This is a genomic window from Enterococcus sp. DIV0724b, assembly GCF_050531475.1.
GTDB lineage: Bacteria > Bacillota > Bacilli > Lactobacillales > Enterococcaceae > Enterococcus_L > Enterococcus_L haemoperoxidus.
Genome location: NZ_CP172890.1, coordinates 3114252 through 3344937, shown reverse-complemented (window position 1 = coordinate 3344937; position 230686 = coordinate 3114252). Strand labels below are relative to the sequence as shown.

At 35.7% G+C, this 230686-nt stretch carries 197 protein-coding genes and 2 pseudogenes (2 of these 199 only partly in view); 153 read left to right on the top strand and 46 right to left on the bottom strand.

The window, feature by feature from the left end; genetic code table 11:
- The 25 genes from IGJ02_RS15505 to ruvB all read left to right on the top strand — a co-directional run.
- On the top strand, nucleotides 1-501 hold the 3' end of the coding sequence (locus IGJ02_RS15505; protein WP_430602643.1) for a MucBP domain-containing protein. 1905 nt of this gene lie to the left of the window's left edge; the window shows 501 of its 2406 coding nt (coding positions 1906-2406); the start codon falls outside the window, past its left edge; it ends in the stop codon at nucleotides 499-501.
- Between the two features lie 13 nt (nucleotides 502-514).
- On the top strand, nucleotides 515-790 hold the full coding sequence (locus tag IGJ02_RS15500; protein WP_208929975.1) for a hypothetical protein: 276 nt from the start codon (nucleotides 515-517) through the stop codon (nucleotides 788-790).
- Nucleotides 791-1375: a WxL domain-containing protein gene (locus IGJ02_RS15495; RefSeq protein ID WP_430602642.1), complete on the top strand. Its 585-nt coding sequence runs from the start codon at nucleotides 791-793 to the stop codon at nucleotides 1373-1375. It abuts the gene before it with no gap.
- 81 nt (nucleotides 1376-1456) lie between these two features.
- A complete protein-coding gene (locus tag IGJ02_RS15490) occupies nucleotides 1457-2521 on the top strand; it encodes a DUF916 and DUF3324 domain-containing protein (RefSeq protein WP_430602641.1) in 1065 nt (354 codons plus the stop codon).
- A gap of 1061 nt (nucleotides 2522-3582) precedes the next feature.
- Complete coding sequence (locus tag IGJ02_RS15485) at nucleotides 3583-4674, top strand: DUF916 and DUF3324 domain-containing protein (RefSeq protein WP_430602640.1); 1092 nt, start codon at nucleotides 3583-3585, stop codon at nucleotides 4672-4674.
- A 10-nt stretch (nucleotides 4675-4684) separates the two neighbouring features.
- Nucleotides 4685-5029 (top strand): hypothetical protein, encoded by a 345-nt coding sequence (locus IGJ02_RS15480; protein ID WP_430602639.1) that lies wholly within the window; start codon nucleotides 4685-4687, stop codon nucleotides 5027-5029.
- Between the two features lie 74 nt (nucleotides 5030-5103).
- Nucleotides 5104-6525 (top strand): helix-turn-helix domain-containing protein, encoded by a 1422-nt coding sequence (locus tag IGJ02_RS15475; RefSeq protein ID WP_430602638.1) that lies wholly within the window; start codon nucleotides 5104-5106, stop codon nucleotides 6523-6525.
- A gap of 375 nt (nucleotides 6526-6900) precedes the next feature.
- A complete protein-coding gene (locus IGJ02_RS15470; RefSeq protein WP_430602637.1) occupies nucleotides 6901-9048 on the top strand; it encodes a MucBP domain-containing protein in 2148 nt (715 codons plus the stop codon).
- A 12-nt stretch (nucleotides 9049-9060) separates the two neighbouring features.
- Nucleotides 9061-9387, top strand: coding sequence for an LPXTG cell wall anchor domain-containing protein (locus IGJ02_RS15465; protein WP_430602636.1), 327 nt, complete (start codon nucleotides 9061-9063; stop codon nucleotides 9385-9387).
- A 1-nt stretch (nucleotide 9388) separates the two neighbouring features.
- Entirely contained in the window at nucleotides 9389-9976 is a 588-nt protein-coding gene (locus tag IGJ02_RS15460; RefSeq protein ID WP_430602635.1) for a WxL domain-containing protein, read from the top strand.
- 306 nt (nucleotides 9977-10282) lie between these two features.
- A complete protein-coding gene (locus IGJ02_RS15455; protein ID WP_430602634.1) occupies nucleotides 10283-11587 on the top strand; it encodes a glycosyltransferase family 2 protein in 1305 nt (434 codons plus the stop codon).
- 134 nt (nucleotides 11588-11721) lie between these two features.
- On the top strand, nucleotides 11722-12840 hold the full coding sequence (gene wecB / locus IGJ02_RS15450; protein ID WP_430602633.1) for a non-hydrolyzing UDP-N-acetylglucosamine 2-epimerase: 1119 nt from the start codon (nucleotides 11722-11724) through the stop codon (nucleotides 12838-12840).
- Between the two features lie 101 nt (nucleotides 12841-12941).
- A complete protein-coding gene (locus IGJ02_RS15445; RefSeq protein WP_430602632.1) occupies nucleotides 12942-14978 on the top strand; it encodes a pectate lyase-like adhesive domain-containing protein in 2037 nt (678 codons plus the stop codon).
- 191 nt (nucleotides 14979-15169) lie between these two features.
- Nucleotides 15170-15889, top strand: a complete 720-nt coding sequence (locus tag IGJ02_RS15440; protein ID WP_430602631.1) for a winged helix-turn-helix domain-containing protein — start codon at nucleotides 15170-15172, stop codon at nucleotides 15887-15889.
- 764 nt (nucleotides 15890-16653) lie between these two features.
- A complete protein-coding gene (locus IGJ02_RS15435; RefSeq protein ID WP_430602630.1) occupies nucleotides 16654-17562 on the top strand; it encodes a magnesium transporter CorA family protein in 909 nt (302 codons plus the stop codon).
- Between the two features lie 258 nt (nucleotides 17563-17820).
- Nucleotides 17821-18540, top strand: coding sequence for an alpha/beta hydrolase (locus IGJ02_RS15430; protein WP_430602629.1), 720 nt, complete (start codon nucleotides 17821-17823; stop codon nucleotides 18538-18540).
- Between the two features lie 445 nt (nucleotides 18541-18985).
- Nucleotides 18986-19354 (top strand): RicAFT regulatory complex protein RicA family protein, encoded by a 369-nt coding sequence (locus tag IGJ02_RS15425; protein WP_430602628.1) that lies wholly within the window; start codon nucleotides 18986-18988, stop codon nucleotides 19352-19354.
- Between the two features lie 2 nt (nucleotides 19355-19356).
- The gene (gene mutS / locus IGJ02_RS15420; RefSeq protein ID WP_430602627.1) at nucleotides 19357-21924 is read left to right on the top strand and encodes a DNA mismatch repair protein MutS; all 2568 of its coding nucleotides are present in this window, start codon (nucleotides 19357-19359) and stop codon (nucleotides 21922-21924) included.
- Nucleotides 21925-21962: 38 nt separating this feature from the next.
- On the top strand, nucleotides 21963-24047 hold the full coding sequence (mutL, locus tag IGJ02_RS15415) for a DNA mismatch repair endonuclease MutL (protein WP_010762289.1): 2085 nt from the start codon (nucleotides 21963-21965) through the stop codon (nucleotides 24045-24047).
- Nucleotides 24048-24073: 26 nt separating this feature from the next.
- Complete coding sequence (locus IGJ02_RS15410) at nucleotides 24074-24628, top strand: Maf family protein (protein ID WP_430602626.1); 555 nt, start codon at nucleotides 24074-24076, stop codon at nucleotides 24626-24628.
- A 31-nt stretch (nucleotides 24629-24659) separates the two neighbouring features.
- Entirely contained in the window at nucleotides 24660-25154 is a 495-nt protein-coding gene (locus IGJ02_RS15405) for an acyl-CoA thioesterase (protein ID WP_010762291.1), read from the top strand.
- Nucleotides 25155-25253: 99 nt separating this feature from the next.
- The gene (msrB, locus tag IGJ02_RS15400; protein ID WP_010762292.1) at nucleotides 25254-25691 is read left to right on the top strand and encodes a peptide-methionine (R)-S-oxide reductase MsrB; all 438 of its coding nucleotides are present in this window, start codon (nucleotides 25254-25256) and stop codon (nucleotides 25689-25691) included.
- 189 nt (nucleotides 25692-25880) lie between these two features.
- Entirely contained in the window at nucleotides 25881-27554 is a 1674-nt protein-coding gene (locus IGJ02_RS15395) for a peptide ABC transporter substrate-binding protein (protein WP_010762293.1), read from the top strand.
- 177 nt (nucleotides 27555-27731) lie between these two features.
- The gene (ruvA, locus tag IGJ02_RS15390) at nucleotides 27732-28343 is read left to right on the top strand and encodes a Holliday junction branch migration protein RuvA (RefSeq protein ID WP_430602625.1); all 612 of its coding nucleotides are present in this window, start codon (nucleotides 27732-27734) and stop codon (nucleotides 28341-28343) included.
- A gap of 12 nt (nucleotides 28344-28355) precedes the next feature.
- Nucleotides 28356-29366 (top strand): Holliday junction branch migration DNA helicase RuvB, encoded by a 1011-nt coding sequence (gene ruvB, locus IGJ02_RS15385; RefSeq protein ID WP_010762295.1) that lies wholly within the window; start codon nucleotides 28356-28358, stop codon nucleotides 29364-29366.
- 114 nt (nucleotides 29367-29480) lie between these two features.
- Here ruvB and IGJ02_RS15380 read toward each other — a convergent pair whose 3' ends face one another.
- Entirely contained in the window at nucleotides 29481-30353 is an 873-nt protein-coding gene (locus tag IGJ02_RS15380) for a helix-turn-helix domain-containing protein (RefSeq protein ID WP_430602624.1), read from the bottom strand.
- Nucleotides 30354-30576: 223 nt separating this feature from the next.
- Here IGJ02_RS15380 and IGJ02_RS15375 point away from each other — a divergent pair, with 223 nt between their 5' ends.
- From IGJ02_RS15375 to IGJ02_RS15355, 5 genes are all read left to right on the top strand, one after another.
- Complete coding sequence (locus tag IGJ02_RS15375) at nucleotides 30577-31254, top strand: CPBP family intramembrane glutamic endopeptidase (RefSeq protein ID WP_430602623.1); 678 nt, start codon at nucleotides 30577-30579, stop codon at nucleotides 31252-31254.
- Between the two features lie 219 nt (nucleotides 31255-31473).
- Complete coding sequence (locus tag IGJ02_RS15370) at nucleotides 31474-32532, top strand: hypothetical protein (protein ID WP_430602622.1); 1059 nt, start codon at nucleotides 31474-31476, stop codon at nucleotides 32530-32532.
- Between the two features lie 319 nt (nucleotides 32533-32851).
- Entirely contained in the window at nucleotides 32852-33427 is a 576-nt protein-coding gene (locus IGJ02_RS15365; RefSeq protein WP_430602621.1) for a TetR/AcrR family transcriptional regulator, read from the top strand.
- A 108-nt stretch (nucleotides 33428-33535) separates the two neighbouring features.
- Complete coding sequence (locus IGJ02_RS15360) at nucleotides 33536-35230, top strand: oleate hydratase (RefSeq protein WP_430602620.1); 1695 nt, start codon at nucleotides 33536-33538, stop codon at nucleotides 35228-35230.
- Nucleotides 35231-35461: 231 nt separating this feature from the next.
- A complete protein-coding gene (locus tag IGJ02_RS15355; protein ID WP_010763557.1) occupies nucleotides 35462-35683 on the top strand; it encodes a hypothetical protein in 222 nt (73 codons plus the stop codon).
- Nucleotides 35684-35743: 60 nt separating this feature from the next.
- Here the strand turns inward: IGJ02_RS15355 and IGJ02_RS15350 are convergent, their stop codons facing one another.
- Nucleotides 35744-36481: a class A sortase gene (locus IGJ02_RS15350; RefSeq protein ID WP_010762324.1), complete on the bottom strand. Its 738-nt coding sequence runs from the start codon at nucleotides 36479-36481 to the stop codon at nucleotides 35744-35746.
- 271 nt (nucleotides 36482-36752) lie between these two features.
- Here IGJ02_RS15350 and IGJ02_RS15345 point away from each other — a divergent pair, with 271 nt between their 5' ends.
- The gene (locus IGJ02_RS15345; protein WP_010762325.1) at nucleotides 36753-37535 is read left to right on the top strand and encodes a hypothetical protein; all 783 of its coding nucleotides are present in this window, start codon (nucleotides 36753-36755) and stop codon (nucleotides 37533-37535) included.
- A gap of 59 nt (nucleotides 37536-37594) precedes the next feature.
- On the opposite strand, the gene IGJ02_RS15340 is transcribed toward IGJ02_RS15345, so the two are convergent.
- Complete coding sequence (locus IGJ02_RS15340; RefSeq protein ID WP_430602619.1) at nucleotides 37595-38362, bottom strand: MurR/RpiR family transcriptional regulator; 768 nt, start codon at nucleotides 38360-38362, stop codon at nucleotides 37595-37597.
- 331 nt (nucleotides 38363-38693) lie between these two features.
- Here IGJ02_RS15340 and IGJ02_RS15335 point away from each other — a divergent pair, with 331 nt between their 5' ends.
- Genes IGJ02_RS15335 through IGJ02_RS15325 form a run of 3 tightly spaced genes read left to right on the top strand, consistent with a single transcriptional unit; the run spans nucleotide 38694 to nucleotide 41691 of the window.
- Nucleotides 38694-40076, top strand: a complete 1383-nt coding sequence (locus IGJ02_RS15335; protein WP_430602618.1) for a glycoside hydrolase family 1 protein — start codon at nucleotides 38694-38696, stop codon at nucleotides 40074-40076.
- A 23-nt stretch (nucleotides 40077-40099) separates the two neighbouring features.
- A complete protein-coding gene (locus tag IGJ02_RS15330) occupies nucleotides 40100-41425 on the top strand; it encodes a PTS sugar transporter subunit IIC (RefSeq protein ID WP_430604132.1) in 1326 nt (441 codons plus the stop codon).
- Nucleotides 41426-41448: 23 nt separating this feature from the next.
- Nucleotides 41449-41691 (top strand): hypothetical protein, encoded by a 243-nt coding sequence (locus tag IGJ02_RS15325; RefSeq protein ID WP_430602617.1) that lies wholly within the window; start codon nucleotides 41449-41451, stop codon nucleotides 41689-41691.
- A gap of 23 nt (nucleotides 41692-41714) precedes the next feature.
- Here IGJ02_RS15325 and IGJ02_RS15320 read toward each other — a convergent pair whose 3' ends face one another.
- The 5 genes from IGJ02_RS15320 to IGJ02_RS15300 form a co-directional block, all read right to left on the bottom strand.
- Nucleotides 41715-42113 carry a DUF1622 domain-containing protein gene (locus IGJ02_RS15320; RefSeq protein ID WP_010762330.1) on the bottom strand — a complete coding sequence of 133 codons (399 nt, stop codon included), beginning with the start codon at nucleotides 42111-42113 and terminating at the stop codon, nucleotides 41715-41717.
- Between the two features lie 47 nt (nucleotides 42114-42160).
- A complete protein-coding gene (locus IGJ02_RS15315) occupies nucleotides 42161-42904 on the bottom strand; it encodes a class I SAM-dependent methyltransferase (RefSeq protein ID WP_010762331.1) in 744 nt (247 codons plus the stop codon).
- A gap of 100 nt (nucleotides 42905-43004) precedes the next feature.
- A complete protein-coding gene (locus IGJ02_RS15310; protein ID WP_430602616.1) occupies nucleotides 43005-43388 on the bottom strand; it encodes an ACT domain-containing protein in 384 nt (127 codons plus the stop codon).
- A gap of 24 nt (nucleotides 43389-43412) precedes the next feature.
- Nucleotides 43413-43880 (bottom strand): GNAT family N-acetyltransferase, encoded by a 468-nt coding sequence (locus IGJ02_RS15305; RefSeq protein WP_430602615.1) that lies wholly within the window; start codon nucleotides 43878-43880, stop codon nucleotides 43413-43415.
- A 235-nt stretch (nucleotides 43881-44115) separates the two neighbouring features.
- Nucleotides 44116-44481 (bottom strand): hypothetical protein, encoded by a 366-nt coding sequence (locus IGJ02_RS15300; protein WP_010762334.1) that lies wholly within the window; start codon nucleotides 44479-44481, stop codon nucleotides 44116-44118.
- Nucleotides 44482-44723: 242 nt separating this feature from the next.
- Between IGJ02_RS15300 and IGJ02_RS15295 the strand changes: the two genes are divergently transcribed.
- From IGJ02_RS15295 to IGJ02_RS15275, 5 genes are all read left to right on the top strand, one after another.
- Nucleotides 44724-45488: a C39 family peptidase gene (locus IGJ02_RS15295; RefSeq protein WP_010762335.1), complete on the top strand. Its 765-nt coding sequence runs from the start codon at nucleotides 44724-44726 to the stop codon at nucleotides 45486-45488.
- Nucleotides 45489-45637: 149 nt separating this feature from the next.
- Nucleotides 45638-46336 carry a glucosamine-6-phosphate deaminase gene (locus IGJ02_RS15290; RefSeq protein ID WP_010762336.1) on the top strand — a complete coding sequence of 233 codons (699 nt, stop codon included), beginning with the start codon at nucleotides 45638-45640 and terminating at the stop codon, nucleotides 46334-46336.
- A gap of 108 nt (nucleotides 46337-46444) precedes the next feature.
- Nucleotides 46445-47008 carry a DNA-3-methyladenine glycosylase I gene (locus IGJ02_RS15285; RefSeq protein WP_430602614.1) on the top strand — a complete coding sequence of 188 codons (564 nt, stop codon included), beginning with the start codon at nucleotides 46445-46447 and terminating at the stop codon, nucleotides 47006-47008.
- Between the two features lie 380 nt (nucleotides 47009-47388).
- Nucleotides 47389-47733 carry a LysR family transcriptional regulator gene (locus IGJ02_RS15280; protein ID WP_430602613.1) on the top strand — a complete coding sequence of 115 codons (345 nt, stop codon included), beginning with the start codon at nucleotides 47389-47391 and terminating at the stop codon, nucleotides 47731-47733.
- Nucleotides 47734-48348: 615 nt separating this feature from the next.
- Nucleotides 48349-49110, top strand: a complete 762-nt coding sequence (locus IGJ02_RS15275; RefSeq protein WP_010762339.1) for a MurR/RpiR family transcriptional regulator — start codon at nucleotides 48349-48351, stop codon at nucleotides 49108-49110.
- A gap of 119 nt (nucleotides 49111-49229) precedes the next feature.
- On the opposite strand, the gene IGJ02_RS15270 is transcribed toward IGJ02_RS15275, so the two are convergent.
- The gene (locus tag IGJ02_RS15270) at nucleotides 49230-50693 is read right to left on the bottom strand and encodes a helix-turn-helix domain-containing protein (RefSeq protein WP_010762340.1); all 1464 of its coding nucleotides are present in this window, start codon (nucleotides 50691-50693) and stop codon (nucleotides 49230-49232) included.
- 388 nt (nucleotides 50694-51081) lie between these two features.
- On the opposite strand from IGJ02_RS15270, the gene IGJ02_RS15265 reads away from it, so the two are divergent.
- Nucleotides 51082-52560 carry a lytic polysaccharide monooxygenase gene (locus tag IGJ02_RS15265; protein WP_010762341.1) on the top strand — a complete coding sequence of 493 codons (1479 nt, stop codon included), beginning with the start codon at nucleotides 51082-51084 and terminating at the stop codon, nucleotides 52558-52560.
- Nucleotides 52561-52662: 102 nt separating this feature from the next.
- Here IGJ02_RS15265 and IGJ02_RS15260 read toward each other — a convergent pair whose 3' ends face one another.
- Complete coding sequence (locus IGJ02_RS15260) at nucleotides 52663-52935, bottom strand: DUF4260 family protein (protein ID WP_430604131.1); 273 nt, start codon at nucleotides 52933-52935, stop codon at nucleotides 52663-52665.
- Nucleotides 52936-53114: 179 nt separating this feature from the next.
- Here IGJ02_RS15260 and IGJ02_RS15255 point away from each other — a divergent pair, with 179 nt between their 5' ends.
- Entirely contained in the window at nucleotides 53115-53735 is a 621-nt protein-coding gene (locus IGJ02_RS15255; protein ID WP_010762342.1) for a GyrI-like domain-containing protein, read from the top strand.
- 77 nt (nucleotides 53736-53812) lie between these two features.
- On the opposite strand, the gene IGJ02_RS15250 is transcribed toward IGJ02_RS15255, so the two are convergent.
- The 3 genes from IGJ02_RS15250 to IGJ02_RS15240 all read right to left on the bottom strand — a co-directional run bounded on the left by IGJ02_RS15250 (nucleotide 53813) and on the right by IGJ02_RS15240 (nucleotide 59402).
- Nucleotides 53813-55486: a glycoside hydrolase family 13 protein gene (locus IGJ02_RS15250; RefSeq protein WP_430602611.1), complete on the bottom strand. Its 1674-nt coding sequence runs from the start codon at nucleotides 55484-55486 to the stop codon at nucleotides 53813-53815.
- 477 nt (nucleotides 55487-55963) lie between these two features.
- Nucleotides 55964-57616 carry a glycoside hydrolase family 13 protein gene (locus IGJ02_RS15245; RefSeq protein WP_430602610.1) on the bottom strand — a complete coding sequence of 551 codons (1653 nt, stop codon included), beginning with the start codon at nucleotides 57614-57616 and terminating at the stop codon, nucleotides 55964-55966.
- Nucleotides 57537-59402, bottom strand: coding sequence for a glycoside hydrolase family 13 protein (locus IGJ02_RS15240; protein ID WP_010762345.1), 1866 nt, complete (start codon nucleotides 59400-59402; stop codon nucleotides 57537-57539). The genes IGJ02_RS15245 and IGJ02_RS15240 overlap by 80 nt, the downstream gene beginning before the upstream one ends.
- Nucleotides 59403-59775: 373 nt before the next feature.
- On the opposite strand from IGJ02_RS15240, the gene IGJ02_RS15235 reads away from it, so the two are divergent.
- The 3 genes from IGJ02_RS15235 (at nucleotide 59776) to IGJ02_RS15225 (ending at nucleotide 63313) form a co-directional block, all read left to right on the top strand.
- Nucleotides 59776-61011, top strand: coding sequence for an extracellular solute-binding protein (locus tag IGJ02_RS15235; protein WP_430602609.1), 1236 nt, complete (start codon nucleotides 59776-59778; stop codon nucleotides 61009-61011).
- A gap of 98 nt (nucleotides 61012-61109) precedes the next feature.
- Nucleotides 61110-62465, top strand: a complete 1356-nt coding sequence (locus IGJ02_RS15230) for a carbohydrate ABC transporter permease (RefSeq protein ID WP_430602607.1) — start codon at nucleotides 61110-61112, stop codon at nucleotides 62463-62465.
- Between the two features lie 8 nt (nucleotides 62466-62473).
- The gene (locus IGJ02_RS15225) at nucleotides 62474-63313 is read left to right on the top strand and encodes a sugar ABC transporter permease (protein ID WP_010762348.1); all 840 of its coding nucleotides are present in this window, start codon (nucleotides 62474-62476) and stop codon (nucleotides 63311-63313) included.
- A 37-nt stretch (nucleotides 63314-63350) separates the two neighbouring features.
- On the opposite strand, the gene IGJ02_RS15220 is transcribed toward IGJ02_RS15225, so the two are convergent.
- The 3 genes and pseudogenes from IGJ02_RS15220 to IGJ02_RS15210 all read right to left on the bottom strand — a co-directional run.
- Complete coding sequence (locus tag IGJ02_RS15220) at nucleotides 63351-63986, bottom strand: NAD(P)-dependent oxidoreductase (RefSeq protein WP_010762349.1); 636 nt, start codon at nucleotides 63984-63986, stop codon at nucleotides 63351-63353.
- Between the two features lie 251 nt (nucleotides 63987-64237).
- Nucleotides 64238-65059: an endonuclease/exonuclease/phosphatase family protein gene (locus IGJ02_RS15215; protein ID WP_430602606.1), complete on the bottom strand. Its 822-nt coding sequence runs from the start codon at nucleotides 65057-65059 to the stop codon at nucleotides 64238-64240.
- A gap of 202 nt (nucleotides 65060-65261) precedes the next feature.
- Nucleotides 65262-67365, bottom strand: a pseudogene (locus IGJ02_RS15210) (PTS transporter subunit IIBC); the annotation flags it as partial.
- Nucleotides 67366-67548: 183 nt separating this feature from the next.
- Here IGJ02_RS15210 and IGJ02_RS15205 point away from each other — a divergent pair.
- From IGJ02_RS15205 to IGJ02_RS15185, 5 genes are all read left to right on the top strand, one after another.
- A complete protein-coding gene (locus tag IGJ02_RS15205) occupies nucleotides 67549-69888 on the top strand; it encodes a glycoside hydrolase family 65 protein (protein ID WP_430604130.1) in 2340 nt (779 codons plus the stop codon).
- Complete coding sequence (gene pgmB / locus IGJ02_RS15200) at nucleotides 69881-70555, top strand: beta-phosphoglucomutase (RefSeq protein ID WP_430604128.1); 675 nt, start codon at nucleotides 69881-69883, stop codon at nucleotides 70553-70555. The genes IGJ02_RS15205 and pgmB overlap by 8 nt, the downstream gene beginning before the upstream one ends.
- Before the next feature lie 124 nt (nucleotides 70556-70679).
- Complete coding sequence (locus IGJ02_RS15195) at nucleotides 70680-71696, top strand: LacI family DNA-binding transcriptional regulator (protein WP_430602605.1); 1017 nt, start codon at nucleotides 70680-70682, stop codon at nucleotides 71694-71696.
- Between the two features lie 304 nt (nucleotides 71697-72000).
- Nucleotides 72001-72816, top strand: a complete 816-nt coding sequence (locus IGJ02_RS15190; RefSeq protein WP_430602604.1) for a ParB N-terminal domain-containing protein — start codon at nucleotides 72001-72003, stop codon at nucleotides 72814-72816.
- 3 nt (nucleotides 72817-72819) lie between these two features.
- Entirely contained in the window at nucleotides 72820-73647 is an 828-nt protein-coding gene (locus IGJ02_RS15185; protein WP_430602602.1) for a ParB N-terminal domain-containing protein, read from the top strand.
- 94 nt (nucleotides 73648-73741) lie between these two features.
- Here the strand turns inward: IGJ02_RS15185 and IGJ02_RS15180 are convergent, their stop codons facing one another.
- On the bottom strand, nucleotides 73742-74323 hold the full coding sequence (locus IGJ02_RS15180; protein ID WP_430604126.1) for a lytic polysaccharide monooxygenase: 582 nt from the start codon (nucleotides 74321-74323) through the stop codon (nucleotides 73742-73744).
- 766 nt (nucleotides 74324-75089) lie between these two features.
- On the opposite strand from IGJ02_RS15180, the gene IGJ02_RS15175 reads away from it, so the two are divergent.
- Nucleotides 75090-77555, top strand: coding sequence for a heavy metal translocating P-type ATPase (locus tag IGJ02_RS15175; RefSeq protein WP_430602601.1), 2466 nt, complete (start codon nucleotides 75090-75092; stop codon nucleotides 77553-77555).
- 119 nt (nucleotides 77556-77674) lie between these two features.
- On the opposite strand, the gene IGJ02_RS15170 is transcribed toward IGJ02_RS15175, so the two are convergent.
- From IGJ02_RS15170 to IGJ02_RS15160, 3 genes are all read right to left on the bottom strand, one after another.
- The gene (locus IGJ02_RS15170) at nucleotides 77675-78340 is read right to left on the bottom strand and encodes an NAD(P)H-dependent oxidoreductase (protein ID WP_034683798.1); all 666 of its coding nucleotides are present in this window, start codon (nucleotides 78338-78340) and stop codon (nucleotides 77675-77677) included.
- 122 nt (nucleotides 78341-78462) lie between these two features.
- Nucleotides 78463-78810, bottom strand: coding sequence for a winged helix-turn-helix transcriptional regulator (locus IGJ02_RS15165; protein WP_430602599.1), 348 nt, complete (start codon nucleotides 78808-78810; stop codon nucleotides 78463-78465).
- A 46-nt stretch (nucleotides 78811-78856) separates the two neighbouring features.
- A complete protein-coding gene (locus tag IGJ02_RS15160) occupies nucleotides 78857-79864 on the bottom strand; it encodes a serine hydrolase domain-containing protein (protein WP_010762359.1) in 1008 nt (335 codons plus the stop codon).
- Nucleotides 79865-80426: 562 nt separating this feature from the next.
- Between IGJ02_RS15160 and IGJ02_RS15155 the strand changes: the two genes are divergently transcribed.
- Complete coding sequence (locus IGJ02_RS15155; RefSeq protein WP_430602598.1) at nucleotides 80427-81629, top strand: multidrug effflux MFS transporter; 1203 nt, start codon at nucleotides 80427-80429, stop codon at nucleotides 81627-81629.
- A gap of 133 nt (nucleotides 81630-81762) precedes the next feature.
- Nucleotides 81763-82671 carry an AEC family transporter gene (locus IGJ02_RS15150; protein WP_430602597.1) on the top strand — a complete coding sequence of 303 codons (909 nt, stop codon included), beginning with the start codon at nucleotides 81763-81765 and terminating at the stop codon, nucleotides 82669-82671.
- Between the two features lie 185 nt (nucleotides 82672-82856).
- Here the strand turns inward: IGJ02_RS15150 and IGJ02_RS15145 are convergent, their stop codons facing one another.
- Nucleotides 82857-84374, bottom strand: a complete 1518-nt coding sequence (locus IGJ02_RS15145) for a UDP-N-acetylmuramoyl-L-alanyl-D-glutamate--L-lysine ligase (RefSeq protein ID WP_430602596.1) — start codon at nucleotides 84372-84374, stop codon at nucleotides 82857-82859.
- A 464-nt stretch (nucleotides 84375-84838) separates the two neighbouring features.
- Between IGJ02_RS15145 and IGJ02_RS15140 the strand changes: the two genes are divergently transcribed.
- From IGJ02_RS15140 to IGJ02_RS15120, 5 genes are all read left to right on the top strand, one after another.
- A complete protein-coding gene (locus IGJ02_RS15140; RefSeq protein WP_430602594.1) occupies nucleotides 84839-86488 on the top strand; it encodes a putative polysaccharide biosynthesis protein in 1650 nt (549 codons plus the stop codon).
- Nucleotides 86489-86567: 79 nt separating this feature from the next.
- Complete coding sequence (locus IGJ02_RS15135) at nucleotides 86568-87287, top strand: pseudouridine synthase (protein WP_430602593.1); 720 nt, start codon at nucleotides 86568-86570, stop codon at nucleotides 87285-87287.
- Nucleotides 87288-87517: 230 nt separating this feature from the next.
- Nucleotides 87518-88405 carry an ABC transporter ATP-binding protein gene (locus IGJ02_RS15130; RefSeq protein ID WP_430602592.1) on the top strand — a complete coding sequence of 296 codons (888 nt, stop codon included), beginning with the start codon at nucleotides 87518-87520 and terminating at the stop codon, nucleotides 88403-88405.
- On the top strand, nucleotides 88402-89223 hold the full coding sequence (locus tag IGJ02_RS15125; protein WP_010762366.1) for an ABC transporter permease subunit: 822 nt from the start codon (nucleotides 88402-88404) through the stop codon (nucleotides 89221-89223). The genes IGJ02_RS15130 and IGJ02_RS15125 overlap by 4 nt, the downstream gene beginning before the upstream one ends.
- Nucleotides 89223-89873, top strand: coding sequence for a TetR/AcrR family transcriptional regulator (locus IGJ02_RS15120; protein WP_430602590.1), 651 nt, complete (start codon nucleotides 89223-89225; stop codon nucleotides 89871-89873). Before IGJ02_RS15125 ends, IGJ02_RS15120 begins: the two co-directional genes overlap by 1 nt.
- Here IGJ02_RS15120 and IGJ02_RS15115 read toward each other — a convergent pair whose 3' ends face one another.
- On the bottom strand, nucleotides 89874-90728 hold the full coding sequence (locus IGJ02_RS15115) for an NAD(P)H-hydrate dehydratase (RefSeq protein ID WP_430602589.1): 855 nt from the start codon (nucleotides 90726-90728) through the stop codon (nucleotides 89874-89876).
- Nucleotides 90729-90879: 151 nt separating this feature from the next.
- Between IGJ02_RS15115 and pepV the strand changes: the two genes are divergently transcribed.
- From pepV to IGJ02_RS15080, 7 genes are all read left to right on the top strand, one after another.
- On the top strand, nucleotides 90880-92295 hold the full coding sequence (pepV, locus tag IGJ02_RS15110) for a dipeptidase PepV (protein WP_430602588.1): 1416 nt from the start codon (nucleotides 90880-90882) through the stop codon (nucleotides 92293-92295).
- Nucleotides 92296-92484: 189 nt separating this feature from the next.
- Nucleotides 92485-93435 carry an ABC transporter ATP-binding protein gene (locus tag IGJ02_RS15105; protein ID WP_430602587.1) on the top strand — a complete coding sequence of 317 codons (951 nt, stop codon included), beginning with the start codon at nucleotides 92485-92487 and terminating at the stop codon, nucleotides 93433-93435.
- Between the two features lies 1 nt (nucleotide 93436).
- Nucleotides 93437-94954: an ABC transporter permease/substrate-binding protein gene (locus tag IGJ02_RS15100; RefSeq protein WP_430602586.1), complete on the top strand. Its 1518-nt coding sequence runs from the start codon at nucleotides 93437-93439 to the stop codon at nucleotides 94952-94954.
- 1760 nt (nucleotides 94955-96714) lie between these two features.
- The gene (locus IGJ02_RS15095; RefSeq protein WP_430602585.1) at nucleotides 96715-97308 is read left to right on the top strand and encodes a hypothetical protein; all 594 of its coding nucleotides are present in this window, start codon (nucleotides 96715-96717) and stop codon (nucleotides 97306-97308) included.
- 4 nt (nucleotides 97309-97312) lie between these two features.
- Nucleotides 97313-98266 (top strand): Kiwa anti-phage protein KwaB-like domain-containing protein, encoded by a 954-nt coding sequence (locus IGJ02_RS15090; RefSeq protein WP_430602584.1) that lies wholly within the window; start codon nucleotides 97313-97315, stop codon nucleotides 98264-98266.
- Nucleotides 98267-98491: 225 nt separating this feature from the next.
- The gene (argR, locus tag IGJ02_RS15085; RefSeq protein WP_010762378.1) at nucleotides 98492-98947 is read left to right on the top strand and encodes an arginine repressor; all 456 of its coding nucleotides are present in this window, start codon (nucleotides 98492-98494) and stop codon (nucleotides 98945-98947) included.
- Nucleotides 98948-98985: 38 nt separating this feature from the next.
- Entirely contained in the window at nucleotides 98986-100506 is a 1521-nt protein-coding gene (locus tag IGJ02_RS15080; protein ID WP_430602582.1) for a phosphomannomutase/phosphoglucomutase, read from the top strand.
- A gap of 47 nt (nucleotides 100507-100553) precedes the next feature.
- Here the strand turns inward: IGJ02_RS15080 and IGJ02_RS15075 are convergent, their stop codons facing one another.
- A complete protein-coding gene (locus IGJ02_RS15075) occupies nucleotides 100554-101414 on the bottom strand; it encodes an RluA family pseudouridine synthase (protein ID WP_430602581.1) in 861 nt (286 codons plus the stop codon).
- A 568-nt stretch (nucleotides 101415-101982) separates the two neighbouring features.
- On the bottom strand, nucleotides 101983-102939 hold the full coding sequence (locus tag IGJ02_RS15070; protein WP_430602580.1) for an endo-beta-N-acetylglucosaminidase family protein: 957 nt from the start codon (nucleotides 102937-102939) through the stop codon (nucleotides 101983-101985).
- A gap of 522 nt (nucleotides 102940-103461) precedes the next feature.
- Between IGJ02_RS15070 and IGJ02_RS15065 the strand changes: the two genes are divergently transcribed.
- The 9 genes from IGJ02_RS15065 (at nucleotide 103462) to IGJ02_RS15025 (ending at nucleotide 114383) form a co-directional block, all read left to right on the top strand.
- The gene (locus IGJ02_RS15065; RefSeq protein ID WP_430602579.1) at nucleotides 103462-105624 is read left to right on the top strand and encodes a PBP1A family penicillin-binding protein; all 2163 of its coding nucleotides are present in this window, start codon (nucleotides 103462-103464) and stop codon (nucleotides 105622-105624) included.
- A 68-nt stretch (nucleotides 105625-105692) separates the two neighbouring features.
- Nucleotides 105693-106034, top strand: a complete 342-nt coding sequence (locus IGJ02_RS15060) for a YlbF family regulator (RefSeq protein ID WP_010762383.1) — start codon at nucleotides 105693-105695, stop codon at nucleotides 106032-106034.
- A 208-nt stretch (nucleotides 106035-106242) separates the two neighbouring features.
- Complete coding sequence (locus IGJ02_RS15055) at nucleotides 106243-106848, top strand: CDP-alcohol phosphatidyltransferase family protein (protein ID WP_010762384.1); 606 nt, start codon at nucleotides 106243-106245, stop codon at nucleotides 106846-106848.
- Nucleotides 106849-106869: 21 nt separating this feature from the next.
- Nucleotides 106870-107739, top strand: a complete 870-nt coding sequence (locus IGJ02_RS15050; protein ID WP_430602578.1) for a phosphatidylserine decarboxylase — start codon at nucleotides 106870-106872, stop codon at nucleotides 107737-107739.
- Complete coding sequence (locus tag IGJ02_RS15045) at nucleotides 107732-108862, top strand: metallophosphoesterase (protein ID WP_430602576.1); 1131 nt, start codon at nucleotides 107732-107734, stop codon at nucleotides 108860-108862. Before IGJ02_RS15050 ends, IGJ02_RS15045 begins: the two co-directional genes overlap by 8 nt.
- Before the next feature lie 167 nt (nucleotides 108863-109029).
- The gene (locus tag IGJ02_RS15040) at nucleotides 109030-110262 is read left to right on the top strand and encodes a metallophosphoesterase family protein (RefSeq protein WP_430602575.1); all 1233 of its coding nucleotides are present in this window, start codon (nucleotides 109030-109032) and stop codon (nucleotides 110260-110262) included.
- On the top strand, nucleotides 110259-112955 hold the full coding sequence (locus IGJ02_RS15035) for an AAA family ATPase (protein ID WP_430602574.1): 2697 nt from the start codon (nucleotides 110259-110261) through the stop codon (nucleotides 112953-112955). Before IGJ02_RS15040 ends, IGJ02_RS15035 begins: the two co-directional genes overlap by 4 nt.
- Nucleotides 112956-112957: 2 nt before the next feature.
- Nucleotides 112958-113902, top strand: a complete 945-nt coding sequence (locus tag IGJ02_RS15030) for a 3'-5' exoribonuclease YhaM family protein (RefSeq protein ID WP_010762389.1) — start codon at nucleotides 112958-112960, stop codon at nucleotides 113900-113902.
- A 19-nt stretch (nucleotides 113903-113921) separates the two neighbouring features.
- Nucleotides 113922-114383 (top strand): ASCH domain-containing protein, encoded by a 462-nt coding sequence (locus IGJ02_RS15025; protein WP_430602573.1) that lies wholly within the window; start codon nucleotides 113922-113924, stop codon nucleotides 114381-114383.
- 43 nt (nucleotides 114384-114426) lie between these two features.
- Here IGJ02_RS15025 and IGJ02_RS15020 read toward each other — a convergent pair whose 3' ends face one another.
- Complete coding sequence (locus IGJ02_RS15020) at nucleotides 114427-115473, bottom strand: peptidylprolyl isomerase (protein ID WP_010762391.1); 1047 nt, start codon at nucleotides 115471-115473, stop codon at nucleotides 114427-114429.
- 539 nt (nucleotides 115474-116012) lie between these two features.
- On the opposite strand from IGJ02_RS15020, the gene IGJ02_RS15015 reads away from it, so the two are divergent.
- A complete protein-coding gene (locus IGJ02_RS15015) occupies nucleotides 116013-117197 on the top strand; it encodes an IS110 family transposase (RefSeq protein WP_430601783.1) in 1185 nt (394 codons plus the stop codon).
- Nucleotides 117198-117444: 247 nt separating this feature from the next.
- On the opposite strand, the gene IGJ02_RS15010 is transcribed toward IGJ02_RS15015, so the two are convergent.
- Together IGJ02_RS15010 and IGJ02_RS15005 are read right to left on the bottom strand one after the other, a co-directional pair.
- Nucleotides 117445-117786, bottom strand: a complete 342-nt coding sequence (locus tag IGJ02_RS15010) for a YtxH domain-containing protein (RefSeq protein ID WP_010762392.1) — start codon at nucleotides 117784-117786, stop codon at nucleotides 117445-117447.
- Nucleotides 117786-118229 (bottom strand): annotated as a pseudogene (locus IGJ02_RS15005) (HIT family protein); the annotation flags it as partial. The gene IGJ02_RS15010 and the pseudogene IGJ02_RS15005, both read right to left, overlap by 1 nt.
- Nucleotides 118230-118349: 120 nt before the next feature.
- Between IGJ02_RS15005 and IGJ02_RS15000 the strand changes: the two are divergent.
- The 5 genes from IGJ02_RS15000 to trmB all read left to right on the top strand — a co-directional run bounded on the left by IGJ02_RS15000 (nucleotide 118350) and on the right by trmB (nucleotide 122917).
- Complete coding sequence (locus IGJ02_RS15000) at nucleotides 118350-119087, top strand: ABC transporter ATP-binding protein (RefSeq protein ID WP_010762394.1); 738 nt, start codon at nucleotides 118350-118352, stop codon at nucleotides 119085-119087.
- 1 nt (nucleotide 119088) lies between these two features.
- Nucleotides 119089-120306: an ABC transporter permease gene (locus IGJ02_RS14995; RefSeq protein ID WP_430602571.1), complete on the top strand. Its 1218-nt coding sequence runs from the start codon at nucleotides 119089-119091 to the stop codon at nucleotides 120304-120306.
- Nucleotides 120307-120308: 2 nt separating this feature from the next.
- On the top strand, nucleotides 120309-121172 hold the full coding sequence (dat, locus tag IGJ02_RS14990) for a D-amino-acid transaminase (protein ID WP_430602569.1): 864 nt from the start codon (nucleotides 120309-120311) through the stop codon (nucleotides 121170-121172).
- Between the two features lie 110 nt (nucleotides 121173-121282).
- Complete coding sequence (locus IGJ02_RS14985; protein WP_430602568.1) at nucleotides 121283-122062, top strand: phosphotransferase family protein; 780 nt, start codon at nucleotides 121283-121285, stop codon at nucleotides 122060-122062.
- Nucleotides 122063-122272: 210 nt separating this feature from the next.
- Complete coding sequence (gene trmB, locus IGJ02_RS14980) at nucleotides 122273-122917, top strand: tRNA (guanosine(46)-N7)-methyltransferase TrmB (RefSeq protein ID WP_010762398.1); 645 nt, start codon at nucleotides 122273-122275, stop codon at nucleotides 122915-122917.
- Between the two features lie 173 nt (nucleotides 122918-123090).
- Here the strand turns inward: trmB and IGJ02_RS14975 are convergent, their stop codons facing one another.
- A complete protein-coding gene (locus IGJ02_RS14975) occupies nucleotides 123091-123432 on the bottom strand; it encodes a PepSY domain-containing protein (protein WP_010762399.1) in 342 nt (113 codons plus the stop codon).
- A 240-nt stretch (nucleotides 123433-123672) separates the two neighbouring features.
- Here IGJ02_RS14975 and pepA point away from each other — a divergent pair, with 240 nt between their 5' ends.
- From pepA to ytpR, 4 genes are all read left to right on the top strand, one after another.
- Nucleotides 123673-124749: a glutamyl aminopeptidase gene (gene pepA, locus IGJ02_RS14970; protein WP_430602565.1), complete on the top strand. Its 1077-nt coding sequence runs from the start codon at nucleotides 123673-123675 to the stop codon at nucleotides 124747-124749.
- A gap of 10 nt (nucleotides 124750-124759) precedes the next feature.
- Nucleotides 124760-125074 carry a thioredoxin family protein gene (locus IGJ02_RS14965; protein WP_010762401.1) on the top strand — a complete coding sequence of 105 codons (315 nt, stop codon included), beginning with the start codon at nucleotides 124760-124762 and terminating at the stop codon, nucleotides 125072-125074.
- Nucleotides 125075-125138: 64 nt separating this feature from the next.
- Nucleotides 125139-125600: a universal stress protein gene (locus IGJ02_RS14960; RefSeq protein WP_430602563.1), complete on the top strand. Its 462-nt coding sequence runs from the start codon at nucleotides 125139-125141 to the stop codon at nucleotides 125598-125600.
- A 186-nt stretch (nucleotides 125601-125786) separates the two neighbouring features.
- Nucleotides 125787-126404 carry a YtpR family tRNA-binding protein gene (ytpR, locus tag IGJ02_RS14955; RefSeq protein ID WP_430602562.1) on the top strand — a complete coding sequence of 206 codons (618 nt, stop codon included), beginning with the start codon at nucleotides 125787-125789 and terminating at the stop codon, nucleotides 126402-126404.
- A 368-nt stretch (nucleotides 126405-126772) separates the two neighbouring features.
- On the opposite strand, the gene IGJ02_RS14950 is transcribed toward ytpR, so the two are convergent.
- Together IGJ02_RS14950 and IGJ02_RS14945 are read right to left on the bottom strand one after the other, a co-directional pair.
- On the bottom strand, nucleotides 126773-127057 hold the full coding sequence (locus IGJ02_RS14950; protein ID WP_430602560.1) for a hypothetical protein: 285 nt from the start codon (nucleotides 127055-127057) through the stop codon (nucleotides 126773-126775).
- A 155-nt stretch (nucleotides 127058-127212) separates the two neighbouring features.
- A complete protein-coding gene (locus IGJ02_RS14945; RefSeq protein WP_010762405.1) occupies nucleotides 127213-128532 on the bottom strand; it encodes a S1C family serine protease in 1320 nt (439 codons plus the stop codon).
- Between the two features lie 422 nt (nucleotides 128533-128954).
- Between IGJ02_RS14945 and rlmH the strand changes: the two genes are divergently transcribed.
- From rlmH to IGJ02_RS14850, 19 genes are all read left to right on the top strand, one after another.
- Nucleotides 128955-129434 (top strand): 23S rRNA (pseudouridine(1915)-N(3))-methyltransferase RlmH, encoded by a 480-nt coding sequence (gene rlmH, locus IGJ02_RS14940; protein WP_430604124.1) that lies wholly within the window; start codon nucleotides 128955-128957, stop codon nucleotides 129432-129434.
- 82 nt (nucleotides 129435-129516) lie between these two features.
- Nucleotides 129517-129930 (top strand): hypothetical protein, encoded by a 414-nt coding sequence (locus tag IGJ02_RS14935; RefSeq protein ID WP_111247141.1) that lies wholly within the window; start codon nucleotides 129517-129519, stop codon nucleotides 129928-129930.
- 55 nt (nucleotides 129931-129985) lie between these two features.
- On the top strand, nucleotides 129986-130546 hold the full coding sequence (locus IGJ02_RS14930) for a 5-bromo-4-chloroindolyl phosphate hydrolysis family protein (protein WP_086353022.1): 561 nt from the start codon (nucleotides 129986-129988) through the stop codon (nucleotides 130544-130546).
- Nucleotides 130543-131523 (top strand): hypothetical protein, encoded by a 981-nt coding sequence (locus IGJ02_RS14925; protein ID WP_430602559.1) that lies wholly within the window; start codon nucleotides 130543-130545, stop codon nucleotides 131521-131523. The genes IGJ02_RS14930 and IGJ02_RS14925 overlap by 4 nt, the downstream gene beginning before the upstream one ends.
- A gap of 86 nt (nucleotides 131524-131609) precedes the next feature.
- Complete coding sequence (locus IGJ02_RS14920) at nucleotides 131610-131846, top strand: hypothetical protein (RefSeq protein WP_086277183.1); 237 nt, start codon at nucleotides 131610-131612, stop codon at nucleotides 131844-131846.
- A 153-nt stretch (nucleotides 131847-131999) separates the two neighbouring features.
- Nucleotides 132000-132956, top strand: a complete 957-nt coding sequence (locus IGJ02_RS14915; RefSeq protein ID WP_430602557.1) for a hypothetical protein — start codon at nucleotides 132000-132002, stop codon at nucleotides 132954-132956.
- A gap of 550 nt (nucleotides 132957-133506) precedes the next feature.
- Entirely contained in the window at nucleotides 133507-134397 is an 891-nt protein-coding gene (locus IGJ02_RS14910; protein ID WP_430602556.1) for a hypothetical protein, read from the top strand.
- A gap of 445 nt (nucleotides 134398-134842) precedes the next feature.
- Nucleotides 134843-135238, top strand: a complete 396-nt coding sequence (locus tag IGJ02_RS14905) for a DUF1310 family protein (RefSeq protein ID WP_430602555.1) — start codon at nucleotides 134843-134845, stop codon at nucleotides 135236-135238.
- The gene (locus tag IGJ02_RS14900) at nucleotides 135231-136517 is read left to right on the top strand and encodes a hypothetical protein (RefSeq protein ID WP_430602554.1); all 1287 of its coding nucleotides are present in this window, start codon (nucleotides 135231-135233) and stop codon (nucleotides 136515-136517) included. The genes IGJ02_RS14905 and IGJ02_RS14900 overlap by 8 nt, the downstream gene beginning before the upstream one ends.
- Nucleotides 136518-136530: 13 nt before the next feature.
- Nucleotides 136531-136854, top strand: coding sequence for a hypothetical protein (locus IGJ02_RS14895; protein ID WP_430602553.1), 324 nt, complete (start codon nucleotides 136531-136533; stop codon nucleotides 136852-136854).
- Nucleotides 136855-136858: 4 nt separating this feature from the next.
- Nucleotides 136859-137137: a hypothetical protein gene (locus IGJ02_RS14890; protein WP_430602552.1), complete on the top strand. Its 279-nt coding sequence runs from the start codon at nucleotides 136859-136861 to the stop codon at nucleotides 137135-137137.
- Nucleotides 137138-137206: 69 nt separating this feature from the next.
- Entirely contained in the window at nucleotides 137207-137452 is a 246-nt protein-coding gene (locus tag IGJ02_RS14885; protein WP_086277165.1) for a hypothetical protein, read from the top strand.
- A gap of 133 nt (nucleotides 137453-137585) precedes the next feature.
- A complete protein-coding gene (locus IGJ02_RS14880) occupies nucleotides 137586-137708 on the top strand; it encodes a DUF960 family protein (RefSeq protein WP_430602551.1) in 123 nt (40 codons plus the stop codon).
- On the top strand, nucleotides 137660-137905 hold the full coding sequence (locus IGJ02_RS14875) for a DUF960 family protein (RefSeq protein WP_430602550.1): 246 nt from the start codon (nucleotides 137660-137662) through the stop codon (nucleotides 137903-137905). Before IGJ02_RS14880 ends, IGJ02_RS14875 begins: the two co-directional genes overlap by 49 nt.
- A 47-nt stretch (nucleotides 137906-137952) precedes the next feature.
- Nucleotides 137953-138423: a JAB domain-containing protein gene (locus IGJ02_RS14870; RefSeq protein ID WP_430602549.1), complete on the top strand. Its 471-nt coding sequence runs from the start codon at nucleotides 137953-137955 to the stop codon at nucleotides 138421-138423.
- A 221-nt stretch (nucleotides 138424-138644) separates the two neighbouring features.
- Nucleotides 138645-140240 (top strand): type I restriction-modification system subunit M, encoded by a 1596-nt coding sequence (locus IGJ02_RS14865; protein WP_430602547.1) that lies wholly within the window; start codon nucleotides 138645-138647, stop codon nucleotides 140238-140240.
- The gene (locus IGJ02_RS14860) at nucleotides 140230-141504 is read left to right on the top strand and encodes a restriction endonuclease subunit S (RefSeq protein ID WP_430602545.1); all 1275 of its coding nucleotides are present in this window, start codon (nucleotides 140230-140232) and stop codon (nucleotides 141502-141504) included. The genes IGJ02_RS14865 and IGJ02_RS14860 overlap by 11 nt, the downstream gene beginning before the upstream one ends.
- Nucleotides 141505-141518: 14 nt before the next feature.
- Nucleotides 141519-144677: a type I restriction endonuclease subunit R gene (locus IGJ02_RS14855; protein ID WP_430602544.1), complete on the top strand. Its 3159-nt coding sequence runs from the start codon at nucleotides 141519-141521 to the stop codon at nucleotides 144675-144677.
- Nucleotides 144678-144909: 232 nt separating this feature from the next.
- Nucleotides 144910-146607 carry a DUF262 domain-containing protein gene (locus IGJ02_RS14850; RefSeq protein ID WP_430602543.1) on the top strand — a complete coding sequence of 566 codons (1698 nt, stop codon included), beginning with the start codon at nucleotides 144910-144912 and terminating at the stop codon, nucleotides 146605-146607.
- Between the two features lie 436 nt (nucleotides 146608-147043).
- Here IGJ02_RS14850 and IGJ02_RS14845 read toward each other — a convergent pair whose 3' ends face one another.
- Nucleotides 147044-147835, bottom strand: coding sequence for a helix-turn-helix domain-containing protein (locus IGJ02_RS14845; protein ID WP_430602542.1), 792 nt, complete (start codon nucleotides 147833-147835; stop codon nucleotides 147044-147046).
- Nucleotides 147836-147923: 88 nt separating this feature from the next.
- Between IGJ02_RS14845 and IGJ02_RS14840 the strand changes: the two genes are divergently transcribed.
- Complete coding sequence (locus IGJ02_RS14840) at nucleotides 147924-150098, top strand: alpha-galactosidase (RefSeq protein WP_430602541.1); 2175 nt, start codon at nucleotides 147924-147926, stop codon at nucleotides 150096-150098.
- A gap of 52 nt (nucleotides 150099-150150) precedes the next feature.
- On the opposite strand, the gene IGJ02_RS14835 is transcribed toward IGJ02_RS14840, so the two are convergent.
- Both IGJ02_RS14835 and IGJ02_RS14830 read right to left on the bottom strand, forming a co-directional pair.
- The gene (locus tag IGJ02_RS14835) at nucleotides 150151-151764 is read right to left on the bottom strand and encodes a glycoside hydrolase family 13 protein (protein ID WP_430602540.1); all 1614 of its coding nucleotides are present in this window, start codon (nucleotides 151762-151764) and stop codon (nucleotides 150151-150153) included.
- Entirely contained in the window at nucleotides 151754-153715 is a 1962-nt protein-coding gene (locus IGJ02_RS14830) for a sucrose-specific PTS transporter subunit IIBC (protein WP_430602539.1), read from the bottom strand. The genes IGJ02_RS14835 and IGJ02_RS14830 overlap by 11 nt, the downstream gene beginning before the upstream one ends.
- Nucleotides 153716-153968: 253 nt before the next feature.
- Here IGJ02_RS14830 and IGJ02_RS14825 point away from each other — a divergent pair, with 253 nt between their 5' ends.
- The 9 genes from IGJ02_RS14825 to IGJ02_RS14785 all read left to right on the top strand — a co-directional run bounded on the left by IGJ02_RS14825 (nucleotide 153969) and on the right by IGJ02_RS14785 (nucleotide 165161).
- A complete protein-coding gene (locus IGJ02_RS14825) occupies nucleotides 153969-155450 on the top strand; it encodes a sucrose-6-phosphate hydrolase (protein ID WP_430602538.1) in 1482 nt (493 codons plus the stop codon).
- A gap of 13 nt (nucleotides 155451-155463) precedes the next feature.
- Nucleotides 155464-156447, top strand: coding sequence for a LacI family DNA-binding transcriptional regulator (locus IGJ02_RS14820; protein WP_086277121.1), 984 nt, complete (start codon nucleotides 155464-155466; stop codon nucleotides 156445-156447).
- A gap of 21 nt (nucleotides 156448-156468) precedes the next feature.
- On the top strand, nucleotides 156469-157341 hold the full coding sequence (locus IGJ02_RS14815; RefSeq protein WP_430602536.1) for an ROK family protein: 873 nt from the start codon (nucleotides 156469-156471) through the stop codon (nucleotides 157339-157341).
- 341 nt (nucleotides 157342-157682) lie between these two features.
- Nucleotides 157683-159452, top strand: a complete 1770-nt coding sequence (locus IGJ02_RS14810; protein WP_430602535.1) for a DNA-binding protein — start codon at nucleotides 157683-157685, stop codon at nucleotides 159450-159452.
- Between the two features lie 299 nt (nucleotides 159453-159751).
- Nucleotides 159752-160681 (top strand): ROK family protein, encoded by a 930-nt coding sequence (locus IGJ02_RS14805; RefSeq protein WP_010762420.1) that lies wholly within the window; start codon nucleotides 159752-159754, stop codon nucleotides 160679-160681.
- A gap of 48 nt (nucleotides 160682-160729) precedes the next feature.
- Complete coding sequence (locus IGJ02_RS14800) at nucleotides 160730-161485, top strand: MurR/RpiR family transcriptional regulator (protein WP_010762421.1); 756 nt, start codon at nucleotides 160730-160732, stop codon at nucleotides 161483-161485.
- A 196-nt stretch (nucleotides 161486-161681) separates the two neighbouring features.
- On the top strand, nucleotides 161682-162992 hold the full coding sequence (locus IGJ02_RS14795; protein ID WP_010762422.1) for a PTS sugar transporter subunit IIC: 1311 nt from the start codon (nucleotides 161682-161684) through the stop codon (nucleotides 162990-162992).
- 31 nt (nucleotides 162993-163023) lie between these two features.
- A complete protein-coding gene (locus IGJ02_RS14790; protein WP_430602534.1) occupies nucleotides 163024-164463 on the top strand; it encodes a 6-phospho-beta-glucosidase in 1440 nt (479 codons plus the stop codon).
- 188 nt (nucleotides 164464-164651) lie between these two features.
- Nucleotides 164652-165161, top strand: a complete 510-nt coding sequence (locus IGJ02_RS14785) for a DinB family protein (RefSeq protein WP_010762424.1) — start codon at nucleotides 164652-164654, stop codon at nucleotides 165159-165161.
- Nucleotides 165162-165262: 101 nt separating this feature from the next.
- Here IGJ02_RS14785 and IGJ02_RS14780 read toward each other — a convergent pair whose 3' ends face one another.
- The 3 genes from IGJ02_RS14780 to IGJ02_RS14770 form a co-directional block, all read right to left on the bottom strand.
- Entirely contained in the window at nucleotides 165263-166033 is a 771-nt protein-coding gene (locus tag IGJ02_RS14780) for an ABC transporter permease (RefSeq protein ID WP_010762425.1), read from the bottom strand.
- Between the two features lie 79 nt (nucleotides 166034-166112).
- A complete protein-coding gene (locus IGJ02_RS14775) occupies nucleotides 166113-167057 on the bottom strand; it encodes an ABC transporter ATP-binding protein (protein ID WP_430602532.1) in 945 nt (314 codons plus the stop codon).
- Complete coding sequence (locus IGJ02_RS14770; protein WP_010762427.1) at nucleotides 167058-167384, bottom strand: ArsR/SmtB family transcription factor; 327 nt, start codon at nucleotides 167382-167384, stop codon at nucleotides 167058-167060. It lies immediately after the preceding gene.
- 249 nt (nucleotides 167385-167633) lie between these two features.
- On the opposite strand from IGJ02_RS14770, the gene truA reads away from it, so the two are divergent.
- Nucleotides 167634-168377, top strand: coding sequence for a tRNA pseudouridine(38-40) synthase TruA (truA, locus tag IGJ02_RS14765; protein WP_010762428.1), 744 nt, complete (start codon nucleotides 167634-167636; stop codon nucleotides 168375-168377).
- A 167-nt stretch (nucleotides 168378-168544) separates the two neighbouring features.
- Here truA and IGJ02_RS14760 read toward each other — a convergent pair whose 3' ends face one another.
- The gene (locus IGJ02_RS14760; RefSeq protein WP_430602529.1) at nucleotides 168545-169423 is read right to left on the bottom strand and encodes an alpha/beta hydrolase; all 879 of its coding nucleotides are present in this window, start codon (nucleotides 169421-169423) and stop codon (nucleotides 168545-168547) included.
- 325 nt (nucleotides 169424-169748) lie between these two features.
- On the opposite strand from IGJ02_RS14760, the gene IGJ02_RS14755 reads away from it, so the two are divergent.
- The 10 genes from IGJ02_RS14755 (at nucleotide 169749) to IGJ02_RS14710 (ending at nucleotide 186596) form a co-directional block, all read left to right on the top strand.
- Nucleotides 169749-170360 carry a helix-turn-helix domain-containing protein gene (locus tag IGJ02_RS14755; protein ID WP_010762430.1) on the top strand — a complete coding sequence of 204 codons (612 nt, stop codon included), beginning with the start codon at nucleotides 169749-169751 and terminating at the stop codon, nucleotides 170358-170360.
- A 288-nt stretch (nucleotides 170361-170648) separates the two neighbouring features.
- Nucleotides 170649-171299: a DUF998 domain-containing protein gene (locus IGJ02_RS14750; protein WP_430602527.1), complete on the top strand. Its 651-nt coding sequence runs from the start codon at nucleotides 170649-170651 to the stop codon at nucleotides 171297-171299.
- Nucleotides 171300-171736: 437 nt separating this feature from the next.
- Nucleotides 171737-172642, top strand: coding sequence for a phosphatase PAP2 family protein (locus IGJ02_RS14745; RefSeq protein WP_430602525.1), 906 nt, complete (start codon nucleotides 171737-171739; stop codon nucleotides 172640-172642).
- A gap of 383 nt (nucleotides 172643-173025) precedes the next feature.
- Nucleotides 173026-180960, top strand: coding sequence for a Cna B-type domain-containing protein (locus tag IGJ02_RS14740; protein WP_430602524.1), 7935 nt, complete (start codon nucleotides 173026-173028; stop codon nucleotides 180958-180960).
- Nucleotides 180961-181167: 207 nt separating this feature from the next.
- The gene (locus IGJ02_RS14735) at nucleotides 181168-182091 is read left to right on the top strand and encodes a phosphatase PAP2 family protein (RefSeq protein WP_430602523.1); all 924 of its coding nucleotides are present in this window, start codon (nucleotides 181168-181170) and stop codon (nucleotides 182089-182091) included.
- 328 nt (nucleotides 182092-182419) lie between these two features.
- Nucleotides 182420-183733 (top strand): NCS2 family permease, encoded by a 1314-nt coding sequence (locus IGJ02_RS14730; protein WP_430602521.1) that lies wholly within the window; start codon nucleotides 182420-182422, stop codon nucleotides 183731-183733.
- A gap of 230 nt (nucleotides 183734-183963) precedes the next feature.
- Entirely contained in the window at nucleotides 183964-184332 is a 369-nt protein-coding gene (locus IGJ02_RS14725; protein ID WP_430602519.1) for a MarR family winged helix-turn-helix transcriptional regulator, read from the top strand.
- 88 nt (nucleotides 184333-184420) lie between these two features.
- Nucleotides 184421-185524 carry an NADH-dependent flavin oxidoreductase gene (locus tag IGJ02_RS14720; RefSeq protein WP_430602517.1) on the top strand — a complete coding sequence of 368 codons (1104 nt, stop codon included), beginning with the start codon at nucleotides 184421-184423 and terminating at the stop codon, nucleotides 185522-185524.
- 156 nt (nucleotides 185525-185680) lie between these two features.
- Nucleotides 185681-185956 (top strand): hypothetical protein, encoded by a 276-nt coding sequence (locus IGJ02_RS14715; protein ID WP_010762439.1) that lies wholly within the window; start codon nucleotides 185681-185683, stop codon nucleotides 185954-185956.
- A gap of 163 nt (nucleotides 185957-186119) precedes the next feature.
- Nucleotides 186120-186596 carry a GNAT family N-acetyltransferase gene (locus tag IGJ02_RS14710; RefSeq protein WP_010762440.1) on the top strand — a complete coding sequence of 159 codons (477 nt, stop codon included), beginning with the start codon at nucleotides 186120-186122 and terminating at the stop codon, nucleotides 186594-186596.
- A 109-nt stretch (nucleotides 186597-186705) separates the two neighbouring features.
- Here the strand turns inward: IGJ02_RS14710 and IGJ02_RS14705 are convergent, their stop codons facing one another.
- Both IGJ02_RS14705 and IGJ02_RS14700 read right to left on the bottom strand, forming a co-directional pair.
- Nucleotides 186706-187731 carry a YdcF family protein gene (locus tag IGJ02_RS14705; protein ID WP_430602515.1) on the bottom strand — a complete coding sequence of 342 codons (1026 nt, stop codon included), beginning with the start codon at nucleotides 187729-187731 and terminating at the stop codon, nucleotides 186706-186708.
- A 109-nt stretch (nucleotides 187732-187840) separates the two neighbouring features.
- Nucleotides 187841-188431, bottom strand: a complete 591-nt coding sequence (locus IGJ02_RS14700) for a lipoprotein BA_5634 family protein (protein WP_430602514.1) — start codon at nucleotides 188429-188431, stop codon at nucleotides 187841-187843.
- Between the two features lie 210 nt (nucleotides 188432-188641).
- Between IGJ02_RS14700 and IGJ02_RS14695 the strand changes: the two genes are divergently transcribed.
- A complete protein-coding gene (locus tag IGJ02_RS14695; protein ID WP_430602512.1) occupies nucleotides 188642-189838 on the top strand; it encodes an AbrB/MazE/SpoVT family DNA-binding domain-containing protein in 1197 nt (398 codons plus the stop codon).
- 66 nt (nucleotides 189839-189904) lie between these two features.
- Here IGJ02_RS14695 and IGJ02_RS14690 read toward each other — a convergent pair whose 3' ends face one another.
- Both IGJ02_RS14690 and IGJ02_RS14685 read right to left on the bottom strand, forming a co-directional pair.
- A complete protein-coding gene (locus tag IGJ02_RS14690) occupies nucleotides 189905-190783 on the bottom strand; it encodes a sce7725 family protein (protein ID WP_430602510.1) in 879 nt (292 codons plus the stop codon).
- Entirely contained in the window at nucleotides 190783-191454 is a 672-nt protein-coding gene (locus IGJ02_RS14685) for a hypothetical protein (RefSeq protein WP_430602509.1), read from the bottom strand. The genes IGJ02_RS14690 and IGJ02_RS14685 overlap by 1 nt, the downstream gene beginning before the upstream one ends.
- A 367-nt stretch (nucleotides 191455-191821) precedes the next feature.
- On the opposite strand from IGJ02_RS14685, the gene IGJ02_RS14680 reads away from it, so the two are divergent.
- The 3 genes from IGJ02_RS14680 (at nucleotide 191822) to IGJ02_RS14670 (ending at nucleotide 198446) form a co-directional block, all read left to right on the top strand.
- Nucleotides 191822-196285: a bacterial Ig-like domain-containing protein gene (locus IGJ02_RS14680; protein WP_430602508.1), complete on the top strand. Its 4464-nt coding sequence runs from the start codon at nucleotides 191822-191824 to the stop codon at nucleotides 196283-196285.
- A gap of 103 nt (nucleotides 196286-196388) precedes the next feature.
- Nucleotides 196389-196994 (top strand): bacterial Ig-like domain-containing protein, encoded by a 606-nt coding sequence (locus IGJ02_RS14675; protein ID WP_010762447.1) that lies wholly within the window; start codon nucleotides 196389-196391, stop codon nucleotides 196992-196994.
- Nucleotides 196995-198446, top strand: coding sequence for a helix-turn-helix domain-containing protein (locus tag IGJ02_RS14670; protein ID WP_430602507.1), 1452 nt, complete (start codon nucleotides 196995-196997; stop codon nucleotides 198444-198446).
- Nucleotides 198447-198591: 145 nt separating this feature from the next.
- Here the strand turns inward: IGJ02_RS14670 and IGJ02_RS14665 are convergent, their stop codons facing one another.
- Nucleotides 198592-199179, bottom strand: a complete 588-nt coding sequence (locus tag IGJ02_RS14665; protein WP_430602505.1) for a DNA-binding protein — start codon at nucleotides 199177-199179, stop codon at nucleotides 198592-198594.
- A gap of 520 nt (nucleotides 199180-199699) precedes the next feature.
- Between IGJ02_RS14665 and IGJ02_RS14660 the strand changes: the two genes are divergently transcribed.
- The 8 genes from IGJ02_RS14660 to IGJ02_RS14625 all read left to right on the top strand — a co-directional run bounded on the left by IGJ02_RS14660 (nucleotide 199700) and on the right by IGJ02_RS14625 (nucleotide 206006).
- Nucleotides 199700-201241 carry an ABC-F family ATP-binding cassette domain-containing protein gene (locus tag IGJ02_RS14660; RefSeq protein WP_430602503.1) on the top strand — a complete coding sequence of 514 codons (1542 nt, stop codon included), beginning with the start codon at nucleotides 199700-199702 and terminating at the stop codon, nucleotides 201239-201241.
- A gap of 11 nt (nucleotides 201242-201252) precedes the next feature.
- Nucleotides 201253-201630, top strand: a complete 378-nt coding sequence (locus tag IGJ02_RS14655; protein ID WP_430604123.1) for an FAD-dependent oxidoreductase — start codon at nucleotides 201253-201255, stop codon at nucleotides 201628-201630.
- Nucleotides 201631-201686: 56 nt separating this feature from the next.
- Nucleotides 201687-202514, top strand: coding sequence for a GNAT family N-acetyltransferase (locus IGJ02_RS14650; RefSeq protein WP_430602502.1), 828 nt, complete (start codon nucleotides 201687-201689; stop codon nucleotides 202512-202514).
- A 226-nt stretch (nucleotides 202515-202740) separates the two neighbouring features.
- Nucleotides 202741-203556 carry a helix-turn-helix transcriptional regulator gene (locus tag IGJ02_RS14645; protein ID WP_430602501.1) on the top strand — a complete coding sequence of 272 codons (816 nt, stop codon included), beginning with the start codon at nucleotides 202741-202743 and terminating at the stop codon, nucleotides 203554-203556.
- Between the two features lie 136 nt (nucleotides 203557-203692).
- Nucleotides 203693-204010 carry a PadR family transcriptional regulator gene (locus IGJ02_RS14640; protein WP_010762454.1) on the top strand — a complete coding sequence of 106 codons (318 nt, stop codon included), beginning with the start codon at nucleotides 203693-203695 and terminating at the stop codon, nucleotides 204008-204010.
- On the top strand, nucleotides 204003-204590 hold the full coding sequence (locus tag IGJ02_RS14635) for a DUF1700 domain-containing protein (protein ID WP_010762455.1): 588 nt from the start codon (nucleotides 204003-204005) through the stop codon (nucleotides 204588-204590). Before IGJ02_RS14640 ends, IGJ02_RS14635 begins: the two co-directional genes overlap by 8 nt.
- The gene (locus IGJ02_RS14630) at nucleotides 204587-204742 is read left to right on the top strand and encodes a hypothetical protein (RefSeq protein WP_010762456.1); all 156 of its coding nucleotides are present in this window, start codon (nucleotides 204587-204589) and stop codon (nucleotides 204740-204742) included. Before IGJ02_RS14635 ends, IGJ02_RS14630 begins: the two co-directional genes overlap by 4 nt.
- Nucleotides 204743-204911: 169 nt before the next feature.
- A complete protein-coding gene (locus IGJ02_RS14625; RefSeq protein WP_430602500.1) occupies nucleotides 204912-206006 on the top strand; it encodes an acyltransferase family protein in 1095 nt (364 codons plus the stop codon).
- Between the two features lie 68 nt (nucleotides 206007-206074).
- Here the strand turns inward: IGJ02_RS14625 and fabI are convergent, their stop codons facing one another.
- Nucleotides 206075-206827, bottom strand: coding sequence for an enoyl-ACP reductase FabI (gene fabI, locus IGJ02_RS14620; RefSeq protein WP_430602499.1), 753 nt, complete (start codon nucleotides 206825-206827; stop codon nucleotides 206075-206077).
- A 303-nt stretch (nucleotides 206828-207130) separates the two neighbouring features.
- On the opposite strand from fabI, the gene fabF reads away from it, so the two are divergent.
- The 3 genes from fabF to IGJ02_RS14605 all read left to right on the top strand — a co-directional run bounded on the left by fabF (nucleotide 207131) and on the right by IGJ02_RS14605 (nucleotide 209720).
- A complete protein-coding gene (fabF, locus tag IGJ02_RS14615; protein ID WP_430602498.1) occupies nucleotides 207131-208369 on the top strand; it encodes a beta-ketoacyl-ACP synthase II in 1239 nt (412 codons plus the stop codon).
- A gap of 2 nt (nucleotides 208370-208371) precedes the next feature.
- Nucleotides 208372-208806, top strand: coding sequence for a 3-hydroxyacyl-ACP dehydratase FabZ (gene fabZ / locus IGJ02_RS14610; protein WP_010762460.1), 435 nt, complete (start codon nucleotides 208372-208374; stop codon nucleotides 208804-208806).
- A gap of 194 nt (nucleotides 208807-209000) precedes the next feature.
- Nucleotides 209001-209720 (top strand): hypothetical protein, encoded by a 720-nt coding sequence (locus tag IGJ02_RS14605; protein ID WP_010762461.1) that lies wholly within the window; start codon nucleotides 209001-209003, stop codon nucleotides 209718-209720.
- A gap of 170 nt (nucleotides 209721-209890) precedes the next feature.
- On the opposite strand, the gene IGJ02_RS14600 is transcribed toward IGJ02_RS14605, so the two are convergent.
- Nucleotides 209891-211567 (bottom strand): PucR family transcriptional regulator, encoded by a 1677-nt coding sequence (locus IGJ02_RS14600; RefSeq protein ID WP_430602497.1) that lies wholly within the window; start codon nucleotides 211565-211567, stop codon nucleotides 209891-209893.
- Nucleotides 211568-211736: 169 nt separating this feature from the next.
- Between IGJ02_RS14600 and IGJ02_RS14595 the strand changes: the two genes are divergently transcribed.
- The 5 genes from IGJ02_RS14595 to IGJ02_RS14575 all read left to right on the top strand — a co-directional run bounded on the left by IGJ02_RS14595 (nucleotide 211737) and on the right by IGJ02_RS14575 (nucleotide 218496).
- Complete coding sequence (locus tag IGJ02_RS14595) at nucleotides 211737-212627, top strand: DUF2877 domain-containing protein (protein WP_010762463.1); 891 nt, start codon at nucleotides 211737-211739, stop codon at nucleotides 212625-212627.
- Nucleotides 212628-212902: 275 nt separating this feature from the next.
- Nucleotides 212903-214453: an acyl-CoA synthetase FdrA gene (fdrA, locus tag IGJ02_RS14590; RefSeq protein WP_430602496.1), complete on the top strand. Its 1551-nt coding sequence runs from the start codon at nucleotides 212903-212905 to the stop codon at nucleotides 214451-214453.
- Nucleotides 214450-215874: a DUF1116 domain-containing protein gene (locus tag IGJ02_RS14585; protein ID WP_430602495.1), complete on the top strand. Its 1425-nt coding sequence runs from the start codon at nucleotides 214450-214452 to the stop codon at nucleotides 215872-215874. Before fdrA ends, IGJ02_RS14585 begins: the two co-directional genes overlap by 4 nt.
- Nucleotides 215875-215895: 21 nt before the next feature.
- Nucleotides 215896-217038 carry an ankyrin repeat domain-containing protein gene (locus IGJ02_RS14580; protein ID WP_430602494.1) on the top strand — a complete coding sequence of 381 codons (1143 nt, stop codon included), beginning with the start codon at nucleotides 215896-215898 and terminating at the stop codon, nucleotides 217036-217038.
- Between the two features lie 24 nt (nucleotides 217039-217062).
- Nucleotides 217063-218496 carry a cytosine permease gene (locus tag IGJ02_RS14575; RefSeq protein ID WP_430602493.1) on the top strand — a complete coding sequence of 478 codons (1434 nt, stop codon included), beginning with the start codon at nucleotides 217063-217065 and terminating at the stop codon, nucleotides 218494-218496.
- Nucleotides 218497-218592: 96 nt separating this feature from the next.
- On the opposite strand, the gene IGJ02_RS14570 is transcribed toward IGJ02_RS14575, so the two are convergent.
- Nucleotides 218593-219777, bottom strand: coding sequence for an IS110 family transposase (locus IGJ02_RS14570; RefSeq protein ID WP_430602100.1), 1185 nt, complete (start codon nucleotides 219775-219777; stop codon nucleotides 218593-218595).
- 318 nt (nucleotides 219778-220095) lie between these two features.
- Here IGJ02_RS14570 and IGJ02_RS14565 point away from each other — a divergent pair, with 318 nt between their 5' ends.
- From IGJ02_RS14565 to IGJ02_RS14555, 3 genes are all read left to right on the top strand, one after another.
- Nucleotides 220096-220566: a nucleoside deaminase gene (locus IGJ02_RS14565; RefSeq protein ID WP_430602492.1), complete on the top strand. Its 471-nt coding sequence runs from the start codon at nucleotides 220096-220098 to the stop codon at nucleotides 220564-220566.
- Between the two features lie 273 nt (nucleotides 220567-220839).
- A complete protein-coding gene (gene efp / locus IGJ02_RS14560; protein WP_010762469.1) occupies nucleotides 220840-221403 on the top strand; it encodes an elongation factor P in 564 nt (187 codons plus the stop codon).
- Between the two features lie 144 nt (nucleotides 221404-221547).
- A complete protein-coding gene (locus IGJ02_RS14555) occupies nucleotides 221548-222711 on the top strand; it encodes a cation:proton antiporter (RefSeq protein ID WP_010762470.1) in 1164 nt (387 codons plus the stop codon).
- A 55-nt stretch (nucleotides 222712-222766) separates the two neighbouring features.
- Here the strand turns inward: IGJ02_RS14555 and IGJ02_RS14550 are convergent, their stop codons facing one another.
- The gene (locus IGJ02_RS14550; protein WP_430602491.1) at nucleotides 222767-224236 is read right to left on the bottom strand and encodes a peptide MFS transporter; all 1470 of its coding nucleotides are present in this window, start codon (nucleotides 224234-224236) and stop codon (nucleotides 222767-222769) included.
- 188 nt (nucleotides 224237-224424) lie between these two features.
- Here IGJ02_RS14550 and IGJ02_RS14545 point away from each other — a divergent pair, with 188 nt between their 5' ends.
- From IGJ02_RS14545 to IGJ02_RS14515, 7 genes are all read left to right on the top strand, one after another.
- Nucleotides 224425-224811, top strand: a complete 387-nt coding sequence (locus IGJ02_RS14545; protein WP_430602490.1) for a YbgA family protein — start codon at nucleotides 224425-224427, stop codon at nucleotides 224809-224811.
- Nucleotides 224812-225013: 202 nt separating this feature from the next.
- Nucleotides 225014-225850 carry an ABC transporter permease gene (locus IGJ02_RS14540; RefSeq protein WP_010762473.1) on the top strand — a complete coding sequence of 279 codons (837 nt, stop codon included), beginning with the start codon at nucleotides 225014-225016 and terminating at the stop codon, nucleotides 225848-225850.
- Entirely contained in the window at nucleotides 225843-226622 is a 780-nt protein-coding gene (locus IGJ02_RS14535; RefSeq protein ID WP_430602489.1) for an ABC transporter permease, read from the top strand. The genes IGJ02_RS14540 and IGJ02_RS14535 overlap by 8 nt, the downstream gene beginning before the upstream one ends.
- A gap of 57 nt (nucleotides 226623-226679) precedes the next feature.
- Complete coding sequence (locus IGJ02_RS14530) at nucleotides 226680-227720, top strand: ABC transporter ATP-binding protein (RefSeq protein ID WP_430602488.1); 1041 nt, start codon at nucleotides 226680-226682, stop codon at nucleotides 227718-227720.
- Between the two features lie 27 nt (nucleotides 227721-227747).
- Nucleotides 227748-228812, top strand: coding sequence for an ABC transporter substrate-binding protein (locus tag IGJ02_RS14525; protein ID WP_430602487.1), 1065 nt, complete (start codon nucleotides 227748-227750; stop codon nucleotides 228810-228812).
- Between the two features lie 22 nt (nucleotides 228813-228834).
- Nucleotides 228835-230574, top strand: a complete 1740-nt coding sequence (locus tag IGJ02_RS14520) for an adenine deaminase C-terminal domain-containing protein (protein ID WP_430602486.1) — start codon at nucleotides 228835-228837, stop codon at nucleotides 230572-230574.
- A protein-coding gene (locus tag IGJ02_RS14515) for an amidohydrolase (RefSeq protein WP_430602485.1) crosses the window boundary here: on the top strand, nucleotides 230558-230686 show its 5' end (the start). Its footprint extends 1191 nt past the window's final position; 129 of the gene's 1320 nt are visible here — the first part of the coding sequence; its start codon is at nucleotides 230558-230560; the stop codon falls past the right edge of the window. The genes IGJ02_RS14520 and IGJ02_RS14515 overlap by 17 nt, the downstream gene beginning before the upstream one ends.

Below are 230686 nucleotides of genomic sequence, written 5' to 3'. Positions count from 1 at the left end.
CTAACATCAGTCCCAGAAAATGAATCTGGAATTTTTTCAGACGAAGAACAGACGGTGAATTACACGTACCATGGTCAATTGGCATTTTCAACGGTTCCGACACAGATTAGTTTTGGGACACACCCGTTATCTAATAAAAAGGAAGAATATAAAATTGAGTCAAAGGATCAAGATATTGTTGTAAAGGATACGCGGTCCTTAGGTTCTAATTGGCAACTGCGGGCAACGCTCAATCAACCGTTGACAGCCAATAAGAGCAAGCATGTATTGAACGATGCCTTGTTTTATGTCAAAAATGGCCATTCAGTTCCACTTCGAGTAAATTCATCGGTTATCATCGAATCAGCGGTAACAACGAGTCATGATGGTTATAATGTAACCCACGATTGGGCAACTTCGGATGATGGGTTGAACGTTGTTGTAAATGCTGGAGAGGCTTTAGCAGAGCAATACTCAGGTGAAATCAGCTGGGAATTATATGACGTTGTATCGAATGAGTGAAAGGTGCAAAAACGTGAAAAATAAAAAAAGAACATGGCTCCAAGTAATTGCCATCAGTACTTGCTTTGTTTACTTACTTGAGATGCAATCAAGTTACGCTGCAGAAGATGGTCAGGCAACTGTTAGCTTTTATAAAACAGAGAAAAAAGAACAGCGAGATACAAAGGTTTTCCCCTATACGGGAGAAAACGCGTCGAACAAAATGATAGTACTTAGTGGAATATCCATTCTGTTAATTATAACAGGAATGATATCATATAGAATTTTAACGAATGAGGAGAGAATTTAAATGAAAACAAACAAAATTTTAGTAGGAATTGCCGCACTATCAATGATTTTTAGTACAAGTATGGTCGTGCATGCAGAGGAAATCGACAATCACGAGTCAACAAGTGATATCGGCTTTACGACACCAACAGAAGGTGCACTAACATTAGTGAATGTTGCTGATTTTGATTTTGGTTCCAATCCAATTTCTGCCAAAGACGAAGTCTACACAAATAAAACTGAAACAATGACTACTGTTCAAGATATCCGCGGAACAGAAACTGGTTGGACAGTTCAAGTAGCACAGAATGGTCAATTCAAAGCAGATAAAAAAGAATTGACGAGTGCTCAAATCACATTAAAAACACCAACGATCTCTGATCAATCAACAGGTTCAGCCACTGCCAAAACAGAGATTATACTAAACACAGATGGTTCAAGTGCCACGATTTTAGAGGCAGCAGCAGGTTTAGGTAACGGTGTAACAATCGAAAACTTTGCTAAAGATGCAGCAACATTATCTGTTCCAGGCGAAACGGTAAAAGTTGCGAAACAATACGAAACGTCATTGACTTGGACATTATTAGACCAACCAGCAAATAATTAATAAAGAAACCAGGGATGGAGCGGTTTAGTGAGAGTGCCGCTCCATACACATACATAGCAACAAAAAATTGGAGGGATTTACATGTTAAAACGACCGCTTAAAGTGATAGTAGCATCGGTGTTTTTTGCATTTGGATGTTTGGTAGGGACATCAAATAGTTGGGCACAAGACGCAGATTATGAAGTCAAGGCGATTCCATCAGTCAAACAAGTAGATAAAACAAAAACATATTTTGATTTACGTTTGAACCCAGAAGAAAAGCAGACAATAATGGTAAAAGTAACCAATCGATCAGACCGAGCACAAACAATTAATACTAAAATCAAAACAGCTACGACGAATACCAACGGAGTAGTAGAATACATCAATAGTGATCAAAACGAATCAATTGATTTGCCTCATGATTTAAGTAAGTTCGTTAAAACAAATACAGCAAAACTGACACTAGCACCTCATGAATCAAAAGATGTTGAATACACTATTACGATGCCTCAACCAGACTTTTCGGGTATTTTATCAGGTGGGATTATTTTTACTAGTGAAAATACTGAAAAAACGAAAGAATCCTCAGCAGATGTAGCAATCAAAAACCAATTTGGCTATGTGATCGCATTAGTATTGCATGGAGACAAAGAGGTCAAGCCTGACTTAGATTTAACTAAAGTTAGTTTAGGTCAAGTCAATAATCGAAATACAGTTTTTGCCCATTTAACCAATGATAAAGCCGCTTATTTAAATCGGTTGAATGTGAACGTCAACATTAGAAAGAAAAATACGGATACAGTTCTTTATGAAGCAAAAAAAAGTGAGTTGCAAATGGCTCCTAATTCTGTATTCAACTACCCCGTAAGCTTACAGGAAACCAAATTTAAGCCAGGGAAGTACCTTTTAGCTGTTCATGCAGAATCGAAAGGACAAGTTTGGGATTTTAAAAAAGAGTTTGAGATCAAAGCCAAAGAAGCTGAAAAACTGAATGATCAAGCCTATATCCATCAAGAAAAACAACATTATCTACTTTATCTAGTAGTGTTTATCATTTTTATTTTATTGATAATTGGATTAATTTTATATAGAAAAAGGCAACAAAAAATCAAACAATTAGAAGAAAAAATAGCAGAATTAAAGAAAAATGAAGAACAAAACTAAGACCTAGCACACGTACTGTGTTTTGGGGAAAAAGAATTAAATTAACCTAACTTAAGGTAGATAAAGGGAAAATCAAATAAGTAGCAGAAGGCTCTTTGTCAATATTAATTGATGAAGAGCCTTTAAAACGTGTAAAATCAGTAACCTATTAGATAAGTCTTTTTTTAAGGAAATTTGGGACCAGTTTTACTATTTGAAAAAGATAATAGTAGCTTTTATCAATTTCAAGCCGAACGGAGTCGAAAATACTAGTTGTTCTTCTTTTATTGTGTACTATTCTTTAATAAGTATCTGTGTTAACCATAAATAGTACCGAAACAACAGCATCATATAAATACATTGTTTAAAATTTTTTATAATTTAATCGGAAATTAGGGCTATTTTATAAATATTAAGTCATTTTAAGCAAAAAGATTTTATTGCAACTGCATATAATTATTCAAATATAGTGATTTATCAAAAGAAGTAATAGATAAAAACTACAATGGTGTAAAATTCCTCATGAAGTATCATAAATTAAAATAATAAACGTTATTTTATTAATGTAACAAAGAGTATTTTTAAATTATCTTCCTTAGTCTCTTTGTCATTCGTTTTTTACATAAAAAATATCAAATACAGGGTAAATATATAGAGTGATTTTGCTAAATTAAAAGCAAAATCACTTTTTGTTTTAATAATATGTCATTTAAACAGTATATTTTGTTTGCAAAAAAAAGTATTTTTCAATTTTTCAATTCTATCTTTGAAAAATTGAAAAGAAATTTATACAACTAATCATTATAATAAAATACGATAGTTTTTGAACGAACCGTATGTCTTGGAGACGGTATAAAATAAATTGTTCAATTGTTATTTTAATAGTACCTATTCTAAATAAAGTTCATTAAAGAATAAATACTTAGTAATCAATGAAATGAGGAAATTCTATGATTGTAAAAGGTGATTGGTAAGAGGCACATATAAAGTTGAATAGAATCTATTTCAAGAATAGAAGAAAAATGAAAGTTGTGTGAAGAGACTTCAAACTAGTTTTTGAAATGTAAGGAGATATGTTAGATATGAAAATAAAAAAGAAACTGAACATTCTGGTTTTAATCCTAACTTTAAGTACAGTATGTTGGCTTATACAAGGAGCGTCGTACGCTGAAGCTGCCAGTGTTGGCTACTCTGTTATACCACATCCTTCAGAAAAGCAAGTAGATAAACAAAACACATATTACAATTTGAAACTAGCACCTGGTGAAAAAGAAAATATTAAAGTTACGATAAAAAATAATAGTGAAAAAGAAATTACAATTGATACAAATGTGGACAAAGCCACAACAAATAGTAATGGAGTAGTAGAGTATCGCAATAGTAACAAACATAAAAGTACTAATTTAAAGTTTGATTTAACGGATTTGGTTGAAGTAAGTGAAGCTCAAATAAAATTAGCAGCAAACGAAACAAAGGATGTCACTTTTTCAATCACTCAGCCAGAGGAAGAGTTTGATGGAGTGATTGCTGGAGGTATAAATTTTACGCAAAAGAACACGGAGGATTCTGAAAATCCTTCTAGTAAAAGTAATATGGCTATTCGAAATCAGTATAGTTATTCAATTGCATTAGTACTTCATGGAAAAAAAAATCTCGACAAGCACGAGCTTACATCTGGTGATATTGAAGTCAAACAGTCGAATGGAAGAAATAATATCTATTTTCCTATCAATAACGAGACTGCAGCTTTCTTAAATAAGGTGAATATCAAAGGTGATGTTTATGTTAAAGGAGAAAATAAAGCTATATTTTCCGAAAAACTAACAAATGCGCAAGTCGCCCCAAATTCAATTTACGAATACCAAATTGGAACAAACCAAACTGAGTTAAAGCCAGGAAAATATACTGCTAAGATTCTTGTAGAGTCTAAAGCACAAGAGTGGTCTTTCACGAAAGACTTTGAAATCTCCGAAGAGAAGTCCAAAGAACTGAATGATACTGCAGTCATCAAGGAGAATGATTACAGCCTATATGTACTAGGTGCTGCGGGTATCATATTGTTAATTCTTTTAATAATTTTTGTGATTTGGTATGTACGAAGAAAAAATAAAGAAATCGAAGAATTAAAAAATATCTATCGTGCAGAAAATAAAAATCAGTACGTAGAAAAATGAGGGAAATAGATTGAAAAAAGAATTTGTACTACTATTTTTTGGTGCATCATTAGTTATTATCACTACAGATACGTTACTGACTTCCCAAATCACTTATGCTACCAAAGCTGAGACGAATATACAAAATAGAAAAAATTCTTATGACGTTAATGAAAACAGAGTTGGCTTTTATCAACAACCGTATAAAAAGAGAAATGACTTTCTATTAAACCAAAAAATGGACCTTAGTTCTGGTATCAAAATTCAAAAGAAATACCCATACCCATTAAATTATCACAATAGTACAGATACATATTTAGGGACTTTGTATTCTTCTCTGGCTGGACATCTTATTTTTGGTAGAGTGTCTATTTAAATAATACCTACACTTTTTCTAATAACTTTGTACTAATGACTTAATACTATTTTGTAAGAGTGAAGGTGGAATATATGAGAAATGTCCTTGAAAAGGATGATTATAACAAGTTTATGCTTTTTTCTTATATGGAAGGTACAACCAATCAAACGGTTACGATATCTAATATAGAAGATCGTTTTTCTTTAACGTATTTTAAAGCAGTAAAGCTTGTTGATGAGTTAATGAATGACTTTGATGATTTAAATTTAGAAGATTTTTTTTACATCGAAAAGAAAAAGAAAGCATATACCTATAGCAAAAATGGTTTTGACTCTATCAATCGCTTACTTTGGATTTATGGTAGGAGATCTTTAAAAATGTCACTTATAGATTATTTCTTAAAATATGAAGGTCGTTCAATTGAGGAATTCTCTTTTGATTACTACATTAGTTTATCAAAGGCCTATAGGATACGCAATGAAGCAAATGACTTTTTGGATTCATATGGTTTCAATTTTTTGAAGTCAAAAGAATATTCAGAAAAAAATTTGAGGTTTTTTCTTGCAGAGCTATATTTTAACATTTTTAAAGAATATGAAGAACCATTTGATAAATTGTTAGTGGAGCAAGCAAACACATTGCTTATTATACTGAAAGATACTGGATATATTGAAGATTTACAGGGGTTAGATTTTTTTAAACTAAAGTTTTATCTTTATGTTACCTATTTAAGAAATCATAATTCTCATAGTGACTTTACTGATTTAAAAGAATTATGCGAGATAAGTTCGGAGAAAATCAAAATGTTAACAGAGTATTTAAAAACTTTTTTAGTCAATCATGACAATATTGATGATGAGGTACTTGCACTGGTCAATTATTTGAAAGTAAACAACTTATTAGTGGATACATTCATTCCAGAAATAACCGAATCATTGACTGAGTCGTTCTTGATTATTTCTTCGTATAAAGAACTTGTTGAATATAATGATGAATTACAAGAGTCGTTGACGCCATTATTCATTAAATTATTATATTTTGGTAATCAATTGTTAGATAGTCAGTTCTATGCGGATTTAACTGTATTTCAAGAAAACTATTATGAAATCTATCAGTTATGTTTGAGTATCTGTGCTAATGATAAATTTATAAGTATTTTTGGTAATCAACTGGAAAATAAAAGTTTTCTCATGAGTATGCTATTAAAACTAATTCACAATCTTCCTCTACAACTCTTACAGGTCCCAGTAAGAGTTACTATTGATTTTTCAATTGGTAAAGAATATAACTCCTTTATATCATTGATGGTCGATAATCTTCCTTTCTCAAATTTAGTGGTTAATAACATCTACTCTAGGGAAACTGATATCTATCTATCTGATATTTTAACGAATAAAGTTCATTCAAAGTATATTATTTGGAACAGTCCCCCAACTGCTAAAGATTGGGAAATATTTGGTAATTTGGTTACAACTATAAAAAAAGAGAAAAACAATAATACTGTGACCCATTAGAATGACAGCTATAGTCATTGGAATTAAAAAGCTTATCTAAAGAGAATAAAATAAACGTAGAATAAATTGAAAAAATAGTAGTTTAGCATATGTGATAATTTCTTAGGCTCGGATATACCATAATCAACCAATATAATTAAGATGTAAGGTTCAGTGCAAGAGTTTTATTAATTAAAAATTATCCTAAGGTTTATTTAGGATTATTTAGTAATTCAATAATACTTTGAGTATCAAAATGCTGATTTTTTCAAAAATTGAAATCTCATTTTAAATATAAAAAAAGAAAAAAAACCTTCGATTGATTATTATAAATATGAAACATACTTTAGTTAGCAAAAGAAATGGATGAAACTTAAAAGGAGGGCTAGGATAATTATGAAAAACTCAAAAAGAAATCTATCTTTCATTTCTATTTTAAGTATTCTAGGTGCAAACGTCATTTATTTTCCGATGCGTAACGATGTTGTACTGGCTACTGAGCCAAAAGAAGTGACTAATACAAATAGTGTAGACATAGAGAGTTATAAAGAAAATGAAATTGCTAAAGAGCAAATAACCACTAATGGATTGCTAAACCTGTTACAAGTTGATTTGAGCTCGAAGCAAGAAAATTTAGTCTACATGGAAAGTGAACAAGATAATCAAAGGGAAGTAACTGGTCGTGAGCTATTTGATCATTCAGTTTCTTATACAGCTGATGCTGATCTGTATGAACAAGGTGGGCATTATGAGGGCACTATTACAATACAAAACCAAGATGGAAATGCTATAGAAGCTGGGACGACTATCATCTTAATATTACCAAAAGATGGAATTGATATGAATTCGCTTGAACTGAATGACCCTGAATTAAATGAATTTTTTGATATTTCAATTGATAAAGAGACTGGCAGTGTTGCATTAGTTTTGAAAAAAAATATTCTCGGTGATTCGTCTGTCACTGTAAAAATTGGCGGAGTAGTGATTGGAGAAAAAGGGGAAAGTTACTCTGTTTCTATGAATGCCTTTGATTCTAATAATCAATCTGCCCAAATAGTTAATAATAATCCAATATTTAGCGTAAAAGATGATACTTTGACACCATCATATGGTTTTTTAAATGCTTTCTGGGGAATCGGACCAAGTGAAATGGGAACATTTATCGGTAAGTTGAGTGGAAATATCGAAGGGCTTCCTACAGGCGTTTTTTCTAGAAGCTCTGATGTAATTCAAAATTTTGCCCAAATAAACTACGGACAAAGTTATAAATTACCAGATACTGCACATTACCGATTTGCTTGGTATATAGAACCATATAGTGGAGTGGGTAAGACAGCTATTGATGTTAAGGATGTTAAAGTTTTTAATGATATAACTAATCAGGAAATTCCAAAAGAATGGTATACAGTGACGCTTGATTCTGCTAAGCCAGATCAAGAAGTTTGGGTAGAATTTAAGTCATTTGAAGAAATTAGAGCAATGGGAGGATCTATTGATTCGGATATTAGTTTCAGGATTCAACTACAGTCACACGTCAATAATGATTCGATTACGTATCATTCAACAGCCTTTAATTACGTGATAGCTAGTGGTGGCGGAGTTATTTATTCATCAGATTTTCAGTTGAATAATAAATTTTCTGAGGAAGGTGAAAGCTCTATATTTCCTACAATCGTGCCTGAAGATAAGACGTTTTATGTTGATGAGCTTAATGATAGTAACATAAATGAAAAACTTATCGAGAACATAAAAGCTATGGACACGAATGATGGAAATATATCTGACTTGATCATTATTGATTATTCAAAGGTAAACCCGCAATTAGTTGGTGATTACGAAGTAACGTATTCAGTGACTAATTCATCTGGACATGTCACTTCTAAGAAAGCCACAATCCACATTGTAGAAAGAGTCGATGCTGAACCAGTTACTGTACGCTACGTTGATGAAGATGGTAAAGATATCATTTCACCTGAACAAATTAATGGAAAAGTTGGAGATGCATTTTCTACAGTCGCTAAAACTTTTACTGGATATAGCTTAAAAAAAGTGCCCGACAATGCAAAAGGTGTATTAAAAGAAGAGGCACAGACTGTTGTATATGAGTATACTGGTCAATTAATTTTTCAATCAGCCCCTACCAAAATTGATTTTGGAGAGCATACCCTTTCTGCAAATACTGAAAATTACTCAATTGAATCATATCAAGATAATCTTATTGTTAGGGATTATCGGTCAATCGGATCTACTTGGACTATGTCTGCACGATTGTCGCAAGACTTTACGGGAATTAATTCTGGTAAGAAGCTTGGGAGTAGATTACGTTACTACGATAGTAAAGGTAACGTGAAGGAGATTACGACAGAAGGAAATACACCTATTTTTAATTATAAAACGGATGACCATGAGGAAGTGAATTTGTCTTCATTATGGGGAAGTAAAGAAGAAGGACTTGAACTAGAAGTAAAAGCTGGTAAAGCAGTCGTTGATAAGTACCAAGCCATTATTGATTGGAACCTTGCAAGTGGAGTACCAAATAGTTAGGAGTGAGTACAAATGAAGAAACAATTCTTACAATTATTAGCAGTGTTTTCGTTGTTCACTTTGCTATGGGTTAGTACTCCTGCCAAGGCTGCAGAGGTCGCTGATTCTCAAAAAAGTGAAGCAAAAATTGGTTTTTACGATGGGTCTTCTGAATCAGAGGATGAAGAAACTAAAATTATCAATACTCAACAATCCATAAAAAGTAAATCAAATGACAAAAAGTTACCAAATACTGGAAGCATAAACCATTTATTTTTAGTGGTGCTTGGAATATTAATTATCCTGACAATAGGATTGATTATAAATAAAAAATATATGAACGAAGAGGAGAGTATTTAAAATGAAGAAAACCTTATTATCATCATTAGTCACAGCGTGTATTTTAGGAAGTGTAGCGTTAGGTGGTGTCTCTTATGCAGTTGAAGCAGATAACCAATCATCAAACGGAAATGTTGGCTTCACCACGCCTGAAGACGGTGCTTTAAAACTTTTGGAAGTGGCTGAATTTGATTTTGGGAATCATGAAATATCTGCTTCAGACCAAGTTTACAAAACAGAATCGGATACAAAATCCATTGTACAAGATTTACGTGGTACAGAAACTGGCTGGGAATTACGTGTTGCTCAGGATGGCCAATTTATAAATGGCGATAAAGTATTGACGAATGCTCAAATCACATTAGATGCTCCTGTACTAGATGAAAGTTCTACCGCAACAGCTAATGTAAAATCTTCTGTTGAACTTGATCCAAATGGAAACTCTGTAGTGATCATGGACGCTAACCAAGGGCAAGGGAATGGTGTTGCAACAGAAAATTTCAACATTGCACAAACATCTTTAAGTGTTCCAGGAAAAACAACTAAAATTACTGGTCAATACACTACAGTATTGAATTGGACTTTAATGGACGGCGTAGCAAATATTTAGTTCAGTTTTCAAGTTATTGGAGGATAGGAACAATTCTATATTTTATAAAATTGTTCTTATCCTGATAATCATCAGACAGATCTATATAGATGTGAAATTTTCGTTTTTAATTTCATTTTAAAATCAGAGCTATTGTGTTTTCGCTTTTAACTAAAATTGGTTCTTTTAACGAGTACTTTTCTGGGGATGTTTAATAATATATGTGTTTACTAAGATACTTTAGCAAAATTAAAGATTGAAAATCACTATATTAAAATTTTTTTGATAAGTTGCTCTTTTTTATAAAAATAAAGGAGTGTACATTTTATGTTTCACATTGCACCACATCTCTTTTTTCTCTTAGAAATATTTTGTATTTTGTTAGTGACTGTAGTTTTTTTAAATTTAACTTTTTTTACAGTTCTATCAACTGTTGGGTTATTAAAGCCTAAAAGAGATTATGAAATATCAAAAGATAAAAATAAATTTTTATTTCTAATTCCAGCACATAATGAGGAAGATGTAATAGCTTCAACAATTGAAAGTATTTTAAAACAAAATTATGATCCCAGTCTTTTTGATGTTGTCGTTATTGCAGATAATTGCACAGATAAAACAATTCAAGTTGTTGGTCAATATGAAAAAGCTTATTGTTTTATCAATACATCAAAACCAAATGAACCACGGGGAAAACCTCATGCAATTAAAAAATTCATAGATACAGGTTTTTGGAAAAAGTATAACTATATTGCTTTTATTGATGCTGATAATATTGTTGACAAAAATTATTTACGTGAAATGAATTCTCAACTAGTTTTTAGACCGGAACTAACTGTGGTACAGGGATATTTGGGAATCAAAAATATCGCTACTTCGATGATCGCTTCCGGGTATGCTGCAGTATATTTCATAACAAATCGTGCAGTACAGTATGCGAACTATAGACTTGGCTGGAACGCTGCAATAGGCGGTACAGGATTTGTGTTACAAACTTCCTATTTGGAAGAGAATGGTTGGAATCCACGGAGCTATACTGAAGATTTCGAGCTACAAGTTGAATTGTCTTTACAAAATAAGAAAAGTGGTTGGAATCACTTTGCAGTTGTTTACGATGAAAAACCAAATGCTCTTATTGCTAGTCATAATCAGCGAACTAGATGGGCTCAAGGCCATTGGTTTGTTGCATTTACGACTACATTGAAACAACTCAAATCAATAGTTAAATCAGAATCATTGGTGGAATGCTTAAGTAAAATAGAAACACTACTTTACTCATATTCAATGGTTCGTCCGATTGCTTTTATAATAATTATTCTATTATCACTATTAGATAAGAGGTTTCTAATGTATCTGCCGGAATTATTTTCATTACTTTTATTTTGGCTATTTGTAGAAGTATTAAATTTTTTAATCGTACCTACTGTCTATTTTATGCAAGAAGCTAAGGATTACTTTGCTCAAAAAGAGACCCTTTCTAGCAAAATCATTTTATATTTCAGACTGGTAATAGGGTTTATTTTGAATTCTATAACTTATATGGCCGCACAAGTGGTAGGTTTCTTCACTTGGTTTAAACCGCAAAATAATTGGAAAAAAACAGTTCATAGCGCTACGTTTGATGGCGAAAAATAATTAGAAGGAGGGGTGAAAATGAAAAAACCACATTCGAATTTGTTCTTTTTGATCGGTATTGCTTCATTTTTGCTATTTTTCTATTTATCAATATAAATATTATAACGAGAACAGTATAAGGGGCTAAATTTAACATGAACAAGATCAAGGTGATGACTGTTTTTGGCACAAGACCTGAAGCTATCAAAATGTGTCCAATCATACAAGAGTTAGAAAAAAATAATGAAGCATTTGAATCAATTGTTGTCTCTACTGGTCAGCATAGACAAATGATGGATCAGGTTTTAAGTACTTTCAGAATCACGGTTGACTATGATTTGAACATTATGAAAAAGAACCAGACTCTCGCTGAAATTACATCTAATGTTTTGGTGAAATTAGATGACATTATAAAAGATATACAGCCTGATGTTGTGTTAGTTCATGGCGATACCACTACTACATTGACTGCAACGTTAGCCGCTTTTTACAATCAAGTAAAAGTGGGACATGTAGAAGCAGGATTAAGAACTGGAAATAAGTTGAGTCCATTTCCAGAAGAGATTAACAGAAGATTAACAGATGCAATGGCAGATATCTATTTTGCACCTACAATAGCTAGCAAGGACAATCTAATAAAGGAAAATTTTAATTCTAAAGATATCTATATAACTGGTAACACTGCAATTGATGCATTGAAAAAAACGATTAACAACAATCGATCAGTAAAGAACTTTAAAAAGCATGATCACAGAAATAGATTGATTTTATTAACTATGCATCGTAGAGAAAATCAAGGTGAGCCGATGGAAAATGTTTTTTCGGTAGTTAGAGAGATAGTAGATTCTTACCAAGATCTAGAGGTGGTTTTCCCAGTTCATCTGAATCCAAGAATAAAGAAAATTGCCGATAAGGTATTAGATAATCACAATCGCATCCATTTAATCGATCCACTGGATGTCGTTGATTTCCATAATCTTATGGCATCTAGCTATATGATACTGACAGACTCTGGCGGGATTCAAGAAGAAGCACCCTCACTAGGAATTCCAGTATTAGTTTTAAGAGATACTACTGAGCGTCCAGAAGGTGTGGATGCTGGAACATTGAAGCTAATCGGTACAGAACGAGAACATGTTAAAAAAAATATTATTGAATTAATAGAAAGCGAAAAAATATATAATGTGATGGCAGGTGCAACTAATCCATATGGAGATGGGACAGCCGCACAAAAAATAGTCGAAATCCTTAAGAAAACTAGCAATAAATTGTAATCATCAAACAGTGGACTTGGTTTATAAGTATATCCATAAAAACTTAAATATGATGAAAGGTACCCTCTCACTAAATAATATAATAAGAAAGGGAAGATATTATGAAAATTAATAAAAAAGCTATAATTACAGGAGTTTCTTTACTTACAATTGGCTCTCAGGTAATTTTATCTCATCCGGAAATTGTAAGTGCAACGGAAGTTGATAAAGCGTTAGTGGATACAAAGCAAGGAGGAGTTGCAGAAGTAGGAACATTTGAAGAATATCAAACTGCATTAAAGGATGTCTCAATTAGTCATATTATACTCACTCAAAGCTTTTCGATGAAAAAAAATATTACTAGTATACCTCAGAGAAATCTATTGATCGATGGAAATGCAGATAAAGGGATTGTTTTGAATATTGGCAAATATGCGTTATATGGTCAAGATAAGCTAGATAAGAATGTTACGTTAGAATTAAATAATATGAGTATAGAAGGTACTCAAAAAGACGGATCTAGATTTTTTGAATTAGACGATGATGAATATGGTTGGGACGTAGAAGTTACGAATACATCATATGCTGGTGCTAGATTCTTACTTTTGAGTAACGGTAGAGTAACCTTCAAGGGAAATAATAAAATTGAAACAACCCATGAAAACGCTTGGGTACATGAGGTAATATTTGCAAAAGACAGTGTCTATAATTCAACTGCTGCTAGTGGTTCTCACAAGTCAGCATTTTATTTTAATGGTAAATTACACAACGGAAAAGTCGATGGTAAAGCTATCATTGAAGAAAATGCAAAAGTAAATATTAAAATATCACCAAATAATAATAAGTACTATCACTACCCTGCATTTTATGACAAAGTTAGTCAAGTAAATGTTAAGGAAAATGCAAGTTTAGATATAGATTCTGCAGGTGTTGCGATTGAATTTGTTGATAGATCACACTATGATGTTAATCCTGCATTAAATATAGAATCTGGTGCTGTGGTTAATTTAAATGGACGTGGAGGCGGAGATCGCCCAACTATACGTCTTGATCAAGAGAATAGTAGTATTAATGCAAAACCAAATTCAACCTTAAATGTTACGGGGAATAATTCTAAAGAAGTGATTGAAACTGAAGAAGGTTCAGAAATAAATTTGGATAATCCAAAAGCGTTTGATTTAAAAAATACAAATCCACGTAAACCAATTTTTGATGCTGATGAAACTACCTTAAGAATCAAAGAAGCAAATATAAAAGTGTGGAAAAAAACTGGCGGAAATTATGAAGAGAGTCCATTGTACTCATGGAATGCGGTTTCGTCATTAGAGACTCACATCGATGATGATGAATCCTCAAAAACGGTTTCGACAGATCAGGATTTGCAGGAGAAATTCCAAACAGAAGATTATGGGCGTATCGCTGGTGATGGGGATATAGTTCAAGTCATTGCTCCAACATTCAATCCTGTAACGGATAAAGATACTCAACTTACAGGTACTGGTCAAGCAAATGCAACAATTTCTGCATTTGTTGGAGATGAAAAGATTGGTGAAGCGGTCGTTGGTGGGGATGGACGATGGTCAATTTCACCTATAGCACCGCAAACAGAAGGAACTATTATCCATATTATCCAAACATATGATGGTAAGGACTCTAATAAAGTAGAGCAAACCGTTGTACATTTAGGGGAAGAATCAATTAACTACTTTAAATTGGGGTACTGGCAGGATTATGGGTTAATATTAGAGGGTTCGGTTGATAATGAAGAATGGCCCTTGGAAGATAGTTCTAAAGTAACTAAATCAGTTAAAGTTGTCAATAGTGAAGGCAATGTAGTAGAAGAAATTAAACCAGTAGCGAATACGGATTGGTATCAGGCAGGCATTTTCAATGGCTATCAAGCTATTTTAGATAATGAAATTTTGTCTAATTTAGAAGTTGGAGAATATAAGTTGCAGATTACTACGGTAATTGCAGGGACAGAGGTCGATGAAACAAATGACTTAAATGTAAAAAATACGTCCAAAAAGGTATTAGAAGCCTACCCTGGTCCATACCACCAAAATTACACTCAGATTGAAAAAAGAGAGTATGGTAATAAAATTATTTCAACTGTAGATAAAGACAATGTTGCATATATTAAAGTTGAGTCTAAATAATACTTTGAATATTAATAGATTGGCATAACTAAAGTAGTAAAATAAAGGAAGAATTCAGAGTGTAGAAATATTTTATTCTTTGGATTCTTCCTTTTTTAGTTTCTACACAAACTTTGTTTTAATGCGAGAGAAATATTTAGCAATAAACAGAATTTTAAAAATTTCTTTTCATAACGTGGAGGCCCAATTTTATGTATAAAATCAAATATTTTAAGAATACTGAAAAAAGTAGAAACAATGAAGTTCTAATAAAAGAGATGAATTCTCAACGAATAGATATAGTTATAAAACAGGATTTTAATTATTTTGATATGTATCAAGATATAGATGTTTTTCTAATTGATGAGAATGAGCTGATGCAAGAAAAAATTTTTGAAAGTATCATTTTTTTGAAAAAAAATACGAATGCACTGATATGGTTGCTTTCTGATTCTTCTATACAAGCAGTTAGAATTACATACTTGAGGCTTGGTGTAGATATGATTGTTTCCAACAATATACACGATGAAGAACTCAGCATTGAGCTAAGTAATATGTTGACACATAGAGCCAAAAAGACTGTAGAAAAAATGGGGATAAAAAATTCATATTTTCTATTAACAGAAAACAGAACGTTTCGATTATGTAATGGTGAAGAAGTACCGCTGACACCATTAGAGTATAAATTAATGCATTTATTGATACAAAATAAAAATAGATTAGTAACTTACGAAAATACAATTTTAAATCTTTGGGGAACCTCTAAGTTAAATAAGCTTTATATGGTTAGTAATATCATTTTTCATCTCAGAGAAAAAATAGAAAAAAGAACAGGGACAAAATTTATAAAAACTATGAGATCCAGTGGCTATATGCTGGTGAATGAGAATTGTTTTGAAATATCGGTTGATAAACTTGATAGCTTTGAATAAATGGAACAGAGAAGAAATAATTGAAGATGGATTTTAGCTAAAATAGCGATAACTATTAATTTAGTGACTTCACTATCAACTTATTTTGAATACATTGGATAAGAAAGAGGTCATCCATCATGTAGTATTCACTAGAAAAATGGGTTGCAACTTTTACCTACTTGTAGAATTTATTTATGATAACTATGTACAGTATTGGGAAAATATACACGGGGACGTTACAGCCAAAGAGGATTGCTTCTACCTCCACCGTTTACCCGTATTTAGGGTGTGAAACAAAAGTGATTTTTACTTTTGTCCCACACCCTTTTTCTTTTGCTCAAATATCTTAAGGTATGAAAAATAGATTAAATATATTTAATAACATACGATATGTTTTATACAAAAATGGTCAGAAAAAGAAAAAATTAAAGAAACCGAATCAACAAATTGCTGTATCATTTAATATGAAATATTAAGGTAGAACAATGAAATTTAAATGTTATTACAAAGATGATTGCTAATTCATCATTGAGGCTGGAGCAATTGAAGTTCCTATTTATTATAGAATCAAAATCACAAATTGTGTTAACAAGGGGTTCTGGAAAAAAGTAATCACTAAAAACAAACAACTCTTTTGGGTGAGAGAAAATAAGTTGCGTTTTTGTATATTGAGGAGACAGGAGAGAATACAGTTTGTATATGCTGTTAGTGATTAATAATTGATACATAAAAAATAAATGAACATACAAGAAAGGCATATCAAACTTATGATAGAAAAGAGAATGGTAAATAAAAAATGTATATGGGTGAATTTTCAATCAGAAAATGTAAATTCAGAACCGTTGATTGATTTTTGTAAAGAATATGATATTAATAAGAAAGTAATCACATATGCAATGGATAGTAGTGAACAAGCCCGATTAGATATATATTCAAAAGAAAGTACACTAGTTCTAGTGTTCAAAGTACTGAATCAAAAAAAGACGACTGATACAACAAATGAAACAATTCCTATTACATTCATACTTAGGGGTGACTATGTTATTACTATTACAAATAAAGACAATCATTACGTTTACGAGCAGATGAAAGATTGTTTAGACAAATGTGCTAAAAAAGAAATCTTATCTACAACTAGCTTTTTGTTTATTACCCTTTTTGAGCTGATTGATGATTATTTTCCACGCATCGAAAGTATCAATAAAACCCTTAAGGAGATGGACAGTGTGTCGCAGAAAGATAATCAATCTAATTTAGAGACACTGTCCGACTTACAAAAACGAACTATTTATCTGTATTCTGCTGCAGTACAAAATAATTTAGTTCTAGAAAAGATGAAAGAACTACCCCTCTATAACAAACTTCCCGAAGATGAGAAGGAGGATTTTAATGCCTCATTGGCAGAATCCAGTCAGTTAGTATCAATAATTGATTTATCTAATCAAATTTCACAAAACATGTCAGATACTTATAATAATTATTTCAATAATAACTTGAACAACGTTATGAAAATCTTAACAGTATGGTCCCTAATTCTGACTATACCTGCTATTGTTACAGGATTTTTTGGTATGAACATTAAATTACCTACCGAAAGTGGTGGGAAGTCAATTGGGTGGACATTCACCCTCATATTAATAGTATCATTATCTTTTCTTATGTCAGTTTTAATCAAAAAAATACTCAAGTAATTAATTGAAATATGGAGTGGAAAGAAATCTCTTAAATAGTAGAGCACTAGTATTCATTTCTGGGCATTAAAAGGTACATGTTACCTGTAAATCTTAATCGATGAATACTAATTCTTTTAAAGATAAAAATTAATGAATAACTTTGTTGGGACATAAATAAAGATTATCCATTTAATTTTTTTACATTGAATTTCATTCTGTGTTTATAATTTAAATGAAAGGATTTATTATGACATTAAATGTAGAGATTGTTCATTTATGATGAAGCAAAAAAATAATAGACCTATGAATTTTCAAGACCAACTTGATTTGTGTGAGCATGAGAATCACAAAATTGTTGATTCGTTCGATATTACAACTACTGATTATGAAATAAAAGTTGATGATGGAGTCAAGATAAGCGGCCGCTTATATGTTCCAGGGAATCAGAAAAATCTACCACTTATCTACCATATACATGGCGGAGCCTTTGAAACTGGAAACGTTGAGATGTGGGATACCATAGTTCGATATTTTGCTCAAAAACCTCAATGTGCAATTTTTTCAACTAACTATAGGTTAACACCAGAAGTAACGTTTCCAATCCCTATTGAAGACTGTATGGCAGTATATAGATGGTTACGAAATAATAGAGAAAGTATGGGAGTATCTTTAAACCAAATTGGATTTCTTGGAGATAGCGCAGGGGGGAACCTTGTAAATGCTTTAGTTATGTATATGATTGACAATGGGGAACAGAAACTACTCCCAGACAAGTTGTTTACTCTGTACTATTGGCTTGTTTTTAATGGGATCACAGATTCTTTAAAAACTAACGCCCTGAAAGGGTGTATTGGGAGTGACGACTTCGCTATGCAAGGCTTTTTAGCGATTACAGATAATGCAGATGCTAAAAAAGTGTTCAGTCCTTATATTACACAGCTTTCTTATGATAAGTACGAGCAGTTTCTACCTGCATATATTTCTACTGCAGAATAAGACCCTTTTAGAGATGATAATAGGAAATTAGCGCAATTGCTGATTGAGTCAGGAGTGACAACGACATTTCAAATATTTCCCGCTCTTACACATGGATACGAACAGTTTTTTGGTCCTGTAAGAGAGGCACGTAAAGCTTTAGATGTGGTATCAAACGAAATTCATTCATTCTTTTTTATGATACGTCTAAATAGAGTGACTTCTAACTACTCCCGCTAAAAATGATTAAAAACAAAGTGTTCACTGGATAAATCTGAGCAACTCTACTGAGGATCTGCTCTTTTTTATCTAGTGAACACTTTTATTTTGAATGTGTAATGTAAAATAATTTGAAATAGCAAAAATCGGTTTAATTTTCCACAAACTGTTGATTCTGCTGGAATTATGTTAAAATAAGTAGACCTAACTTATAACAAAATCTTAACCAGAATAAAGGTGTGAAATCATGGAGCCATCCATTAAAGATAAAAAAATCAACGAAGAATTAATGAAATTATTAATCTTACTTGGTGAAGATGAATTGATTCAACGTTATAAAGAATTAGAAGAAAAAGTTCAAAAAAATGAAAAGCTCACTGATTTAGTAGAACAAATCAAAGCAGCCCAAAAAGATGCCGTTCAATTTGCCCATTATGATAAACCAGAGGCAGAAAAAGCGGCAATCAAACGAGCAGATGAGCTGACAAAAGAATTCGATGAACATCCCTTAGTTGTGGCATATAGAGAACAATTGATGGAAGCCAATGACCTCTTGCAGCACGTCACAGATATGATCCAATATAGAATCAATGAAGAACTAGAGAAGGAAGGGTAACAATGCCACAAAAAACAAAACACACACCAATGATGGAACAATATTTAGCAATCAAAGACCAGTATCAAGACGCTTTCTTGTTTTACCGATTAGGCGACTTTTATGAAATGTTTTATGAAGATGCAATTAACGCATCACAATTATTAGAATTAACTTTGACTAGCCGTAATCGCAATGCAGATGACCCGATTCCAATGTGTGGGATTCCTCATCACGCAGCGCAAGGCTATATCGATACATTGATCGAAAAAGGCTATAAAGTAGCGATCTGTGAACAAGTGGAAGATCCTAAAACGACCAAAGGCATGGTCAAGCGAGAAGTTGTTCAACTGATTACGCCTGGAACTGTGATGACCAGTAAAGGCTTAGATGCTAAAGACAATAATTATTTAACGGCTATTGTTGAAGAGAATGGAACGTTTGGGTTGGCCTATGTAGATTTAAGTACAGGAGAACTAAAAACTGCTGTATTAAGCGATGAAGACGCTGTAATCAATGAAGCATCAGCGCTGCAGACGAAAGAAATCGTATTAGGTAGCGTATTATCAGAAACGCTGCAGCAAACATTAAAAGATCGTTTGAACATTATTTTTTCTGAACAAAATCAAGCAGAAGAAAATGCTGAATTTAGCTTTTTAACAAGTGAATTGACCCATCCGCTAGAAGTGGAGGTAACAGGCAAATTATTAACCTATTTAACCGTGACGCAAAAACGTGGATTGTCACACATTCAAAAAGCAGTAGAATATCAACCAGATCATTTCTTGAAAATGGATCATTATTCTAAATTTAACTTAGAATTGACCCAATCGATTCGAACTGGATTGAAAAAAGGGACTTTATTATGGCTGCTAGACGAAACAAAAACCGCAATGGGTGGACGTTTATTAAAGCAATGGCTAGATCGTCCATTGATTCAAGAGAAACAAATCCAAACAAGACAAGAAATGGTTCAATCGTTATTGAATGCATACTTTGAGCGTGTTGACTTACAATCTACCTTAACAAAAGTCTATGATTTAGAACGTTTAGCTGGGCGTGTAGCATTTGGAAATGTGAACGGACGCGACTTGATTCAATTAAAAACCTCATTAGAACAAGTGCCGTTGGTTCGTGAGTTGATCGTTGGTATCAATCAAGGTGAATGGAATGATTTATTATTAGATTTAAACCCGGCCGAAGATATCGTTGAACTGATCAATAATGCCATCAACGAAGAAGCACCGCTTGCAATCACAGAAGGAAATATCATTAAAGACAATTACAATGAAAAATTAGATGAATATCGTGATGCAATGCGCCACGGCAAGCAATGGTTAGCTGAACTAGAAGCTAAAGAACGCCAAGAAACAGGGATCAAGACCTTAAAAGTCGGGTTTAATCGAGTATTTGGTTATTACATCGAAGTGACAAAATCCAACTTAGCCAACTTAGCCGAAGGAAAATATGAACGCAAACAAACGCTAGCAAACGCTGAACGTTTTATCACACCTGAACTAAAAGAAATGGAAACCTTGATTTTAGAAGCAGAAGAAAAATCAGTGGATTTAGAATATCAATTATTCCTAGAAGTCAGAGAACAAGTCAAAGCCAATATTGAACGTCTACAAAAACTAGCAAAAACAATCAGTGCAGTGGATGTCTTGCAGGCTTTTGCAACAGTCAGTGAAAGATACCAATATGTCCGTCCCATTCTAAAAAGCAATAGCAAAGAGTTGCATATTGTTGAAGGTCGCCATCCAGTTGTAGAAAAAGTTTTGGGTCATCAAGAATATATCCCTAACAGTGTTCATATGAGCAAAGAGAATATCATTCTATTGATTACAGGACCTAATATGTCCGGTAAAAGTACTTATATGCGACAATTAGCACTAACAGTCGTAATGGCTCAAATAGGTTGTTTTGTTCCAGCTGAATCTGCGGATTTACCGATTTTTGACCAAATATTCACAAGAATCGGGGCATCAGATGATTTGATCGCTGGGCAAAGTACCTTTATGGTGGAAATGATGGAAGCCAATCAAGCTTTACGTCATGCAACACCGAACAGTTTAATTTTATTCGACGAATTAGGTAGAGGAACCGCTACTTATGATGGAATGGCACTAGCTCAGGCGATCATTGAATATATCCATAGAGAAGTTAACGCAAAAACATTATTCTCGACCCATTATCACGAATTAACTGTCTTAGATGAAACCTTGACTGGTTTGAAAAATATCCATGTCGGTGCAGTAGAAAAAAATGGCGAAGTCGTCTTTTTGCATAAAATGATGGATGGACCAGCTGATAAAAGTTATGGGATCCACGTAGCTAAAATCGCAGGGTTGCCAAGCGCATTATTAGAACGTGCAGCGACAATTCTTACCGCTTTAGAATCAGATGAACAGCCACTTAAAGCTATGGAATACAAAGATGAGATCAAAGAAGATACGGAACAATTATCACTATTTAAAGAAGTATCGACGGATGAGTTAGGTGTGATTGATACTTTGAAGAAAATCAATTTATTAGAAATGACACCAATGGATGCCTTAAATAAATTGCATGAACTGCAAAAAAGAATTTAAACGAAATAAAAAAGCTGAGCAAGGAAAGGATCGTTTAGATGGGGAAAATACAAGAATTATCAGAACAGCTTGCCAATCAGATCGCTGCTGGTGAAGTAGTAGAACGTCCTGCATCAGTTGTCAAAGAACTTGTAGAAAACGCGATTGATGCAGGAAGCACTCAAATCGATATTTTTATTGAAGAAGCAGGACTTAAAACGATCCAAGTAATCGATAATGGGGAAGGAATCGCAAAAGAAGATATTCTTAGCGCCTTTAAACGCCATGCGACAAGTAAGATCCATACCAGAGACGATTTGTTTCGTATACGCAGTTTAGGATTCCGTGGAGAAGCCCTGCCCAGTATCGCATCCGTTTCAGAAATCGTCCTAGAAACGGCTGTTTCTGAAGAAGAAGAAGGTAGTTATGTTCAAATGAAGGGCGGTAAGGTTGAAGAACATCGCCCAGCTGCATTAAGAAAAGGAACAAAAATCACGGTTTCAAACCTATTTTTTAATACACCAGCTCGTTTAAAATATGTCAAAACGATTCAAACTGAATTAGCAAATGTCGGCGATATCGTTAACCGTTTAGCGTTAAGTCATCCCAAAATCGCTTTTCGCTTGGTTCATGACGGAAATAAGATGATGAATACTGCTGGCAATGGCGATTTGAAACAAACGATCGCTGGAATTTATGGTATTGGGACTGCGAAAAAAATGTTGAAGATCGAAGCGGAAGATTTAGACTTTAAGTTAACGGGATATGTTTCATTGCCAGAAGTGACTAGAGCAAGTCGGAATTATTTATCAACGATCATCAATGGTCGCTATATCAAAAACTTTGCGCTCAATAAAGCAATCGTAGATGGTTATGGCTCGAAATTGATGGTCGGTCGTTTTCCTCTTGCTGTATTAGAGATCGAGATGGACCCGTTACTTGTTGACGTCAATGTTCATCCGACAAAGCAAGAAGTCCGTTTAAGTAAAGAAAAAGAATTGATGGCTTTGATCAGTGAAGAGATTCGGGAAGTATTAAGTCATGAACAGTTGATTCCAAACGCTGTAGATAATCTTCGTTTTAAAAAGAAAGTCGAGCTACAGCCAAAAGTTGAGCAAATGGAAATTCCTTTAACAGAACCTGAGGAAACTAGCAAACCTATTCGAAAACCAGGAAGTTTAGGCTATGATCCTAGTAGTGGAAATTTCTTTGTTAAAGAAACGTCGCCAGAATATAAACCTCAAGCACCTACTAACAATTGGCCAAAACAAGCTGAACCACAGACAGAAGAAGAGCTTGAAAAAGAAGCATTGATGGCGTATGCATTTAGTTCACCAGTTGAAATGGAAGAGCCAAAAATTTCTGATGAGCGCCATCTAACAGAAGCGACTGAGTCGGAAGAAGTGCCTGATTCAAAAGAAAAGGTGACCGTTGATGAACAGGTCTATGAAGAAGAATTAAGCCATCATCCAGAATTTGATTTTTCAGCAACTGGAGCTCAAAATGACTTAAATAAAGTGTTAAACAAGTTAGCAGATGAACATCCTAAAGAACGTTTTCCAGAACTAGAATATTTTGGTCAGATGCATGGCACTTATCTCTTTGCTCAAAGCAAAGATGGCCTATATATCATCGATCAACATGCAGCCCAAGAACGAATCAAATATGAGTATTTTAGAGAAAAAATTGGTGAAGTAACAAACGACCTACAAGAGTTATTAGTACCAATCGTCATTGATTATCCAAACAGTGATGCGCTAAAAATCAAAGAACAAAAAGAGACCTTAGCAGAGGTTGGCATTCATTTAGAAGACTTTGGTCAAAATAGTTTCATTGTCCGAGCACATCCAACTTGGTATCCAGCTGGCGAAGAAGAAACGATTATCCGTGAGATGATCGATATGTTTTTGACGACAGGTTCTGTCAGTGTGAAAAAATTCCGTGAAGCTACAGCGATCATGATGAGTTGTAAACGTTCAATCAAAGCCAATCATTACTTAAATGAACAACAGGCTCGTGTGTTATTAAAGGATCTGGAAACCTGTGAGAACCCTTTTAATTGCCCTCATGGTCGTCCTGTTTTGATCCATTTTACAAATTCAGACATGGAAAAAATGTTTAAACGAATTCAAGATCCACACTAAAAATATAGGAAGAAGGTTTAATCCTAATGGCAGTTATTCTAGCCTCGCAATCTCCTCGCAGACGTGAGCTGTTGAGTCGAATCATACCTGATTTTGAAGTCGTGCCAGCTAATATCAATGAAGAAGTCAAAGGTTATTTTACCCCGATGGACTATGTCTTGACGATGGCAGCACAAAAAGCAGCACATATTGCAAAACAATATCCAAACGATTTAGTGATCGGTTCTGATACGATCGTAACGATCGATAATGAAATATTAGGAAAACCCACTTCCAGAGACGATGCTTTTCGGATGTTACGACAGCTGAGTGGCAGAACACATAAAGTTTATACCAGTGTTGTTTTAATGAAAGATGATCAGGAATCTTCGGCTACAGTTCCGGCCACAGTAGAATTTTATGATTTAACGGATGAAGAAATCAATCGCTACTTAGATACAAAAGAATACGAAGATAAAGCAGGAGCTTATGGTATTCAAGAACAAGGCGCTTTGCTAGTAAAAAGTATTCAAGGTGATTATTATTCGATTATGGGATTGCCAATTGCGACACTTTACCGCATGCTGCCATCATTTGATTAGTAACTGAAACGATGAAAGAAGGAAACAATGAATGAAATGTTCACAAACAAGAGCCATTCAAACACATATGATCACCTATCCTCATTTAAATTTTCATAAGACCTTATTTGGCGGTCAATTAATGGCTTGGTTGGATGAAACAGCGGGTATTTCAGCTGTTCGTGTTTCAAGAGCTGCGATCGTCACAGCTTCTGTTGATCATTTAGATTTTCTTGCACCCTTAAAAGCGGACCATTCAGTTTGTATCGATGCCTATGTATCAGGTATAGGCACACGCTCAATGGAAATATTCGCCAAAGTGATCGGTGAAGATTTATTTACAGGAGAACGTTATCTAGCTGGAACTTGTTTCATGACTTTTGTAGTCCCTAAAGGAGCAAGTCTGCCAAAAACAATCGAGCCTGAGACAAAAGAAGAACGTTTTATCTGTCAAGGCTATGAAGCGAGAAAACAATTCAGACAAGCCAAACGACAAGAAAGTATCGACCTAGCCGAAAATATCGATTTAGATATTCCTTGGAACTAATAATAGACGTAAAACACTCACTTTCTAAACAGAAGGTGAGTGTTTTTTCCTCAATGATGCTATGATAAGATTAATTAAAAAGTAAGGGTGTGATTTGTCATGGAAAAACCATCAAAAGAAGAGTTGAAAGAAAAGCTATCCGATATTGAATACGCTGTAACACAGGAAAATGCGACTGAACGACCTTTTACTGGTATATATGATGACTTTTACCAAGAGGGGATTTATGTGGATGTGGTGAGTGGCGAACCACTTTTTAGCTCAAAAGACAAATACGATGCAGGCTGTGGCTGGCCAGCTTTTACAAAACCAATTGAAAAGCAAGGCGTCAAAGAGAATTCAGATTTCTCTTTAGGAATGCGTCGCGTTGAAGTTCGCAGTAAAGAAGCAGATTCCCATTTAGGACATGTTTTTACAGATGGTCCACAAGATCAAGGCGGGTTACGTTATTGTATCAATGCAGCAGCTTTACGGTTTATACCTGTTCAAGAATTAGAACAAGAAGGATACGGGGAGTACAAATCCTTATTTGAATAATATAATAGCCTATCTAAACAGTTAAAATCTGTTTAGATAGGTTTTTTTGTAGTTTGGTAAAATAAAAATGCGACTGTTATTTTATTTGCATATAAAAATGATTGCTATTTACTCCAATTTCTAGTATTATAAGAATATTCAGAAAATTAAAATTCAGAAAGAAAATAATTGTTTATTGAGGAGAAGAAAATGAAAAGAAAAAACATGACGAAATTAATCAGTGTAATGATGCTATCTACACTAGCATTAGCAGCCTGCGGTGGCGGTGGTAAGACTGATTCTACAGATAGTAGTAAAGACAACAAAAAAGCCAGTGGGGAACAGCTTTTTAAATTAGTCGTTCAACAAGAAATGCCAAGTGCAGATTTATCGGTTGCAACAAATACAATCAGCTTTTCAGCATTGAACAATGTTTATGAAGGGCTATATCGTTTAGATGATAAGAGTAAGCCACAGCCAGCTGGTGCAGTAGAGTTGGCAAAGAAAAGCGATGATGGGTTGACGTACACGTTTAAACTTAGAGAAGAGGCTAAATGGTCAAATGGTGATCCTGTAGTCGCTTCAGATTATGTTTACGGATGGCAGCGCACAGCAGATCCTAAAACAGCGGCGGAATACGCTTATATGTTTGAATTAGTCAAAAATGGCGCAGATGTTTCTGCTGGAAAAAAAGGCTTGGATGAATTAGGAATCAAAGCAATCAACGATCATGAATTAGAAGTAACCTTAGAACAAGAAACACCATACTTTGATTACTTGCTGGCCTTCCCATCATTTTTCCCGCAAAATAAAAAAATAGTCGAAGAAAAAGGCAAAGATTATGCAACTACGAGTGATGCGTCAGTTTATAATGGACCCTTTACCTTGACTGATTTTGACGGTCCTGGAACAGATACTGAATGGTCTTATACAAAAAATGATCAATATTGGGATAAAGAGGCAGTTCAATTAGATAAAATCGCAGTAACCGTCGTCAAAGAAGCACCTACGTCATTAAATCTTTTCCAAGATGGTCAAGCGGATGATGTGATCTTGAGTGGAGAATTAGCAAAACAAATGGCTGATGATCCAGAACTTGTGATCGAAAAAGACGCACGAACTTCATATCTTGAATTTAACCAAAGAGATGAAAAATCACCTTACCACAATGCGAATCTACGTAAAGCAATCTCTTATTCGATCGATCGTGATGCGTTAGTTGACCGAATCTTAGGAGACGGTTCGATTGCTTCGACTGGTCTTGTGCCAGCAGGCATGTCATTTTCACCAGAAGGCAATAAGGATTTTGCTGACGAAAATAAAAACGTATTGACACATGATACTAAAAAAGCGAAAGAATACTGGGAAAAAGCGAAAAAGGAATTAGGAATCGATTCATTCAAGTTTGATATCGTGGGTGACGATACTGATTCTACTAAAAAAGTACTGGAATATATACAAGGAGCAGTGAAAGAAACGCTTGATGGCGTAGATGTGACCGTTACAAATGTACCGTTTACGGTTCGTTTAGACCGTGGTAAAAATGGTGACTTTGAAGTGATTATGGGCGGTTGGGGTGCTGATTATGCAGACCCAAGCAGCTTCACTGACCTATTCCTAACTGGCGGATCATACAACAGAGGTCGTTACTCAAACGAAAAATACGACCAACTAGTCAAAGATTCTGGTAGTAAAAATGCTTCAAATCCAGAAAAACGTTGGACAGATATGGTAGATGCTGAAAAATTATTGATGGATGATATGGGTGTTGCCCCAGTTTATCAAAAAGCAGAAGCCCACATGCGCAGCAAAAAAGTCCAAGGTGTAGTTGCTCACGGAGCAGGCGCGCGATATGACTACAAATGGACATACATTTCTGAATAAAAAAATAAACCGATACGAATTTAGTCTTAATTCGTATCGGCTTTCTTTTTTTCAAGCTACTGATTTTTTTGAATCTGTGCTAAAATAGAAACGTATGTGCGTGTAAAGCGTAAGAAACGTTAGTGCAAAAGTAGTTACTTCTGTTCTAACCTCAACGGTATTAAGAAAGGTGAAATTATGTACGAGTATATTATTGGTAAAGTGACATTTATCAGTCCATATTATATTGTAGTAGAAACAAATGGCATTGGTTATCAGATTTCTGTAGGCAATCCTTATCGTTATTCTGGTAAAACAGATCAGCAAGTGAAAATCTATGTGCATCAAGTTGTTCGCGAGGATGCTCATTTATTGTACGGCTTTGGTGATTTAGATGAAAAACAACTCTTTTTAAAACTAATCAGTGTTTCTGGAATCGGACCTAAAAGCGGTTTGGCAATCATGGCATCAGAAGATCATGGTGGTTTGATCAATGCAATCGAAAGTGAAGATGCTGCTTATTTAACCAAATTCCCTGGCGTAGGTAAAAAAACTGCACAACAGATGGTACTTGACCTGAAAGGAAAATTAGGCGAACTGGAAACTTCAGAAGCAGCTGTTGAAGCAATGGCTAAAACACCAACGAACCAATCCGCTAATCAATCGCTAACAGAAGCTTTAGAAGCGTTGAGTGCGCTAGGATACAGTGATAAGGAAATCAAACGCATCACACCAAAACTAGAAGAACTAGGCAAACAGCAGACTGACGAATATTTACGTAATGCATTGAAATTTATGATGAAACGCTAAGGAGGAATGGCTATGACAGAAGATGAAAGACTACTTTCCGCTGAAACAAGTGAGGGGGAAGAGTCCCTTGAAAAGTCACTACGTCCCCAATTTCTCGCACAATATATCGGTCAAGATAAAGTAAAACAAGAGCTTACAATCTACATCGAAGCTGCCCGCAATCGGGAAGAAGCCTTAGATCATACTCTTTTATACGGTCCACCTGGTCTTGGTAAGACAACGATGGCCATGGTGATCGCCAATGAAATGCATGTTAATATCCGGACGACTAGCGGACCTGCAATCGAACGTGCGGGCGATTTAGTCGCAATTTTAAATGAACTAGAGCCAGGTGACGTTTTATTTATCGACGAAATCCACCGACTACCTCGCTTAGTGGAAGAGATGTTATATTCTGCAATGGAAGACTTTTATGTAGATATCATGGTAGGCCAAGGAACAACGGCACATCCAGTTCATTTTCCTTTACCGCCGTTCACTTTGATCGGTGCAACAACGAGAGCCGGGATGCTATCTGCACCACTTCGAGATCGTTTCGGGATCATTTCTCATATGGAATATTATGAAACACAAGATTTAAAAGAAATTGTTCTGAGATCTGCTGATATTTTTCAAACAGAGATCGTAGAAGAAGGGGCTTTTGAAATTGCACGCCGTTCTCGTGGCACACCGCGGATTGCCAACCGTTTATTAAAGCGCGTCCGTGACTTTGCCCAAGTTCAATCAAATGGGACAATAGATCGAGGAATTGCAGATCAGGCGTTAACATTGTTACAAGTTGATCATCAAGGATTAGATTATGTCGATCAAAAACTATTAAAGACAATGATTGAATTATATGGCGGCGGCCCAGTTGGTTTAAGTACGTTAGCTGTTAATATCAGTGAAGAAACTGAAACTGTAGAAGACATGTATGAACCGTATTTAATCCAAAAAGGCTTCATCAAACGGACACCTAGAGGACGGATCGCAACGGCTTTAGCGTATGAACATTTTGGCTATGAATCGTATTATCAAGAATAATTAATGGAATTACTCAAACTACAGATAACAAGTAGTTTGAGTAATTTTCTTTCTAGGGATAAAGTTTGCTAAACAGCAAAAACTGAAGTAGTTTTTAAAAGGTTAACTGTTTTCCTAATCTTTGATTGTTACAAAAAAAGCTTCAAACTCGGCGGCAATATCTGTTTGATCGATTATTTTCAACGTATTTAATGCCCAAAGAACTTTTTTCTCACCTGCTTTATAGTCTCCTTGACAGATAGCTAATAATCCACTGTAGTAGATAAAAACGACTCGAAAAAAACTGCTTGTGTATTCCCTACTCAGGTGTTCCAACCAATCTAATGCTTGTGAAATTTCATCCCACTCTTGTTTGCGGAATAAAGTTGGCAAGATATTTGCCAGTAAAGAGGCATAAACTGGAATTGCTCTGTCATATGCTTGATAGTTCGGTAAGGATTTTAGCAATTGCTTAAAAAAGAAAATTTGTTGTTCTTGGTTAAACATATCAGCATTGTTACTAAACAAGACAATTTCCTGCAACGTCCAACTCTGAACATTCATCAAGTAGTGACTAATGATCTGGATATCTTCTGCATTCCCGTGCCAATTTTCAAAATTTTTGTAGGTTTCAAAATAGTTGAAGGACTGAATTCTTAAACGTAGTTCTGCCTGACGAACAAGGGTCAACGTTGTAGGAGCAGCCTGGAGTAATGATTGGTACATGTTTTCTAGTGTTTTACTATCGTGGCGGTTGGCGGCATGGGAAAATTTGTTGATATAATCATTTTCTTCCGCTAAATGATACTCATTATGAATATAAAAAAATTCATCGATATCTACCATTAAACGATCCAAAATCTGCATAAATAAAAAAAGGGAGATATCGTGCTTTCCTTGTTCAAATTCAATAGCATATGATTTTGTAATGATGTCGGTATACACTTCTTTTTGACTGTATCCTTTATTTAAACGGATTTTTCTGATAGTGAGCCCATAATTTTTCATTTAGTCACTCCCTTCTAGAACTAGTTTAGCTTGTTTTTTCAACTGTATCAAAAGGTTACACTTATTTAGGTCTTATATATCAGACTAAAACGACTATAGGAAGAAAAAACAGTTATTATCTAAACAGCAGAGATGAATTGTTTGTTTTGAACCAGGCGAATCATTTGTTTACTGCAAAGATAGAAATTATACTAAAAGAAATAAACCTAAGGGTGTGGAAAAAATGCAAGAATTATTTGATAGAAAAGTAAAACTAGTTCCAGCAATTGTTTCGTTATTATTATTAGGCGGTGCGTTTTACTCATTGTTGCATACAACATTTATATTGAATTTTTGTATTATTCTCGTTGCGGGATTAATTGGAATGTACTTGATGTATGGTGTTGATGGAATCAAAAAGCTTTATTCTCCGCTTAAAAAAGGCTCAGTAAAAATTATATTGATTGCGTATGTGTTAAGTTGGGTAACAGCTCTTTTAGCAAAGTTTTTAGCTGGGGTGATTGGACAACCAACTGCTGATAATCCAATCGTAAGTCAGTTCAGTCATGGAGTAGTACCAGCCCTTACATTATTAGGGAAAACATTGTTTATGCTTGCTGGTGAGGAAATCATTACCACGATTCCGCTGATTTTATTGATTCATTTAGCACTGAATTATAAAGTTGAACGTAAAACAGCAATTATTGGCTCTGTTATCTTAACAAGTCTCATGTTTGGTTCGTTACATTTATCAACGTATGATTGGAATTGGTTCCAATGTTTGGTCGTGATTGGCTTGACTCGCATTCCATTTACGTGGGCGACATTAAAAACAAATTCAATATGGGCTGGTACAATCATTCATATTGCCTTTGATTGGCTGATTTTTATAGGCGTGATGCTCTCTACTTTAGCACACTAAAAGAAAAATCCTATTATATTTAAAATACAGTGTTATAGCTATACCATTATGAGGTTTGCTATAACATTTTTTTGTTGTGTATGCAAAACATATCCTTTTTTTTATAAGAAGTGAGTATTTGATTAGAAAAAAAATCGTATCATTTGCACAAAATATTTTAAGCTCTTATAGTTGATAGTGTACCAATTAGTGAAAATAATAGACGAAAGGATGGAAATTATGGAAAAGAATACGAGAAAAAAAGGATTTGTATCATACCTAACAACGCAGGATGAAGCAGGGGTAAATATCTCTTGGGGGGCAATTATAGCAGGATTAGTTTCCTTCTTTGCGATTTTCTTTACCTTAAGTTTGATTGGTTCAGCAATTGGTTTTGGGATGGTTAAACCAACATCGGATAATCCGTTAGATGGTGTTGGAATGGGACTTATTATTTGGACAGTGGTGACATTTGTTCTTTCATTATTTTGTAGTGGATTTATTGCAGGGGTAGCAGCGCGCAGAGTAGGCTTAGTTCATGGTTTTTTAACATGGGCAACAAGTGTCTTGGTATTATTGGCTATCCTATCTTATACAGCAATCGGAGCATTTTCAGCGATCGGTTCTCTATTTGGGAATATCGCTTCAGCAACCGGTAGCACTGTGGAAACTGTAGCATCAGGCACATCTGATGCGATCAGCAAAGGGTTTGATAAAGTGACTGACAATGTTCAATCAGTGGATACAACAGAATTACAGGGACAAGTCAAAAAAGTTTTATCTGACACTGATGTGAAGGAATTACAACCTGACTATTTGAAAGATCAAATGAAAGAAGCAACTGACGAAATCACAGATGCTGGAAAAGAAATCATTAAAAATCCAGACAACTCAGATAAAATCTTCAAAGACACTGCAGATTCTTTAGAAGCCAAAGCGAAAAAAATCGGTGACTCAATCGACCGTCCTGCAATCGCGAATGCAGTAGCAAAAAATACAGATTTATCACAAGAAGAAGCGCAACAAGCAACAGATAACATTTACAATGAATTACAAAAAGCATCGAAAGAAACACAAACACAAATCGAAAATGCCAAAACAAGTCTGGAAGATGCTAAAGAAGACTTAGATAAAAATATTAAAGAAGCAAGACAAACAGCAGAAGACGCTTCAAATACTGTCTCTAAAGCTTCTATCTGGGGATTTATAGCGATGGTTCTTGGTATGATCATTACATCTCTAGCAGGTTTATGGGGTGCTAACTTAGTGAAAGATCCTGTGACTGAAAGTAAGCTATAAGAGAAAATAGAGATAGATTCGTTTAAAAGAGGATGAGAAAAAAGTGTTTATTTCCGAAGGAGTTGCTTTTTCTCACCATTTATTCGGATTTAGAGCGCTGTACAAAACTGATTTTTAGTTTTGTACAGCGCTCTTTTACATTGTGTTTATACTCTAGTTATGAAAATAATCTAAAAATTTATTAAAAGAGTAACTGTAAGTTATTTTCTCCCAGCAATGTCTACAACCATTAATAATCCATAAAAATCCCTCAAAACCTTATATTTCCTCTCATTTTTTTGGTATGATGTATCTATCTAAAAAAAGCGAGGAAAAAATTATGAGCGAATCACAAATAACCAAAAAAGCTATCTCATCTGCATTGATTGAACTATGCGACAAAAAGCTATTCAGTAAAATCAGTGTTCAAGATATCACGAAAGAAGTTGGCTTAAACCGTCAGACCTTTTATTATCATTTCACTGACAAACAAGATCTCTTGCGTTGGATCTATACCCACGATGCATTGATTTATCTAGATTCACCTGATGTCAGTATTGACAATTGGGAAGAACAAGCCCTAAAAATGTTAAAAGCGATCCAATCTAAAAGTGATTTCTACTATAATACTGTTAGTTCCGATTCAGATATCTTAAGGAAATGTTTTTCAGCAATCACGAATAAGCTCTTCATCAATTTATTCGATCAAATGGACAAAGAAAATCAGTTGCTCCCAGAAGACAAAGTTTTTTACGCCCGTTTCTTTTCATACAGCTGTAGTGGAGTCTTGATCGATTGGATTTTAGGTGGTTATAAAGAGTCACCGCTAGAAATCGCTACGCAGTTATTCCGTTTAGCGAAAGACACTGAGTTTTTCTCCTATCGTCTCTATGCGCAAGAAAATGAACTGTTGTGACAAATTGTCCAAAGTGTCTAAAAAGAAGACGGAATGGAAAGGCTATCACAAGACATTTACATGGAATCATTGTACGCTAGGTTCATAAATTGAATCGGGGGGATTTTCATGAAAAAAAGACATATTGGATTAGCAGCAGCAGGTGCATTAAGTGCGGCTTTCCTTGCAAAAAAAGTATCCGCTGAAAAGAAAGTAGAAAAAATTGCTGAAATAGAAGAAGAAATCAATAGTCGATATTACGGAGACAAGCAGGTCTACCTGATCGGCGGTGGAATTGCCACTATGGCTGCAGCAGCTTACTTGATTCGAGATGCGAATTTTAGTGGAAAGAATATTCATGTAATCGAAGGAATGAAAATTCTTGGCGGAAGTAACGACGGGATCGGTACAAATGAAAAAGGCTTCGTTGCTCGTGGCGGCCGGATGTTAAATGAAGAAACGTACGAAAACTTCTGGGAATTATTTAGCAGCATTCCATCATTAGAATGGCCTGATCACAGTGTGACGGATGAAATTTTAAATTTTGACCATTTACATCCAACACATGCGCAAGCACGTTTAGTGACAAAAGATCAAGAAATCCTTGATGCTCATACAATGGGCTTTGATAATGAAGACCGCTTAGCAATGACAAAATTATTAGCTGCTTCAGAAGAAAGTTTAGATGGTGTAACAATTGAAGAATGGTTTGGACCACATTTCTTTGAAACAAATTTCTGGTATATGTGGCAAACAACATTCGCTTTCCAAAAATGGAGCAGTGCTTTTGAATTACGTCGTTATATGAATCGAATGATTTTAGAATTTTCTCGAATCGACACATTAGAAGGCGTTACTCGTACACCGCTAAATCAATACGATAGTGTGATTTTACCTTTGAAATCATTTTTAGAAAAACATGGGGTCGATTTTACCTTGAATGAAGATGTAGTCGATTTAGAATTCAAACCAGGTTCTGAAATCACGGTTACTGCGTTGAAACTTGGAAATGGAGAAACAATCGAGCTAAATGAAGAAGATGTTGTAATCATGACTAACGGAACGATGACAGATAGTTCTACAGAAGGTGATTGGAGCACTCCAGCACCGGCAGTTACCGAAGAATCTCGCTCTGCCCGCCTGTGGCGTAATATTGCGAAGAAAAAAGCAGGATTAGGAAATCCAGAACCATTCTTTGGCAATGAAGCTGAGACCAATTGGGAAAGCTTTACTGTAACATGTCGTGGTGACAAACTATTAAAACGAATCGAAGAATTTTCCGGCAACATTCCTGGATCAGGTGCTTTGATGACGTTGAAAGATTCAAGTTGGTTAATGAGTACCGTTGTGGCGGCGCAACCTCATTTTAAAAACCAAGATCCTGATACGACAATTTTCTGGGGATACGGCATTTACACAGATAAAGTCGGCGATTATGTGAAAAAACCAATGCGTGATTGTACTGGGGAAGAAATTTTGTACGAATGGATTTGCCAAATGGGCTGGCAAGCAGATTGGGATGAAATCGTTAAAGATGTGGTGAATGTGATTCCTGCCTACATGCCATACATTGATGCACAATTCCAACCACGTAAAATGACGGATCGTCCCCAAGTTGTTCCAGAAAATAGCACAAACTTTGCAATGGTCAGCCAATTTGTGGAGATTCCAAAAGATATGGTCTTTACAGAAGAATATTCAGTACGTGCAGCGAGAATTGCTGTTTATACGTTATTTGAAATCGATAAGGAAATCATTCCAGTTACGCCATATAATCGTGATCCGAAAGTGCTAGCAAAAGCTGCACAAACGATGTTTAGATAATACTATAATAGTTCATTTAAGTGTAAGGTTAGGTTTTACGCGTAGCGTGATGTCTTAGCCTTACTTTTTTTCAGGATAAAGTTAGTCAATAGGATATAGGAAGAATTGCCTAGAAAAATCTCGGACTTTAGATGGATGTATCTCTCAAGAAAAAACTTTACAATAAAGAAGTAGAGAAATGACAAAGAAAAAAACACTAGATAAAGTTAAAAGAGATTGGGGAAATGGATCATGAAGCGTTTATTTAAATCAGTTGTGTTTGAGATGAGTCTGTATTATGGAGTGCTAGCAGTTGTGTTGCCGTTGATTTATGCAGTGACGTATCACGTTTCTTATCTATCTGTTTTTAGCGCTGAATGGTTTGCTGTGACAGTGTTCATGTATCCAGTTGTACTTGTCTTGTCAGCAATTCGTTATGGTTATGGACGTATGAGAAAGACTAGTCACTTCTAAATGAAATTGAAATAGGCTAGGACAGAAGTGCTCACTTCCATCCTAGCTTATTTTGAAATTCTATAAGGTTAATTGTTCCATATTAAACGCATCGGTCATAGCTGGTGTTGCTTCTTTCATTGGTGTAACAGATTCTAATTCACCTTGAACGGCGATTCGTGTTGTAGCGTACATGTCACCACATGTGATCAACGTGATCATTTTCTTGCCTGGAACGTCATCAATCAGTTCTACTCTGGAAGGATCGATTTTTTCAACATAAGTGATTTTATATGTATAAACATTATTTAAATCAGTCGTATAAATCAATTCTCCTGGTTTTGAATATTCCAACGGTGAGAATAATGAAATCATATCCTGTACACGGTGGCTAGCAAGAGCATAATTGCCTTTGCCCATTTCTTGATCGGGTTTCATTGTTCCTGCACCAGTTAGTAAAACAACATTGTCCAACCCTCTAAAAATCGGTAAGTTGATTTTTACATCGGGGAGTGCGACAGCACCAACAACAGGTAGGTTTTTATTTGCAAGTTGAGCTTTTAAGACAGCTTCTGTGCTCAAAGATTCAACTGCTTCAAAATCAAAAGAAGTATCCGTTTGATTATTTTTAGCCACGATCTCAGGTGTTAACTTTTCTACAGCATAAGCTTTACCATTTTGCTGAATTAGCATATTTCTGATTTGTGTATTAAAAACTAGCGCTAAACCAACGATTAGTAATAAGAATAGGAAGATATTAATCAGCCAATTTCTTTTTCTAGATTTTTTCTTTTTAGGACGTTCTTTTCTTGAGGCCATAAGCTTCCTCCTTTTTTTTATTTAAGTGTATCATAAATAAAACTGAAACCCTAGTTTAAAATCTTTATTTTTTTATAAATATGATTATTTAAAAGGAACCTTAAAAATACGACAACTGCGCAGTATTTTTAGGGGGATATCCACTATCTGCTATAGAAAGTGGGCACTTTTTAACTCTTTGTAACTGAATCTTAAAATAAAAGACACAAGCTTTTCTCACTGAAATATTGTAGAATATAATAGAAGACAAAAGACGGGGGTGATGGAACAAATGTTGGACTTGATTTATGTACATATTGATATGACAAGTAATGCAGTATTATCAAAAGGGATCACACATACAGATTTTACACGTTCCATTGTTCATCACCCTAAGAACCTGCTTTTACTGAATCCTTCTGCCGAAGAAGGCGAATACGATATGCACAGTGGCTTGAAAATTATTCGCGGACAGGAAAACGTAGATCAATATTTTTCTACAGTTGATCGTCGGAAAATGAATGAAGAAATCAAATGGATCGATTTTTCCGACGTTACGATGCTTAAAGAATTGACGCCTTTGGAAATTTCGGAGTTGCTTTATTTTGGGCACATGAAAACGAGCTTGCATTCACCATTCTTTTATAAATTACAAAATGATTTTGTCTTTTTTGAATTTGTTGATCATATGACGAGAGTCTATTATCGTTATATTGACGAGTTTTATAGGATTTTAGCGGATAAGATCACTCGAGTCATTCTAGAGAAAGTCAATGATCGAAAAACGTTCTTCAAACGAGGCATTTCAGTTGAAAAATTAGATGGAGAATTGTTGAAAGAAATGAAGCCGGTTTTACAAGAAGGTGTTGTTTTCTGCTTTGACCAGATGGATATCAAGGGAAAAGAATACCACATCCCGATTCATGTTGTGGAAGATTCTTTATGGAAAACGAAAAATTTTGCTTACCGTAATGAACCAGTCATTGCAATATTAATTTATAATACAGCCAAAAGAACATGGCGCCTGATGCAAGAAGATGAGTTTGGATTTACTGAGTTGCCGAGGCAGGCCTAGTATACTAGAAAAAACGAGCAGATGAAAGTGAAAAACTTTCTTCTGCTCGTTTTTTTAGGTTAAATATTTTTCTGCAATCTTAAGCGTTTAGCAATTTTTTCAATAAGAAAAAGTGCTGGCAACTGCGAGGTAAGTTCGATTGTTTTATCGTGGTTGTCACTCGTTTTATAAATAGTTTCCCGATTGATCGTATATGGAATATTCAAATCAGACATGCGGCTGATTGTGGAACTGTCACTATTTGTGATCGAAATGATCGAGCATTTTTTTGTATTCAGACGTTTTATATAGTGAATGATCTCTTGAGTTTCACCCGTTACGGAAAGGGCGATCACACAGGTATGTGCCAGAATATCATCTGGAAACCATTCGATTGGATAATTAGAAGGATCCTCGATCCGCAGTGCAGTTTGAGATAAATTAGTGAAATACAGTGAGCCGTAAGCGGCAATAGGCTCAGAAGAACCAGACCCAAGAAAAAGAACCAATCCTTTATCGGCTAAAAGAGTAACGGCTTGTTCAATTTTGCTATCTAGAAAAGGCTCATTAACACGTTCTAAAAAATGAATGTGCTGTGTTTCATCTACGTCGGCGATTTTGGCTTGGTTGATAGATTCATAATATAACTGAAGTTTCACCTTAAATTCAGAAAAACCATTGCATTCAAATTTGTGACAAAAGCGTAAAATGCTAGCGGTACTCGTGTGTGTTTCATCTGCTAAATCTCTGATTCGCATATAAGTGACGATGTTTAAATGATTGGCGATATAGTGATAAATCTCATATTCTAAAGGGTTTAGATCAGGAACATAGTCTAAAAAAAGCATAGCGTCCTCCTTATGGTTACAAACTGTGACAAAATTGTGAGAAATGACAAAAGACGTCACTTATCACAAAGGAATGAAAGCGCATAACAAAACATTATAATCAATGCTATACTCCAATTATAGAGTGTGAAAGCGCAATCTGCAAGGTGGTTGAAACAGAAACTTATTTCTTAGAACTAAACACTTTTATCCCAGCCAACTTGTATTTTGTATCATGGAATCACGTTGTTCTTCGTGATTTACAATAATGAGATCGAAACGCAGTGTAGTGTTGTTCGTTTCGGATCTTGCTGTTTATCTGAATTTAGACTAATAATTGGAGGAATAAGCAATGAAAGTAGAATTTCCAAAAACATTCTTTTGGGGAGCCGCATCTAGCGCAACGCAAGCGGAAGGACGTCTTGTAGATGATGGTAAAGGGGAAAATATCTGGGATTACGCTTCAAAAGAATATAATCATCGTTTTTATGACGGGGTCACGACGGAAAATACTTCTTTATTTTACCGTGACTACCAACAAGATATTCAAAAAATGCAGGATATTTCATTTAACTCATTTCGTACATCCTTATCTTGGTCACGTTTGATACCCAATGGTACAGGAGAAGTTAATCCAAAGGCAGTAAAGTTTTACAATCATATGATTGATGAATTGATTGCTAAGGGTGTAGAGCCGTTTATCAATTTATATCATTTCGATATGCCGATGGTGCTACAAGAGAAAGGAGGATTTGAAAACAAAGAAGTAATCCAAGCGTATAAGCAGTATGCTGAAACATGTTTTGAGTTGTTTGGGGATCGGGTGAACTATTGGTTTACCTTTAATGAGCCGATGATACCAGCAGAAGCAGGTTATCTGCATGACCGTCATTATCCTTATGTTGTTGATTTTAAACGGGCGGCGATGGTATTGCACAATATTATTTTAGCGCATTGTGAAGCGGTCAACGTGTACCGTGAAATGAAACTAGCTGGGAAAATCGGAATTATCATGGATGTGATACCAGTATATCCTCGTAGTCAAAATCCAGCAGATTTATATGCGGCTGAAATGGCGGATTTATTTTATACAAAGAGTGTCAATGATGCGATTTTGAAAGGGCAGTATCCAGCACGTTTAAAAGAAGTTTTAGAAGAATATGATCAATTACCAGAAGTAACAGAAGCAGATTTAGCATTGATTAGTGCCACAAGCATTGATCTTTTAGGTATCAATTATTATCGTCCACGTCGAGTCAAAGCGAAGGAATGTCTGCCAAATCCTGACGGGGTCTTTTCGCCAGAATGGTTCTTTGATGAATATGTTATGCCTGGTAGACGGATGAATACATCTCGTGGAATTGAGATATATCCTAAAGGAATTTATGATATAGCCAAAAAGATTCAGACAGAATATGGTAATATCGATTGGTTTGTTTCTGAAAATGGTATTGGGATCGAAGGCGAAGAGGCATTTATTGAAGAAGGAATGGTCCAAGATGATTATCGAATCGACTTTTTGAAAGAACATTTGACGTATCTAAATCAAGCGATGAAAGAAGGCAGTAATTGTTTAGGGTATCATATGTGGACGTTTGTGGATTGTTGGTCATGGGGCAATGCGTATAAAAATCGTTATGGTTTTTATCGGTTGAATCTTGCGACAGGAGAAAAGTCAGTGAAAAAATCTGGTGTATGGTTTAAAGAAACAATTGAAAATAATGGGTTTGATTAAAGAAAGGAAAAGTGATTCTTATGATGAAAACTCTTGATAACTTAGCTATGAAACTGTTACCTATTGCAAATGCGATTGGTAATCAGCGGCATTTACAGGCCATCAGGAATGGGTTGATTTCGATTTTACCACTGACAATCGTAGGTTCCTTTTTTACGATTCTGCTTAACTTGCCAATCCCTGGTTATTCTGAGATGATCGCACCATATCTAGCAGCATTAGATGTTCCGTTTCGATTTACTGTAGGATTGATGTCTTTGTATGCTGCTTTTACAATTGGTTCATTTTTAGGCAATACGTATAAGCTGGATAAGATCACTAGCGGTTTTCTTTCAATGCTGGCAACGCTTTTGATGGTTATGCCGGTCAATCTTCAAGAAGGTGTGGATGTCGCTGGAAATGCGGTAGCAGGTGGCCGTTACATCCCAATCACACCGCTTGGTTCGCAAGGGTTGTTTGGGGCGATCGTAGCAGCCTTGATATCTGTTGAGATTTATCGTTTTACCAAGGAAAAAAAGTTGGAAATCAAAATGCCAGAAGGAGTTCCTCCTGTTGTTGGAGAATCTTTTGCGGCTCTGTTGCCGACATTGTTAGTAATCTTAGTCTTCTGGGTTCCACGTCACTTTTTCAATTTTAATTTAAATGATTTGTTAAGCGTGGCAATTTCACCTTTGAAAGTTTTTTTAACTGGAAATAATATTTTTGGCGGTATTATCACACAGTTTATGATTTGTTTATTTTGGGCTTTAGGGATTCATGGACATGCTGTTTTAGGACCGATCATTCGTCCTTTTTGGGATCAAGCGATCATTGAAAATGCAGAATTGTTTCAAAATGGGACGAGTGCTTTTCAATTACCCAATATTTTTACAGAACAATTTTACCAATGGTATGCACAAATGGGTGGGACTGGCGCGACTTTAGCACTTGTTTGCTTATTTTTATTCTCTAAATCAAAATACTTAAAGCAGTTAGGGAAATTATCGATTTTACCAGGGATTTTCAATATCAATGAACCTGTTATTTTTGGGACACCAATTGTGATGAATCCGTTGCTTGCGATTCCATTTATTATAGTTCCGATCGTGAATACGATTTTGGTTTATATTGTGACGGCACTTGGTTGGATGCCTAAAATGATGGTAAAGCCGCCGTTTTCGATTCCAGCACCATTAGGAGCGCTGATCACTTCTAATTGGAATTGGGTAGCCTGTGTGATGGTTTTTGTTTGTTTTGCGGTTTCATTAGCGATTTACTATCCATTTTTCAAAATGTTTGAGAAAATCCAAGTAGAGCAAGAAAAACAAGCAGAACAAGAGGACTCTGTTGCAGTAACTGAAGGGTTCTAACAGGATGTTAGGAGAGTGAAGAGATGATTTACGTTATAAGCGGATGCATCATATTTGCTACACATTATTTATTGAAAGAAAATCAGTGGCTATTTCAAAAGAAGCTGTGGCAACTGGTCATAGGCACCATTCTTTTAGTGAGTGTCGCAGTGCTATTAAGTACGTGGATAGGGTCGTTGTTTCCGGTCATTGCTGTAACGTTAATTGGTGCAACGATGCTTCAAATTAAGTACACACATCAATTGGCTACACAACGGTTAAGTTAGAAAAAAGACGAGCTGAAACGTAATCAGTTCGTCTTTTTTTCTTCAGTCTCATTTTCCTTATCTTTTAATGCATCTTCAATTTCTTTATGCAAGAAGTAAGAGATTACGGTTCGGATCACTACTAGAATCGCTAATTTTAAAATATCTTGGAATGTTGGTTTGATAATGGACTCAATAATGTCAGCTGCAATCAGTATTTCTAAACTAAGTAGAATATAGCTGCCTAAAAAACTTTTAATGAAATTATTTTGTCGTGCCATCACTACACGATTTCGATCCGTGCGTTCACTTTTTAGAAAATCGATACCAGCCATGATAACGCCCCAAATCAAGACTACGATGGAAAAAATATTCAAGGCTAAAATAAACAAATCAAAGAATGGAATCAGGTTACCCATAATATTTTGAGCTAAATCGTGCACTCGATATACCTCCTTTTGCCGCAATGGTTTAAGACTATCGAAGGGAGTTAGTCTTGTTGAGTAACTTTTTTAGCAGAAACCAACAACATCATTGGCCTACGCAGCTCGTCACGCATTTCGGTGCTTACTTCCAACATTTCAGGAGCAGGCATCGGTTCGACTAGTCGAGTAATTTGAAAGCCGTTTGTCAATAAGCCATCTAGATAGGTGGTCAACGTTTTGTGATATTTCATTACCGTCTCCCCTAAAAAGGTTGTTTCACGAATACTTTCATCAAAATATCGGTCAACTGGCCAGTAGATTGGTCGACCATCTTGATCATAAATCCAATCTTCAGTTCCTTGAGCTGTAAAAATCGGATGTTCCGCAGAAAAAATAAAGTCTCCACCAGAATTTAAACAATGATTGACCTTTTTAGCAATTTCATCGAATGAAGGAACATAGTGGAGTGCTAAAGAACTGATCACAATATCAAATGATTCACCTAACCCATCAATTTCTTCCATCCCCATTAGGTGATAACTGATTTTGGGAGAATCGGTCATTTCTTTGGCTTTTTCGATCATCCGTTCAGACAAATCGATGCCAATAACTTTTTCAGCACCGTTCTCAACGGCATAACGGCAATGCCAACCATAACCACAGCCAAGATCCAAAACAGATTTCCCCGTAAAATCAGGTAATAATTTTTTCAATTCATGCCATTCACCGGCACCTTCAAGGCCTTTTTTAGAGCGATCCATTTGGCTATAGGCCTCGAAAAAGTTTGGGTTATCATATTCGTTTTTCATTAGATATCTCCTTTTAACGAGCGTACTTTCTATCTCTTTTATTGTATCAGATTGTTAGAATAATACCCATAAAAGAGAATTTAACTAATGTAGAGAAAAGTTATTGAAATATATGACCGCAATCGCATAAGACATCGACAGCTTTTTCTTTGTCTTTGTTTTTAATTAAAAGATAGTCAGTATTATACGTGGACAAAGCAAAAATCGAAATCTGATTTTCAGCTAAAGGATTGGCTAATTGAGTCAAAATGCCAACTAAGGAAAAATCTAACTCTCCGATGACTTGAATGATGCACCAATCGTTGTCGACAGAAAGTGCTTGGCTGGTTTCAAGTGTGTTAGAAGGAACAATAATCGAGCACTCATCTTCTGTGTAGGTAATACTTTTAAATGCGTTTATTTCATGGAATAAAGCAGGTATTTCGGCATGCGTTGGGAATTTTAGGATGGTATAGTCAAGGTCATCTAATAGTTTTAACTGCATAGTATTTCCTCCAAATCGCTTTTTTTAAATAGAAATCTGTAAAAAGACTTGAGAACCGTAAACAGAAGGTAGATTATTTTCTGTATATTCAAAGCCAGCTTCTAAACGTAAAGCTTGAGTGAATGCTTTGTCTTCATTAACAATGATCGTAAGTTGATCAATGGTTGAAAAATGTTGACGAATGAATGACGGTAATAATTGTACAGCTTTTTTAACATGGCCATTGTTTAAATGGCGATAGTCTGTTGAAAGATCATGTACTAATAAACTGTTTTTATTATAAGAATAAGGGCTGCCGCCTCTAGCTTCATACAGGGTCAAAAAGGCAACCAAATGCTCGTCTTTAAAGGCAAGAACAGCATGACGTTGTGGATCCTTTTTTGTTAAAGCAATCGCTATTTTGGGCTCACGAACATAGCGTAATTTTCTTTCGGATAAGCAGTAATTATTAATGTGTTCCTGATGTGTGTCATCATACATTGTCAGATACATGATTTTTCCTCCTGTCTCGTTACGTACAGTTATTTTAGTTAGCAAAAAAAGAACAAATTACTTATTATCTATAGTATAGCTTGTTTGAACACTCTTGTGCAGTAGCTTTCTAGTCTTTTTTGAGTGAAAAATAATATTCTTAACTTCTTGCTGTGGGTTTGATTTGATGTAACGATGGATAGATAGAAAAACAGTCAGAGGAGGAAACATGTTCGTCTCCCTCTGACTGCTTTATTTATTTGATGAGGCGTTTATCATTTTTAGACAATGTACTTACCTTTTTTATATGTTCAACCGTGATCATCCGGATTTGTTGGCTGTCTTCTTGTAACCGTAACATGATCGAGTCACCTATACTCTTAGAAACGATCCATCCAGAAACTGTTTCAAATTTTTGAGAAGTCGGCACTTCTTTTAATTGTAACACCACTAAACTTTTTTGAGCAGAAGCAACTTGTAATTTCTTAAGAATTTCCTCACGCTCTTTATTTTTACTCTGTTTATCTTTAGAGTCATCTAAAAATGCCGAAAAGAAACTTTGGGAAGATTGGCTGATCAATTTTGAAATGCTTTTCATTGTTGATTTATGGTTATTGTCCATTCTTCTACCTCCTTTACGAATTTGCTACTACTGTCAGACTCTGAATAATCAGATACTACCATTTTACCTAAAAAAGTCAAATAGTTCAAGAAAATATGTTCGTAATAATTTTGAAAATAATCATTCCTACTTGCTTTTTTTACTAGTTTCAGTAATATTAGAAGTACCAATTACTATTTATGTAATTTGCTTGAAAGTGAGAGGAATGATTAACACTTTCAACTTAAAAGAGGGAGATATCCATGAAGCAAAAACAAAAAAAGAAATCAAAAGCTTATATCATAGCATTATTAGTCGGAACAGCATTTGCAGGATTCGTTTTAGCAAAAGTAGCACCAATGGAAGAAGGACATGGCTTTTCAGCTTTATTTAGTGCTGGCAAGGCTGATGAGATAAAATTGACTGAGACAAGTGAAAGTAAAAAAGAACCAGAAAAAGTAAAAAAACTAACCTATACTGAGCAAATCAACCAGGATCTGAGTGAAGGGAAATTTGTTAACCGGATGCCGATCAACTTATTATTGCAAACGGATGATAAATGGAAGTCGACACCATATGGTACGGGGAATCCAGACGGAAATACCTTAGAAATAAATGGTTGTGCGATCCTTTCTTTAGCGATGGTATCTTCTTACCTAGATAATAAAACATACACGCCTCAAGATATTCTAGACTGGTCAAAAAATGATTATTTTGTAGAAGGTGAAGGTACAGCTTGGTCGGCGTTCTCTGATTTTGCAACAGTCAAAGGTTATCAATTTGAAGATTTAGAAACGGATATCGCCTCTGTAGAAGAACACTTAAAGCAAAATCATCCTGTGATCATCTCCGTAAAACCAGGTTTATTTACGGAAACAGGCCATATCATGGTACTGAGCGGAACGAATAACGGTAAATTCTGGGTGAATGATCCAAATGATTCTGAGACAAAAGGACACTCCAAAAAAGAATTTACAGCAGATGAATTGCTGAATGAAGCATTGAACTTTTGGGTGATCTATAAATAAGAATATGAATGAGTAAAGCGAACCTTTGATTGAGGTTTGCTTTTTATTCTCTTGTAAAAAGAAACCGTTTTATTTTTTCTAAAAACCCATTGACATGGGATGGTTCCCACATTATACAATTAAGCTATAAAAAGAAATGGAGTGAGCCAATGAAAATCATCATCGAAAAAAACTTTGACGCAATGAGTGAAACAACTAAAAATATTTTATTAGGTCACATGAGTGAAGACAAACGTGTCAATCTCTCTATTACAGCAGGTAATACTCCTGTCGGTGTTTATGAAAGAATGGTAGACGTTGTAAAAGACTCGCCAGATTACGCAAATGTTCATTATTATAATTTTGATGAAATACCAGTTGCTAATCAAGCAGAAGGCGTAACAATTACTGATTTGAGAAAGTTATACTTAACGCCTGCAAATATCAAGGAATCCAATATCCATCCGTTGACTGTAGAAAATTATGCAGAACAAGACAAGCGATTAGCAATGGCTGGCGGCTTGGATGCAATGTTGATCGGTTTAGGTGGAGATGGGCATTTCTGTGGGAATATGCCAACAACAACAAGCTTTGAAAATTTGACGTATAAGGTAAAAGTAACAGGCGACGAACCGTGGTTTGTACCTGATATGATGGAAAAAGGGTTAGAATTTGTTACGATGGGACCCGTTAGTGTGATGCGCGTGAAACACTTGATTTTGATCGTTAATGGCGAGAAAAAAGCAGAAATGGTAAAGAATGTATTGCAAGGGCCAGTAACAGAAGAATATCCAGCATCCGTTTTACAATTGCACCCTAATCTTACGGTTATTTTGGATGAAGCTGCAGCAAGTAAATTGGATAGATAATAGGCATGCAAAGACTAGGGTAACGTTTCCCTAGTCTTTTTTTATCTGATTTACAAACGTACGTTCTCGTGTTATGCTTGGATAAAATAAAACAGATTGGAGCAAGATATGGAAAAAGTTCGATGTGATTGGGCCAATGGAAATGAATTAGAAGCAAAATATCATGATGAAGAGTGGGGGACGGCAGAGCATACGGATCAAAAGCTTTTTGAAATGTTGATATTAGAAAGCATGCAGGCCGGATTGAGCTGGTCGACGATCCTTAAAAAAAGAGAGACGTTGACTAAGGCATATGATCAATTTGACTACGTAAAAATTGCTGAATATACGCAAGAAAAAATTGATTCATTACTAGCAGATCCAGGTATTATTAGAAATAAGCTGAAGGTTAATGCGGCGATCAATAATGCGAAAGTATTTATGGAGATTCAAGTAGAACACGGTAGTTTTGATCAGTTTATTTGGTCTTACGTGGATCATAAGCCTATTAAAAATCGTTGGAAAAATATCAAAGAAGTGCCAGCATCTACAGAATTATCTGATAAAATCAGTAAAGATTTAAAGAAAAAAGGGTTTAAATTTTTAGGTACAACAACGGTCTATGCGTTTATGCAGGCGACAGGCATGGTAGATGATCATTTGGCTTATTGTTTTAAGTGCCAAGAAGATTAAAATAATTTGGGTGTGAGGCAAAAGTAAAAACCACTTTTGTTTCACACCTTAAGTATAAATACATGGTGGGATAAAGAGCAACCTTATTTAAGTATTCTGTTCCGCCAGATAAAGGGGCATATGAATTGGAAATTTACTCTTGTGCTTTTTCTAAAATAAGATATTCTTTAAAGAGTAGACTATTTAATTATCTGTTTGTGAACTATTTTTTAACCAGTGACATGTCATGATCACTGGGTAAGATGATGTTGTATTGCATAGCGTTCAATCTAAATCAGCTCCTATTCTTGGTAAAATCAGTATGTTTTTTTAACAGGCATTGTATATGACGAAAAAATGATATACGGAATCAGTAATTATGATAGGAAGAAATGGGTAGTATGATGGAAGTGAATGACTTGAGAAATTTTCAACGTATAGCAGCTACATGTTCGATGTCACAGGCTACTAGAACAATGGAATATGCTCAATCCAACTTAACTGAACGAATCAAATTATTGAAACAAGAGTTGTCAGTTCTTTTTTTTTTACGAACGAATCGAGGCGTTGTATTGCTTTCAAAAGGCGAAAAATTATTGAAGTACGCAACTGTAATTTTAGCCCAAATCAACGAAATTGAAACGTATTATAAGAAAATGATGCTGGGGCATAACGCTAAGAATCATATCTCAGCATCAAGGAATCCGAATAAACGGTGGGATCAGAAGCAATGCCTAGGGAAATAAGCTGAAATTGTTGTAAAACGCAATGAATATAATGAATTGATGTTGCACAATACCGACTTGGTTCTCGTAGTTAAACTCTTTTGTCCTAACCTCTGTACGAAAACTATTGGCTCTAATTACGTTGAGTTAACAGATGTTCTCGATTACCAACCTGCAATTGAACTGTTTATTGATAAGCTAGATCGATTAGAAGCAATGTATGGGAGAACAGAATTAGATATAGTAGTGATTAACAAAGTGACTTCTTTTAAAAACCAACTTCTACTTAACGAAGAAGTTGGTTGGCTGTCTGCAAAAGGTGTACAGGATGTATACCTAATCAGTTGAGATAAAGAATGTCCGTATAGAAAGATGATGCTGTCTTTAATCAATCCGCAGACATGTAAAATTGTTGAAGTTGATTCTATTTACTTGATGATTGACCTGATAAAAAAGGAGCAGGCCGGTCGATTTTACCTAAAATTTTCTTTCAAGAGAAAAAGAATCAATCGTTGCTTTTCGAAAAAATAGAGCAGCAAGTTCCTATTTATCTCGTTGGAAAGGATAAGAATAGACAACAAGTTCTCTTCTTTTTGAAACAAAGTAGCGGTTTGAGATAGAGAGGATTTAATTTATATGAGTGATATTTATAAAGTTATCAATGCAAACTATGAAAAATTATCAGAAGCTGAACAAGAAGTCATTGATTTCATTTTAAACTTTACGGATATTGGAAATTTAAAATTAAAAGATATTAAAGATGAACTGTATGTATCAAATGCTACCGTCATCAGAGCGTGTAAAAAACTGAACTATGCAACATTTAATGAGTTGAAAAAGGCATTCATTGTGTCTAGAGAAGAAAAACTAGATATTTGTCCAGCAGAATTTGATTTTTATCATCTTTTAGAAGGAATAAATAAGGATACGTTAACGACTTTGAAGTTAGCAGATGAGCAGAAGATAGACCAAATCTGTGATTGTTTGACTAATGCTAGAAGAATTTTTTGTGTTGGGATGGGTTCAAGCTCTCAAGTGGCATCTGAATTTAACCATAAATTGAACTTGATTGATCTTTGGACGGATAATTATTCAGAACAATTTTTACTTGAACGAATTCCTCAAATCTGCAAAGCACAAGACGTAGTTATTGTTTTTTCTTTAAGCGGTGAAGAGGACAAAATCAATGAAATTATAGTCAAAGCAAAAAGCAAAGGTACAACGATTATTGCGGTTACTAATATGGTATCTAACAAATTAAAGTTGATCAGTACATATTCTTTGTTGACCTATAACAGTCCTAGTAATCGGAAACAACTTCGCTCAAGATTAATGCTATATGTAGCAAGTACCTTGATCTATGAAAAGTTGATAGTGAAAATAGCTAGTTTGGGATGATATCAACTGAATTTGGTATGTGAGTTCTCCAAATTTTTTTATAGAATGACTTTTCTCTTTTAAAATAAGACGAACCAAAATGTATAGTGTGTTTTGGTCCGTCTTATTTCTTTATCATTTTATTTCGTGTCAAAATAATCTTCGTAAACTAACATCAATTTATCAAAACTCTTAGCATCAGGAATCAGTGGAATAACAATTGTCGGAATGTTATCGATATAGATTTCAGGAATATTGGTTATGATGCAATCATACGCAGATGCTTCTTTTGCAAGCTCCTCTAATGAAGTGACTTGTAGTGGTGTACAAGAGAAACGGCCCCTTAAATAGTAAGTGATGCGCTCCGAAAGCATGTTCATATACTCTATTCCAGAATTGAATAAAAGGCAAGCATTCATAGTTGGCGTTGAGTACTCTAAACGATCAAGTAAATGGGGCCAATTAGTAAATAAAATCGAGATCGCTTCATAAATCATATATTCTTTATAAGGATTGGAATAAAAAATAGCCTGTAATGAGTGAATCAGTTCCGTTGGAAAATGGCCATATAGGTTTTTGATGCTTATAAGAAATTCTTTGTTCTTATTGTGCAAGATATACGTTCGTCCGTGTATTTGGCAATCTAAGTTGTAGAGACGCATAAAAATATCATCAAAATTAGCACATTTACAGCCCATTTTCTTTTCAATTTCTTGCAGAAGAGTTTCAATTTTTTGGTATTTTAAAAAAGCATTACGGTCGACTTTTATCAGTTCTTGTACAGTATCAAGTGAGTCAGCATATTGATCACTAAAAAATAAATAGAAAAAAGTGTTTAAATTAACGGAAGATAAAGGTAAATGAAATTGACTATAAAATTCATCGCAAGCATATGTATCATTAAGAATTGGAAATTCTTTTTTAGGTAGATTGTGAAGTTGATTTTCACTATTATGTTTTAACAGATTGATAATCGTATAAGTGTAGAAACGTAGGCGATTTAGTAGAGAAAAGTCTAAGTTATATGAAGGTTCATTAGGGACTGCTTGTTTAACGATTTGAAGTCCGACTTTATCTAAAATAACCAACTGAGCAGGAGTTAAAAGACTTTCAGCCACTCCATACTTCTCATAAAAATAATGCTGCATAAAATTGCAAATACTATGTGGATCACCAACGAGCTGCATCTTCTTCAAATTGATTGTAAATCCTTCTATTTGAAGTAGTTGGTTAACTCGTAAAACAATTCGTTTGATCGTTGAGACACTGATATAAAGATCATCCGCTAAATCAACGATAGTAGAGAAATTATGTAAAAAAATTTTTTCGATCAACTGAAATTCAACACTATTTTTTATAAATTTTTGATAAATACTCGTTTTACAAAAGCCAAAATTGGTCGCTAAGCGAATACCATATTTTTTTGAGGACTCGATAGTGGCAGGTGCAAGCAATGTTTCTAATTCAATAATATCTGATTTTAATGTTTTTACAGGAGCGCTTAAAGCTTCAGATGCGGTGGAAAACGTGACCCAATCATTGTCAGCTAATAATTCCATTAGCTCTAACTGACGTTTGGATCGTGAGGAAAGGATTTCTTTCATAGTATCATCACTTTCTATTCTTTATGTTATTTTTTAAATTTGTTCATATTAAGCTGAAATAAATTTCACTCTGATTCTTATTTTAACTCGAAACAATCTATTTTGTCTATATAACAGGGGATAATAATCTATATTTTTTTACAATAATTTAAATATTTAGGTCAAATTCTTCTGTTTAGTAGAAAAATCTGACCTTTAAACATGCTTTTTTTTGATAACATTTGTAATGTTTAGTGTGTTTTGTTTAAAAATTGTTTTAATTTTTATAGAATAGCTAAATTAAATCAAGTATTCCTTTTTTTTGACGATAAATGACCCTTTTTTTTCTTACAAAACGTTTAAACTAATGTTAAGCCAGTCGAAGGCAAACGTTGAATGGAGGAGAATTATGAAGAAAAAATTAGTAGGATTAGCATTGATGTCAACAATTATTTTAGGTGGAGTAGGTCTGATGAATGCGGATGAAGCAGATGCTCACGGATATGTAGAGACACCAGCTGCACGTGGTTACCAAGGTTCACTAGATAAAAATACAATTGGTTGGGGACCCGCGATGGAGAAGTATGGAATGGTTATTACCAATCCTCAATCTTTAGAATATGATAAAGGATTTCCGCAAGCTGGACCAGCAGATGGCCGTATCGCATCAGCTCAAGGTGGTAAAGGACAAATCACAGATTTCGTAATGGATAGTACTGGCGCAAATCGTTGGACAAAACAAGATATTAAAACTGGGGTAAATACATTCTCTTGGCACTATACAGCGCCACACAGCACAACGAAATGGCACTACTATATGACAAAAGTTGGTTGGAACCCAGAAAAACCATTAGCGAGAGCGGATTTTGATTTCATTGGTGAAGTAAAACATGATGGATCAGCTGCTTCAAACAATAAATCACATCAAATCGTTGTTCCAGAAAACCGTTCAGGTTACCATGTAATCTTAGCTGTTTGGGATGTTGCTGATACAGCAAATGCATTTTATAACGTAATCGATGTAAATGTAAAAGGGAATGGGGAAATTACTCCTCCAGTTGAAGAAGCTCCTGTCACACCGACAAATGTTAAAGCATCAGAAGTGACAACTTCTTCGCTTAAATTAACTTGGAACAAGGGTTCTAATGTCAAAGAATACAATGTATACCGTGATGGTAAAAAAGTTGCTACAGTTGGTGGCGCTCAATTTAACGATGCAAACTTAACAGAAAATACAACTTATTCTTACCAAGTAGAAGCAGTTGGAACAAACGGCAAAATTTCTGAGAAGAGTGCAGCTGTTAAGGTAAAAACACAATCGTCAGCAGTTGAAGATAATCAAAAACCAACAGCACCTACAAACGTTCACTCTATGGGAACTACTGAAAATTCAGTCGATTTAATGTGGACAAAATCAACGCATTTCTTAGGTGTTAAAAACTATGAAGTATACCGTGACGGTAAAAAAGTAGCGACAACAGAAAAAACAAACTTTAAAGATACTGGCTTGAAAGCTAACACAACATACAATTACACTGTCAAAGCAATCAGTCTTGGCGGCAACGTTTCAGAAACGAGTGCAGCATTTTCTGTGAAGACAAAAGAAGCTCCAAGTGGTCAAACAACATGGGAAGCTGACAAAATTTACAACTATGGTGACAAAGTAATTTTTGACGATTTAGAATATGAAGCAAGATGGTGGACAAGAGGTGAGCGTCCAGATCAATCAGATGTTTGGAAACTTCTTTCAAAAAAAGCGGTGAACTGGGAAACAAGCAAAGCATATAGCGGTGGCGATACAGTGACATTCCAAGGTGACACATATAAAGCAAAATGGTGGACACAAGGAAATGAGCCGAAAACTTCAAATGTTTGGGAATTGATTTAATCAAATAATATCTCTATGACATAGCACTAAAAAACAATCATTACGACATAGAATAAAAAAGAAACGTTAGACCAGATATGAATCTGTCTAGTGTTTCTTTTTTTATAGGTTTTGGATAGGAGTATGTTTAAATTCATCGCGGTATTTAAGACCGTAGCCTAACGTTCGATCCATAAAAATATGAGCGCTCCAAACGATAGCGATCGGCAATAAAAGAGCTGTTTGAGTAAAAAGGTAAATGAAAATCAATAAGATTGAGAATACTAAATTATGACCTAGATTATAAATTTTAGTACCAAAAGATGGATTACTTATATAACCAATCATTGTGATATCAGGTAAGAAGAGAAAAAGGAAGGAGTATTTGAATCTAATGAAGAGAAAATTTGGAAATAATTTGTTTAAACAAATGCTAGTAGGATAAATTTTTTTGGTAATTATTGAGCCTCACATCTGCTTATTAAAAAGAGGGATAATGATTTATGAGGAAATATAGACTATAATCAAAGGAAAAGATCGCCAAACGAGGTTGCAAGAGAATAGGAGATGAAGAGATGAAATTTGAGTGGCGTAAACAAGAGAAGGCGTTGTATTTACCAAAAGCAAAACCAATGGAACTAACAGTGCCGAAACAGAATTTTTATACGATTTCAGGAAAAGGTGATCCTAATGATTCGCAATTTGGGGAAGAGACAGCTGCTTTATACGCGATGTCATACGGTATTCGAATGATGCCTAAAAACGGAACCACACCAGAAGGTTATTTTGAATACACGGTTTATCCGTTGGAGGGGATTTGGACATTGTCAGATGAAGCGGTAGCTGATGGCAGGGCATTTGATAAGTCGGATTTGGTCTATAAAATCATGATTCGCCAACCAGATTTTGTAACAGAAGAATTGGCTTTAGCGAATATAGAAAAGATTTCTAAAAAGAAGTCGAATCCTAATAATCAAAATGTAAAGTTTGAAACGATTGAGGATGGAAAATGTGTGCAAATGTTGCATGTAGGCTCTTATGATGATGAATTTAAGAGCTTTGAAGTGATGCAACATTATTGTGAAGAACATCAGTTGAGTAGAACGACATTTGCCCATAAAGAGATTTACCTTTCTGATCCTAGAAAAGTAGCGCCTGAAAAAATGAAGACCGTGTTACGTTACTTTGTTGAATAGAGAGAAAAAACGTCTGTCTGAGTAAAAAACCCAAAATAAAATGAATCTTTCATTTTATTTTGGGTTTTTATATGGAATTAAATGGTCGTTTTTCGATAAATATGAGCTTCGTAATCTGAAAGGCACATAAGCTGTTCTAGCGGTTTAGCATCTACTGTGGTTACTATTTCTTCCCATTTAGAATAATCCCAAGAATCCGGAAATGAGACAGTTGTTTGTTTCCTGTCTAACTGTACTAAAATTAGCCAAGACTCTGTTTGGGTCGTGCGTGTATAACAAAAAACAGTTGGATGTTCAGGTAAAAGTAATTGGAATTTTCCGTAAATAAGTGCATCTGTCTGTTTTCTTAGTCGAATCAAAGCTTGGTAATGATGGAAAATGCTACTGGTTTTAAGATCTTTCTGTGCGGCATTGATCATTCGGTAATTTTCGTTAACTTTCAGCCAAGGTTCAGTTGTTGAAAATCCTCCGTGCAAAGCATCCTCCCATTGAAAGGGTGTGCGGCTATGGTCTCTGGACCAATTCACTGCAATTGCTAAAGCATCTGTACTGATTGTTCCTTGTGCTAATAACGTTTGATAAAAATGAATTGTATCTGCTGCATTCAGTTCTTCAATCGAGCTAAATGGATAATTAGTCATCCCGACCTCTTGGCCTTGATAGATAAAAGGAGTTCCTTTCAATAACAAAAGAACTGTTGCTAAAGCTTTTGCTGCTTCGGGGGAATCATCGCCGTAAACAGACACGCTGCGAGGTGTATCGTGATTTTCTAAATACAGAGCATTCCAACCATCCTCTTCTAGGCTTGTTTGCCATTGGTTCAAGGAATGTTTTAAATGTGGGATAGAACCTTTTTGACGGCCTATTTCGCCAATACGTTCACAATGTTCCAATTCAAAAATCATATTAAAATACCCATGATCACCCGTCCAAGCACCAGCTTCATGATGTGGGACACCGCTGGCTTCGCCGACTGTCATAACCGTGTATTCATTAAAAATAGCCTTTAATTCTTTTAAATACATTTCGATACCAGAGACATTCATAAAGGGGGCCCATTGATTATCAGTAATCTTGAAATCCCAAGGTTCTTTTTGGATATGACTGATTGCGTCAATCCGGAAACCATCAATACCAAGATCAAGCCACCAGCGAATCATTTGGTAAATTTCATGGCGAACACGCGGATTTTTCCAGTTAAGATCGGGTTGCTCTTTAGCAAAAACGTGAAAGTAAGCTTGTTGGGTCGTTTCGTCATAAGTCCAGGTTGAGCCACCGAAAAAGGATTGCCAGTCATTAGGCATCTGGTCTTTTGTTGCATCGGCCCAATGATAATAATCACGATAAGGATTATCAAGCGATTTCTTAGACTCGATAAACCAAGGATGTTGGTCGCTAGTGTGATTGACGACTAAATCCATAATAATCTTTAAATCTAGAGCATGTGCTTCTTTAAGTAACGCTTGAAAATCATCCATCGTACCAAAATCTTCATGAATCGCTTGGTAATCAGAAATATCATAACCGTTATCAACATTTGGTGAAGCATAGATTGGGTTGATCCAAATAAAATCAACGCCAAGTTCTTTTAAGTAAGGTAGTTTTTGACGGATACCATTCAAATCACCAATACCATCATGGTTACTGTCTTTAAAACTGCGAGGATAGATTTGATACCCCACCGCATTCTTCCACCAACTATTTTTCTCCAAACTGCTATTTTTTTTAACTTTGATTGCTGTGTTAGACATGGACTCCCTCCAAATAAAAGTGTAAAAGGCTCGTTCAGCACCGACAGAAAAATAGGGAGATAGGAGAGTGGCGTAATTTGCCACAACCCTATTTCATCTTTTTTCCGAGGAGCTAGCCTTTGAAACTAGATAAGAATAAAAGTGTAAAAGGCTCGTTCAGCACCGACAGAAAAATAGGGAGATAGGAGAGTGGCGTAATTTGCACAACCCTATTTCATCTTTTTTCCGAGGAGCTAGCCTTTGAAACTAGATAAGAATAAAAGTGTAAAAGGCTCGTTCAGCACCGACAGAAAAATAGGGAGATAGGAGAGTGGCGTAATTTGCCACAATCCTATTTCATCTTTTTTCCGAGGAGCTAGCCTTTGAAACTAGATAAGAATAAAAGTGTAAAAGGCTCGTTCAGCACCGACAGAAAAATAGGGAAATAGGAAAGTGACGTAATTTGCCACAACCCTATTTCATCTTTTTTCCGAGGAGCTAGCCTTTGAAACTAGATAAATGAACCACGAATGCTTCGTAGGGTTCTAATGTTCGGTCAGAAAGTTTGCTATAGTCTTTCTCAGTATTTGCGATAATCGTTTCAGTGCTTGTTTGATCTAATGAAAATGCTTGTTTTTGGTCTGAAAAGTTGCAAACAATTAACCAACTTGTTCCTTGATAATGACGATAATAAGCAAATACTTCATCGGCTGTATTTGTTAGCAATTCAAAACTACCCCAAACGATCAAAGAAGATGTTTTGCGCAGTTCGATTAGTTTTTGGTAGGTATAAAAAATCGAATTTTTATCAGCTAAAGCATTGGCAACATTGATTTCGGGATAGTTATCGTTGGCGGCGAGCCAAGGAGTACCTGTTGTAAAACCAGCGTTTTCGATATCAGCCCATTGCATGGGTGTGCGGGCATTATCGCGACCTTTAGTGTTTATAGAAGTCAAAATCTCAACTTTTGTGTAGCCTTTTTCGATGCGATCAGCATACATATTCTTACTTTCGATATCTTCAACTTCTTTAATATCTTGAATCACACGATTCGTCATTCCGATTTCTTCACCTTGGTAAATATAAGGAGTTCCTTTTAACATGTGCAGTAAAATAGCCAGCATTTTAGCGCTTTGTACACGGTAATTACGATCATTTCCCCACCTTGAAACGATTCGAGGGAGGTCGTGATTGTTCCAAAATAGGGAATTCCAACCTTGGTCGCCAAGTTCGGTTTGCCATTTTGAAAAGACTTGTTTTAATTCTGCTATCTGTAAAGGACGCAGATCCCATTTGCTTTTTCCAGGTTCTTCATCTAATGCAACGTGCTCAAATTGAAAGACCATAGAAAGTTCGTTTCTTTTTGGATCAGAATAAAGTTTTGCGATTTCTGGTGTAGCGCCCCATGTTTCGCCAACTGTCAGCAAATCTTTTCCGCCAAAAGTCTGAGCATTCATTTCTTGTAAATAGTCGTGAAGTTTTGGGCCGTTTCCAGTGATTTTTTTGTCTGGGATTTTTCCAACTAGATCAATAACATCCATTCTAAAGCCGCCGATCCCTTTATTGATCCAAAAGTTCATCATATCGTAAATAGCATTTCGGACAGCAGGGTTTTCCCAGTTTAAGTCAGGTTGTTTTTGACTGAATAAGTGTAGATAATAGTCATCGGTCGTCTCGTCTAATTGCCACGCTGAACCTAGAAAAGTTGATTCTAAGTCATTTGGAGGTGTGTCTTTGTCAATTCCTTTGCGCCAGACGTAAAAATCACGATAAGGGTTGTCTTTAGATGAACGAGATTCGACGAACCAAGGGTGTTCATCGCTGGTATGGTTAACGACCAGATCCATAATGATTTTAATCTCTCTTTTTTCAGCTTCCTGAATCAGCTGTTCCATGTCCTCCATCGTTCCAAATTCTGCCATAATTTGTTCGTAATCGCTGATATCATATCCATTGTCATCGTTTGGCGAACGGTAGACAGGACTTAGCCAAATCGCGCTGATTCCCAATTGTTTCAAATAATCTAATCTTTGGATGATTCCGTTCAAATCACCGATACCATCACCGTTACTATCTTGAAAACTCCGTGGATAAACTTGATAAACGACGGCTTCTTGCCACCAATGAGTGCTTGCTTCCTGATTTGTCATTTTGTTCAATCCCTTCTGTTGTGTCTACTGATGTGATAAACCCATAAGGCGCAATTTCGATGGCCTTTTCGTCTAGTGATTGTGCTCGAGCGGAGAATAGAATTTCTTCTTTTTCAATGTAAATAGGCTGTTTCCCAGTATTAAAAATGCTGCGGAGCATCTTTCCTTCATGTTCATAGGCGAAATCGATAATACCTGATTGCTCATCTGCTTCATACCAACGTAATTTTCCTTCCGATAAAAGTGGTTGGTGTTTTTTTCTAAAGGCAATTAAGTTTTTGACGAATTGGTACATCTCCAGATCTTGTTTTTCTGATTCCCAAACCATACATTTACGACAATCTGGGTCTCCGTCGCCGTCCATTGCATATTCATCTCCGTAATAAAGACAAGGCACGCCTTTTTGTAAATAGGTAAACGCCAAGACTTGTTTCATTAGTTCTTTGTTGTTTTTGGCGATTGTTAATAAACGTGGCGTATCGTGAGAATCTAGCACATTGAACATGATTTGGTTGGTTTGTTCACGATAAAGCATCAATTGATGATTTAATTCAGATACGAGCTTATTCAAAGGAATCGTCTGGTGTACAAAATAAGAAAGAATTGCATCTGTAAAGGCATAATTCATGACCCCGTGAAATTCATCGCCTTGTAACCAACGTTGGGATGAGTGCCAGATTTCGCCTAAAATATAAATATCTGGTTTTGCTTCAGTGCAGACATCGTGGAATTTACGCCAAAAACGATGATCTACTTCATTTGCTACGTCTAAACGCCAAGCATCAATGTTAAATTCATCTATCCAATAACGGGCAATTTCTAGTAGATAATCTTGTACCTCTTTATTGGCCGTGTTTAATTTAGGCATATGAGGTGTGAAGGCAAATGTATCATAAGTAATGTCATTAGAAAATTCAAAATCGGCAGTCGCTGTATAAGTGACTGGAAAGTTATGGATATGGAACCATGATGCGTACGGAGAAGCTTTGCCATTTTTAACCACATCTTGCCACTGTGGCGAAAAGTCTCCCATATGGTTGAAAACAGCATCCAACATAACGCGAATTCCACGTCTATGACATTCCTCCACTAGTTTTTTAAAGAGTTTCTTATCACCAAAAGCTGAATCGATTTCGAAATAATCGATTGTGTCATATTTATGATTACTAGCAGCTTGGAAAATCGGACAAAAATATAAGCCGTTGATTCCAAGATCCACAAGGTGATCTAAATGATCTAAAACACCTTGTAAATCTCCGCCGTAAAAGTCGTCTCGTCCAGGATGTTCTTGGCTGCCCCAAGGTAAAGTACCTTTAGGATCATTGGTTGGATCGCCATTTGCAAAACGATCCGGAAAAATTTGATACCAGACTGTTTCTTTCACCCATTGAGGTGCTTTGAAACGATCTGCTTCATGAAAATAAGGAAGTTTAAAATAATTGCCTGCTGTTTTTAAAGTAGATTCTTGATAAGGAAAGAATCCGTGATCGCCGTAAAAAAGCACTGTACCATCCATTCCTTCTATCTGAAATGCATAGCTTAAGCGTCTGTGCGGTGCGGATGTTTCTACTATCCAGTAATCATGTGTCATTGTGGATAAATACTTTTCCATCGGTATCGTTGATTTAAACCATTCGCTGTGTTCAAGTTGATAAGGATCACCATTGATCAGTGAAACGTTTTTTATGTCGCTTCTACCGGTGCGTAGTCGAACGTGCATTTTGTTAGCTGTGTATAAATAAGCGAATTCGCTTTCGGGTTGGTGGTGGATTGCTGCAGTGTTCATCTAATTTTTTCCTCCTGATATCGATTCATTTTCTGTTCCTGCCATGTTTTCTAAAAACCACCCATATTATGACACATAAGAAAACCGTTTTCAACGTATTTTTCGCAAACGATTGCATTTTGTTTTAACAAATAGATTATTTGCCCTAGAAATAAAGGTAATCCTTCTGGAAAACACTATATTTAGCTATATTTAAATTTATAGTGTTGTTTATCAACGTTTTTTTGTTTGTTAGATAAGTCATTTTTAATACGTTGTGTAAATTTAATGAAAGTATTTTTATAAATTCTTTATATTTCACTTGACATTTTACGCAAACGATTGCACAATGTAAGAGAATAGAACAGTAAAAAATTCCTAGGAGGAACAAAAGATGAAAAGAAATATGAAAAAGCTTTTGACATTAGGGGTAACAATGACAGCGGCGGCGTTTACACTAGCGGCTTGTGGCGGCGGATCATCAGATGAAAAAACGACTGCCAAAAATGAAAACGCTTCTATAAAATTATGGGTAGATGTAGCTTTCGTTGATACGTACAAACCATTAGTAGAACAGTTCGAAAAAGAACATAAAGATTGGAAAGTTACGATCAAGCCAAGTGAATCCGCAACAGCACAAGAAAATCTAAAAAAAGATCCTAGTGCTGCAGCAGACGTATTCATGATGCCTCATGACCAACTAGGGCAAATGGTAGATGCAGGGATTATCTATGCCAATACAAAATATGAAGATAGCGTCAAAGAAAATAGTACAGAAAGTGCAGTGGAAGCTGCGACTTATGATGGGAAATTATATGGGTACCCATATGGCGTTGAATCACAAATCTTGTATTACAACAAAGAGAAATTAGCAGAAGCCGACGTTAAAAGTTGGGAAACGCTAACGTCAAAAGGAAAATTAGGAGCAAACTTTGGCGAAGCTGGAGCAAACTATATCTTTACACCGTTGTTCATGTCAAATGGGGATGAATTATACGGGAAAAACGGGGAAGATATCGAAGGGACGAATTTCAACAACGATAACGGGGTCCAAGTTTTGAAATGGGTTCGTGAGCAAAAAGACAATCCTGGTGTTATTCAATCGAATGCAGATGCACTTTCTAATTTAGGAAATGGCAAAATTGATGCCTTCTTATCTGGTCCATGGTCTAAATTAGATGTGGAAAAAGCTTTAGGCGATAACTTTGCGGTTGCACCATATCCAACAGTTGATTTGGGCAATGGTCCTGTTCAACAAAAAGCATTCCTAGGGGTGAAATTATTCGGAGTTAATGCATCAACTAAAAGTCCTGTTGCGGCAATGGCTCTAGCAGACTTCTTAACAAATAAAGAAAATCAATTAACCGTTTTTGAAAAAAATGGTACAGTGCCAGCAAATAAAGAAGCTCAAACAGATGGAAAAGTGACATCTGACAAGGTGGCAGAAGCTGTGATGACGATGAGTGATGCGGATCATTCTGTTGTAATGCCGAAACTTCCAGCGATGGTTTCTTTCTGGGGCCCAGCTGATGCAGTATTAAATGATACGTATAATGGCAAGATTGCTGAAGACCAATACTTACCAAAACTAGATAAATTAGTTAAAGATACCAGTAAATCAGACAAATAATTCTTCACCATTTTCAAGGTGATCTTGAGGCTGGAACGAAACTCTATGAGCTTTGTCTCAGCCTCATTTCTTATTTTAAGAACAGGATGTGAAACGCGATGAAGCGAAAGGCAAAAGCCGATGGACCGATTTCTTTTAGAGAGCTATTCAAAAAAGGGGATAAATCAATCAAGCTTACTTATGTATTTATGGGAACAGCGAATATCATGAATGGCCAAATCGTCAAAGGGTTGGCATTTTTAGCACTACAAATTGGATTTGTAGCATGGTTGGTCATTAATGGATTTCATGCACTGTCGATGCTACAAACATTGGGAACAAAATCGCAAGGTTGGATCATGGATGAGTCGCTAGGTATCGAAGTGCAGCAGCCTGGTGACAATTCGATGTTGCTTTTATTATTTGGGATCGCTGCAATTATTCTTATTTTGCTCTTTATTTTTCTATACATCGTAAACCTAAGAAGCGCGCGCAACATTTTTACATTAAAACAAGCAGGGCAACCGTTGCCAACGTTAAAAGAAGATTTGAATAGTTTGTTGAATGAAAAATTTTATATTACGTTGATGAGTATTCCATTATTGGGTGTGCTGGCATTTACTATTTTGCCGCTACTTTATATGATTTCCATTGCGTTTACAAGTTATGATCATAATCATTTGCCGCCTAAAAACTTATTCCATTGGGTTGGTTTTTCAAATTTTGGAAATGTACTGACGGGAGATATTGCTGGAACTTTTTTTCCTGTGCTTACTTGGACCTTGATTTGGGCTGTTTTAGCAACAGCTACAACGTTTTTCTTTGGGATTTTGTTAGCGCTGTTGATCAATGCTAAGGGAGTGAAAGGGAAAAAAGTTTGGCGGACGATTTTTGTGATCACGATGGCGGTACCGCAGTTTGTCAGCTTGTTATTGATGGCAAATTTGTTTAACGGCTCAGGACCGGTCAATGCGATGTTGCAAAATTGGGGCTTGATCGATCAGCCAATTCCTTTTTTAACAGATGCACTACTCGCAAAGGTCACCGTGATTTTCGTGAATATGTGGGTAGGGATTCCGGTAACGATGTTAGTTGCGACGGGGATTATTACAAATTTACCGACCGATCAAATAGAGGCGGCCGAAATCGATGGTGCAAATAAGTTTCAAATTTTTAGAAATATTACGTTTCCTCAGATTTTGTTTGTGATGGCGCCTAGTTTGATTCAACAGTTTATTGGAAATATCAATAACTTCAATGTGATTTTCTTGTTGACGGGTGGACAACCGGCGAATAGTAATTTTCACTCTGCTGGTGAGACGGACTTACTTGTTACGTGGCTGTATAAACTAACAGTGACAGCTGCTGATTATAATCTCGCATCTGTAATCGGCATCATTATCTTTGTTCTTTCGGCGGTCTTCTCATTATTTGCCTACACAAGAAGTAGTTCATTCAAAACGGAAGGGGCGTAAACAGACTTATGAAATCGAAAAAAAGAAAAAATCTATTCTTGCATTATACGTTATTGACGATTTTATCGATCGTCTGGATCTTTCCAATTGTTTGGATTGTGTTGACTAGTTTTAGAAGTGAAGGCGGAGCCTTCGTGACGTACTTTATCCCTAAACAATTTACTTTTGAAAATTATAAAATGTTGCTGACAAGTTCAACGTATCCTTTTGTGCAATGGTTTTTAAATACATTGTTTGTAGCAGTTTGTAGTTGTATTTTATCGACATTGATCACAATAGCGATGGCGTATTCTTTAAGTCGTCTGCGTTTTAGAGCACGTAAACCATTCTTGAAATTAGCATTGGTGTTGAACATGTTTCCTGGATTTATGAGTATGATCGCTGTTTATTATATTTTAAAAGCGATGAACTTGACGGGGAGTTTGTTAGCGTTGATTTTAGTTTATTCATCAGGTGCTGCCTTAGGTTTTTATATAGCAAAAGGATTTTTCGATACTATTCCGATGGCGTTGGATGAATCTGCGATGATCGATGGGGCGAGCAAGTTTGAGATTTTCACGAAAATCACGTTGCCGCTGAGTAAGCCGATCATTGTTTATACGGCGCTTATGGCGTTTATGGCACCGTGGATGGATTTCATTTTTGCAAAAATCATTTTAGGCGATAACGTGAACAAATATACGGTTGCGATTGGGTTGTTTACAATGCAAACGAAGGATAAAATCGATCAGTATTTCATGGCGTTTACCGCAGGCTGTGTGCTGATAGCTGTTCCGATAACATTGCTGTTTATCTTTATGCAAAAATATTATGTAGAAGGAATTACGAGTGGTTCTGTGAAAGGATAAGACAGGAAAAAAGCATTTCCGTATTGGAGATGCTTTTTTACGTTCGTCTTTGGGTGTACGGTGAAATATTTCCTTCGATCACGTTCGCGATTTCTGCTGCAAGCTTCTCTCTTGAAATAGGATCATAAGCTTTAACAAGCTTATTTACTCCGGGTATTTTTTTAGTCAAGTTGATAGCAGCTGCGCCGATAACAGAAGAAAAGCGTTGTTTATCCACAACTAAACTAGGGTAAATAATTGCACTTTTAGTCGTTTGTTCTTTGATCAATTGTTCAGCTTGAAGCTTAGCGTCCATGTACTTCCTTAAAGGGAATGGTGCGCTGTTTGCGGATATGAACAGAAAGCTGGCGGGCATTGCTTGTGTCTTTAAATACGTCAAAATGATTCGAACAGGTTCTAGAATAAATCGATCGTAGGTAATATTTTTAGAAGGATTCTCTCTAAGAATACCGATCGCATCAATGACCCAATCGGCATTTTTTACAGCTGGGTGCCAATGATCATCTGTTAAAACATCAGAACGAAGCCAGTGGACTTTTTTTGACCAAGAAGTTGTTAAGTCATGCGGTTTTCCGCTACGGGAAATAGCTGTTACGTGATGACCTCGGTTGATCAGTTCTTTTGAAAGTTTTTGTCCGATAAAACCACTGCCGCCGAAAATAGTTATCTGCATCTTCTCTTCCTACTTTCTTGAAAGTATCGTGATATATCTATCTTATAGCTAGTTTAGCATTATCCAACGGAAAAAAGGTTAAGGAATGCTTGAGGGAAAGAATAAAGAATTAATATTCATTGTAGTTAGTGTTTCTATTTTCTTGATGATTATTTTAGTAGCAGGCTATTTTTGGAAGTGGTTAAATGTTTTATACTATTTAAATGACAAAAAAAGGATATAGGAAGTTCCTGTGCCAATGTTGGAAAGTATTATTGAATAATAGCCGACACGCCGAAATGATCACTAATTACAGGCGTAGTTTTTCCATCGAAAACGATTTGATAGCTAGAAACGGATAATGTTTTTGAAGTGAAAATATAGTCGATTCTCAATTTCTCTTGATTTTCTCCCCAACCATCAATTGCTTTTTCAACGGTGTGTTCCCCAGTTGTTTCATCCGCTAACAAAAAACTATCTTGCAAGTGTAACGAGCTATTAAGAACAAGAGCGTGCCCCGTTTGTTTAGCTGAAGCTGGGTTATTGAAGTCGCCCATAATCAGTAATGGGGAAATGTGATCTTGTAAGGCTGTCTCGGTTTGCTTCCATTCGTATGCAAATCCGCCAGTTTCGGACCACCAAGAATAGTGGCAGCTTAAAGCGGTGATGTTTTTGTCTCCGAGTTTTGTCTGACCTATCAATAAAACTCTTCTGCGATAGTCACTGGGATCTTTTTCTTCGGAAATGACAAAGGCTTGTGGCTGGATCGGTTGTTTTGAAAGTAGGGCAACGCCTTCGTGATAGGTCGAGTAGCCAATGTGATTATACGTCCAACTCCAATGATAGTGACAGTCTTGTTCTTTTAATAGCAGAACTAAAAGGTGTGCGAAATTGTCTTCGTGGATGGGTAGCTGATCTTCTGTGGGATGAAAGTTATGAGTAGAAATAGTTGGTAAGCTATCAATCCGTTGATTGACTTCTTGTAAGGCAATCAATGCGTAATCTTCCTTCATGATGTGATCTGCAAGGTGCTGTAATTTTTCTAGTGGCTGACTTTCTAACCAGCTGTGGGTATTCAATGTTAAAACCTTCATGTTGTTCCTCCTCGTTTAAAAGCGTAGCGTAGTGGCTAGCTCGCAAAGCTATATAGATAGAAAACAGGGCCAGGATAAAACTCTGTGAGCTTTAAGCCAACCCTGTTTAAACGTGTTTTAAATTATGATTAGATCTCTAAACGTCCAATAATGGTTCCAGGATCTTGTTTACCAATTTTATCTAAGTGGAAAGTGTTGATTCTATCGCCGTTTGTAAAGACAACGATCATAGTTGTTTGTTTCCCGGCGGCTTTGATTTTATCTAAATCGGCTGTGGCAATCGTTTCGCCTGCAGTAATCTTTTGTCCTTCGATTACATGGATTGTAAAAGCAGATTCTTTCATCTCGACCGTATCAAGTCCCATGTGAATCAAAACGTCGATTCCTTCTGAGGTTGTAATACCTAAGGCATGTTTAGATGGGAAAATACTGCTGATTACACCGTCGATAGGTGCATAAATCGCTGAATCAATAGGGAGGACTGCGAAACCATCGCCCATCATTTTTTGTGAAAAGACAGGATCGTCAACTTGATCAATAGCAATTACTTCGCCATTTGCGACAGGTACAATCGTTTTTGTTACGCCTAGATAATCTGTTTTATCGATTGTCGTGTCAGTCATAGTTGTTTGAGATGAGGGTGGAATAGTAACGCCAGAATCCAATAAATCTTGAATGTCTGATTTTAACACATCTGCTTTTGGTCCGTAAACAGCCTGAACCCCGTTATCTTTTACGATCAATCCCATAGCACCTGCTTTTTTCCAAGCATCTTCTGCTCCGACTTTACTCTTATCAGTAACACTCACTCGTAAACGGGTCATACAAGCATCGACATCTGTAATGTTTTCCTTGCCACCTAATAAATGAATGATTTCGATGATTTGAGGATCGACACCATCTGCATTTTGAGTGCTTACTTGCGTTGCATCTGTTTGAGTATCATTATTATCGTAATTTCCATTTCTACCAGGTGTGGCAAAATTGAATTTCTTGATCATAAAGTTAGCGATAAAGTAAGTGATGACACCGAATACGAGCACACATAAAACGAAATTCAGTAAATCCATGCCAAGACCGGCCTTTAAGGCTAGTGGCGTGCGCGTCAAAAGTTCGATGTTTCCGAAAGAATGAACACGTAAATTAACGATGTCTGCCATAGCGAAGGCAGCACCTTGGATTATGGCGTAAACAATATATAGTGGGACAGCTGCAAACATAAACATAAACTCTAGTGGTTCGGTAACGCCGGTCAGAAATACCGCTAATGCGGCTGAGAGATACATTGATTTGTAACTAGCGCGTTTATCAGCATCGACATTGCGGTACATTGCGAGTGTCATGCCCATCAAAATACCAGAAGCGCCGATCATTTGCCCTACTTTGAATCGTGCAGGAGTCCAATTGCTTAAAACATAATTGTACTGAGAAGTATCGCCTGAACCTTTTAGATTTACCAAATCAGTTGCCCAAGCTAACCACAATGGATCTTGACCGAAAACTTGCGTTCCTGCTTGCGCACCAGATAAAATTTCATAAGTTCCGCCTAATTGCGTATAGTTGATCGGAATCGTCAGCATATGATGTAAACCGAATGGTAGTAGTAAACGTTCTAAAGTTCCATATAAAAAAGGGGCCAAAATTGGCGCAGTATCTTGAGATTGCGCGATCCAAAGACCAAAATTATTGATACCGGCTTGGATATACGGCCAAATAAGAGCTAAAAGAATCGAAACGATCGTTGACCAAAGAATCACAACGAATGGCACAAAGCGCTTACCGTTGAAAAATGAAAGAGCATCGGGGAGTTTGCGGTAATTATAATATTTATTGAAGGCCATTGCCCCAACAAAACCAGCGATGATCCCAACGAAAACCCCCATATTTAAAGCTGGTGCTTCTAAGACGCTAGTAAAAAAACCTTTAACCATAATTTTGGTGCCAAACAAAGTGTGCGTAAATGCTTTGTCATCAGCTAACATGTCACTGGTTACGCCGAAAATCGAGCCGGTGATTCGATTGATCAAAATAAAAGAAAGTCCAGCAGCAAATGCTCCGCCAGCGCGTTCTTTAGCCCAGCTACCGCCAATCGCAAGTGCGAATAAAATATGCAAGTTGCTGATGACGCCCCAACCAATATTTTCAATAACACCGCCTGTTGTCGCTAATGCTGTCCAGTCTGGATTGATCAAAGGAATCGTTTTTCCAATACTGATCATCAACCCTGCGGCTGGCATAACAGCAATTACAACCATCAATGCTTTACCAAACTTTTGCCAAAACTCGAAACTTAATAACTTTTTCATCTTTTTTCTCTCCTTTGCAATAATAGCGCAATCGATTTCGTTGACTGTAGTATAAAGCAGATTTTTATTTTTGTAAACCCTTAAATAGTGACCATTCTTTTTCACTCTCTATAAAACGATAATATCATTATAGATAAAGAATTTTCAACTAATAAGTAGTGAAAGGTAAAGAAATGTTTGACAATGCAATCGGTTGCGTTTATTATGATGTTAATAAGCAAACCATTTATAGGAGGAGAGAAAATGAATCATTTATTTGAAATAGACCCGTGGAAAATTGCCACACATCAATTAGAACGTAATGAACGTCGTCTTCAAGAGTCGCTAACATCAATGGGGAATGGTTATATGGGGATGAGAGGGAATTTTGAAGAACAATATACAGGAGATCACCATCAGGGTACTTATTTAGCAGGTGTTTGGTATCCAGATAAGACCAGAGTCGGTTGGTGGAAAAATGGTTATCCTGATTACTTTGGGAAAGTCATTAATGCCGTCAATTTCATCGCAATGGATATTTTTGTGAATGGGGAAGTAGTTGATTTAGGCATTCAAGAACCAAAAGATTTTTATTTAGAATTAGATATGCATAACGGGTTATTGACACGTACATTTATTCTTGAAAACCAGGATACAAAAGTCAAATTCCAATTTGAACGTTTTTTGAGTATTGTGCAACAAGAACTGGCTGTGATTCGAGTAACGGCAGAGGTTATTGAAGGAATTGCGGATATTCAAATCATCTCAAAAATTGATGGAGATGTCCGCAATGAAGACAGCAATTATGATGAAATGTTTTGGGAAGCTCAACAATCTGGTTTTGAAGAATCAATTGGTTTTTTAACAACTAAGACAATCCCAAATCTGTTTGGCATTGAACAGTTTAGTGTAACCGCAGCAATGAAACATATAACAGCGGCCAAAGAAGGCGTTGTCGAAACAGAACCTTTAAACGTACAACAATCATTCCAAGCGACTCTACAAACAAACGAATCAATCGTCCTAGAAAAGCAAGTAATCGTTTTGACTAGCCGTGATATTCCAGAAGCTGAGCAACGGGAAAAAGCAGTGCAACTATTGAAGCAAACGTCTAAAACGTTTGATGAATTATTGAGTGAACAAACTGATGCATGGAAAAAACGTTGGGATCTTGCAGATGTTGTGATTGAAGGGGACAATGCGGCGCAACAAGGGATTCGCTTTAATTTATTCCAATTATTTACGACTTATTATGGTGAAGATGAACGCTTGAATATCGGACCTAAAGGCTTTACGGGTGAAAAGTATGGCGGTGCTACTTATTGGGATACAGAAGCGTATGCGGTTCCTTTATATTTAGCTTTGGCAAAACCAGAAGTGACAAAAAATCTATTGAAATATCGCTATAATCAATTAGAACAAGCGAAACACAATGCGCGCCAACAAGGATTAGCAGGGGCTTTGTATCCAATGGTGACATTTACCGGAATTGAGTGTCATAATGAGTGGGAAATTACGTTTGAAGAAATCCATCGAAATGGTGCGATTGCCTATGCTATCTATAATTATGTGAATTACACAGGTGACAACGAGTATTTAAAAAATGAAGGGTTACAGGTTTTAACTGAAATCGCACGTTTTTGGGCAGATCGAGTTCATTTTTCTAAACGAGTAGGAAAATACATGATCCATGGTGTGACTGGACCAAATGAATATGAAAATAATATCAATAATAATTGGTACACAAATACGATTGCAACTTGGGTATTGCAATATACCTTAGATAATTATGACAAGTACAAGGCTGAAACGCCAGTTGAAATTACCGAGGAAGAGCAAGTTCATTGGCAAGAAATCGTTGAAAATATGTATTATCCATTTGATGAAGAACTCGGTGTTTTTGTTCAGCATGATACCTTTTTAGATAAAGATTTGATGCCAAGAACAGCTTTAACGCCAGCTGATTTACCTTTAAATCAGCATTGGTCTTGGGATCGTATTTTACGCTCTTGCTTCATTAAACAAGCGGATGTGTTACAAGGGATTTATTTCTTTGGCGAACGTTTTTCAAGAGCAGAGAAAGAGCGGAATTTCTTGTTCTATGAACCTATGACTGTTCATGAATCCTCTTTATCACCAAGTGTTCACGCGATTTTAGCGGCTGAACTCGGGATGGAAGAAAAAGCGGTAGAAATGTATCAACGGACAGCACGTTTAGATTTAGATAACTACAATAACGATACAGAAGATGGTCTGCATATCACGTCTATGACTGGTAGCTGGCTTGCGATTGTTCAAGGGTTTGCTCAAATGAAGACGGCTGATGAAAAATTAAGCTTTGCACCGTTTTTACCAAGTACATGGACAAGCTATGCCTTCCACGTGAATTATCGTGACCGTTTGTTATATGTAACAGTGGATAAAGATAATGTTCGCTTACAGCTTGTGTCAGGAGCTGAGCTGCCTCTTACCTTATATGGAAATAAAATGGTTTTAGTAGATGAATTAATAAGTACGATGGAAAAGGTGAATGAACATGTTTAAAGGCGTTTTATTTGATTTAGACGGTGTGTTGACGGATACAGCGGAGTATCATTATCAAGCATGGCAACGGTTAGGAAAAGAAATCGGGATCACGATCGATCGTGCATTTAATGAAGAACTAAAAGGTGTGAGCCGTGAAGATTCTTTGAAATTATTGTTGGCTCATGGAGGTCGCGCACAAGATTTCGATTCAGAGCAGTTTGCTGAACTGGCAAAACGGAAAAATGAGTATTATGTAGAGATGATTCAAGAAGTTAGTCCGGCTGATGTTTATCCAGGGATTCTGAACTTGTTAAAGGATTTAAAAAAACAAGGAATTAAAATTTCTTTAGCTTCTGCTAGTAAAAATGGACCGTTTTTACTTGAAAGGATGTCTTTGCTGCCCTATTTTGATGGTATTGCTGATCCAGCGGACGTGGCGAAGGGGAAACCAGATCCAGAAATTTTCCAATTAGCAGCTGAAAAAGTTGGTTTGACTGCGAGAGATTGTATTGGGATCGAAGATGCTAAGGCTGGTATTCAAGCAATTTTAGCAAGTGGTGCACTACCAATCGGTGTGGGACGTCCAGAAGATCTTGGGACAGATATCGTTTTAGTTTCTTCTACGAAAGAATTAACGGTCGATTTACTAGTTTCTGTATGGCAAACTGCAAGAAATAATGCTTGATTCAACAGTTATTTACCTCGAATCAAAATGACGATAGCAACAAGACATCAATCTGTGGTATTATTTTCTACGATAGAATGATTTATTGACAGATTTATAATGAACCGTGAAAGGAGTGGGAAAGATGACGATTACAGTGAAAGATGTTGCTAAAAAGGCTGGAGTTGCGACTTCTACTGTTTCCAGAGTAATCAATGATCATTCCAGTATTTCGGATGCTACGAAGAAAAAAGTCTATAAAGTAATGGAAGAAATGGGGTATGTCCCGAACATTGCTGCTCGAAATCTTGGGAAACGATCTTCAGGAGCCGTGGGTGTGATCTTGCCGCCATTAGATTCTCGCGAGCGGATGGGAAACCCATTTTATTTAGAGATTATTGAGTCGATCAATGACGAGGCACGCCAACACAGCATGACAACAGCGATCGCAACGGCACAGACTTTTGAGACTTTACTGGAAAACGTACAGCTAATGCATCGGCAAAAACAAGTTGACGGTTTTATTTTGCTCTATTCTGATAAGGACGATCCCGTCATCGATTACTTATTCGAAAATCAGGTTCCCTTCTCCTTGATCGGTCAACCTTATACAAATGAAGAGAAAGTGATTTATGTAGATAACGATAATCAGCTGCTAGGAAAACATGCAACTGATTATTTGATTGAAAATGGCCACAAAACTATTTTATTTATTACGAATACGACACACGAAAATGTTTATTATGAGCGCTATTTTGGGTATCAAAAAGCGATGATGTTAGCGGGTTTAACGGTGCTTCCTTCTGTTGATATGGAGAAGCCAGAAGATTATGTAGCATTTGAGGAGCTTTTAAAAGACACACAAGCAACAGCGGCTGTCGTGATTGACGATATCTTTGCAATGCGGATGATCCAGTTAGCGCAAATGTATGGCTATCGTGTACCAGATGATTTTTCGGTGATCAGTTTTAACAATTCGATTTATGCGACGTTAGTCCATCCTTATTTGACAAGTATTGATATCGATATTGCAGAACTTGGGAGAATGGGGATGCAAAAACTGATTGAGTCATTGCAGGAAAAAGAAGCGACAGGCGTTCGGATGGTGATTCCGCATAAATTGATTAAGCGAGAGACGGTACTTAGTTTGGGTGAGAGGTAATTATGTTTTTGGATTAAATATTTAAAATGATAAAAAGCTCTTCTATTGTTAAACTCACATTGATTGAGTTTAACAATAGAAGAGCTTTTTTGTTTATTCTAGGTATTATTCATAATCTATGACTATAAACCCAAATGTTATTTTGGAGTCTAATTGTAACTCAATTGTAACTATTAGGAAATTAAATTGGTGTAAAATTTTTTAAAAGTATAAGTAATCAATTGTTTTGTTCTCCTTAAATATGGAGACAGGTGTAAGAAAAGGGATATCTAAATATAAAATTATTGTTGAGGAGGAGTTCTTAGTGGGGGAGAATATTGGTAAAATTTATGAAACAGAGGAATACAACAAGTTTAAACTATTAAAAGGGAATAGAAAAATCAAGAAAAATATTAGTTTAGAACAATCAATAGTAAAAAATGGTATTTTAATCCCAATTGCAGTAAACGAAAATTTTGAAATATTAGATGGGCAAAGTCGGTATGAAATTGCAAAAAAGTATGGGAAAAAAATATTTTATTGCATAAGTAAAGGGTTAGGAATGAATGAAGTCATAGAGTTAAATAGCACAAAAAAAGCTTGGAAATTCGATGACTATATTAATAAATTTGTAGTTGATAAGAATGAGGAGTATGAAAAGTTGAACCAATTGATACAGGAGTATTCAAATATACCTATTTCATCCTTGGCTGCTGCTGCTCAAGGATTTTTAGATTTAACTTTCTATTCAAGTAGAAAAGTTCGTGAGGGAAAGTTCTCCTTCTATAATTATCCTCATTTTTGTAGATTTTTAGAAAGCTATTCAAAGTTTATCAATCAAACTAATTTGAAAAGTAGTCAGTATGTATTTTTAAGTTATTTTAATCTATGTACAATAAAAAAATTTAATCAAGAACGATTGATTAAAGGAATAAATAAAAAACGTAACTTAGATTATATTAATAGTAATATGAGTCTTGATGTAGTTATTGAGGAATTTATACACGCTCATAACTACGGTTTACCTGGAAACGCAAAGAATGGTATGGCTATCAATTTTGAGCTATCTAAAAAAGAAAAACCAATTATTTCGGAAGAACGTGATTTGCTACTAGTTAGAACAAATAGGAAGGTGAAATAGTCTATGGATAAGATAATCAGCGATGTATATTTAACTAATGAATATGAGCAGTTTAAAAAAATTCCGGGAAACAGAAAAGTTCGCGCTAATATGAAGTTAGAAAAATCTATTTTAAAAAAAGGAATTCTTACGCCTATTGCTGTCAATAGTATTATGGAAATCATAGATGGTCAACATCGATTCAATATTGCCAAAAAATATCAGTTACCATTACCATATTATGTAACTATTTCTAAAAATATGGATGATATTATCGAATTGAATAATACTTCACATAATTGGAGTATACAAGATTATATCAATAAATATGTTAGTGATGGGATAGAATCTTATATTAAGCTAAACGATTTGTTAAGTCGTTACAAAAAAATTCCAATAGGAGATATCATTTCAGCAGCACAAGGAAGCTTGGTGAAGAGCTGTAAAGAGAATGACAAGTTAAAGGATGGAAGATTTACGATATTAAATGAAATTGAGTTTGAGCCAGTACTAAATAAATTTAATGATTTTATTTATAAGACAGGTATTAATCCAGTATCTGGTTCATTCACTGCATTTTTTAATATTATTAATATAAAAAAATTTGATCTAAATTCTTTTATTGAAAAAGTGAATGATCAAGATTTAAAAACTAAAATAATAGGTATTAGGAAGAGTGAACAACTTTTAAAACGATTTGTAGAAACTTACAATTTTGGATTAATACCAGGATCTTGTAATTACATTGAGTATAGGATGGAGAAAAATCGAACGATAGCCATTAAAGAAGAATATATAAAGAATTTAATTTCACCAGATTACTTGATAGATATTATTAATGAAAAGCAATAAACAAGCCAATATAAAACTATCTTTGCTTTTTATTATTCTCTAAAAAAACCAGAGACAAAAGTCTCTGGCTAAAATGTATAAGTTTAAAAGGGTATTATTTTACATTCACATCAATAGCTTGGAAGAATGAGTTAATTGTATCGTTAATGTCCCAAACGGCATAAACGACATGATATCCACTTCTGTCAGTTGGAATATTTACTTGTTGCATTTCATCTACAGCTGGCGTAAAGCCTTCTCCTTTAGGGAAGTCTTCACCGATAGGTTGACCGATTACTTTAATAAGATCCATATTTTTTAAAGTCAAAGGTTCATTTTGGTTCCAACCTTGTTTTGTCATATAGTATCTGTATCTGTTTGTCTTGTGAACAGCGGTATGGTGCCAATTGAAATTATTTTCTCCAGTGCTGATCGTATTTTTAACCCATCTACTTGAAGTTTGCTCGTTCAATGGTGAGTATACATCTAAACCGGCAGAAGCTAATTTACCATTCAATTTTCCAGAATCCAAATCAGCAGTCGGAGCTTCAATTCCTTGTGGTGTCGAGATGATTTCAGGATGTGATGAAATTTCGCCAGGTCCCCAACCAAACCCGTTTGCTTTAGCATTGACCACTCGGCTTGCAGGTTGATTTACGTAACCGTGAGCTGATGCTTCGTTTCCTCCACTAAACATTGTTAATCCTGTAACACCTAAAGCTAATAAACATAACGTTAAAGATTTCTTTTTCAAAATGTTCTCTCCTCTACAAATTGGTTAAATAATTATTTACAAACTGATAATAACACTGTTTGACAAGTTTACGAATCATTATGTATGTTATTTAATGTGCGGAAGATATTTAAAATAAAATAACATAGTTGGAAATTAAAAAATAGTATCAGAAAAGTTGTTTTATTTGTTTTTACACTTTATGTTAATTAAATGTATAATAAAGTGATGTGCTGTTGCTGTTAAGTTTGGTTAAAAATTCTTAGTAATAATTTTGATTAACAAAAAGAAAATATAAAAGGTTAATTAGTGAGTAATTATCTATATTTTTATGATATAATAAACAGAAAATGATGAGTATGATTAGTTTTTGAGTATGTAAATTAAAAAATAACCAAAAAAATCGAAAAATATTTTATTTAAAGGTTTAAAAGAAGGAAAAATATATCTATCTTTAAATAGCTATTCACTTGATTAAGTTAATGAGTTGAAGTGTATTTGAAATCAAAAATAAAAGCTATATGAACTCACTTTTGAACTAGTTTCGAGTATTCTACTTAAAGAATGCTCGAAACTATTTTTTTATACTATTTAAATAAAACTGTCAGATCTTTAGGTTGACAAATAGAATATTCTACCTTAATATAAAGAAGAAATGAGTCGACTACAAACATAGTCGATGTGTGTATAAGCATAAAATAGAAAGCAAAAAATAAAGGAGATGGAGAAAATGGAAGCAAAAACATTTGATATAGAAGGAATGACCTGTGCCTCTTGTGCGCAAACAGTAGAAAAAGCCACCGCAAAGCTAACGGGCGTATCAAAAGCCACTGTCAATCTAGCGACAGAAAAGCTAAATGTTGAATACGATGAAAGTAAATTATCAGAAAGAGACATTCAAAAAGCCGTATCCGATGCAGGATACGAAGCATTAAGTAATGTCCAGCAAAGAACATTTGATATAGAAGGAATGACCTGTGCCTCTTGTGCCCAAACAATCGAAAAAGCCACAAGTAAATTAACAGGTGTCACAAAAGCTTCTGTCAACCTAGCGACAGAAAAAATGGTTGTTGATTTTGATCCATCAACAATAAACGTTTCTGACATTACCAAAGCCGTATCAGATGCAGGGTATGAGGCAATTGAGCAAGTAGATTCTGCAGATACTGTAGACAAAGACCGCGAGAAAAAACAAAAACATATCAAAGAAATGTGGCAACGTTTTTGGCTATCAGCTGTGTTTACAGTTCCACTATTATATGTTGCGATGGGACATATGGTTGGCTTACCATTACCGACATTTCTAGATCCAATGATGCATGCTGAAACTTTTGCAATGGTTCAATTGGTTTTAACGATTCCTGTATTGTATTTAGGTAGAAGTTTCTTTACAGTTGGGTTTAAAGCCTTATTTAAAGGTCATCCTAATATGGATTCGTTAGTTGCTTTAGGAACTAGTGCAGCAGTAGCGTATAGTTTATATGGAACAGCGATGATTTTTGCTGGTGATCCACAATTTACGATGGCGCTTTACTATGAATCAGCGGGTGTGATTTTAACCTTGATCACATTAGGTAAATACTTTGAGGCAGTTTCAAAAGGAAAAACGTCAGAAGCTATCAAGAAATTAATGGGTCTCGCACCAAAAAATGCCCGTGTTTTCCGTAATGGGCAAGAAATGGAGATCCCAGTAGATAGTGTTCAACTAGACGATACGATCATTGTCCGCCCAGGTGAAAAAATTCCTGTAGATGGTGTTGTTATCGAAGGTTCATCAGCAATCGATGAGTCGATGCTGACAGGTGAAAGTATGCCTGTTGAGAAAAAAATCGGTGATAATGTTATCGGTGCAAGTATTAACAAGAATGGCAGCTTCCGTTTTAAAGCAACTAAAGTCGGCAAAGATACAGCATTGTCTCAAATCATTAAATTAGTGGAAGATGCGCAAGGCTCAAAAGCACCGATTGCCAAAATGGCGGATAAAATTTCTGGTGTTTTTGTACCAATTGTAATGGTTTTATCTGTCTTGGCTGGTTTAGCTTGGTATTTCTTAGGACAAGAATCTTGGGTCTTTGCATTGACGATCACGATTTCCGTTTTAGTTATCGCTTGTCCATGTGCGTTAGGACTAGCAACACCGACAGCAATCATGGTTGGAACAGGAAAAGGCGCTGAAAATGGCGTATTGATCAAAAGTGGGGATGCACTTGAAACGACACACAAAATTGAAACAATCGTTTTCGATAAGACAGGAACAATTACAGAAGGCAAACCAAAAGTGACAGATATCGTGACAATAAATGATATCAGCCGTGATGAACTCTTAAGACTAGCCGCTTCAGCCGAAAAAGGGTCAGAACATCCTTTAGGTGAAGCAATCGTAAATGGTGCAGAAGAAAAAAATCTAGCCTTTGCCAAAACAGAAGATTTTGCAGCAATTCCAGGTCATGGGATCGAAGTGACGATTGAAGGCAGCCGCTTATTGTTAGGGAATAAAAAATTGATGGATGACCGCGGTATTTCTCTAGGGAATTTAGGCGTTACCTCCGATCAATTAGCAGAGCAAGGAAAAACACCAATGTATATTGCCAAAGACGGTAAGATTGCTGGAATTATCGCAGTAGCAGATACAATCAAACCAAACAGTATCCCAGCAATCAAAAAACTGCATCAAATGGGTATTGAAGTGGCGATGATTACAGGGGATAATAAACGAACAGCTCAAGCGATTGCTAAGCAAGTTGGCATCGACCGTGTGCTAAGTGAAGTTTTACCGGAAGATAAAGCCAATGAAGTGATGAAACTTCAAAAAGAAGGCAAAAAAGTTGCCATGGTTGGAGATGGAATCAACGATGCTCCAGCTTTAGCGCAAGCGGATATCGGGATCGCAATTGGTTCTGGTACAGATGTTGCAATGGAATCAGCGGATATCGTCTTGATGCGCAGTGATTTGATGGATGTACCGACAGCGGTAGAATTGAGTAAAGCCACAATCAAGAATATCAAAGAAAACCTATTCTGGGCCTTTGCCTATAATACATTAGGTATTCCGGTAGCGATGGGTGTACTGTATCTATTTGGTGGACCATTGTTGAATCCGATGATCGCAGGGGCTGCAATGAGTTTTAGCTCAGTATCTGTATTGTTGAATGCGTTAAGATTGAAAGGGTTTAAGCCTTCAGTGTTGAAGAAATAAATAGATAAACTTAAGATGAAAAAATCGACTAATTTCTTAGTGAGCAGTAAAGAATACTGCTTCTAAGGTGATTAGTCGATTTTTTCGCTGTTCAAGTGAAGAGATAGAAAGGATTTATTTTATTCGACAACAGTCAGAATTTCATCAGTCGTTTGGCGTTTTTTCAATGGTATTTCTTTTGTACGATAACCTAATCCAAGCATATAAGAAACACCGAATTCAGTTGTATCTAACAGTCCTTTTTTACTCAAATAAGTTTCTAATTCAGATCGATTAAAGCCTTCAATGGGACAACTATCAATTTTCAATAAAGCTGCAGTAGTCATCATGTTAGCCAAAGGAATATACGTTTGTTTTGATGCCCAATCGAATAGAGCGCGTTCACTGTTTAAATCAAAATCTTTTACTTGAAACTGTTTGAACATTTGAGTTTGTGGTGCATCAGCTGAAAACGGTAGGCCAAATACATCTTCGACCATATGTTTGACATGAGAGCTATCAGCCGTAACATTTTTACGTGCTAGTGCTATGATAAAATGGCTGGCTCCGTTTAAACTGTTGATTGCGCCCCAAGCAAATTCTTTCAATTCTTCTTTTACTTGAGGGCTTTCGATTAGTAAAAAAGACCATGGCTCATATCCAAATGAGCTTGGAGACAACCGTGCTGCTTCTAAAATTGTTTCCCAATCTTCTGCTGAGATTTTCTTGGATGGGTCAAACGCTTTTGTGGCATGACGATGTTCAAAAGCTGATAAAATCTCTTGGCGTTTTTCTGGTGTGTTCATAGTCAATTTGTTTTCCTCCATTTACTTGAAAGTTTATCGCGCTAAGCAATAAGTGATTTTAGTGTAAAGGAAGTAAGTAGTGATGTAAATCGGGGAATTTTTTTATACCATCATTTGAACGGCTAGTGTATTTCTGAATGTTGTGTATTAAATGAATTGCCCCAATGATACATTGATTCAATAACAGGAGCTAATGTTCGGCCATATTCGGTTACGGAATAACTCACAGCTATGGGTTTTTCCTGTATTACTGTCCGTTGAATGAGTTTATCGGCTTCTAGGTCTTTTAATTGTAAACTTAACATTCGTTTAGTGATACCAGGGACAAAACGTTGTAATTCGCTGTAACGATAAGACCCTTCAAAAATCAAATGGTACAGCAGCACACATTTCCATTTACCTGAAATTAGTTGTAAGGTTGATTCTACAGAACAACCGTCTAAACAATTATGAATTTTCCGATTTTTCATTGTATCACGCCCTTTTACTTATTTATGAGTATAACAAACAAGTTTCTTATGACTGTATCTTATCATCTTTTTCAAGTAAAACCGTAGAAAGTTCTTTATGCAATGCCCAAACGTTTTGCCCTAAATTGCTCATGATCGTAATATTCTGGTTTAATGAGCTATCATAAGAAGAAATAAATGAAACACCTGGATCTTGCCCTTGCATATAAGGAAAAGCCTGTTCGTTATTTTTAGCAATCCAAAAGCCATAGCCATAATAATCAGAAGCTTGGATGGTTTGCATCAAACTCACCGCATGTGTAGAAATAATTTTTCCGCTAAGCAAGGTTTGCCAAAAACATTCAAGGTCTTTTAAGGTAGTAAAACAACCGCCAGCCCCAGTTCCTTTGACGTCTATACTATAAATATTGCTGTAATATGCTTTGGCTTCTTCATCGTAGATGTAAGCATTAGCGACGTTAGCTGGCAGTCGATCCAAAGCGAAATAACCTGTTGAAGTCATACCAGCTGGTTCAAAAATGACTTGTTTCAAATAACAATCAAAATCTTGGCGAGTGAGCTCTTCGATGATCGTAGCTAAAAGAACATATCCGGTATTATTGTATTGGAATTTTTTCCCAGGTGTATCCACCATTTTTTTATCAATAAAAAGTGGCAATAGATCGCTGTTTTTGCGTATTTTATAATTAGGAAAATCCTTCCATAATTCAGCATAATCAGTAATTTCTTCTTCATCATAATAATCCCCGATTCCAGAGGTATGATTCAGTAGTTGGTGTACTGTAACTTTAGGGTCGATGTTAGGCATATTTTTTGAGAGAATTTGATTGATTGGCTGATCAATCCCCAGTTTCTTTTCTTCAATCAGTTTCATGATTGCAACAGCAATGAAGGTTTTACTACCGGACGCTGTTCCAAAAATCGTGTTTACATTATTTTTTATTTGATTAGGAAGATCTCGATAGCCATATGCTTCCATTAATATAGGTTCATTATTGGATGTGATGCTGATAAGGCCGCTGAAATCTTTTGGAATAGCTTGTTTTAAGTTCATGAGGGAAACTCCTTTATTTAGAATATGTATATAGTAAGTTTACCATTGAATGGCTACTAGTCATTATTTTATTTTCTGATAAAAGTTTGAACGGTCAATACTTAAAACCAGAAAAGTGATGATAGTTAAAGTATTGTTGGAATTGAAATCGTAACTGGATATATGCTACCATAAAGAAGATGTTAAATAAACGTATAGTAAAAGAAAAGGAAGTGATTCGCTGGTGAATACATATAAATTAATATTGATCATGCTCCCGCCGCTTCCCGGAGATAGATGTTTTTTTTCAACTCTGTAAGGTAATGAAATTGCTAAGTGGGCTAGCTCTTCGTAAAAAAAGATAAAATATGTCAGTGACAAAGAACGCCACAACCATATTTTCCTATTTTTCAGTCAAAGCTGAATGAGCCCACCTCGCTTTTAATTTTATCTAGCTAAGTGGGCTAGCTCTTCGTAAAAAAGATAAAATATGTCAGTGACAAAGAACGCCACAACCATATTTTCCTATTTTTCAGTCAGAGCTGAATGAGCCCACCTCGCTTTTAATTTAGGAGGAAGTATTTTGAAAAAAAGCATCAAAATTCGTGTACCATCTTTAGTGTTACTGATTGTTTTAGTTGGATTTCCACAGATCAGTGAAACGATTTTTACTCCGTCGCTGCCAGATATTGCCCATGATTTTCAAACATCCATGGCAATGGTTCAGTTAACGTTGAGTATTTATTTTCTAGCTTTTGCGCTAGGTGTGTTCTTTTGGGGCTGGTTGTCTGATTTTGTTGGGCGACGTAAGGCTATGCTTTATGGATTGTTGTTTTACGGGTTAGGTAGTTTTCTTTGTTTTCGCTCATCAACGATTGAGATATTACTTATGGCTCGATTTGTTCAGGCTTTTGGTGCCAGTACAGGATCCGTTGTAACTCAAACAATATTACGTGAAAGTTATTCTGGTAATCAGCGCCATGCGTTATTTGCGCAAATTTCTGCAGCTCTTGCGTTTACTCCGGCGATTGGTCCATTGATTGGCGGTGTTGTTGATCAGTATTGGGGGTTTAGAGCTGTCTTTCTTGTATTAGTATTGATGAGTGTTTTGATATTCTGTTATGCATTTTTGCGCTTGCCTGAAACGTTTGAAGTTAATAAGCGAGTACCAGTAAAATTATTGCCGATCATTAAACGATTTTTAATAAATCCTAAAGTATTGACTTATGGTTTTTTAATAGGCGCGATCAATGGTATTTTATTCAGTTACTATGCAGAAGCGCCATTTATCTTTATAGAACAATTTCATTTATCGGCAGCGATGTATGGATTTTTAGGCATTGGTGTGGCAGGTGCGTCGATTCTAGGCTCTTTATTGTCCAAAAGGTTACTGCCAGTTTATTCACCGGAAAAAATTATTTTGATTGGGATTAGAACGTTGGTGTTTGGTGCAATTTTTCTGCTTTGTGTCAGTGGGGGAAGTATTCTTCTGGAGAGTATCCAGTTTTGGCTAATGTTGATGGGGATTTTTATCTTGTTAACTGGAGCAGGGATGGCTTTGCCTAATTGTCTAAGTTTAGCGTTGACCGATTTTCAAGATGTGATCGGCACTGCAGGAGCAATCTTTAGCTTAGGTTATTACTTGTTGGTTAGTCTATTCACGTTTTGCATGAGTAAATTGCATAATGAGACTTTATGGATGATGCCTTTGTATTTTCTTGCCATTGGTAGTTTGATGCTATTGTTAGTACGAAAATTTTTATTGTCTAAGAATAAAGTAAGTTAGCTAAGTGAAAAAAACAAAAAACATCTGTGCAAAAAAGTTGCACAGATGTTTTCTTATTCAAACCAGTAAGGAATAAATTTTTTTGCTATAATTTATGGTAGTGTTAGAAATAATTAAGTGAGGGGTGCGTTGGATGAAGGAAATTTTATTACAGGCAATTGGGTTCTGTTTTGTTATATTTTTAGGGTATTTAATGAAGCGAATTGGCTTGCTGAGTAAAGCAGATGGTGGTATGTTGTCAGTTATTATTGTAAATATTACCTTGCCGGCAACCGTGATCGTTAGTTTAGCTAACGTGGTTGTTTCAGGCACGCTATTTTTCTTATTAGCAATGGGAATTGTTTTGAATATCTTGGTTATTTTGATTGGTGGTAAAGTAAGTAAGAAACGTTCCGTTTTAGAGCAGAAATTCCAAATGTATTCAATGTCAGGCTATAATATTGGTAATTTTAGTTTGCCGTTTATCCAAGGTTTTTATCCGTTAGCGGTGCCATTTCTTTTGATGTTTGATATTGGCAATAGCGTGATGTTGACAGGTGGAACCACCTTGTTGATTGATAAAGTGGTTGGGACTAAAGAAGAGACTACGTTTAAGAAAATCGTTTTAGCTTTGTTTAAATCAGCACCGTTTACAGCGTATATGGTTATGTTGCTGTTACGAATCATTCAGTTTAACTTACCTGTGGAAGTGTTGGGTGTGTTAGAAATGATTGCCAAGGCAAATGGTTTTTTATCGATGTTTATGATCGGACTATATTTTGAATTACGTTTACCTAAAAAAGCGCTGCACTTAGTAAAAGAAGTTTTAGTTTGGCGTTATTTATGTGGAGCGATTTTTGCGTTATTATTTGCTTTTGTCATTCCGCTAGATCCATTGTTACGGATTGTTTTAGTCGTATTGAGTGTGGCACCCATGCCAACTTTTTCGGTGATCAATAGCGTTAAGGTCGGAATGCCGGAAGAGACAGTTGGATTTACGTCTTCTGCGAGTATTTTGATCAGTTTAGTATTGATGACACTAATAATGATGTTTATGGGATGACACTAGAAAAATGTGAGTGAGAGATAACTCTTTGAGTTATATCCCGCCCACATGGAATCGGTATAAATGGAGGAAGCAGAAGCAATTCCTTCTTATTTGCTGTAAAACACAACGAAGTAGGAGTTGATGTTGCATAGTCCCTACTTGGTTTTTGGGATTAAACACACCTGTTCCAACCTCTCAGGTTATTTAAGTATTAGACGTTCAGCAATATAGAAATCACCTTCATAAGGCGTATCTTCTCCACCTACTTTTTGGTATAGGTCTGCGCCTTTTCCAGCTAAGACGACGGCGTCTTCTGCTAGACTCATTGCCAAAGCTTTTTCAATTGCTTCACTGCGGTCTTCAATTATTTCAACTGGAATATCCGTTGTGATGTATGATTGAATCTCTTCGCAAATCGTAACGGGATTTTCATCAGCTGGATCATCTGTAGTTAAGATAGCAATATCAGCTAATTCAGATAAGACAGTACCGAAATCTTTTCTTCTGGAAATAGCTTTATTTCCAGTACTGCCAATCACCACAAGTAAACGGCCAGTAGGATGCTCTTTTTTGACAAAGGCTAACAGATTTTTTAAACTATCATAATTATGCGCATAATCTACATAGATTTTTGCACCATTTGTATTCGTTAATAATTCCATTCGTCCAGGAACAGTCGTTTCTTTGATTCCTTTCTCACAGTCATTGCGTGTAGCGCCAACTAAGGCACTAGCAAGAACAGCGCTCAAGGCATTCCCCTTATTAAAATCACCGCCCAAACGCAAGTGATACTCACCAGAAACAGCTAAGGAGTCATTTTTTCCTTTGATAGAAAAGGCAAGAGAATCATCTGCACAGGTTTGATAGATATAATCTGTGTCTGGAGATGCTTGGTCGCCATAAACGATATAAGGAATTTTATGCAATTCAGCTGTTTCTTTCAATAATTGAAAATAATCGGATTCGTGATTAAAAATCATCGTTTTTGAATGCTTAATTAGTTGTCGTTTACAGTAAAAGTAATCATCAAATGTTGGATGTTCGATCGGACTGATATGATCCGGTGTAATATTTAGGAAAATTCCTACATCAAAAAATAAACCATACACGCGATTTGTTTTGTAAGCTTGAGATGACACTTCCATAATGAAATGAGTCATGTTGTTTTTTACAGCTTCTGCCATCATTTGATAAAGGTCAAGTGACTCAGGGGTTGTTAAATGTGATTTGAAAAAGGTTTTTCCATCTAACGTAGAGTTCATAGTAGACAACATGGCTGTTTTGTTATTTGTAGCGTTATCTAAGATAAATTTAGTAAAGTAAGCAGCAGTTGTTTTGCCTTTTGTGCCAGTAAAACCAATTAATTTTAATTTATTTTGCGGATAGTCATAAAAAGCCATGCTTAAAACAGCCATTGCCTTTTTGATATCTGTCACAATGATTCCTAATGTTGCGGGGACATCATAAGGTTGTTCTGCTACATAAACAGTAAGCCCAGATTTGACTGCCATTTCTAAATACTCTGATTTGAAATTCATTCCTTTACAGAAAAAAAGAGTATTAGCATTTACAGTACGGGAATCATAGGAAAGAGTGTCAAAATTTTTATTATTCAACGAGGTAGGTAAGGTCAAAGACCAGCCGTCAGCTGAAGTAAATTCTTTTAAAAGATGTTCTTCAAGTAAACATTCTCGGATTGTTTCTAAAGAAATAGTCATCATTACGCCTCCAAGCAGTATCTAATAATCTGATTTTCAGATTTTTTGGATAGAAAACTTTAGAAATTCATCATACAATTTAAACGTCAAAACTTCAAGGCGCTTGACTGGTAGGTGGGGAAAAAAGATTGCGAAATTCTTAATGCAAATACGTCTCATTCTAATATAAAAAAGGAATTAAAATAACAATCATATAATAAGTATTTTTTTATCTAATATAAAAATAATCACAAAATTTAATTAGTATAGAGCGTTTTTTTTCTTTTAATATAAACAAAAATGGAATAGTTATAAATGAAGTGTTTCGTTGGTTTTTAGATATTTAAAATATGAAAACGACTGTTTTTTTACAAAATCTGTGTGGAAAGTATAAATAAGTTAATTTATTCAAGAAAGTCGTTGCATATACTTGGTTTAACAATTAAAATAAAGAAAGCATGTTCAAAGAAAGTTGGAGGAGTTAAATGATAAATCAACCAAATCCTGCTGATCAACCGATCTTGACTAACCAAGAGAAAATGGTTAAAGGATCTGCTTGGATGACAGCTAGTAATATAATTTCTCGTTTGTTGGGTGCGGTATACATTATCCCATGGTACGCATGGATGGGAGAACACGCCAACGAAGCAAATAGTTTATCTTCAATGGGATATACTGTGTATGCTCTCTTTTTATTAATATCTACAGCGGGGCTTCCTGCGGCTATAGCTAAGCAGACCTCTTATTACAATTCATTGAATGAATATAAGCTCAGCCGACAGCTTTTTTATAAGGCTCTTCAGTTGATGGCTATTTTAGGTGCTATTTTTGCAATCATAATGTATCTTGCAGCACCACTTCTAGCTAAGTGGTCAGGCGGCGGAGAAGAATTGATTCCAACGATGCGTTCACTAAGTTTAGCTGTATTGATTTTTCCTTGTATGAGCGTTGTTCGAGGGTATTTCCAAGGAAACCAAGATATGATGCCTTATGCTTTGTCACAAATTGTTGAACAAGTTGCACGTGTTTTTTATATGTTATTGACAGCATTTATTATTATGAAAGTCATCGATGGAAATTATGTTGATGCAGTAACACAATCAACACTTGCCGCATTCGTAGGAATGTTAGCTAGCTTAGTTGTTTTACTTTACTATATTCGTAAACAAAAACCAATGTTTGACTATCTTGAAGCTCACAGTGCCAATGAGCATGAAGCTTCAACTCGAGATTTATTGACAGAGACTTTAAAAGAAGCAATTCCGTTTATTATTGTTGGATCAGGTGTGACAGTTTTTAAACTAGTTGACCAGTTTACATTTTCTAATTTTATGAATACCTTTACCGCATATTCTGGCAGTCAGTTGAGAACTTTGTTTGCAATATTTAATGCAAACCCAGATAAACTAACAATGGTAGTGATTGCGTTAGCAACCTCTATTTCAGCTACAGGGTTACCATTGATCACTGAAGCGATTACCTTGAAAAAATACCGTGATTTGTCTAAATTGATTAGTAATAATTTTCAATTGTTTATGTTTGTGATGTTGCCGGCGACATTCGGTATGATCGTCTTAGCAAAACCACTTTATACAATGTTTTATGCACCAGATGACTTAGGTGTTTCGGTCTTGATTCAAGCCTGTTTTGCTGGTTTGTTTATGGGATTATATATGTTATCATCAACAATGTTAATGGGGATGTATGAGAATAAGGCCGCCATCAAATACTTTGGTTTAGGTCTTGCTTTGAAATTGATCGTTCAATATCCAAGTATACGACTTTTCGAAGTTTATGGCCCATTGATTGCTACGATGATCGGGTTTGCGCTATCTTGCGTGTTGATCATGAGAAAAATCAAGAAAGTCAGTCACTTTAATTTTGGCTTGACGTTACGACGCGGTTTATTGATTTTTTTGATCACATTAGTAATGATGATTGCAGCAATCGTGATGAGACAATTCTTGTATCTATTCTTGGATCCAACACGCAAATTCCAATCTTTTGTGATTATCATGATCGTAGCGGCATTTGGCGGAGCAGTATACGGATATATCACATTAAAACTGCGCTTAGCGGACAAATTACTAGGAGCAAGTGTAGTTAAAATTCGTCGTAAGTTGAAAATAAAATAAATAAAACGAAATCAATAGCGGGACGCAATGTTCCGCTATTTTCGTTAAAATACATACGCTTTTAAAACTGGAGGATCATATGCGTTTAGATAAATTTCTTGCAGAAACTGGAGTTGGCAGTCGGAAAGAAGCCAAACAATTGTTGAAAAAAGGATTAGTCACTGTAAATGAGAAGGTCATCAAAGATGGTAAGACACACATTGATGAAAAGCAGGATAGCATTAAATTTGCTGGAGAAACATTAACCTATCAAAAATATTACTATTATTTGTTGCACAAACCGCAAGGCGTGATCTCAGCAACAGAAGATAAATGGGATCAAACAGTAATAGATATACTAAGAAATGAAGACTATCGCGAAGATCTATTTCCTGTCGGTCGTCTGGATAAGGATACAGAAGGTTTGTTGCTGTTAACGAATGATGGACAACTGGCTCATCAATTATTATCTCCTAAAAAACATGTAGACAAAGAATACTTCGCAAAAGTTCAAGGAGTCGTAACTGAAAAAGATGTACGTCAGTTTGCGGAAGGATTTGCGTTGAACAATAAAGAGCAAGTCAAACCGAGTGAACTAATGATTGAATCAGTAGACGAAACAAGCGAAATCTCAGAAATACGTTTGATTATTCAAGAAGGAAAATTTCATCAAGTAAAACGCATGTTTGAAGCGGTCGATAAAAAAGTACTTTACCTAAAACGGTTGCGAATGGGAACGTTATGGCTAGATGAAGACTTGACCTTAGGTGAATATCGAGCTTTGACTGAAAAAGAGCTTGAAGACCTAAAAGAGACCTAAATAAAAGGTTTTAGCTCCGAGAATTGAGATGATCAGAACGGAGTTTAGTTTGCTTTTTTCTCGCTGTTTATTCGTACAACAATATATAAATTTCCAAAAGGTGCAAGAAAAGACAACAAGAAGCGACTGTTTATTTAAACAATTCCTTCTTGTTGTTTTTTCTTTGACTAGCCAGTCAGTGCAGGTATATACTTCTATTGACTGACTAGTCAATGAGGAGGAATAATAAAATGAATGCTATTGAACTGAAAGGGTTGACCAAGCTATACAAAAAACAAGCAGCTATCGATCAAGTAGATTTATCAGTAGAAAAAGGTGAAATCTACGGTTTTATCGGTCCAAATGGTGCCGGAAAATCAACGACAATCAAAGCCATGCTAAATTTTATCTATCCTGATCAAGGAACAGCTACTTTACTTGGTTTGGATAGCATTAAAGATGTTAAAGAAATTCGTAAGCGTACAGGTTATGTATCAAGCGATGTCCGTTTTTATCCAAATATGACAACAATTGACGTGCTTAAATACGTGGCTGATTTTCACCAACTAAAAAACAGCAAACAGCAAATCGATTATTTTATTGAGTTGTTTGATATAGATGCTCATAAAAAAATGTCCGATCTATCACTAGGAAATAAAAAGAAAATTGCGATTACAGCAGGTATCTTACCAAATCCAGAATTACTGATTTTAGACGAACCTACCAATGGGTTGGACCCATTAATGCAGCACCGTCTATTTGAAGAGTTAGAAAAATACAATAAAAAAGGCATGACAATTTTTTTATCCAGCCATGATTTAAATGAAGTTCAACAACACGCACATCGAGCAGCCTTTATTCGTCAAGGAAAAATCATCACAGTTCAAGATATTACAAAGGAAAAATCATTAGGTAAAGTCATCACATTGATTGGTGATCACATCCCATTGTCGTTATTTGAACAAATGGGTGCTGCTATTTTAAAACACCAAGGAAATGAAACTCGATTATTATACGAAGGTGATTTCCGTAAAGTCCTGCCACTATTGAGTGATACTTCGATTCAAGATTTTACGATCACAAATCCTGAATTAGAAGATCAGTTTATGGCCTTGTATGAAGGAGGAGATGGAAAATGATTACAGCAAAAATCGAAAGTAAGTCGTTAGTAAAGGGGCTGATCATTTGGACTATTTTATTTGCCGTTATTATTTTTGGCTTTAGTGCAGTTTATCCCCAAATGCACAGTTCAGCGATGGAGGATCTTTTGGGCGCTAAATTGAACGGGTTATCTCCATCCTTACTAAAGACGTTCAACATTAGCGTGAGTGGACAAACAAGCTTTTTAGTAGCTACCGGGTTCTTTGGTTACTATTTTCAGTATATGTTTTTAGCAGCATGCATTTATGCTATGATGCTGGGAAGTCAGTCTTTGATCAAAGAAGAGACAGATGGCACGATTGAATTCTTATATGCACAACCTGTAACACGTATTGGGATCGTGACAAGTAAATTTGTGGGAAATGTATTGATTCTAGCTATTTTTTGGTTATTTTCATTTGCAGTTTCTGTAGGTTCAACGCTATTATATCGCCAATCAAGTGATTCTGCTGCAACGATCATCAGAGAAATCAGTAGAATCTATATCCAAGAAAGTTTGATTTTGTTGTTTTTCTTAACACTGGGCTTTTTTGTTTCGACATTTTTAAAATCTAGTAAACAAAGTACCAGTATTTCATTAGGTATTGTGTTTGGGTTTTATTTAATTGGCATTTTTTCAGATTTGAATGACTCATTTAGTTGGGCAAAAAATGTTTCACCCACACATATGGGGATTCCAGGCAACTTGTTGGATAAAGGGTTATCTGTTGGAAATGTGGCTTCATTGAGTGTCCTGCTTATTTTATTTTTAGCTGGAACATATGGAGTTTATCAACGGAAGGATTTGAAAGTCTAGTGAACGAAGTCAAGATCGATCAAAAAAAATACGACCGAATTTTAGAAGCGGCATTAAGCCATTTTGCAAAGTATGGATATCAAAAATCCAGTACGGATCAGATTGCAAACGATGCTGACGTTTCAAAAGGATTGATTTTCCATTATTTTGGTAAAAAACACGTATTATATGAACGAACGATCAGTGCAGTGGTTGATTTTTTAACTGAACAATCAAAGGATTTATTTACGGAAAAGAATCCAGATTTGGTAGAAGTCATAGTTGTATCGATTCAGCATAAAATGAAATTAGAACAAGCTTATCCGAAACATCTTCAATTGTTGAAAGCGGCATATATACAAAAACATCTGCTACCAAAAGGAATCCAAGTTAAGTTAACACAGTATATGGATGGAAATACGAACATCACCTATCCGTTATTAACTAGAATTCTTGGACAATTGCCGATCAAAAAAGGCATTAAAAAACAAGATGTTGTTCAGTTAGTTTTGGGTGTATTTAATCAAATCTCTACTGAAAGTTTGCAGCTTTTGAAAGCTGATCCAGAAGTTACCGAGGTCAAACAAATGGATTTTTTAGCAGAACGAGCAGAGATTTATATGAGGATTTTACAAACAGGATTCCTAGAAAATAAAACAGAGGAAAAATGATTATCGTTTTCCTTCTGTTTTATTGTGTAACTGTTCAAAACGTTTCATGTAATAGGGCAAATTCTTACTGATTTCAGTCGGTAAGACCACGTAATTTTCTTTCCCTAATTCTTCTCCAATGAAACTATGCAAATAAACGGCTGCACAAACGGCCGCTTCTTTTTCTTTAAATTGCGCTAGAAAACTAGCAATCATCCCAGCAAGTGTATCACCCATACCACCAGTTGCCATGGCAGGTGATCCTAAGGGGTTTTTGTATTTTGCGTTGGCGGTATAAATTTCAGTTCGATGGCTTTTTAAAACAATCGTAGCCCCTAGTTTCATTTGCCAAAGTTGGTTATTTTCGACAGTTTGATCAATGATTTTAAGGCCACTTAGACGTTCCCATTCCATTTTATGAGGTGTGAATACAACTTGTTTTGGGTAGTTTAAAGAATAATGATTTTGCGCAAATAAAGTAATAGCAGACCCGTCGATCACAAGCCACTGGGACGATTTTTGCTGTTGTAAGACGTTGTCTAAAATATGTTGACTATGAGTATCTAGCCCTAGACCAGGTCCAATTAAAATGACATCTGCTGTATCAATTAAATCATTGAATTCTTGAGTGAGCGTCCAATCAAGAACCATCGCCTCAGGTAAGCGAGCATGAAGTGCAGTATGATTTTTTTCAGCTGTACTAACAGAAGTTAAGCCACAACCTGCTTTAACGCAAGCTTCTGCACTCATAATGATTGCTCCGCCATACGAGTCATTTCCACCAATCAAAACGGAACGTCCAAAGGTTCCTTTGTGAGAATTTTGTAGGCGAGTCTTGATCACAGCAGTCAAATTTTCTTTTGATAGTTCTTTCATCTGAATATTCTCCTTTCGTGATTTACCTTCAGTATAAAACTGTTTAGAATGAAGCGCAAAATATTACAGAAAAAACTGTTCCCGCCTTTTTCTTTTAAGCCAGTTAGTGGTATGATGGGGAGGTAGAATAATGAATTGGAGTGACTAAAAAATGACAATTGATTGGCAAAAAGAAGTAGACGCACGTAAAGATGCGCTATTAGAAGATTTACAAAATTTATTACGCATCAATAGTGAGCGTGATGATTCAAAAGTAACACCGGATGCACCATTTGGACCAGGACCTGTTGCTGGCTTAAAACATATGTTAGCGTATGGCGAACGTGATGGTTTTGTTGTGAAAAATGTTGATAACTATGCTGGTCATATTGAATACGGCGAAGGCGATGAAACGTTAGGAATTTTCGGACATATGGACGTTGTACCTGCTGGTGACGGCTGGGATACGGATCCTTATGAGCCTGTCATCAAAGACGGTAAAATCTTTGCCCGTGGTTCAAGTGACGACAAAGGCCCAAGTATGGCCGCTTATTATGCATTACGAATCATCAAAGATTTAGGGTTACCATTATCTAAAAAAGTTCGTTTTGTCGTTGGTAGTGACGAAGAAAGCGGCTGGGGCGATATGGATTATTACTTCAAACATGAAGAAACTCCTGATTTCGGTTTCTCTCCAGATGCAGAATTCCCAATCATCAACGGTGAAAAAGGGAATGTCTCTTTATACGCTCGTTTTGGCGGATCAAGCGAAGGCGAATATGTTTTAGAAAGCTTCAATGCTGGTTTACGTGAAAACATGGTTCCAGGTACAGCAACCGCTGTAATCACTGTTCCAACTGCCGAAGTGGCAGAAAAAATGCAAGGCGCATTTAGTGTATTTGTGGATGAAGAGCCGATTTCTGGCGAGTTAGAAGCGAATGGTACAAGTGTAACGATCAAAGTTGTAGGAAAAGGTGCACATGGTGCTAGTCCGCAATCAGGGATCAATGCGGCGACATTCTTAGCAGTATTCCTAAACAGCTATGCATTTGCTGGCGGAGCGAAAGAATTTATTCAAGTTGCAGCAACACTTGTCCATGAAGATTTCTATGGTGAAAAATTAGGCGTAGCTTTTGAAGATGCTAAAATGGGTAAATTAACAATGAACGCTGGTTTATTCGTCTTCAAGAAAGATGCTGAAGAAGGCAACTTTATGAGCTTGAATTTCCGTTACCCTAAAGGAACAACGGCTGCTGATTTAGAAGCTGGTGTGAAAGCTACAGCAGGCGCTATCGGTGCAGAGATCGTTCAAGGCGGACGTAATCAAGAACCGCATTATGTTCCAGCGGATGATCCATTAGTTGAAACATTATTACAAGTTTACGAAGATCATACTGGTCAAAAAGGTCACGAACAAATTATCGGCGGTGGAACATACGGACGTTTACTAAAACGTGGTGTGGCTTACGGCGCAATGTTCCCAGGCTATACAGATACAATGCACCAAGCCAATGAATTTATGGCATTGGATGATTTATTCCGTGCAACAGCCATTTATGCGGATGCGATTTATCGTTTGGCGAAATAAACTTCGCCACGCTAATTTAAAAAAATCAGAAAACCTGACAGACAGTTGTCAGGTTTTTTTCTGTACAATAGAAACAAGTCGTTAGAAACATCGGACATTTTCAAGTATACTTATAAACATACTTAAAAATAATGAAAGATTACCTAAAGATAAATAGCACGTGCACACAAGAAAAAATGAGGTGAACAAATGATTAATTTCCAAAACGTATCAAAAAAATACAACGACCAATTAGTATTGGAAGACTTCGATGTCTCAATTGAGGACGGTGAATTTTTTGTATTAGTAGGTCCAAGTGGGAGCGGAAAAACAACTACTTTAAAAATGATCAATCGCTTGATCGAACCAACAGACGGCGATATCTATTTTAACGAGCAAAGGCTGATCGATTACAATCTAAAAGAGCTACGCTTAACAATCGGCTATGTCCTTCAGCAAATCGCACTATTCCCAAATCTAACAGTTGCTGAAAACATTGAATTGATTCCAGAAATGAAACACTGGAGCAAAGCCAAAAGACGGGAAAGAACGGAAGAATTACTAAGAAAAGTTAGCTTACCGCCTGAAGAATACCTTCATCGAAAACCTGCTGAGTTATCTGGTGGCGAACAACAACGGATCGGAATCTTACGAGCGATCGCAGCCAAACCAGATATTATTTTAATGGACGAACCGTTCAGTGCATTAGATCCAATTTCCAAAGGACAATTACAATTGTTGATCAAAGAGCTGCATAAAGAATTAGCCAGCACTGTTGTTTTTGTGACCCATGATATGAATGAGGCTCTTCTTTTAGGCGATCGGATTTGTGTGATGAAAGACGGTAAAATCGTTCAAACAGATACACCAGAAGCTATCAAAAGTCATCCAGCCAATGAATTTGTGGCGCAGTTCTTTCAACATGAGCATGCCAATTTGGAAAATTATTGTGCAGAGGATTTAGTAGCCGCTGGTTTTGTAGAGGATGGACAAGTAGAGAGTGAAACCACTGTGACTGTAGGAACAGATTTACCAACAGTGATTCGATTACTTGTAGAAGGAAAAACCGTTGTATTAGTCGATGAAGATGGTCCAATCGGTGAAATCACAGATCGAACGATTCTACGCTTTTTAGAGACAAAGATAGAAGGTGATCAATAATATGGGAAAACTGATCGAAACATTTATCGCCCGTAAAGAAGACTTTATTCAAGCGGTCGTCGAACATATCCAACTATCGTTATTGTCATTATTGATTGCGATTCTTATCGCAATTCCGTTAGCAATTCTACTGACGAATTACAAAAAAGTCGCTGAATTTGTTCTGCAAATTACGGGGATTTTCCAAACGATTCCGTCACTCGCTTTATTAGGTTTATTGATTCCAGTTATTGGGATTGGCAGTCCGCCAGCTATTGTGGCGTTAGTGATTTATGCCCTGTTTCCGATTTTGCAAAATACCTATACAGGCTTGACTGAAATCGATCCTTCGTTGGAAGAAGCAGCTGAAGCTTTTGGGATGAATAAACGGGAAAAACTAATCAAGTTTGAGTTGCAGTTAGCGTTACCGTATATTATTTCAGGGATTCGCACAGCAACCGTTATGATCATCGGAACAGCGACACTTGCGGCCTTGATCGGTGCAGGAGGTCTCGGAACATTCATTTTACTCGGGATCGACCGAAACAATGTGTACCTGATCTTGATTGGGGCAATTTCTTCCGCTGTCTTAGCGGTCTTGTTTAACTTTGGAATCCATTTATTGGAAAAAGCCACAGTGAAACGAATTGTAGCCGCATTTATGGTGTTACTTGCTTTATTAGTGGGTTCATTTGTCTATACTCATCAAGAAGCAGAACAAAAAGAAATCACTGTTGCAGGAAAATTAGGTGCAGAACCAGATATCCTGATCAACATGTATAAAGAATTAATTGAAGCAAATAGCGATATCCACGTAAACTTAAAATCAAACTTTGGGAAAACCAGTTTCCTATTTAATGCACTAAAATCTGGTGAAATCGATGTCTACCCTGAATTTACAGGAACCGTACTTGAAACATTTTTGAAGGACAACAAAAATACATCGAATGATCCAAGAGAAGTGTACGAATACGCACGAGATCAAATTAAGAAACAAGAAAATATGGATTATCTCGAACCAATGCGTTATCAAAATACGTATGCGGTGGCAGTCAAACGATCATTTGCAGAAGAGAACGGTCTGAAAACCATTGAAGATCTGAAAAAAGTTGAAAGTCAGTTAAAAGCTGGTTTTACACTAGAATTTATCGATCGTGAAGATGGGTATAAAGGATTGCAAAAATTGTATAACTTGAATTTAGATGTGAAGTCGATGGAACCGTCATTACGCTACCAAGCAATCAATAATGGGGATGTGAATGTGGTAGATGCCTATTCGACTGATAGTGAATTGAAGCAATATGATTTGGTGATTTTAAAAGATAATAAACAGCTATTTCCACCATATCAAGGTGCGCCATTGCTGAAAGCTGAAACGCTTGAGAAATACCCGGAATTAAAAGAATTATTGCAGCCTTTAGTTGGTAAGATCACGGAAGAAGAAATGAGTGAGATGAATTACCAAGTGAATGTGGAGCAAAAAGATCCGGCGACCGTTGCCCATGATTATTTGGTGGAGCATGAGATGTTGGAAAAATAATGGTTGATAGATGAAAAGGCACAACATAGGAGAGCTATCTATCTCTTATGTTGTGTTTTTTATACTTTATAAGGTATAATAAAAAAGAAGGTAATCATCTTTTTTATGATTACAAAAAAGCCAGTGCTACTAACACTGACTTTTTAGTTGAGTTTTGACTAAAGCTCGATAGTTTGTTGCAATGCCACTATCTTACTTTAGCTGAGCAGATAGTGGTCTTTTTTTACTCAAAAATAGAAGTGATAAAGAGTTTGATCCCTTCGATAATATAGTAAGCTACAAGCGTAACTACTATTTTCGAAGCGATATCTTTTAACAAATCTTTCAAGGATCGCTTTTCCTAAGCAATAAAGCAGGACAAAAGCGATAAAGACATATCTTTATGGCATCAACTCCTTTTTCAGAGCTTCAGCCGTTATTCAACTATTTATAGTATATCAAAAATTGCGTCGATATTGTATTAAATATTTTACAAAAATCAAGATGCTAAGTTGCTTTTCAGAGACTTTGTAAGGTATAATTGAGAGTAAGGTGATTGTTAATTATTACGATTACAAAAAAAGCCAGTGCGGAAGCACTGACTCTTTAGTTGATTTTTGACTAAAGCTCGAAAGTGTATAACATCGCCACTATCTTACTTTGGTCGGGCAGATAGTGGTCTTTTTTTACTCAAAAATAGAAGTGACAAAGATTTTAATCACTTCAACAATATAGTAAGCCACAAGCGTGACTACTATTTTCGAAGCGATATCTTTTAACAAATCTTTCAAGGACCGCTGTTCCTATGCAATAAAGCAGGATAAAAGCGATAAAGACATATCTTTATGGCATCAACTCCTTTTTCAGAGCTTCAGCCGTTATTCAACTAGTTATAGTATATCAAAGATTGCGTCGATAGTGTATTAAATATTTTACAAAATAGTAACGAGCAAACAGTCAGCCGTGGAGAATGTTCATCTGATCGAATGCTACAGATTCTGGTAGATAGCATTCTTTCTTACTATACGCATTATTGACTTAGGCAACTTGATTTATCAGTTTGTGCTGATTGTTTTTGGCTTCAAAATGTCAAGTGACCGCTTAACATATTGAGGTGTCGGCTGTTTCCTCGTTACTATCATGGCTACAATAATCTGTCTATAAAAAAGGCTTGCTCCGTCAAAAGTTAGCACAAAATTGGCAGATCATTATAGAAAAGTGAAGTGTGATGAAAGAAGTTAGATTTGCGGTAACTTCCTAAAAACGATTATTCAAATTTCAAAAAATCGTTACTCCACCGTAAGATAGAACGAAAAAAAACGGTTCCGGACACCTGCCGAAACCGCGCTAAGTACAATTAAGAAGCATTGACCTGTTTTTGTCGTTAAACTCAGAACATCAGAAAAAACACTAGTAATTTCATGAAATATTGAGTAAAATAAAAACAGTCAATGAAAATTGACTAAGGGCAACTTGTACGATCAGGTGATGCTGATTGTATAAGGCTCTGTGGGATGACGACCAATCTTCCTGCAGAGTGCCTTTTTATTTTGTCTAGCAGAACGTGATTCGTTTGGCTAGATTTTTTTTCGTTCTATCTCATTCCATTTTAATTTAAGTGAGGTGGAGAGTCAATGGGGGAATGTAAGTTTGTGTGGAAAAAATTATTTATAGTTCGTTATTTAGAGCTAGAAGTCACTTAATATTTAACTTTTTGTTTATATTTATTATGATATAATAAATATGAAACTATATAAAATATTACAAGGGTGGAGATATGGATGAGTAGATTTTGGAAAATGAATTTATTTTTATTTTCAAACATTCCTATTTTTTTTATGGTTATTATTAAAAAAATAGATATTTTTGATAAGGATGGAAAATTACTTGAAAATTTTATTACTTTGAATAATATACTTGTTTTATGCACAGCAAGTCTATTATTTATGAGTATATTAACTTTTTTTTGTTTTAAGAAAAAAATAAATCAGAAGGCTAACAATCACATTCCAATTAAGAATCTCAAAACGTTGAATATCTCCTATTTATCAACTGTAGCATCTTATCTGTTACCGACTTTTTCATTAGATATTGATGGGGTTAGAGGCATACTTATTTTTATAATGACTTTTTTATTAACTATGTACTTATTCAACAAATCTGGTGATTACTATTCCTCATTAATGTTTTATGTAATGAAATTTAATATATATAGTACAGAGATTGAAGAAAATGGAGTGACAAAGGAGATAATTTTACTTTCAAAAAATCCAATAAATGAACTTGAAGGCAAAAAAATTAAAGTAAGATATTTTGAAGAAAATGAGAATATCCAATTTGTATCCCGTGTTCTTATTGAAAAAGGAGTAGAATAAAAGTATGGAGAAACAAGAACTGATTCATGAGATTGAAGAGTATTTTGAGAAATTAAAATTTAGTAAGTTTCATTTTATGTTGAAAGATCCTGAGAAGGTCAAATATGTTGATTTTAAAAATGATGTGGATCATTTAGAAGCGAGTTTTCTTGACGGTCAAAGAAATCATTTTGATTTTATATTAGGAAGTGGACATGATTTAGTAGACTTTATGAGTGCTGATGAACGAAAGCACGCTATTTATTTCATTAATGATTGGCAAAAAGTTTTCCCAGATATCTATAATGTTAAACAAAAACTTATTGAAAGCACATATAAATATGATAATCCAGAGTTTGATGATATAAATTTGATGGCTTCTAGATTTGATACTGATGATGAAGTAAATATGCTAGTAACCTTCAAGCTTATTTCTCCAATGCAGACTGTATATAAGAAAAATACGTTTAAAAAATTTGGAGATAATGGTTACAGAATGAATAAAACAAATTCTTTTCGTATACCTTTGAATTTTGATTTTTTTATTTTTAATAATATACTATATATTTCAGATATAGAAAAATTTGAATGGAAGTATTCTGAAAAATTGGTGGAATTTAGAACTCGAGAAACTAATTCAATGCTTAAAATATTAGAAGAAAAAAATTTTTTATCTAGTTCAACTTGTAATCAATTGAAAGAATATCTTTCGAGAGACCCAAAATTGACTAAGAGCTTTTTAAGAGCCCAACCTCGCCTTATGCATGCGTCTAAGACGGTTAATGAAATCAATGTAGTCAGCTATCTGAGAAATAATTTTTCAGGTTATAATTTGACCGATGAAAAGCAACAAATAAATATAAACACTAAGAAGAAAGCAAAAATTTTTATTCGTCTTCTTGGTGATGAAATGTTGATTTCTGGTTTAACTGGAAACTTATACAAAGTTACAGCATCCAATTTGATTGAATCAAAGTAGGAATAGAATATTTTGTATTCATTCTAAACTTACTTAAGTTTTTATCAGAAATTTTCAGGTATAAAAACCAAAGCTTCGCGTCCGTGATACCAAACGAACGCGAATTTTTTTCATCACATACCCAACTTTTCTCATAATAAAGTAATTTTTACCAAAAAGAAATGCAAATTCCTCCAACTTTCGCTATAATAAAGAAAATAACCAAAACAGGAAGTGTAGCTAAACATGAAAAAAGCAGACCGACAACGGTTGATCAAGCAACTGATCACAGAAAATGAAATAGAAACCCAAGACGACCTGATTGCACTTCTTGAACAATCTGGTGTCAAAGCAACCCAAGCAACTGTTTCAAGAGATGTACGTGAAATGAGCATCGTTAAAACGCACGGTTCAGATGGTCGAGTGAAATACGCTTTATTCTCTCAACAACAAGCATCTAGCAGTGAGGAAAAACTAAAAGAATCTGTGAAAGATTCAGTAATTCGCATGGAACGAGTTCAATTTATGGTCATCGTTCATACAGATATGGGCGCAGCAGATGTTGTCACTAATTTTTTAGATGAAGTCAGTTATGAAGAAATTGCAGGAACGGTCGCAGGTGTTGATACAATCATTATTATTGCTCGTTCGGAAGATGACGCAGTAGCTGTTGTTGAACGTTTTGAAGCAATGATGGATTAAAATAGAACCAATCAAAAAATGAAGGGAGATTTGGTTACATGGATTTGAAAGCGTTACAAAACGGGTCAGATATAAGAGGAATAGCAGTAGAGCATGAGGAAAAAATAGCGAACTTAACACCAGCGCAAGTCGGGAAAATTGCAGTCGGAATGGTTCATTGGCTTCGTGATAAAAAAAACTTAGCTGACAAACAGCAATCGGGAAAATTGAGAATCGGTATCGGTCATGATAGCCGTATTTCAGCAGATAGTTTGAAACAAGTCTTGATCGATAGCTTTTTTGAGCAAAATGTCGAAGTCTTAGACTTTGGTTTAGCGACAACGCCAGCCATGTTTATGGCTACGCAATTTCCGCAATATGATTGTGATGCAGCAATTATGATCACAGCCAGTCATTTGCCTTATTATTTTAATGGCTTAAAGCTGTTCACTAAATCTGGTGGTGCAGAAAAAGCGGACATTGCTTATATCTTAGAACACACTGATGAACCTGCGCTTGTAGCAAAAGGTTCAGTAACCAAATACTCGATTTTAGAAGATTACTCTGCTGATTTAACCGATAAAATTCGTAAAGGCATGAAAACGACAGAAGAAAAACCTTTATCTGGTTTTCATATTATAGTCGATGCTGGTAATGGCGCGGGTGGTTTCTTTGCAGAAAAAGTCTTAGCAAAACTTGGCGCAGACATTACAGGTTCGCAATTTTTAGAACCTGACGGCATGTTCCCTAATCATATTCCTAATCCAGATAATAAAGAAGCGATGGCAAGTATCCAACAAGCTGTTTTGAAAAATAAGGCTGATTTAGGTGTGATTTTTGATACGGATGTAGACCGCTCAGCAGTGGTAGATGCGTCAGGCGAAGTCATCAATCGAAATAATTTGATCGCTGTCTTAGCGACGATTGTCTTGGCTGAATATCCTGGTAGCAGTATTGTGACAAACTCACCAACTTCAAGCCATCTGAAAGAGTTTATCGAGTCAAAAGGTGGCAAACAAGTGCGTTATATTTCTGGTTACCGCAATGTGATCAACAAAATGATTGAACTCAATGATGAGGGAATCGATACCCAATTAGCGATCGAAACAAGTGGACATGCAGCCTTTAAAGAAAACTACTATTTAGATGATGGGGCCTATGTTATCGCTAAAATTCTGATGTTGTTACCTACATTAAAAAAAGAAGGCTCAACACTCGGTGATTTGATCAGTTCATTAAAACAACCAGCAGAAACCCAAGAATTACGTTTTGAAATTTTGGACAGTCATGTCCGTGATTATGGAGAGCAAGTAATTCGAGATTTAAGTGGGTTTGTTTTAAGTCAACGAGGCATGAAAGTCGATCCTGAAAACCATGAAGGGATTCGAGTAAATGTTTATGATGAGTATGGGAGAGGTTGGTTTTTACTGCGGATGAGTTTGCATGAACCATTGTTAGTTTTACAAGTTGAAAATGATCAAGCTGGGATGAATCAAAAGGTTTTAGATGAATTGGCTCTTTTTTTTGAAGGGTATAAACAGTTGGATTTAACTAAACTATACGAAATATTGAAAAAATAATAAACAGCTAGGAAAGAACAAAAAAGTTCTCTCCTAGCTGTTTCAGCTTACCACAGACTTGGCTCAGCAACTGCCATAATCGTTTCTCCAGTAAATGGGTGTGTCAGGTGCAGTTCATAAGCATGAAGCATCAAGCGCCCATTAGGTTTTGGATGATACAAGGGATCACCAATGATTGGATGCCCAATGCTTGCTAGATGTACACGGATTTGATGCGTTCGTCCCGTTTCTAGAACACAATAAATAGTGGTATGGTTCGTCTTTCGATCATAAGTTTCAACCTCAACATGAGTAACAGCACCATCGCCATTTCGTTCATCAATCACTCGTTTTCGTCGATCATGACGATCACGGCCAATTTTTTTTCGAATGGTCATAGACTCTTTTAGAATACCTGAAACGATTGATTGATAGCGCCGATAGATTAGCTTGCTTTCTAGTAATCGGCCTAAAATCGGTAATACAAAAGGGTTTTTAGCAAATAAAATCGCACCACTAGTTTCTTTATCAAGACGATGAACCACATAGGGGATTTGGTTTTTAGGTGCTAAGTATGCGGCTAAATGGTTAAGTAGTGTGTCATTTTCATTTGGTTGATTCGGGTGAGTTTTCATGCCGATCGATTTATTTAAAATAATCAAATGGTCATCTTCAAACAGCACATTCACTTTAGACTCATTCCCCAAAAGAATCGTAGGCATCGGATAGTCTTCTGATTCAAACTGTAAAGTAACAATATCGCCACTTTTCACAGGAAAATGGAATAAAGCGGGCTCTCCATTGATCGAAACATTTTTTCGAGTGCGCAAAAAGTGTCTTACTTTACGAGGAACTAACCATTCTTGTTCAAGCAGTTCTCGGACGGTTTGTTCTTTAAAATTCTTCGGTAACTGGATGGCTAATTCCATTTGTTTTCCACCTTTTCAATAGCGTTCTATTTAGTTTAACAAATGGAAGGATAAGTGCAAGTGGTTAGGTAGAATTAAAGAGACAGTAGTCTATTTTGGAACTGGATTGGTAGAAAGAAATAGCTTTTCTAAAGGGTATTTTTGTATTGTTTACTATTAAATCACATTATTTTTTTGATTCACAAGTAAGAAGACTTCTCTCACTATTTTTAGCTCATCATCTACTCTGGCAAAGCCAGTTGTAGTCCTTTAATTCTTAGAGCTGTAGCTCTTAGAAAATAAAGGGAGCAATGTATCTTTCTGATACCTTGTATTGTGCATCATCGAATCACTTCGTTCTTTGTGATTTACAACAATGAGATCGAAACGAAGTGTAGCGATTCACAACAAATACCCACTCTTTGGGGAAGAGTGGGAAAGGAGTTAAAAATGAAAAAGTGTTTTGTTAGGGTTGTTTGTTGGTATACATATATAATACAAACTAAATATGAATTTTTTGTGTATTAATTTGTCTAAAAATGTAAATATTTTCTAAAGAAGGGTTTAAGATTTACACAAAAATTCCTAACTAGTTATTATTCATTGTATTGATCAAACGTTTCGTCCAGCTAAAATCGGTTTTTGTGATTGTATCATCACCATATGTCTTACCATCCCGATCGATAGCATAGACAAACATCCCGCCTTTTTGACCATCTTTTGGATTCCATTTTGCATAAGAATAAGCTCGGCTTGTTTCATATGGTTCTACCGTATCATTCCAACGGTTGTGATCTTGTTCTTCTGGGAAAGAGATGCCAGGAAGAAATTGTTGCGGCGTAATTGACGTTTTGTAGGTATTCCATGTATTATCTAAAGAACTAACTGAACGGCCATATGCTTGGACAAATAAATAATCAAAGTAAGAGGCTGTTTTTTTAAATAAAGAATGATTATCTTTATTTGTATCATAAATCAATAATTTTCCAGAATTGGAATTTGGACCTAGTTTTTTAGATAAAGCGTTGAACGTACCAACCGCCATTTCTTCTTGCTTCGCAGTCAAACTAGATTCCATATCAACATCCAGTCCATCTAAATTCCACGGAGTTAGATAAGTATCAATCAGTTGTTGTGCATATTTATCATATTCAGCTGTCGTGGGCGTAGTACCTGCATGAGGAACATTCCAAATTTCTCTTATATCGATTGTCCGAATGACACGAGTCCCTCTAGCATGCAGTGTAGGGACGTAAGTATCTTTCAAGGTATCCCAAAATTTCTGTTGATTTGTTCCAGGATTGACATAATGGAAAACAGAGACAATATCTACGCCTTCAGGAATATCTGTCATGGCAGTGACGTTTGGATCAGGCAAGGTGGAATTTGCATCGTGAGGCATTGTAACGTCTCGCCATGTACGATAATAAGCCATCATGATCGGATCTTTTGAATTTGCTTGAGTAGCATCTGATTGATTAGGCAACAGACTAAAACTTAGTAAAAAGAAAATCGGAATAAGTAAAAATGTTAGTTTTTTAGACATAAAAATTCTCCTCTTCTATTTTTTTTGTAAAACGGTTACATTTCAAAAAAAGTGTAGCATAAAAAAAGGTATAATAACAGTTAGGGAAGCGCTAGTAAATCATCTAGGTAGAAGTTTCACATCTGTTAGTCAGAGCTGAAAATTTTCTCAAAACAAAAAGAGACCCACTCTTTGGGGAAGAGTGGGAAAAGGAGTTAAAAAATGAAAAAGTGTTTTGTTAGGGTTGTTTGTTGGTATACTTGTATAATAAAGGGAAAATATGAATTTTTTATGATCAAAGTTCTGTTAAATTAGCACTTTTTTTCAACGAAAAGAAGAATTTATACATAAAATGCTATTTTCCTCCGTCAATACCTAGATTTCTTGATGTATTCTTAAACTTTTCTACATAAAAATAAAAGAAAAGCATGGTAAAATAGGCAAAACAAAATCTATGTGCATTATTCATGCTAAAGCCGTATGAATGAGAGCGGCAATCTATGGTAAAATGGCTTAGAAACTTTTATGCAAAGAGGGAGCACTATGGACTTTAAAACAATTATGGGAAAATTAAAATCTGGTTTTCAGCGCTTTTGGGCTTGGATCAAACCTTATCTTGTTCGTTTTCATCACTGGAGAAAGCGAATTTGGAAAAAATATCAAATCAATAAGATTATTTTGCTATTAGGTATGTTAGTCGTTTTAGTAGCAAGTATCTATCTATTTACCTTAGCTAAATCAGCAAATGTTGGTGCTTTGAAAAAAGGGTTAGAAGAATCAACGGTCATTTATGATAAAAATGGAGATGAGGCAGGGAAGTTGTTTGGGCAAAAAGGAACATTTGTCACAATCGATCAAATTTCTCCGCATGTCAAAGATGCCTTGATTTCAACTGAGGATCGTAATTTTGAAACCCATCACGGTTATGATATTAAAGGACTTTTACGGGCAGTAGTTGGCAAGTTGAGTTTTGGCATGATCGGTGGCGGTGGTGGCGGTAGTACGATCACTCAGCAATTAGCCAAAAATGCCTACCTTACACAAGAACAAACGATGACGCGTAAGGCAAGAGAGCTATTTTTAGCAATCGAAATCGAGAAAAAGTATGACAAACAACAAATTCTAGAAATGTATCTGAACAATTCTTACTTTGGAAACGGAGTTTGGGGAATTGAAGACGCATCACATAAATACTTTGGAGTTAGTGCAAGCGAGTTATCAGTCGGTGAATCAGCAACTTTAGTCGGGATGTTGAAAGGTCCAGGAATCTATAACCCGATAGACTATGTTGAAAATGCAGTCAATCGCCGCAATACGGTTTTACAGTTAATGGTAGATAACGGTAAATTATCTCAAGGAGAAGCCGATGCACAAGCTGGTGTCGATATGAATAGTTTATTGGCGGACAATTATTCTGACCAAAATTCAGATTACAGATATCCTTATTACTTCGATGCGGTCATCGATGAAGCGGTCAATAAATATGGGTTAAAAGAAGAAGATCTATTGAATAAAGGGTACAAAATTTATACAGCATTAGACCAAAACTATCAAAAAGCGATGGAACAAACATACGCTAATGACGCTTTATTCCCACCGAATGCAGAAGATGGCGCAATGGTTCAAAGTGGCTCCGTTGCACTAAATCCCAAAACGGGTGGTGTACAAGGAGTTGTAGGTGGACGCGGCGAACACGTCTATCGTGGGTTTAACTTCGCAACACAAACAAAACGTTCACCAGGTTCGTCATTGAAACCAATTTCGGTTTATACGCCAGCTTTAGAATCTGGAATGAAGCCAAATAGTATTTTAGAAGACAAACCGCAAGATTATTACCCCGCTGAAAATTATAGTCGTACAATTAGCGGTGAAGTAACGATGTACCAAGCACTAGGTGAAAGTTTAAATTTACCAGCCGTTTGGACATTGCACAAAATTGGGCTAGATAAAGGGTTCGAAAAAACAGAGAAATTCGGTATTCCGTTAGCGCCAGAAGATAAATATTATGGTTTAGCACTTGGTGGTTTGAAAACCGGAGTATCCCCTTTAACGATGGCGAATGCGTATAGTCCATTTGCGACAGGCGGCTCTCAGTCAGAAGCACATTTGATTACAAAAATCGTTGATTCTACAGGAGCAGTCATCGAAGATAATACTAATGCGAAAACCAAGCAAATTATTACAAAAGATACTGCAGATCAAATGACAAGTATGCTGTTAGGTGTCTTTAGCTCAGGGACTGGGATCAATGCTGATCCAGCAGGATATGTCATGGCTGGGAAAACAGGAACCACAGAAACGAACTTTGACACAGATAAAACCAATGACCAATGGGTTGTCGGCTATACACCTGATGTGGTGGTCGCAACATGGTTAGGCTTTGAACAAACGAGTGAAAGTCATTATTTGCAAGGTAGCAGTGCTACGCATGCTTCTACTGTATTTAGCAGTCAAACACAAGGCATTTTACCGTACACAGCACAAACTCCTTTTACAGTAGCAGATTCGTATGTAACAGGTGGCGTCGTACAACCAGCAAGTGAAGTAGCGACAAATGAAAATAACGATGCTTGGAAAGACAGCGTCAAAGATATTAGCGGCCAAGTTAAAGAGGGCGCAAAAGATATCGGCGGCAAAATCAAAGAAGGCTGGGACAAAACGAAAAATGGACTGAAAGACTTCTTCGGTGGTTTGACAGGAGAATAATCGGTTTGAAAACGAATCAAAGAATGGTACAATCAAAGAGAAGAATTTATAGAAACGAGGGAGATTGAATGAGTAATATTTATGATACAGCTAATCAAGTAGAACGTGAAATCCGTGAAATGGAAGAGTTTAAAGCATTGGAACAAGCTTATGCAGATGTAAAAGCGGATGAAGAAGCATACAAGTTGTTCAAAGAATTCCAAAGCTTCCAACAAGGATTACAAGAAAAACAAATGCGTGGAGAAGAATTTTCAGAAGAAGATGCTGAGAAAGCTCAAGCATTAGCTACGGAAGTTCAAAAAGCAGAAGTTATCAACCAATTGATGCAAAAAGAACAAGCGTTTAGCTTGATCGTAAATGATTTGAACCGTATTATCATGACACCGATTCGTGATTTGTATAACGATTAATAGATGAAAATAAAAGCTTTTAGAGATTAGTTGGTAAGAAACATCCTCAACGATCTTTAAAGGCTTTTTTTTGTAGAATCATAAATAAGCTAAAAGGCAGTTTTTTTCTACTATCAAAAACACATGAAATCTTAAAAAATTTCCCAATTCTCTCTTTTTTAATGCTATAGTATTACTAAACGAAAAAAATGATTGGGGAACAAATAGTATGATTGGCATTTATGATTACACAGTTATTCTAACGTATGGAAACGCAGTTTTTTCTATAGTAGGAATGTATTTAGCTTTGACGCAGCATGTTGTTGAAGCAATTTTTTGTTTAGTACTCTCAGGTATTTGTGATATGTTTGACGGATTAGTCGCAAATACGAAGGAACGTACTAAGAGTGAGATGTGCTACGGTATTCAAATTGATTCACTCGCTGATTTGATTAGTTTTGGGGTTTTCCCAACGGTTTTAGGTTATGCATCAGGTCTTACGCAAGGAATTTATTTGCCATTATTTGTATTTTATATTTTAGCTGCCTTGATTCGTTTAGCCCACTATAATGTGACAGAAATGGAGAGAAAAGAACACGCAGAAGGATATCGCGAGTATTATGAAGGATTGCCAGTAACAAGTAGTGCGGCCCTGATTCCTTTGTTATTTTTTATTGCGGGTCGTTTCCATATTGGGATTACGCTCGTTTATCCGGCAGCGCTATTGATTATTGGGTTCTTATTTATTTCGAAGGTGAAAATAAAAAAAGTCGACCCTAGAAAACTAGTTTTTGGAGCCTTTTTAGGCGCTGTTGTTGCTTTTTTTGTTCGCTAAACTTTTCAAAGGGGAAAACAAATGGAGAAGGGTTTTAAAACACAGCTTATCACTGACAATGATAGCGGGATAGTACATTATTTATATAAAAATCCAATTGGACGTTTTATGTTAAAAGGACTTATCCAACCACAGCTTACAAAAGTGGCTGGAGTTTATTTAAATAGCGCACTTTCAAAAAGAATGATCAAACGATTTATTAAGAAAAATAAGCTTCAAATGGACGAATATGAAACGATGTCATACCGTTCGTTCAACCATTTTTTTATGCGGGAAATCAAGCCAGAAGCACGCATTTTATCGCAAGGTGAATCTTCTTTAGGTGCGCCTTGCGACGGGAAAGTTACAGTTTATCCAATCAATAAAAATCAAACGTTTAACATAAAAAATTCGGAATATGATCTTGCAGAATTACTGGATAGCACAAGTCTTGCGGAAGAATGGCAAGCTGGTTGTGCTGTTATTTTTCGTTTAACTCCAGATGATTACCATCATTATTATTTTATCACTGAAGGAACGATTATAGGACATCAAAAAATAGAGGGTGTTTTCCACACAGTTCAGCCAGTAGCGATTCATAATCAACCTGTATTTTCAAGAAATTCAAGAGAAATTACGATTATTGAGACAGAAAAATTTGGGAAAATTGCTCAAATTGAAGTTGGCGCTCTGATGGTTGGAAAAATCAAAAATCTAAAAAAATCAGGAAATTGTCAGCGTTTTGAGAAAAAAGGCTGGTTTGAATTTGGTGGATCAACTGTTATTTTATTATTTCAAAAAAATCAAGTACAGATCAATCCGGAAATTTGGAGGAACACTGAAAATAATCTTGAAACAATCGTGAAATTAGGTCAAGCCTTTGGAGCAAAAATGGAGGAGTGTCATGAATAAGCTAGTATTTTTAATGATTGGGGTGCTATTTCTTCTAAGTAATTTTTACATTGGTAGAAAACTGCTCTCATTACTTGAACAGTTTTCATTTTTTAAACATTCACTCATTTTATGGGGACTTATTGGTATTTTTTCGGTGGCATCGATGCTAACGATGTTATTGTTTAATGCTAATGTAGGTGGATTAATCGGGAAAATAGGTAGTTATTGGTTATCATTTTGGTTTGTATCTTTAGTTATATTTGCTTTAACAGATTTGATTTTGAAAATTACAGGGAAAATTACGAGTGTGCCAGCAAAAACTGAGTTAATGGTTTGGATGGGAGCGGCATGTTTGATCGTTGTGTTATTTTGCTATGGTTCCTGGCAAGCACAGCAAATCAAAACGGTAAATTATCACGTAGCAATCGATAAATCGGCAAACAATAAACAGAAAAAAATAAGGGCTGTATTGATTAGCGATCTGCATCTAGGCTATGTTAATGACGCGAAAAAGTTGAAAAAAATCGTGACCAAAATCAACCAAATAAATCCTGATATTATCTTCATTTCAGGTGATTTGTTTGATGGGAATTATAAAGCATTACAAGATGTAGACGGCATAAAAAAACAATTTAACCGTTTATCTTCAACGTATGGAACGTATATGTGCTGGGGCAATCATGATGCTGGTGAGAGTTTTGAGAAGATGAAGGACCTTGTTGAAGCATCAAACATTACGTTATTGGAAGATGAAATGACTGTTATTGGGGAAGAAATTTTAGTAGTCGGCAGAAAAGATAGCCGACCGATTGGCTCACAAGATGGCCAGAGAAAAAGCATGAAGGAACAATTCGAAAAAGTGGGCAATCAACTGCCAAAAATCATCTTGGATCATCAGCCCTCAACAATTGATGAATATGATAATCCAAATGAGTTGATTCTTTCAGGTCATACCCATCAAGGACAGATTTTTCCCTTTAGTTTAGTCACAAAAGCTTATTTCACTGTAGACTATGGTTATTATCGTAAAAATGAAAACAGCCCACAAGTCATCGTTTCTTCTGGCGTAGGTACATGGGGACCACCGATGCGAATTGGAACTCAAAGTGAAATTGTTCAGATAGAGATCACAATAGAATAAGTTTAATAAATTAGGTGAGAATGAAACATACAAAGTTTTATTTTCACCTTTTTATTTTTAGGTCTTAAAAAAATGAAAAACGAACAAATTTTCGTATGTTTTTACTGACCGCTTCTAAATAAAATGATATGATTAAAGAAAAGAATTCGGGCGAATAGGAGGATCTAATGAAAGTATTGCATACGGCAGATTTACATCTGGATCGGTCTTTTGAAGGCCTAAAAAATAGTCCCAAAGAAATCCTTGAAAAATTGCAACGGGCCAATCATGAAGTAATAACGGCAATTGTTGATATAGCAATAAAAAATCAGGTGGATGCTGTTGTTTTTGCTGGAGATACATTTCACCAAAGTCGTACGTCGATTCGAACACAAGCGTATTTTATCGATGAAATGAAGCGTTTGGATCAAGCGGAAATTCCAGTGATCATGTCATTTGGTAATCATGATTACTATGTAGCAGAGCGCTATTGGTTCGATTTTCCTAAAAACATGTTCCTTTTCCAAAAAGAACAGATTGAAACGCATTACTTTATGACGAAGAATCAAGAGAAAGTAGCAGTTTCCGGTTTTAGCTATGAACATCCTTGGATCAATGAGGATAAACTGTCGGCTTTCCCAAAAAAAGATCCAATGGTAGATTTACATATTGGGATTTATCATGGTGATACGACGAATAACGGGCAGCAGAATTATGCCCCATTTTCATTCAGCAATATGAAAAGCAAAGGCTATGACTACTGGGCATTGGGACACATCCATCAACCACAAGTAGTAAGTGCAGACCCTTTGATCGTGTATCCAGGAACACCACAAGGTCATACTAAAAAAGAACGGACAGTTCAAGGTGTGGCAATCGTTTCGATAGAACCAGGACATGCTACGGTTCACTTTGAACCTGTAGCTCAAGTTACTTGGCAGCTTCAAAGGTATTCCCTGAGCCAAGCTAGAAATCTGCAGGAAGCATTGAGTATCTTGACTGAGTTTCTTTTAAAAGACATGGAAAACCAAACACAATTAACGTTAAAAGAAATTCAGTTAACTGATACTGAAGAACTTAGTGAAGAATTCCAAATATCATATGAAAATGGTGAGTTACTTCAATATTTGCAGACAACTTTACTACAGCAAACGAATCACTCCTTATTTTTATTTCAAGTAGAGGTAATGACTGACTATTTTGAGAAAAAAGTAGTGATCAGCGCAGCTCCAGAGCTGCTAAAACAATTGGAAAAAAACTATTTACAACCAGATATATTTTCAAATACCTTGCAGGAACTCGTTCAAAATCCACTCTTTTCTTCTGTTGTACAGATAAATGAAGAATGGCGTGAGCGCAGCATCGAACAAGCAGATCAAACTATCAAAGAAGATTTTGTTATACAGGAGGATCAGCTATGAAACTCATTGCAATAGAACTCGTTGGATTTGGTAAATGGCAACAACAGAAAATTGAGTTTCTTCCAAAAAACCAATTACTATTTGGGGCAAATGAAGCTGGCAAATCAACGATTTATCAATTTATTCAAGCAATGCTTTTTGGTTTTCCTGCTAAAGGCAAACGAAAAAAAGATTACCAACCTAAAAATGGTGCTGCTTATGGAGGACGTCTGTGGTTTTCCCATCCAGTTTATGGGGAAGTTCAGGTTGAACGTTTCAAAGGGCAAAATAAAGGCAGAGCAAAAGTCTACTTTAATGATCAAATCGGTGATGAAGCAATGCTGGAAAAGATGATTCATCCGTTAACGAGGGAATTATTTCAGTCAGTCTTTACCTTCCAACAAGAGCAACTTAGCCAACTAGAAAAGTTAAATGAAGAAGAGCTACAAACATCATTACTTTCGTTAGGACTATCAGGAAGTAAGCAGCTATTAGTGAGTAGAGAAGACTATTTTAAGCGAGCTCAGACGATCTATAAAGGCAAAGGAAGTCAGCCGCCATTAAATCAAAAGCTGAATGCATACCAAAGCCTACAACAACGTATCAACGAAAAAGAACAGCAGGAACGTCCTTTCCAACAATTAATTACTGAATTAGCTAATACGGAGCAATTAATAGCAGAAAAGCGCCAAGCTGCACAAGAAATGAAAAGTCAATTAGCGCTTGTCGAAAAGCAAGTAATGAATCTACCCTTATACGAAGAACTGCACTCTATCGAACAATCAAAAGCAACTGCTGTATTAAAAGCAGAAGAACAAGAGACACTGCTATCGATTTATCAGCAACATCGTTTTTTAAATGAAGAATTGACTCGTTTGAACCAAAGTATTGCTGCCCAAAGTGAGACAATAGATCAAACAGACGATTATCAGTTTTACTTACAAGAAGAAGAACATATTCAGCAATTACTCAACCAACGGTATGATATTGATAAATTGCTCTCTGAAATCAGTTGGATGACTCAATCCTTACAGCAAAACCAGCAAGAAATGTTTCCTTTGGAAAAAAAATGGGGATGGAACGCGGCAACACCACCGCAATTATCCTTTGAAGAACAAGCAGTTAACGAGATGAGAGATGAGATTGTTGCACGGACAGTCAAATTACAAACGACTCAAACCGATTTACAACTGTTAGAAGAGGAAATTGCAACACGAGAAGAAAATTTAAGTACTTTTGAAACAATCAATAAAGAAATGTTTCGGAAAAACCATCGCCAAACAAAAAAAACAGTCAATCTACTTTTTTGCGGATTTGCAGGAATTATTTTATTGTTGAGTTTCTTTTTACCAGTGCCGCTTCGCTATGGAACATTCCTTTTGAGTGCAGGATTCCTGATTGCGGGGATATTACCGCTTGTTTATCAACCCAAGGACACCTATGAAAATGAAAAACGACAATGGCAAGAAAAGCTCTCTCAATTGGATTATTTGAATGATCAGCTAATAAAAATCAAAGCTGAAATCAAAACGATCCAGGAAGAAGAAAAAGAAATGTCCCGATATATTGCTCAAAAAGTGAAAGAAAATCATTTAGGTCGCATGGATCAAGTTGAATTTTGGTTAACACATCGCACAGATATTACGCGTTATTTGATTTTGCTTAATACAAATCAAGAACTTGAAAATCAGTTGAAAGAAGATCAAAAACGTGTGGCTAAATTAGCGGAACAGACGGAGCGCTTTACGGCACGATTGCCGATTGCTGGAACGACATTAGCACAAAGGATAAGTGTCATCAGTCGTTTTGCTGACAAGATGGAAAAAGTTCGTTTTGCGCAAGAGTACCAAGCAGATGCGTATTCACGTCAGACGATTCGTGAAGTCAAAGAAAAGCAACAGCAAGTACTTGATCAAGCGAGACCATTGCTCCAGCGGTTCCAGATACCATCTATAAATGAGATTCCAAATAAAATCCAAAGTTACCAAAAAACTACGGCAAACAACAAACGAAAACAGGAATTACAAACAATGTTGGTAGGATTGTATTCTGAATCGAGCGATCCTAAACAACTGCCATTAAAACAAATAGAAATCTCTCAAAAGCTCAATGAGTTAGAGCAAAGTATGCAACAATTACAGGAAAAAGAACAAAAAATCCTTTATCAGCGCAAACAAATGTTATCAGACGGTACATTAGACGAACTGTATCAAGAACAAGCTGAGTTGAAAACGGAAATCGAGGAATTGGCTTTAAATTGGTCAGCGCATCAATTAGCTGGTCAATTATTGATGGATCTTTTAACAGAACTATCAGAAAAACAATTGCCTAATCTATTGAAGAAAGCAACGGATTATTTCAAGCTTCTAACACAAAATACGTATCAAGGAATTCAATTACATGAAGAACAATTAATCGTTACTCGTGAGGATCAGCAGCGCTTCATGTTGCATGAGCTATCCACTGGTACAAGAGATCAAGTGATCATGGCTGTTCGTTTTGCCTTTCTTTATCTACAAGAGCAACGTAGCTTATGTCCGATCATAATAGATGATGGTTGGCTACATTATGATAGTCAAAGAAAAGAGCAACTAGCACAACTATTTGCAATTTTTTCTGAACATCAGCAAGTCATTTGTTTTTCTTCTGACCAAGAAATGGTAAGCTATTATAAAGCGTTGAAACAACCGATTATAGAATTAGAAGGAGTGTAAGTATGAAAAAAATCCGTGAACTAGCTGTAGACGAAGTTTTTGAATTATTTCTTTTAATCAAAAATGCTGATGTTCGTATAGCTAAAAATGGCAAAAAATTTATCGCATTTACTTTTCAAGATACGTCAGGTACGATCGATGGGAAATATTGGGATGCTTCAGAAGAAGAAATCAGCCGCTTTACAGCAGGAAATGTTATTCTTTTAAATGGAAAAAGAGAAGTATATCAAGGCAATCCTCAAGTGAAAATCATCCATATGCGAGTTGCGCGGCCAGATGAGCCTAACCAACCAACATTATATATGGAACGAGCACCATTGAAAAGAGAAGATATGGTTGACGAAATTAACCAAACGGTCTTTGAAATTACCAATGCTCATTGGCAACGAATCGTTCGCTTTCTACTAACGCAATACCAAAAAGAATTTTTTGATTATCCAGCTGCGAAAAGAAATCATCATGCCTTTGCAAACGGCTTGGCTTATCATACGGTTTCTATGCTTCGTTTAGGGAAAGCGATTTGTAAAGAATACAATGAATTAAATGCAGCATTACTTTATTCTGGAATCATTTTACATGATTTAGGCAAAGTAAAAGAGCTTTCTGGCGCAATGACCACTGAGTATACACTATCAGGAAATCTGATTGGTCACTTAGTTCTTGTCGATGAAGAAATCACGAAAGCTTGTATTGCGCTGAAGATCGATGAAAATGATGAGGATGTGATCGTTTTACGTCATATGGTTTTAGCACATCATGGTTTATTAGAATATGGTTCGCCTGTTCGACCACGGATCATGGAAGCTGAGGTATTGCATCAAATCGATAATATCGACGCATCAATCCAAATGATGTTAGGTTCTGTTCGCCAAACGGAACCAGGTCAGTACACAGATCGAATCTTTGGGCTAGATAATCGTAGTTTTTATGTGCCAAAAGATATTTAAGTGAAATGGGGGTTGTAAGATGAACCAGTCCGCAATAGATTTATGGACACAATTTAAACATCAACATAAAATTACGCAACCTGATTATGAAGTTTGGGCCTTTGGCAACTCGCCAGAGATGGCAGATGAGCTGTTAGCACATGTTCTTAGAGGAGAGAAAACAGGTACGTCTTCTCTTCACCTTTTATATGAGTTAGGTCTAGAAGATGAGAAAATACCGGAAGTTGGAAATTACAGTGTACTTTTAGATGGTAAGAATCAAGCACAAGCGATTATTTGTACAAGAGTAGTTGAAATTCTTCCGTATTCCAGAATATCAGAAGTTCACAGTTATCTTGAAGGAGAAGGCGACCGGACTCTGCAATATTGGCGCAGTGTCCATCACCCATTTTTTGAGCAAGCATTAAAGGCGCATGGACTGACTTTTTCAGAGGATCTATTGATTGTTTATGAACTATTTGAATTAGTTTTTCAAAAATAATACAACAAAAAAAGAGATGAATTCATCTCTTTTTTTGTTGTGCTTATTTAGAAGACTCTTCAGTCTTACTTGATGATTCTTCCGTTTTGCTTGAAGAATCTTTAGATTTTTCTGAATCACTTGATTTTGATTCTTTTTCTTTAGAAGATTTTTCTTCTTTCTTAGAAGAATCTTTAGATTTAGCAGAATCTTTTGTTTCAACTAAGCCAGCTAAAACATCTTTAAATGCATCATCTTTGATTTTAACATTTGCTTCAGTTAAAACTTCAGATGTCACTTTTTGGATAAATTCTTGATCGTTTTGTTTCGCTGTTTCAGCAATTTTCTTCAACTCTTTTTTGTAAGGAGCCATGTCATTGCCTTTTTCTTTATTTTTTACCATTTTTACGATAGTGAATGTTGATTGGTAACCAGTTGAATCAGTCGCTTGAATTGGTTCTGAAACTTCACCATCTTTTAATTTGAAAGCAGCTGTTTTTACTGGTTCAGCAATTGTTTCTGTTTGAGAGTCAAATTTTACTTTGCCACCGTCTTTTTTAGTTGCTTCATCAGTTGATTTTTCTTTAGCGATTTTTGCAAAGTCGCCGCCGTCATTTAATTGTTTTTTGATCTCTTTTGCTTCATCTTCAGTAGCAACTTGGATAACTTGTGCTTCTACTTCTGGGTGGAATGTTTCCCAAGCAGTTTTTAAATCTGCATCAGTAATTTTGATGTGTGCTTTGATTCCAGCTTGATAAGCTAAACTTTGTTTGATTTGTTCTTTATAACTTTTCTCTGTAAGACCAGCTTGTTTCAATTGGTCAGCAAAGTTTCCACCTTGTGATTCAATGCTTTTCTTCGTTTCATCAAATTTAGCTTGAACGTCTTTGTCTGAAACATCTTTACCATATTTTTGATCAAATACTTTGAAAATGATCATTTGTTGAACTGTTTGTTGGCTTTGTTGGCTAGATTTCGTTTGGTTGTAAAAATCGTCAACAGTGATTGTTCCGCCTTTCATTGTTGCGATATCTTGTGAACCGCCTGTACATGCAGCTAAGGCAAAAATACTGAACATACCTGCTGCAGCTAAGATTAGTTTTTTCTTCATTCTTGTAAGCACTCCTAAGTTTGTTTTATTTTTTATTATGTAGAAATAATTTCTCACGGTTATAACTATACCACACTATGTTTCATAAAAGAAATACGTAAGCAATAGTTTCAAAGAATTTTCGAATTTAGGACACAATTTCATCTATAAAAACGGATCGTTTTAAGAAATTTAGTCTAAATTGCGTGTACAATTGGTTAAACAAGCGAGTTGATCAGGCTTAAAAATAATGATTATTTGAATTTAATTAGAAAAATGAGGCCGAGACAAACACTCATGAGGGCTACCGCCCTCACCAAACAGAATGAAAATAAAGTGATCGACCTACAGGCTATTTCCTGTCATACTAGAGATGACAGAAGTGGCTTGTAGGTCGATCGCTTATTGAGGTTCTTCTCCAAGTAACCTTGAGGGACAAACTAGATCATTCTACTTATTTGTACCAATCATTAGGTCATAGAACCTGCGTATAAAAATAAATTTGTTTCTATAAGTAGAATAGCCTCTTCTGTACTTTTTTTCAAGGAGGAATGTTGAAAATGGAAGATGTACTTCGTTCTTGTTGTGCTGGATTAGACATCCATCAAAAAGTAATTGTTGCGTGTATTATTCGTTCTGCTGAAGGAAAAAAACGCCCAGAAAAATTCTTTGGTAGTTTTGATACGACAACTCGTGGTCTTTTTGACTTATCTGATTGGTTGACTTCTTACGAAGTCACACACATAAGCATGGAAAGCACGGGTGTTTATTGGAAATGTGTCTGGCGAATTTTACAAAATCATTTTGATTTACAGTTGGCGAATCCTCGCCACATCAAAAATATTCCAGGAAAAAAAACGGATATGAAAGATGCGGAATGGATTGCTCGTCTCACTCGATTAGGAGTCGTTCCTACAAGTTTTGTTCCACCAGAACCTATTCAGGAATTGAGAGACTTAACACGTTATCGCAAGCACTTAGTAGAAGATTTGAATCGAGAAAAAAATCGGGGGCACATGGTCCTGCAGAATGCTGGAATCAAATTAACCTCAGTGATTAAAGATATCTATGGAAAATCTGGCAGAGCCTTACTCTATGCCTTAATTGAAAATAAACCAATCACAGAGTCACTCATTCTCGAGTGTGTGTACACTACCTTACGCAGAAAAGTGCCTCAATTGCTTGAATCCCTAGAAGGATTTATGACACCTCATTATCGTAAAATGTTAGCTCTTCATCTCACTCAAATTGAGTGCTTAGAAAAACAACTAGTAGAAGTCGAAGAAACAATCAACGACTATCTCGTTCCTTATGAAGAATACGTAGAACGTTTGGAGGAAATCCCAGGAATCAATCGAAGAACAGCGGCAGTTGTACTCGCAGAAGTGGGGATAGATATGTCTGTTTTCCCGACATCTGGACATTTGGCTTCATGGGCAGGAGCGAGTCCAGGAAACAATCAAAGTGCTGGAAAGAATCGAAGTAAACGGGTAGGAAAAGGAAATTCTTATCTAAAGAAGGTCTTAGCGCAAGGAGCACTAGCGGTTTCCCAAGGGAAACCCAATCGAATCCAAGCATTTTTCTTTCGGGTAAGAAGAAATGCTGGACATAAAAAATCGGTTGTTGCGACCGTTCATTTATTAATACGTATCATTTATCGGATGTTTTCCGATCAGTCCCGCTATAATGAACTTGGAGGAAGTTATTTACAAAATAGAAAGAACACTCTAACAAATAACTGTTGAAGCGTTCTAGACCAATTTTAGCTAACTACGGTTTCAGTAGGAGGTAGCTTTTTTTTGTTTTTTTACAGTATTAGTTTTCGTATAAAAGCGTTTAGCTCCGAGAAATAAGAGGGAATTCACGAAAATTGCTTTTCAAATTTTTGTGAATTTCAGCTTATTTAAGAAGGAGCTGCTTTTTTCTCGCCGTTTATTCGGATTTAGAGCGCAAAACAAAACTGTTTTTTAGTTTTGTCCCACGCTCAAAATTTTAGTCTTCTGTTGGCAGTTTAGGTAATTCAGATTGAATTTTTTCAACTTGTTCTTGGATTTGATCTAATCTTGGTTCTGCTTGAAACATAAAATTTTCTACATCTTGATTGATTCCGTCAATAAATGGTTCAATGTACATATCAGCTGTAGCTTGAAGCGCTTGTGCAGATTCTTTGAACTGATCTAATTTGTCATTAAAGTCGTCTTTTAGATCAGACCAATCCTCTAATTCATCGACAAACTTTTGTCGAGTCGCTTTACCGCTTCTTGGGGCAAAAAGCAAACCGCTAGCAGCGCCAACGACTGCACCAAATAAAATTCCTTTAGAAAATTTTCCCATTATTGTGCCACCTGCTTCATAATTTTTTCAGCTATTTCCTGCATCTCTTCAGAAGAATAGACTCCTTGATTATTCCCAAAATGAATGGAGAAGTCATCTGTTTTCCCATAACGTGGTATTAAATGGATATGAGAGTGAAAAACAGATTGATAAGCGAGTTCCTTATTATTATTGATAATATTTAACCCGTCCATTTCTGGAAAAGCTTTCTCTAAAGCGCGTGCTACTTTAGGTACTCGTGCGAAGACTTCTCCAGCAAGTGTAGGTTCATACTCAAAAATATCTGTTACATGCTCTTTAGGAACAAGCAATGTATGGCCTTTGGTCACTTGAGTAATGTCTAAAAAGGCATAAACCGTGTCATCTTCATAAACTTTATAGCTTGGAATTTCCTGATTGACGATCTTACAAAAAATACAATCTGTCATGGTTTCCCTTCTTTCTTTTTGCTGTTTCTTTTACTTTACCATACCTTGAAATTTATTTGGGAGGAAAAGTTCATGAAACCTTCAAAAAGTTCGTGGTATAATAGATTCACGATAAAAATAGTTGGAGGTACATTAATGAGTTTAGCAATTGAACATTTAACAGGTGGCTACGGTCATATTCCTGTCTTAAAAGATATTAATTTTGAAGTAAAATCGGGTGAAATGGTTGGCTTGATAGGGTTAAATGGTGCAGGGAAGAGTACTACGATCAAAAATGTAATTGGCTTGTTAACACCACAAAAGGGGAAAATCTCTATTGATGGAGAAACATTGAGACAACAACCTGAAAGCTACCGCAAAAAAATCGGCTATATTCCTGAAACGCCTTCTTTATATGAAGAGTTAACATTGAGAGAGCATATCGAAATTACTGCAATGGCCTATGATATTCCAATTGAAGAAGCCTTTAAGAGAGCGGACACTTTATTAAAAACATTCCGTTTAGAAAATAAATTGGATTGGTTTCCAGCCAATTTTTCAAAAGGAATGAAACAAAAGGTTATGGTTTTGTGTGCCTTTTTGATCGAACCAAGTTTATATATCATCGATGAACCATTTTTAGGGTTAGATCCTTTAGCAATTCATGCGCTATTAGAATTAATGGATGAAATGCGCAACCAAGGTGCGGCCATTTTAATGTCAACGCATATTTTAGCTACAGCTGAGAGATATTGCGATCGTTTTGTCGTTTTACATGACGGGGAAGTTCGGGCAGTAGGCTCGATGGAGGAGCTGCGTGAAGAGTTCAGTTTACCAGGATCTTCTTTAGATGACATTTATATCGCACTAACAAAAGAAGAAAAGGTGGGTTAATATGTCTGGATTTTTTGGCATTCGTTTAGCACGCCATTTGAAAAAAATGATGAAATATATGCGTTATGTTTTTAATGACCATTTTATTTTAGTTTGCGTCTTTTTATTAGGGGGATTAGGTTTTTATTATTCTCAAGTGTTAAAAACACTACCAGCAAATTTTGTTTGGGGCAGACCGATTATTTTGTTTCTTTGGTTGGCGTTGTTGCAGATCGGCCGTATTGCTACATTGGCTGAGGAGGCAGATAAAGTCTTTATTTTACCGAAAGAACCTGAAATGAATAGTTATTTGAATCGAGCGCTGCGCTACTCTTTTTGGTTGCCGCTAGTAGCGTTATTCTTGGTCGGCGGTATGTCGATGCCTTTAGTAGTTGTTTCGACAGGATGGGCTTTTTCTACTTTTAGTTATTTTATAGTAATGTTAGGGATTTTAAAAGCCAGTCATTTGCGTTTGCAAAAGTATGAGTTGTATCAAATTTCTTCAAGAGAATATTATCAGTGGTTTGGCTTGTGGTTGATCACAAGTTTCGTCGCAATTGCGCTTAGTTTATATCTTATGCCATTGGCAGGACCTATTGTTGCTATTGTGCAGGCTGTTTTTTTCTATTTGGTTTTGAACAAAAAGGAACAGACAATATCGCTAGACTGGGAATTAATGGTGCAAAAAGAAAAGAATCGGATGCATCGAATTTATCAATTTATTCATTTGTTTACAGACGTACCTGAGATTTCTAGTAGCGTAAAACGTCGGAAATTTCTTGATCCATTGTTGAGGAAAATCAAGAAAACCAGCCAGAATACCTATTTATATCTCTATGCTCGTAGTTTTTTAAGAGGTTCTGAATATAGCGGCTTATTCATTCGTTTGGTATTGGTCGCTGGGGTTATTTTATTTTTCTTAAAAGAATTTTGGATTTCGATGGGTGTATCCGTTTTGTTTGTTTATTTGATTGGGTTCCAGTTGATCCCGATCTATACGCAGTTTGATTATATGGTGATGACTCATCTTTACCCTGTATCAAATGGACAAAAGAAACAGGCCGTAAGTAAGCTTGTAACGGTGTTATTACTTGTTGCAGCAGCTTTGTTTAGTATCTTTGTGTTGATTGCGTTACCGGATTTTAAAGAAGGACTAATGGTTGTGGCAGCGTTGTTTGTTGAGGTTTTGTTATTTGCTAAGTTTTATGTTCCTTATCGTTTGAAGAAAATGGAGGCTTAATCATGCATATTTTATGGAATGATCAAATTGTTGAACGCGAAGAAGTAAAAATCGATATCGAAGATCGCGGCTATCAGTATGGCGATGGTCTGTATGAAGTGGTTCGAGTGTACAATGGTCACTTGTATATGGTGGAAGAACATTTAAATCGTTTATGGAGCGGTGCTGAGAAAATCAGAATGCACTTACCGTTTACAAAAGAAGCATTGACAGACAATTTAAAAAAATTAGTTGAAATCGAAGGAATCAAAGAAGGAAAACTTTATTTTCAAGTAACCCGTGGCATTGATTCACCAAGAAATCATGCATTGCCAGATCCAGAAAAAGTCAAAGGGGTCTTAACAGCTAATATTAGATCGTATGAGCGTCCTGTGAAAAAAATGGAAGAAGGGATTACAGTGGCTGTAGTTCCTGATACACGCTGGTTACATTGCGATATCAAGTCATTGAGTTTAATGGGTAATGTATTATCATTAGATGAAGCACGTCGTCAAGGGTTTGATGATGCAGTACTTGTCCGTGATGACAAAGTAACAGAGGCCTCAGCGGCTAACTTTTGGCTAGTCAAAGACGGCACTGTTTATACTCATCCAGATGGCAACTTGATTTTACCAGGCATTACTAAAATGAAAATTATAGAATTGGCAAAAGAATTGGGAATTCCAGTTAAAGAAGAAGCGGCTTATGAAGAAGAATTATTTACGGCAGACGAGTGTTTTGTCTCAGGTTCGTTAACGGAGATTGTCCCAGTTGTAAAAATAAATGATCATATCGTAGGAACTGGAAAACCAGGGAAAATTACTAAACAGTTACTGAATGCTTATATTGCCAGTGTCGATGCAGCGTGTAAAGTGTCAGAAAATTAGTTTGAATGTTAAAAGAACAAGAGAGATGCTTGACGTTAAACGCTATGGAAGCTAAAATGATACTTACTGTAAATAATTATTAGAAGTTGTTAGGATAGGAGATAATTTCCATGGCATTTCAGTTGGATAAAGAATGGCGCTTGCAGCCAATAAAAGGCGCAACTGGCCAAACTTTCATGGGTATACGTGCGACTGAAAGAGTATTTATTAAACGAAATACTTCTCCTCTTTTGGCTGCACTGTCTAAAGAAGGAATTGCCCCTAAGCTAGTTTGGACGAAACGAACAGTGACAGGCGATATTTTAACAGCACAAGAATGGCTTGATGGTCAAGTACTGAAAGCCCAAGAAATCGGGCAAAGAAATGACGTTGTGGATGTCCTTTATCATTTACACCATTCGCATATGCTGAAAAGCATGCTGGAAAAAATCGGCGGTCAGATTCAAACACCTGCGATGATGCTTCAAGGATATGATGAGAAATTGCCTAAAGAACTTCAAAATAATTCATATCTTGCTAGGGTGTATCACTACCTACAAGAAAATATACCAAATTATTCTATTCATAATTATATGGTCGTTCATGGCGATGTAAATCATCGCAATTGGATCGTATCGAATAATTATCTGTATTTAGTTGACTGGGATTCTGTAATGATTGCCGACCCGGCCTTAGACCTTGGGATGTTGCTGGGCCATTATGTTCCACGAGGAAGTTGGAATAAGTGGTTATTATCATACGGTATGCGTCCTAGTGAAGAAGCCTTGACACGAATCAAGTGGTATGCTTTATTCAATTTCTTACAAGAGATTCTCCGGCACTATCAATCAGGAGAAAAGAGAGAAATGAATGCAGAAATTTTGAAGCTGAAACAAGCTTTTGGGTATTAAAGAGGTTGAGTATTGTGCTCTTCCTGTTTACTTAAATAATAGAGGGTAGCGAGCGTGGGACAAAACTAAAGGTCAGTTTTGTCTCACGCTCTAAATCCGAAATAAACGGTGAGAAAAAGCGACTCCCTCTTATTCCTCGGAGCTAAACGCTTTTGTCTCAGCTTCCCTACCCTTTTTAAAATTTGTTATTAAAGAAAGGAAACACTAAACATGCGAATGAGAAAAAGACCAGGAGCGGCTGAACTTTTAGCTAGTCATCCTGAATTAGTCGTTGACGAGCCAGAAAAGTGGCAAGGACGTTGGGCTGAACGTTTTGGGAATACTCACCCCATTCATATCGAAATCGGTTCTGGTAAGGGACAGTTTGTAGTAGGAATGGCGAAAGCTAATCCGAAAATCAATTATATTGGGATTGATATGCAATTAAGCGTTCTTTCGATCGCATTAGAAAAAGCGTTGGAAGAAGAATTACCTAACTTACAATTATTACATGTCAACGGAGAAGAATTGACACAATATTTTGCGGAAAATGAAGTGGATCAAATTTATTTGAATTTTTCTGATCCGTGGCCGAAAACGAGACATGAGAAACGTCGATTGACGTTTAAAACTTTTTTAGCAACGGATGAAAAAATTCTTAAACCAAATGGCGAAATTCATTTTAAAACAGACAACCGAGGCTTATTTGAATACTCGTTAAGTAGTTTTTCAAAATATGGTATGATTTTGGAACAAGTGTGGTTGGATCTGCATGCTAGTGATTATGAAGGTAACGTTATGACGGAATATGAAGAAAAATTTTCTGCTAAAGGACAGCCAATTTATCGTGTTGAAGCAAGGTTTCAAGCGGAATAAGTAAATTAAGTGAAGTTTTATTAAAGAGGAGGTTTTGTATTGCGGCAGGTATGTTGCGGTGCACTATCTTCTTTTTTTATAAGTAACAGAGCGGATAGAATAGTCTAGATAGTGATAAAAAAGAACGGTAGAAACCACATAAGTATGCTGTAGTTTCCACCGTTCTCTTTTGTTTAATCTTTGATTCGTTTTACATCGATCACAGTTCCTGTAAAAGCATCAGCAGTAAATTCATACTGGACCATAATGCCATCTTCTAAACGTGAAATTCCACCATTATAGGTCTTTGAATGAACTGCAAATTTCCGTAATGGTTTTTTCTCAAACTCGATCCAAGATCCTTCGATTGGACCTTCCTTTAAAAAAGCGTCCTTAACGTTTTCTAAAACCAAATCAGCATCTAGTGTGCGTTTTTTTTGATACCATAGTGTAGAAGCAATACCGCTTATGATTCCGAGACTTACACCAAGTGCTAAGCCGCCTTTAAAATAGCTTAATTCATTTTCTTCATTCATGGGGAATAACCTCCGTGTATTTTCAAAAGTTTGCTAAAATTCATCAGCTTTAACTACATTCTAACACATTGTATGAAAATACCGAAAAACAAAAAACGTGGGCAATTGAAAAAATTTGCGTTATAATGAAAGTGAAATCATATGAAAGGAGTATCTGCCATTTTTGTTTAAAAATCTTGTTATTTTTTTGCAAAAAAGAACGAGTGATCCGAAGCAGGAGAACTGGCAGATAATACAACGATGGAAGAAAAAACATTTCAACGCATCAAAGAACTAACAGAACTACAAGGTACAAGCGGATTTGAAGATGATATTCGTGCTTATATGAAAAAAAATATGGCACCATTAGTAGACGAGATTCAATATGATGGTTTAGGTGGGGTTTTTGGTCTAAAAAGAGCGAAAGAACAAGATGCACCACGTGTTATGGTAGCAGCTCATATGGATGAAGTTGGTTTTATGTTGACACAAATCAAAGATAATGGCTTATTCCAAGTTGTTCCTTTAGGTGGCTGGAATCCATATGTCGTATCAGCACAACGTTTCACTTTAAAAACAAGTAAAGGCAATTATCCGTGTATTTCTTCATCTGTTCCGCCACACTTATTACGTGGCACAGGTGGTCAAAAACAATTAGAAGTGACAGATGTGTTATTCGATGCTGGTTTTGAATCAAAAGAAGAAGCGGAAAGTTTTGGTGTTCGCCCAGGTGATTCGATCGTACCTCAAACTGAAACAATCAAAACAGCTAATGGCAAAAACATCATCAGTAAATCATGGGATAACCGTTATGGTTGTACATTAGTGTTAGAGGCCTTAGAAGCTTTGCAAAATGAGCAATTAGGTCACACACTGATTGCTGGAGCTAACGTTCAAGAAGAAGTTGGTTTACGTGGTTCGAAACCTTCTGTTCATAAATTTAATCCAGATTTATTCTTTGCAGTAGATTGTTCTGCGGCAGATGATATCCAAACGAAAAAAGGTACTTATGGTCACCTAGGTGAAGGAACATTATTACGTATTTATGATCCAGGTATGATTACATTGCCTCGTGTACGGGAATATTTATTAGATACAGCTGCAACTCATAACATTCCATACCAATATTTTGTTTCCAAAGGTGGAACAGATGCAGGTGCTGCACATACAACAAATAACGGTGTACCAAGTACAGTGATCGGTGTTTGCGGACGTTATATCCATACACACCAAACAATGTTTAATATCAGAGACTTTGAAGCAGCCCGTGAAATGTTGATCCAAGTCTTAAAAGGATTAGATAAAACAACAGTTAATACGATCATTTACGGAAAGTAGAGGACAGCTTATGATTATACCAACATCTTATGAAGAACTTGCAGGCTATGTCTCGGAAGGAAAAAGTGTCTTCTTTTTCACTGCAGACTGGTGTGGTGACTGCCGTTTTATTAAGCCAGTGATGCCAGAAATTGAAGCAACATTCCCAGAGTTTCGTTTTATTGAAGTAGATCGAGATAAGTTTATGGATCTTGCTTCTGAATGGACGATTTTCGGTATTCCAAGTTTTGTTGTGACAGATCAAGGGAAAGAGTTAGGTCGTTTAGTTAATAAGGATCGAAAAACAAAAGAAGAAATCACAGCCTTTTTAAAAAGTATCAGTTAACGTTTTAATTGACAATAATTAGCCGATTCAAGAGATAAAATAAAACAATCGGGAGATGGATACTATGTTAACACAAACATATAAGAATATTTTAGTTGGTGTAGATGGTAGTGATCAAGGGGATTTAGCCTATCAACAAGCAATTGAAGTAGCTAAAAGAAACAATGGTCGTGTGATCGTGGCTCACGTTATAGAAAATAAAGTCTATACGATGATGGGCTACTCCTCTTTAAACGATGGTTTATTAGATCAAGAAACAGAAGGTGCTAAAGAGATATTAGCTGATTGCAAAGAGTATGCAAAAAGTGTTGATTTTAATCAAGTAGAAACTGTGCTGACTTATGGTACTGCAAAAGAAGTAATGTGTCAGGATTTACCAAAGAAATATGAGGTTGATTTGATCATGGTGGGGCAATCTGGATTAAATGCAGTTGAGCGTTTAATGATGGGGAGTGTTAGCAGTTATATCATTCGTCATGCACCGTGTGATGTTTTGATTGTTCATCCTGAAACAAAGAAAAAGTAAATCAGTTTAGTGTAAAATAGGTGAAGCAAGGCGTAACCGTTTTGTTTTACCTATTTTTTCTGGGGCAAATACTGATAGGAAAAAATGTTATGCACTTGATCTGTTTTTTTGTTAAGATAGGACAAGTGATAGAGAGTCTTAAAAATTAGTATTTTGAAAAATGATAAAAATGGAGTGAGGTAAAAAATGATTTTTGCTTATAATAAGGAACATGTCGGCGATGTTTTAATGGTCATGGTCTCTGACGATAAAGGACAAGAAAACCGAGTAGAACGTAAAGGGAATATAGCTCAAGTGAGTGTTGCAGAAGACGGACAAGTCGTTGCTTGGAATATTTTTGAGGCATCAACGATTTTAGGCGACATTGAGGGCAATGGGCAAGTAGTATTGACTGAAAAACAATTGACAAAAGTAAATGAAGAACTTGCCAAAGTTGGCTTTTCGGAGACATTAGTTGAAGATCATGAACCGAAAATCGTCATCGGTTTCGTAAAATCATGCAAAAAACATCCAGATTCTGATCATTTATCGATCACCCAAACAGAAGTGGATAATGGTGAAGTATTACAAATCGTTTGCGGTGCGCCGAATATCAAAGCAGGACAAAAAGTCGTTGTCGCAAAACCTGGTGCTATGATGCCAGATGGTATGATGATTTGGCCAGGTGTTTTACGAGGTGTAGAAAGTTTTGGTATGATTTGTTCTGCAGGTGAATTGCGTTTGCCAGATGCACCAGCGAAAAAAGGGATCTTAGAATTGCCTTTTGATGCAGTGATTGGTGAAGCATTTCCTGTTGGGAAATAAATAAAATGTAAAGTCGAAGTTGGGACAAAGTGTCTAACTCCAAGAACCAAGTAGGTACTGTGCAACATCAACTCATATTTCGTTGTGTTTTACAGCAATCAGAGGGAATTCACGAAAATTGCCAAGCATCACAGTGAGCTTGTGAACTGATGATAATCGGTACCTAATTGGTGCTCAAATTTTTGTGACCGAGTGAGTATTGTGGCAACATCAGTTCATTATATTCACTGTGTTTTACAACAATCTCAGCGTATTTCCGAAGCCTTCAAAACATGGTGCTTTAGCACCTAGAATTTGATTTGATCGAAGCAGAGCGTGGTAGTTGCTTCTGCTCCCGCTGTTTATTCAGCCGTGGCTTACTTGCATGATCAATCACCATTATATTCAGCAAAACTTGGTCCATTTGAACGGACTTTGTTTTGTGTTTCCTCTTCTAAAGCGCTGAATAGTGTGCTGTTATTTAAAAAGGTATTCCAATCAGCATACATCATTGCATTTAACGCATCTACAGAACCGTGTCCTAGAACGTCAGTATTTAGACCGTCATCTGTAATAAAGTTTCCATTCTCATCGTGTTTTGCTTTTTTTAGTTCTTCTAAATCATGTTTTTTGCCAAATAATGTATCCCATTCTTCACGTAATTTATGAGCCATGGTAAGTCCCTCTTTCTAAAGTTTTATGTATCTTTATTTTATAATAATAGTGAACATATTGCTTATATAAAGTTGTGCCTTTAGAGCAAAAAAACTAGGTTTTTCACTTTCCGACTAGCAGAGGAAAGTAAAACCTAGTTTTTTATTTGCTCCATTTATGGATTTTGAGAATTGTTTGAATTAGATGAATTTTGTTTAAGTGCTGATTGGTCGATGGTTAAATCAACATCCACACTTTGTTCTTTGCCATCACGATAGAATGTGATTTTCATTTTATCACCAACTTTTTTCTTGTAAAGAGTACTTTGTAAGTCAGTAACAGAGCTGATATCTTTGCCATCGATTTTAGTGATGACATCATATCTTTCAAGGCCTGCTTTATCCGCTGGAGTTGCTGTTTGAACTGAACGAACTAGTACGCCCACTTGGACAGTTTCAGGTAATTTCAAGATTTCTTTTCTTTGTTGTGTTGAGACATTCGTTAATTCTTCCATTGAAATTCCAAGCGCTGGACGAGTTACTTTACCCTCTTTTTCCAATTGGTTGATAATATTCACAACATCATTACTTGGAATCGCAAAGCCCATTCCTTCAACACTTACTTGGCTTTCAGATTGTACGATTTTAACAGAATTGATTCCAATTACTTGACCTTCAATATTGACTAAAGGACCACCAGAATTCCCTGGGTTGATCGCTGCATCTGTTTGAATCGCATTGATATTGATCGCTTGACCGTTATTTTCATTTTGGATATTTCTGTTTAATGAAGAAATGATCCCTTGTGTTACTGAGTTAGCATAAGCTGAACCTAATGGAGAACCGATAGCTAATGCTGGTTCACCGATTTTTAATTTATCTGAGTTACCAAATTCGGCAATTGAATCAACTTTATCAGAAGAAATCTTGATTACAGCAAGGTCGGTATAAGAATCGGTACCAACGAGTTCACCTTGAACTTTCGTGCCATCGTGTAAAACAACTTCTAAACCTTTTGCTTGGTCTACTACGTGATTATTGGTGACAACATAAGCAGTTTTACCATCTTTTTTATAAATTACACCGCTACCTTCGCTGGCAGCTTGTAGATCACTGCCATCAGCTTTAGAATTATCAGATTCACTGCCGTCATTTCCACCAAAAATACTACCAAAACCTCCATCAGCTGTACTTTGACTAGGGCTTTGTAAGTTGATGACCGAAACAACAGAATCTTTCACTTTATCAACGGCTTTAGTAACATCACTTGTCACGTCTAAATTAACGTTTGTTACTTTCGTATCACCTTTGTTGTCTTTTACTGAGTTTGTAGTTGTGGATGAATTAGATGAGGATGGGGTTTGACCTGTGATAACATAAGCACCACCAAAAGCGAGTGCCCCTCCGAGTAAACCTCCAACTAAACCAATTCCAAATTTTTTGAATAGCCCATTTTGCTTTTTATCTGAATTAGGTGTAACATCTTTTTTTTGCATACAAGCAACCTCCTATTTAATTATCATTATTTATTATATTTAGTATAGTCTTTCAAGACACCTTTAGTCTACCCAAGAGCTTTGAATTTTTTATGAACAAGTTGGGGAGAAAAACAGATATAAATAATGAAAAAATCATTTTAAGAAAAACTTATACACAATAAAATGTGAAAAACTTTTGAAAAACAGAGGAAAACCCTTGTGAAAAAGTTATCCACAAAATGTGGATAATGTGGATAAATAAATGGGAATATGTGTTTGTATCTCAAAATACTATGAAATAAAGGATAATCCGACATGGAACTGTGGATAAGTCTGTGCATATGTGTATAACTTTGTGGGAAAGTATGTGGAAGACTCAAAACATTCATGATAAAATTGTTAACAAGTAGAAAAATGTAAAAGGAAGAGATGTGAAAGTAGTGAAAATAAAAATTATTACTGTGGGTAAGTTGAAAGAGAAATATTTGGTCCAAGGAATCAATGAGTATTTAAAACGCCTGAAAAGCTATGCAAAAGTTGAAATAATTGAAGTCGCAGATGAAAAAGCACCAGAAAATTTAAGCGAAGCGGAGATGCTTCAGGTCAAAGGCAAAGAAGGCGAACGGATTTTAGCTAAAATTGGGGATCAAGATCATGTTTTTGTTTTGGCAATCAATGGTAAACAGTTTAGTAGTGAAGAATTTTCTAAGGAAATCGAACAACTTGGAATTAACGGCAAAAGTCAATTGGCTTTTGTAATTGGTGGTTCGTTGGGATTGAGTGATGAAGTGTTGAAGCGTAGCCAGCAGCAGATGTCGTTTGGAAAATTGACTTATCCACATCAGTTGATGCGGCTGGTTTTGGTGGAGCAGATTTATCGCGGATTTCGGATAATGCGAGGGGAACCGTATCATAAGTGATGATATTTTTGGAAAGATAATACTGATCAAATACTCTTTTAAGTTGATAGATATAGGTTGGGAAGGGAACAGGTTAAGGTAAATGAATGAATTATTGACCGAAAATGAAGTAGTTGAAATTATGATGAGCTATTTAAATAGTCAAGGGTACACAATAGAAAGATACGCAACTACAACACAAACAGGAATTGACATTGAGGCATTTAAAAATGGAAACAAAATCTGTATTGAAGCTAAAGGGGCAACTTCTTCAATGAAAGATTCTGCTAGGTATGGTAAGCCATTTAATGATAATCAAGTAAAAAATCATATTGGAAAAGCAGTAGTTGCCGCACTAAAAGTTTTAAACCAAGAATGTAAAGATACTATTTCTGCTATTGCTTTGCCTAATAATGCTACGCATAAGAAACAAATTAATGAGATACAAACACCGCTTAAACAATTAGGTATAAAAGTTTTTCTTGTATCTAAAGATAATGTGTTGGATTATTTTTGAAAATTATAATTAGGTAGTATAAAGAAGAATTATTCTAAAAATAGAAAATGATTCAATGAGTAAGCCACTTTTAGATTCGTTAGTAGGCTCTATTAAAATGTTTAAAGGAGAAATCATGTATTATTTTTATTTTACAATAGTGACACTTGTAATTCTATTACTTTTGTCTGTAACTCAAATAGTAAAAATGAGAAAGTTAAAAAAAATGCAAAAAGAAAAAATCAAAATTTTTGTGAAAGAAAATGCTCTTAGTGATTCGGAGTTAAAGTTATTTGTATCAGAGATGAGAGCAACGAGGGATTACATTAATAGTATTGAAAGTAGAATTCAATTAGTTAAAAATGATAACAGTCAAAGGAAGGTAGCCAAAGCAGTAGCTGAATCGAAAAAAATTTTTGAATACTTAATGGAATTTCCTAAAGACCTATTATATTATGATTTATTTTTATATAGAAATTTACCTACTTTATACACAGTAATGGATAAAGTAAATTTAGACGAACATAACAGTGAAGAACTTCTATTATTAACTTGTCAAAATATAGAGACAGATTTTAATAAATTAAAAGAACAAATTGGAGAAGATAATAATGTACTTGAGGAGTTTATAAAATGAGTAAAGAGAATTTATTTTCTAAGAAATTCGATGAATTATTTGAAAAGCCAAAGGTCTCGTTCTTTATAAATAGAAAATATAAAAGCTTATTTATTATAGGATTATTATTGATTAGTAGTGTGTTATTATTAACGGTATTGATTTTCCCTAAACAATTACATGATATGGTAACAAATTTTAACTCATCTATCGAGACCTACAATAGAAATATGGAGGAATTGAATGAGTCCCTTGATTATACGGACACGTTAGTTTTGAAGGAAAAAGGCTTAAAACTGGAACATAAACCGAATTATGATAACGTAAAAAGTTATAGCTCTAAAATGATAAATGGAAATATTGATTTTGGAAATGGTTATATATTAAAAATAAAAAATAATAATTACACTATAGATAAAGGTTCTTTTAATAGTTTATCAATAAAAGCGAAAGAAGAGTCGATGGATAAATTTCATGTAGCAAGTGTTGATTCTCTTGCTACTTATAAATTTCAAATAACGAAATATCTAGATGATTATGATCAGGAAACTAAGAAAACAACTTATTATACAGATACAGCATATCAAACGGATAGTTATATTAGTGTTTATATATCTGATAATCTCTTAGATAATTTGAATGTACAAGTAATGAAAGAAAAAGGGGCTTTTTATGAGGTTTTACCTCTGACCAATGTAGGTCAAGCACAAACAGGAATAATTATTAATTCTAGTATAAACCATAGTATGTTTGATAATAATGAGAATGAAATTCCTAGTACTTATTTAACACTTTATAAATATTGGATTTTTCCTGATGGAACAGGTGTTTATGTACAAGAATCTAAAATTTGTTATGGCCGGTTGACTGTAGATAACGATGTGAATGCTTCTGTGACTAGTAATTTAAAAGAAATAGATATATTTTCTCAACTATATAATGGTAAGCAATCATTGCTGACTTTTATAGACAGCACATTTGAATTGCAAAAAAAATAAAGTTATTAAATTATTTTTGATAAGAATATTGACTGCCATTTTCTTAATGGCAGTTATGTCAACTAGGAGATTAAATAATATTTTTATTGAGTGCTGATAAAGAATTAGCTATTTTAGATAAAAATGTACTCGTCTTAAAATTAATAGATAAGGAAGAATATTCTCTATTAATCAGTTATGATATGGAAAAAATGACTAAAGGAAACTTGTCGGTAGTAGAAAGTATACTGGTAGGAGATACAGTGAAAATGAATGATATTATAGCAAATTTAAGAGAGCAAGCTTTACCTTACACAATTGATACCACGATTCTGGTAAAATAACGGTCAGAGTCAATTTTTTAGAAGAAGAAAAATAATAGAGTAGGAGAAATTATGGCCCCATTCTTTTTGATTTTTGCATATATGTGTGTACCATACTTGGTATATTCTTTAGTGTTTGCCTGTTTATATCGGATGTATTCTATTAATGAACCAATGAAAAATTTTGCATCTAGAATTGGACAAGAATTATCGGTTAGGTATAAGTTAATAAGTTTCTTTTGTTTGGTTGTGTTAGCAATTATTGGTACATGGCAAGTAGTTCAATACTATTTATTTTCAGGAGCGTATTTTTGGTTTGTCATACTAACGGCTGGATTATTATTATTTGTTTATCTTGCTCCTATCGGACTCTGTGTTACTCCATTTATAAGGTTTAAGTCTAGCAGTCGAAATCGTTTGAAGAAGTTTTATTGTAATTTTGTTGGATCGTTCACTTTTATGTGGGCGATAATTCTTTTGGTTGATCAGGATGTAAAAATTTATGGCGATGAAGGTGGCGTTTCGTATCGCAATGGAAGCTTACCATTAAAAATTGTAGGTGGGATAAGTTTACTCATTATCGGATTGTATGGGCTAGTTAGTATTTCTGCAAAATATAGCAATAGTTACCAAAAATATAAAGTAGAAGAATCAACATGGACTGTTGCATGCTCTTCAATAATAGAGACGATAACTAAAAAAATAAATCATTGGAAACAAAATAATCTGTATCATCGTGACAAGCCACTATTTATAGCATTGATGCCACTGATTTTATTGAGTATTTTAATGGTAGTATTCTTACTTTTGGATAATCTAGTGATTCTAGTCACATTAATGATGAATTTATTTCCTTTTATAATTTTATTTATTGCGGTACTTCTTTTAAGAAAAGTATGGCTAAGCACAAGAGTAAGTTTAATGATAAAGAGAATAGGCGCTATTGTGTTGACCATAATTTGGTTAGTTACTTTTTTATTATTATTTTTAACGTTGACGATGAGCTGGAGTATATATATTAAAACAGATCCCATTTATATTATTGTGGATAGTTTATTTTTATTAGTGAATGGATACTCATTTATTTGGACATGGATAGACTTAGCAAAGAAGGACAGAAGAATGAATTGAAATAAGAAAAATGAGAAACACTTTGTGTTAAACAAGTTTAGTTGTTATTAACTGGGCAATGTAAATATATATTATTTCTAAGAAGATCAATCATCTTAAGTGATGGTTGGTCTAATTTGTGTTCAAATTGGGACGATTATGTTTTGATGCTAATAACGATAGGAGTGAATGGATAGGTATGAAGAGATATTCAATTATATTGCTGGTATTTGATCGAGGTGTTTAGCTCCAACCAAACATAAGGACCCACCAATAAGTAGCCGCATTTTTGATTCCCCAATTACTTGATTAGCATAGTAAAAAGCTATATTGCGCTTAATTATTTAAACACCCCTTGCATTAAAAAAGATACAAGGGGTGTCTAGTAAAATAACTAAACAGTTATTTCATAAAATTGCAGTTTAATTAAATATTAACCCAAATGAAAACTGAAATAGTAACTGCAGCAGCAACTGTAATCATAGCGATCCCTCCTTTCAAAAACAGAATATTTCAAACAATTTATATATAATAATATGCTATACTTATACAAAAGGGGAGTGGAATTATAATGAATGTAGAAGAAGCACTTTATTTTTTTAGAAAAAATAAAAATTTAAAGCAAAAAGATATTCTTACACATACTGATACTTCCGTCTATTCCAAAATTGAAACAGGAAAAAAGATTCTAAGATTTTCTGAGTTAACAGATATTTTAGAACGTTTCTCTATTCCACTAGACGAATTTTCAGAATATTTAGAAGATAGCATGGAACAAAAAAAGTATCGCAGGCTGTTTAAACAGTGTGGTAATGATCCAACTGATAACTCAAGTAAACGAGAGCTACTTAACTACTACAACCAATTAACATTTTCTAAGGACATGCATCTTAGGGAAATGGCAAATTTTATCGGGATAAAAACACTGTTCTCCAATTTTTGGAAAGAAATTTCTCCTGTAAGCCAAGAAGAGTTAAATCAAATCTATGAACTTCTAATGGAAAAAGAGTATTTTTTTCAGTATGATTACGCTGTATTATCCAATACAATATTTCTATTTAACAATAAGCAAATCAATCACCTAGCTAAAAAAGTGTTGCCTGTTAAAGATATTGAAGTCAGAAATGTGGAGACAACAGAATTTATTAAAAACATGATAAACAATTTAATCACAACTTTACTACGTAAAAAAGAATATGAAGAAAGTCGTTATTATTTAAGATTAGCCGCTACAAAAGAAGGCAATCTTACGTTTGACTACAAGTTAGTCATTCAGTACTTGGATAATTTAACAAGCTATTTAATTACTGGTGACGATTGTTATAAAGAAAATATTTACGACTATATCCACTTATTAACGAAGCTCGGAGAGCAGAATTTTGCGAAAAGTATTGAGCGAGAAGTTCACTCGATTCTTTCAGAAAGCAAAGATATTCCGATCTTTATTCAAGCTGATCTGTAACCTATATTCGGATAAAAAAACCATCAACCATTATTAGCATACCACATTATTTATAGTCTTTTCACTCAAATTGTAAATAATGTTAGTTTTATAGTCATACGCTGTTTTATTTCTCATGAGAAATTACTTTTTACTAAATGGTCTGTATTCTTACTCTTTATTTTGTTAAACTACACTTATTGGAAAATAATAAGAGAGTAAACTAAACGAAGGAGTTCTTCAGTATTAGAAACAAAAAAACGATTCACAACTTGTCAAGGAACTTTACTGAGCGTCTGACAGACGCTTTTCAGCTAAATTTATCAAGTAAAAGCTTGTATTTAATAGGGGGGGCTACAGACGCTACTGTAGTTAATCGGGATTATGTCTACTAGCTTTTTAAGTAACGAATGTATTCATTTTGCAAGTATGTTATAGTTTACTTATTAATGATGAGGTGTAAAGGATGACTAAAAGAAAATTTATAGTAATAGTAGTAGGAATAGTTTTAGTTATTATTCTAGGTATCGGAGGAAAAGTGTATATGGATAACAAACGATTTAATGGTGAAATGGTGAATGTAGTAAAGAGTGGTCAAGCAAAAAAGGAAATAGAAATAGGGTTAAAGAACTTAGATTCAAAAGCTTTAACACCAGAAGGAGTAATTAGATCGTACGAAATAGATTATGAAAGTATTGAACATAATCCTATGGGGGCTATTATGTTTGATGTGATTATTAATAAAGATGATAAGCTTGTTGCTAAATTTGATTTAAATAATCATTCAAATATTGTGGAGGTTGGCGGTATTGGATTGTCAGAAAATTTATCAGAGTTAGTTAAAGGAGTAGAATATGACTAATTTTACAGATGAAGAACGTAAACTCATTGCAGAACAAGAATATAAAAATTGGAAGGTTAATGATGAAGTAACAATTAATAAAGGGAAAACATCAATAGGCTATGTATCACAAGTAGTAAATGATAAAAAAACAGGGGAACAGGCTTTTATTATCACTGACGGCAATCCCAAAATACAAAAACCATCTGAAGTGAATAACGTAACTGTGCTGTATCAAGGCTCTACAAGTCCAGAGGAAATAGGGAGTCAAGCTGGAGAAGTGAAGCGGGATTGGTGGGATAATAATAAGCAAATCTTAAATAATATCGAGAAAAGCTATAAGAAACCGAATACCATATTTGATCCGACCAAACAAATGAAATCTTCTGCTGAAACGCTGAATAATGCGATGGAAAAGTATTCAAATGCTCGTTTTGATGTGTATGGTCATTCTCAAGCTTCTTCAAATGCCCAATATGCTTTAGGAGCATTGGATTCAAAAGATAAGTTAAACCGAGTGAATGGTGCCTTTCTTTATCAAGGACCGAATGCTTACTGTATGATGACAGAAAAGCAACGAAAGCGAGTAGCTCAGTTAAAAGACCGTATCTTTAATTTCGTAGATGAAAAAGATATTGTTCCCATTGGATATAGACATACAGATTGGAACATTAAATTGTCACATGTAGGAATGCTTATTTTCATTGATTCAAAGAAAACAGGAATGATTGACCAACATATGTGGGGTGGGTATCAGTTTAAGAACGGAAACCTACAAGTAACGAAAGAATCGTTAGTACAATTCCAACAAGCAAAACATGCCTATAATATGTTGATTATGCGTGATCAAGTAAAGAACTTAGAACAATTAAGGAAGAAATTTACTTCAAGTGGTGGCGGTTTGTCTGCGGGGGAACAAATTTATTTAGATGATAGTCAAGCTTTAGCAGTTGTGAGCCATGCTTCCTCAGAATTTGAAACCGCGATGTTATCAGTTGTGATCGTGTATCAAACAGGCATACAAAGCGCAGAAAAATTATGGACAGAAACGTTAACGGATGCTCGATCGATTGGGACTGATTTATCTGAAGGAGAAATCAAATCTGCCTTAGCAGAAGGTGGTTGTACAGAACAAAGTATTGTGACAGAACCCGTGAATGAGTATAAAGAAAAGATAAATAAAGCCAAAAAAATGGCTGAAAAATTCCAACAATTAGCGAAAGAAATACGAAGTAAAATCAATGAGCTTGTTCAAAGAGACAAAGAACTAGCGAACCAATTAAAAGGGCTTGTTTCATAGAGGAGAAATAAAAATGACTGTAGATGCAGAAGAAGAATTATTCCGAAATTATCAGAAAACTAGAGTGGAGTTGGAGGAGCAAGAAGATAGAGTAAAAGAATATCTCCGAAATGGAGAAGATTATACGCAAGAATTGTTGTATCAAGTACGGCAAGTAGTGGGGAAAAGAGAGCGTTCTATGGATTCGTTAATGGATATACAACGAGAATTACAACGCAATGAAGCGAATTACTTGGAAGAATTAACCCAAGAACGAAAAAACTTGATTCAGCAACAAGACGAAGCGGAATCTGATTATCGAAAGAAACGTCAAAAATTAATCCAACAGGAGGGCTAAAGGGGTGTCAAAAGAAGCAAAAGAACGGGAACAAAAAGCACGAGAAAAAGCGTTCCGAAAAGAAAGTCAAAAAATAGCGCTACGTGGACTGGGAAAAAGTGCAAGTGCCCAAATGAACACGGATAAAGAATCAGTCAAAACAAAAGGAGAAAAAGGGATGAGTGAAGCATCTTCGATGATTAATTCAACTGGAAGCTCCTTTCGAGAATCAGTGAAAGGTCAATTTAGTAAGAAGGTAACGCAAGTATTTGAGGAACAAAAACAAACGTTAGATTCTTTTTAATAGGTATTTTCCCGAAATTTCATTACTCCTGCGACAAGTGCTCTAGAACAAACTATAAAGGGTCAACAAATGAAAAAAATTTTTCTTGTAAGTCAAGTATTATTTGCTATTAATATAGTGATACTCATAATCATACCTGCCATTTTTTTATTTCTTTTTAGTATTTTTCCTAATCTAGATTCAAGCGAAAATGGATTAGGTGCCTATCCGTTGGCTTGTTTTATATGGGGGATTGCTGGACTAATGCTAACTATTCCATTTGCCGTGATTATGGCAATTATATACGTTATTTATGAAAAGTATAACAACCAATGAAAGAAGCTGGTTCTGTTTTGTATCTTGAGTAAACTGATGTATCTAGCTCAAAAATAAGTATATATTATATCTATGAAGATCAATCATCTTAATCGGTGGTTGGTCTATTTTTGTGTTTTAAGGAGGGAATAAAATGTTTGATAACAAAGAAAATCGTTACATCACGAAGGGAGTGAATGAACAAGTACCAAAAGAAATCCAACTCTATTGCTGGCAATTGATCGACAAAAAAGAAGGGAAGCAGAAACAGAATTAGACTACTTACAAATCTTTGAATTCAATCCAGATAATCAACGCCAAGCAATTGAAGTGATTCATCGACAAGAAGAACCATTTTTCATTGATTATCAAACCTACACCATAAAGGGAAAGATGCCTGATTTCCAAATTAAAAAGTTATGGGTGATAGATGATCGTAGTCATCAAACCATGTTATTATCAGAAGATTATTAACTGCATTTTTCTAAGAACCAACTACAACAATCATAAAGGAGAAAAACATGAAAACAAACCAACCAAGAAAGCGTGTAGCTATTGTCAGTCTCGAACTGGTGAAAGAAGCCTCAACTTTTTATGCCGCTAGAACCTGTACTAGTCCACAAGCAGTATACGAGTTATTCGCTCCGTTTATTGAAACAAAAGATCGAGAACATTTGATAGTCGCTGGTTTAAACGTAAAAAATGAACCAACGGCTATTCAAGTTGTTCATATAGGAACCATCAATCAGTCGCTCGTTTTCCCTAGAGATATCTTAAAGATGGCACTGTTGTCAAATAGTGTGTCTATTTGCGTTGGGCATAATCATCCTTCAGGGAGTGTGACCGCTTCACTAGCGGATATTGAATATACTGCGAAGTTAGAAAAAGCCTGTCGATTACTTCAAATCAACTTACAGGATCATCTGATTATTGGGAGTGGTGGAAACTATTTATCTATGAAAGCAGAAGGCTATATAACCGATAGTAAGTGATGAAGCCTTATGAGGGAAGTTCATAAGGTTATTTTTATACCATTAAGCTATTTTAGATAGGTAAAATAGGGAGAAACATTGTAGATTTGATAGAAGAAGAGGAGCAATGAAAAAATAGCAGTAGTTAAAACGTGCGGTGTAACACACTCTTTGATTCTTTTCCCTTTTTTTTCTGTTTGATGATAAAATAGAGACATGACAAGTAGTAGGAGAGTGTAAAAATGGGAGCAGAATTAAATCATCAATTATTTAGTGCCGCAGATAACTTACGCAGTAAAATGGATGCGTCTGAATATAAAAATTATTTATTAGGATTGATTTTCTATAAATACTTATCTGACAAACTATTGGTTCAAGTGGTGGAATTAGCCGATGAATCGCTAGAAGAATACAATACCCAAGAAAAACAAACGAAACTGTATGAAGAATTAGTGTCTGATCCAGACGTTAAAGGTGACTTACTGGCAACTGTAGTCGATACGTTAGGTTATGAAATTGAACCGAAATACCTTTTCCACGTACTAGCGACACGAGCAAAACAAAATATCTTCCAATTAAACGAACTGAATACCGCATTTATTCACTTATCCACGAACTATGAACAGTTTAATGGTTTATTCGATGATGTGGATTTACAGTCAAAAAAACTAGGATCAGATGATCAACAACGCAATGTGACGGTCACCGAAGTCTTGAAAAAATTAGATGCGATTGATGTTTTAGGGCATGAAGGGGATGTTATTGGTGATGCGTATGAGTATCTAATCAGTGAGTTTGCCTCGGAAGCGGGGAAAAAAGCAGGAGAGTTCTATACACCACATATGGTCTCTGATATGATGGCTCAAATTGTCGCAATCAACCAAGAAGACAAGAAGCTTTTTAGTGTATTCGATCCAACCATGGGTTCAGGATCATTGATGTTAAATGTACGGAATTATCTAAATTATCCTGATTCAGTGAAATACCATGGACAAGAATTGAATACGACGACATATAATTTAGCCAAAATGAATTTGATCTTACATGGGGTAGAAGCGGAAGATATGAATTTACGAAATGGCGATACATTGAATAAGGATTGGCCAACGAATGAACCCTATACCTTTGATTCTGTCGTGATGAATCCACCCTATTCAGCCAAATGGTCAGCAGATAACACATTCCTAGATGATTCTCGTTTTAATCGCTATGGAAAACTGGCACCTAAATCCAAAGCGGATTTTGCCTTTCTTTTGCACGGTTATTATCATTTAAAAGAAACAGGAACGATGGCGATTGTGTTACCTCATGGTGTACTCTTTAGAGGAGCGGCTGAAGGTGTGATTCGTCAGAAATTATTAGAAGACGGCAGTATTTACGCAGTCATCGGTATGCCAGCAAACCTATTTTTCGGGACATCTATTCCAACAACGGTGATTATCTTGAAAAAGAATCGAACAAATCGTGATGTCTTATTTATTGATGCCAGTAAAGGTTTTATTAAAGGCAAGAATCAAAACAAGTTATCCAAAGAAAACATTGATCAAATCGTAGCTACTTATAAAGAACGAAAAGATGTGGAGAAATACGCTCATTTGGCTAGTTTTGAACAAATCAAAGAGAATGACTATAACCTGAATATCCCACGGTATGTGGATACGTTTGAAGAGGAAGCACCGATTGATATGGTAGCCATTGGTAAAGAAATGAAAACCATCCAGACAGAGAAAAAAGCGCTAGAAAAAGAACTGTATGAAACCATTGCTTCGTTGCAAACCAGTCAAGAAAATGAAGCCTGGCTTAAGGGGGCTTTAGAGGTGTTTGACTATGGAGAGTAGAAAACAGCCAGAAGTACGATTTGTGGGATATACTGATGATTGGGAACAGCGTAAGGTCCAATGGTTTTTAGATGAGTCAATAATTGAACCTCCAATGGATGGTAATCATGGTGAAAAACATCCAAAAGTTAGTGACTATACGAGGAATGGCATACCATTTCTAATGGCTAAGGATATCAAAAATAATGTTGTTGATATAATGAACTGTACATTTATATCAGAAGCTAGAGCTGAAAAATTGGATAAAGGATTTGCAAAAAATGGGGATGTTTTGATAACTCACAAAGCAACTATAGGTGAGGTAGGAATTTTAAATGATTTAGTTACAAAATATGCAGTATTAACCCCACAAGTAACATATTATAGGATTTTAAATTATTCTAAGTTATCCCGTAATTTTTTATCAATTGCATTTTGTTCACAAAATTTTCAAAAAGAAATGAAAGAAATTGCGACGCAATCAACTCGGTCTTATATTGGAATTACAGAACAGCGAAAATTGAATATTACGTTTCCAAAAGATATTGTAGAACAACAAGCTATTGGTTCTTTTTTTCACCAACTAGACAACACTATCGCTCTTCATCAGCGTAAGCTAGAGTTACTAAAAGAACAGAAAAAAGCCTTCTTACAAAAGATGTTTCCAAAAGCAGGAGCAAACACCCCAGAGGTAAGATTTGCGGGATTTACTGATGATTGGAAAGAGCGCAAGTTGGGAGAAATTTCTAATTTAAGCTCGAGTAAACGAATTCATCTAAGCGACTATGTTGAAAATGGAATACCATTTTACAGAGGTAGTGAAATAAGCTCGGGTGGTATTGTTGGTACTCAGGAATTATTTATATCTCGAAAGTTGTATCAACAAATTAAAGAAAAATATGGTGTTCCAAAAGAAAATGATTTATTGATAACAGCAGTTGGAACATTAGGAAATATTTGGAAAGTTGATAATAGGAAGTTTTACTATAAAGATGGAAATTTAATTCGAATTAGTGATTTAGAAGCTGAGACCGATTATATTTTTACATATTTGAATGACGGAATAGGTAAAGATAGATTGATTAACAGTGCAGCAGGATCAAATCAAAAAGCTTTAACAATGGCAAAAATGAATTTAGTTGATGTATCCTTGCCTTCAAAAGAAGAACAACAAAAAATTGGCTCATTCTTCAAACAACTAGACGACACCATCGCACTGAATCAAAAGGAACTAGATCTACTAAAAGAAACAAAAAAAGGATTTTTACAAAAAATGTTTGTGTAGGAGGAACGGGTTGAATGAACACCATACATCGGGATGAAGCAGAAATTGAACAACGATTGATTGAGGTTCTAGGAGAAGGACACAATCAATGGACGTATCGGCCAGAGATTAAATCAGAAGAAGCTCTTTGGCAAAATTTAAAGGAAAAAATCACGCAAAATAACTTGTCTGAATTAGGCGATCTCCCACTAACAGAAAAAGAATTTGAGTCAATCAAAACCGAACTTTTATTGAAAACACAAACCCCATTTGATGCGGCAAAGTGGTTAAAAGGTGAGAATGGCATTGCACGCTTATCAATTGAGCGGGAAGATGCCTCGTTAGGTAGATTGTCATTGATTCTTTACTCCAATCAAGATATAGGTGGGGGGATTTCCACCTATGAAGTCGTTCATCAAGTAGCGAAACAACGAGAAAGTATTGACCGTCGAGATCGTCGCTTTGACGTGACCTTATTGATCAATGGCTTACCGATTGTACAAATTGAATTGAAACAAGTAACCGCTAAAGATGGCGTTTACCAAGCGTTCAACCAAATTAAAAAGTATGCGGAAGAAGGCTTGTTTCGGAATAATATCTTTTCAACACTTCAATTATTTGTAGTGTCCAATGAACAAACCACGCGTTATTTTGCCAATGCCTTACCAAAAGATATGCACAAGAAGTTCTTATTTAGTTGGAGAACCAAAGACAATAAGAAAGTCGATCAATTGTACGAATTTTGTAAACAAGTCTTGAATATTCCTGATGCCCATCGTTTGATTGCCAGTTATACGATCGTTAGTGAAGATCAAGACAATAAAGCGTTAATGGTATTACATCCTTACCAAGTCCATGCCATTGAAGCCTTATTTACAGCAGCTAATAAACATCAATCAGGTTACGTTTGGCATGCGACAGGTTCAGGCAAAACATTGACGAGTTTTGTCGCAACCAAACTCTTAGCACGAAAATCAGGGATTGATCGCACCATTATGCTGGTTGATCGAAAAGACTTAGACAATCAAACAACGAGTGAGTTTACCAAGTTTGCTTCTGAATTTAACACAGGAATTTCATCGGGAGACGGAAAAGCCAATAGCTTGATTGTTGGTACAGGAAGTGCCAAAGAATTAAGTGATACACTGTTATCGGATGCCAATTCCAACGTGATTATTGTAACCACACGTCAAAAATTAGATGCAGCGTTGAAGTATGCACGAAAACAAGAAGCCCAAAAAGGAACGAACCGCTTTGAAAAATTAATGGGGCAACACATTGTGTTTATCGTCGATGAATGCCATCGTGCGTTAAGTGCAGAAAATATGGAAGAAACCAAGAAATTCTTTCAAAATACCACGTGGTTTGGTTTTACAGGGACACCTATTTTTGAAGAAAATAAAAAACAAGCGAAAGGGCAACTGGCACGAACAACCTATGACCAATATGGTGATTGCCTACATACTTACACGATTAAAAATGCGCTAGAAGATGGAGCAGTTTTAGGCTTCCAAGTAGAACATGAAACAACAATTGAACCAACCTCAATAGATAACCAATTGTATCGTCAGTTAATGAATGACCCAAGCTATGCCTCATATACACCAGAGCAGTTGAACGAAGAAGTCGATGCGATGACTGACGTTCAAAAGGAAGCTAGTTTATCAAAAGAAATCTATGCACAACATGAACATATCCAAAAAGTCATTCATAAGATATTTCGTCCGGATAACGCCTATACAAAGTTTGATTTCCGCAATGGTCGTCCCACGAAAGCAGCGATTTTAACAACTAGCTCAATCGCCATGGCAAAGAGATACTATCATGCAATTAAAGCAATGACTCGAAATAAGGAATGGATGCAAGAAACGTTTTCAAATCAGCCGATACGTGAAGGAAGAACAATGGATGATCCTGACTTTCCACGTATTGCGATCACCTACTCTTTAGAAGAAAACAGTGATACGTCACAACAAGAGCAAGAAGAAATGACGGCAATTATTCAGGACTATAATGCGTATTACGGTACTGCTTGGTCCCTGCAAGATATTGAACGTTATAACGGTGATATCAACAATCGTTTAGCGCGAAAGAAAGCGGAGTTTAAAGAATTTGGTCGTCAAGTAGATTTAGTCATTGTTGTGGATCGTTTATTGACGGGATTTGATGCACCAACAATTCAAACGTTATTTGTGGACCGTAATTTGGAATATGCAGGATTGATCCAAGCTTTTTCACGAACCAATCGGACCTATCCAGAGAAAACCAAAGGATTAATTGTGACCTTTAGAAAACCAGCAACGATGGAAGAAAACGTTAGTAAGGCAACAAAGCTTTATTCAGAAGCACAAGAAGAATCTGGGTTGATTTATCCAACATATGAAGAATCGAAGAAACGATTCAAGAAGGCGTTTCGTATTCTAAAAGAAATCACGGAAACAACAGAAACGATTGATGAACATACACCGATTGAAACGCGTGTGGATTATGTTAAAGCGTTCCAAGAGTTTAGTCATGCCTATGAAGCATTGGTGACCTATGACGATTATAACAACGATATGGAACAATCACCTGCACTGAAAGAACAAGTATCGATTCTAGAGGAACAGGTAGGAACCTATGAAACAGTTAAAGGCTCCTTGATGAAGAGTGAAGAAGATTCAGAAGTTACCGATGAAGATTTTTCGGGAATTACTTTTTATAGTGATGCCTCAGTGAAGTTATATGACATTGATTCTGCTTACATTGACCAATTATTAGGCACCTATGCCGCGAATAATTCCGATGTACGGGAAGAACTTGAAAAAGCGTTACAAAAACTAAATAAAACAGAGCAAGTCAAAGAAGTGTACCGTTCGATCTTAGCAGCTATTGATCAACAACAAGTAGCAGAACATGAAGATATTTTCAGTCTGAAACGTCACTATTTCACTCAAGAGCGTAATCAACTCATTCATGTATTTGCCAAAGAATGGTTTGTGTCGGAAGAAGAGCTTCAATCCTCAGCCATGCAATATATGATTGGGATGGACCCAATTCCTAATATGGGCCCAGTCATTGAAAGTAAAAATTATGAAGGATATAAGTCGATCCATCCAGAAATGAAACCATTTAAGTATCCACAAGCGATGAAACGAGCGTGGAGACATATGTTGGATGAAGCAGTGATACCGTTGGAAGATGAGTTAAGATAGTTTTAAAATTATTTGATGAGAAAAAAGCGATTTTGTAATGTTAATTAGTACGTTGTTTCTAGTATGAGATGGACTCTTAACCGTTTTCTACACAAATACAGAAGAATGAAAGGACTACAGTAATTATTGGTAATGTGAAATATGAGTAGATAGAGGAAGATAAATAAGATTGCTTATATTATTGTTTGTTTCACATTTTTAGGAAAAGTATAACTATTTAAGGAGTGAAAAAATGGACGCTAATAAAAAAACATTAGGAGATATTTTTACAGGAAATAATGTTTCGAGAATTCCTTATTTTCAAAGATCTTATGTATGGCCGCAAGCTTATTGGGAAAGATTATTAGAAGATATGTTAAATGTTTCAGAAGCTAATGAACCATATTTTATGGGATCTATTATTAGGAAAGAAGAAATTGCCCCAAATGAAATCTTTAAAGTAAACAATTTAGTAGATGGTCAGCAGAGAATAACAACTCTATTTGTTTTTTTTAAAGTTCTTTCTTTAGTTAAAGAAGAAGAAATATTTGATGACAAATTTATTGCTAAAGTTCGAGGGCATACTGAGGTATCAATTCGTCACAGTCGTTTAGATAAACCAGCGTTTGACTGGGTTATGAATTTGACAAAGTTAGAAGAAGTGCCAGAAGAGTTCAAAAATAGTCAAGTAACAAAAGCGTATGAATTTATAAAAAAAGAATTGCAAAAAGATAAAGATAAATATGATATATGGAATATTTATGAGAATTTATTATTTGTAGTTATTGATTTGGTTCATAATGAAGACGAACAACAAATATTTGATACAATTAATTCATTAGGCGTTCCTCTATCTACTGCAGAGTTATTGAAAAATCATTTGTTTAATCAAAATAATGAAACTGAGTACGAGCAAAAATGGTATTCAATATTTGAGGAAGATGAGGAAGACCGTGAGTATTGGGAACAAATGATTGATAGATTTCTCTATGCATATCTTCAAATAATAACTAGAGATAAGAAGTATAAGATTAAAAGTATTGACCGCATAAGATATATGAAATTTGACAAACTTTTTGATTCATACAAACACTTTTTAAAAAAATATATGAATGATGATAGACAAGCATTAGTTGAAGGAGTGTATCAAGCTGCACAGAAATTCAGAAAAATATTTCGTCCAAATATTATAAATCGAAAAGTTCACAAAGAAGATATGTTGGGAAGAATAAATGAGATTATTTATGGATTACATCAAGAAACGATTATTCCATTTATTTTTTATGTTGAATTATCTGTAAAAGATCAGAATGAACGAGCTAAATTATATAGCATCATAGAAACATTTTTTGTTAGACGAGTTATTACCAGAGCCACTACAAAAAACTATAATAATTTATTTCAAGATACTTTTATTTCAAATGAAATCAATTCAGCAGAAAAATTAGTTCATTACTTTGAAAAGAGAGGATCTGTTAGTGGGATACCATCAGATTCAGAAATCAAAGATGCCGTTAATTCAATAAAAATTAATAATCGTGAGGCAAAATATGTGTTATATATGATTGAATTAGAACGAAGAAATAAGTTGAATTCTACAGATATGCTTGGTTTCTCTAAGTACGAATTAGAACATCTTATGCCTAAAAAATGGAGAAGTAACTGGAAAGATATTCCTGCTGATGGAGAATTGTCAGAATTTCGTGATAAAAAATTATTGACACTAGGAAATCTTGCGATAATATCGGGAACACTCAATTCTTCAATAAGCAATTCAAGTTGGACAGACAAGTTGGAAGGTAAAGAAAATAAAGATGGATTAAGGAAATTGGGTTCAGGAATAATGACGCATGCAGATGTACTTGATGTGAATGTTTGGAATGAAGAAGAAATCGATATTAGAGCTACTAATCTATGCAATGATATAGTAACATATTGGCCATATTCATGAAAAGCGTATGAATCATCAAAAATATAAAATGATTCCTATACCAAAAAAATTGATGAAACATTTATACCCTTTATTATTATAGTTTATAAAATTTCTAGAAATATCATTCACTTGCGATACGCAGAACCGTATCATAAGTAATGATATTTTAGAATAATTCGAAACAATGATGTATTACGTTAAATTAAAATTAGATATCATTCTTTAAAAAAGAACATAGTAGTGTAGAGCAAACGGCACAAGTATCTTGGTAAAAAGGATACCCACGCCGTTTATTTTGCATCTTTGTAACTGGTTGATAATGCTTCTTGCCCCATTTTGGATTTACTAGAAAAAAGACGACTTCTACTTTATTAATACTCTATCATCTTTCGAATTATTTGAATTAGCAGTAATAAGAAACTGTACATCATATTCCTTAAAAATGAACTAGTTGTTAATAGTAATGTGATTTTCTATTTTTATACTCACTAGGCGAAATGCCCATCTCTTTTTTAAACACTTTACTAAAATAATTTCCTGTAGAAAACCCAACCTTTTTTGCAACAACTTCCACTGCGTTATCCTCCCATAATAACGATAACGAATGAAGAATGCGCACTTTTTTTAAATAGTGTATTGGTGGCGAATTATAAGCTACTTCGAATTGCCGAATCAATTTGTATTTTGAGAGTTCGTATTTTTCAGATAAAAACTCTAGGCTAATATCTTCGAAATAGTGTTCATCAATATATTTTTTTACAGCCTCGATAATGTCTGTTTTTTGTTGGGTTTCTTTTTGCACCTCTTCTTTAATATCTAAAAAAAGTGCAAAGGCTTCTTTAGCATTTTGTGTAACCGTCAATTCCTGTGTTTTTACATCAAGAATAAATCTTCGCAACAATTCAATGAATGTCTCCGATAATTCAACAATGGTAATCGATGTATCTAACCATTGCATCATACTTCCTGAAAACTCTACAAATAGAAAGTGCCAATCCTCACCAAAATAGCGATAATTTCCAGGGATCTTAGCAAAAAAGGCTTTATTTTGTGTTAAGCTAACGGTTCTATCTCCTATTTGAATAAATCCTTGCCCTCTTAATGTTACTTGCAAAACAATTAGTTGTTCTTTTCGAATACGTGCATCCCAATCATAATGAATGCTTCCTTGTCCGACACCAATGCCTCGGATGAGTGGTAAATGTCGGTCATCGATGTAATAGAATTGATGTACAAAATTCTGCAATTTATTACCCTCCATGAAATAATTTCTTCTTGTTACTTCTGATTATACTCGATATCATGGATATAATAAAAGAAGAGGAATGATAAATATGTCGATCTATTTTGATACATCACAAAATATTTTTCACCTGAGCAATAGTGAAATTAGTTATATCATTGGTATCGAAAAAGAACAATATCTTACCCATAGGTATTTTGGTCCTCACTTAGCAGAGTATCATCAAGTCAATCTGCTGCAAATGATCGATCGCGGTTTTGCTACGAATCCAATCAGTGAAGAGCGTACTTTTTCGCTAAACACGCTGCCACTTGAAACGAGTACACAAGGTAGCTTAGATTATCGGGTGAGTAATTATCAGTTTCGAAATATAGACGGGCATCGCATTACTAATTTTGTGTATGATCGCTTTGAAATTTTAGAAGGTAAACAATCTTTAGAGGGGCTCCCTTCACTAAGGGGAGAACAAGCCCAAACCTTAGCGATTTATCTTGTAGACCATACCCAGTCGCTTGAAATGGTATTGTATTATACGATATACGAAGATCTTCCTGTTATTACAAGGAGTGTAGTGTATAAAAATAATGGGACGCAAGTAGTCTATATAGAAAATGCTGGTTCGATGCTGCTAGATTTTCCTCGTTGTGACTTTGACTTATTGACACTTAATGGGGCGCATACAAATGAAGCTACTATCCATCGTCAACCACTCCATCCTGGCGTACAAAAAATCTCATCAGCTAGAGGAACGAGCAGTCCGCAACATCATCCGTTCTTAGGGCTTGCTGATCGATATACGAATGAAGATCAAGGGGATGTTTATGGCTTTCATTTTATTTATAGTGGGAATTTTGTTGCTCAAGCGGAAGTAGAGCAGTATGGAAGTACACGGGTTCAAATCGGAATCAATCCAGAAACCTTTGAATGGAAGTTGTCCCCAGGAGCAACTTTTCAAACACCAGAAGTTGTATTGAATTTTAGTGGGCAAGGATTTAATCAACTTTCCCAAACATTTCATAAATTATACCAAACTTATTTGATTCCTAAGCAATGGCAACAGGTGGAACGTCCCGTTTTACTTAATTCCTGGGAAGGGAATTATTTTGATTTTACTGAACAGGACTTGATTCGCCAAGCTCAATTAGCGAGTACATTAGGGATTGAATTGTTTGTTTTAGATGATGGGTGGTTTGGACAACGTGCAGATGATACAACTTCTTTAGGCGATTGGCATGTAAACAACGTAAAACTGCCAAATGGGATCGAGCATCTTGCGGATGTTATTCACCAACAAAAGATGAAATTTGGTTTATGGTTTGAGCCAGAAATGATTTCTGTAAAAAGTCGTTTGTTTGAGAGACATCCAGAATGGAGTTTACAGGTTCCAAATTACCCTCAAACACAGGGGCGACAACAGCTGGTCTTAAATTTGAGTTTGCCAGAAGTTCAAGATCACCTCATTCAAATGCTGACAGCGTATCTTTCAGCAAATAAAATCGATTATATAAAATGGGATATGAATCGACATTTAACGGAAGTGGGTAGCTTTCTTTTACCCAATGATCAGCAAAAAGAAGTTAGCCATCGTTATGTCTTAGGACTGTATCATATTCTATCTGAAGTAACAGAACGATTTCCCCAAGTCCTTTTTGAAAATTGCTCTAGTGGTGGCGGACGATTTGATCCAGGAATGGTTGCTTATATGCCTCAAACTTGGGCAAGCGATAACACAGACTCATTATGTCGCTCGAAAATCCAATATGGCTATAGCTATCTGTATCCACCAATTATGATGGGGGCTCATGTTTCGGATAGTCCTAATCATCAAGTAGGTCGAAACACTCCATTAGAAAGTCGTTTTTTAATTGCAATGAGTGGAAACTTTGGCTATGAATTAGCGATAGAAAAACAGTCGCTACAGGACCTCGAAATGATAAAAGAACAAATTATATTTTATAAAAAGCATCGTAAACTGTTACAGTTTGGTCAATTCTATCGTTTAAAAGAACTTGATGCGGCGTGCTCCACTGCTTGGCTATTCAAAAACGAAACAGAAGCGCTACTTGTCTATTCCAATGGACTCGCTCAACCAGCACAAACGATTCAGTATTTAAAAACAAAATATCTTGAGGAATCGGCTCTTTATAAGGATATGCGTACAGGGGAAATATACAGCGGTAGTGAATTAAATCATGCCGGTATTCTTGTTCCAAGGATCAAAGGGGATTTCAATTGTTTCTATATTCATTGGACTGTTGTTAGGTAAATGATACATTAAAAAGATCCCTTATGGCGAACCGCCGTAAGGGATCTTTTGGTTAATTTAATAAAACAGCATAAGCTTCGTAAGGGAGAAGGGTTTGACTAATTTCTTTTTCATAATTATGAATCAGGATTTCTTTGATTTGTTGTGTTGCATCCAGTAAGAATTGAGCCGGCTTATTGGAAAAATTGACAACAACTACTATTTCTTCTCCGTCATGCTTACGAATATAGGCTAAAACTGCTGCATCCTCTGTTTGAATACTCTCGAATGTTCCTTCTGTAATCACTGGTAATTCTTTTCGGAGTTGAATCAATTTTTTGTACGTATAAAATAAGGAGTCTGGATCATCTAAAGCGGCGGCTACATTGATTTCACTTGAATCTCCTGCAGGTAGCCAAGGAATACCAGTTGTAAAGCCCGCTTGTTTAGAATCATCCCACTGCATCGGATGGCGTGCGTTATCACGTCCTTTGGCATTGATAGAGGTAATGATTTCCTCTTCTGTATATCCTAAAGTGATGCGTTCATCATACATTCTACGACTTTCAATATCATCGACTTCGTCAATTGATTTTACTGGATAATTGATCATCCCAATTTCTTCTCCTTGGTAAATATAAGGTGTTCCTTGAAGAAAATAAAGATAGATAGCTAACATTTTCCCACTAAGTACCCTAAACTCTTGATCGTTGCCCCAACGAGAAATGATTCGTGGTAAATCGTGATTATTCCAAAATAGGGAGTTCCAGCCTTTTCCAGTTAATTCAGTTTGCCATTTAGAAAAAACGTGATGTAGTTCTTTTGGGTCAAGTATTTTTAGATCCCATTTTCGTTTGCCTGGTTGTTTATCCAAATTAATATGCTCAAATTGGAAAACCATCGATAATTCATCTCTGTCCTCATCTGAATAAAGTTGAGCAATTTCGGGTGTTGCACCCCAAGTTTCACCAACTGTGACCAAGTCGTATTCTCCAAAGGTGTTTTGATTCATTTCCTGTAATAGTTCATGGAGTTTTGGTCCATTTTTAGTAATGAATTGGTCGGGTTCTTTTCCGATTAAATCAATAACATCTAAACGAAATCCGCCTACTCCTTTTTCGATCCAGTAATTCATCATACGATAAATTTCGTAGCGCATCGTTTTATTTTCCCAATTTAAGTCAGGCTGCTCTTTTGCGTGTAAATGAAGATAATACTCTCCAAGTTCTGGAACCAATGTCCAAGCAGAACCGCCGAAATTTGACTGCAGGGTGTTCGGCGGTCGTCCGTCAATGTCCTTTCTCCAAACGTAAAAATCATGAAACTCACTCTTTGGATCGTGAAGCGCGGATTGAAACCACGGATGTTCAGAGGAAGTATGATTAACGACTAAGTCCATGATGATCTTGATATTCCTCTTTTTCGCTTCTTCAATTAGTGTGTCCATATCCTTCATTGTTCCATAATCTGGATCGATCGCTTGATAATCACTGATATCATAGCCATTATCTTCATTAGGCGATTGATACACAGGACTTAACCAGATTGCTTCTATCCCTAGAAAAGCAAGATAATCTAACCGTTGAATAATTCCAGGAAGATCCCCGATCCCATCTGCGTTCGTATCTTGAAAGCTACGTGGATAGATTTGATAGATCGTTGCCTTTTTCCACCAATTAGTTTTCATAGCGCACACTCAAAGCTAGTAGATCTTGGCTTCCATCAACACTTAATGTATCAATTACTTCAACAGCTTCATAGTCGTTCGTATTGGTCACAATCATCATCACTGTTGGGTCAAAGCCGGCTTGTTTGACAGCGTCTAAATCAACTGTTCCTAAGATATCCCCTTTTTTCACTAAGTCTCCATATTTTTTAGTCGTTTCAAAGAATTCTCCATTTAGTTTTACCGTATCGATCCCAATATGGATCAGTACTTCTGCACCATGAGTTGTTTTTAACCCATAAGCATGTTTTGAATCATATACGACCGTTAATTCCCCATCAGATGGTGCATAAATAATCCCTTTTTCTGGCATTACTGCAATGCCTTTTCCCATCATTTCTTGTGCAAAGACAGGGTCGTTGACTTCTTTTAAAGAAATAGGTGTGCCGTTGACTGGTGCAGCTAAGATTTCATCTTGAACAGCGATGATTTCCGCTTCAGGATCATCATTGATTTCAACCGCAACCTCACCTGCACTAGTATCATCATCTGCAAATACAGCCATATGACGTTTACCATAAGCATATGTTGTAATGAAACCGACTAAAATACTGATAACGATCCCAATCATGAAATAAGGAATTGATTTTGGTGCGATTGAAATAAATCCGATTACACTAGCAGGTCCCATCGCCACTGATAAAACATGAAATGCACCAATAAATACACAAGCAACTGCTGAAGCAATCATCCCACAGATAAATGGAAATTTAAGTTTTAAATTGACCCCGAAAATTGCAGGTTCCGTAATTCCTAGCATCGCTGAAATACTTGCTGAGGTCGCTAAACTTTTTTGTTTTTTATTTTTAGTTAGTAACATAATAGCAAGTGTCGCTGCACCTTGACCAACGTTTGCCATGGAAGCGACTGGGAAAATGAATGAACCGCCAGTGCGCGCAACATCCGCTAACAAGGTGGTCTCGATTGCTGGAAAACTTTGATGTAGTCCTGTAATAACAATTGGTGAATAAAACAGTCCGAATACACCTAAACCAATTGCTCCTGTTGTATTATACAACCAAACAAGTCCATCAGTTAAACCATCTGAAACGATTCTCATCACAGGTCCCACAACGATAAAGGTTAAAAATCCAGTAATAATAATGGCTAGCATTGGGGTGAAAGTAAAATCAAATGCATTTGGAATGCGTTTGTGGAAGAATTTTTCTAAGGTTGCTAAAAGCCAAGCAACCACTAATACTGGCAATACAGAACCTTGATAACCTGCTTGGGCAACGTTCATCCCAAAGATATGCCAATAATTCATACTGCCTTCCGCAATTGCATTCGCCACACCATAACCATTAACTAAATCAGGCATAACCATCGCCATTCCAATGGCAGCACCTAGATAAGGATTACCACCAAAGCGTTTGGTTGCAGAAAATCCAACTAAGATAGGTAAAAAGGCAAAAGGAGCAGAGGCCAACAAATTAATGATGCTAGCAACATCCGTTACAGCTGGAAACATTTCTACAACGGATTGCGGGCCAAATAAATGTTGTGCAGTTAACACATTATTCAAGGCCATCAATAAACCACCCGCAACTAAAGCAGGAACAATCGGAACAAAAATATCAGATAATACTTTAATAAAGGCCATAATTGGATTGTTCTTCTTACCGTTTGCCGCGACTGCTTTCAAATCAGCGGTGGATGCTTCTTTGACATTCGTTATTTTTATCAGTTCATCATAGACATTGTTGACATCACCAGCCCCAATAATGATCTGAAACTGGTCATTGGCTTCAAAGGTTCCTTTAACAGCATCATTATTGTCTAAAGCTTTTTGATCCACCTTACTTGAATCTTTTAAAACTAACCTTAGTCGTGTCGCACAATGCGCTGCAGCTTGAATGTTGTCTTCGCCGAGTGCTTGCTTGATTTCCTCTGCTACTTTTTTGTAATCCATTCTCGTTCCTCCTAAATGTCATTTAAGCGATTTCAATAGAAGTGGTTATCTTGTGTATGAAAGATAGAAATGAAATCGCTTTTTCACATCCAAAGTATACCAGTTTTTATAAAATTGTCAAACGTATAACAATAATTATATTCTTTTGTTTAAGTATAGTTGTGATATTTTGAAATGCAATTGATTAACGTTTGACATTGATTATCTTTAAAGTTAAACTATATGCAAGAATACGCTTACGAGGAGAGTACATATGTCTGTAAAAAAAATTTGGACAAAAGAAGAACGTTATCGTCCGTATCAAGAATGGGATAAAACGCATCTTGCCTTACTGCAAGAGAAAGCCGCTAATTCCAAATGGCGTTTAGGATATCATATCCAACCGAATACTGGCCTACTAAATGATCCAAATGGTTTTTCATATTTTAATAATCAATGGCATGTTTTTTATCAATCCTACCCAATGGGAGCCGTTCATGGGTTAAAATCTTGGTATCATCTGACATCTGATAATTTAGTGGATTGGAAAGAAGAAGGAACGAAAGTATTTCCAGATAGTTTGTATGATAGTCATGGTGTTTATTCAGGGACTGCTTTGCCTGTTTCGGACCAGTTGTTTCTTGCTTATACGGGAAATGTTCGTGATGCAGAGTGGGTTCGCCATTCCTATCAGTTAGGTGCCTGGATGGATGCATCTGGAACAGTTCAAAAAATCGAGACGCCACTGATTACTGAACCACCGACAGGGTACACATCAGAATTTAGAGATCCCCAAGTATTCCGTTACAATGATGGGTACTTAATGGTCATAGGTGCTCAAGATGAGACAGAAAAAGGAAAGATTCTTACTTATCAGAGTTCTGATTTACTTACTTGGCAGTATAAGGGCGAATTAGAGTTTACCGATAAAGAAATGGGCTTTATGATTGAATGCCCCAATTTACTAGTAACAGAAGATGCAGCATTACTTATTTTTTGTCCTCAAGGTTTAGAAGCAGCTATTTGTTTTTATGAAAATATTTATCCTAATACTTATGTTATCGGGGATTCTTACGACAGTGAAGCGAATCGTTTGATTCAGCCTACTGCATTAAAAAATCTGGATGAAGGGTTTGATGTATACGCTACTCAAGCCTTTAAAGCACCAGATAACCGTTTATTATCTATTAGTTGGGTGGGATTACCAGAAATTGAGTATCCAACCGATCAAGAAGAATGGGCCCATTGTCTAAGTAGTGTAAAAGAGCTACTTATAAAAGACAAAAAATTGTATCAACGCCCTGTCGCAGAAATGAAGCAATTACGTGCAGGTGGAGCACTTGAGTTTAACAAAGATTCCAATTCTTTTTTTGAAACAGATACAAATCAGTATGAATTAATGCTATCGTTTGACCCGCTTTCCTGTGGAACGCTTACTTTGTTTACGAATAAAGAACAAAATAAAGGATTAACCATTAATTTTGACTCGCAACATGGTAAAATAACGATAGACCGTAGTCAAGCTGGTGCTGTTTTTGGAGAAGAATATGGATTTGTCCGATCGTTTTCTGTTGAACAAAAAACCTTGGAACTACAAATCTTTGTAGATTCATCGATTGTTGAAGTCTTCATCAACGAGGGTGAAAAAGTAGCAACAATGCGAGTATTTCCAGAAGCGCATCAGACAGGAGTCCATCTAGAGTGTGATGGAGGCTATCAAGGGAAATTATGGCAACTGCGGAAAACTAACCAATAAAGGATGAATGAACATGGTTGTCAAACTAACGGATGTAGCAAAAAAAGCTGGTGTTTCTCCCACTACTGTTTCTCGTGTGATTAATAATTATGGTTCCTTAAGCCAAAAAACCATTGATAAAGTAAATTTGGCAATGAAAGAGCTGAATTATCAACCAAATTCTTTAGCTCGTTCCTTGCAAGGAAAAAATACACAACTGATTGGATTGATTTTTCCAACCGTTGCCAATCCTTTTTTTGGGGAGCTTGTTGAAAGAATCGAAGGGAAACTATTTGATTTAGGCTACCGTGTTATTTTGTGTGATAGTGCTAATAATAAAGAAAAAGAGCGTCATTATATTAATATGCTTGCTGCGAATAAAGTAGATGGGATCATAGCTGGTGCTCATAACTTAGGAATTACCGAATATGAAGATATCGAGCTTCCCATTGTTTCTTTTGACCGTTATTTAGCTGACAATATTCCAATCATTGGCAGTGATAATTTTCAAGGGGGCTATCTAGCTACTGAAACATTATTTGTCAAAGGTGCTCGAAAAATTGCGATTCTTACAGGATCACAAGAATCCAATTCGCCTACCAATTTTCGTTTAAATGGGTATTTAAGTTTCTTAGAGAAACACGAATTAGAACCTAAAATTTTTCAGATTCAAACAACGGCTAGATCAACAACGTTGAAAAATTTAGAAATCAAACATATTTTAGAAACAGAAGAGATCGACAGTTTGTTTTGTACGGATGATTTAACGGCAATCTTAGCATATAATCAATGTCAGCAGTTGAAGATAAACGTTCCTGAACAAATCAAGATCATTGGGTATGATGGAACCAAATTCATTCAAAATTATTTTCCTCAACTATCAACGATTGCCCAACCAATGGCTGACTATGCAGATATTTTAGTAGATTTGTTGTTACAACGAATCCAAAATCCAGAAAAAAAACTTGAAAAAAATTACCTACTACCGGTAAAACTAATTCAAGGTCAAACAACCTAACCCTTAAAAGGAGTGAACAATATGTTATACGGTGCAATCGAGGCTGGAGGCACGAAATTTGTTTGTGCAGTAGGAAACGAAAACTTAGAAATAATTGAGCGTGTATCGTTTCCTACAGAAACACCTGAAAAAACCATGCGTTCTGTCGTTGATTTTTTCAAGAAATTTGATGCAATCACAACAATCGGAGTCGGATCATTTGGTCCAATCGATGTTAAACGAGAGTCTGAAACCTATGGCTATATTACATCTACACCGAAACTTGCATGGAAGAATTTTGATTTTGTTGGGTACTTAAAAGACCAGTTGGCGAATATTTCTGTTGCTTGGACAACGGATGTAAACGCTGCTTGCTATGGTGAATCTATTGCGGGCTGCGGTAAAGGATTATCAAATGTAGTCTATTATACTATCGGAACAGGAGTTGGTGGTGGTGCTTTAATAGATGGCCAATTCGTTGAAGGCTTTAGCCATCCAGAAATGGGCCATGCGATGGTTCGACGTCATCCTGAGGATACATTTATCGGTAATTGTCCGTACCACAAAGACTGTTTGGAGGGCTTGGCTGCAGGACCTGCCATTGAGAAACGAACTGGAATCAAAGGGCAAGATCTACCGACAGAAGACCCATCATGGGATATTGTGGTATACTATATTGCACAATGCGCATATAATACCACTTTGCTCTTTTCGCCGCAGGTCATTATTTTTGGCGGCGGGGTTATGAAGCAAGAACAATTAAGAAAAAAAGTCCAAGAACAATTCGCTAAGCTCATTAATGATTATGTGAAATATCCAGATTTATCCACTTATATCGTTACTCCCCAATTGGGGGACAACGCAGGTGTGATTGGCTGTCTTGCTTTAGCGAAGGATTTATATTTGCAAGCTTAATCAAAGGTGACAAAGAAGAAGCCATTATAGATTATCTTTCGAAGACTGATAATTTAATCGATGTTTGCTCTTTTTTTTCATATTATTGACTTGACAGTCTATCCAACTATTATTCACTTCCAATACGCAGAGTAGTATCATAAATAGGAATATTTTTAGAAATCTCACCATAAATATACTAAATAATAAATGAAAAGTTATACACTTACAATCAGATCAAGATTACAACAATAGACATTGTAAGTAAAAACACAATCTTGTATAATAAAATAAATCAGAAAAGTTACTTCTACTTCTAGGTAGAAGTACTTTTTTTATCTAAATTTAAAGGAGGAAAAAGTATGTTTTTAAATTTTATCGGGTTAACGTTATTTTTTGGTATAGGGATATTACTCGCAAACGGTATTAGTTTTATGGTCACAAAAGGGAAAAATGTTAAAAGGATGATCGTATTACTAGTCATTGAATTACTTTTACTAGGCAGTTTCTTATTTATTGCCTTACCTAGCAAAACACTGTCCACTATTCTATGGATCAACCTAATAGGAGCTTTAGTTGCAAGTAGTTTGTTATTGGCAAGTCGCTCTCTCAGTCAAGCCTCTAATAAAATCTTGCACAAAGGGCATAAAACGACCGTGGTAAATGGAGTGAATGATTGGTCTGGGCGTGTACTAGGTATCAGCGTTGCTGCAATGGTTTTATTATTCATTGTTAGTTCTGTAACGAAGGTAACAGCGATTGATGATGTCTACCAAACGATTCCGTTAAAGACTGAAGAAAAAGCAGAAGTTTTAACCTCCACCAAAGAAACACCAATTGCGATTGCACCAAAAACAGCGAAACGAAAGATGTTGCAAAAGTTCTCGGTGATTCCTAATTCGAATATGTTTACACTAGATGGGATTACGGCGCAAGTTGTGAATGGGGAGTATGTCTATGTTGCGACAGTGGAATTTAATGGCTTTTTCAAATGGTCAAAATTAGGAGCAGTTCCTGGCTACTTCATTATTAGTGCAACGGATATCAATGCACAGCCAACATTTGTCGAAAAGCCGATCATTTACACACCTTCAGCTTATTTTGGGAAAGATGCTGCACGTAAAATTTATGCTGCTTATCCTGATTACGCAGCTACTGGAAAAATCAATTTAGAAATTGACGAAGAGGGGAATCCATTTTATATTCAGACCTTATATAAAGAATATGGTGTTTCTGGTCGAATGAACTATAACGAATTTAAAACAGCTGTTTTAAATGCCACAACGGGTGAAGTGAAAGTCTATGATAGCAAAGATGCACCAAAATTTGTCGATGCACCAATCACTAGTTCTGCTGCCAACAGTATCAATGAATACTTTGGCCGTTACAGTCAAGGCTGGTGGAATCAAACGATGTTTGGTGCTAAAAAAGATGTTAAAATCCCAACGGAAAACGGTATCTATGCATCAGGACAAATCACGCCGATGATGAATAAAGAAGGCAGTCAATTGTTGTATTTTACGGACTTTACAAGTGGGGATGAGGATCAAGATTCCGCTTTAGGCTATTCATTGATCAATGCAAGAACAGGTCAAGTAACTTATTATCGAGATACAAAAGTTGGGATCATGGATAGTGATGGCGCTATTTCGATTGCAGCGAAAATTTACCCAGAGAAAAAATGGAAAGCCAGTATGCCAGTTTTATATAATATCGATGGTGTTCCAACTTGGATTGTTTCTTTGATGGACAGTAAAGGGATTTTCAAAAAATATGTGTATGTGAATGCAGTTGATAATGATATTGTGGTAGATGCTGATGCGGCACAAAATGCATTAGATGCTTACCGAATTGAATTAGCAACAAAAGGTAGTAATAATACAAGTAGTGAAGCAGCTAATTTAAAAGAAATCAAAGGAAGTGTTTCTCGTGTAACGATTGTTGCAAGTGAAGCGCAAACCGTTGTCTCTTTCTTGTTGGAAAATGATAAAACCATCTATAGTGTGACAACGAATAATAGTCCAATGGCTCTTTTCTTGAAAGAGGGAGACATAGTTAAATTCAAAGCGGCCGTTACAGCAGATGCAAAAGCTGCTAGTATTGAAAACCTTGTGATAGAGGGACTAGAATAGCATTATAGAGAAGTTTGTCAGTAACAGAATATAATAAGGATAGAGCGTGGGACAAAACTAAAAAACAGTTTTGTTTCGCGCTCTAAATCCGAATAAACTCTTTTGTCTCGGCCTCATTTTGATAGATAAATGAAACCAATTTACTATTTAGTATTAACTAAATACAGTTGAGTAACAATTTGGATTGATGTAACGAGAGTTAGAAAGGAAAAAAATCCATAACAAGATATGATACAATACTTCACAAATGAAGGCGTTATCTTTAATTCTTCAAATAAACAATAAAGGAAGTTAAATTTATGTATGTAGGATTTGATATAGGTGGGACGACCATTAAATATGGCGTTCTGGATGAATGTGGCACTATTTTAGAAAAAGGAAGTATGGAGACAAAATATGAACCAGATGTATTTTATGCAAATCTCCTAAAAATCATCGAAGAAGCGCAAAGAAATTATCAAATAAATGGAATTGGTATAAGTGCTCCAGGAATCGTGCAAAAAGATGGGTTTATGCTAACGGCAGGAGCTATCAAACCATTATATGGCGAAAATTTTAAACGAAAGCTTGAAGAAGCAACGGGGCTGCCTGTTACTGTAGAAAATGATGCGAATGCAGTTGCTATAGCAGAAAAATGGATTGGCAATGCAACTGATCTGGAGAATTATTTATGTTTAGTTTTAGGTACAGGAGTTGGCGGTGGGATCGTCATTAATGGGAAAGTATATCGTGGTTCTCATGGTATGGCTGGGGAATTTGGTTGGATGATGATCGACAAATTGCCGGAAACGGGTAATCTTGAGGCAGTTTCGATTAATCGACGTGCATCTGTCGTCGATGGTCTTGTTCGTTTGTATAATGAAGCGCGGCAAAGTGAGGACGAAACAGTTATGCCTGTTCAAGATGCAAGGGAGATATTTACCTTAGCTGAAAGTGGTGATGAACGTGCAATAGAAATGACGAAACAATTTTATGTGGATCTTTCAGTCGGTCTGGTAAATTTAATTAGTTGTTTTGATCCAGAAGTGATTTTGATTGGCGGCGGTGTGAGTGCAAATGAACAGTTTCATAGAGAACTTCAAAAAACATTGACGGAAGTGCAGAAGAATCATGCAGCCATCAATTATTTAAGAGGAAAGACTATTGCGCCTGTTAGACCAACAAAATTAAAAAATGATGCAGGACTTATCGGGGCAGTTTATCAAGTACATCAAGTTGTCAGCAAGTAAATTTTTTATGGTATAATTTTCTTAGCGAATTAAAGGAGATTAACATAAATGGCGATATTTGATTATCTGAAATTAAACGATCTATCCTCCGTGGAACAAGAAATTTATCGATTTGTTGTGAATAACTTAGAGAAAATCCCTTATATGCGTGTTCGAGATATTGCGGACGGTGCTCACGTATCATCGACATCTGTTTTTCGCTTTGTTCAGAAAATAGGGTTTCATTCTTTTCCAGAGTTTCGTTTTTATATTAAATCTCATTTAGATAATGTTCGCCAAGCAGAGAATAAAAAACATATTGGCATTGAAGAGCGAGTGAACTCACTTAATATGGAAATTTTTCATCCTGATGTAGAATATCAAATAAAAAAGATGGCACAAGAGTTACGAGATAGTGACCTGATATTGTTTATGGGGATGGGCGCTTCTGGTGCAATCGCACAGTATATAGCTAGAAAATTAGCGAGCTTGGGTTATTTATCCATCAGTTTGGATGATCTGACCTATCCTATTCGTAGTTTTTTACGCAAAGATCAAAAAAATGTCATCGTATTTTTAAGTGTCTCTGGTGAAACAAAAGAATTGATAGAAGTAATTGCGGGTTTACAAGATAAGAACAGTGTCAAAAAGTATTGTATTACGCTAAACAAGAAAAGTACGCTAGCTCAACTTTGTGACTACTCTATTGAGTATGAAATCAAAGAAGAACGCAAAGATATTTTTCTGGATTTGACTAGTCAGTTACCAGCGATTGCAATCTTGGAAACACTAATCAGCTATCTTAAAGACTTTCGTAATGATTAAATAAAATATAGTACAGCAAATTAACTAGAGGGGAAACCGTGCTTTAGTTAATTTTTTTTGTCTAAAATATGGAACGACTTGTTCCGTACAAGGAATTTGTTCTATTTCCCAAGAATTTATTTTTAAAAAGGAGGCGCTTACTTTTTTCCGGATTAATTTATGTATAATACGTTTATAAATGAAAGGAGTTTTATCTATGCAAAAATTTAATGACATCATTGATCGTTCATTAGTACCGATTGCGACAAAGTTAAATAATCAACGTCACATCGCAGCGGTTCGAGATGCGTTTATGTTGATTTTTCCATTAACGATTTCTGCGTCACTGGTTATTCTAGTTAACAACATTTTATTTTCAAATGACAGTTTTGTCGTGCAATTATTACGTTTGTCCAGTGTTTTTCCCAATTTAGAAGACGCTCAACAGGTTTTGTCCTCTGTGGCAAATGGAACAATCAATATCATGAGTATTTTTATCACTTATCTTGTTGCGCAAATCTTAGCAAAACATTTTGAAGCTGATTCAACTTTGGTCGGGTTAACAAGTATTGCCAGTTTTATGATCTTATATCCTAAACCTTTTAATGCAGATGATTTAAATGTGATCAGTACACAATACTTAGGGGCGCAAGGCTTGTTTGTTGCAATGATCGTTGGTTGTTTAGTAGGGGAGTTTTTACCAAAACTATTCAAAGTAAAACGACTACAAATTAAAATGCCAGATATGGTGCCACCAGCAGTTTCTCGTTCCTTTTCAAGTATGATTCCAATTGTTATTGTAGTGGGTATTTCAGCGATTATAAACTTTTTAGTGTTGATGATTGCACCTGAAGGGGTGAACGAACTTATCTATAAAGGCATTCAAAGTCCTTTACGTGATCTTGGTGGAAACGTTGTCGGCGTAATGTTATTAGCTTTTATTCAAACATTGCTATTTTCTATCGGTATTCATGGTCCAAATACGTTAAATGCTGTTCGTTCTGCTATTTTTACGGAACAAGATTTAGCCAATCTAGATTTTATCAATAAAGGTGGTTCACTTTGGGATGTTCCTTACAAAGAAACGTGGGGGATTCTAAATGATATGTTTGCGAATATGGGTGGTACAGGGATGACAATGGGCTTGATCATTGCGATTTTTATTGCATCACGACGACCTGAACAAAGAGAAATCGCAAAGATGTCATTAGTTCCAGGAATTTTTCAAATTAATGAGCCCATTATATTTGGGTTGCCAATTGTTTTAAATCCACTATTGATCGTTCCGTTTATATTGGTCCCAATGGTTAATATCATGATTGGGTATTTTGTTACGGTGGTTTGGCCGATTATGCCGTCACCTGCAATTGGTGTTCCATGGACCACACCTGGGATCATTAATCTATTCTTAGGGACAGGTGGAAATATTGTTGCAGTTTTAGTAGGAATCATCTGTTTGGCAGTTTCAGTTTGTATCTATTTACCATTCGTTATTGCCTCTAATCGTGCACAGAAGATAGATTTATAAACGAATTATTTTTGATTGAAGGAGCTTGGTTATGACGAATAAAATAGCAGAAGATTTTTTATGGGGCGGTGCCATTGCAGCCCATCAGGCGGAAGGAGCTTGGAATATAGATGGAAGAGGACCTAGTATTGCCGATGTAATGACTGCAGGAGGTAACGGAATTCCTCGGAAAATAACGAAGGGTGTTCTCGATGGAGAATATTACCCAAACCATGAAGCGATTGATTTTTATCATCACTATAAAGAGGATATCAAGCTTTTTAAAGAGCTAGGTTTAAAATGCTTGCGAACGTCTATATCATGGAGCCGTATTTTTCCTAAAGGAATCGAAGAAGAACCGAATGAAGCGGGTTTATTATATTATGATCGTTTATTTGATGAATTACTAGAAAATGGTATTGAACCTGTTATTACGCTGTCACATTTTGAAATGCCTTATTACATCTATGAGGAGTTCGGTGGTTTTGCCAACAAGGAAGTGATTCCATTATTTGTAAAATTCGCTAAATGTGTGTTTGAACGCTATAAAGATAAAGTAACCTACTGGATGACGTTTAATGAAATCAATAACCAAGCGGATGGACAAGAGCCACTTCATGTTTGGACGAATTCAGCGATGATTATTGAAGATGAAGACAAAAAAGAAGAACTTGTTTTTCAAGCGGGAATCAACGAATTGATTGCTAGTGCAGCTGCTGTGATCGAAGGGAAAAAAATAAATCCTCAATTTCAAATTGGTTGTATGATGGCCTATGTCCCAGTTTATCCGTACTCGTGTAATCCTGAGGATATGATGGCCTCTGTTAAAGCGAATGAGCGAAGATTTTTCTATAATGATATTCATGCTCGAGGAAAAATTCCAACCTATGCGACAAAATATTGGGAACGGAAAAACTACAACATAGCTATTAGTGAGAGTGAATTAGCTATTTTGAAAGAAGGAACGGTCGACTATATCGGTTTTAGTTATTATATGTCTGGCACGATTTCAACGCTTGAAGATGTCGAAGGATGGCAGACAGAAGATATTCCGAATGCAAAAATAGTGAAAAATCCATATATAAGTGTGTCTGATTGGGGCTGGCCTATCGATGAAGTCGGACTACGTTATGTCTTAAATACTGTTTATCAACGTTACGATCTACCGTTATTTATTGTCGAAAATGGTTTTGGTGCATATGATAAACTAACAGAGGAAAATACTGTTCATGACAACTATCGGATTGAGTATTTGAGTAAACACATTGAGCAAATGAAAAAGGCCATCATCGAAGATGGTGTTCCAGTTATTGGGTATACGCCTTGGGGCATCATCGATATCGTTAGTTTTGGTAGTGGGGAAATGGAAAAAAGATACGGTATGATTTATGTGGACAAGGATAACGAAGGAAACGGAACCCTTCAACGGTTGAAAAAAGAGTCATTTTACTGGTATCATAAAGTAATTGAAACGAATGGTGAAGATATTTAAGCCTCAATAAATTAAGTGCCCCCTTTTTGTCTATCCTTTAATGGATTGAAAAAAAGGGGTGTTTCAACGTGAAGTCATTCAACGATAGCCTCGAAAATTTGATGTTCCATAATCACTGTAGTAAAGTGATAGTAGAGATAAGGGCAGTAAAAACTGTTTTCATTACAATTAAAAAAGGAGAGGTCTCAATGAAAATCACACAATTATCTATCGATACGTTAAAGAGAGCACAAGAGCGTTTTGAAGAAACGCTGGATCAGATGAGCGTAGAGGAAGCTAACGCGATGCCAAAGCCCTTGATCAAATCAGTTACTTGGTTGATTTGGCACACTGCAAGAGAGCTTGATTATCAACTGTCCGAACTGAACAAGACCAAACCGTTGTGGCTAGAATCAGGTTGGAGTGAGAAATTTGCGTTGGATTTACCTGATGATACAGAGGATTGGCGTCATACGCCAGAAGAAGCAGCAAAAGTGGTCGTATCGGATAAAAAAATCCTTTTAGATTATTTAACTGCAAGTGTTGATTTTACAAATGCCTATTTAGAAAACTTGGATGAAGCAAGTCTTAGTGATGTTGTGGATACAAACTGGACACCAGTTGTAACCCGTCAAGCTCGAATCGTTTCAGCTATTGATGATGCAGTGATGCATTCTGGACAAGCTGTTTATACAAGAAGATTGGTGATTGGCGAGTAGTACTTATTTTCAACTGAAATAAAAAATGAAGAACTTGGGACTTACGTCCCAAGTTCTTTCTGTTATTCAATAGATTTCAAAAATGCGCAAAAAATTTATGATTAGCTTCTTAATCCACGTCCTCGATCAATCAAATACCAACAAACGGCATAAAGAACAGAAATGAATAAAATCAAAATGATCATAGAAAAGATGATCGGAACATCAATGGTTCCAAGAAAGCCATACCTAAACCCTGATATCATATACACGATTGGATTTATTTTTGAAATAGATTGCCAGATTGGAGGCAACATTGATATCGCATAGAACACTCCGCCAAGATACGTTAGCGGCTGTAAAACAAAAGTTGGCACAATCGATACATCGTCGAACGACTGAGCAAAAATCCCATTTAATAACCCTGCTAATGAAAATAAAATAGCTGTCATAAGAAGGGTAATAATGACAATAGACCAAGAATAAACGTGAAGTGGTACAAAGAATAAAGAGATCATTGTAACGAGTGTCCCTACTAGGACACTTCGACCAAGTCCACCGAAGACAAATCCCCAAATAATAATATGCGTTGGGACAGGTGCAACAAGTAACTCTTCAATATTTTTCTGGAACTTTTGCGAGAAAAATGAAGAAGAGACATTGGCATAAGAGCTTGTAATGACTGACATCATAATAAGTCCAGGAACGATAAACTCCATATAAGAGAATCCTTCCATCTGACCGATTCGTCCACCGATCAGATTTCCGAAAATAACAAAATAAAGGGATGTAGTGATTACTGGTGGTACCAAAGTTTGTACCCAAATCCGTAGATAACGATTGGTTTCTTTTACTGCAAGGCTCCTTAAAGCCGTGAAATATAACTTAAACATGTTCATTCTCCTTATTCGTATCAAAGTATTGATTTCTTAAATCAATCTGATGCTCATGACGTATACTATTCCACTAGCGTTACACTTGGGAAGTAGTACTGGCATCTACTAGGGGTTTTTCTTCTGTAATTTTTAGAAATAGTTCTTCTAGTCGATTGGATTTATTACGCATGGAAAGAACTTGGATTCCTTGATTTGTGAGCTGTTCAAATAGGCCATTCAAGCCTTGATTTCGTTCGATCTCTACTTCAAGTGTTTGCTCGTCTTCAAAAATACACTTGTAACCTGTGATTTCAGGTTTGTTTTCAAAAGGAGCTAAGTCAAAAATAAACGTTTCAAACTGCAACTTGGCTAGCAAGGTTTTCATGCTGGTGTTTTCAATTAACTGACCAGATTGTATGATACCAATATTGCGGCAAAGCATCTCTGCTTCTTCTAAGTAATGCGTCGTTAAAATGATCGTTGTGCCATTTTCATTCAGTTCTCTTAGAAAATCCCACATTTCCCGTCTCAGTTCAATATCGACTCCAGCTGTAGGCTCATCTAAGATAAGTAAACGAGGCTCATGCATCAAAGCTCTGGCAATCATCAAACGGCGTTTCATCCCTCCAGAAAGCATGCGAGCACGTACATTTCGCTTTTCCCATAGATTAGATTGTCTTAGATATTTCTCGCTGCGCTTTAATGCTTCTCTTCTTGAAACACCATAGTAACCAGCTTGATTCACCACGATTTGTTCAACTGTTTCAAATGGATTAAAGTTAAACTCTTGTGGTACTAAACCGATCTGTTGTTTGGCAAGAACTAAATCATTATCCAAGTCATAACCAAATACTTTTACTTTCCCTGATGTTTTATTAACAAGAGAAGTAATGATACCGATCGTTGTGGATTTACCAGCACCATTCGGGCCTAAAAGTGCGTAAAAATCACCTTCTTCTACAACTAAATCGATGCCCTTAAGAGCTTCGACTCCACTTCCATATACTTTTTTCAAATCGTTTATTTCGAGTGCATACGTCATTTAATTACTATCTCCTTTTGTCTCTTTAGTATATTGGCAAAGACAATCTTCTTCGCTATCAGAAAGTAAATGCATCATAGAGCTCATAAATTCTTTTACGAACTCTTCTCTTAATGTATAATGATGCCACTGGCTTTGTTTACTGACAGAAACAATACCAGCGCTTTCTAAAACTTTCATATGATGAGAAAGAGTGGGCTGTGTAAAATCAAAGTGTTTCAATACATCACAGGCGCACATACTACTATACGAAAGCAAATCGATTATTTTCATTCGCTTAGGATCAGCCATTGCTTTAAGTACTAAAGAAAGTTTTTCGTAATCCATGTTCATTCCTCCTGAATATAGATGACTGTCTATGTTTAATATAGGGGAACATGAATGGAATGTCAAGTAGCACTATTCCTGAAAATTAGTATAAAAAATAGAACAAACGCTAAGTTATCTCTGAAATAAAGTGATAATAATGGACAATTAAATAGATCACACTTCATCACGTGAAGCAATACTGTTATAATAGAAGCGAATACTAGTAAGATCAATGAAAAATGCATTTTAAGAGGAGTAAACTAAAAAATGAGAAACATTAAATTGACAATCGAGTACGATGGTACAAGATATCTTGGCTGGCAAAGACTCGGTGATTCAGATAAAACGATTCAAGGAAAAATCGAGAACATCTTGACACAGATAACACGTTCAAAAATTGAAATCATAGGTTCTGGTCGAACGGATGCTGGAACGCATGCCAGAGGACAAATTGCGAATTTTAAAACAGATAGTAAAATGGCACTATCAGAGATGATTGAAAGTTTAAATCGTTATCTTCCGCAAGATATTGTTATAAAAGAAATAGAAGAAGTTCCAGAAAGATTCCATGCTCGATATAATGCCAAAGGGAAAAAATATAGTTATTATCTCTGGAATAATGCGATTCCTTCTGCTTTTGAGCGTCATTACAGTTTCCATTATTCTGAAGAGCTTGATTTTGAGTTGATGGATGAAGCTTGTCGGAAATTAATCGGAACTCATGATTTTATTGGGTTTTCATCTCTTAAAAAGACTAAAAAATCAACAACCCGAACAATCAATGAATTATCGATTCAAAAAGAAGGGGATCTTATTCATTTTACCTTTATTGGAGATGGCTTTTTGCATAAAATGGTTAGAATTTTGATGGGCACCCTCTTAGAAATTGGATCAGGAACACTGAAATTAGAAACGATCGATGAAGTATTTAAAAGTAAAATCAGAAGTGAGGCAGGCATGACTGTTCCGGCACAAGGATTGTTTTTAGATGAAGTTTATTATCGTGATTGAAGGTAAAAAATTAGACTTAATTGCAGTTTGACTATTAAATAACCTGAAGTGTAACGCTGGGAGTTACACTTCAGGTTATTTAATTTATCAAGCAGTTGCATCATCAAATTCAACAAAAAAACTGAAACATCTAAAAGAGTCGTAGTTTCGATAAAAGTTTTTTATATTCATTTTAAAGAAAACTCTTTGAAAAAAGCAAGTTCATCATTATTACACTGTTTTGCGATATCACTTTTTTGATTCAAATGAAAGACATGTCCAAGCTCGGAATGATCTTGATTTGCGTAAAGACGGTAAGTTGTTTCAACGCCTTTAGACTGCAATAACGCTACCAATGGCTGGGCAAGATCTTTTAACATATCGTGTGTAGCGGTTGTAACAAAAGTTGGTGGGAAACTGTCTGTGATATAACGCTCTACTGGAAACTGACTTTCCAATGTGGGGGTGATCGTATCACCAAAGTAAAAGGGAAAGTCTTGATTAATAGCACCATCTTCTCCAATGAAATAGGCGCCACAGTTCAAAGCGACTGCCTTAAACTGGATGGCAGCAACTTTAAACGGAAAGTTTTGTGCATAAACTGAGTTACTTGTTAGCGTAGTATATTGTTCTACCAATTGAGCGCCAGCGCTATCGCCAACTAAAAAGAGGTGATCTAAATCAATGTAGTAGCTTTGTCCATGTTCAATCAACCAATTCATCAAAGCATTCGTATCTTCCAATGGAGCAGGATATTGATGGTCTGGTGCCAAACGATAATTAAAATTCACTACGGTAAAACCTTGTGTTGCCAGATACATAGTATAAAAGCGATAAAGTTCTTTATCGCCATAGAAGAACCCACCACCATGAATATTGATGATCGTGGGTAAACAGGTAGTGGTCCCTATAGGATAATAAATATCAAACGTATTTTCAATACCGTATGGACCGTAAGATAAGTCTTTGATTATTTCTAGAGTATCTGGTTCAGTCAAACCAGCATCTCGTTTTTCATCATGTTCTCTTATTTGATCGCGCATTGTTGGAATGTCAAAAGTTGCCATAGTTGTTGCCCCCTAATGAAATATGTTTCATATTTTGATGCTATTTGTATTATAATTGAAAGCGATTACCTTTGGAAGTAAAAGTAGTTTTTTCATTCTTTTTAATAGGTAAAGAGATTAGTATGGAAATTAAAAAGAGTATAGCTTAAAAAAGCAACAACCTATTAACCTATATTTTATGTAGTTGGAATATTTTTTTTAAGGTTTTGTTGTTATAATAAGTCTATGGAGCATCACATTTGTGAATTCAACTAATAGTTGAGGCGGGGTATCACTTATTCAACGGATAGCTGTTTGCCCAACGTTAATCTAGGAGGTTATGCTGGTGGTAGAGATTGGAAACAAAATAAAAGAATTAAGAGAATCAAAAAAAATGACTCAAAAAGAGTTAGCCGAGTTTCTGAATGTTACGCCTCAAGCCGTTTCGAAATGGGAACGGAATAAAAGCTACCCAGATTTGGATACGTTGGTAAAGCTCAGCAAGTATTTCAACATTTCAACCGATACTATTTTAGGAAATACTAAACAATCATTTTTTAGCTCTCTTTTTTCAAAAAAGGAAGGTAGAAAAAGTATGGAAAATGATAACAAAGTTAAGAATGAGAAGACGTCAAAAAAAATGGGAAATCCTCAAAAGATCCTACTATTTGGAATTACAGGGATGATGACAGATTATGAAATGTATACAGGTTTATTGGTGACGAAAATGAATAATCTAGCGAGAGATAACAATATAAACGTAACGGTCCAAGCGTATAGTGTGTCTAAAATCGCTGAAAAAGGCAGAGATGCTGATTGTATTTTATTATGTCCAGAACTTCACTATGCCGAAGAGGAAATCAAACATAAATTCCCAGAGATCCCTGTCAAAATTATTGCTAAAAAAGATTATGCTATGTTAGATGGTATGAAGATTTTGAAAAATGTATGGGTGTAACCGCTACTTAAATAATACGAGCGTGGGACAAAACTAAAAAACAGTTTTGTTTCGCGCTCTAAATCCGAATAAACGGCGAGAAAAAAGCAGCTCCTTCGGAAATAAGCTGAAATTCACAAAAATTTGAAAAGCAATTTTCGTGAATTCCCTCTTATTTCTCGGAGCTAAACGCATTTGTCTCGGCCTCTGTTTTTATATTTTAAAGAATAAAGATTATTAAATCATCTTGTAATTGCGTATAATTAGAGTGTCAGAATTGCCAAAGAAATTTGGTCTAGGGGGAGCAATATGAATTTTTTGAAAAAATATGGATTTTATTTTCTATTATTAGGTGTAATAAGTGATTTCTTAACACCGTATAGCTTGGGTTTGTTTTATCCAAAAATGAGTCAAATGACCATGGTGATCAGTATATTTGGAGATGTCGATAGTCCAGTACGACGTGCATTTTTGATTTGGTCTGTAGTATCAGGTCTATTATTTGTATTGGCAATACCGGCAGTGTATCAAGCTTTTAGAACTACGTCAAAGACATTAGCCAGCTTATTAACTCTATCAATTGGGGTGTATGGGATTGGAGATTGTCTGTTTACTGGATTGTTTAGCATTAACACGGAACAAGCAAATTGGAATTTTTCTACATGGGTTCATAATATTGGCTCTGGCTTAGGGTACGTTGGTTTTCTACTTTTCCCCCTTTTTTTGTATTTACTTTATCAAAAACAAGGTAAAACAATCTTTAGCAAACGTTACTTGATTTTGTTTCTGATCAGTATTTTTTTTGCAAGTATATATGGTTTAGCTCGAATTCCAGGAATCAATCAGTTTCCCGCTTTGAATCAAATCGGTTTTTGTCAGCGGCTAAGTTTTATCTTTAATTACTTACCGATAATGATTTTTGCCATAAATCAAATCAAAAGTAAGAAAGTTAACTATTAAAAAAGGTAAGAAAATGATTGAAACGGTACCAGCAAAAGTAGAGTTATATTATTAAGTAGTAACGTTTGGTGCTGAGTATATAAGAGATTATAAATAAAGAAGGAATCGTGTGGTGGAATTTTTAGCTCATGATTCCTTTTTTGATTACGTAATAGGGACAGCGAGAAGATTAATGTCTTTTTAATGATAGATAAAACGACAAAATGTATGATATTTTGTATTTTTAAATGATAGAATAATACTTAGAAGTGATTTAAGGGTACCAGACTTCATGAGCTACTTCGATCGCATCAACTCCTAAGAGCTAAAGCTCCAAGGAGTGAAGGTCTTAGGAAAAAATAGATAGAATGAGGCAAAAACATCTCAGCCCTATTTTTCTCTTTTCCTATCAAAGCTGATCAAGCTCTTTTAGCTTTTTAAATTTAGGAGGAATAAAAATGTTAAAGAAAATGTCAGATAGCAGAAGAATTGCAATAGTTATCGCAATTTTTGTCGTTTTACTTGGGATTGGTACGTTTGGGGACTTAGCAATCTCAAATGCAGTGATGAGTCAAAATTCATACATTGCCACCTTTTTACAAAATTATGCCTGTTTTCCAGTAGGGGTCGTAATCATGATGAGCGGAGAAATTATTATTCATTTTGCGGTTCGATCAAGCCAACCTATGATAGCAAAAGTGTTGATTGCCGTGTCTGGAGTAGGTCTATCCTTTTATGGGATATGGTACTATTTAAAATTTGCTATTCAGTATACCTTATCATCTATCCAAAATGTCGAGCATGGTCGTCCAATCGGGCAAGCAAATAATGATGGTGGTATTAATCCCACGTTACCAACAATTATCAATATCATGATTTGTTTCGTTGTTTTTGCTGTAGCAACGTTGATCATTCAAAAATGGTTACGCCATAAAACGGCAGAAGAGTTCGATCGTTTAATGCGTGTGGCTATTTTAGGAATTGCAGTAGCCTTTGTTTATCTAATGTGTGTAGAGGAAATTAAAATTTTATGGGGGCGTGTTCGTCCATATGAGCTAAATGCTGTCCAAGATAATTTTACGCCATGGTACAAAATGAATGGACCAACTGGACATAAGTCATTTCCGTCAGGACATTCTTGTGAAAGCATGTTTGCTATATTCTTTCCTTTATATGCGAGTTCTAAAAATACTAAGCTACGTAAAAAATTATTGGTTTTTGGTGTGACTTGGGGCGCTATTACAGCAATCAGTCGAGTGTTATTAGGCTGTCATTTCTTTAGTGATGCGACAATGGGGGCATTCATCATTGTATTCCTTGTTTTTGTTGGGACAAGATGTGCCCAGCTAAAATTGGTAGACTAAGAAATAATCGATCAATCTATTAAAATCTAAGTATAAATCTGGAAAAACGAACAATTTATTGTTGGTTTTTCCAGGTTTTTTTAGTCTGTTTGGATAGTATGGATGTAAAGATCCCTTTTAGTTGAAGCGGAGTAATCAAAAAAATGCAAAACAACATATTTATTTTGTTATAGAGCCATAAAACATTACATATATGAAAATAATCATGAAACACATAAAATGAAAACTACCTGCATAAAGAAATAAAATAATAGAATCAGAAAGGATTTTTAAAGAAAGCGGCACAGTCATTCAATTGATCAAAATATGAATTAATATTCCATGCGTGTGCCAGACTATTTAAAAAAAGCATATTAGAGTAAAACATAGGGGGAATCTACTAAATGAAAAAGAAAACAAATGTACTATTAACCATAATTATGATAGGAAGTATTTTATTTGATAGCTTTGGAGCCTTTATTTTACAGCCAGTGTATGCACAAGAAACTGGTAGAGATTTAACTAGTTTGCCTGCATCGGAGTCTCTTTCTCGGGATGTAAATGGGAATAAGACGATCTTTAATGATGTATTATTAACTTTAAATGGGGAGGAAGTTACATCAGGTAATCCCTTGAAAAAGGGCGATACATTCCAAATTGAATATGCATTCTCACTTCCCGATGAACTTGGAAAAGAAATGCAAGATGGGGATTATTTTAAATTTACGTTACCAACAGATTTTGCTGCTTTAGGTGAGCAAAATGGTGAGTTGAAAGACCCAGCAACGGGTTTGCTATACGGAAATTATGCCTGTGATGCTGCAGGTAATGTAACGATGACATTTAATTCTGAAGTTCAAAAGCATGACAATGTTGAAGGGCGTTTAAGGTTCTCTATCACTTTAGATGAACGAAAAATTACGGTTCCTGGAAAGAAGAAAATACTCATCCCATGGTCAAAAGATGCAGAAGGAAAAGAGATCTTTATTAGTACAAAAATTACTTCTTTTATCCAAAAAGAGTATTTAAATACAAGATATGATTCAGATGGGGCGCCAATAGTTGACTGGAAAATTCTAATCAACCCAAACAAGAACCTGATTGAAAACCCAACTTTAACAGAAGAAACAACGAATAGTGAGTGGAAAAAAGTAGCTTCAGCTTATACTATTACAAAAATGATGAAAGCCAATGTAGATTTGGATGGAAATGTTACCGAAAATGAAGACGTAACAGGATTGCTCGCTTTTGATCCATCTGGTGTTGCGCATTTTCCATCTAACATTGAAGAATCATTCGTTTTATATCTAAGTACGCCAATCAATTATGCAGGTCAAGGAACGATTACGAACAAAGTCAAGTTGAGTAGCAGCAATCGACAAGATGAAGAAGCAAGTGCAAGCACATCACTGCAAGAACATGTGGATATCAGTAAAAAAGCCGGCGATTTTGACGAAAAAACACAAGAAATCAGTTGGACTGTAACATTTAACCCGAGTGGTCGTCACATTCCTAAAGAGGAGGCAAAATTTACTGATATCGTTGGTTTTCATCAAAATTTTATAAAAGACAGTTTGACCGTTTCTCCAACAGTTCCATACACAGTCACTGAAATCGAAGAAGGTTTTGAGTTTCAGTTTGAACAAGATATTGATCAACCTATCGAAATCACATACAAAACAAAGGTGACCTATCGTCCAAGTGAAGGTACGTCGATCAGTAACACGGTTTATCACGGAAAACATCATATCTCAGTACCAAAGGAAATTCCGGGAACAGGAGAAGAACCAGCTGAGCCAGAATCAACGGTTTCAAAGGATTATTTTTGGGATCAACAAAGTAATGAATTAGATTGGACGATTATTGTGAATCAAAACAATCGCTCAATCAGCAAGTGGTTTATCATCGACAAATTAACTTCAGGTTCTATGTTAGAGCAGTCGATCATTGTTACAGATATAACAACCAATAAACGATTGATTGAAAATCAGGACTATTCTTTGAAAATGATTCAAGAAAATGGTGAAATAAAAGGGTTTGAATTGTACTATTTGTCTAATGAGGAAACGAATCATACCTTTCAAATAAATTGTAAATCTCATTTTGATGATAATGTTCCTCATAGAAATGGTTGTGTGTATAGATATACACAAGGGGGGCAAGAGAAAGAAGGCCGTGCAGGTAAAGAATTTTATAGACAAAAAAATTCTATTCCCGTTACTAAATTTGGTACTTATCTTCCTAAAACACATGAAGTAGAATGGCGAATCATGATCAATGAATCAAAATACAAGATAAATAAGAATAGTATGATTGAAGACCCCATTCCTGACGATCAGGAATACGTGGATGGTTCTGTAGAAGTTTTAGAACAACGATATGAAAATACAGATTATAAACCAACGGAAAAAGCAACAGCGACTTTTGATCAAGGATCAAATAAAATACAAGCAAATTTTGATGAAGGGGCAGATTACCGTTTTTTGATCGTCTTTCGTACCACTTTAAAAAATAAGGAAGATATCTTAAAGAAAAAAGTGAAAAATATTGCATACTATGAAGATGATTACACACCTAGAAAAGCAGTTGAGGCAAGTGTTGGTTATAGCGTAGGTCAAGATATGGTCGTTAGAAAAGAAGGCGAAATCAGCAAAGAATTTCCAAATAGAATCAAGTGGAAAGTGATTATCAATGAGCATAAATTTGATTTGAAAAATGTAGAAATTGAAGACTACAATTGGATCAACAATCGTGCCTTATTTGATACTATGAAATTAGTTTATACTTCTGGTGACAATAAAGGAAAGACTCTAGAACGAGGAATAGATTATACGTTTGAACATACAGAACGCAGCTTTCATATTAAATTAATGAATGACTTAAAAGATTCTCTTGAACTAACTTATGATTCGGAAATCACGTATTCTAAGAAGGATATCCCAGGGCAGGAGATTCCGGTTATGAACAGTGTTAGGGTATCGGGAAGTGACCTTATCATAACGGACGATCCTCAGATAAAATCTGTTCCTGTGATTGTTCCTAAAAGTTCAGGTGAAATTATTGGAACGACAGAAGAATTACAAGTATTCAAAGTAATCAAGGGAACGCAAACTCCTTTAGAAGGTGCCGTTTTTGTATTATACCGAGGAGAAAAGAAAGATAGCGAAAAAATCGTAGAAAGAGTTACGACTGACGGACAATATGGCTGGGCCAGTTTCAGGTCATTAACCAAAGGGAAATATCTATTAGTAGAGGAAAAAGCACCTAAAGGGTATGCAGTAAGTCCAGAATTTGCTAAAGGAATAATTATTACTGTTACAGCTGATAAAGATAATGAAGTAATCCAGCGAACTGTTGAAAATGAAAAACGAACAAGAGAAACAACGGAAATCAGTGGTAAAAAAGTTTGGAAAGATTATGAAAACAAATTTAACACTCGTCCAGCATCCATAACAGTTCGCTTATATCAAAATGAACAAGAATACCAAGTTCAAGAAGTCAAAGCAACAGAAACAGGAGATTGGACATACAGTTTCACCAACTTGCCAAAATATGACACAAAAGGCAATGAGTATAACTATACGCTAAAAGAAGACCCAGTCAAAGGGTACGAAACGAAGATCGATGGTACAACGATCACAAATAGCTATGAAAACAAAGAAACAACGGAAATCAGTGGTAAAAAAGTTTGGAAAGATTACCAAAACAAATTTAACACTCGTCCAACATCCATAACAGTTCGCTTATATCAAAATGAACAAGAATACCAAGTTCAAGAAGTCAAAGCAACAGAAACAGGAGATTGGGCATATAGTTTCACCAACTTGCCAAAATATGACACAGAAGGCAATGAGTACAACTATACATTAAAAGAAGACCCAGTAAAAAATTATGAAACGAAGATCGATGGAACAACAATCACAAATAGTTATGAAAACAAAGAAACAACAGAAATCAGTGGTAAAAAAGTTTGGAAAGATTATGAAAACAAATTTAAAACTCGTCCAGCATCCATAACAGTTCGCTTATATCAAAATGAACAAGAATACCAAGTTCAAGAAGTCAAAGCAACGGAAACAGGAGATTGGGCATACAGTTTCACCAACTTGCCAAAATATGACACAGAAGGCAATGAGTATAACTATACGTTAAAAGAAGACCCAGTAAACGGGTACGAAACGAAAATCGATGGAACAACAATCACAAATAGTTATACAAATAAAGAAACAACAGAAATCATTGGAAAGAAAATCTGGGAAGATTACCAAAACAAATTTAACACTCGTCCAACGTCTATTACAGTACGCTTATTCCAAAACGATAAAGAATATACTGTAAAAGAAGTCAAAGCAACAGAAACAGGAGATTGGGCATACAGTTTCACCAACTTGCCAAAATATGACACAGAAGGCAATGAGTACAACTATACGTTAAAAGAAGACCCAGTCAAAGGGTACGAAACGAAGATCGATGGAACAACAATCACAAATAGCTATGAAAACAAAGAAACAACAGAAATCAGTGGTAAAAAAGTTTGGAAAGATTACCAAAACAAATTTAACACTCGTCCAACGTCTATTACAGTACGTTTATTCCAAAACGATAAAGAATATACTGTAAAAGAAGTCAAAGCAACAGAAACAGGAGATTGGACATACAGTTTCACCAACTTACCAAAATATGACACAGAAGGCAATGAATACAACTATACGCTAAAAGAAGACTCAGTTAAAGGGTACGAAACGAAAATCGATGGAACAACAATCACAAATAGCTATGAAAACAAAGAAACAACAGAAATCATTGGAAAGAAAATCTGGGAAGATTACCAAAACAAATTTAACACTCGTCCAACGTCTATTACAGTACGCTTATTCCAAAACGATAAAGAATATACTGTAAAAGAAGTCAAAGCAACAGAAATAGGAGATTGGACATACAGTTTCACCAACTTACCAAAATATGACACAGAAGGCAATGAATACAACTATACGTTAAAAGAAGACCCAGTCAAAGGGTACGAAACGAAAATCGATGGAACAACAATCACAAATAGCTATGAAAACAAAGAAACAACAGAAATCAGTGGTAAAAAAGTTTGGGAAGATTATGAAAACAAATTTAACACTCGTCCAACGTCTATTACAGTACGTTTATTCCAAAACGATAAAGAATATACTGTAAAAGAAGTCAAAGCAACAGAAACAGGAGATTGGACATACAGTTTCACCAACTTGCCAAAATATGACACAAAAGGCAATGAATACAACTATACATTAAAAGAAGACCCAGTCAAAGGGTACGAAACGAAGATCGATGGAACAACAATCACAAATAGTTATGAAAACAAAGAAACAACAGAAATCAGTGGTAAAAAAGTTTGGGAAGATTATGAAAACAAATTTAACACTCGTCCAGCATCCATAACAGTTCGCTTATATCAAAATGAGCAAGAATACCAAGTTCAAGAAGTCAAAGCAACAGAAACAGGAGATTGGGCATACAGTTTCACCAACTTGCCAAAATATGATACAAAAGGCAATGAGTATAACTATACGTTAAAAGAAGACCCAGTCAAAGGGTACGAAACGAAAATCGATGGAACAACGATCACAAATAGTTATACAAATAAAGAAACAACAGAAATCAGTGGTAAAAAAGTTTGGAAAGATTATGAAAACAAATTCCAAACGCGTCCAACGTCTATTACAGTACGTTTATTCCAAAACGATAAAGAATATACTGTAAAAGAAGTCAAAGCAACGGAAACAGGAGATTGGGCATACAGTTTCACCAACTTGCCAAAATATGATACAAAAGGCAATGAGTATAACTATACGTTAAAAGAAGACCCAGTAAAAGATTATGAAACAAAAGTTGAAGGTACAACGATCACAAATAGTTATACAAATAAAGAAACAACAGAAATCAGTGGTAAAAAAGTTTGGAAAGATTATGAAAATAAATTTAACACTCGTCCAGCATCCATAACAGTTCGCTTATATCAAAATGAACAAGAATACCAAGTTCAAGAAGTCAAAGCAACAGAAACAGGAGATTGGACATACAGTTTCACCAACTTGCCAAAATATGACACAAAAGGCAATGAATACAACTATACGCTAAAAGAAGACCCAGTCAAAGGGTACGAAACGAAAATCGATGGAACAACAATCACAAATAGTTATACAAATAAAGAAACAACAGAAATCAGTGGAAAGAAAATCTGGGAAGATTACCAAAACAAATTTAACACTCGTCCAACGTCTATTACAGTACGCTTATATCAAAATGAACAAGAATACCAAGTTCAAGAAGTCAAAGCAACAGAAACAGGAGATTGGACATACAGTTTCACCAACTTGCCAAAATATGACACAGAAGGCAATGAATACAACTATACGTTAAAAGAAGACCCAGTAAAAAATTATGAAACAAAAGTTGAAGGAACAACGATCACAAATAGTTATACAAATAAAGAAACAACAGAAATCAGTGGTAAAAAAGTTTGGAAAGATTATGAAAACAAATTCCAAACGCGTCCAACGTCTATTACAGTACGTTTATTCCAAAACGATAAAGAATATACTGTAAAAGAAGTCAAAGCAACGGAAACAGGAGATTGGACATACAGTTTCACCAACTTGCCAAAATATGACACAAAAGGCAATGAATATAACTATACGTTAAAAGAAGACCCAGTCAAAGGGTACGAAACGAAAATCGATGGAACAACAATCACAAATAGTTATACAAATAAAGAAACAACAGAAATCAGTGGAAAGAAAATCTGGGAAGACTACAAAAATAAATTCCGAACACGTACAAATTCAATCACGATTCGTTTATATCAAAATGATCAAGAAATGAAACAACAAACGGTCAAAGCAAATCTGAAGACAGGTGATTGGAATTATACGTTCACTGATTTACCAAAATACGATGCAAAAGGCAATGAATATCAATATAGATTAAAAGAAGAGCCAGTTAAAGGGTACAAAACAAGAATCGAAGGTACGACAATCATCAATACCTATGTAAATGAAGAAACAACCGAAATTACAGGCAAGAAAATCTGGGAAGATTATCAAAACAAATTTAACACTCGTCCAACGTCTATTACAGTACGTTTATTCCAAAATGATAAAGAATATACTGTGAAAGAAGTAAAAGCAAACGAAGATGGTGACTGGAATTACGCATTCACAAATTTACCAAAATACGATGGTAATGGAGATGAATATAAGTACACACTAAAAGAAGACTCAGTCAAAGGGTACAAGACAAGAATTGAAGGTACGACCATCATTAACACGTATATAAATAAAGAAACAACCGAAATTACTGGTAAGAAAATTTGGGAAGATTATCAAAATAAATTCCAAACGCGTCCAATGTCCATTACAGTTCGTTTATACCAAAATGACCAAGAATATGCATCAAAAGAAGTAAAAGCGAATCAGCTTGGTGACTGGAATTATAGCTTCACAAACTTGCCTAAATACGATACAAAAGGCAGCGAGTATAACTATACGTTAAAAGAAGACCCAGTCAAAGGCTATGAAACAAAAATCGACGGAACGACGATCACAAATAGCTATGAAAACAAAGAAACAACTGAAATCAGCGGAAAGAAAATTTGGAAAGATTTCCAAAACAAATTTATGACCCGCCCAGATTCAATTACTGTTCGTTTGTATCAAAATGCTAAGGAATACAAAGTCCAAGAAGTAAAAGCAACGAAAGCAGACGATTGGAACTATCGTTTTAGCGATTTGCCTAAATATGACATCAAGGGAAATGAATACAACTACACGGTGAAAGAAGACCCAGTAAAAAATTATGAAACAAAAGTTGAAGGTACTACGATCACTAACACCTATACAAATAAAGAAATCACCAAAATCAGTGGGGAAAAAATCTGGAAAGATGATCAAAATAAATTCCAGACTCGTCCAAACGCAATTACCGTTCGCCTATATCAAAATGACAAAGAATACAAAGTCCAAGAAGTAACAGCCAATGAAACTGGCGACTGGAACTATACCTTTGTAAATCTACCAATATATGATAATGAAGGCAATGAATACAATTATACCGTGAAAGAAGACCCTGTAGAAGGATATGAAACAAAAATCGAAGGCACAACAATTATTAATACACATGTTCCAGAAGAACCGACAAATTCAACGGATATAGAACAAGATCATGATAAAATAGAGCATATAAAACACTATCCTAAAACAGGTAGTATCCAACAACCGATACTTAAAATAGTAGGGCTAGTATTGATCGCTTTAATAGGGATCGTCTGGTATAGAAAAAGCAGAGAAGTTTAACCTTAAGCAGTAAAATAGAAAGAGCGAGCCAAGAATCATTTGATTATTGGCTCGCTCTTTGTCTTTAGACTAACAAAAAGACAGCGATGAAGCCAAACAATAACAATGGATTTAAAGATTTACCCAATCTTAACGAAATCTATACGAGGATCATACACCAACTCAACAATTCTTTTCTACAATTTAATGTAGAGAGGAGGTTCATTAATGAACTTTATAAAAGAAAAAAGAGAATTGGCTATAGTTACATGTTTAGGAATATTATTGTTGATCGGTGGTATCTGGGATAACCAAATCAGTCAGGGAATAATGAATCAAGGATCGTTATTTGGCACATTCTTTCAAAATTATGGGTTGATTTTTCCAGGAATTATTCTATTTATGTCTACTCAAATTTTTATTTATTATGCGAAAAAAAGTAATTTACCAAACTTCGGTAAGGGGAGTATCTATTTTATTGCTATTATTGCTGGGCTATATCAAATTTGGCAAATGATCAAAATCATGCTTTTTTATACTGTAACGTCACTGAATAATCGTCAAAATAATCAACCAATAGGTGCTGCCAATAACGATGGTGGTGGAGCAATGAGTTTTCCAAATTGGTTCTTTCCAGCTCTCGTTATTCTTTCATTATTTACGTTTGCAGTGGGATGCATGTTGTGTAATCGTTGGCTCAAAGGAAAAAATCAGCAGGAACTAAATGGCTTAGTTTTGATTGGTTTGGGCGCAATCGTGACGGTTTATGCTGCGAATACCATAGTAGACGTGATGAAAACTCTTTGGGGTAGATTCCGACCTTACGAATTGCAAAGTAATTGGGCAGAGTACACAAGTTGGTGGAGTATCAATGGAGCGAATGGTCATAAGTCATTCCCTTCAGGACATTCAGAACAGGCTTGGTTAGCGTTATACTTACCACTTTTTGTTGATCCTTTGAAAAAGAAGAAACGTCAAATAATGGTGATCTTGGCAAGTGTATTCGGTTGTTTCGTTGCTTTTTCTAGAGTTCGGATCGGGGCGCATTTTTTGAGTGATGTAACAGTTGGTTCTGTGATTGCTATTTTTGTGATTTACGTGGTTTCTCGCCTTTTAAATCAACGATTAGATGGAGAAGTTTTATCAGAATAATAGAGTTTTTAATAGTGAAATGGCGGGTTTTCTTAATGAAGAAAGCGTGTCATTTTTTATTTAGATGAAACGTTGCAGAGGAAGTACAGTTAGTAACCTTTGTATTTACTTATTCCATTGTTTATTATATGATTAAACACGTTGTTTAAGTAATACATTGCAATTTTACGAACAAATTATTGTTCATATTTTAGCTAGCTACACAGGCTAGTCTCTCGGAAAAAAGATAAAATCTGCTTGTGACAAAAAGCGTCACAAACCTATTTTCCTATTTTTCTGTCGAGGCTAAACTAGCCTGCTACGCTTTTAAATTTTAGGAGGATATCAAGTGAAAGAAAAAATTATTTCCTATTTTGAGATCGACAAATTAAATACGACTATGAAGCGTGAATTTCTAGCTGGGTTTACGACATTTATTTCTATGGCGTATATTCTATTTGTTAATCCAACTGTTTTAGGAGCTTCAGGAATGGACGAAGGTGCAGTTTTTACTGCAACAGCTTTAGCGAGTGCTTTAGGGTGTATATTGATGGGGATTTTTGCTAAATATCCGATCGCAACAGCACCAGCGCTAGGGATCAATGCCTTTTTTGCTTATTCTGTTTGTGTGGGAATGGGTGTTCCTTGGGAAACAGCGTTAGCAGGAGTTTTTGTTGCATCCCTGATTTTCATTTTGATCACTGTATTCAAATTACGTGAATTGATCATCGATGCAATACCAGCAGATTTAAAATACGCTATCTCTGGCGGAATCGGTCTGTTCATCGCTTTTCTAGGTCTAAGTGAAGGTGGGATCATTGTTTCTAATGAGTCAACACTAGTTGCTTTAGGGCCGTTGAACGTTGGATCGACTTGGCTGACTATTTTTGGTCTAGTGATTACAGCTATCATGATGGTGCGTCGTGTTCCTGGAGGAATTTTTATCGGGATGACCGCAACAACTATTTTGGGATTGGTAACGGGTTTGATTGAAGTGCCGGCTAAAATCATTTCAGCAGCTCCAAGTCTGAAACCAACATTTTTAGTTGCGTTAAAACATGTTGGAGACATTAATTCTTTACAGTTATGGGTTGTTGTCTTAACGTTCTTATTAGTGACATTTTTTGATACGGCTGGAACGCTTGTCGGTTTAGCAAATCAAGCAGGTTTTATGAAAGACAATAAAATGCCACGAGTTGGAAAAGCACTAGCTGCTGATTCAACAGCGATGCTAGCAGGTTCTCTTTTAGGAACTTCTCCGGTTGGTGCGTATGTAGAATCTTCTGCAGGAATTGCCGTTGGCGGACGTTCTGGATTGACAGCTGTAACGACTGGCCTTTTCTTCATTGTTGGACTATTTTTCTCTCCACTGCTTTCAGTCGTAACATCTCAAGTAACAGCGCCAGCTTTAATTGTTGTGGGAGTTTTAATGGCTCAATCACTTAGCCAAATAAAATGGAAAGAAATGGAAATCGCAATTCCTTCCTTCTTGATTCTTTTAGGAATGCCTTTGACTTACAGTATTTCTGATGGAATTGCACTTGGGTTTATCTTCTATCCAATCACAATGATCGCTGCAAAACGTGGCAAAGAAGTGTCACCGATCATGTATGCGTTATTCTTTGTTTTTGTAGGATTTATGTGGATTTTAAACGCTAATTAAGTAGAAAATAGTAACCAAACAAAGACGACGAGACAAAAGTTTAGCTCCGAGAAATAAGATGGTCTTCAACTCATAGAAGTTGAGATGATCGGAACGGAGTGTAGTCTACTTTTTTCTCGCCGTGTATACAGTCTCTTGTGTAACAGTGAGTTTCTTAAAATTTTGACTTTTCCACTAAAAACAAGCAAAATATAACTAGTTGAAGAGAATAATCTGCGAGGGATGATCAAATGGAAACACCTCTTATATCACAATGGCTGGATTACACAAAGAAGCAGTCCATGGTTGAAAAAAAAATAGAAGAAATGTTAAAGAAAAATAGTCACCTCACAACAAGTGAGTATTATGCCTTATATCAACTTAAACAAAATGGACGTCACATGAGGCTGAATGATCTAGGAAATTATCTTTGTTTAAGTCAAAGTGCGCTGTCTCGTTTGGTCAATAGGTTAGAAGACAGAACGCCTCCAGTTATTGAGAGAAGAAATTGTGCGGATGATAAACGTGGAGTTTATATTGATTTGACTAATGAAGGGGTGACACTCGTGTCATCTGTTGAGCCGGAAGTAGATGCTATTTTGAAAAAGTATTTTATATAGAAGACTAAAGAGTTGCTTTTTAGTCTTCTATTCTTTATTATATAATTAGTTGCATGCGCATGCATGTATAGGCTGAGGAGGAAAATTGATGAATAACGTAGATACAGGTTTAACATTTAAAAGAGGACTACACCTAAAAAATAGATTGGTTGTTGCACCAATGACAACAAAAATGTCTTTTTTTGATGGTGTTGTAACGAATGACGAAATTGAGTATTACGCATTACGTTCAGGCGAAGTGGGTGCATTTATCACGGCTGCAGCCAATGTTCATGAAGGTGGTAAAGGTTGGGATGGAGAACTGGGTGTTTATGATGATCGTTTTATTCCAGGGCTTGCTAAATTAGCTGCTGCTATTAAAAAGAATCATACAAAAGCAATCCTGCAGATTTTTCACGGTGGTCGTATGACAGATTCTAAGGTCTTACAGGGTGTTCAACCTGTTGCACCAAGTGCTGTTGCGGCTGAACGTCCTGATGCGCAAATACCAAGAGAATTAACTGAAGATGAGATAATCGAAATCTTAGAAAGCTTCAAACAAGCAACGAAACGAGCAATCCAAGCAGGTTTCGATGGTGTAGAGATTCATGGAGCTAATACCTATTTGATCCAACAATTCTTCTCTCCTCATTCTAATCGACGTACGGATGATTGGGGTGGATCATTAGAAAAAAGATTTAAATTTATCAATGATTTAGTTGATGGTGTCACAGAAGTTGTAGATCAATCTGGTGTAAAAGACTTTGTAGTAGGGTATCGTTTTTCACCAGAAGAATATGAAAATCCAGGGATTCGCTTGAGTGATACGTTGTTCTTAGTGGAGCAATTGTCTAATAAGCCTTTGGATTATTTACATTTGTCAATGAGTAATTATAGAAATCATTCAGTTAGTGATGAGTTCAAGGAAAAACCAATTATAGAGTATATAAAAGAAGCAATGAATAACCGTCTTCCGTTGATCGGTGTAGGAGATATCAGAAATGGTGCAGATGTCAAAGAAGTACTGGCAACGGCTGACTTAGCAGCTGTTGGTCGAGCAATTTTGATTGATCCTCATTGGGCACAAAAAGTTCTAGATAGACAAGATCAATTGATTCGAACAGAACTTTCTCACTATGATCGAGATGAGCTGCGAATAAGTAATGGTGTTTGGGGATTTTTAGAATTAATGATGCCTGAGCGCCTGAAATAAAAATAGGCTTGATAGAGGGCTGTATGAGGGAGAATTCCTTATACGGTTCTTTTTTTGTTTAAATTAGATATTGTTTATTATCGAAATGTTTAGTACAATTTTACTATAAATAAAAATATTTTTTTGGTCTTAAAAATTATTAGGAGGTTGAGAGCAATGAGTAAAAAATATCTAAATTATGTAGGTGAAATTATTACAGACGTGGAGTACCACGGCTTAGGAGAACCGGAAAAATTTTTAGAAGTACACATGGAGGTAGAGCTTCCGTTTCGACTGTATTGTAGGATGGGGGAACAAGATTGGGAAGAGGTAACAGAACAAGAACGTTTAGTCTTAGTTGATCAGTTACAAGATAAGAAATCAAAATATTCTAAGAGTGACTATCAATTTTATACATTGGACTTTTATCTAGCTAGCTTAGGTGGATTATAACTTACAAACATAAATGAAAGCGTTTTAAAATATACTGATCAATAAGATAAATAGAAAACCATTTACTAAATACCAAGTGGTTTTCTATTTGTATTTACTTTAGATCACATAAGTAGGTACAATAGAGTTAGAAGAGAAGATCAAAAAGTGGAGGTGCCTCATAATGACAATCAAAATAGAAAAAGTAGCAATAACCCACCCAGATTTATTGAATTTAGTGCAGGAATTAAATGATTTTTTCAATGAAGAATGGGGAACTGAGATAGCTCAAGGGTATCAAAATCATCACAATCTAGCTGAAATGGCCTGTGCAGTTGTGGCTTATGATGATCAAGTTGCAGTTGGATGCGGTTGTTGGAAACTATTAGATGAACAAACACCAGAGATTAAACGAATGTATGTAAAACAAACGAGCCGTGGTAATGGAGCTGCTGGAGAAATTATCCAAGCGTTGGAAGCAGATATGCTGGAAAAAGGGTATCAGCAGGTCGTTTTAGAAACAGGTAAAGACATGTTAGGTGCTATTCGATTTTATGAACGACACGGGTATCATATTATTCCAAATTATGGTGAGTTTATCGGGGATAAGCTATGTATTTGCATGAAAAAAATAATAAAAGAGAGCGTAAAACAAAACTAAAAATCAGTTTTGTTTTACGCTCTAAATCCGAATAAACGGCGAGAAAAACCCATCTATTTTTAAATACGCTAATTATTTGGCTGTTAAATGATGATAGACAGTAGTAAATTTATATAGGTAATAGACTGATAAAAACGAATGCTAAACAGACTAAAATCATAGAGGCTGTAAACCAATTATATTGGGATAATAAAGCAATATATTCGCGAATAAGCGCAGTTGGAAGGAAATATAGAGCAGTTGGAGCGCCAACTCCTTCTGCTTTTAAATGAGCTTTTCTAGCATACAAGGCCCCTCGCAATACATGGTAATTATTTGTTGAGAAGAGAATCGTCGGAGCTTGGTCTTTATTTTTCCAGTCTTCAAAAATAATTTTTTTTGAAAAAGCCATATTTTCAAAGGTTGTTGTCGATTGATCCTCCATTAAAATATAAACATCTGGTATTTGCTGTGATAGCAAATACTTTTTCATAGCAAAGGCTTCTGAAACGGGTTCATCTGCTCCTTGTCCACCACTAACAACAATTTTGGCATTTGGATTTTTATGATAATACTCGATTGCTTTATCCAATCTACTTTTAAGCAGTGGGGGAACTTCTTCACTTCTAATACCAGAACCTAATACAATGATGTAATCGACCTTTTTTTTGATTGGAATCATTTGATACATCCATGAATAAAATAAATAGCAAGTGAACAGAAAAGAAAAGAGCAAATCACTTAATAATAGAAAAAGTAATATTGAAAAAAGCCAGAGCGGAATCTTACTAGAGCCCATAGACAATAAATAGAAAAAAGCTGGTACGGTAATAAGTAGATTGATCCCTAATAGCGCGGAAAGTTTTGCGGTAACGCTGCGACCTTCTTTGGTTTGCATCGTATGTGTGTTAAAAATAAAAAAGGCGCATACGATTAAAAGTATCAAGGGAAATAACGTGTAGAAAATAATAGTGACAAGTTCTGAACTACTTGTAGAAATTTCACTTATTTTTATCAATCCTACTACGAATAAAGTCAAAATAAGAAACAAGCCGCCAAAGGCAAAGAGCATGCCTCCAAAAAAGCTGCGACGTTCCTTTAGTAAAATAAGGCCCCCGATAATAATAAAAATACAAGATATAATAACTAATGGCATTAAACGTTACTCTCCTTCTTCAACTAAATAAGATGGAAAAAAGTCATTCATTTTTTCCATCTTATTTAGTTGAAGAAGGAGAGTAGCATCAATTTAAAAAGCTTGTGTTCTATCTCTCGTCGTATAGTTGATTCATTTCAACATTATTATAATTGATTAGAGCCTTAGATGCATCAGATTTGACTTTTAAGACACCGAGACTAATTGGTGAACCAGTAAACTCGTTGTATTGATTATCTGGGAGAATGAACACGCTATTGACATAGGCGGATGATTCACCTAATGTCACATACTCATGTACTTTAGAAGAAAATGCTTTGTTTGCTTCATCTTTAATTAAAGGTGCTTCTTCTTTTGAAAATAAAGTTGCTTCATTTTTAGAAATTTGTTTTATTGGGCTAAACGTATAATTATTTTTTGAACCAGATACTTTTTGAAAGCCATTAAATGCAGTTATTTTTTGTGCATCACTTGTACTTAAAACAAGAGTTTTCGAATTTTCGACCCATTTACCATTAACCACGATCGATTTTTCGATATCCTTTTTTTGTGAGGTGATTGAATCCGTTACTTTTTTTTCATCTTTATCTAAAATAATTATTCCGTAAACGGGCTTGTGCTTGAAATTATTATAGAGAAAAAGTCCTCCTATAGATAGGACAATTAGACTTAAGATAGAAATTAAAATTTTTTTTAACATGAAAACTCTCCTTTTATCATTATTTAACGCTAGTATATAAAAAAAACAAAATTTTCATCATCGATTAAGGTGTATATGAACGAACAATAATGAAAGATAATATGGATTTTTTTGTAATTAAATCGCATAAATAATGTCTAAAGCTTGCTTTTAAGCACAATAAATCTATAATATTTATGAGATGCTAAGTTAAGCGTAGGGGGATTAAGTGTGGAAAAAAACAAATTTAGTATAACATTACCAGAAAAAATAGTAGAAGAATTTCATTTAGAAAATGAAGATGACGTAATAGTAAGTATCAAGGATCAAAAAATAGTGATCGAACCAAAGAAGAAAGTAGCTGGGAACCAGACACTTTCATTGAGATGGTTTTTGATTCCGACAACGGTGATCAGTCTTTTGTTTTTGGGATACCTATTTTATACTGATAAAACCCAAATTGCGTTGGTTGGAGCGTATTCAATTGCGAATTTTGTTCTTTCATTTGGTGTATTGAGTGGTGTATTCAGCTTTTTACTCTTTTTTATCAAAGGAAAAAGAAATCAAGTTACAACGCAATCCAAGGATATTTATTGGCGAAATTTCCCTACGATTTTGCTTTCGTTTATTGTTATTTTAGTCTTTGCGCTACTCGTTTTTTTCAAAGTGATCGGTTTGGTGTTTATCGGGGCAACTTTTGATCGTTATACAGCAACACTGTTATTTTTTGTTTTTGTAGGACTAGTCAATTATTTTATGATTTACTCGGCATTGTCTATCACACCAGCTAAACTGACTAATTTATTGATTTTTGTGATTATTGGCGGTGTTTTACTTGCGATGATCACGAATAAGGATTATCAATGGTGGCAATTTAACTTTAGTTTTTTAGGGACAATTGAAGCCAAAAGTAGTTGGCAATTTAATTTGACGTTGATGTTTTCATCTTTGTTGATGGTGGCTTTGATCGATGGATTATTTGTAGAATTGCAAAAAGCGATTCCGCATAGTCGCCGTTTGACTATTTTGCGTATTCTTTTAACGTTAACTGCATTAGATCTTGGTGCTGTAGGACTATTCCCTTATACCGAAACAGGCCCTTTCCAAGGTGTTCATAATCAAGTTGCGGGTTATTTAGTTTATTTGATTGTGATTTTGATTGTGGGAATCAAGTGGCTATTGCCTAATGTAACCAAAGAGTTTTTGTCGATTTCTTATATGATTGCGGCGACATTAGTTGTCGTTGTTGTGTTATTTCAATGGACAAGCTATCTATCGCTGACGGCATTTGAATTATTATCCTTTATGTTGGCGTTTAGCTGGATTGTCTTGTTACTTCAAAATCTTCAGAAGATGGCACAAAATATTAATAATACATTTCAAGTAAAAGTTAAACTGGATCCTGAAAAGCAAGTGGATATGGATTAATATGTTTGGCTTGATAAATAGAAATAAAATCGGGTTAGCGCTAAGCATGAAAGTTTAGCGTTAACCTTATTTTTTATTGACTTGATTCGTTTTATCAAGATACCGTGACATAAGTTCCATATGATGCATCACAGCCGCTTTTCTCATAACGCCCATTCCTGGGAATTTATTTTTTGCAACAGCCTCAAGCAGTAACTCGATTCCCAACGTCATTTCTTTTCCGCATAATTTATCTGTCCAATCGTTTATCGCATTCATGAGCTCGAAAAATTTATCTTTTTGAGTAGGGGAATCCTCACCTGAAATAAAATGATGGATCCGCAATTGATTACTGTCAAAATAAACAAGATGCAAGCTCAAGCGTTTTGAAGGATAGCTATGTTCATAGTAAACACGGCTATCAATAGAGAAATCACTAAATCCGATAAAACCACTTTTTTGAAAGGTCAAATGAGTATCTGAAAAAAATTCATCCTGACATTCTTGATAAAAACTGGATTTAGGAAGTCGGGTAAAAACATCTTGTGAAAGAATTTTCTCCCCTTTAACTTTTTGCAGTAGACGGAATTCTTTTGGGATGAGGACTTTTGTTTGATTTGCTTGCCAGTCGCTTTCTAGTACAGGTGTTGAATTTCCAATCACAAATAATTCTGGTTCTTCGCTCAATGTTTCGATAGGCTGTTCAACGATCACTGCCTTTTTTAAGGATAATGCGTTTAGATAAAGGAGTCCCTCTTCAGTCAAAAAATCACCAGCTTGAGGGTTTTGAATAAGATAAAAAGGCTGATTTTCTTTTTGAAACAAGTGAATGAATTTTTTTAGTGCATTGGAATTTTTGACGGGTTCGATGATCGGGAGAATCTGAGAAGACAAGCGTTTTTGTTCTACTAATGTTGTCAAAGCGAACAAATCAAACTGCTTGCCGCGAAAATAAGGATAATACATTATTTTTCCTCCAAAAGGCGCTGTTCCAATTCAAAATAAGCCTCACGTGTTGCGTCCAATTCGTTCTTTAAGGCTTCAACAGCTTGATTACAAATATCTTCAGCAAAGCGATCATAAAAATTGACTCCGCCGCCAAATAGATCATAATCCGGTTGTCTTTTCTTCAACTCTTTATAGAGCTGATCCGTTGAAAAGACACGTAAGCCGCGTGCAGTTTGTTTGGCTTTACCGACTTCGCGAGCCTGTGCTGTGATCAAACGGAAAAGCAATTCTTGTTCATTGACTAAAAGCTCTTGTTTTTGCGGCTTTTTTTCTATTGTAAAGTAACCCGGCAGCATTTGGTTTTCTGTAGAAAGATACTGATGATAAACCATAGCGCCGATATGACTGGGGATTTCTTCTTTTATTTTTTCAAAAAGAGCAACTGGTAACACAAAATAATTATAATTTCCGATAAAGGAAAGCTTTGCCTTGGAACGAAAATCAGCTTTACTTGCCTTCAGCTCATAACAACGCCACTCAAATTGATTCTCAACAGTCAAGCGACAGCTTAAGGTATCAACAATACCTTGATCCTCTGGCATTGTTACTTCTTCGACCACAACATCTCCGTTTTCTCGACAGTAATAATATAAAACTTCTTCCATTTGGGTCGTTAATGACGTTTTCATGTTTAACTCCTTTTTTCTTTTATACTACTATAAAACGTACGTTCGTAAAAATAAAGTGTTTTTTCATTTTTTATTATAATTTAAAAAAAGGTAATTAATTTGTTGATGGAGAATATTAGTTTAAGAAGTGCTGGTAATATCCATTAAAAGATATATTTTTTAAATATTTACAAGAATTTATTTTCATAAATAGTCGTATTTTTTTGTAAGAGAAATCAGATTTAAGTTAGATAAAATAGCGGTTTTACTAGAGATAACAGCAGATATGTTTTTATTTTTTGTTAAAATATAAAAAAATAATCATAATAAAGTTTAAAAAAGTATAATATATTATTATATGAAAAAATTAAGATGAAGGAGTTCGTTCATGAAAAGAAGAAAATTACATATCTTGATGCTTGCGGTACTACTCACACAGAGTTTTGGTTCAACCGTAAGTGCTTTTGCAACAACGACCACGAATATAGATGGAAATCCCCAAAGTGAACTGTCAGGTGACACACCAGTAGAAGCAACTTCTGCAACTGACTTATCAAGTGATGGAATGGAACAATCGTCGGAAAGCCAAAATACAAAAACAAGTGAAGGGGATGGCTCGGGAACAAGCAATCCTTTAACAGGAGATTCTATTGGTGGGATAGAGCAGGCAACTACAGAAAGCTTACCAACGCCTAAAACAAAAACTGCAGAGACAAATATGGTGATTGAAGATGAGATTTTAGCAAACATGACGCTTACAGATATGGCGGGGACTGAATACAATCAGACAACTGTCACCAGACTGCTGAATTCAACACCTGTAACAGCAAAGCTTAATTTTGTGATAGAAGATAAAGACTATGCACCAGGCTCAGTGTATAAAATGTCTTTACCTGAGCATTTAGGGTATTCAGACGTTAGTGGTGAAGTAGCCAATGTTGGTGCTAATTGGTCAGTTGATGCGCAAAGCAAAACATTGACGATCACATTTAATCAACGAATTACGGAAACGCAGTTTAATTTAGATTTGAAGAGTTACGTGTTTACAAATGCTGAACCATTAGTAACCATTAAAACGCCAGGTCAAAAAACAAATCAGTATAATTTTGATTTGTATGAAGAAGTAGCACCTATCAATTATGAAGAAACGACTAACCAGTACGGAATCAAAGGAACTATTTATTATAACTTGGATAGATCATTAGTTGGTAGTCAGACATTAGAATTAATAATGTCTGAAACACCCGGAGCAAAATTTTACAATACTTCTAAAGAACCAATCAATGTTTTCTCCTATGATGTGGATATCACAGGAAATGTGATCCCAGATTCAAAACAACTCTTAGAAAAGGATAAAGATTATACAGTCAATGAAGACGACGCCTATCGCGGAGCAGTCACGATTACAAGTATGGATCAACAAAAAGCATACGCTTTATCCATTGATCGTGCGTTAGCGTTAGAGAGTGTTTCAAATTATTCCTATAGTTTTTACAATCGATATCCAACGACTAAATTAGGATCTGTTAGTTTAAATCGTTCATCTGCACAATATGGCGGAATTGAATTTACAGCAAAAACAAGTAAAGATCAAAAATCTGTAAAAGAAGCCAATTTAGGCATGCTACAAGGTGCTAATTTCCAAGAGAAAGGAAATTATTATGTCTATATTTACGAACTCCCTACGCAAACTAAAGTAGGAGAACAAATCATTTTAGAAAGTAAAAATGGACAAAAAATCACTGATTACAAGCTTTCTGCTTATGATAAAGAGTACAAAACGGTTCCGATGAATGATTTTTTTGATATAAAACAAGAAGAGAATAAATTAATTTTAACGGCAACTAAAGACAGTGTGTTAAAAATAAAAGCGGATAAGTTGATCATTCCTTTTGACCAAAAAGACATTGATATTGCTGTTAGTACACCTGTTGTCAATGGCGGCAAAGAAATAATGCTCGTTTCTGATCAATACCTTCAGCCAATCTCCATCATCAATCCCAACAATGTAGAAACAGCTTGGGGAAACTATGATAGAAACGGCGCTTACTCTGGTGATACAACAATTGCAATCGAAGGAAGCGATAAAAATCCTGTAAAGAACGCAACAATCAAAATTGAACACCCAAACTATTTACAGTTAAGAGCACCTAAAGGGGAGTACGACTATTACAAACTAGACAAAGATTACACGATAACGGCAGTTGAAGGCGGCTCTCTTATTAAGTTTACAACGCCTGTCACTCGTTCTTTCAATCTAGATTTAGGTTTTAATTATATCCCAGATAGTCTTGAAAAAAGTAAGAGTATCCCTGTTGATACCCTTGCTGTGACACTAAGTGCAGATGACTATGAAGCAGTGGAAACAACCGTTAGAACAGGTAGAAAACAGTACTCAGAGCGAACGCTCCAAGCTAGCAAAAATCAATTTTTAGTAAACGCAAGAAATGATTCATTTGACGCGTTGAGTGTCACAACGAAAATTCCAGCTGGAGTAGATGTCGTTTTTGATATTTATGATGTTTCAAATGACCAAGTGGAATCAATTTATCCCCAGTATTGGGATCGTGGGTACTACTTTGATAAACCTTTAGCACCGACTAGCGCAGCTTATCCGAAAATTACATTCGACGAAACTGCAAATAGTTATAAATTTGATTTTGGTAAAACCTCAAAACGTTATCTTATTGAATACAAATACGCCAATGGCTGGATCGATACAAAGACGATCAACGTGACTGGAAGTGCTGCTGAGCCATTATATGGTGATCAGATCATGTCAACATCAGTATCAGTAAACAACGAAGGAGCAGAAATCTTATCTGCCACTCAAACTAGCCATGAATCTTTGAAAAACGTAACAAAAAATGAAGTCAAAACCAAAAATATCAATAGCAGAACACGCAGTGTTAAAAATCCGACCTTTGATATTAAAACGAAAGGAAATACAAATGCTGGAATCGATTTAAATTCAATTGTGATCGATGGTGTTCCAAAAGATTCGTATACAATCAAGCAAACGGCTACAGGCGCTCAAATTATTTTTAAAGAGTATACGTTAACTGAAAATATCACAATTACTTACAATACGATTTCTAAAAATGCAGGACAAATCTCTACCGAAACCATTATTAGTGCAGAGAATTTAGAACAAATGACAGAAGCTCGCAGAACAGCTACAACAACAGCTCTTGTTTTAAGGTTCTCTGATGGAGATGCTGAAGGAGTCGTTTATTTGGCTCAAGCGCAATTTCACGCGTATAATGAAAACGACCCAACAATAACTATTCCAAATGTCTCTTTTGAACTAGTGGATAATGTCACCGATAATCGTACGGAATTTACCACAGATGAGAAAGGTGAATATCACTTTGACGCGATCATGTCAGGAGAATATACATTAAGAGCAACGAGTATCCCAGCGGGGTATACGATTGAAAAAGAATATATCAACGGAAAAGTGCTTAAATTGACGAAGGGGATAAATCAGATCGGCGTTCCTCTTGCAGAAAAAAGGGTTGACCAAACAAGTATCAGCGTAAAAGATTCAACCATTTATGTAGGAGCAAGTTGGAAGCCACAAGATAACTTTATCGAAGCCACCGATATAGATGGAAATCCAGTTATGTTCGATCAAATAACTGTAAATGGAGCAGTAGATACCACAAAAGTCGGTGATTATGAGATTATATATCATAATAAAAACAAAGAAGCGAAAGCAACCGTTTCTGTCATTGCAAATCAGGAGACGTTAAAAGTCAAAGATTCAACGATCTATGTAGGTGATTCATGGAAAGCCGCAGATAACTTTGTGTCAGCGACCGATCAAAATGGGAAAACTATCCTGTTTGATGAGATAAAAACTTCTGGAACCGTTGATACAACAAAAGAAGGAATCTATGAAGTAATTTATCACTTTGAAGGACAAACAGAGACTGCTAAAATCACTGTTTTAACAAACGAAACGACCGTTCGCGGAAAAGATTCAACCATTTCAGTCGGTACAAACTGGACGCCAGAAGATAATTTTGTGGAGGCAAAGGACAAAACAGGAAAACCTGTTGCTTTTGATCAAATAACTGTAACAGGAACTGTCGACACAAGTAAGGTAGGAAAGTATACAGTCACATACGAAAACCAAGGTCAAAAAGATCAGGTCATCGTTCAAGTTGTCTCTACACAAAAAACACTTGCTGTCAGAGATTCTGTTATCTATGTGGGTGATACATGGGAAGCTGTCGATAATTTTGTATCAGCGACAGATGCTGCAGGCAATGATGTTTCAATCCAAGACATTACAGTAACAGGATCTGTAGATACAACTCAAGCAGGAGTCTATGAAGTTGTTTATGGAAACGACACCTTAAAAGAAACGGCCAAAATCACTGTAAAAGCCGATCAATCAACTTTGATCGTAAAAGATTCCACTATTTATGTCGGTGATGATTGGAAAAGTGCAGATAATTTCGTGTCAGCAACTGATCGAGATGGCCAAGCAATTTCTTTTGAAAAAGTAGAAGTAACCGGAAGCGTTGAAACAAAGGAAAAAGGGAAACAACAAGTATCCTACAAGGTTCAAACAGCTCAAAAATCTGAACCAAGTAAAGCGAAACAAGCAGCAAAGGCTGACAAAAAACTTGCAGCTACTGCAACAATCACAGTCCTTGAAAAGAATGCACCTAAACCAAATACAACAAACAAGGATCAAACCCATAGTGCTAAACCAGACAAACAAGGGAACTATCCTAAAACTGGTGAAAAAATCAATTATTCTTTCAGTTTGATTGGCCTGCTCGTTATAATGGTCACAATAGTTAGCGTGATCCGAATAAGAAAACGAAGAACCGATTAACTGAACGCTACAGAGGATTGGGCTAGAACAAAAGCCGAGTGACAACGGCTTTTGTTCAGGCCTTTATTCGATTAGATCAAACTCTAGGAGGCTTAAAAAAACAGTGAAAAATAAACCTTTGTTAGTTGGCACGGCATTATTATTTTCATCGGCACTTTTGGTTCATTTTGACACGTTTTATGGAGAAGAAGCCACAACTCCTGGGAAATATAAAATGACATACGAGGTAGATGGAAAAGTAGAAACCGCAATAGTTGATGTAAAAGAAAACCAGACGGAACTACTCCTAAAAGATATTGTTATCAGGCAAAACGAAAAGTGGACCCCGCTAGACAATGTAGTGTCTTTAATAGCCAAAGATGGGGAACCGTTGAATATAAACCAAGTGACAATTAAACACAATGTTAATACACAAAAATCAGGTGTTTATTTTGTGAAATTCTCTTATGAAACTTATGCATCTATTGCTATGGTATCAGTGAATCAGTTTAGCAAACCTAATTCAAAACAAAGAGTAATGAATGACTATTCCCCGATAGATTCTCAAATAAAAGTTATGCTGAATGATGAACTGCTACACACTGAACTTGCTAAACCAAAGCAAAACCTAAACAATTCCGGAGGAGCGGATCTGCCAGGTTCCACGAATTTTGGAAATATGTTGAGTTTCCTATCAGGTACCTTACTGTATGGAACAAGGAGAGTATAAATGGATTTCTTGTTATTAGATGAGCGAACGAATTTAAAATTATCAATTATCCAGAAATTAGAACAACATTATTCGTTTTCGGAGCGTAAGGATATTTTATGTGAGCAATTGAATACTTCACAATATCTTTTAGAGCGGAGTGTTTTAGAAATAAATGAAGACTTGAAAAGATTTGGATTGATTGAGGATATGGAGTTGATCGAGCATGGCAATGAAATCATCCTATTCCAAGGTCAGCAAACATCATCAAGCATTGTTGAGGAAAAATATTTAAAATATTCACTGGAATTTACCTTACTACAAACCATATTTTTAAATCAATTCACTTCAATCAAAAAATATGGAGAAAAACACGGTATGAGCCGCACGGTTGTCTATAAAATCGTAGATAGAATCCGGAATGAGTTGGCCCAATATGATATAAAATTATCTAAAACGTTTCAGTTAGTTGGCGATGAAATGAAGATTCGCCAGTATTTTAATATGTTGTATTATCGAATTTACAAGGATTCAGATGAGCCGTACAATCAGTCATATGTCTTATCGGTCAATGAACTTTTTTCCGCTATTAAACCACATTGTGAAGAAATAAACACGTATTATCTGTTTAAACATTACTTGTTTGTTATGCTAGAAAGGGTAAAGCGGAAACGTCAATATTTTTTACCTAGTCATTTTCATTCCGCTGATTTTGATCAAGAAAACACGATTTATCAGGCCATTGCACAATGGAGCAGACAGACATTAAATGGCACAACTCGAGAAATAGAATCCGAAGTGCGAGGTATTATCAGCCAGCTTTCAGTTTATCGAATCGAATTTTGTGATGTTGAAAATAAAAATATTGAAAAATATACACAACAGTTGACCCAATTATTTCTTGAACACCCAGAATTAACGCTAACAGGCCATGAATTTTGGAATAATGTGAATAGGACGATTTACCAGCATAAATTTATTACGCCTTTAATAGACCTTACGCTACGAGTGATGGATTTAGATTTTTTCCATGAGCGTTACCCGATCCTATTTGAAATCTGTCATACATTTATTTATCAATTGGGCAAAGAGGAATTTAAGTTCAGTAAGAAATCACTTTTTTTTAATTTATTGCTAGAACTTTCCCAGCAATACGATCAGGAAAGCGAAAAAAATACGATTAATATCCATGTGAATTTCACTCAAGGTGAAAAATACAACCAATTTATTAAAGCACAAATCAAGATTTTCGATTCTTTTAGCCTAAATTTTCAGCCAGTTATACGTCCAGACACAGATTTGATCGTCTCTGACTATCTTCCCACAACAACTTTTTCAGCACGAAATCTGATTTGGTTAGCTCCCCCTAGAGCAAGCGATTGGCGAAATTTCGGTAATGAAATCGTACAAATCAATAAGAATCTACAATTGGTAAAGAATAGAAAAGAAGGAGAGCAATACAAAAATGTTTAGCTTTGAGAAAATAAGAGGGCATGTTCAAATTTGATATAGAAGTATTCTTAATTGGTGCTTTTCAAATTTTTTTCTTGTTTTTTTGAGCTAAAAGATTTAATATCGGTCTTTTTTTAGCATTAGAAGCAAGGGAGAATATAAAAATCTACTGAATCACAAAAGAAGTAACTTCAACAATCGGTGCATCTTTTTGATTGTTTTTAAACTGTATGATATCTGAAAAATAGATTTTATCACCGTTTTTTGTTGTGAGTATTCCATGAGCGGAACCTTCTTTTCCATGTGTTAAGATAGACTGGATTTCCAGTGTACTAAGATTTTTTTGCTTTTGGAGGATCGTATCAATAAACACTTCTCTATCTTCTACAGGACGTTTGCCTGGAATAATCCAGCGAAACGGGTCAGAAAGTATGGTTTCTAACAGCTGTTGATTTCCTGATGCTGCAGCAATCAAATAATCTCGGATCATTCTTCTTTTTGGCGCATTGTCACAATTTAATGAGCAAATAACGGCAAATTCTGTGTTCGGGATCTCGTCGTTATCAAAACGATTTTGAAAAGTTAAATTGTGGTCAGCTAAGGCTTGTTCTAAGATCTTGATCGCTTTAGGCCCGACACCGTGCATTTTTGAAAGGGTCGCTTTATCCAACGTGCTAACTTGTTCAATCGTTGTAAAGCCAATCGTTTTAAGTGCGTTTTCGGTAGGTTTGCCAATGTTTGGTAATTTAGTCATCCAAGTTGCCTCCATCCTTGATTTAGTCCTATTTCCTATTATAAAGCTATACACTTAGGTTTGGAAATGATCATGTTTGAGGTAAAACGACTACAGTGCAAAAATCATTGACTACTGTTGTTGTATTAACACGATATAAACGAAACCTGTAGTTGTTCATAAATAGCTACGACGATAAATCGACCTTATTTTATTTGGATTTGACTATTTTTCTGCAAAATGGTAGAGTAACCCCTGAGGAAGGTGTTTCAAATGTACGTATTATATATTTCAACTCTTAGCTCCCTACAACTTATTTTTGATGAAGTGTTGTATGGAGCTTAATCGGAAAGCTTATGAGCTTTTCTTATTCATCAGTAAATTTCGTATACTAAAAAAATAGCACTTGTTTGCTATGTATTTAGTCTGCTTATTTACTGAAGGATATATAGATTAAAAGGCCCTAGACATTTTGTCTATGGGTCTTTTTTGTATGTTCTTTAGTAAAAATCTAAGAAACCACATGAAAGAGGAAACGAAAATGGAATTATTACAAGTCAAAGATTTAACCTATGCAGTACCAGATAAACAGCTTTATGAAAATAGCTCATTTACCTTAAGAAGTAATGAACATATGGGGATTGTTGGGAAAAATGGTGCAGGGAAAAGTACCTTGTTGAAGATGCTTTTAGGAGACGTATTACCTGATGAAGGCGTGATTACTTGGAATCCTGCAGCGACTTTAGGTTATTTAGATCAGTACATCGATATGGACCAATCGCTTACGATCAACGAATTTTTAACGTTGGCGTATCAAGAATTATTTAACACAGAAAAAGAGATGCTGAAACTATATGAAAAATATGGTGAGTCAGGTGACGATCAATTATTGACGAGAGCGGCAACCTATCAGGAGCAATTAGAAATCAAAGGATTTTATCAAGTAGAAAATGATATCAATAAAGCGATCACAGGGCTAGGAATCAACGATGCGGATCAGACATTGAGTTCTTTAAGCCGTGGCGATCAAATAAAAGTGATTCTAGCGAAATTATTGTTGGAAAAACCTTCTGTTCTGATCTTAGATGAACCAACGAACTATTTAGATCAAGAACATATTGAATGGTTGACAGATTATTTAAATGCTTTTGAAAATGCCTTTATTATAGTATCCCATGACACAAACTTTTTGAGCAATATTGCAACCTGTATCTGTGATATTGATTTTGGTTCCATCAAAAAATACCATAGTAATTACACAGATTTCTTAAAACAAAAAGCACATTTATCAGAGGCTTACCAAAGTCAATTTGACGCCCAACAAAGAAAAATTAAAGAAACCGAAGCCTTTATTCAAAAAAATATCGCTGGTATTAAAACGAAAATGGCTCAAGGAAGAAGAAAGCATTTGGAAAAGATGGATCGACTGAAAGAACCAGAAAAGAAAATCAAATCGAATTTCTCCTTTAAATTAATGCCCCAAAGTTCACCCAATGTTATGACAATCGATGAACTAACGGTAGGTTACAAAGAGTCTTTGATTATCGTACGTGATTTACAAATAAAAAAAGGTGAAAAAATAGTGATCACTGGTGCTGATGGTGTCGGGAAATCTACATTAGTGAAGACCCTTCTGTCAGCCATACCAGCGATTTCTGGAAAAGCTCAATTTTCACCTCAAGTCGTTATTGGCTATCATTCACAAGAAATCGAATGGGAAAATACTGAATGGACACCAATCGAAGCGTTAGCCAATAAATACACGAAGCTTACCTATGAAGATGTTCGTCGTGAATTGGCAAAATGTGGTTTGAAACGTGAAATTGCTTCAAAAAATCTTTATATGTTGAGCGGTGGCGAACAATCGAAAGTGAAATTGTGTGATTTAACGATGCAGCCAAGCAATTTTCTGATCTTAGATGAGCCGACCAATCATTTAGATGTCGACTCAAGAAAAGCGCTGCAAGATGCTTTAAAAGCGTTTAGAGGAAGTGTTTTATTAATATCAAACGATGAGGAATTTTACTTACCAGTTGCCGATCACGTTTACACCGTTGCGGATAAACATTTTATTAGACAGTGAGGCGATTGGTGATGGGATTGACAAGTATTAATAACGCCCATATGTATCAGCTTCCGTCAGTAGGACAAGCACAAGAAGTTTTAGAAAGTCAGTTGGCTGAACGGATTTTGATTGTTGGCAGTGGTGTTTTAGAATGCATGATCGCGATTGAGTTAGCTGAGCAAGGGAAAGAAATCACGCTTGTTGAAAAAACAGATGAGTTACTTTTAGATTGTCTAGACACTCCGAAAAGAGTAGAGCTTTTGAAAAAAATAGAGTATTTGGTTGTGACCATTTTTTTAGAGACTTCTGTGAGCAAGGTTTTGGAAAATCAAGTATGTCTCTGTAGCCAAGAAGGTTTTGAGACCTTTCTCGACATTGATAATATGATTGTTCCCGAAAAACTATGAATATTTTTAAAATCGTTTATAGTTAAAGAAATAAAGTAAATAAAAGGAGAACAATTATGTTTATACCGATAGAAGAAGTCCCGTTTCAACAAGTTGTAGAAACCTGGAATCAAGGTTTTAGTGATTATCTATTACCAATTCATGTCGATCAAGAGGCCTTAGAGCGAAGAATTCAATCATTTAACCTTTCAAAAAAACTCTCAGCTGTATTTTCTGTTGATGAAGAATTTGCTGGTATCATTTTATTAGGGATCCAAACGTTTCAAGAAACAAAAGTGATGTGGGTTGGCGGTATGGCTGTAGTTCCTAACTATCGCAGAAGTAAAGTTGCATCTAAATTGATCGATTACGCAGAAAGTTTAGCAATAGAAAATCAATGTGATCATCTGATTCTTGAAGTGATTGCAACGAACGAGCGTGCCAAGCAATTATACGAAGCAAAAGGGTTTCAACGTGTAAACGAGCTGGCAGTAGGCGAAATTATGTTTCCGACCGTAAGTAGCGAAAAAAACGAATTTCATTTTAAATCAGTTTCTTCTAAAGAAGTTGCAGGAATCGAGAAGCAATGGACACCTTGGCAAAATCGCTCTGTTTTTTCAGATAGAAACTATGAATTCTATCAAGAAAAATCGAAAATTGGTTCAATTAGTTTCAATTTAGCTGAAGAATCTGATGAAAAAGTGTTAATCATCAAACAATTACATTTGCTAAAGATTGAAGATCGATCATTAATATTGGATATGCTGCTCACATTAAAAGAACAAGAACATTGTGACACCGTCAAATTAGCTAATTTTGATATGGAAATGCCTGTTTATGCTGAGCTTGAAAAAATAGGTGTTGCATTACAGCTCACACAATTTCAGTTAGCAAAAAAATGCTAAAGAAGGAACAAACTATCTATTTTGAATGAAAAAAAAAGGGCTGTTGCATTCGTTTATCCAAATGATTGTAGCAGCGTTTTTTTGCTTGCTCTTTTTATAGAAACGTTACTAAATAGCATTAAATCAATAAGCAACGTACCGTTGCAGTAGTCTTTATTGTATAATTAAATAATGCAACGTATTTATGCGTTAAAAAGGATAGACGTTAGAAAAGGAGTGGCTTATAGTGACTGTAGAAATTGGCAAACAAATTAAAAAGTTCCGTCAAGAACAACAAATCTCGCAACAGGATTTAGCAGACTATTTGAACATTTCACGTCAAACGATTTCTAAATGGGAGCTGGGGAAAAGTCTTCCGGATTTGGAAAACGTTGTGAGGCTTTCTGAGTACTTCAAGATTAGTGTGGATGTTTTATTAGGACGTAAAAAGCCTGGTTTCTTTAGAGGACTGTTCGATGGAAAAGAAAGAAGGCAAAGTCACATGGATCAAAAGAAAGAAGAAATAAATAGTACGGTTTTCTATAGCGCCTATGCACCAGACATCAAACTGCTATTTTCAGAGGGAAAACGAGTGAATACATTTATAAAAATTGAAGATGATATTTTTCCTCAAGCCACGTTTTCAAAATTGATGGGGTATGCAAATTGCTTATGTTGTTTTAAGGGTGAAACGGTCTCAATCGATCAGATAGGAAAGTTCAAATTTGCTGTAAATATCCCACTAGAACATCCAATAGCTACATTTTCGCTACATGATATAGTGGAAATAAATCTGCAATTTGGTAAATATTTTCGGAATGTTGGCGGGAATTACGTGACGTTGATCGATATTATAACGAAAGAGCAAAACTATTACTTGTGGGGAGAATCTTTAAAAGTTGCATATGCGTTTTGGCACCACGAGATATTTTCTTCAGTGCAGATCAATATAGATAAAGCATTCCAAAAAGCGTTAAATCTAGAAAATGAAGATGAGGCTGTTGAAGCAATTCGTGATCAGGCGGAAAATATTCCATTGTTTTATGGAAAAGTGAACGGATAAAAAGATTTCTATAGTGCTTATTGTGCGATTAGGAGAAGACTCGAAGAGTTATCTCCTAATCGTTTTTTTTGTTTAAAAATACTTCTTGACGCGTTATACTATGTATTGTATAGTAATGTGTAACAGGAGGTATATTATGGATTCACAATTAAAAAAAGGCTTGCTGGAATATTGTATTTTAGCCATTTTAAAGAAATCTGATTCCTACGGTTATCAAATCATCAAAGATTTATCAGATGTGATAACAATGTCAGAATCAACATTATATCCAATCTTAAAACGGTTAGAAACAAAGGAAGAATTAGAAACATATTCAATGGAACATAATAGTCGCTTAAGAAAATATTATCGAATCACAGATACCGGTAGAGATAAGATCAAAGAGTTTATCCAAGAATGGGACGAAGTAATGAAAGTATATCACTTTATTGAAATGGGGGAGAAAGATGAATAAACAATCGTTTTTGTACCAATTAAAAGAAGGGTTGATTCGTTTGGACGAAGCGGAAAAAGAACAATTTATCCGCTATTATGATGAACTGATCGAAGATTATATAGAAGATGGTGCAAGTGAAGCACAAGCTGTAAAAAAACTAGGGAAGCCATCGGTCATAGCTAGTAAAATTTTGGAAGAGGCATTTGAAGAAGGAAATATTACGCCGAAAAAAACGCTCAGCCCGTTACTTGTGCTGTTGCTCGTTCTTGGCTTTCCTTTATGGGGTAGTCTTTTAATCGCTGTAATTGCGCTTGTTGCATCTGCTTATGTGGTTATATGGTGTCTTCCTTTTTCGACTGGAGTGTTTGCAGTGGCCGGGTTGATTGCGTCCGTTTTTAGTATGTTTGCTAGTTTTTTTGCACTACAAGATGGTATTTATATTGCAGTCACGCAGTTAGGTGTTGGCGTTTTAGTATTGGGATTAGCCATACTGAGCGGGCTGTTAACGATTTTGATGGCAAACTATTTCATCAAAATTTCAAGAAGCTTTTCAAATAAAGTTTTCCGTCTGATTCGGGTTAAGGAGTTGTTATTATGATGAATAAAAAAAACATATTTCGGCTGGGGATTGGATTGACTGTAATCGGTTTGATCATTACATTAGTGGGCTTCACAATGGCAGGATGGCAAATGGATAAGTATCACGAAGAAGCACCAATATCTTGGTATCGAACAGTTCGGTTCAATTAAAAGGATAGAAGCATTTTCTAGGGGAATTCCTGGCGATGTTTCTATTTTTATATAAGTAAGAGTTATTTCTAAAATAGCGATACAAAAATCAGCCTCAGTACCGATAAATTTTAAAATAGGCTTTGTTATAATAAAAACTAAGAAAAGGTGTTAGGAAGTCATGATTGGTATGGGGGTGAAAAGTATCGACAGATTAGCGAAAGAAAAGCAGCTGAGTACTAAAGGGATCGATTTAGTTAAATATGCGGCAGCAATTTTAGTTATTTGTTTTCATTGTGAAAGTGTTTTTCAAGATCCGGCAATCGGTCACTTATTTAAAAATGTTTTGTGCCGGGTTGCGGTTCCTTATTTTTTGATTTCAACTAGTTACTTTGTTAAAAGAGGACAGAATCAATCATCTGATTACATAAAACAGTATATTAAGTCATTGGCGAAATCTTATTTGTTTTGGAGTCTGATTTATTTGCCGGTTGGGTTTACGTGGATTCAGCAAAATTATTCTCTTAGCCCTATGCTATATCCAGTCGCTTTGGTAGCCGGATTATTTTATACAGGAACTTATTATCATCTTTGGTACATTCCAGCTGCAATTTTCGGAATCATTTGTGTCCAGTGGCTGCTCAAAAAAACTGGCTATGTGGTTTTGTTTAGTTTAGCTCTACTTATGTATGCGTTTGGTTCGTTGGAAACCTATTATGCTTATATTGGAAATGAACAGTTGAAAGTCTTTTTTGATCAGTATATGGGAGTATTTGTCACAACTCGTAACGGCTTGTTTTTTGCATTGATCTTTGTGGTGATTGGCTTCTTCTTATGGGATTATCATGAAAAGATCGTGAACTACCAAAGATACTTAGGCGGGCTTTTAGTCCTGATGGGAATCTTTTTAGTAGGCGAAGGAATTATTGTTTACTCAAACGTTGGAATCGATAAGAATTTTATGTGGATGCTCGTTCCTTTCACTGGTTGCCTTTTTAGCTGGAGTTTATTTGTGAAGGTGGAGAAGAAAATCAATGTAAAACGGTTGCGAGAGTTAGGTAAATATTATTTTTTTGTCCATCCATTATGTATTTTGTGGGCAGCTAATTTAGTGCATAGTTATGAATTTTTTGCCAATAGTTGGCTACAGCTGATCGTGACGTTACTGGCTACGCATCTATTAAGCTCACTAATAATCACGGTGACTGAGCAATTACCTTGCTACTATTTTGATTTACAACTTATGCTAAAAGTAAATAGTCGCTATATCCAAAATCTTATTTAATACTCGATGATGAAATGAAAAAGTGAGGCTGGGAGTAGATTTTTTACCTTCTCCCAGCTTCATTTTTTTTAAGTAAGGTGAACGCCTTTATCCACGTAAATAATATCGCCGACAATACCAGCAGCGAGTTCGCTCACTAAGAACGCACAGGTATTTCCAACTTCTTCGATTGTAACACCTGCTTTGTCTGGCGTACGACCTTCTGAAATTTTGATCAATTGATCGTAATCTTTCACGCCAGTCACTGCAAGTGTTTTGATAGCTCCAGCGGAAATTCCATTCACACGGATTTTATCAGCTGCAAATTCATAAGCTAAGTATTTTACGGCTGTTTCTAGCGACGCTTTAGCGATTCCCATCATGTTGTAGTTCGGAATGGCTCTTTCAGAACCAAGATAGGTCATTGTGACAATTCCTGACCCTGGATTTAGCATTGGCTTAGCGTGATGTGCAACAGCTAAAAGTGAGTAGCTGCTGATATCTTGAGCCAATAAAAAACCTGAACGGCTGATATCACTAACATTTCCATCTAACTCTTCTTTGTTAGCGAAGGCAATAGCATGCACTAAACCATCGATTTTGTCATATTTTTCTTGAATCGTTTGGAAAGCTTTAGCAATCGACTCATCAGAGGCAACATCGCATTCAACAAGTAAATCTGTTGGTTCAGCTAATTTTAACACTTGTTTTTTCATACGCTCATTTTGGTATGTGTAAATAATATCAGCACCTTGTTCTTTTAATGCTTTGGCACATCCCCAAGCGATACTTCTTTTGTTTGCTACGCCCATCACGACGACTTTTTTATTTTTTAGAAACATATGGTTTTTCCCCTTTTAAAATTATTTTTAGTGTGTGAAAAAGGTCTCACATCTTAACAAAATCTAAATATCTGATTTTATTTAAGTTGACGGATAAAATTGCAACTGGTATTATCTGTGTTGAGAATGATAAAAAAATTCTCTAATGAATAAGCAACACCCGTACAGACATTTTATCGGATGTCTGAATTATTAACTAAAATACTTTGAAAGTCAAACTATTTTACTTAAATTTAAACAAAAAAGTGGTGTTTAAGCAAGTTCTTTTTAATTTGATAGTCAAAACAATAGTGGAGGTGCACGATGAAACGAGTTGTAATAACAGGAATGGGAGCAGTGACTCCTTTAGGAAATACTGTGAAAGAGTATTGGCAAAATCTAGTCAATGGAAAATTAGGAATCGCTAAAATTACTAAATTTGATTCTGAAGATACAGGTGTGGCACTTGCAGGCGAAGTGAAAGACTTTGACCCAAGTGAAGTTCTTGATCGTAAAGAACAAAAGCGGATGGATTTATTTTCTCAGTATGGGGTAGTCGCTGCGATGGAAGCGTGGAATATGAGTGGTTTAACGCAAGATACAATCGATCCCAAGCGTTTTGGTGTAATTGTCGGTAGTGGGATCGGCGGTATGACAACGTTACAAGATCAAGTCAGAGTCATGGATAAAAAAGGAGCTAAACGAGTAACACCTTTCTTTGTACCAATGGTGATCGCAAACATGGCTTCAGGAAATATTTCAATCAAATTAGGAGCAAAAGGCCCCTCTCAAACAATCGTGACAGCCTGTGCTTCAGCGACGAATGCTATCGGTGAGGCATTCCGTACAATCAAATACGGTTTAGCTGATATGATGATCACAGGTGGGACAGAAGCGACGATTTGTGAAATCGGTATTGCTGGTTTTGCCGCTTTGAGTGCGTTGAATACGACAGAAGATCCAACAAGAGCATCGATTCCGTTTGATAAAGAAAGACATGGTTTTGTAATGGGTGAAGGTGCTGGCATGTTGATGTTAGAAGAATTAGAGCACGCGCAAAAACGCGGTGCAACGATTCTAGGTGAAATCGTAGGTTACGGTAGTAATTGTGATGCTAGTCATATGACAGCACCGTTGAAAGACGGTAGTGGTGCGGCAGATGCTATCGAATTAGCTTTAGCAGAAGCGGCAATTGATGCTTCTGCTGTAGGGTATGTCAATGCTCATGGTACGTCAACACCAGCCAACGATGCCGCAGAAACAGCTGCATTGAAACGAGTGTTTGGCGAACGTGCCTATGATATTCCAGTTTCAAGCACAAAAAGTATGACAGGTCACCTTTTGGGAGCCGCTGGAGGAATTGAAGCAATTGCTTGTGTGAAAACGTTACAAGAAGGTGTTGCACATCCAACAGTAGGCTATGAAGTAGCTGATCCAGAATGTGATTTAGATTATGTAACAGATGGCTCACGCCCCGTACAAGCAGAATATGCGATCAGCAATTCGTTTGGCTTTGGCGGTCATAATGGCGTTATTTGTATGAAAAAATGGGAGGAAAACTAACAATGACAAGATTAATGAATGCAACAGAAATTATGGAAATGATTCCAAACCGTTACCCAATTTGCTTTATCGACTATGTGGATGAAATCATCACGGACAAAAAAATTATTGCGACAAAAAACGTAACGATCAACGAAGAATTCTTCCAAGGACATTTCCCTGGAAACCCAACAATGCCAGGTGTTTTGATTATTGAAGCACTAGCACAAGTTGGATCGATTTTAATTTTGAAAATGGATCAATTTAAAGGTGAAACAGCTTATATTGGTGGAATTAATAAAGCAAAATTTCGTCAAAAAGTAGTGCCTGGTGATGTGTTGAAACTACATTTTGAAATCGTGAAAATCAGAGATTATGTAGGAATCGGGAAAGCTACAGCTTTTGTTGAAGATAAAAAAGTTTGTGAATGCGAATTGACATTTATTGTAGGTAGATAATAGAGAGTAAAAGACGAAAAGCCGTAAAGGGAAGCCCTTTTTCGGCTTTTTTTTGTTTGATAATGGCTATCAAATTTTGGAGTATATTTTTATTATACAGTAGATTTAATCTTAAAAATCGAATTTTTTTTTGCTTAAATTGAGTGACTAAGTAGCTATTACATATGATACACTATTAAAAAAGGAGGAATTTTATGAAAAAGAAAACTATTATGGGTGTGTTGTTAAGTACAGTGGTGTTAGTTGTTGGTATTTCCTATTCGGTAAAAAACGCGGTACAGGCTTCAGATACAACACCAGTGACGAACACAAACGCTGTGATTGATTATTATTATCAAGCTGAGACTGAGAGACCATCATTTAACTTGGAAGGTAGGAAACAAAGCCTTGCCCCGTTAACTGTCAATCATTATGTAGATCCGGCTTCAAATGATGGTGATTTTTATCTATTTAAGCAGGAGCAATATTTTGATATAGGGAACGATTTTGTATTTAACCCTAAGGACCATTACTTAAATTTTGATTTTACTGAATGGGATCCTGATTATTCTCATAATGATTTAGCATCAGATGAACCATTTAGAATACGCAGAGAATCAAAAAATAGGACGATAAATTATTACTACGTTGCTGAAATAGAGACACCCTCATTTCGTTTAGATGAAAATGATCCGAAACGTAAGAGTGTGCTCACTCAGTTAACAGTAAATCATTACGTTGATGGTGGTCTTGAACGTGCCTACTTATATATGCAAGAACAATATTTTAATGTAGGAAGTGGGATGAAGTTTGATCCTAAAGATCACTACTTAAACTTTGATTTTACCGAATGGAATCCTGAATATTCCCATAATAATCTAAGTTCAGATAAACCATTTTTAATTGGCGATCATGCTAAATTAGGTGAGTATTGATCAAAAATAAAAGATAGGTCCGATTATAAAAATAGTAATCTAACTGAGACAATAAATGACGACTAAAGTGTTATTTATTGTCTCAGTTTTTTTGTGCAATATTGGAGCCATAGAAATTTTATTTCTGTTTTACTTTTAGCAGCGTAAAAATTGAAACACGGCTAAAGTGACTAATGGTACAACTCATACAATTTTAACGCCAATTGCAGTGCAAAGGTATTTTTTTCTTGATCTAGATCAACTGGCAGTAGCCCTTTGATTTTGTCAATTCGATAAAGTAACGTATTTCGATGGATAAACAACCCTCTTGAAGTTGTTGCGATATTCAAATGATGCGCTAAATAAGCCTTTAATGTTGGAGTGAAACTTGTGTTATTCTCTCGATCATAGGTCAATAGGGTATCTAAATAGTGTGTGTAGAATTTTTTTCCCTGTTCCTTTGAAATCGAATCAACTAAAAAGGAATCAAAGTAAAAGTCATTAAAAAAATAGATTTTCTCTTCTCTTAAGTCATCCTCAAGCAATTGGATGACTTTTTTTGCTTCATCAAAACTTTGAGATAATTCAAGGATCGGCAACGTTGAACCAATCGTACAAAATATTTCCCGTTCAGAGTGACCCTGTTGTTCCAAATACATACGGATTCGTTCAGCAGTATCAGAAATTTCATTATGAGTTTTTAATGTACTTAATTTTGGATCGGTGCCTAACAGCATAACTAACTGATTTTTACGGCTAAACAAGTGAAGCTGTGGAAAACGGGTGGCTGTGTAGGTTGTTAGTGATGATAATAAGCTTTTCATTAGTCGATCTTCTGACTGCTTCTTTTTCATCAAAGAATCCGATTCGTGACCGAATGTTTGTATCGAAAAAATCAAAACTGTATAGTTTAAGCTTGGGTCAATCGTTGTATCATAAGCAGCTAAAGCCTCTAGATTTTTGATTTGACCTGTTAATAATTGATCGAAGAAATCACGACGAATCCGATTTTCCGTCCGTTCAATTTCAAAAATCCGCATTTGCTCTAATGCAAATGCCATCGAACCATTTTCTAAAGCAACATAATCAAGGTCGGTTAATGGTCGTTCTATTTGATAAACCAAAATGAAGCCGTAATGAATCGTATCAAAGTAAACAGGCATGATCACGCAAGGGTATTCTTGTTCATCCAATAGAATACCTCGAGTGATCGGCTTTTGAATACGCTCAAAATTTGTTGGTAAATCAGTAAAAATTTGAATAGGGAATGGACATGTATCATCGGACTTTTTGATAGACCCTTGGATCAGCGGTTGTTTATAATCACTGACAGCTAATACCGTCCAGTCTGTATCAACTAAGACAACAGGATTATTGACCATTTCTGCTAATCCCAAAGCAATTTTGCTCATGCCACCACCATGGAGCGAGATTTCAAAAAATTGTGAATGGATATCTAAAGAAGCTTGGTTCAGCTCATTCATCCGTCCAGAAATTTCTGCCATGACAGTATTCATTATTTTTGAAAATGCGATCCCATAAGGAATTTCAATAATAGGAAGAGAGAGTTCATCAGCTAAATTCCTCATAGATTCAGGAATCCCTTTTAAGTAAATATGTGGTTTGATACAAATTGCAGAACAATTGATTTCTTTAAAACGTTGAATAAAGCGTTTTTGGATTTCGGCATTTTCACTGAAAAAATACCCAGAAGTAATCAGTAGTTCTCCAGCTGACAACCAGTCTGAAGCGTCAGGATTATCTAAAATATTTACACCGGTGATCTTATTTTCAAGCCCTTTTGAACCAGCGACGAGTTGAAACGATTTGAAAGGAGCAAGTTGCAGGAAGTTTTTGACTGTTAGCATGATACACCATCTTTCTAGTTTGTGATCTTGTTTTCTTAACTATACGATAATTGGTTAAAGTGTACAACTGAGAAAGAAAATATTCGGCTACTCTATCTGTATATGAAAAGGCTTACTTAGTGTAAATTGAGTAGTGTAAAGAAGATAAACGATTGAGGAAGTGAATAAGATGCGTACGTATCAATCCCTGTCAGGAACTCGAAATTTCATATCTGAGATTCAAAATCAGTCATGGAAAGGAGCAGTGCATAGTACGTTTAATCGAACAATAAATATAATTTGTGATTCAGGAGAACTGTACACCATAGCGGCAGAGGAATTGGACAATGCGCCCAATACATTGAGAGTAACTGACTTTTTTTACAATCGGCCTCAAATACGTATAAAAACCCCAGTTTATTCCCAAAAAGGACTATTAATGATTGGGGAAACAGCAGCAATTGAGAGTCAAAGTGCGAGTGAGTGGTATTATCCGGAAATTGAATTTCCAAAGAAGTCTGAGTATTCAAGGATCGAAAAACGATTAGCCCAACTGAATCAATGGTTAATCCAATTGGAAAATACCGGTGGCTATTTATTAAACAAGACACAAGCAACAACATACGAAAAAACAATACACGTGATGCTTTGGCAAGAATCAGAACAATTATTGGTGTACTTGAAGGAGAAGCAGCTGTTTCAAGCGATGAGACAATTAAATCGGGTGATTGGATTAGGTCCGGGTTTGACTCCTTCAGGTGATGATTTCTTAGTTGGATTAGCACTCATTTTTACCACCGTTAATTATCCGTACCATTCATTCAAACAATGGTTGTTCAATAGCCGAAATGAGTTGAAAAAACGAACGAATATTATCAGTTTTTCCACATTAGATTGGGCGATCAAAGGGATAGCTAGAGAACGGATCGGTTGTTTCTTGAAGGAGTTATTTTATGGCGAAAGCGAGGCAGTTTTGAAAGAGAAAATGTTTGCAGTATTGGCAATCGGCTCAACATCTGGTGGTGATATATTGGCAGGCATGTTGGCAGGAATTAAACTGACGTTGGAAAGTGTAAAGTGAACTGTTTTTATTGAATGTTATCTAGCAATGCAGGCTAGTCTCTCGGAAAAAAGATAACTAATAAATGAGGCAAAAAACACCTCAGTTATTAGTTTCTATTTTTCATTCGAGACTAAACGAGCCCGCTATGCTTTTAGTTTATCTAGCAATGCAGGCTAGTCTCTCGAAAAAAAGATAACTAATAAATGAGGCAAAAAACACTTCAGTTATTAGTTCCTATTTTTCATTCGAGACTAAACGAGCCCGCTATGCTTTTATATTAAGGAGGAACGCAAATGGCAATCAGTATTAAAATTCAACCCAATACGTATATTGACTCTGTCTCTTTGATGGCACTATCAACAAAAGCTAATCAGTTAGCTGGAGTCGATCAAGCAATTATTGCGATGGCAACCGAAATGAATAAAGAAGTGATGAAAAATGTTGGTTTATTTACAGATGAAATTGCTCAAGCTCAAACGAGTGATTTAATTATCGCTTTAGAGGCTAAAGACGAACAGGAATCAGCTGACTTGATTCAAAAAATCGAAACGTTGATGACTGAAAAAAAAGAAAAGACTGCTAATCAAACGACCGAAAGCTTTACTACGATTGAAACGGCGAAAAAGGCTATTCCAGAAGCGAATATAGCCGTAATTTCCGTCAACGGTCAATATGCTGCTCGTGAAGCTAGAAAAGCGTTGAACAATGATCTACATGTGATGATGTTTAGCGACAACGTGAGTGTAGAGGAAGAAATCGAATTAAAAGATCTAGCTCATGAAAAAGGTTTATTAATGATGGGTCCGGATTGTGGAACGGCAATTATCAACAACGTTGGCTTATGTTTTGCGAACAATGTCCGAAAAGGGAGCATAGGGATTGTTGGAGCTTCTGGCACAGGAAGTCAAGAAATCAGTGTTCGAATCCATGAATTTGGTGAAGGGATTTCTCAATTGATTGGGATTGGTGGACGAGACCTCAGTGAAGCGGTTGGTGGAAAAATGATGTTGGATGCGATTGATGCAATGGATGCAGATGAAGATACAAAAGTGATCGTGCTGATTTCTAAACCGCCAGCAAAAGTGGTGGAAGAAAAAATCCTTGCTAGAGCTAGAATAGCGGATAAACCTGTTGTTATTTGGTTTATTGGTAGTGAAACACGAGAAAATGAAGAAGGTATTTACTTTGAAAAAATGTCTAAATCCGCAGCTTTAAGAGCTGTTACTTTAGCAGGAATCGATCAAAATAGTTTGGATGTTCATCCGTTGAATTTACCTTTGATCGAGGAAGTTCGAGGGAAATTGAATTCAGAACAAAAATACATTCGTGGGTTATTCACAGGGGGAACGCTCTGTGATGAAGCGATGTTTACTGCAAAAGAACGTTTTTCTGATGTATATAGCAATATCGCAACGGATCAAGAATATCTTTTGCACTTTGGTGATAGGAGTAAAGTACACACATTTATTGATTTTGGTGCAGATGAATTTACCAATGGCAAACCCCACCCAATGATTGATCCATCTAATCGAATTGCTCGTTTTACAGAAGAAGCAGCTGATCCTACAGTTGGTGTGATTCTAATGGATTTTGTACTAGGATATGGCGCTCATTCAGATCCAGTCGGTGTGATGATTCCGGCAATGAAAGCAGCGAAAGAACAAGCGGCAGCAAAAGGGAGACATTTAGAAATCATCGGCTATGTCTTAGGGACAGATTCAGATAAACAAAACATCAATGAACAAGTCGAGAAATTGACTTCAATTGGTGCAACATATGCCAGTAGCAGTCAAAATGCTGGCTTACTAGCAAGAGAATTTGTTGTGAAAGGAGCAGAAAAATGAGTAAAATCACTGAATTATTTCAAGAAGAACCTGTTATTATCAATCTTGGTATTGAATCATTTCAAGAAGAATTGGCCGAACAACAAGTCAAAGCGACTTATTTAAATTGGGCCCCTCCAGGACGAGGCAAAGCCAACATTTTAGCCGCTTTAGAGAAAATCGAAACACCTGAAAATTTAGAAAAAATCAAAAATGCAAATGAAGAAGCGGTGCATCGTATCATTTCTTCTCAAATTTCGCTGAGTGGCTACGATCAAGCTATCAATGTTGTACCAGGTATGACTAAAAATACGATTTTACATGCGGGACCACCGATTACTTGGGATAAAATGAATGGTCCGATGAAAGGTGCAGTCAAAGGCGCATTGGTCTTTGAAGGCTTAGCGAAAGACTTAGAAGATGCGGAACAAGTTGCAGCTTCTGGTGAAATCATTTTCTCACCATGCCACGAACATCAATGTGTCGGTTCAATGGCAGGCGTAACCTCAGCGTCTATGTATATGCATATCGTGGAAAATAAAACATACGGCAACGTGGCTTTTACCAATCTAAGTGAACAAATGTCAAAAATTTTACGGATGGGTGCTAATGATGATAGTGTGATCGAACGCTTGATTTGGATGCGGGATGTTTTTGGTCCAATTTTACGTGACGCTATGAAATTATGTACTGATGGTATCGATTTAAAACATATGCTGGCTCAAGCGCTGCATATGGGAGATGAATGCCACAATCGCAATAATGCTGGCACGACATTACTGATTCAAGCGTTGACGCCTTATATTATTCAAACAGAACATTCTATCGAAGAAATGAAGGAAGTATTTGACTTTGTTGCTAGCAGTGATTATTTTTCAGGACCAACTTGGATGGCAATGTGTAAAGCAGCGTTAGATTCAGCAGTTGGTATTCCCTATAGTACAGTCGTTACAACAATGGCGAGAAATGGCACGGAATTTGGTATTCACATTAGCGGTATTGAAGGGAATCCATGGTTTGTTGGACCTTCTCAAAAAGTTATCGGTCCGATGTTTGCAGGTTACAAGCCAGAAGATGCTGGACTTGATATTGGAGATAGTGCAATCACTGAAACTTACGGAATAGGGGGCTTTGCAATGGCTGCCGCTCCGGCAATCGTCGCTTTAGTCGGTGGGACGATTGAAGATGCTCTACGTTTTTCTACGGAAATGCAAGGAATCACAACCGCAGAAAATCCAAATATCACGATCCCAACATTAGACTTCATGGGTGTTCCATCAGGGATCGATAGTTTAAAAGTCATCCAAACCAATACATTACCAATCATCAACACAGCAATTGCTCATAAAGAAGCCGGAATCGGAATGATTGGAGCGGGCATCACTCACCCACCGATGGAAGCTTTTGAAAAAGCCATTATTGCATTTAGTGAACAACTATAAAAAGTAGAAAGGAGAGAAATCATGGATACAACAAAAGTAGATCAAACCTTATTCCAAGCAATCAAATTAGAGCAAACGGAACAGGTTCAGCAATTATTAAACGAAGGTTGTGATGTGTCGGTGACTGATGAGTGGGGACGTTCCCCGTTGATGGTAGCGGTGCAATCTAATCATTTGTCTATGGTCAAAGAATTGCTGATTTTTGGTGCAGATGTAAATCAGCGTGACCACACACTACTTACACCTTTCATTTGTGCGGCGGCTAATGGATTTGATGACATCGTTAGTGCAATCATTCAATCAGGACGCGCGGATTTAGCTTCTGTCAATCGTTTTGGCGGCACAGCCTTGCTTCCCTCTAGCGAAAAAGGTTATTTAAGAACTGTTCAGCTGTGTCTGGCAGCAGGTGTTCCTGTTAATCATGTTAATCGTTTAAGCTGGTCAGCGTTGTTAGAAGCTGTTATTTTAGGTGATGGTGGTTTCTTATATCAAGATGTGATTCGTGAATTAATTCAACATCATGCGGACATCGCTCAAATAGATGATACTGGGAAAAATGCGCATGATTATGCGAAAGAAACAGCTAATGAAAAATTAATCTCTATTGTAGAAAAACAAGAAGTCGAAGAGTTGATTTTTCACGAGGTACGAACCTATTTGAGAAAAGGAAAACTGAATCAGGCCCTTAACGTATTAGAAGCACAAGATCAAACGAATTTAGAAGTTCTTTATTATTTAGGCTATACGTACCAACGCTTAAAAGACTATCCTACAGCAATCGATTATTATAAAAAAGGCTTGGAACAAGATGAGCAATTTGCTTTCTATATCGGAAATAGTTATCGGATGATAGGAGAGATAGACCGCGCATTGCAAATTTATGATCAAGCAATCAAAACAGATCAGGGCTTCTTTTATCGTTATCATAAATCTAATTTTTTAAGAGAGTTAGGTCGCCATGAAGAAGCTGTCAAATTGATGGCTGATTTGTTAAAAGACTATCCTAGACGAGTTGATTTTTATTTTCACAAAGCAAACAGTTTACGTAGTTTGAATCGGCATCAAGAAGCCATCGAAGCCATGGAACGAGCGATTCAACTCAATCCAGAAAATCCATTATTTTCAGAACACCGTGCACAATCACTTCAGTTAGTAAAAAACTAAAGAAATGTATTGGAGGAAAAGACAATGGAATCAGTAGAAAAACAAGTCATTACGGACGCACCGACCTACTCAGCAGAATTATTGCCAAAAACAGGGGCAGATAAAAATTGGGGAATCTTCAACTATGTCACTTTATGGATGGGCGCAGTTCACAATATTCTTTCTTATATGACTGTAGCTGGTTTTTTCTTATTAGGTTTAAATACGAAACAAGTGCTAGCCGCCGTAATGTTGTCTGCTGTGATCGTCTCAATTTTCTATGTACTAAACGGGATTGCATCCGCTAAATATGGGTTGCCATTTCCGATGTTGTTACGCTCGGTTTTCGGTGTAAAAGGAGCAATCATTCCGTCGCTATGTCGTGGGTTGATTGCAGGTGTCGTTTTCTTTGGAACACAGAGTGTGGTAAGTGCTCAGTCTTTAGATGTTTTATTCAGCCGTATTTTTCCTAATTATATGAATATTGGCGGTGGGATGACGATTCTTGGAATGCCTGCTCCAACGATGCTGAGCTATTTGATTGTTTGGTGTGTAACTGTTGCTCTATTCTTAGGTGGAACGAAAGTTTTGGATAAATTCGGTAACTGGTCTTCACCGATTGTTTATGTGTTTATTATAGGTGCGGCTGTGTGGACAATTCAAATTGCTGGTGGTTTTGGTCCCATTTTAGCGTATACACCTGCCAATGCAACAACTAGCCCAATTGTTTTTATTGCCTGTGTGAGTGCATTAGTTTCAAATTGGGCAGGGCCAATCGTTAATATCGGCGACTTTACTCAAAAAGCGAAAACGTCAAAATCAATGATCATTGGATTGCCACTTGGCTTTATTCTTTCTTATATCTTGTTTGCAATTACATGTGTAGGGTTGATTGCAGGCACTCAAATCGCGTTTGGAGAACCGATTTTTAACATTGTCAATGCCTTTGATAAAATCGATAACACCTTTGCAGTCTTTGTTTTGATTCTAGCTTTGAATATGGGTGCATTAGCCTTTGTCGTTTTTGGAAATTTATTCCCGGCAGGCTTGCAAATGTCATCCTTATTTCCAAAAATTTTAGATGTGAAAAAAGCAGGTGTTTTAACAGCTATCATTGGTACGATGATTTTACCTTGGAAATTAGTAGAAAATGCATCGACATTATTTTATTTTTATAGTTTTATTGGATCGATGTTTGGACCAATTGCAGGAATTATGCTAGCGAGTTTTTATATTGAGCATAAACAAGTACTCAATTTGGACAACATTTACGTTGAAAATGGTAATCTTGGAGAGTTCAAATCAGGCTATAACAAAAAGGCGATGATTACTTTAGCGACTAGTTTTGTAATTACGATGTCAGGTGCCTTTTTACAATCAATTCCGTTTTTGAAAACGATCAATGATTTTGCCTTCTTTTCAGGATTGATCTTTTCGTTTGTTGTGTATAGTGTTCTTAGCAAAGTGGTGAAAGACTAACTATAAGAAGTCAAGTAAAGAATAAAAGAATTAGTCCAAAATTTAATAACAAAAAAGTGCATAACAAATAAGAGAAAGCAAAGGTATTTTTTTGAGTTACATTCGTATTTCGTAAGGTTCGTTCTTTTTGAGAATCGCATGAACGATGTAACATAACTTTCTGGAAACTGCTCCAAGAGCTGTGAGGTGGTGTTTCCCTTCAGAACGTTTCTTTTCGTAGAAGGCTTTAAGAACAGGATCATGTTGTACTGCAATTAAAGCAGCTGAAAATAAGGCTTTTCTAAGATAAGGGGAACCACGTTTACTCATAACGTTATGTGTTGCTTGATATTGACCAGACTGAGAAACAGTCGCGTCTAGACCAGCGTATGCGACTAATTTTGTAGGATTGGAAAATTTACTAATGTCTCCAATTTCCCCAAGAATAGTAGCGCCATTGATTGGTCCGATTCCTGGGATCGTTTCAATGACAGAATGCAGAATAACCATGATTTTTTTGATTTCAGTTTCAGTATCTTTAATTTGGGCTTCCAGAAATTTAAGTTGTTCAATCATTGATCGTAATTGGAAAGTAAAGGTCTCTTGAGCAAAAGTAATACCAAAAGATCGACTCGCAGCACTTTTTAAGGCATTGGCTTTATCTATCCCTAAACGATTGTGACTCGCTTCTTTAAGTAGTTTCGCAAGAGTATTCGCAGAGATATCATGGAGTGTTTCAGGAGAACTAAATTCAAGTAAAATTTCTTTGGATGCTTTACCAAAAACACCTGATTTACCGAATACTGAGTCATACTCAGGGAAAACTTGGTCTAATACGGCAATGATTTTACGTTTAAAGTCACTCGCTGTCCCAACTAGATAAGTACGATAACGGGAAAGCTGTTTAAGAGAAAAAATATTTTCATCAGAGAGTGTCGTTTCAACAAAGGAACCGAAGCGAATCAGATCTGCAATTAAAACTGAATCAATAATATCATTCTTACGTTTACGAATTTCTGTCCCTTTACGCCACCCATCCGTTTGGATGGGGTTAAGAACATGAATTAAAAACTCTTTTTCATGTAAGTATGAAAAAACCGTTAACCAATAATGACCGGTAGCTTCCATACCTACAGTAAAATCATCTGATGAAGAAGAAAAATCATGAATTTTTCCAAGTAATTTTTCTCCACCTTCAATGGTATTCGGAAAAGAAAATCCTTTAAGAACAACCTTTCCTTCATCATTCATGATTGAAGCAACATGGGAACGTTTCCCAATATCAATTCCAATGTAGAACATAATTATACCGCCTTCATAAGGATTTGGATTGAAATCCACTCAACTGAAAAGCGTTACTACCTTGTTCTAGATACGGAGTAAAGCTAGAAGGCTTTCAACATCTAACTCATTCGTAAACAGCTAAACAGAGAGAGGTGTCAGTCTTTCGATGACGAGTTCATAGACTCAAGGAGAAAACGACATAGCCTCTCAATCCAGTAATTATATTATCTCAAATTTATTGAGTTAATACCTAATGAAAAATAACAATGGTTCATAAGGTTATCCACTAAAATCGGAAGATTAAAACCTTAAATATAATATACAAGGAGAAAAAGCATGAACTATATGAAAATGGCAGCAGATGCAACTGTTGTTGGAATGGAAAATAAATTTGGTGGTCCATTTGGCGCAACACTCGTTAGAAAAGGTGAGGTGATCGTTTCAGTCAGTAATACGATGATGCGAGATACTGACCCATCCGCGCATGCAGAAATGGTTGCTGTGCGTGAGGCTTGTAAAAAGTTAGAGACAATGGACTTATCAGATTGCGAAATTTATGCAACATGTGAACCTTGTCCAATGTGTGTTGGCGCTATTTTATGGGCAGGGATCAAAACGGTCTATTATTCAAATACTAGAGAAGATGCTGCAAAACATGGTTTTTCGGATATGCATTTGCGAAACTATCTTGATGGTACTGATAAATCATCGTTAGCAATGATTCATACAGGCGGATGTCCGGAGTGTGATTCTTTATGGGAAATGTTTGATAAAATCAATTTGAATGATGTGGAGAAGGAAAGGTAGTATACTTTTACGGCCTCTATCTATCTGAATTTTATGTGATTGGGATATGACTCAACGAGTTATCACTCAATCACTTTTTTTGTCAAATGAGATTTTCCGATGTTTTACTGCAAAAAAATGAATCCAAACAACGTATTCTCTAGAATATCCGCTAGTAATCTGCTACAATGGTTGAGAAGAATTTTTTTAAGAAGGATCTCTAATTTAGAGGCACTACACTAACGTTTCGATCAGACTTTTCGGTCGAACCTTAAAGAAAGAGGAGAAAACAACATGATAGCAGTAAGTGATCTTAAAGCAGGTATGACTTTTGAACAAGACGGCAAATTAATCCGTGTAATGGATGCTAGCCATCACAAACCTGGTAAAGGAAACACGGTTATGCGTATGAAATTGAAAGATGTTCGTACAGGCGCTACAACGGACACAACGATGCGTCCAGACGATAAAGTCAAGAAAGCTTTTATCGAAAGCAAACCAGTTCAATATTTATACAGCCAAGATGATACAGCTAATTTTATGGATTTAGAAACATATGAACAGTATGAAATTCCAACTTCTGTGATTGAGTATGAATTAAAGTATCTTTTAGAAAATATGGAAGTAAAAATCCAATTTTACGGATCAGAAGTAATTGGGATCACACTTCCAACAACAGTTGTCTTGAAAGTAAAAGAAACGCAACCATCGATTAAAGGTGCGACTGTTTCTGGTTCAGGTAAACCCGCAATTATGGAAACAGGTTTAGTAGTAAACGTTCCTGATTTTATCGAAGCGGATGAATCATTAGAAATCAATACACAAGAAGGTACGTATCTAAAACGTGCATCAAAATAAGATAAATGAAATAGCTGGCAGGTGAGAAATCAATCTGTCAGTTTTTTATTGTGCTTGTCAGGTAGGAATCCTTCCATAACTACTAATTCTAGTTGGCATGGTACAATAAGTTATGTATTTTTATATAGAGAAAGGGAGAGAAATATGGGTTTTCTATTAACATTGTGTCTGGTCTTATTATTTACAAAACTTGCTGGGCATTTTTGTAATCGAGTGGGGGTTCCTTCTGTCATTGGGGAATTGTTAGTCGGTATTTTGATTGGACCAGCCTTATTAGGTTGGATCAAACCAGATGACTTTATGCATTATTTTTCAGAAATCGGTGTTATTATTTTAATGTTTATTGCAGGGTTGGAAAGTGACTTGGAATTATTGAAAAAATATTGGCGGCCGGCCTTATCAGTCGCACTTTTAGGGATAGTATTTCCTGCGGCGATGGGTTTTGGTGTTGGGGAAATGTTTCAGTTTTCCGTTCAAAATTCGATTTTCCTAGGGGTTCTTTTTAGTGCTACATCCGTTAGTATTTCGGTTCAAGTACTTAAAGATTTAAAAAAAATAGACAGTGAAGAAGGAGCGACCATTCTTGGCGCGGCCGTTGTCGATGATATCGTTGTGGTGTTGATCTTAGGAATCATGTTGAGCTTGATGAATCGCTCTACGCCAGGAGGAAGTTTACCGATGTGGGAAGTGTTACTACTGAAAGTTTTCTTCTTTGTTGTGATTTTTGCGGCCAGCAAATGGCTTGTACCTTGGCTTTTGAACTTGAGTAAAAAATTGATTGCGATAGAAGCTGTTTCTGCGATTTCCTTAGTGATTTGTTTAGGTTTTGCCTATTTTGCAGAGATGTTGGACATGGGAGCGATCATCGGAGCCTTTTTTGCTGGGGTAGCAATTGCTCAGACTGATTATCGTAAGCGAGTAGACGAAAAACTAGAGACAATTGGGTATACCGTATTTATTCCGATGTTTTTTGTTTCTATTGGGTTGAATATGACATTTGCCGGTATGTCGAAGCATTTTCTTTTTATTGTCGTTTTAACGGTTGTTGCAGTGTTATCGAAATTATTAGGTGGTGCTTTAGGTGCCCGTGTCACTGGGTTCAAAGGCATTTCTACAATGATTATCGGCTCAGGAATGGTTTCTCGTGGTGAAATGGCATTGATCATTGCTCAAGTAGGCTTGACCTCAAGTTTTCTTTCAGAAGAGTATTATTCATCTGTGATCATTGTTATTATCGCTACGACGATCATTGCCCCATTGTTGTTAAAAGCAACGATCATGAAACAAGAAAAACAACTTCAGTATTAGAATAAAAAAAGTTTCTGCCAAAGCCGAATAGAATGCGCTTTGGCAGAAACTTTTTTTAGTGGACAGAACCCATTAATTTTTTGATTGGTTTCTTTGAAAGAATCAGTAGAATACCAGCGATGACCGCTACAATTCCGACGATACCGAAGTACGCTGATTCAGTTTGAGGTGTATAAAAACGTGCGATTTGAGCATTGATTGCTTGTGAAGCGGCATCCGCTAACAACCAAATCGCCACTGTTTGTGATTCAAAAGCTTTAGGCGCAAGCTTTGTTGTAATCGATAGTCCAACGGGTGAAATGCACATTTCCCCTACGATCATAATGAAGAAACTAAAGAATAACCATAAAGGACTAACTCGTGTATCCGTTCCGTAAAGTAATCCTGGCAGCATTAAAAGGACAAAAGAAAGACCAGCAAAAACCAATCCTAATGAAAATTTGACTACGGTTGATGGTTGTCTTTTCCCTAATCTTGTCCATAATGTCACGAAAACAGGCGTTAAAACAACTACAAAAATCGGATTTAATGATTGGAACCAACTAGGAGCAATTGAAAACCCAAATAAGGTATCATTTGTCCGTTCATTTGCAAATAATGCTAAAATTGAAGAGCCTTGTTCTTCTAATGACCAAAAAACGATTCCTGCTAGAAACAATGGAATGTAACCAAGAACTCTCGGTTTTTCCTCTGCCGTTACGTTTTTAGAGGTTAACATTTTGATAAAATAGTAGACAGGTAACAAAATACCCAGCACACTAACACTATTGATAAAGAAACCAATTGTTAAATGCCCCATCATAAAGGCTCCGCCAAAAAGTACGATGACAAAGACAAGTGCCATCAATAACGAGCGTTTGAATGCTTTGCGTTCTTCCGTTCCAATCGGATTCGTTGGTTTTAAGCCGATACTTGCTAATGATTTTTTACCTTGTAAATAATATTGCAGTAAACCAAAAAACATACCAAATGCTGCTACAGAGAACCCAACATGATAGTTATAGGTTTGACCTAATGTTCCCACTATGAATGGTGCCAGTAATGCGCCGATGTTGATACCCATGTAAAAAATAGAAAAGCCGGCATCTCGGCGTGTATCTGTTTTTGAATAAAGATGACCAACCATACCGGAGACGTTCGGTTTTAACATCCCTGTACCGATTACGATCAATAGGATAGAAAGAAATAATGCAGCAATCCCAAATGGTGTCGCTAGAACGATGTGACCGACCATGATGAATACGCCGCCGAAAAAGACTGTTTTTCTAGCACCCAGCACTCGGTCAGAGAGCCAGCCGCCAACAATACTGGACATAAAAACAAGAGATCCATAAATCGACATGATTGCCAAAGCTGTTTCTTTGGGTAACCCTAAACCGCCGTTTGCGACCGTATCATAGATATAGTACAGTAGAATTGCCCGCATACCATAGTAACTAAATCTTTCCCACATCTCAGTAAAGAAGAGTGTAGACAATCCTTTTGGCTGACCCAAAAATGACTTGTCTAACTGCTGCTCGTCCATAAAAAATAACCTCAATTCTTTTTAATATTCAGAAAATTCATTTAACCTAGTGTTTCTGAAAAAAGTATATAGAGAACATTTTAAACCTTTTCTCTTTTAAACATCATAAATTTTCATGAATAGACTATAAGAAAAATGGTATTTTTATTCATTTTTTTTTCATAATATGAATAGAAAGGAAGTTGGCTATGAAAATAATAGCTCAAAGACAGCAAGAATGGAGTGCATTGAAATATTTGATTTTGTCAAAATCTCAAAGCGATTATAGAGCAATCAGAAAATTATTTACGGATGATAAGTGGGATGAAGGAAAAGAACGGGCATTTCGAAGCTATTTGCAACACGCACTAGCTGAGCCACCAAAAAAAGGCAATCTTCTAAACGCGTATCAACATGTTTGGGGATATTTTAAAAACAAAGCATCAGAGACAGAACGTCAAAAATATGAAGAGTTGCTCAAAACATTTTCTGTAGATCATGATACATTACTCTCTTTTTTAAAAGAACTCACGTTAAAATATCAAGAACAATATCTACTACAGTCAAAACTTCTTTTTCCAAAAGAAGAAAAATAACTAAATGAATGAAAAAGCGATTCAGACAACGGATTTTTATCATAAGTTCGTTATAAATGTTTGAATTCGCTTTTTTTACATGTATAAATATATTTTTTTGTCAATACACGAATATTTATCGCTTGAATAAAAAAAACATATTGAAATTAGATGGAAAAATGAGTATACTAAATCAGTGGAAAAACGAACGAGGAGTGTATAAATGAACAAGAATGTTCCGTATTTTATCGTAGCACCTGGAATGATTTTATTATTATTTTTCTTAATGATTCCTTTGGCGACAAGTATTTTACCAACTATTTTTTCAGATCAAGGGGTGACATTGAGCAGCTACCTCGATTTTTTTAAAGACGACTATAACATGTCGATCTTTTGGCGCACGATTAGAGTTTCATTGATCGTTACGTTTATTTCAATTTTATTAGGGATTCCAACCGCTTATTATATCGCTGGAGTTAGTAAAAAATGGCGTGGGATTTTAATGGCGATGACCTTGTTTCCGTTGTTGACTAATTCAGTAATTCGTAGTTTTGCTTGGATCAACATTTTAGGAAAAACTGGTGTAATCAACACATTGTTGTTGAAAACAGGTTTGATCGCTGCTCCTCTGAATTTATTATATACAGAGTTTGCAATTATTATTGGCTCTGTTTATCTTTTTTTACCAACGATGATTATGACGCTTGTGGGCGTGATGGAAAATATCGAAGGGGAAATGCTAGAAGCCGCTGAAACGTTAGGGGCAAGTCCATTCACAGCATTTCGGAAAGTTGTTTTACCGCTTTCTATTCCAGGAACGATCGTTGGTAGTATCTTGGTTTTTACCGGGACACTGACAGCCTATACAACACCTCAATTGTTAGGTGGAAATCAGAAAATGATGATGTCGACCTTTTTATATCAAAAGGCCAATACCATAGGAGATTGGAATGCAGCGAGTGTTTTAGCCTTGATCATGATTGTTGTAACATTGATCGTTATGAAAGGCTTAGACATAGTAGCCAAAAAAGTTGATAGGAGAGAAGCAAACAATGCGTAAACAAAAAGGGATGACGTTGATTGCGATCCTAGTATTTTTATTTTTATTCTTACCACTTTGCTTGATTGTTGTGACGTCTTTTGGGACAGCCGCAGCAATTCAGTTTCCGATAAAAGGATTTACTTTAGATTGGTATGCAAAAGCGTTGCAGTCAGATACGTTTGTGAGCAGTTTTAAATTAAGTTTAATGATTGGTGTATTAGCAACCGTTTTAGCATTGGTTGTTGGGATTCCAGCATCATATGCCTTAGCACGTTATTCAGTTAGAGGACGAAACTTTATTAAAAGCTTCTTTTTATCCCCAACTGTGATTCCGGGAATCGTTGTTGGATACACATTATTTCAATACATTGTCATCAAATTAGGCTTACCGATTTTTCAAGGGTTATTGATTGGGCACTTTCTAATCAGTTTACCGTATATTATTCGAGTAGTTGGTTCAAGCATGGAGCAGTTGGACTATTCGATGGAAGAAGTTGCTTGGACTCTAGGGTGTACGAAAACAAGGGCATTTATTCAAATCGTTTTACCAAATGTCTCTTCAGGCATATTTGCAGCCTTTATGTTAGCTTTTGTAAATTCATTCAATAATGTTCCAGTGTCGATGTTCTTATCTGGACCAGGAGTGACCATGTTGCCAACTTCTTTACTTAGTTACATGGAATACAATTATGATCCAACTGTTTCAGCCATTTCGGTAATGTTGATGTTACTTACAATGGGCTTGATGTTTTTGATCGAAAAAACATTAGGATTAGCTTCGATTGCGTAAATAAAAGAGAAAGCAATCGTATATTTCGGACTTAATAGGTAGAAAGAGGAGAAAATTTTGACTTTTGTTGATTTAAAAGAGATACGTGTCAGTTATGACGGCAAACAAGATATATTAAAAGATTTGAGCATTTCAATGGAAAAAGGGGAGTTAGTTTCACTCCTTGGGCCAAGTGGTTGTGGCAAAACAACAACGCTTCGAGTAATCGCAGGATTGATCAAACCAAACGACGGCAGTTTTACATTAGATGAAGATGACTTGACGAAAGTACCTGTGCATAAACGGAATTTTGGCATGGTATTTCAAAGCTATGCATTATTTCCACATCTGACGATTGCAGAAAATGTGGCATTTGGATTGAAATTAAGAAAAGAATCAAAGGGTAATACAAAAGAAAAAGTCGAAAAAATGCTTGAGGTCTGTGGATTAGAAAATCTTGGTGATCGTTATCCTAAGCAACTTTCAGGTGGACAAAGACAGCGTGTAGCTTTAGCTCGGGCCTTGATTATTGAACCAAAATTATTATTATTAGATGAACCATTAAGTAATTTAGATGCAAAATTAAGAGTAGCCATGAGGATCGAAATCAAACGAATCCAGCAGCAATTAGGTATAACAACAGTATTTGTGACCCACGATCAAGAAGAATGTTTTTCTATTTCAGATAAAGTCGCAATCATGAATAACGGCGTGATCGAGCAATACGATTCGCCAGAAAAAATTTATCGTTTACCAAGAACAAAATTTGTAGCACAGTTTATCGGGTTTGAAAATTTCTTTGCTGTGACAAAAAACGCGGAAGGTCAATATAAAAGTGAAAACGGTCAGTTATTCACTACGACTAATCCACAACCAACGGCAACTGAGACGGTTGCAACGATCCGTCCAGAAGACATTGAAATTGTGCAAGAACCAACGCACGAATCTGTTGAAGGGATGGTCGCAATCAGAACCTTCTTAGGAAAAAGTTATCAGTATGAAGTAACAACACCACTTGGAAAATTATTAGTCAATGGCACAAGTGAACAGATCTATGAAACAGGAGATAAAATCAATTTAGCTTTTCCAGCAGATAAACTAGTTATTTTAGAAAAATAAACGATAAGATGAAGGGGAATAAATAAAATGAAAAAGAAACTACTGATTGGCGTTTTAGCAACAGCAACTTTATTAATGGCAGCTTGTGGCAATAGCGAAGCGAATACGAAAGAAGAAAGCAAAAGCGGTAGTAAATCACTTGTTGTTTCTACTTTTGGTTTAAGTGAAGATATTGTAAAAAAAGATATTATTGCTCCTTTCGAAAAAGTAAACGATGCAAAAGTGACATTAGAAGTTGGTAATAGTGCAGATCGCTATACAAAACTATTGAATAACCCCAATGCTGGAATCGATGTGATCGAATTAGCGCAAGCCAATGCCACACAAGGTGACAAGGAAGATCTTTTTGAAAAAATCACAGAAAAAGAAGTACCAAATATTAAAGAGTTAACAGCTGGAGCAAAAGAAGTCTACGAAAGTGGAGCAGGTATTCCAATCGCAGTTAATAGCGTAGGAATTGTTTACAACAAAGAAAAAGTCGGCAAAGAAATCACAAGCTGGGATGATTTATGGTCGTCTGATCTTAAAGGGAAAATTTCTGTTCCAGACATTTCTACAACAGCAGGCCCCTTGATGTTATACATTGCTAGTGATCATGCAGGTGTTGATATTACAACAGATAAAGGCAAAGCAGCCTTTAATGCAATGAAAGAGTTAAAACCAAATGTGGTTAAGACATATTCAAAATCATCAGATCTAGCCAACATGTTCCAATCAGGTGAAATTGAGGTAGCGGTTGTTGCTGATTTTGCGGTTGATATCATTCAAGGTGCTTCTAAAGACGCAACGTACGTTGTTCCTGAAAGTGGCACCTACGCAAACTTTAATACAATCAACGTACCGAAAAGTTCTAAAAACAAAGAATTGGCTTATACATTCGTTAACGATCGTATCAGTGAAGCGTCACAAAAAGCAAAAGCCGTTTCATTAAATGAAGGTCCAACCAACAGCAAAGTAACACTTGATGAAAAACAAGCAGAAAATAAAACATACGGTAAAGTAGCGGATCGAGCAAAAACAGTTGATTTTTCATTCATTAATGACAACTTATCTAAATGGGTCGATCAATGGAACCGTACAATGAATCAATAAACAAGTGAGAAGGGCGATAAGTATGAACGTAGATATGATCATTCAAGACGTTTTGGTTTTCCAAACGTCAACACAATCTTTTATCAAGAAAAATGTCTCCATCAAAGATGGAAAATTTTATTATATCAGTAACGCAGAGCTAGATCACTTGACGCCTGAAACAATCATCAAAGCCGAGAATCAGTATATGATTCCCGGCTTGATTGATGCCCATATGCATATTGAAAGTTCGATGACAACACCGACGATTTTTTCAAAAGCAGTATTACGCTATGGGGTAACAACAGTTGTAGCAGATGCTCATGAGATGGCCAATGTCTTTGGTTTAGATGGCTTAGAGGAATTTATGAAGGCAGAAACTGAGCTGGATATTTTTCATGCGATTCCGTCTTCTGTTCCTTCAACAACACCAGAACTAGAAACAACGGGTGGTATTATCGGACTTGCTGAAGTGGCAGCGCTGTTGAAGCATCCTAAAATCGTCTGTTTAGGTGAAGCGATGAATTTCAAAGGAATTGCCTATGAACCAGAGTCTTTGATTCGCCAAATCATTGATCTATGTAAAAAAGAACGGCCGACGATGCCCTTAGAAGGCCATTGTCCAAAAATTTATGATGAAGAGCTGGCAGCCTTTTTATTTAGCGGAATCACTTCAGATCATACACATCAATTTCCAGAATCCTTAAAAGAAAAAATTGAGGCCGGTGTTTTTATCCAATTCCAAAATAAATCGATCACACCGGAAAATATGAAGGTTATTGTAGAAAATGATTTTTATGAATATGCCAGTATTATCACAGATGATGTAATGGCGGATGACTTGCTCCAAGGTCATTTAAACGAGAACTTGAAAAAGGCGGTAAAAGCAGGTTTACCGATTGAAAAAGCAATTTATATGACGACCTACACACCAGCGAGACGGATGGGTTTTCACGATCGTGGGGAAATCGCGCCGGGACGAAATGCTGATTTTATTTTATTAAATAATTTAGAAACGTTGACGTTTGATGCTGTTTATAAATCAGGCAAAAAGGTTTATGAAAAAGGAGCAGAAATCGAATATCCTGCTGTAATTGAGTCATTTCCAGAAGAGTATAAGCAATCAGTTCATTGCAAACCACTTACGGTTTCTGATTTAGTGATCAAAGTGGCAACGAACAAAGAATATGTCCGCTGTAATGTGATTCAAAAACAAGAAGTAGGAACATTCACTGAACGGATCACCAAAGAAATTCCCGTGAAAGATGGGATTTTACAATGGCAAGAAGCTAACTGCGCTTTATTGATTGTAATGGAAAGATACGGTAAAAATGGCAATATTTCCATATCACTAATGGATAAACCAATCACTGAAAAAGGCGCAATTGCAACTACTTGGGCACATGATCATCATAATGTAATGGTTATGGGCAATAATGTAGAGGATATTGTGACAGCGCAAAATGAATTAATCATGATCCAAGGTGGCTACATTGTTGTTTCAAAAGGAGTTATCACAGGGAAATGTCCTTTGCCAATCGGCGGAATCCTCTCCCAAGCACCAATTGAAGAGCTAGGCAGCGACTTACAAAAAGTCCGTGCAAGTATGCAAGCGTTAGGCTACAAAAACATGAATGAAATCATGTCTTTTTCTACATTATCTCTACCTGTTTCACCGGCTATCAAGGTGACAGATATGGGAATGATGAATACAAAAACACAAGAATTTTACCCATTGATTTTTCCAGAAGATGGAGTATTGCTGAATGAAGACTCTCATTAAAAATGTGCATATCCTTTCAATGGATGATTATTTTTCAGAAGTTAAAGATGGATTTGTAATGATTGAAGATGATCTAATTACAAAAATCGGTCATGTTTCTGAACTTGTTTCA

What these genes read in the sequence shown, in the direction of transcription:
- IGJ02_RS15495 (WP_430602642.1), top strand. Translation starts at nt 791, where the DNA reads ATGAAAACAAACAAAATTTTAGTAGGAATTGCCGCACTATCAATGATT.
- IGJ02_RS15490 (WP_430602641.1), top strand. Translation starts at nt 1,457, where the DNA reads ATGTTAAAACGACCGCTTAAAGTGATAGTAGCATCGGTGTTTTTTGCA.
- IGJ02_RS15485 (WP_430602640.1), top strand. Translation starts at nt 3,583, where the DNA reads ATGAAAATAAAAAAGAAACTGAACATTCTGGTTTTAATCCTAACTTTA.
- IGJ02_RS15475 (WP_430602638.1), top strand. Translation starts at nt 5,104, where the DNA reads ATGAGAAATGTCCTTGAAAAGGATGATTATAACAAGTTTATGCTTTTT.
- IGJ02_RS15470 (WP_430602637.1), top strand. Translation starts at nt 6,901, where the DNA reads ATGAAAAACTCAAAAAGAAATCTATCTTTCATTTCTATTTTAAGTATT.
- IGJ02_RS15465 (WP_430602636.1), top strand. Translation starts at nt 9,061, where the DNA reads ATGAAGAAACAATTCTTACAATTATTAGCAGTGTTTTCGTTGTTCACT.
- IGJ02_RS15460 (WP_430602635.1), top strand. Translation starts at nt 9,389, where the DNA reads ATGAAGAAAACCTTATTATCATCATTAGTCACAGCGTGTATTTTAGGA.
- IGJ02_RS15455 (WP_430602634.1), top strand. Translation starts at nt 10,283, where the DNA reads ATGTTTCACATTGCACCACATCTCTTTTTTCTCTTAGAAATATTTTGT.
- wecB (WP_430602633.1), top strand. Translation starts at nt 11,722, where the DNA reads ATGAACAAGATCAAGGTGATGACTGTTTTTGGCACAAGACCTGAAGCT.
- IGJ02_RS15445 (WP_430602632.1), top strand. Translation starts at nt 12,942, where the DNA reads ATGAAAATTAATAAAAAAGCTATAATTACAGGAGTTTCTTTACTTACA.
- IGJ02_RS15440 (WP_430602631.1), top strand. Translation starts at nt 15,170, where the DNA reads ATGTATAAAATCAAATATTTTAAGAATACTGAAAAAAGTAGAAACAAT.
- IGJ02_RS15435 (WP_430602630.1), top strand. Translation starts at nt 16,654, where the DNA reads ATGGTAAATAAAAAATGTATATGGGTGAATTTTCAATCAGAAAATGTA.
- IGJ02_RS15430 (WP_430602629.1), top strand. Translation starts at nt 17,821, where the DNA reads ATGATGAAGCAAAAAAATAATAGACCTATGAATTTTCAAGACCAACTT.
- IGJ02_RS15425 (WP_430602628.1), top strand. Translation starts at nt 18,986, where the DNA reads ATGGAGCCATCCATTAAAGATAAAAAAATCAACGAAGAATTAATGAAA.
- mutS (WP_430602627.1), top strand. Translation starts at nt 19,357, where the DNA reads ATGCCACAAAAAACAAAACACACACCAATGATGGAACAATATTTAGCA.
- mutL (WP_010762289.1), top strand. Translation starts at nt 21,963, where the DNA reads ATGGGGAAAATACAAGAATTATCAGAACAGCTTGCCAATCAGATCGCT.
- IGJ02_RS15410 (WP_430602626.1), top strand. Translation starts at nt 24,074, where the DNA reads ATGGCAGTTATTCTAGCCTCGCAATCTCCTCGCAGACGTGAGCTGTTG.
- IGJ02_RS15405 (WP_010762291.1), top strand. Translation starts at nt 24,660, where the DNA reads ATGAAATGTTCACAAACAAGAGCCATTCAAACACATATGATCACCTAT.
- msrB (WP_010762292.1), top strand. Translation starts at nt 25,254, where the DNA reads ATGGAAAAACCATCAAAAGAAGAGTTGAAAGAAAAGCTATCCGATATT.
- IGJ02_RS15395 (WP_010762293.1), top strand. Translation starts at nt 25,881, where the DNA reads ATGAAAAGAAAAAACATGACGAAATTAATCAGTGTAATGATGCTATCT.
- ruvA (WP_430602625.1), top strand. Translation starts at nt 27,732, where the DNA reads ATGTACGAGTATATTATTGGTAAAGTGACATTTATCAGTCCATATTAT.
- ruvB (WP_010762295.1), top strand. Translation starts at nt 28,356, where the DNA reads ATGACAGAAGATGAAAGACTACTTTCCGCTGAAACAAGTGAGGGGGAA.
- IGJ02_RS15380 (WP_430602624.1), bottom strand. Translation starts at nt 30,353, where the DNA reads ATGAAAAATTATGGGCTCACTATCAGAAAAATCCGTTTAAATAAAGGA.
- IGJ02_RS15375 (WP_430602623.1), top strand. Translation starts at nt 30,577, where the DNA reads ATGCAAGAATTATTTGATAGAAAAGTAAAACTAGTTCCAGCAATTGTT.
- IGJ02_RS15370 (WP_430602622.1), top strand. Translation starts at nt 31,474, where the DNA reads ATGGAAAAGAATACGAGAAAAAAAGGATTTGTATCATACCTAACAACG.
- IGJ02_RS15365 (WP_430602621.1), top strand. Translation starts at nt 32,852, where the DNA reads ATGAGCGAATCACAAATAACCAAAAAAGCTATCTCATCTGCATTGATT.
- IGJ02_RS15360 (WP_430602620.1), top strand. Translation starts at nt 33,536, where the DNA reads ATGAAAAAAAGACATATTGGATTAGCAGCAGCAGGTGCATTAAGTGCG.
- IGJ02_RS15355 (WP_010763557.1), top strand. Translation starts at nt 35,462, where the DNA reads ATGAAGCGTTTATTTAAATCAGTTGTGTTTGAGATGAGTCTGTATTAT.
- IGJ02_RS15350 (WP_010762324.1), bottom strand. Translation starts at nt 36,481, where the DNA reads ATGGCCTCAAGAAAAGAACGTCCTAAAAAGAAAAAATCTAGAAAAAGA.
- IGJ02_RS15345 (WP_010762325.1), top strand. Translation starts at nt 36,753, where the DNA reads ATGTTGGACTTGATTTATGTACATATTGATATGACAAGTAATGCAGTA.
- IGJ02_RS15340 (WP_430602619.1), bottom strand. Translation starts at nt 38,362, where the DNA reads ATGCTTTTTTTAGACTATGTTCCTGATCTAAACCCTTTAGAATATGAG.
- IGJ02_RS15335 (WP_430602618.1), top strand. Translation starts at nt 38,694, where the DNA reads ATGAAAGTAGAATTTCCAAAAACATTCTTTTGGGGAGCCGCATCTAGC.
- IGJ02_RS15330 (WP_430604132.1), top strand. Translation starts at nt 40,100, where the DNA reads ATGAAAACTCTTGATAACTTAGCTATGAAACTGTTACCTATTGCAAAT.
- IGJ02_RS15325 (WP_430602617.1), top strand. Translation starts at nt 41,449, where the DNA reads ATGATTTACGTTATAAGCGGATGCATCATATTTGCTACACATTATTTA.
- IGJ02_RS15315 (WP_010762331.1), bottom strand. Translation starts at nt 42,904, where the DNA reads ATGAAAAACGAATATGATAACCCAAACTTTTTCGAGGCCTATAGCCAA.
- IGJ02_RS15310 (WP_430602616.1), bottom strand. Translation starts at nt 43,388, where the DNA reads ATGCAGTTAAAACTATTAGATGACCTTGACTATACCATCCTAAAATTC.
- IGJ02_RS15305 (WP_430602615.1), bottom strand. Translation starts at nt 43,880, where the DNA reads ATGTATCTGACAATGTATGATGACACACATCAGGAACACATTAATAAT.
- IGJ02_RS15300 (WP_010762334.1), bottom strand. Translation starts at nt 44,481, where the DNA reads ATGGACAATAACCATAAATCAACAATGAAAAGCATTTCAAAATTGATC.
- IGJ02_RS15295 (WP_010762335.1), top strand. Translation starts at nt 44,724, where the DNA reads ATGAAGCAAAAACAAAAAAAGAAATCAAAAGCTTATATCATAGCATTA.
- IGJ02_RS15290 (WP_010762336.1), top strand. Translation starts at nt 45,638, where the DNA reads ATGAAAATCATCATCGAAAAAAACTTTGACGCAATGAGTGAAACAACT.
- IGJ02_RS15285 (WP_430602614.1), top strand. Translation starts at nt 46,445, where the DNA reads ATGGAAAAAGTTCGATGTGATTGGGCCAATGGAAATGAATTAGAAGCA.
- IGJ02_RS15280 (WP_430602613.1), top strand. Translation starts at nt 47,389, where the DNA reads ATGATGGAAGTGAATGACTTGAGAAATTTTCAACGTATAGCAGCTACA.
- IGJ02_RS15275 (WP_010762339.1), top strand. Translation starts at nt 48,349, where the DNA reads ATGAGTGATATTTATAAAGTTATCAATGCAAACTATGAAAAATTATCA.
- IGJ02_RS15270 (WP_010762340.1), bottom strand. Translation starts at nt 50,693, where the DNA reads ATGAAAGAAATCCTTTCCTCACGATCCAAACGTCAGTTAGAGCTAATG.
- IGJ02_RS15265 (WP_010762341.1), top strand. Translation starts at nt 51,082, where the DNA reads ATGAAGAAAAAATTAGTAGGATTAGCATTGATGTCAACAATTATTTTA.
- IGJ02_RS15255 (WP_010762342.1), top strand. Translation starts at nt 53,115, where the DNA reads ATGAAATTTGAGTGGCGTAAACAAGAGAAGGCGTTGTATTTACCAAAA.
- IGJ02_RS15250 (WP_430602611.1), bottom strand. Translation starts at nt 55,486, where the DNA reads ATGTCTAACACAGCAATCAAAGTTAAAAAAAATAGCAGTTTGGAGAAA.
- IGJ02_RS15245 (WP_430602610.1), bottom strand. Translation starts at nt 57,616, where the DNA reads ATGACAAATCAGGAAGCAAGCACTCATTGGTGGCAAGAAGCCGTCGTT.
- IGJ02_RS15240 (WP_010762345.1), bottom strand. Translation starts at nt 59,402, where the DNA reads ATGAACACTGCAGCAATCCACCACCAACCCGAAAGCGAATTCGCTTAT.
- IGJ02_RS15235 (WP_430602609.1), top strand. Translation starts at nt 59,776, where the DNA reads ATGAAAAGAAATATGAAAAAGCTTTTGACATTAGGGGTAACAATGACA.
- IGJ02_RS15230 (WP_430602607.1), top strand. Translation starts at nt 61,110, where the DNA reads ATGAAGCGAAAGGCAAAAGCCGATGGACCGATTTCTTTTAGAGAGCTA.
- IGJ02_RS15225 (WP_010762348.1), top strand. Translation starts at nt 62,474, where the DNA reads ATGAAATCGAAAAAAAGAAAAAATCTATTCTTGCATTATACGTTATTG.
- IGJ02_RS15220 (WP_010762349.1), bottom strand. Translation starts at nt 63,986, where the DNA reads ATGCAGATAACTATTTTCGGCGGCAGTGGTTTTATCGGACAAAAACTT.
- IGJ02_RS15215 (WP_430602606.1), bottom strand. Translation starts at nt 65,059, where the DNA reads ATGAAGGTTTTAACATTGAATACCCACAGCTGGTTAGAAAGTCAGCCA.
- IGJ02_RS15205 (WP_430604130.1), top strand. Translation starts at nt 67,549, where the DNA reads ATGCAATCGGTTGCGTTTATTATGATGTTAATAAGCAAACCATTTATA.
- pgmB (WP_430604128.1), top strand. Translation starts at nt 69,881, where the DNA reads ATGTTTAAAGGCGTTTTATTTGATTTAGACGGTGTGTTGACGGATACA.
- IGJ02_RS15195 (WP_430602605.1), top strand. Translation starts at nt 70,680, where the DNA reads ATGACGATTACAGTGAAAGATGTTGCTAAAAAGGCTGGAGTTGCGACT.
- IGJ02_RS15185 (WP_430602602.1), top strand. Translation starts at nt 72,820, where the DNA reads ATGGATAAGATAATCAGCGATGTATATTTAACTAATGAATATGAGCAG.
- IGJ02_RS15180 (WP_430604126.1), bottom strand. Translation starts at nt 74,323, where the DNA reads ATGTTTAGTGGAGGAAACGAAGCATCAGCTCACGGTTACGTAAATCAA.
- IGJ02_RS15175 (WP_430602601.1), top strand. Translation starts at nt 75,090, where the DNA reads ATGGAAGCAAAAACATTTGATATAGAAGGAATGACCTGTGCCTCTTGT.
- IGJ02_RS15170 (WP_034683798.1), bottom strand. Translation starts at nt 78,340, where the DNA reads ATGAACACACCAGAAAAACGCCAAGAGATTTTATCAGCTTTTGAACAT.
- IGJ02_RS15165 (WP_430602599.1), bottom strand. Translation starts at nt 78,810, where the DNA reads ATGAAAAATCGGAAAATTCATAATTGTTTAGACGGTTGTTCTGTAGAA.
- IGJ02_RS15160 (WP_010762359.1), bottom strand. Translation starts at nt 79,864, where the DNA reads ATGAACTTAAAACAAGCTATTCCAAAAGATTTCAGCGGCCTTATCAGC.
- IGJ02_RS15150 (WP_430602597.1), top strand. Translation starts at nt 81,763, where the DNA reads ATGAAGGAAATTTTATTACAGGCAATTGGGTTCTGTTTTGTTATATTT.
- IGJ02_RS15145 (WP_430602596.1), bottom strand. Translation starts at nt 84,374, where the DNA reads ATGACTATTTCTTTAGAAACAATCCGAGAATGTTTACTTGAAGAACAT.
- IGJ02_RS15140 (WP_430602594.1), top strand. Translation starts at nt 84,839, where the DNA reads ATGATAAATCAACCAAATCCTGCTGATCAACCGATCTTGACTAACCAA.
- IGJ02_RS15135 (WP_430602593.1), top strand. Translation starts at nt 86,568, where the DNA reads ATGCGTTTAGATAAATTTCTTGCAGAAACTGGAGTTGGCAGTCGGAAA.
- IGJ02_RS15130 (WP_430602592.1), top strand. Translation starts at nt 87,518, where the DNA reads ATGAATGCTATTGAACTGAAAGGGTTGACCAAGCTATACAAAAAACAA.
- IGJ02_RS15125 (WP_010762366.1), top strand. Translation starts at nt 88,402, where the DNA reads ATGATTACAGCAAAAATCGAAAGTAAGTCGTTAGTAAAGGGGCTGATC.
- IGJ02_RS15115 (WP_430602589.1), bottom strand. Translation starts at nt 90,728, where the DNA reads ATGAAAGAACTATCAAAAGAAAATTTGACTGCTGTGATCAAGACTCGC.
- pepV (WP_430602588.1), top strand. Translation starts at nt 90,880, where the DNA reads ATGACAATTGATTGGCAAAAAGAAGTAGACGCACGTAAAGATGCGCTA.
- IGJ02_RS15105 (WP_430602587.1), top strand. Translation starts at nt 92,485, where the DNA reads ATGATTAATTTCCAAAACGTATCAAAAAAATACAACGACCAATTAGTA.
- IGJ02_RS15100 (WP_430602586.1), top strand. Translation starts at nt 93,437, where the DNA reads ATGGGAAAACTGATCGAAACATTTATCGCCCGTAAAGAAGACTTTATT.
- IGJ02_RS15095 (WP_430602585.1), top strand. Translation starts at nt 96,715, where the DNA reads ATGAGTAGATTTTGGAAAATGAATTTATTTTTATTTTCAAACATTCCT.
- IGJ02_RS15090 (WP_430602584.1), top strand. Translation starts at nt 97,313, where the DNA reads ATGGAGAAACAAGAACTGATTCATGAGATTGAAGAGTATTTTGAGAAA.
- argR (WP_010762378.1), top strand. Translation starts at nt 98,492, where the DNA reads ATGAAAAAAGCAGACCGACAACGGTTGATCAAGCAACTGATCACAGAA.
- IGJ02_RS15080 (WP_430602582.1), top strand. Translation starts at nt 98,986, where the DNA reads ATGGATTTGAAAGCGTTACAAAACGGGTCAGATATAAGAGGAATAGCA.
- IGJ02_RS15075 (WP_430602581.1), bottom strand. Translation starts at nt 101,414, where the DNA reads ATGGAATTAGCCATCCAGTTACCGAAGAATTTTAAAGAACAAACCGTC.
- IGJ02_RS15070 (WP_430602580.1), bottom strand. Translation starts at nt 102,939, where the DNA reads ATGTCTAAAAAACTAACATTTTTACTTATTCCGATTTTCTTTTTACTA.
- IGJ02_RS15065 (WP_430602579.1), top strand. Translation starts at nt 103,462, where the DNA reads ATGGACTTTAAAACAATTATGGGAAAATTAAAATCTGGTTTTCAGCGC.
- IGJ02_RS15060 (WP_010762383.1), top strand. Translation starts at nt 105,693, where the DNA reads ATGAGTAATATTTATGATACAGCTAATCAAGTAGAACGTGAAATCCGT.
- IGJ02_RS15055 (WP_010762384.1), top strand. Translation starts at nt 106,243, where the DNA reads ATGATTGGCATTTATGATTACACAGTTATTCTAACGTATGGAAACGCA.
- IGJ02_RS15050 (WP_430602578.1), top strand. Translation starts at nt 106,870, where the DNA reads ATGGAGAAGGGTTTTAAAACACAGCTTATCACTGACAATGATAGCGGG.
- IGJ02_RS15045 (WP_430602576.1), top strand. Translation starts at nt 107,732, where the DNA reads ATGAATAAGCTAGTATTTTTAATGATTGGGGTGCTATTTCTTCTAAGT.
- IGJ02_RS15040 (WP_430602575.1), top strand. Translation starts at nt 109,030, where the DNA reads ATGAAAGTATTGCATACGGCAGATTTACATCTGGATCGGTCTTTTGAA.
- IGJ02_RS15035 (WP_430602574.1), top strand. Translation starts at nt 110,259, where the DNA reads ATGAAACTCATTGCAATAGAACTCGTTGGATTTGGTAAATGGCAACAA.
- IGJ02_RS15030 (WP_010762389.1), top strand. Translation starts at nt 112,958, where the DNA reads ATGAAAAAAATCCGTGAACTAGCTGTAGACGAAGTTTTTGAATTATTT.
- IGJ02_RS15025 (WP_430602573.1), top strand. Translation starts at nt 113,922, where the DNA reads ATGAACCAGTCCGCAATAGATTTATGGACACAATTTAAACATCAACAT.
- IGJ02_RS15020 (WP_010762391.1), bottom strand. Translation starts at nt 115,473, where the DNA reads ATGAAGAAAAAACTAATCTTAGCTGCAGCAGGTATGTTCAGTATTTTT.
- IGJ02_RS15015 (WP_430601783.1), top strand. Translation starts at nt 116,013, where the DNA reads ATGGAAGATGTACTTCGTTCTTGTTGTGCTGGATTAGACATCCATCAA.
- IGJ02_RS15010 (WP_010762392.1), bottom strand. Translation starts at nt 117,786, where the DNA reads ATGGGAAAATTTTCTAAAGGAATTTTATTTGGTGCAGTCGTTGGCGCT.
- IGJ02_RS15000 (WP_010762394.1), top strand. Translation starts at nt 118,350, where the DNA reads ATGAGTTTAGCAATTGAACATTTAACAGGTGGCTACGGTCATATTCCT.
- IGJ02_RS14995 (WP_430602571.1), top strand. Translation starts at nt 119,089, where the DNA reads ATGTCTGGATTTTTTGGCATTCGTTTAGCACGCCATTTGAAAAAAATG.
- dat (WP_430602569.1), top strand. Translation starts at nt 120,309, where the DNA reads ATGCATATTTTATGGAATGATCAAATTGTTGAACGCGAAGAAGTAAAA.
- IGJ02_RS14985 (WP_430602568.1), top strand. Translation starts at nt 121,283, where the DNA reads ATGGCATTTCAGTTGGATAAAGAATGGCGCTTGCAGCCAATAAAAGGC.
- trmB (WP_010762398.1), top strand. Translation starts at nt 122,273, where the DNA reads ATGCGAATGAGAAAAAGACCAGGAGCGGCTGAACTTTTAGCTAGTCAT.
- IGJ02_RS14975 (WP_010762399.1), bottom strand. Translation starts at nt 123,432, where the DNA reads ATGAATGAAGAAAATGAATTAAGCTATTTTAAAGGCGGCTTAGCACTT.
- pepA (WP_430602565.1), top strand. Translation starts at nt 123,673, where the DNA reads ATGGAAGAAAAAACATTTCAACGCATCAAAGAACTAACAGAACTACAA.
- IGJ02_RS14965 (WP_010762401.1), top strand. Translation starts at nt 124,760, where the DNA reads ATGATTATACCAACATCTTATGAAGAACTTGCAGGCTATGTCTCGGAA.
- IGJ02_RS14960 (WP_430602563.1), top strand. Translation starts at nt 125,139, where the DNA reads ATGTTAACACAAACATATAAGAATATTTTAGTTGGTGTAGATGGTAGT.
- ytpR (WP_430602562.1), top strand. Translation starts at nt 125,787, where the DNA reads ATGATTTTTGCTTATAATAAGGAACATGTCGGCGATGTTTTAATGGTC.
- IGJ02_RS14950 (WP_430602560.1), bottom strand. Translation starts at nt 127,057, where the DNA reads ATGGCTCATAAATTACGTGAAGAATGGGATACATTATTTGGCAAAAAA.
- IGJ02_RS14945 (WP_010762405.1), bottom strand. Translation starts at nt 128,532, where the DNA reads ATGCAAAAAAAAGATGTTACACCTAATTCAGATAAAAAGCAAAATGGG.
- IGJ02_RS14935 (WP_111247141.1), top strand. Translation starts at nt 129,517, where the DNA reads ATGAATGAATTATTGACCGAAAATGAAGTAGTTGAAATTATGATGAGC.
- IGJ02_RS14930 (WP_086353022.1), top strand. Translation starts at nt 129,986, where the DNA reads ATGAGTAAGCCACTTTTAGATTCGTTAGTAGGCTCTATTAAAATGTTT.
- IGJ02_RS14925 (WP_430602559.1), top strand. Translation starts at nt 130,543, where the DNA reads ATGAGTAAAGAGAATTTATTTTCTAAGAAATTCGATGAATTATTTGAA.
- IGJ02_RS14915 (WP_430602557.1), top strand. Translation starts at nt 132,000, where the DNA reads ATGAAAAATTTTGCATCTAGAATTGGACAAGAATTATCGGTTAGGTAT.
- IGJ02_RS14910 (WP_430602556.1), top strand. Translation starts at nt 133,507, where the DNA reads ATGAATGTAGAAGAAGCACTTTATTTTTTTAGAAAAAATAAAAATTTA.
- IGJ02_RS14905 (WP_430602555.1), top strand. Translation starts at nt 134,843, where the DNA reads ATGACTAAAAGAAAATTTATAGTAATAGTAGTAGGAATAGTTTTAGTT.
- IGJ02_RS14900 (WP_430602554.1), top strand. Translation starts at nt 135,231, where the DNA reads ATGACTAATTTTACAGATGAAGAACGTAAACTCATTGCAGAACAAGAA.
- IGJ02_RS14895 (WP_430602553.1), top strand. Translation starts at nt 136,531, where the DNA reads ATGACTGTAGATGCAGAAGAAGAATTATTCCGAAATTATCAGAAAACT.
- IGJ02_RS14885 (WP_086277165.1), top strand. Translation starts at nt 137,207, where the DNA reads ATGAAAAAAATTTTTCTTGTAAGTCAAGTATTATTTGCTATTAATATA.
- IGJ02_RS14880 (WP_430602551.1), top strand. Translation starts at nt 137,586, where the DNA reads ATGTTTGATAACAAAGAAAATCGTTACATCACGAAGGGAGTGAATGAA.
- IGJ02_RS14870 (WP_430602549.1), top strand. Translation starts at nt 137,953, where the DNA reads ATGAAAACAAACCAACCAAGAAAGCGTGTAGCTATTGTCAGTCTCGAA.
- IGJ02_RS14865 (WP_430602547.1), top strand. Translation starts at nt 138,645, where the DNA reads ATGGGAGCAGAATTAAATCATCAATTATTTAGTGCCGCAGATAACTTA.
- IGJ02_RS14860 (WP_430602545.1), top strand. Translation starts at nt 140,230, where the DNA reads ATGGAGAGTAGAAAACAGCCAGAAGTACGATTTGTGGGATATACTGAT.
- IGJ02_RS14855 (WP_430602544.1), top strand. Translation starts at nt 141,519, where the DNA reads ATGAACACCATACATCGGGATGAAGCAGAAATTGAACAACGATTGATT.
- IGJ02_RS14850 (WP_430602543.1), top strand. Translation starts at nt 144,910, where the DNA reads ATGGACGCTAATAAAAAAACATTAGGAGATATTTTTACAGGAAATAAT.
- IGJ02_RS14840 (WP_430602541.1), top strand. Translation starts at nt 147,924, where the DNA reads ATGTCGATCTATTTTGATACATCACAAAATATTTTTCACCTGAGCAAT.
- IGJ02_RS14835 (WP_430602540.1), bottom strand. Translation starts at nt 151,764, where the DNA reads ATGAAAACTAATTGGTGGAAAAAGGCAACGATCTATCAAATCTATCCA.
- IGJ02_RS14830 (WP_430602539.1), bottom strand. Translation starts at nt 153,715, where the DNA reads ATGGATTACAAAAAAGTAGCAGAGGAAATCAAGCAAGCACTCGGCGAA.
- IGJ02_RS14825 (WP_430602538.1), top strand. Translation starts at nt 153,969, where the DNA reads ATGTCTGTAAAAAAAATTTGGACAAAAGAAGAACGTTATCGTCCGTAT.
- IGJ02_RS14820 (WP_086277121.1), top strand. Translation starts at nt 155,464, where the DNA reads ATGGTTGTCAAACTAACGGATGTAGCAAAAAAAGCTGGTGTTTCTCCC.
- IGJ02_RS14815 (WP_430602536.1), top strand. Translation starts at nt 156,469, where the DNA reads ATGTTATACGGTGCAATCGAGGCTGGAGGCACGAAATTTGTTTGTGCA.
- IGJ02_RS14810 (WP_430602535.1), top strand. Translation starts at nt 157,683, where the DNA reads ATGTTTTTAAATTTTATCGGGTTAACGTTATTTTTTGGTATAGGGATA.
- IGJ02_RS14805 (WP_010762420.1), top strand. Translation starts at nt 159,752, where the DNA reads ATGTATGTAGGATTTGATATAGGTGGGACGACCATTAAATATGGCGTT.
- IGJ02_RS14800 (WP_010762421.1), top strand. Translation starts at nt 160,730, where the DNA reads ATGGCGATATTTGATTATCTGAAATTAAACGATCTATCCTCCGTGGAA.
- IGJ02_RS14795 (WP_010762422.1), top strand. Translation starts at nt 161,682, where the DNA reads ATGCAAAAATTTAATGACATCATTGATCGTTCATTAGTACCGATTGCG.
- IGJ02_RS14790 (WP_430602534.1), top strand. Translation starts at nt 163,024, where the DNA reads ATGACGAATAAAATAGCAGAAGATTTTTTATGGGGCGGTGCCATTGCA.
- IGJ02_RS14785 (WP_010762424.1), top strand. Translation starts at nt 164,652, where the DNA reads ATGAAAATCACACAATTATCTATCGATACGTTAAAGAGAGCACAAGAG.
- IGJ02_RS14780 (WP_010762425.1), bottom strand. Translation starts at nt 166,033, where the DNA reads ATGTTTAAGTTATATTTCACGGCTTTAAGGAGCCTTGCAGTAAAAGAA.
- IGJ02_RS14775 (WP_430602532.1), bottom strand. Translation starts at nt 167,057, where the DNA reads ATGACGTATGCACTCGAAATAAACGATTTGAAAAAAGTATATGGAAGT.
- IGJ02_RS14770 (WP_010762427.1), bottom strand. Translation starts at nt 167,384, where the DNA reads ATGGATTACGAAAAACTTTCTTTAGTACTTAAAGCAATGGCTGATCCT.
- truA (WP_010762428.1), top strand. Translation starts at nt 167,634, where the DNA reads ATGAGAAACATTAAATTGACAATCGAGTACGATGGTACAAGATATCTT.
- IGJ02_RS14760 (WP_430602529.1), bottom strand. Translation starts at nt 169,423, where the DNA reads ATGGCAACTTTTGACATTCCAACAATGCGCGATCAAATAAGAGAACAT.
- IGJ02_RS14750 (WP_430602527.1), top strand. Translation starts at nt 170,649, where the DNA reads ATGAATTTTTTGAAAAAATATGGATTTTATTTTCTATTATTAGGTGTA.
- IGJ02_RS14745 (WP_430602525.1), top strand. Translation starts at nt 171,737, where the DNA reads ATGTTAAAGAAAATGTCAGATAGCAGAAGAATTGCAATAGTTATCGCA.
- IGJ02_RS14740 (WP_430602524.1), top strand. Translation starts at nt 173,026, where the DNA reads ATGAAAAAGAAAACAAATGTACTATTAACCATAATTATGATAGGAAGT.
- IGJ02_RS14735 (WP_430602523.1), top strand. Translation starts at nt 181,168, where the DNA reads ATGAACTTTATAAAAGAAAAAAGAGAATTGGCTATAGTTACATGTTTA.
- IGJ02_RS14725 (WP_430602519.1), top strand. Translation starts at nt 183,964, where the DNA reads ATGGAAACACCTCTTATATCACAATGGCTGGATTACACAAAGAAGCAG.
- IGJ02_RS14720 (WP_430602517.1), top strand. Translation starts at nt 184,421, where the DNA reads ATGAATAACGTAGATACAGGTTTAACATTTAAAAGAGGACTACACCTA.
- IGJ02_RS14715 (WP_010762439.1), top strand. Translation starts at nt 185,681, where the DNA reads ATGAGTAAAAAATATCTAAATTATGTAGGTGAAATTATTACAGACGTG.
- IGJ02_RS14710 (WP_010762440.1), top strand. Translation starts at nt 186,120, where the DNA reads ATGACAATCAAAATAGAAAAAGTAGCAATAACCCACCCAGATTTATTG.
- IGJ02_RS14705 (WP_430602515.1), bottom strand. Translation starts at nt 187,731, where the DNA reads ATGCCATTAGTTATTATATCTTGTATTTTTATTATTATCGGGGGCCTT.
- IGJ02_RS14700 (WP_430602514.1), bottom strand. Translation starts at nt 188,431, where the DNA reads ATGTTAAAAAAAATTTTAATTTCTATCTTAAGTCTAATTGTCCTATCT.
- IGJ02_RS14690 (WP_430602510.1), bottom strand. Translation starts at nt 190,783, where the DNA reads ATGTATTATCCTTATTTTCGCGGCAAGCAGTTTGATTTGTTCGCTTTG.
- IGJ02_RS14685 (WP_430602509.1), bottom strand. Translation starts at nt 191,454, where the DNA reads ATGAAAACGTCATTAACGACCCAAATGGAAGAAGTTTTATATTATTAC.
- IGJ02_RS14680 (WP_430602508.1), top strand. Translation starts at nt 191,822, where the DNA reads ATGAAAAGAAGAAAATTACATATCTTGATGCTTGCGGTACTACTCACA.
- IGJ02_RS14670 (WP_430602507.1), top strand. Translation starts at nt 196,995, where the DNA reads ATGGATTTCTTGTTATTAGATGAGCGAACGAATTTAAAATTATCAATT.
- IGJ02_RS14665 (WP_430602505.1), bottom strand. Translation starts at nt 199,179, where the DNA reads ATGACTAAATTACCAAACATTGGCAAACCTACCGAAAACGCACTTAAA.
- IGJ02_RS14660 (WP_430602503.1), top strand. Translation starts at nt 199,700, where the DNA reads ATGGAATTATTACAAGTCAAAGATTTAACCTATGCAGTACCAGATAAA.
- IGJ02_RS14655 (WP_430604123.1), top strand. Translation starts at nt 201,253, where the DNA reads ATGGGATTGACAAGTATTAATAACGCCCATATGTATCAGCTTCCGTCA.
- IGJ02_RS14650 (WP_430602502.1), top strand. Translation starts at nt 201,687, where the DNA reads ATGTTTATACCGATAGAAGAAGTCCCGTTTCAACAAGTTGTAGAAACC.
- IGJ02_RS14640 (WP_010762454.1), top strand. Translation starts at nt 203,693, where the DNA reads ATGGATTCACAATTAAAAAAAGGCTTGCTGGAATATTGTATTTTAGCC.
- IGJ02_RS14635 (WP_010762455.1), top strand. Translation starts at nt 204,003, where the DNA reads ATGAATAAACAATCGTTTTTGTACCAATTAAAAGAAGGGTTGATTCGT.
- IGJ02_RS14630 (WP_010762456.1), top strand. Translation starts at nt 204,587, where the DNA reads ATGATGAATAAAAAAAACATATTTCGGCTGGGGATTGGATTGACTGTA.
- IGJ02_RS14625 (WP_430602500.1), top strand. Translation starts at nt 204,912, where the DNA reads ATGGGGGTGAAAAGTATCGACAGATTAGCGAAAGAAAAGCAGCTGAGT.
- fabI (WP_430602499.1), bottom strand. Translation starts at nt 206,827, where the DNA reads ATGTTTCTAAAAAATAAAAAAGTCGTCGTGATGGGCGTAGCAAACAAA.
- fabF (WP_430602498.1), top strand. Translation starts at nt 207,131, where the DNA reads ATGAAACGAGTTGTAATAACAGGAATGGGAGCAGTGACTCCTTTAGGA.
- fabZ (WP_010762460.1), top strand. Translation starts at nt 208,372, where the DNA reads ATGACAAGATTAATGAATGCAACAGAAATTATGGAAATGATTCCAAAC.
- IGJ02_RS14605 (WP_010762461.1), top strand. Translation starts at nt 209,001, where the DNA reads ATGAAAAAGAAAACTATTATGGGTGTGTTGTTAAGTACAGTGGTGTTA.
- IGJ02_RS14600 (WP_430602497.1), bottom strand. Translation starts at nt 211,567, where the DNA reads ATGCTAACAGTCAAAAACTTCCTGCAACTTGCTCCTTTCAAATCGTTT.
- IGJ02_RS14595 (WP_010762463.1), top strand. Translation starts at nt 211,737, where the DNA reads ATGCGTACGTATCAATCCCTGTCAGGAACTCGAAATTTCATATCTGAG.
- fdrA (WP_430602496.1), top strand. Translation starts at nt 212,903, where the DNA reads ATGGCAATCAGTATTAAAATTCAACCCAATACGTATATTGACTCTGTC.
- IGJ02_RS14585 (WP_430602495.1), top strand. Translation starts at nt 214,450, where the DNA reads ATGAGTAAAATCACTGAATTATTTCAAGAAGAACCTGTTATTATCAAT.
- IGJ02_RS14580 (WP_430602494.1), top strand. Translation starts at nt 215,896, where the DNA reads ATGGATACAACAAAAGTAGATCAAACCTTATTCCAAGCAATCAAATTA.
- IGJ02_RS14575 (WP_430602493.1), top strand. Translation starts at nt 217,063, where the DNA reads ATGGAATCAGTAGAAAAACAAGTCATTACGGACGCACCGACCTACTCA.
- IGJ02_RS14570 (WP_430602100.1), bottom strand. Translation starts at nt 219,777, where the DNA reads ATGTTCTACATTGGAATTGATATTGGGAAACGTTCCCATGTTGCTTCA.
- IGJ02_RS14565 (WP_430602492.1), top strand. Translation starts at nt 220,096, where the DNA reads ATGAACTATATGAAAATGGCAGCAGATGCAACTGTTGTTGGAATGGAA.
- efp (WP_010762469.1), top strand. Translation starts at nt 220,840, where the DNA reads ATGATAGCAGTAAGTGATCTTAAAGCAGGTATGACTTTTGAACAAGAC.
- IGJ02_RS14555 (WP_010762470.1), top strand. Translation starts at nt 221,548, where the DNA reads ATGGGTTTTCTATTAACATTGTGTCTGGTCTTATTATTTACAAAACTT.
- IGJ02_RS14550 (WP_430602491.1), bottom strand. Translation starts at nt 224,236, where the DNA reads ATGGACGAGCAGCAGTTAGACAAGTCATTTTTGGGTCAGCCAAAAGGA.
- IGJ02_RS14545 (WP_430602490.1), top strand. Translation starts at nt 224,425, where the DNA reads ATGAAAATAATAGCTCAAAGACAGCAAGAATGGAGTGCATTGAAATAT.
- IGJ02_RS14540 (WP_010762473.1), top strand. Translation starts at nt 225,014, where the DNA reads ATGAACAAGAATGTTCCGTATTTTATCGTAGCACCTGGAATGATTTTA.
- IGJ02_RS14535 (WP_430602489.1), top strand. Translation starts at nt 225,843, where the DNA reads ATGCGTAAACAAAAAGGGATGACGTTGATTGCGATCCTAGTATTTTTA.
- IGJ02_RS14525 (WP_430602487.1), top strand. Translation starts at nt 227,748, where the DNA reads ATGAAAAAGAAACTACTGATTGGCGTTTTAGCAACAGCAACTTTATTA.
- IGJ02_RS14520 (WP_430602486.1), top strand. Translation starts at nt 228,835, where the DNA reads ATGAACGTAGATATGATCATTCAAGACGTTTTGGTTTTCCAAACGTCA.